The organism is Pseudomonas sp. 5C2 (assembly GCF_034314155.1).
Taxonomy (GTDB): Bacteria; Pseudomonadota; Gammaproteobacteria; order Pseudomonadales; family Pseudomonadaceae; genus Aquipseudomonas.
In genome coordinates this window covers 1,437,889-1,666,916 of sequence record NZ_JAVIWH010000002.1, presented here as the reverse complement: position 1 = coordinate 1,666,916, position 229,028 = coordinate 1,437,889, and the positions used below count along the sequence as shown (strand labels likewise).

The following is a 229,028-nucleotide window of genomic DNA, read 5'->3' as shown; positions in this document are numbered from 1 at the left end:
GCAAGCTGACCAGGGTCTTGTTGGCCTGCTGCGCAGGGTCTTTGATCACAGCACTCATGTCGTACTCCTAGGCGCTCAGGCGCTGACTTCGTTGCGCCGGCGCACAGCGGCGGCGATCACCATGACCAGCACCGACAGCGCGATCAGCAGCGTCGAGGCGACGGCGATCACAGGTGTCAGGTCCTGACGCAGGGTGGTCCACATTTTTACCGGCAAGGTTTGCAGGGTCGGGCTGGCCATCATCACGCTCAGCACCACCTCGTCCCACGACACCAGGAAGGCGAACAGGGCGCCCGCCACCATGCCGGGGCGAATCGCCGGGAATGTCACCCGGAACACCGCCTGCAGGCGCGAAGCCCCACAGATCACAGCGGCGTCTTCGATGGACTGGTCGAACAGTTTCAGTGAGTTGATGATCGAGATAATGGTGAACGGCAACGCGACGATCACATGGCTGACCACAAACGCAAACATCGTCCCGGTGTAACCCAGTTTGAGGAACAACGCGTACACGGCCACGGCGATGATCACCAGCGGCACGATCATTGGCAGGGTGAACAGGCCGTAGAGCATTTCCCGGCCCCGGAAGCGCCCGCGCACCAGGGCAAAGGCGGTCGGCAAGCCCAGAGCTACAGCAAAGATCGTGGTTAGGACCGCGACCTTGAGGCTGGCGAAGGCGGCGTCCATCCAGTCGGCATTGGAGAAAAACTGGCTGTACCACTTCAACGTCCACCCTGGTGGCGGGAACACCAGCCACTGAGATGAACCGAACGACAGCAGCACGATGAACACGATGGGCAGCAGCAGAAACAGCGCAATAGCTCCGGTTGTGAGGTAAAGGCCCAGACGCATGCGCCGGCTCATCGCATTGGCGGTCAATAACATGATGGTTTACCTCGAGTTGCTGGAGCCGACCGGGGATTCCGGTTGCAGCTTCAGGTAGAAGTAGAACAGCACCAGAGTGATCAGGATCAGCAATGCTGCACCTGCACTGGCCAGACCCCAGTTGAGGAAGGACTGCACCTGCTGGATGATAAATTCCGGCAGCATCATGTTCTGCGCGCCACCCAGCAGGGCCGGGGTGACGTAGTAGCCCAGAGACATGACGAACACCATCAAGCCGCCGGAGAACAACCCCGGACGGCACAATGGCAGGAACACCCGGAAAAAATTGCTCCATGGGCTGGCGCCACAAATGGAACCGGCCTGGAGGACCATGGGGTCAATCGCTTGCATGGTGGCCTGCAGCGGCAGAACGATGAACGGGATCATGATGTAGCTCATGCCAATCACCACCCCGGTCAAGTTGTGCACCATTTCCAGGGGTTGATCGATAATGCCCATGGCCATCAAGGCCTTATTGATCACCCCGGAAGCCTGGAGCAGCACGAGCCAGGAATAGGTCCGCGCCAACAGACTGGTCCACATCGACAGCAAGACGATATTGAGTATCCAGCGCCCCCAGCCACGAGGGACCAGGGTGATCGCCCATGCCAGGGGAAAGCCCAGCAGTAGACTGAATACCGTTACCAGACCCGCCACGGCGAAGGTGTTGAACAGCACACGGGCGTATGCGGAATTGGCGAACAACTCGGCATAGTTTCCCAGCCCCGGCGTGGGCTCAAGCACGCCGCGCAGTAACAGGCTGACCAGCGGCGCGAAGAAAAACAAGCCGAGGAACAACAGCGCCGGGATCAGGTTGCTGGCACCGCGCCAACGCTGCATCAGTGGAGTGGAATGCTTCATGACCGCAGCCTTGTCTGGAGCCGGGACGGCAGCGCCAGAGGCGCTCCCGACCGGGTTGGATTGACGGAGCGCGGTGGCCGTCATTTTCATTTGAGAAGCCATTCGTTCCACCGTGTCGCGATGGTCTGACCATTCTTGGCCCAGTACGCGAAGTCGAGAGTGATCTGATCCTTAGCGTAGGCAGTCGGCAGGTTAGGTGCCAGTACTGAGTCCAGACGTTGCACGCTGTCGGTGTTGACCGGTGCATAGGCGGTCAGGTTAGAGAAGTCGGCTTGGCCTTTGGCAGAGCTGGAGTTGGCCAGGAATCGCATGGCCGCATCCTTGTTCTTTGATCCTTTAGGGATGACCAGGAAGTCGGCCATGACCAGGTTCTGTTTCCAGCTCACACCGACCGGTGCGCCATCTTCTTGCAGTGCATGGATACGGCCATTCCAGAATTGACCGAGGCTGGCTTCACCGGAGGCCAGCAGTTGTTGGGATTGCGCGCCGCCGCCCCACCAGACGATGTCTTTCTTGATAGTGTCGAGTTTCTTGAACGCGCGATCCAGGTCCAGCGGATAGAGCTTGTCAGCGGGCACACCGTCGGCCAGCAGCGCCAGTTCAAGCACGCCAGGGCTCGGCCATTTGTACAGGGCGCGTTTGCCGGGGTAGGTCTTGGTGTCGAATAGTGCTGTCCAGTCCTGTGGGGCTTTGCCGCCCAGCTTGCCTTCGTTGTAGCCGAGGACGAAGGAAAAGAAGAACGAACCAACGCCATAATCGGAGACGAAGCGCGGGTCGATCTTGTCGCGCTGGATAACCTTGAAGTCCAACGGTTCAAGCAGACCTTCAGCCGCTGCGCGCAGGGCAAAATCAGCCTCTACATCGACCACGTCCCATTGCACGTTGCCACTTTCGACCATCGCCTTGAGTTTGCCGTAGTCGGTTGGGCCGTCCTGAACCACCTTGACCCCACTGGCTTTGCTGAAGGGATCGGCCCAGGCCTGCTTTTGCGCGTCCTGGGTGGAGCCGCCCCAGCTGACGAAACTCATGCTGTCGGCGGCGATGGCCGCGTTACAAGTTACTGCCAGTAAGCTTGCCGCGAGTACCGCAGCTGCACGTTTATTCAACACCATTTTCACGCCCTCATTTGTTGTGTTTTGAGCGGGCTGTTGACGCCCGCCTATCGGGAGCAGTAGGTCCATTGGAGCCTTGAACATTGACCGTGCCAGGCGCTGTTGTTGTGTGCTGTCCCTTTCAGGCGCACCTGGAAAACTATCCGGTCTATGGAATATCATATTATGGTATTCCAAACTTTCTGCAAGGGTTTCGCCTCACCGATTGTCTGTCTTTGTCTTGTTTTTTTGTTCTGTTTGGTTCGTCACCTGCCTGAGCGTGTTTGACGCCATCAGCCCGTAAACGGAATGCTTTCCACCACCTCCAAGTTGTACCCCGTCAACCCTGCATATTTCAGTGGCGGCCCGAGGTGGCGTAGTTTCCCCACGCCGATGTCTTGCAGAATCTGTGCCCCCGTACCGACTTCTGAATAGATGCGTGATTGCGAGCGGGTGTATTGCCGTGGTGGCTGGGTCAGTTGCGGAATCCGCTCAAGCAGCGCCTGCGAAGATTCATGGTTGGCGAGTACCACCACCACGCCGCAGCCTTCTTCGGCTACTTTTTGCAACGCTGCCCACAGCGTCCAGTTCGACGGTCCAGTGTATTCGGCACCCACCAGATCGCGCAGTGGATCGATCACATGCACGCGCACCAGGGTCGGGGCTTCGCGACGAATATTGCCCATAACCATGGCCATATGGACGCCACCTTCGATCCGGTCTTCGTAGGTGATAAGCCGAAAAGTACCGTGAACGGTAGGGAGTTCGCGCTCGCCGATGCGGGTTACAGTGCGTTCGGTACTAAGCCGGTAATGGATCAGGTCGGCGATGGTGCCGATCTTGATACCGTGTCTGGCCGCGAACACTTCGAGGTCGGGACGGCGGGCCATGGTGCCGTCATCGTTCATCACCTCAACGATCACCGACGCCGGGGTAAAACCCGCCAGGCGCGCGAGGTCACAGCCAGCCTCGGTGTGCCCAGCACGGGTCAGCACGCCGCCTTCCTTGGCCCGTAATGGAAAGATATGCCCCGGCTGCACCAGGTCTTCTGCTCGGGCGTTGGCTGCGACAGCGGCTTCGACAGTGCGTGCGCGGTCAGCAGCGGAGATCCCGGTGGTGACACCGCTGGCGGCTTCGATGGAGACCGTGAACGCCGTGCTGAACGCACTGCCATTGCTCGGCACCATCTGTTCCAGGCCCAGGCGCTGGCAATGTTCGTCGGTCAGCGTAAGGCAGATCAGGCCGCGTGCTTCCCGGGCCATGAAGCTGATCGCCTGAGCCGTGCAGCGGTCGGCGGCGAGCAGCAGGTCACCTTCGTTTTCTCTATCCTCATCGTCGACCAACAGGACCATTTTGCCTTGGCGGTAATCTTCGATGATTTCTTCGATGCTATTGAAGGCCATGCTTGGGCTCTCTGTATGGCGAATGGTAGAGGGTTTATTTTTCTGGTATACCATAATACAAATTAAACCGAAATAACGAGGTCGCCATGAAGGCTTACTGGATCGCTCACGTCGATGTCACCGACTTGGATCAATACGCGCAATACACCCAGCGTGCGCCAGCAGCGTTCGCGCTTTTTGGCGGCAAACTGCTGGCCCGTGGCGGGCGTTCCGAAGCGATGGAGGGTAGGGCGACGCCGCAACGCAGCGTGGTGATCGAGTTCGAATCCTACGAGCAGGCGCTGGCGTGCTACCACTCGGAGCAGTATCAGCAGGCGTGCGAGTACCGCCAAGGTGCGGCCAAGGCGGAGGTGATTATCGTCGAGGGGTATGAGTCTTGAGCGCTAGCCGGAGGGTTCAGCGGATGAAATGGATTTTTCCGCTGTCGTCATTGCCGATATAGATACCGTAGACCCCGGCTTGGCGTTCTTCTATGTAGCGTTCGAGGATCTGCCGGATGGCCGGATAGTAGATGCTGTCCCAGGGAATGTCTTCGGGTGCGAAAAAGCGGCAGTCGAGGGTTTCCGGGCCATATTGCCCCGTGTTCTCCACGGCGATGGCGCGGAAGATAATGTAGACCTCGCTGATCTGCGGCACGCTGAAGATAGAGTAGGGCGAGATGATTTCTGCACGCACGCCCGTTTCTTCCCAAACCTCGCGCAGGGCTCCTTGCTCGGTGGTTTCGCCACTTTCCATAAAGCCTGCGGGGAGGGTCCAGGTGCCGGGACGTGGCGGGATCGCACGTTGGCACAGCAGGTACTTGCCGTCCTGCTCGATGATGCAGCCGGCAATGATCTTCGGGTTGATGTAATGAATGTAACCGCAGCCGCTGCACATCAAGCGCTCATGGGTGTCGCCAGGCGGGAGCTGATGACCGAGATCACTGCTACCGCATTGCGGGCAAAAGCGCGGGCTGGGCATGTTCAGCGACCTATGCGCGGTTCTTTGAGGGCGATGGGCGAGACGATTTCACGCACCTTGCCGGTTTCGTTCTGCTTTAACTTAAGATAGTCCAGCGCCACTTTGGCGGCTGCCCGCACATGGTCGACCGAGGCCTGATGCGCGGCCAACGGATCGCCACTCTTGATCGCCTCGACTATGTGTTCCATTTCCAGATTGCTGACGCCGCGACGGTTTTCCTGGGACACGGAGGTGGCTCGCAGGTAGCTGATGCGGGCCTGCAACTGGCGCAACTGGGTCGCCGCGACGTGATTGCCCGAGCCTTCCAGCAGAACGTCGTAGAAGCCTTGCACCGAGTCGAGTACTTGCTGCAGTTCGCCGTCTTTGAGCGCCTTGCGGTTCTCCTCGAGAGCTTTCTCCAGGGCGCGAATGTCCTTGGCTTTAGCTCTGAGGGTGAATAACTGGACGATCAGGCCTTCGAGCACGCAGCGCAGCTCATAGATATCGCAGGCGTCTTCCAGGGTGATGATCGCGACACTCGGACCCTTGGCGTCGGCGAATTCAACCAACCCTTCGGATTCCAGATGGCGCAGGGCTTCACGAACCGACGTACGGCTGACGCCCAGACGCTCGCAAAGATCTCGCTCGACCAGACGGTCTCCCGGCAAAAGCTGGAAGTTCATGATGGCGCTTCGCAGTTTATCCAGCACGATTTCGCGCAGGGTAATGGGGTTGCGATTGACTTTGAAGCTGTCGTCAAGTGGCAGGCGTTTCATTGGGGCCGCTCTGAGTGGGGCTGTCCATGCAAAAGGAGCACCTTGATCGAGGATCTGCGGCGCTCCAGTCATTATTCAAAACAATGGCGGAGTTTATCATGTCGGGTTCTTTAAGCGACAAGCCCTCAAAGCCCCCCCATCAAGGTGTATTTGAGTTCCAGGTAATCTTCAATGCCGTATTTCGACCCTTCGCGGCCGAGGCCCGAGGACTTGATTCCACCGAAGGGCGCGACTTCTGTGGAAATCAGCCCCTCGTTGATCCCGACCATGCCGTACTCCAGGCCTTCGCTCATGCGCCATGAACGGCCCAGATCGCGGGTGTAGCAATAGGCTGCGAGACCAAACTCAGTGTCGTTGGCCAGGCGCAAGGCCTCGCTTTCGCTGTCAAAGCGGAATACGGCGGCCAACGGACCGAAGGTCTCCTCGCGGGCGACTTTCATCTCGTGTGTCACCTCCGCGAGCACCGTTGGCTGGAAGAAACCATGGCCCAGCGCATGCCGTTCGCCGCCGCAGACCAGGCGAGCGCCTTTAGCCAGGGCATCCTGCACATGGTCCTCGACCTTGGCCACTGCCCGATCGTTGATCAATGGGCCTTGGCTGACGCCCTCGTCGAAACCGTCGCCGACCTTCAGTTCGCGGACACGCTCCTCAAGCCGGGCGACGAAAGCATCATGGATGCCGCTCTGCACGAGGAAGCGGTTGACGCAGACGCAGGTTTGTCCGGCGTTTCGAAATTTGGCGATTAAGGCGCCTTCGATCGCGCGCTCCAGGTCGGCATCGTCGAACACAATGAAGGGGGCATTACCGCCGAGTTCCAGAGAGACCTTTTTCAACGTCGAGGCACATTGGGCCATCAGTAACTTGCCAATGGTCGTGGAGCCGGTGAAGGACAGTTTGCGCACCTCGGGACTGCTGGTCAGCTCGGCGCCGATGGCAATAGCATCGCCCGTAATTACGTTGAAAATCCCTGCGGGAATGCCCGCCTGTTCCGCCAGCACGGCCATGGCCAATGCCGAGAACGGTGTTTCCGGGGCCGGTTTGACGATGCACGGGCAACCGGCAGCCAGTGCCGGACCGGCTTTGCGGGTGATCATCGCCGCCGGGAAATTCCACGGAGTGATCGCCGCGACGACGCCAATTGGCTCCTTGCTGACGACGATCCGCGCATCGCCCTTGTGGCTGGGAATGGTGTCGCCATAGATGCGTTTGGCTTCTTCGGCGAACCACTCGATGAAACTGGCGGCATAGAGGACCTCACCCCTGGCTTCGGCCAGTGGCTTGCCTTGCTCCAGAGTAAGGATCTCGGCCAGGGCGTCGGCGTTTTCCAGCATCAACGCGTGCCAGCGCTTGAGCACCGTGCTGCGGTCTTTGGCCGTGCGTGCGCGCCAGGCCGGCCAGGCGGCATGGGCTGCGGCGATGGCTTCTCGGGCTTGTTCTGCACCGAGGTTCGGCACGTGACCGATGACTTCACCCGTGGCCGGGTTGTAGATGGCGTGGCGAGTACCGTTTTGGGCGTCACACCATTGGCCATTGATAAAGGCCTGCTGGCGAAACAGTTGCGAGGCTGCTGGGGTCATGCCGGCTCCCGGAAATAAAAAGGGGCCGCGACCGAATAGGGTGGCGTGCGGCCCTGAAACATTTGCTCAGGCGAGGGTGGGCAAGGGGCCCAGCTTGCCACGGTGATAGATCATCGGTGTCGCCGGCTGATCAGGCAGAATCAGGTTCTTCACTGCCCCAACGATGATCGCGTGGTCGCCGCCATCGTATTCGCGCCACAGTTCACACTCGATGATCGCAGTGGCCTTGGCCAGCAGCGGGTTGCCGAGTTCGCTCAGGTGCCACTCGATGCCTTTGGCTTTGTCCTTACCTTTACCGGCGAAGGCGTAGGCCTCCGCCTGCTGATCCGCCGACAGCAAATGAATGGCGAATCGTTTGCTGTTGCGCAGGATCGGGTACGTATCGGAGGCGTAGTTGGGGCAAAACAGCACCAGTGCCGGATCAATCGACAGCGCGCTGAAGGCGCTGGCAGTGATGCCGACGATGCCGCCTTCGGGGTCCAGGGTGGTGACCACTGTGACCCCGGAGGGGAAGGAGGCCATGACCTCCTTGTAAATGCCAGGTTCGATCATCTTAGGTCACCTCTCAACGCATGACAAAGGGGTCGGGCATCGGCGCCGACGACAGGTTGATCCACACGGTTTTCAGTTCGGTATAGGCCAGCACCGAATCGATGCCGCTTTCGCGACCGTAGCCGCTGTTCTTGAATCCGCCAATGGGCGCCATGGCCGAAACAGCACGGTAGGTGTTGACCCAGATGATCCCGGAGCGCACATCCCGCGCCATGCGGTGAGCGCGGCCCAGATCACGGGTCCAGATGCCTGCGGCGAGACCAAACTGCGAATCGTTGGCGATGGTCAGCGCCTCTGCTTCGTCCTTGAAACGGATCACTGACGCGACCGGGCCGAAGACTTCTTCTTGCATGATCTTCATCGAATTGTGGTCACATTCGAACAGGGTTGGCTCGTAATACCAGCCGTCATTGTCCATCTGCGGGCGCTTGCCACCCAGGCGCAGATGAGCACCTTCGGCGATGGCGTCGGCCACCAGGCCTTCGACGACGGCCAATTGCTGTGCGGTGGCCATCGGGCCCATCTCGCTGGCGTCGTCCTGCGGATTGCCGATACGAATCCGCTTGGCCCGTTCAACCAAACGCTCGACGAATTCGTCGTAGATTTCGTCTTGGACCAACAGGCGCGAACCGGATACACAGCTCTGTCCGGATGCGGCATAAATACCGGCGATGGCACCGTTGATCGCGCTGTCGAGGTCGGCGTCGGCGAAGATTATGTTCGGTGATTTGCCGCCCAGTTCCAGCGACAATTTGGCAAAGTTCTCTGCACTGCTGCGTACCACATGACGGGCCGTTGCCGCGCCGCCGGTAAAGGCGATTTTGCGCACCAGAGGGTGGCGGGTCAGGGCTGCACCGGTGCTGGGGCCATAGCCAGTAACAACGTTGACTACGCCTGGCGGGATACCCGCTTCCAGAGCCAGACGGGCCAGCTCGAGAACCGTTGCGGACGCATGTTCCGAGGGCTTGAGGACGATGGTGTTGCCGGCCGCGAGGGCTGGCGCCAGCTTGATCGCGGTCAGGTACAGCGGGCTGTTCCAGGGGATGATTCCGGCTACCACGCCCATGGGTTCATGCACGGTGTAGGCAAACAGGTCGGGCTTGTCCAACGGCAGGGTGCCGCCTTCGAGCTTGTCGGCCAGGCCTGCGGTGTAGTGAAAAAACTCGGGCAAGTAATTGACCTGACCCCGCGTCTCGCGGATCAGCTTGCCGTTATCGCGGCTTTCCAACTGCGCCAGTTGCTCTTTGTTTTCGGCGATCAGATCGCCAAGACGTCGCAGCAGTTTGCCGCGAGCGGTGGCGGTGAGACCGCGCCACGCCGGACTCTCGAATGCCTTTTGCGCAGCCTGGACGGCGCGCTCGACATCGGCTTCGTCTGCATCGGGCAGTTCGGCCCAGGCTTGGGCCAGTGCCGGGTTGAAGCTTTCGAAGGTCTTGCCGGAGAGGGCATCGACCCATTGGCCGTCGATGCACATTTGGAAGCGTGCGAGCGTCATGCAACGTTCCCCTTTGTTGGGTGTTGTCGGGTTTGTGCGGAGGCGAGAAAGTCCAGCAGCACCTGGTTGACCAGTCGCGGCGACTCCACCAGCATCATATGCCGTTGCTCGTCGAGGACAGCAACTTGCGCGCCAGGGATCCGTTCAGCCAATTGTCGGGCCATCTCCGGTGTCGAACCGGGGTCCAGCGCGCCGGTGGCAATCAGGGTCGGCACCTGAATGCTGCCCAGGTCCTCGGCGCGGTACATGTCTTGGGTGGCGAACAGCTCATACGTGGTCAGATAGCCCTGTGGGTCATTACCGGCCAGCGTCTGGCGGATCGCGGCAATCTGCCCAGGATTAGCAGCCTGGTATTCACGACTGAACCAGCGTGACAGCGCCGCCTCGGCATTCGCATCAGGGCCATGTTCGGCGGCTTGAGTCGTCCGCTCGTTGACCCCGGCGCGCTGTTCGGCGCTACGGTTGAACACGCTGTTGAGCACCACCAGCCCGAGCATGTGCTCTGGATAGTGCAAGGCGAACGCGCGAGCGACCAATCCACCCATGGAGAAACCAATCACCGTGGCTTGCGGCAGCTGCAAATGGTCGAGCAATTCGAGTAACTGATCGGCGTAGCCAAGCAGCCCGGTGCCCGGTTCCGGGCGCGGGCTGGCGCCATGCCCCAGCATGTCATAGGCAATCACGCGGTAGTGCGGAGCGAGACCAACGATCTGGCCGCCCCACATCTCTTTATTCAGGCCCACGCCATGGATCAGTACCACGGGTTGGCCTTGGCCGGTCGCCAGATAGCTGGTGCCGGCCGGGGTACGTTCAGCGGTGAGCCGAATCATGGATCGCTCCTGCAAATCTTATGGGTTACTGGGCTTTCTCTGCGGCCAGTTCTTCCAGATCGATGTAACGATTGCCGATGCGTGGGTGCAGACGACCCCCGTTGGCACAACCGAGGACAACAACGATCTCATCCGCGCGCGGGGCGTCTTCAATCTGCATTTCCAGGGTGATGTAGTGCGAACGCAGACCTTCATCGTCTTTATGCATCATCGGAATCTGGATCGACGTGCCTGGACCACCGCGCTTGTTAGTGAAGCTCAAGTAGCTTTTGGCTTTGACTGCTTCGCGGTAATGGTTGCCGAAACGCAGGGTGTGGATCACCGCAGAGGCGTGCTCGATTTCTCCATCGGCGCCGACCACGGCCGCTTTGCCATAGGCTTCGATCTTGTCCGCACCGCCGATGGTGGCAATCAGACGCTCGACCATCAGTGCGCCCAGATCGGAGCAGTTGGCCCGAATTTCCGGCTTCAAATCTTCAACAAAACCACGACCCAACCATGGGTTTTTGATTACAACAGCCAAGCCAACCATGGTCACTGGCGTGTCGGTGGCTTTGCCGCCCTCGATGAAGGTTTCTTCGATGTAGCTGACGATTTTGCGAATTTCAAAACTCATGAGCGGCTCCAGAAAAGAGGGAGGGGGAATGCGTCGCTGTATGATGGTATACCATAATATTGCGTATGCAAGCCCCAGCTGCATGTTCATGAAAGGGGAAGACGACGGAAGGTAGGGACGTGCAGCGTTGGCCGGTTAAGGATGGGTATTGCGGCGGGCAGGCGGGCAGGCGGAGATTTTTGGGCTTAAACAGGAGGGAGTCGCCGCCTGACAGGACGACGCGGTGGGCATCACCGTTCGGCAGTTCGGGCATGCGCACTACTACACGGACGCCGGGCACCGCTGGTTTCGCGGTATGGATGCCCGGATCTTGGGTGCACCAGCAATGGGGGGGTTAGGGTGCCTTCAGCTCACACTTACATCCCGCATCAACAACCCGAAATGCAAGTCCACCGCATCCGGTATTGGTAAATACACCGTATGACCGTCCCCTGGTGCAACCTCGGTCGGCTCACCTTTGACGTTCTGCAACTGATGCAGATCGAAGTGGAAGTTGCCCTTGGGCGTCATCAGCTCCATGTGGTCGCCCAGGCCAAAGCGATTCTTGACCTTTACTTCGGCCAATCCATCACGCCGCTCGCCGGTCAGTTCGCCGACAAACTGCTGTCGCTCCGAAACCGAGCTGCCGTTCTGGTAGTTCTGGTATTCATCATGCACATGCCGACGCAGGAAACCCTCGGTGTAGCCGCGCTGAGCCAGGGATTCCAGATCGGTCATCAGGCTACGGTCGAACTCGCGGCCAGCCACCGCATCGTCGATTGCCTGGCGATAGACCTGAGTGGTCCGCGCGCAATAGAAGTGAGATTTGGTCCGGCCTTCGATCTTCAGTGAGTGCACGCCCATCTGCGTCAGGCGCCCGACATGCTGTACGGCGCGCAAGTCTTTGGAGTTCATGATGTAGGTGCCGTGCTCGTCCTCGAAGGCCGGCATCAGTTCGTCCGGTCGATTGGCTTCCTGCAACAGGAACACCTGATCGGTCGGCGCGCCGGTACCCAGAGTCGGTTCGGGCTGGAAGGTCTGAACGATCTCGCCGAGCTGATTTTCCGTGGCTTCCTGGGCCGAGTATTTCCAGCGGCAGGCATTGGTGCAGCTACCTTGGTTAGCATCGCGCTTGTTCATGTAGCCCGACAGCAAGCAGCGGCCGGAGTAGGCCATGCACAGCGCGCCGTGGACAAACACTTCCAGTTCCATGGCTGGCACTTGCTGACGAATTTCAGCGATTTCTTCCAGGGACAGTTCCCGGGACAGAATGATCCGGCTCACGCCCTGTTGCTGCCAGAACTCGACACTGGCCCAGTTCACCGTGTTGGCCTGCACTGACAGGTGGATCGGCATCTGCGGGAAGTGTCGGCGTACCAGCATGATCAGGCCAGGGTCGGACATGATCAGCGCGTCCGGGGCCATGGCAATCACCGGCTCCAGGTCTTTCAGGAAGGTCTTGAGCTTGGCGTTGTGCGGCGCGATGTTCACCACCACGTAGAAGCGCTTACCCTGGGCCTGGGCTTCTTGAATGCCGAGGGCCAGGTTGGCGTGATCGAATTCGTTGTTGCGCACTCGTAAGCTGTAGCGCGGCTGGCCGGCGTACACCGCATCTGCGCCGTAGGCGAAGGCATAACGCATGTTTTTCAGGGTACCAGCGGGGGCGAGCAGTTCCGGGGTTGAGAGGGTCATGGCAGCGTCGGTCGCAAAAACCGCTGAGGGTAATCGGCTTGCCCGTGGGGTTTATTGATCTGGATCTATGCTTGGTGAACAAACGCATGGCACTACAAATTGCTGTTGGTATAGAGCCGGGTGCAAAGAGCCTGCTCTGAGTGTCAGGCGTTGAAACCCATCTCGGCAGAGATCAGGCGGGCGCTGTCCAGCAGCATGTTCTTGAAGCGTTCGCGATTTTCAGGATTGTCCATGATCGCGTCTGGCCCGGACAGGTTGATGGCCGCGACCACGGCGTCCCGATGATCACGAATGCTGGTGGCGATAGCGGTGGAGTAGTCAGAGCGGTGCAGTACCCAGCCCAGTTGCCGGTCCTGCTCGGCGATTTGTTGCAGCTCGGGCAAGGTTTTGGGCGCGGGTGCCGGGTAATCGTCCAAGCGTACGTGCTGATACAGGCTGATCAGGGTGGCTTCGCTCACGTCGCTGAGCAGCACCCGGCCCAGCGCCGTGCAGTGACAGGCGATCCGGGTGCCAATGGGCACGTTGACCGACAATCGTTGAGAGGCGAAGGCGCGGTAGATATAGACGCTGTCGGTCTGCTCGCGCACAGCCAGGTGGCACGACAGCGAGCTGCGATCACGCAGGATGTTGAGGTAGGGGATCGCGACGTCCACCAAGTCGCGGCTGGCCAGGTAGGTGAAGCCATCGGCGATGACCTGCGGGCCGAGTTCATAGGTGTTCTTCGCGACTTTCTTCAGGTAGCCCATGCCATTGAGCGTCTGCACGATGCGGTAGATCGACGACACGCTGACCCCCAGGCGTTCGGCGATGTCGTTCATGCTCAGCACCCGTTCGGCGCTGCTGAACAGCTGCAAAATCCACAGCCCGCGTTGCAGGGCCGGAACACGGTAATCGCTGTCTTGCGAGGGCTCTTCAATGCTGTTCACAGCGTCTCCTGGGTGTCAGCGGCGATCATAAATCCATTGCAGGAGCTGCCGAAGGCTGCTCCTGCAGAGGATTGCGATCTCCTGTGGGCGAATTATTTCGCGTTCATGGGCTATGCCAACAACGCATCGACCCCAACAGGCTTGCCACCAAACTCCTGCATGGCATCCAGTAACGCGTCCCACAAATATTGGGCCGAAGCCCGATCACACAGGATGTGGAACAGTGGCAAGTCCGGTTGCGAGCCGTTGATGATGATTGCGCTCATCCGTGCCACTGAGGTTTGCGCCACGGCACCCGGGGCGAATGCCTGTTGGCGCAGATCGACGCCGCAGACCTTGGCCATTACTGAACTGATGTGTTCGCCGGTCAGCACCAGCCATGCGTGACTGTCCTGACGTGGCAGCAAATAGCAGCCCTTTTCGGATAACTGCCACTGGTCTTCGAGCTTCTGCAAGCGTGCACCGGCATCCTGAAAACTGCCCAGCAGGAAATACTCGGTCTGCGAAAGGCGGGCGACATGGCTGCCATCGCCTTGCGTTACACAGCGATTGGGTGCGGTCGGCAGATCGAATTGCTCCGCGTGCAGATGCGCAGCGGCATCGACCCCACGAAAGCCGACCCGCGCCAGATTACTCAGGTCAAGCAGGGCGCAGCGGGCCAGTTGTGCTGTTTCGTCCTGCTCGGCATAGCGGCTGACGATCAGGCTGTCACCCAGGCGTGCCAGTCGGGCGGTGGCCTGCAGCGTATACAGAGGGCTGCGCTGGCGAAAATCTTTGGCGTTAAGAGTGACCATGCTTACAACTCCTGGCGTTTGCTGTCGACATCGAAGAACGGCAGTTTGACCACCGTGGCCTGTACCACTTCACCGCCTTCCACCCGAATCGGAATCTGCTGGCCGGGGACGCTTTGATCGACGGCGGCATACGCCAGACCGATGATCATGCCCAGCGTCGGCGAGTACTCGCAGGAGGTGACGTTGCCGCTGATGTCCGGTCCTTTGAGCACCAGATGACCTTCCAGTGGCTGACTGCTGCCTTTGGGCAGGCTGAAACCGACCAGTTTGCGCTTGAGCGGCTGGGCTTCGAGGATGTCCACGGAGCGGCGCCCGACAAAAAACGGTTTCTTGCGGGAGATGGCCCAGCCCATGTCGATCTCTGCCGGATGGGTCATGCCATCGGTGTCCTGGCTGATGATCACGTGGCCCTTTTCCAGGCGCAGCAAACGTTGGGCTTCGACGCCGAACGGGCGAATGCCGTGTGCCTGGCCCGCATCCATCAGTGTGTCCCACAGGTATTCGGCATAACGTGCCTGCACATGGATTTCATAACCCAGCTCGCCGACGAAACCGACGCGCATGACCCGCGCCGCGATCCCTGCAACGGTGCCCTGACGCACGCCCAAATAGGGGAAGGCGTCAGGCGACAGGTCGATATCGGCGCAGAGCTTTCCCAACACTTCGCGCGAGTCGGGCCCGGCCAGGTTGACTGCTGCGATGGCGGCAGTGACGTTGGCGATATCGACGTTCAGACGCCATTGCACATTCCACTTGAGCATCGCCTGATAGATCCGGTCGACGCCGCTGGTGGTGGCCGTGACATAAAAATGCTGATCGGCCAGTCGCGCACAGACACCGTCGTCGATCACTACCCCGTGTTCGTTGGTCATCAGCGCATACCGAGTGCGGCCGATGGGTTGTTTGGCAAAGGCGAAGGTGTACATCCGCTCCAGCAGCTCGGCGGCGTCCGGGCCACGAATATCCAAGCCGCCAAGGGTCGAGACGTCGATCAGCCCGACGCCCAGGCGTACGTGAAGAGCTTCTTCCTGCATGCAGCGTTCACGTGTCGCTGGCTGACCTTTTTCATCCTTGAAAGCGTAATAGGCCGGACGTTGCCAGTTGCCTGCCGGCATCATTTTCGCGCCCGCTTGCAGGTGGCGGTTATGAATCGCGGTACGACGAATCGGGTCAAAGCTGCGTCCGGCGATATGCGCCAGTTTTTCCGCTTCGAAGGGCGGACGCGCCGTGGTAACCCCGGTTTCGCTGACGGTGCGCTGGGTACTGGCGGCAACCAGTCGCGCCGTTGGCAAGGCGGAATGACGGCCTTGGGACGGCCCCATGCCCACCGTGGAAAAGCGTTTGACCAACTGCACGTCGCGGTACCCGTGGCGTGTAGCGTTGATGATGTCGCGGATTTGCAGGTCTTCATCGAAATCGACGAATTCCTTGCCACTTGGGTGGGGGAAAATCGGCCAGTCGAAGTTAACCCGCTGTTCCGGGCTTAAGGTCTGCTCCTGATAGTCCGCTGACAGTCCCAGTGCCGCCGCCGCTTGTGCACCGACTTTGGCGCCATCCTTGAGTACGTTTTCCAGCAGATGACGACCGTTCACGGAGCCGGCGATGGCCAGGTTTTTCGGCAGGCCAGTGATGGCGAACTCGGCCGAAGGGTCGGCGTAGGCCAACTTACCGCCTGCCTGACACGCCAGTTGATAGACCGGCATGTAACCGGCAGTCATGCACAGCAGGTCGCAATCGAGTTGCAGGCTGCCTTGGTCGACTTCGCCACGGCGTGTGATCCGCCGGACATCGACGCCGCTGATATGGCGCATGCCCTTACTGTGCAAGGCTTCATAAACCGTGTGTTGCAGGTGCACGGTGATGCCCAGGCGTTTGAGCTCTGCAGCCAGGCGCGCATCGTCTGCGCTGTTGCGCATGTCGACCACGGCGGCGACGTCGACACCCTGTTCTATCAGGTCCAGGGCGGTGCGATAGCCGTCGTCATTGCCGGTAAGGACCACCGCACGCTTGCCGGGTTTGACCGCGTAAAGCTTCATCAGGCGCTGGGCTGCGCTGCACAGCATCACGCCGGGCAGGTCGTTGTTGCGGAAAATCACCGGCTGGTCGAAAGCGCCGGAGGCGATGATGCATTGGCTGGCGCGCACTTTGTACATGCGCTTGTCTTTGATCACCGGCAGGTAATTGTCGGTGAACCAGCCATTACACGTGGCTTCGGTGAGAACCTGGATGTTGGCATGCTGGCTGACTGCATCTACCAGTGCCTGGCGCACTTTATCGGCTTGCGTGCCCTGTACGTCGAAGCGTGCATAGGTGAGCGCACCACCCAGCAGACGCTGTTGTTCGATCAGCAATACCTTGGCCCCGGCATTGGCGGCGGTCAGTGCCGCCTGCAAACCGGCGGGACCGGCACCCACCACGGCCAGGTCGACGAACAGGTAAGCCTTGTCGTAATACTCGGGTTTGAAGTCCAGGTTGAGGATGCCCAGCCCGGCTTTCTTGCGGATCAGCGGCTCCCATATTTTCCACATGCCCTTGGGCTTGTAGAACGAACGGTAATAAAACCCCACGGGCATGAACCGTGAGAACTTGCCCAGCAGCGCATCGCGGTCGTTGTCCAATGTGCCGCTGTAGTTCTGCCCGCTGACTTCGGCACCGGCTTGCAGCCAATGGGTATCTGCCAGCACGTTGGGTTCATCTGGCAGTTGCACCAGGGTGTTCGCATCTTGCCCGGCCATGGTCAACGGCCCGCGAGGGCGGTGATATTTGAATGAGCGCGAGAGCAAATAACGGCCATTGCCGAGCAGGGCGCTGGCGATGCTGTCGCCGGCAAAACCGGTATAGGCCTTGCCATCGAAGTTGAACGCCAGTGGACGCTGACGATCAATCAGCAAGCCCATGGGCAACGGCAAGCGGCTTTCAAAAGTGGAATCAGGCTGGCTCATTGCTGTGCTCCGCAGGGCTGAACTCGACGCGCTGGTTATAGACTTCCCGGGCATCGAAGGTACGCAGAATTTCATCGGTGACGGTGTGTCGTTCGGCCAGGAACCAGTAGCTGGACGCGTTGTGCATCCACCACTCACGGACCACGCCTGCGGCGTTCTCGCTGTTGAACACGTAATGTGCCCATTGCGCATCGCTGCAGGTGGTCGGGTCAGGCATGTCCTTGAACTCGCCGCCGTAGGTGAATTCGGTGATGTTTCGCGGCCCGTTCAGCGGGCAATTCATGACTTTCATACGGTTTGCCCCTTAGTGGCTGGCCGCCGTAGCGCCCATCTCGTTGACTTGCTGGAAGGTCGAAAACCGCTCCAGACCGAAGGGTTTGATCAGGTCCGGCACCTTGCCGCCGGAGGCGACCAGTTCGGCCATGGTCCTGCCGCAGATCGGCGTGGCCTTGAATCCCCACGTGCCCCAGCCCGCGTCGAGGTAATAGTTTTCGACCGGCGACAGGCCCATGATCGGGCTATAGTCGGGGGTCATATCGGTGATGCCGGCCCACTGGCGCATCAGTTTGGCGTTGGCCAGGAAGGGGAACATTTCGATAGCAGCGGAAATCAGGCTTTCCTTCAGGTCCAGGGTCGAGCGGGTGTTGTACAGCGGGTAGGGGTCGGAACCGCCGCCGAACACCACTTCGCCACGGCCGGTCTGCTGCACATAGCAGTGCAGGGCCGACGAACTCACCAATGGGTCGAGAAATGGCTTGAACGGTTGGGTGACCATCGCTTGCAGGGGATAGCAGACGATGGGCATTTCGATCTTGGCTTTTTTGGCCATCAATGAACTGTGCCCGGCCACGGCCTGTACCGCGCAACCGCACTGGATCGTGCCGCGGTTGGTTTTTACGGCGGTGATCCTGCCGTTTTCGATGATCAGGTCCTGAACTTCGGTCAGCTGATGGATTTCGACTCCGCGTTTCGCTGCGCCCTTGGCATAACCCCAGGCCACGGCGTCATGACGCGCAGTGCCGCCGTCGATATGCCACAGCCCGGCCAGTACCGGCAGGTGCCCGGGGTCTAAATTGAGGCTCGGCACCAGTTCGCGAATCTGCTGGCGGTCGACCATTTCCGTACGGCCGCCGAAGTGCTTGTTCACTTCCGCGCGTTGGCGGAAGGCGCGTACGGTGGCGTCGGTGTGGGCCAGGGTCAGTTGGCCTCGCTCGGAATACATGATGTTGAAGTCGAACTCGTTGGACAGGTCCTTGAACAGCTTCACCGACTCGCTGTAGAACTTCACACCCTCGCTGGTCAGGTAGTTGGAACGGATCACCGCTGTGTTACGTGCGGTATTGCCGCCGCCCAGATAGGACTTTTCCAGCACAGCGACGTTAGTGATGCCGTGGTACTTGGCCAGGTAATAGGCAATTGCCACGCCGTGACCACCGCCGCCGATGATGACTACATCGTAGGAGGACTTGAGTTCCTTGGGCGGCGGCAGGTCCATTTCTGCCGTGTATTCGGCAGAAAGGCCATATTTCAAGAGATTGAATGGCATCACGCCTCCTGAGGCGAAGTGTGAGTGGTCGCGAGTTCAGCGGCGCGCAGCAATTGTCTGCGCGTGGCGGTCACGGTGTTTTTCAGCAGAAAGGCGATGGTCATCGGGCCGACACCACCGGGAACCGGGGTAATGGCGCTGGCAACGGTGCGGGCGCTGGCGTAATCGACGTCACCCACCAGTCGGCTGCCCTGTTCGGTGTCGATTCGATTGATCCCGACATCGATCACCACCGCGCCGGGCTTGAGCCAGCTGGCGTCGATCATCTGCGGGCGGCCGACGGCAGCCACTACGATGTCTGCCAGGCGGCACAGCGCGGCGGCGTCGATGCTGCGTGAGTGCACCACAGTGACCGAGCAATTGGCTTGCAGCAGCAGGGTGGCCATGGGTTTGCCGACGATGTTCGAGCGGCCGATGACCACTGCATGCTTACCACTCAGGTCGCCGCACGTGTCGTGCAACAGGCGCATGCAGCCGCTAGGGGTGCAGGGCGTCAACACGTCCTGGCCCAGGACCAGCCCGCCGACGTTTTGCCGATGGAAGCCGTCGATATCTTTGGCCGGGTCGATGGCTTGAATGACCGCACCTTCGTCAATGTGGGCAGGTACCGGCAGTTGCACCAGAATGCCATTGACCTCAGGGTTGGCATTCAATTCGGCGATGACTGCCAGCAATTGCGCCTGGCTGGTGGTCGCGGGCAGACGCTGCTCCAACGAGCGAATGCCGGCTTCTTTGGCGCGCAGGATCTTGTTGCGCACGTAGACCTGACTGGCTGGGTCTTCGCCCACCAACAACACGGCCAGTGTGGGCGTGACCTGTTGCAGTGCAAGTTCGCGGACGTCGGCAGCGACTTCGCTGAGTACTTGTGCGGCGATGGCTTTCCCGTCGATATCGCGGGCGAGTTGAGTCGGGCTGTTCATCGGAAGATCACCGTTTTTTCGCGATTGATAAACACTCGGTGTTGCAGGTGATATTTGACGGCCTTGGACAGCGCGACCGTTTCCGTATCGCGTCCGATACTCACCAGATCGTCGGCTTTGTGCGCATGATCGACGCGTTGGACCTCCTGCTCGATGATCGGGCCTTCGTCCAGGTCCGAGGTGACGTAGTGGGCCGTGGCACCGATCAGCTTGACCCCGCGCTGGTGGGCTTGATGGTACGGCTTGGCACCCTTGAAACCCGGAAGGAACGAGTGATGGATGTTGATCGCCCGGCCCGACAATTGCTTGCACAGGTCATCGGAGAGGATTTGCATGTAGCGCGCCAGCACCACCAGATCGGTCTGCGTCTCTTCAACGATTTTCAGCAGCGCGGCTTCCTGCTGGGACTTGGTGTCCTTGGTCACTGGCAAGTAGATGAAACGGATGCCCTCGCGCTCGGCCATTGGCCGTAGGTCCAGGTGGTTGGAGACGATGGCGGTGATTTGCATGTCCATCTCGCCTTTGTGGTGGCGGTACAGCAGATCGGTGAGGCAGTGGTCGAATTTGCTGACCATGATCAGCACGCGCATCGGGTTGGCGACTGAGTGCAGTTGCCAGTCCATATTCAGCGCCGTGGCCACTTCATTGAAGTCCAGACGCAGCGCATCGATGTCGCCCTTGACGCCGCTGTTGAAGCGAAACACGGCGCGCATGAAGAACTGGCTGGTTTCTTCGTCGTCGAACTGGGCCAGCTCGCTGATGTAGCAGCGGTTGTCGGCCAGAAAAGACGTCACGGCGGCGACGATACCCGACGTCGCGGGACAGCTGATCTTGAAAATGAAGTGGTCCGGATCGGTGCTCATTACGGGTCCTCGCAGGGAGACATGCACGCTGAATGTTCATGGGTGGGGATTAAATTCAGGGATGAAGAAAAATTCCTCACGCGAATAAAATATTCCTGTGGCGCTTTTTATAGGTGAAATAAAAATCCGCGTCCAGCACTGTTTGGTTTTTTTTGCAGGGAGGGTGGCGAGTCGCGGGGACGCGCAGGCGTGTTTGCGAATGCAGCGTGTCAGGTACACCGCATCAGGGGATATGCAGGGGCGACGTCTGGCTGCTCACCTGCGAGGAGGTAAGGCAACGATCTACGCTTTCATGCGTGCCGAGCCGATTGCCGCGAGGGCAAGCATCAACTCAGTCCCTTTGAGGGTGTGCTTGTAGTGCGTCCGTAGATCGGACTCCCAAGCGATCACTTCAGCCAGGGTCGCGGCCGCTTGATCGGCGGTAAGCGCAAAGTGTGCGCAATGGCTCAACAGGTTGGCGCGACTGATCACCCGGCCCTCACGGCCCACGGCCATTGCGAGGTTGGGCGGAGAATACCCTTCGAGGCACGGCACCACGTCGTACATGGGCGCCAGCCGCCAGCCGCTCTTTAGCCAGAGGATAGCGTGATTCTTCGGGTGATCGTCGTCGTTGCCCACCAAGGCGTTGAAGCACATTCGCTTAAACAACTCCTGGAGGTCTTGCGCCGGCACACCACGGCGACTCATCTCGTTAGCGACGGAGGCATAGACCCAAGCGCTGCGGTCGGTGGTGTGCCATTCGGCGTCGAGCAAGGTGAGTGCGCTGAGCATCGGTATCCGAACGCTCATGTCAGCAGGCGGCATGCGGTCGAAACGCTCCACCAGCAAGGTCGAAGGCTTTTCGGCATACAGCGCGGTACGGGCGACATTCAAACCTTTCGCGGCCGCGAATGTCATGCAGGCATGTTCCAGTGCCGGAATATCGCACTGATCATAGCGGTCACGGGGTTTGACCAGAATCAGCACGCCGTGGTCCTGCAGGGTACGCTTGGGGCGGGCGCCTCCCAGAGAAGACCGTTGCCTGCGTAGCTTGAGGGTCTGAATCGCCTCTTCATCCAGTTGGTTATCGAATATGGCTTCGGTGGCCTGGATGAAGGGCGTGAGGCCCTTGAGCGACGGTAACGGATCCTGTCCGATACCGGTTGGCGGATGGCGCGTCTGGCCTGCCAGAAGGTTGCCCGCGCGATCATTGTTCGGGGATTTCAGCAGGTAATCGATAGGCCCCAGTGCGTGTCGATGGATGTCTTTCAAGACCCGCTCACCCCAGCCATCGGGCATCGCGTCGTTGATGAAGCCGGGTATTCCCTTGTTTTTGGTTATCGGGCCGAACGTTTCGCTGCGTAGCGGATAGCGAACCGGGTCGGGCACCCAGCCACGGGTAGTAACGTACTCTGGATCGTAAGTGAACTCGCCGACCCCGTTGACGATGACCAGTCGACCCAGAGAAACCACCTCGGCGGTTTCAGGATGCTCCATGTAGACGTAGGCCCTGGACATCAGAAGTCCTCACTTTGTGGTTTGGCCAGGCGAACTCGATGCGATGCATGGGGATCATTGGCTTGCAGCTGCGAGGAGGACTCGATGCCGTCGAGGCTGCGAAATACTTCCTGGGTGAGCCCCAGGTGCCAAAGCACCATCATGAACGAGCGTAATTCCACAAGGGGGTCGCCGCCCTCGATTTTACGTACCGTCTGCTCGGAAATTGAAAGGGACAGGGCCAGGTCTTTTTGTCGAAGCCTGGACTGCAGACGCCTGCTTTTTACCAGAAGCCCTATTCTATATAGGTTGTCGGCGCATTCCAGTGGAAGAAAGCTTTTCATAAACCGCCTTTTAGCAGTGCTAAACATAGATAAGCAGCACTATAGCACGCCTAAAGCATTGCGAAAGAGGGCGGGGAAGCTTGCTGGATGTCCGAAAGCCAAGCGGTCAGTCGTCGCCGTAGTTCATGATCGACAGCAGATGAATCGGAACCTTTACCAGCTGCTCCGGGCCATGCGGAACTTCACCATCGAAGGTCAGGCTGTCGCCGGGTTTCATGTGGTAGAGCTGATCGCCATGACGGTAGACGATCTCACCTTTCAACAGGTGCAGAAACTCGGTGCCGGGATGGGAGAAGGTCGGAAACTCTTCGCTGGCATCGTCCATGGTGACCATGTAGGCCTCGAACGTCTTCTTCGGGCCACGGGTGTGATTGAGCAGGTGATAGGTGTGGCCTTTCTCGGTACCACGGCGCACCACCTGCATCCCTTCGCCTTTGCGCACAAGCAGGGCGCCACTGCCTTGTTGGTCGTACTGGCTGAACAGCTTCGACATCGGCATGCCGAGGGCATCGCACAGGCGGCTCAAGGTATCGAGGCTGGTGGAAACCTGGGCATTTTCGATCTTGCTCAGCATGCCTTGGCTGATGCCTGCCAATTGTGCGACATCAGCAATCTTCAGTTCCTGCAATTGACGCTGTCGCTTGATTTGCATGCCCAGGTACTGCTCGAGCCTCAAGCGTGGCTCGGCCTCGGTGGAAATCACTTTGCTCATGCTTCATTTCCGGTCATGAATATAAATTTCGCACTATGAATGTGCGATGCACCCTTGTTGCTGTCCGCCCGATTTACAGCGCGAGCGGCTGCAGCATGTCTGAAGTTTTCTTCACGCGACACTCATTTCCCTGGCGAAGCCTTGAAAAGCCTGCATTGCAAGATTAAGGACGCCCAGAATTTCCTCGTGGCTAATCATTTTGGCAAGGCAATTGCATTCTCATTAGGAAAGTAACTTTCTTGTTGAGAATACTCGGGTCGGCTTCAGGTCATGTCCAGACGAATTCTAGCACTGGGCAATCATTAACGACTGACGCCGACCCTAGATGCAGATCCCGCTGTTTTGCCTTGCTCGAGGAGTCCAAGTGATGTTGCCACCAGAAACACAACGAATTATCGATGAGCACAAAATCAAATATGTGCTGGCTCAGTTCGTGGATATCCACGGTTCGGCCAAAACCAAATCGGTACCGGTCTCCGGGCTGCAAACCGTCATCGACAGTGGCGCTGGCTTCGCAGGCTTTGCCATTTGTGGTATGGGCATGGAACCCCATGGCCCGGACTTCATGGCCAAGGGCGACCTGAGCACCTTGACTGCCGTGCCATGGCAGCCTGGTTACGGACGCATCGTCTGCGTCGGCCACGTCAATAACGAGCCGCACCCTTACGATTCGCGTTACGTGTTAATGCGTCAGGTAGAACGCCTTAATGCACGCGGCTGGACCCTCAATACTGGCCTGGAACCTGAGTTCAGCCTGTTCCGTCGCGATGCCGAGGGCAAGCTATGCAGCGTGGATGCCAGCGATAACCTGGACAAACCCTGCTACGACTATAAGGGCTTGTCGCGTTCGCGGCAGTTTCTGGAAAACCTCACCGAGGCGCTGCAAAAAGTCGATTTCGACATCTATCAAATCGATCACGAAGACGCCAATGGTCAGTTTGAAATCAACTACACCTACAGCGACGCGCTGACCTCCGCGGATCGTTTCACCTTCTTCCGTATGGCCGCCGGCGAAGTGGCCAACGATTTGGGAATGATCTGCTCGTTCATGCCCAAGCCTGATCCGAAACGTGCGGGCAACGGCATGCACTTCCACTTGTCCATCGCCGACGCGGTGAACAAGAACTTGTTCCATGACGCCAGCGACTCGCGCGGCATGGGCCTGTCGAAAATGGCCTACCACTTTGCGGCGGGTCTTCTGGCTCACGGCCCTGCGTTGTGTGCCTTCGCCGCACCCACCGTCAATTCATACAAACGCCTTGTGGTCGGCCGCTCGCTGTCAGGCTCGACCTGGGCTCCAGCGTTCGTTGCCTACGGCTCGAACAACCGCTCGGCCATGGTTCGGGTGCCTTACGGTCGCCTTGAATTCCGCCTGCCGGACGCGGGCTGCAACCCCTATCTGGTCAGCGCAGCGATCATCGCCGCCGGCCTGGACGGCATTGACCGCAAGCTGGACGCAGGTGAGCCGTGCAACGAAAACCTGTACTCGCTGAGCCTGGAAGAAATTGCCGGTCGGGGCATCGCCACTTTGCCGCAAAGCCTCAAGGAAGCCTGTGACGCGCTGGAGGCTGATCCCCTGTTCCGCGAAACGATGGGCTCGGAAATCATCAACGAGTTCATCGAGCTCAAGCGCATGGAATGGGTCGAGTACAGCCGTCACGTCTCCGATTGGGAGATCAAGCGCTACACCGAATTTTTCTAAGCGGTTTTCTGTAAAGACACGTTTTCAACCACTCGATTTGAATCAATCCGGGTCTTTTGAATCAGGAACCGGCTGCCAAGCAGGAGAAAGTGTATGTGCGGAATCGTAGGTCTGTACTTGAAGAACCCGGTGCTGGAGTCCCAGCTCGGCAAGCTCTTCGAACCCATGCTGCTGTCGATGACCGACCGTGGCCCGGACAGCGCCGGCTTTGCCATCTATGGCGATGAAGTCGCGGATGGCTGGATCAAGCTGACATTGCAGGCGACCACAGAGGACCAGGACTGGAAGACCCTGATGGGCGAACTGGAAGGGCGCCTGGGTTGCTCCCTGGAGTGGTTCCAGAACGCGACCGCCGTGGTATTGAAAATCAAGACAGAAGAGGCGTTGGTCCGCAACGCGTTGGCCGAGCTGGCGCCGACCGTGCGCATCATGAGCGCCGGGCAGAGCATCGAGATCCTCAAGGGCATGGGCTTGCCGAAAGAGATCTCCGAGCGCTTCAACCTTAAAGGCATGAAAGGCAGCCACATCATTGGTCACACCCGCATGGCCACCGAAAGTGCTGTGACCATGGAAGGCAGTCACCCGTTTTCGACCGGCGCCGACCTATGCCTGGTGCACAACGGCTCGTTGTCCAACCACTTCCGTCTGCGCCAAGAGCTCAAGCGCGAAGGGATCGTGTTCCAGACCGAAAACGACACTGAAGTGGCGGCGGGTTACTTGGCCTGGCGCCTGCAACAGGGCGACTCGCTCAAGCAAGCCTTGGACAACTCCCTGGAAAACCTCGACGGCTTTTTCACCTTTGCCATTGGCACCCGCAACGGTTTCGCGGTGATTCGTGATCCGATCGCGTGCAAGCCCGCGATTTTGGCCGAGACCGATGACTACGTCGCCATGGCCTCGGAATACCAGGCGCTGTCCAGCCTGCCTGGCATCGAGAGCGCCAAGGTCTGGGAACCAGCACCTTCAACCATGTACATCTGGGAACGCCAAAGCGCCTGAGGAGCACCGTATGAAAGCTATCGATCTATCTGTCAGTGAAGTACGCGAGCTCAATCAGGGGCTGCACGATCAGGCCAAACAATTGACTGATGCGGAGTGGGTCGTGACCCATTCCAATGGCAAACACAACCTCGCGGTGGGCGTCGATCAAGAGCTGTCCATCGATATTCAGGGTCACGCCGGTTACTACTGCGCAGGCATGAACAAGAAGGCCCACATCACCGTGCACGGCAACGTCGGCACCGGCGTGGCGGAAAACATGATGTCCGGTTCGGTGCGGGTCAAGGGCAGTGCCTCCCAGGCTGCTGGCGCCACCGCTCATGGCGGCTTGCTGGTGATCGAAGGCGACGCGGGTGCCCGTTGTGGCATCTCCATGAAAGGCATCGACATCGTGGTCGGCGGCAGCATTGGCCACATGAGCTGCTTCATGGGCCAGGCCGGACGCTTGGTGGTGTGCGGCGATGCAGGCGATGCCTTGGGTGATTCGCTGTACGAAACCCACATCTACGTGAAGGGGAAAGTGGAATCCCTGGGCTCGGACTGCATCGAGAAAGAGATGCGCGCTGAGCACCTGGAAGAACTGCAGGAACTGCTCAATCGTGCCGGTTTCGACCACAAGGCAGCCGATTTCAAGCGCTACGGCTCAGCCCGTCAGCTTTACAACTTCAAAGTCGATAACGCATCCGCGTATTAATTCGCGTATCAAGGAGTACACCATGAGCGACAAACCCACTCCGGTCCTGCGCGAATCCGCGACCTTCGACCGTCTGACCATTCAGGAAATCCAGCGTGCCGCCGAAACCGGCATCTACGACATTCGCGGGGGCGGTACCAAGCGCAAGCTGCCGCATTTCGATGACTTGCTGCTGCTGGGCGCCAGTGTTTCCCGCTACCCGCTGGAAGGTTATCGTGAAAAGTGCGGCACTGACGTAATCCTCGGCAATCGCTTCGCCAAGAAACCCCTGCACTTGAAAATCCCGATAACCATCGCGGGCATGAGCTTCGGTGCACTGTCGGCCAACGCCAAAGAAGCATTGGGCCGGGGCGCGACCATCGCCGGGACCAGCACCACCACGGGTGATGGCGGTATGACCCCGGAAGAGCGCGGTCAGTCCGAGCATCTGGTTTATCAGTACCTGCCATCGCGTTACGGCATGAACCCCGATGACCTGCGCAAGGCGGATGCCATCGAAATCGTCCTGGGGCAGGGCGCCAAGCCAGGTGGTGGCGGTATGTTGCTGGGGATGAAAGTCACCGAACGTGTCGCCGGCATGCGCACATTGCCCATCGGTGTCGACCAGCGCAGCGCCTGCCGTCACCCGGACTGGACTGGCCCGGACGACCTGGCGATCAAAATTGCAGAGATCCGTGAAATCACCGATTGGGAGAAACCGATCTACGTCAAAATCGGCGCCAGCCGTCCGTACTACGACGTCAAACTCGCGGTTAAAGCCGGTGCCGACGTGATCGTGCTCGACGGCATGCAAGGCGGTACCGCAGCGACTCAGGAAGTGTTCATTGAGCACGTTGGCATCCCGATTCTGCCGGCTATCCCGCAAGCGGTTCAGGCGTTGCAGGAAATGGGCATGCACCGCAAGGTGCAACTGATCGTCTCTGGCGGTATCCGCAACGGTGCCGACGTGGCAAAAGCCATGGCCCTCGGCGCTGATGCGGTGGCCATCGGTACGGCGGCGTTGATCGCACTGGGTGACAACCATCCGCGTCTGGACGAGGAATTGCGCAAGCTCGGCTCGGCGGCGGGGTTCTATGACGACTGGCAGAACGGTCGTGACCCGGCGGGCATCACCACTCAGGACCCGGAGCTGTCGAAGCGTCTGGATCCTGTGGAAGGGGGGCGTCACTTGGCTAACTACCTGCGAGTATTGGTCCTCGAAGCACAGACCATGGCCCGTGCCTGCGGCAAGTCACACCTGCACAACCTCGACCCCGAGGACCTGGTGGCCTTGACCGTCGAAGCCGCCGCCATGGCCCGCGTGCCATTGGCCGGGACCTCGTGGATACCGGGTCAAAAATACTGACTTTTCGACGCCGCCGTGATGGGCGGCGTTTTCTCTAGCTGCCAACGGGCACAGATCCGTATGCACCGCGAGCCTGCAGGGCCTCGCGATCCCTCTTTCTGCCAGTCCCTTGTGTCGACTTCCCTGTTTATGGAGCTTGCTGACTATGATTTCTGACTCGTTTATACGACCTCTTTCAAGGACGACCCTGGCGCTGCTCGCATTGAGCTTGTCGCCATTGGCCTCGGCAGCCGACGTTACTCTGGACACCGGCACCACCGCCTGGATGATGACCGCGACGATGTTCGTGTTGTTGATGTGTATTCCGGGCCTGGCGTTGTTTTATGGCGGCATGGTCCGGGCCAAGAACTTTCTTTCGGTGTTCACCCAGTTGTTCGCGGTCGCTGGCGTGATCGGCGTGCTGTGGGTGGTCTACGGCTACAGCATCGTCGTTGATGCGACGGGGATGGTCGCTGGTGAAGTCAATCTGCACAGCTTCATCGGCGGCTTGAGCAAGGTATTCATGCTCGACATGACCCATGACAGTCTGGTGGGCAACATTCCCGAAGGCGTCTACAGCGTGTTTCAGATGTCCTTTGCGATCATCACGCCGGCGCTGATTGCCGGTGGTTTCGCCGAACGCATGAAGTTCAGCGCGGCCGTGGCGTTTATGGCGCTGTGGTTCACCTTCGTCTATGCGCCTATCGCACACATGATCTGGGGCGGACCTGGGGGGTTGATGGTCAACTGGGGCGTTCTGGATTTCGCCGGCGGCACTGCGGTGCATATCAATGCGGGCGTTGCGGCGCTGGCGGCGTGCCTGGTACTGGGCAAGCGCAAAGGTTACCCGAACCTTGCCATGCCCCCGCATAACCTGGGCTTCACCCTGATGGGGGCCGGTTTGCTGTGGGTTGGCTGGTTCGGCTTCAACATTGGTTCGGGCGCTGCGGTGAATACTGGCGCGGGTATCATCATGCTCACGACCCAAGTCGCAGCCTGCGCAGGTGTTGTCGGCTGGATGCTCACCGAAACCCTGATTCATGGCCGTCCCAGTGCCTTGGGCGCGGCATCCGGTGCTTTGGCCGGTCTTGTCGGCATCACCCCAGCCTGTGCCTATGTTGGTCCGGCGGGCGCCATTGCAATAGGCTTGATCACCGGCGCGGTGTGTTTCTTCGGCGTCAGCCAGCTCAAGCAGAAACTGGGTTATGACGACACGCTGGACGTGTTCAGTCTGCACGGCATCGGCGGAATCGTCGGCGCACTACTGACCGCAGTATTCGCGTCTCCTTCGTTGGGCGGTTATGTCGAGAACCTGGACATCGGTGCTCAGCTACTGACCCAATTGAAGGGCGTCAGCTTCACCTTCGTTTACTGCTTTGTCGTGAGCATGACCCTCCTCAAAGTGCTGGAGTGGACCATAGGCCTGCGTGCCAGCGAAGAGAATGAAACGATGGGGCTTGACCTCGCGGAGCATGATGAGCGGGCGTATAACGTTTAATTGATAGAGGGAGTCGAAACGCCTCACGGAGTGGGGCGTTTTGACAAGGTGCCAAAGGCTACGCGTGACGTGGTGATTCAACAGGCGGTGTGCCGTCGTGAAATAGAGTCTTCAGTTGTGCGCGTAACTCCGGTGAATCGGTATGCTTATGAACAGTGACCGCATGCTGTGCAGCCGCCTCAAGCAATTCTTTTTCAGAGTCTGCGGATAGCGCGATCGAGCAGTTGATTTCGCTCGGGAATTCGCGGCAATCGATGTATTTGCGGGCCATGATGTTCTCCTCATAAGAAGGCAGGCCAAGAAGCCTGCGTGAACGACCGCTCGACACATTGCGCGGAATACATTGAACATGTAGTGGTCTAATGAAACCGGACACCCATTTAGGCGAGAATGCTCGCCAGATCGAGGTGTCAGATGACCAAACAACGCCGCTCCTTTACTGCTGAATTCAAACGCGAGGCTGCTGACCTCGTGCTCAAGCAAAACTACAGCTACATCGAAGCCAGCCGCTCACTCGGCATTGGTGAGTCAGCGCTGCGCCGCTGGGTTGACCAGGTTCAGAAAGAGCACCAAGGCGTCACTCCGCAGAGCAAGGCGCTGACCCCAGAGCAGCAGAAAATTCAGGAACTGGAAGCCCGGATCGCTCGGCTTGAGCGAGAAAAATCCATACTAAAAAAGGCTACCGCGCTCTTGATGTCGGAAGATCACGAGCGTTTGCGCTGATTGATCAGTTGAGTGCCCATGAGCCGGTTGATTGGCTGTGTAAGGTGTTTGAAGTCACCCGCTCGTGCTACTACGCCCAGCGCCTGCGGCGCCGCACTCCCGATGTTGAACGGCTTCGGTTGCGTAGCCGGGTCAGTGAGCTGTTCTCGCAAAGTCGCAGCGCTGCGGGCAGTCGCAGCATCCTGTCACTGATGCGTGAAGATGGTGAGCAACTCGGTCGATTCAAAGTGCGCAGTTTGATGCGCGAGCTTGATTTAGTCAGTAAACAACCCGGCTCACATGCCTATAAACGAGCGACAGTAGAAAGACTCGATATCCCGAATACCTTGAACCGTGAGTTTGATGTGCCAGCTCCTAATCAGGTCTGGTGCGGTGACATCACCTATATTTGGGCACAAGGAAAGTGGCACTACTTGGCTGTCGTTCTGGATCTCTGCACGCGCCGGATAGTGGGCTGGGCACTGTCGGAAAAGCCGGACGCCGAACTCGTGATCCGGGCCCTGGATATGGCCTACGAGCAGCGTGGCAGGCCTTCGGATCTGCTGTTCCACACCGACCAAGGGTCGCAATATGCAAGCCGCTTATTTCGCCAGCGGTTGTGGCGATACCGCATACGTCAGAGCATGAGTCGCCGGGGAAATTGCTGGGACAATGCGCCGATGGAGCGGGTGTTCCGGAGTTTGAAAACTGAATGGATACCGACCTTAGGCTATAGAACTGCGCAGGAAGCACAGCGCGATATCAGCCATTTTTTGATGTATCGGTACAACTGGATTCGGCCGCATCAGTTCAACGGTGGGCTGGCGCCAGCTCAGGCCGAGGAAAAACTTAACGTCGTGTCCGGGATTAGTTGACCACTACAACACGACTGCGCGTGGCATCAAGCGTAATCATTTTTAAAGTATAGAGCGGGTGCCAAGTTTGGGTTTCTTGAAGAGACAGGAGGCGTTCACCCAACATTTGAGTTGGCTATTCGAGGACGGAAATAAGGTTTAAAAAAACGAAAGCCGCTACGTGTAAGCCTTGGGCGCGGCGCGGCCGTGGGTGGACAGTCCACCCTCTGCGCAAGGTCTCAATGGGCATAAACAATCTTCCTGAGAATCGCTTGGCGCACTACGAAAAAGCCCGCACATGGCGGGCTTTGAAAATCAAGTAGGTGGCCGGCGCTGGTCTCCGGCTTACAAGGTTTATCAGGCCTCTCACAGAAAAGTTTTGTGCCTTTCTGCTTCACACGGCGTAAGGGCTGGATCTCAGCGCGGAGATCTTTCTAACCGTGTACCCTTCGGAACGCGCCCCACGTTTCCTTGCTATCCTCTTGCGCATCAGTCTGCGTCTTCACCTACAACTTCAGAATAGCAAAAAGTCCTAAGCGTTAGCCGGATTTTTTAGAACGATTTTGATCCGGGGGAAGGGGGGCAAGATGGAAAACTACTATCCCGCGAGACTGCGGCGATATCTCGGCCTATGACGGGGCCGTGGAAGACTATCCGAAGGGATGAAAATGACGTTGACTGATGAAAGGTTGGTCAGGATAGCAATGGCCAATCCAATAAACGCTCAAATTACCTCACGCTTGCCTTCACTCGGTTTGAGTCAGTCCATGCCGCGAGCCTGGACTGGCTCTCGGGAGCTGCGATTTCAGCGCTGTGCCTTCAGATGTATGTTGGGAGAGTGGTCGTTTGGAAAACGTCTGAGTTGTTTCTGCTAGTCTGCCAAGCCCTGAAATTAGCAAAGCCAGGCTCAACCCTATGATCAATATCCGTGTCATGACTATGGACGATTACGATGCCGTCATCGACCTCATGAAGCGTACTCCAGGCATCTCCTTTCGTGCAGCGGACTCTCGTGAATCGACCTCGAGTTATTTAGAACGAAATCCCGGGATGAGCTTCGTTGCTGAAGCCGGAACCGCTCTTTGCGGTTGCATCATGTCTGGACACGACGGCCGCAGAGGATATTTGCAGCATTTGATTGTCCTTCCCCAGTATCGGCGTCAAGGCATAGCAAACGCGTTGGTGGAGCGCTGTCTTTCAACTCTTGAGAAACACGGAATACTTAAATGTCATCTCGACGTGTTCAAGACAAATACGACAGCTGCTGACTATTGGCACAGCCAAGGTTGGCAGCTTAGGTCTGATATCGATCGGTATTCGTTTACCCGATCAAATAATGAGAACGCATGATCGAGTAGACCGAACCAGAATCAGTCGTGTGATAAAGGATATTGAAAACATGCTCGCCGCAGCATAATCAGAACCGCTTCCCCTCAGGCCCCGTGACTCGGGGCTTTGTCGTAAGTATCCTCCTCAATCCAATTCGAAGATGTTAAGCATGAACCTACGCAAAATTGCAGTGGGGCTGTCGGCCCTTATTTTGTTCACGACGGGTGCGGCAGAAGCTCGCAGCCTGCTGGACTTCATCAACCCGCCCAGCCAGCATCAAGAGCAAGGGCATCGCTCTGGCTCAATCAGCCAGAGCGTGGCGATTGACCTCTATTCAAGCAAAGAGAAACAGGCATCGTTTGATGGGTGTGCCGACCTGTTCCCGGCAGCCAAGCCGATAAGCATGGCTACTGTGCCAGCAGCGATGAAGCCTTTGGCCCTGTGTTCCGACAACTTTGCGGTGCTGTACTCGCAAACCAGCAAGACGCCGATGGTTGTAGTTGAGCGCCTTAATTCAGCCCAGCTAAATGATGCCAAGGGAGAGGAACGAACCAATCAGTTCTATCCGGACCCACGTATTCCCAAGAGCGGGCGGGCAGAGTTGAGTGACTACCGTGGCCAACATCCGGCAGTGGATCGTGGTCACCAACAAAACCCGGTGAAAAGTATACTCAACGCTTAAGTGCGTACCTCTCCATTGAGTACTAATACTCAATTTCGCATACTCGATCCAATTCGAAGATTTAAAGCATGTACCTACGCAAAATTGTAGTTGGGCTGTCGGCCCTTGTTTTGCTCTCCACCGGGCGCAACCCCGCAGTCTGCTTGATTTCCTCAAAGCGCCCGCCCAGCACCAGGAGCACGTGTCCCGCTCGGGCTCGATCAGCCAGGGCGCGGCCTTGGCACTCTATTCAAACAAACAGAAACAGACCTCGTTTGACGGCTGTTCCGAGCTATTCCCGGCCACCAAACCGATCAACACGGCGACCGTGCCTGCCGCGATGAAACCTCTTGCTCTGTGCTCTGATAACTTCGCGGTGCTGTACTCACAAGTCAGCAAGACACCGTTGGTGGTGGTCGAACGGCTTAATGCAACCCAATTGCAGGACGCCAAAGGGGAGGAGCTCAGCAACGAGCTGAGCGCCTACGTGGAAGGTGGTTTTGCCAAAAGCATTGAGCACGCCTAGCGCCGTGCCCGCATCCTTCCCACAAGGAGCAACTATTTGCAGTTGCCAGCCTTTCGATAACCAGCCGCCTGTGCCGCGGATTCAGAATCAAAAGATATTTGGTTTTTCGCAGACACCTGACTATAACCAGGGCACCCCATTGAGAGGTGGTAGACCTGGCTTTTCCGGTTGCCAATGATAGAACCTACTCCGCTCGCGCTTGCTAGGGTTGGCTGGACTGGTGCCCTCTGAGGACTAACTGGAATGGCGCTAACTACCCCATCCCCAACCGCTTTGTATCCATGCGACCATCGACGCTCGCCAGTTACGAATGGATTGGAGTGCCCCATGATTGCTGCAATGCGTTTATCCCGCTCTTTCTCCCACGCCGAAACCGGGTACTGCTTGTCCCAGGCCATCAGTAGTTGTTGCTGTTGACGAGACATACTGAGGTTGTATCTGTCGAACATGTAAAAGGTTGTCCTGGCGACCAGTCCTTTCACCTCGTCACGTGGTTCTGCAGCACGTTGATCGAAATCAACCCGCGTCTTACATTGCCCATACTGCGGCGCTACGCCGGTGGCCATACCATAGTTGAAATTGCTACGGTCGCCATTCACCTCACCTACAGATGGATAGAGGTTAAAAAGGTTGGCCTCCATCGCTCGAAAAACTGGGTCATCGTCTACGCAATGCTCTCGACCACCGTTCTTCCAACATTGGCGTTGGTTACCGAATGTCCAGGCTGGAACTATGTGTTCCCACTCAGTGCGCTCTGCCCGATTCTCTTGCTTTCTGGCCTTAAGGCCGCATGACTCAGCATCGATACGACCACCTGATTTGCCAACCCACGTCCATTTGCAGCCGCAATACAACTCGCCCATGGAGCTGTTCGCCTGGTCGAGGTAAATTTTCTGTTTCGCTACGACCTTAGCTTCGGAAAAGGTCGATGGAGGGCTTGAGAAGGCGGAGGTAATTACAAAGAGAGCCAGCGTTACTACAGACAGCAATTTTTTCATTGGAAAGCATTAGCAAATTAGGGGAGGCGCATTGTACGCACGATGCCCCACGCCCATCGCAGCATTTTTCAGTTAAACGCAGTCTCCATAAATGCCTCCAGCGCCTTGTCTTCCAGTATCTCGATAGAGATGCGTAATTGCATGGATTTGACCACCCATTTGCATTGCCACTGACCAGTAGTTTGCATTCGACTTGACCTATACACGCCGTCGTGACGACCGGCAGAGAACGGCCGATTCTGTTGAAAAAGTCGGACTTTCAGCTGGCCCGAACTCAGGCACGACCACCACTGAAGAACCTACTCACTGTTGAGGCCGATGCCGAATTGACCCAGGTGCCGACGCACGACTGTCCCACCTCCAAATTGGCACAAACCCTGCGAAGGCAATGTTTTTCGAGGAATCAGGCTGGGTCACTAACATCTCGGCAACTGGGTCATTTCGGCGTCAGCGTCAACACCCATCAAAGCTTCATACCTGTATTATCCGTCCTAACTTTCTTTAGGCCCCAGATCGCAAGACCCCACCAACAATCGGAAGATCTGGAGCAAGGTCGAGGCTGATGTGAGGAAGTTCGTCAAGCGCGCCAAGGGCAATGTCTTTGTCTTTACCGGCTCGTTGTTTGACCCGGGCCACACCACCATTGGCGACAACAAGGTCTGGGTGCCGACCCGCCTGTTCAAACTGGTCTATGATGATTCATCTAAGCGGGCTTGGGCCTACGTGCTACCCAATGCGGAAGCCCGGATTGAGAGACCGATGGACTATGCCACGTTCGTGAAAACTACGGGGCTTAATCTATTGGACAATCTTCCCGTATACGGCTCGGTTAATCGCTCCTGAGCGTCGAGAGGCCATTGTCTTAATGATCAATACGGAGACTGTTGTCGTTCAAGACAAAATTCGTGCTTGTACGCCCACGATATTGCTCATTGTGGGCGTTTCTCCTTTTCAGCCGTTGTTGGAATTCTTTCGGGAAAGATGTCTGTCTATTTCGGCCGAGCGTACCTACGCCCAAGCAGTTGGTCGGTTCATTGAGTGGTTGTCCATTCGTACGGATGAATTCAAAGAGACATCGAAACGTAGTCTCCTGTACACCGCATTCGTGTATGACCTACGTTTCGGTACCTATCAGGACGGTCACGATGCCCATGGTCTCCACTGGTCGCCCACCACTCATCAGAATCTGAAGCGACTGACTCGAGCGCTATTGGAGTTTACTGACTGGCTCAGTGAGCGCTATGGCGCCACGATGCTGAACCCGATTCATCACCAAGCTTCATTTACTGATCAGCTTATATTCTGGCGCAAATGGGACAATAAGAAAGCCAGCTCTCTATTGGCTAGCATTAAGAGTCGTCCTGGATCAGCTTTTGAAGCTATGGCCGGGCGACAGGCTGGCATTCCAAGGAGCCGAAACGATGTTTTGCCAGAGGCAAAAGCCTACCCTAGCGAGTGCATAGACGACTTGCTTTGGTGTGGATTTATTAACCCAGGAAAACAGAACGACCCGCGTCCTTGGGTGAAATATAACCTGCGAGACATTCTGATCACTCTGCTTTGCGCCTATGGAGGGTGTCGAGCCTCGGAACCTCTCCATCTCTGGGCGGATGACGTCTTCGTAGACCCGAGCGCCTCTGACATGGCTCTGGTTCTGATACATGAGCCTAGTGATGGAATGGTCTGTTACACAGACCCTATTAGCGGCAATCAACTTAAAACTTCTAGAGGAGATTTCCTGCAACGCTTCTGCTCAGGACGAAAGCCTCTCACTTTAGAAACAGGGCGCAGGCATGCTGGCTGGAAAGGGTGCTTGCTTACCCATGCAGAACGAAAGGCTTTTCAGGTGTTCTGGATTGATAAGAATGCTGGGCGCCTTTTTTTAACTCTGTGGCGACTTTACATTCAGCATGTTCGGCCCGTTACACCGCGAGCGCCTTGGGCCTTTCTCACGAAGGATGCTCAGCCACTTGGGGTCAAGGGATTTGACGATTCATTCAGGGCCGCAGTTCGACGTGCCGACCTGATACCCGCCAAATGGGCTGGTACTTCGAGTCATGGACTGCGGCACCGCTATGGTCAATGGCTCAATGAGCTTGGGTTGGGCGATAAGGAAGGCCAAGTCGCCATGCATCACCTGAACGCTAAAAGCCAAGAGGTTTATCGTCAAATGAGCTTGGCTCAGGTAGCTGATGCCATTGACCGGCGGCTGTCAGTTTCGACCTTGCCATTTTTCAAGGAAAGCGAATCAAGGATAGCGAATGCCCCAGATATGCCAACTTGACCAATATACTACCGTTGTCAGTGAACTAACGGGCCGAACCGTGTACATCAACGATTCAATGGACCAGTATTTGATCTCACCTGACATAGATTTATGCAAGGTTGCAGTGGTCGTTGCTGACTGGCAGGCGAGAGTCAAGGCAACTCAACCTAGTGATTGGCCACCGCTTCGTATGTACTCCGCGGTGGCTGAGCTTGCAGATTGCTGCACTCGTGAGGCCTTGTCTAGAGCCTTGCACACAGTTCTTGTGACTGAGTATCGAGACCTTTTGCACTCCAGCTCGGTAGTAAGTTGTGAGTCGCTTCTGGTTACACTAATGTTGCAGCTCTGGTCTTGTGGTGCAGTAGCCTGGCCGGTCATGGAGCAAGTCCCATTCGGCAATATTCCGCTTATGTTAAAAAACGCGGGCTTCACCGAGGGGCCCTTATCCTATCTAACCACAATTCGCGCATACCTCAACCGAGGAGGCAGCGATGACCCAACCACTTTTCGATTCGTGCTCGACCAGATCCTGTCTCGAGTTGGAATTGTCACCATTGGTGACCTAACCCCCAAAACGTTCTACCTCAGCGAAGAACGAAGCCGGAAGGGAAAGTTACGCTCGCTCGGTATACAGGCTGTATTGAGCGTTGTACGCGATGAGCATTATAAGCAAACCATCGGCTGGACACCCGAAGACTTCGGGTTCCTCCAAGCCAATTTGGCCCGCATGGTTCGGGATGATAACTTCACCTGGCTGATTTCGAAAGATCCTGCGATGACCGAGTGGGCCAAGTTGGGCATTGAGCACCTACAGACCAATCCGACTAACTTCTATTCGCGAAAGTGGGCCGTAAAACATTTTCTGGATTACTACTTGGAGCATCCTGAGCTTCCACGTAATCCCGCTGAATATTTTGACATTCGGCTCCGGCCGGCGGCACTGTTTAATATCCCGGGACGAAAGGGTCTTAAATCCATGCCGGTCATTTATGAATTTCTCAATCAGGTGTTGTTCAAGGTCTGTGCTCTGCCAGGCCATAATGAAGTACCAATTTTGATGCCCGGCTTTGCAAATCCACTTCCCAAGCCAAGTTACAAGAGCACAAATTTAGGTGAGACGCACCGTGAAGCAATGCCAACTCGACTAATTAGCCTCGCTATGCATATTCTGATGGATAACGATTTTGCGTGGGCGAAAGAAGTGGGTCGCATTAAGGATGTCTTCCGCCGACTCAATCCCGAAACTGGAGAGTTTGAGACTATATGGAGCCCTATACGGGTTTATGCAATTCTCATGAAACTCCTGCTGCCAGCCCGAACCTACCAAGTTCGGATGCTTGATAGTGGTGAGGGGGATACCTATCGCTATCGAGGTGATGGGATGTGGGAGACGAACATGCGCGCCCTCCATCCATCCGCTAGCGGAGAACTCGTAGAGCGCGGAGTATTCCGGCGATATACCCGAAAAGACGGGAGTGAAGGTGCGATATTTTACTTCAATACGAACAAGACGGCTGATATAGATAGTAGTGTGATGGGCTATGTTATGCGTTGGGAAAAGAAGGACGCGTTGCAATTGCTAGTTGAGCTAAGAAACTGGCAGGAGAAGTTCAATCCAGTAAAAGGGCCCTCCGCGTGGTCAGACCTTACTGAACTGAAAAAAGTAAAACATTCCGATGAGTTGTTGAAAATTGGGTCTAGTTTCTTTTTGTTTCGAGACCCTGCCAATATAAAGCGCCCGGATTTACCGGTAACCGACGTTCGAGTACGCGGGCTTTGGCTGAAGCTAATGGAGGAGATGGAAAAGCGACTGGCAAATGCTGGTGAGACTTTGAGCGATGGAAATCCAATTCGCATTATTTCAACTAGAGACAAAAAAACAGGGCAGCCCTCGTCAGCCGTTTTTGACCTGCACAGCCTTAGAGTGTCGATTATTACTGCTATGTACGAAGAAGGTGTTCCACCTGAATACCTAATGAAAATTGTAGGTCATGCTACAGTATTGATGACGCTCTACTATACGAAGCTCAGTGCGGAAACATTGAGCCTTCGGATAGATGAAGCGCTGATAGAGCATCAACGCAAGTCACAGTCAGAAATGGCTGGCTTCATCAAGCGAGCTAGCCGACAAGAACTGGAGGACGCCTTCGCCTTCCGACACCCTTCGGCTCTGGATGCGGCGGCAAGCGGCACCGGAGTCGGCTTGCTGGTCATGGATCATGGCATCTGCCCTGTATCTGCGAGCCGCTGCCATGAAGGGTTGGCGGTTTGCGACCCCGCAAAGAGTGTCACCCGTTTTCAGGCTGTACCGGGTGGTGCGACTAATTGTTCTCGCTGTCGATTTTTCATGACTGGCCCTGCATTCCTGATTGGACTGGAGGCTCATGTAAACGACTTGGCTTATCGCCTCAAGAAGGCATCGTTTGCCTTCGAGAAGACCCAGGAGAAATTTGACGCATTGGCCGATGCCTACGCAGCCGCTCTTGACGAAGGCGAGCCATTCCATCGGCAGCGGGAGTTAGAGATTGCCGAGTGTGCTTTTGAATCAGCTACAACTGAGGTTGATAACATTGCTTTGAGTCTGCAAGCCGCTTACGCGCTGACTGAGCAATGCATCCGCATTAGTGCGCAGGACAGGGGCAACGGTTTGTCATTAGTTATAGTTGGTGGCACAGGCCAATTGGAGGCGGCATTGTCAGAAGGGCATGAGTTTGAACAGCTCAACCGTATCTGCGTGAATGCAACCCTGTTCGATGGATTGAACATCAACTGGCAACAGCCTAATTTGGAACGGGCACGGTTATTTGACCGGATGCTGCGCAATTCCGGTCACGAGTCCCGATTCTTTTTATTGAATGATGAAGACGCCTTGCACGTAGCCAACGCCATGGCGCAATTTCTCTATGCTCGTTTGGATGCCAGCACCGTTCATGCATTGGTAGACGGACGCACCACGCTGCGTGCAGTTGGCTTGGAGGAAGCTTTCGTCTCCCAGTTGGATAACCTAAAACCCAGTACTTTTGCCACAAACATCTTGGGGCTAGCATGACACTAAATCATCAAGCCACAACAACAGATATTCTAAAAAACGCTCGTCAACTATACAAGGCCCACCGCGCCGCAACCAATAAGGCTTCCAAGGCCGAAAATTTAGATAGGGTGTGGGAAGTTCTGGAAACTATCCGTGATGAAGGTTTTCGGGATTATTCCTTAGCTGAAATTGGGCGCCGATTGGAGAGAGTTGGCGGGCCGAAGACTCAAAGCCTGCGGAATTCACAAGGTTCCGATTACCGTGAGATTATTTCAGCATACGCTCATGCCGTCAGCGGCTCGACTCGGTATGTAGCAAAAACAAAATCGAACCTAGAACAGGCTCTTGAACTTATCACTGACCCCAGTATTAGAGCAACTATTCGTATTGCGCTTGATGAGGCCAAGAGATTAAAGGTCGTCAATGACAATCTCCACGCAGCTTTTAAGGCGCTTAAAGTAGGTACGACATTAGTGCCTCAGGCGTCAGTCGATACTGTGCCAGCGTTGCTTGCTCCAATCCAAGAATCAAAAAGTCTGTCTCCCAGATTTCTTAGAGCCTTGCGCAAAGGGATTGATAGTACTCGACTGGCCCAGCAAGGGTTACATGTGGGTGAGGAGGGAGGTATTGAAAACGAGCATGGTGACAAGATTTTCCCGCCGGCTTTTGTTTTTGCCATCCAGGCGTTACTCGGCCAAAACGAGTAGGCATAAAAAAAGCTTTAGCGTCAGACGTTGTGCGGGATATGAAGAAGGTCGCTTTATAGAAGTCAATTATTCCGGCGCTTTGAGCAATGCATCACTTGAGCGCCCAAACATTATCGATGGATGAGCTTGCTTAGGTATATTTTGCTATCAATCCGCTGCTGGTTTCGGCCATGCCTCAAGTCAAGGAAAGCGAATGAACCAGATTTGCCAGCTTGATCAGTATTCTGCAGTTGTCAGTGAGCTTACTGGCCGAACTGTGTACATCAACGACTCGATGGACCGGTACTTGATTTCACCCGAAGTGGACCTTAGTAAGGTTGCAATAGCCGCAACTGATTGGCAGAAAAGAGTCGAAGCTGTTCGCCCTCGCGTGTCGCCTGGACTGTGCTCGGCTGTGGCTGCGCTTATAAATTGCAGTACTCGAGAGGCCGTGGCCAGCGCCTTGCACGTAGTTCTTGTTGATGAGTTTCGAGACCGCAAGGCCAACGCTTCTGTAACACGGTGCCAGCCTTTAATGGTCACACTGATGTTGCAGCTCTGGTCTTGTGGTGCTGTCGCCTGGCCGGTCAAAGAACAGGTGCCGTTTGCCTCCCCGACTCTGAACCTGAACAATCCAGGATTGACCGAGCAACCCTTGTCCTACCTGACGAGAATTCATGAATACCTCAAACGAAGCAAGAGCCAGGGGACGGCCAATTTTCAGTTCATCCTCGACCAGATCCTGTCCCGAGTCGGGATTGCCGGCATCGGCGACCTAACACCTAAAACGTTCTATCTTAGTGAGGACCGCAGTCGGCTAAACAAGATGCGTGGGCCTGGAATTCAGGGCGTACTGAGCGTTTTACACGATGAGCATTATGAGCGAACCATTGACTGGACCCCCGAAGACTTTGGGTTCCTCCAAGCCAAGATGGGCCACCTGGCTCGGGATGACAACTTCACCTGGCTGGTCTCGAAAGATCCTGCGATGGACGAGTGGGCGAAGTTGGGCATTGAGCACCTGCAGTCCTATACGACGAATTTCCGTAAACGCAAGTCGTCTATCAACAATTTTCTGAAGCACTATCTGGAGCACTCTGAGCTTCCACGCAATCCCGCTGAGTACTTCGACATTGAGCACCGACCAACAGCATTGTTTCACTTCCCAGGAAACAAGGGGCGCCAAACCATGGGAGTCATCAATGAGTTTCTGAGTCAGGTTTTGTTCAAGGTATGTGTTCTGTCAGATCACAACGAAGTGCCCATTTTAATGCCCGGTTTTGCAAACCCACTCCCCAAACTGAGTTACAAGAATGTAAATCAATGCGAAACACACCGGGAAGCAATGCCAATTCGGCTGATGAGTCTTGCAAGGCACATTCTGACGGAAAATGATTTTGCCTGGGCGAAAGAGTCAGGCCGTATCACGGATGTTTTCCGCCGATTCAACCCCGAAACTGGAGAGTTTGAGACCGTGTGGAGCCCTGTACGGGCTTTTGCGCTCCTCGTTAAACTCCTGCTGCCTACTCGAACCTATCAGCTTCGGATGCTTGATAGCGGAGAGGGGGATTTCTATCGCTATCGGGGTGACGGGACGTGGGAAGCGAATCTGGGGGTCCACCGCCCAACCGCTGATGGAAAGTCTATAGGGTGCGGAGTATTCCGGCGGTATACACGGAAAGACGGAAGCGAAGGTGCGCTATTTTACTTCAATACGAACAAGACGGCCGATGTTGATAGCCTAGTGAAGGGCTATGTTATGCCCTGGGAAAAGAAGGATGTCCTACAACTGCTGGTTGAGCTGAGAGACTGGCAAGAGGAGTACAACCCTCTCAAAGGGCCTACAGCGTGGTCCGACATTGTCGAATTGAAGAAGGTCAAGCATGCCGATGATTTGGCTAAGATGGGGTCTAACTTTTTCCTGTTCAGAGACCCGGCCAACGGACATCGTCCTGATCTGCCGGTAACCGACATTCGAATACGTGGGCTGTGGCTGAAGCTCATGGATGAAATGGAGCGTCGTCTGATAAAGTCTGATGATGCGCTTAGCAATGAAGCCAATGTCAAATTGATACTGACCCGTGAAAGGGGCCAGCCCACGTCGGCTGCATTTGACCTGCATAGTATGCGAGTATCGGTTATTACTGCGATGTACGAAGCGGGAATGCCGCCGGAATACTTGATGAAGATCGTTGGCCACGCTACGGTGCTGATGACCCTTTACTACACAAAACTCGATACTGAAACAATGAGTCTTCGGATGGATGAAGCTCTTTTGGAGCGTCAACGTAAGTCGCAAACCGAAATGGCTGGCTTCATCAGTCGAGCGAGCCGACAGGAACTGGAGCAGGCCGTCGCCTTCCGACACCCTTCGGCGCTGGATGCTGCGGCAAGCGGCACCAGCGTCGGCCAGCTAGTCATGGATCATGGCATCTGCCTAGTATCCGCCCGCCGTTGTCATGAAGGTTTGGCGATCTCCGACCCAACTACGGGTGTTACCCGTTTCCAGGCTGTACCGGGCGGTGCGACCAATTGTTCTCGCTGTCGATTTTTCATGACTGGCCCGGCATTCCTGGTTGGACTGGAGGCCCATGTAAACGACTTGGCTTATCGCCTCAAGAAGGCATCGTTTGCCTTCGAGAAGACCCGGGAGAAATTTGACGCATTGGCCGATGCCTACGCCGCCGCTCTTGACGATGGCGAGCCATTTCAGCGGCAGCGGGAGCTAGAGATTGCCGAGTGTGCTTTTGAATCAGCTACAGCGGAGGTTGATAACATTGCTTTGAGTCTGCAAGCCGCTTACGCGCTGACTGAGCAATGCATCCGCATTAGTGCGCAGGACAGGGGCAACGGTTTGTCATTAGTAGTAGTTGGCGGCACAGGCCAATTGGAGGCGGTATTGTCAGAAGGGCATGAGTTTGAACAGCTCAACCGTATCTGCGTGAATGCAACCCTGTTCGATGGATTGAACATCAACTGGCAACAGCCTAATTTGGAACGAGCACGGTTATTTGACCGGATGCTGCGCAATTCCGGTCACGAGTCCCGGTTCTTTCTATTGAATGATGAAGACACCTTGCATGTAGCCAACGCCATGGCGCAATTTCTCTATGCTCGTTTGGATGCCAGCACCGTTCATGCATTGGTAGACGGACGCACCACGCTGCGTGCAGTTGGCTTGGATGTAGCCTTCATGTCCCAATTGGATAAGCTAGAGCCCAAGACTCTCGGCACCCAAGGCGCATCAATACCGTAATCTTTTGGCCGATTTCTACCTTTCGTGAGGCTGCAATCGACCTGCAATTACTTGTTTGTTGGCGCCGACGCCGAATTGACCCAGCGGGGATGCGGACAAAAACTTGGACTGGTTATGCCGCGAAGCCCAGGCTTTCACGATACTCAATGGGACTGAGCGCGCCGAGGGAAATCTTTATACGTTTTTCGTTGTACCAGCGAATGTATGAATCCAAGGCCTGAATGAACTGCTCGATGCTCGTTGACTGCCAGTTGCGAGGATAGAACAGTTCCGTTTTCAGTCGGCCGAAGAAACCTTCACAAGCCGAGTTGTCTGGTGAGCAACCTTTGCGCGACATCGAACGAATCAGCTTCGCATCAGCGATGCGCGATAACCAGCCGGGCCAGCGGTAGTGAGCGCCACGATCGGAGTGAACAACAGGCCGTTTATCGTTGCTGGCCACCGTTTCGATAGCGGCATCCAGCATCGTGTTCACAAGCTCGGCGTCGGGACGCGTGCCGATCGACCAACTGATTACCTTCCCATCGAAGCAGTCGATCATGGGGGACAGGTACACCTTGCCTGCCGGGATCTGGAACTCCGAGATGTCGGTCAGCCATTTCTCATTCGGAGCTAGGGCCGTGAAGTCGCGGTTGAGGAGGTTTTCCGGCGCCGGACTGATCTCCCCGAGGTAGGAACCGTATCGACGCCGTTTCGGCTTGGCGACGACTAGGCACTCCTGCTTCATCAAGCGCTGCACCACCTTCTCTGAAAGGCGCACACGCTGCCTGCTCAACTAAGCTCGCATCCGACGGTAGCGGCCCGAGGGTGTAGAACGGTGCCTCATGGCACTTGTCCAACTGCAGTTGCATGTTTTCTTTGATCATGTACATCGGCACGTGACCGGGGCCTTCGATCATGACTTGCACGTCGTGTTTCCAGGCGATTTTGGTCAGCTCGCCGAGAGTTTTTAATTCGGCGAACTGCGCTTCGTCATTGGCGTCGTAGATCGAACCGGGACGCAGACCATCACCCAGACTGAAGCTGACGTCATAGGCCTTCATGATCTCGCAGATGTCTTCGAAATGGGTGTAGAGGAATGACTCCCGGTTATGCGCCATGCACCACTTGGCCATGATCGAGCCGCCACGTGAAACGATGCCGGTCATACGCTTGGCACACAGCGGCACATAGGCCAGCAACACCCCGGCGTGGATGGTGAAGTAGTCGACGCCTTGTTCGGCTTGCTCGATCAGCGTGTCACGGTAGATTTCCCAGGTCAGGTCCTCTGCCTTGCCGTTGACTTTTTCCAGCGCCTGATAAATCGGCACGGTGCCGATTGGCACGGGCGAGTTGCGGATGATCCATTCACGCGTCTCGTGGATATTCTTGCCGGTGGACAGGTCCATCACATTGTCGGCACCCCAGCGGATCGCCCAGGTCAGCTTGTCGACTTCTTCGCAGATGCTCGAGGTGGTGGCCGAGTTGCCGATGTTGGCGTTGATCTTCACCAAGAAATTGCGGCCGATGATCATCGGTTCGATTTCTGGATGGTTGATGTTGACCGGGATGATGGCGCGGCCACGGGCAATTTCTTCGCGCACGAACTCGGGTGTTATTTCCACCGGAATGCTGGCGCCGAGGGACTGGCCGGGATGTTGGCGGCCCATCAAGTCGGCCATTCGATTGCCCATCGGGCCGGATGCCTGCAGCTCTGCGAGATACTCCTTGCGGCGCATGTTTTCGCGGATTGCAACGTATTCCATCTCCGCCGTGATGATGCCTTGCCGGGCGTAGTGCATCTGCGAGACGTTTTTACCGGGTAATGCGCGACGCGGCTTGCGGGTGAGGTTAAAGCGCATGTCGTCAAGCGTGGGGTCATTCATGCGCTCAATGCCGTAAGCCGAACTTGGGCCGGCCAACTCCTCGCTGTCAGCGCGCGCAATAATCCAGGGCGTGCGCGGCGTTTGCAGGCCGGAACTGATGTCGATGCTGACCTGCGGATCGGTGTACGGCCCGGAGCAGTCATAGACATAAATCGGCGGGTTCTTTTCCACGTCGTAGGGGGCGGCGGTATCGGACTGGCTGATTTCGCGCATCGGTACTTGGATATCGGGGCGTGAGCCTTCGACAAAGATTTTGCGCGAATTGGGCAGTGGCAGGATGGCGCGTTCATCTACTGTGGCGGTGGCGGCGAGGAATTTCGAATTGGCGTTCATTGGGCTCCTTGGCAGGCTTGATTTGGGTCAGGTCAGGTTAGGCTGCGCAGTGATACGCAGGTAGGGCTTGATGACGGTGTAGCCTTCGGATACGAGAACAAACGGCCCCAACGGGTGCCGTGCGAGGCGTGAAAACGCCGCGCTCGTGCTCGAAATTCGGACGTATGCTCCGGTGAATCAGGAGAATTGCGCCATGTACACCCAGCTACTCCGACGGTGCGTGCAGGTCGGGATGGTTCTCTTTCACTTCGTGACGGCTTCCTTGCACGTCGTACCAGTAAAACTTTTCGGGCTCTTCAGTCTTTGCGGTGGTTTTATGAGTACCGTCACAAAACGGCTGCTTCTTCGACAAGCCACAGCCGCATATGTACTTAGTTTTCTCGCCCACCGTCACGGGATACGGACCTGTCCGGGTTATTTTGACGATTCTTGCCATGATCTATCCTTAAAAATTGTGTATGCGAGGAATTGAAACGGCGGCGTATCTTTTATGCCTCGATGTGAAGCTCCCGTCGCCGGATAATTTGAGCCTCGTGCGTTTAATTCAGGTCAGGTTGCGGGGTGATGCGCAGGTAGGGCTTGACGACGGTGTAGCCCTTCGGAAATTTCTGTTGCAACACCTCTGGGTCCTGCAGTGACGGCACAATGATGACGTCATCACCGAGGTTCCAGTTGGCGGGTGTGGCGACGCTGTAGCCGTCGGTCAGCTGCAGCGAATCAATCACCCGCAGAATTTCGTTGAAGTTGCGGCCCGTGCTCGCCGGGTAAGTAATGGTCGCGCGGATCTTCTTTTTCGGATCGATAAAGAACACCGAGCGCACCGTCAGGGTGTCGTTGGCGTTCGGATGAATCATGTCGTAAAGGTCGAAACGGTGCGCCCCGGATCAGCCAGCACGGGGAAGTCGACGTTGGTGTTTTGCGTCTCGTTGATGTCATCGATCCACAGGGCATACGACTCGAGCGCGTCGACGCTGACGGCCAGCACCTTGACGTTGCGGCGTGCGAACTCCTCATTGAGTTTGGCGGCTGCGCCCAGTTCGGTGGTGCACACGGGCGTGAAGTCTTTCGGGTGCGAGAACAACAGCCCCCAACTGGTGCCGAGCCAGAGGTGAAAGTCGATGTCGCCGAGCGTCGATGTCTGCACAAAATTGGGTGCGGTGTCGCCTAAACGTAATGCCATGATGATTCTCCTGGGTAACCCTGAGCAGGAAGTTCAGGGTTTAAGCTTTTAGCGGCGCGCTCCGGTGTTCTGATGGAAATCGGCGCTGTTGACGGTCGCGGCGATAAAACCCGCACGGAGGGTGTAATCGCCGAAGTGTTCGCCGTCCTGCCGCTCGCGCTGGTAAGCAGCGAAGATCGGTTCTAGATTGGCGATGATCGAGCCTTGGTCGAGATTTTCGGCGTAGAGCTTGGCCAGTCGTGAGCCGTCGAAAGCGGCCCCCAGATAGAGGTTATAGCGGCCTGGGCCTTTGCCGACCAAACCGATCTCGGCGATATACGGCCGCGAGCAACCGTTGGGGCAGCCGGTCATGCGGATCACGATGTCCTTCTTGGCCAGCCCGTGCCCGGCCAGACGCTCTTCCAGCGCAGTGACGAGCTCGGGCAGATAGCGTTCGCTTTCGGCGAGTGCGAGCCCGCAGGTCGGCAGCGCGACGCAGGACATCGCATTGCGCCGCAGGGCCGAGGCGTCGGTTGTCAGCCGATGCTCAGCGACCAGCGCTTCGATGGCCCGGCGCTGCGCCTTCGGGACGTTGGCGATGATCAGGTTCTGGTTGGCGGTGAGGCGATAGTCGCCGTCATGCTGCTCGGCGATCCGCCGCAGGCCGGTCAGCCATTGCGCGCCGCCCGGCACATCCTTGACACGGCCGTTCTCGATAAACAGCGTCAGGTGCGCGTAGTCGTTGCCGCTTTCGTCGCTTCGGTCACTTTCGGTCCAGCCGTAGCGGTCGCCGGTTGAGGTGAAGGTGAACGGCTTGGCTGCTTCCAGCGTGACGCCACTGCGCAGTTCGACCTCGGCACGGAAGGCATCCAGACCGCGATCCTCAATCGTGTATTTCAGGCGCGCATGCTTGCGCTCGATACGGTCGCCCCAGTCGCGCTGTACGGTGACAACGGCTTCGGCCACGGAAAGCACCTGCTCCGCTCGGCAATAGCCCATGACGTCGGCTGTGCGCGGATACGTCTGCGTCTCGCCATGGGTCATGGCCATGCCACCGCCAACCGTGACGTTATAGCCCTCGATCACATGCTGGTTGCCGAGCGTGAAGTTATAGTCGTCATTGATCTGACGCTGCTGGTCGAGGATGGCGATAAAGCCGAGGTCATGCGCATAGATGTCGACGTCGTTCGACGGCGGCACGGCGATGACGATTTTGAATTTGCGCGGCAGGTAGGTTTTGCCGTAGATCGGCTCGACCACCTCATCCTCATCCTCACCACCGGCGATGCGCTCGCCATCCAGCCAGATCTCACGATAGGCCGTCGTGCGCGGCAATAAATGGTCGGACAGGGCACGGGCGAGCGTGAGCGAAGCGGCGTGGGCGGGTGACTGATAGGGGTTCGGATTGCACATCACGTTGCGATTCACGTCACCGCAGGCCGCAATAGTGGTCAGCAGCGCGGCGTCCATCTCGCGCATCGTCGTTTTCAGGTTCGACTTGATGATGCCGTGCAACTGAAAAGTCTGCCGCGTGGTCAGGCGCATCGTGCCGTTGCCGTAGGTGCGCGCGATATGGTCCATGGTCAGCCATTGCTGCGGGGTACAGACGCCGCCGGGCACCCGCACACGAATCATAAAGGAGAAGGCCTTCTCCATTTTCTTGCGCCCACGCTCGCTGCGCAGATCGCGGTCGTCTTGCAGGTACATGCCATGGAACTTCACCAGCTGCGCATCATCCTCGATGATCGCGCCGGTGATCTCCTCGTGCAGGCCTTCGCTGAGCGTGCCGCGCAGATACCCGCTGGCGGCCTTAATGTGCTCGTTGCGTGAGAGCTCTTTGCTTATGTGTTTTTGGCTCATGTGGACTCCGGATGTACGCTTAATAAATGTCCTGCAGATAGCGGTGCTCACGATCGAGAGCCTTTACCGCTTGCTCGGCGTCTGCCACGCTGAGCGCCTTCACATCGACATAGGCGCGCACGAGTGCCGCCCGCACATCCTTGGCCATCGCCTTGGCGTCGCCGCAGACATAGAAATAGGCGCCATTGTCGAGCCAGTCGATGAGGTCTTGGCGCTGCTCCCAAATGAGGTGCTGCACATAGCGTTTGTGCGGCGTGTCGCGCGAGAAGGCGAGGTTCATGCGCGTCAGCGAACCATCCTTTAAGGCATCCTGCCATTCGAGCTGGTAGAGGAAGTCGTGGGTGAACTGGCGGTCGCCAAAAAACAGCCAGGAGCGGCCGCTCGCGGCGGTGGCACGGCGCTCCTGGACGAAGGCGCGAAACGGTGCGATGCCAGTGCCCGGCCCCACCATGATGATGTCGCGCTCTGGCGCGGGAAGCGCGAAATGCCGGTTGGGCCGCAACTTCACCCGCAGACGCTGGCCTTTCTTTAATTGGTCGGCGACATGGCCGGAAGCGACACCTTTGCGCACGCGCCCGAAGCTCTGGTAGCGCACCGCCGAGATCAGCAGATGCACCTCATCGCCCACCTCGCGGCGCGACGACGCAATCGAATAGGCGCGCGGGGCCAGCGGCCGCGTTAGCTGGCGCAGCTGGTCGGCAGACAGCGCCACGGGAAACAACTGGAGCAGGTCGATCAGCTGCCGACCGGCGATCCAGGTGCGGGCATCCTCAGATGCGAGCAGCGCCTTGACCTGCGGGTGGTTGGTGGTGGCGGCGTAGCTTGCCAGGGTCTTGAGCGATAGCGTCGTGACATCTCGGGCCTTGATTAGCTCGGCGCGCAGCGCAACGTCGGACGCAAGACCTGTCGCCTCCAACAGATCGTCCACGTAGGCCGCATCGTTCTCAGGGTAGATATCAAGTGAATCGCCAGGTTTATAAGGTGGCGCAGCGCCGTCGAAACTGAGTTCGAGATGGATCGTGACTTTTTCCGACTGCGATGAGTTGAGGTGGATTAGTTCGGTGATCTCGGCCTCGACCGGAGCGAGATCGGCGCTGCTCGTTGCCTTCGCGGCAAAATCGACAGCAATGATGCGGCTTTGGCCGACGTTTTCGGCCGGGGCCAGAGCCTTGAGCGCCGTCTCGATCCAGTGCCCGGCAGGTTCTGCGAAGTCGAGATCGCAATCGACGCGGGCGACGACGCGCTTGCCGCCGAGCGCTGCAAGTCTTGCGTCCAACGCCTTGCCAATCGCGCAGAACTTGGCATAGGCGGTGTCGCCGAGCGCGAGAACGCCGAACCGGACGTCATCGAGGCGTGGCGCGCCTTCTCCCATGAGTTCAGCGTAAGCGCGAATGACCCGTGCGGGCGGTTCGCCTTCACCCCAGGTCGCGGCGATGACGACGAGCCGGCGTACCGAGGCAAGGGTCGCCACATCGAGATCAGCCATGTCGACGATCGAAGGCTTCAATCCGAGTTTGCGCGCCGCCTTGGCTATGTCCGCCGCGAGCTGCTCGGAGTTTCCGGATTCGGTCGCATAGAGGATGGTCAGCGGCTCAGTGGTTTGCGCGCTGCCTGCGGGTTGAGGTGCCGTCGTGGCGGCGTCCATTCCGGCGATAAAGCCGGCTAGCCACGCGCGCTGGGTGGGGCTGGCGGATCCCATCACGCGGTTGAGGATTACTATCTCTTCTTCGGCGAACGGCGCCGTATTCGGGATCGGCAAAAAATTCATGTGCGCCGGCCAGTAGTCTGTTGCGCCTCAATAGCGGGTGGACACGCATGGCGGGTAAAGCCTGGACCAACACGTGCGGGCGCTCGCGTCTGCAGGCTGTCGACGGCGCGCACCGGGGACGCAGAACCTTGCAGCAGATGGCCGATGGCGACATACACCAGCCACTGGCTCTCGAGCATGCTCAGGCCTGCGAACGCGGGCGAGGTCACGTCGATGCTGAAGTGTCCGTTGCCACCGCCGTTGACTGTGGCGACGGCGGCCCGTGAATGCGGGATCCGCTGCTCGATAGCCGCGCGCAGCGCGTCGCTGATGCAGCCCTGAAAGTCAGTGGGCGTGGATGACATGGCGGTCTCCTTTATGTGGCCGTGTTGGGCTGTGCCGAGCGATTACTGGGCGTTCTGCCGAGGTATTCAGCGCGCCGTTTGCGCCCGTTGCGCGAACAGGGTCATCGCCGTGCGCCTCCGCTGACAGGGCCCTTCACCGTCACGGGCTTGCGCGGGATGAAATTGATACAGACCCCGTCGAGCTCTTCCAGCCGCAGTGGCTGGTGGCTGATTCCGCAGGTATAAGACGCCTGACTTTCCCGGTGGCAGCCGCAGCCTTGCAGATGTTGACACGAGGTACAGGTGCCGAAGGGCGGTTTGCCGCGCTCTTGCGCCACCTGGCCGAGCATGCGCTGCAAGGTAGTGGCGAACTGGCTTTGGACACTGGGAGGCAGGGCCTCTGCGGCACGGGCCAGGGATTCGAAGGGGTCGCTGGCAAGAATGCCCCAGGCTTGGTCGGTCAGTACCAGGCGGACACTGCGCTTGTCGCCTTCTGCGCGAATGCGGCTCAGAAATCCGAGGGTTTCGAGGCTTTTGATGGTCTGTGATGCCGTACCGCGGGTCGTGCCATGGAACGCGGCGAAGGCCGATGGCGTTCGCGAGAAGCGGTTGGCTTGGGCAAAGTACCTGAGCGCGGCCCACTGGGCTGCAGTGAGCCCCTCCGCGAGCCCCTCGCCAGTGGCGATGCGGCCCAAGTGAAATACCAGCTCCGCAATCGCACGACTGTTCATGACCATCTCCTTTATCAGGCAAATATAGTAGCGTCTAAAAACTATATAGACAATAATGTAATTTCGGATCGATACTATTTTACCGCTCAGGAAGGTTGCGTAAGCCGGCTCAGGGCGAGTGCCGCGACTTTTTCGAACTTGGGAGAATGATCATGAGCATGAATGTCACGCAGAAACTGATTCAAGCGCATCTGGTATACGGCAACATGCAATCCGGTGAGGAGATCGGTATCAGCATCGACCAGACACTGACCCAGGATGCTACCGGCACGTTGGTGATGCTGGAGTTTGAGGCGATGGGCTTAGACCGGGTGAAAACCGAGGTGAGCGTTCAGTACGTGGACCACAACATCATCCAAGAGGACTTCAAGAACCCCGACGATCATCTTTTTCTGCGCAGCGCCTGCCAGCGTTTCGGCCTGTGGTACTCGCGGCCTGGTAATGGGGTCAGCCATCCATGCCATCAGGAGAACTTCGGCAAGCCGGGCAAGACCCTGCTTGGCTCTGACAGTCACACGCCGGCGGGCGGTGCGATCGGCATGCTGGCTATCGGCGCTGGCGGGCTGGAAGTGGCGTTAGCCATGGCCGGCGAGCCGTTCTTCACGCGCATGCCGCAGATCTGGGGCGTTAAACTCACGGGGAGCTTGCCTGATTGGGTGAGTGCCAAGGACGTGATTCTGGAGATGCTGCGCCGCCACGGCGTCGACGGTGGTGTCGGTCGGATCATTGAGTATTACGGGCCGGGGCTGGCCACGCTGAGCGCGATGGATCGACATGTGATCGCTAACATGGGCGCCGAACTGGGCGCCACAAGCAGTGTTTTCCCTTCCGATCAGGAGGTGCGCCGCTTTCTGCGTGCCTGGCAGCGCGAAGAAGACTGGGTCGAGTTGGTCGCGGATACCGGCGCGAGCTACGACTTGTTTGAGGAGATCGATCTGTCCAGCTTAGTGCCGCTGATCGCCATGCCGTCGAGTCCAGGGAATGTGCATCCGGTCAGCGAAGTCGCTGGACAACGGATCTACCAGACCTACATTGGTTCGTCGGCCAATCCCGGTTTTCGCGACTTTGCTGTCTCTGCGCTGATGGTGCGCGGTCGTAAAGTGCACGATCGTGTGTCATTCGATATTAACCCTACGTCTCGCGCTCAGCTGGAAACCTTGGTGCGCGACGGCCACATCGCCGACCTGCTGCACGCCGGCGCGCGGCTGCACCAGGCCGGCTGCAACGGCTGCATAGGTATGGGCCAGGCGCCGGCCACTAATGAACTTTCTCTGCGCACAGTACCGCGCAATTTTCCAGGCCGTTCTGGCACGCGCGAGGATAAGGTTTGTCTGGTCAGCCCTGAGACGGCTACGGCGTCGGCGCTTACCGGGGTGATCACCGACCCGCGCACGCTCGGTATTGCTTATCCGCGCGTCATGGACCCGGACCATCCAATCATCAACCGTGAGATGTTCGGGGCGCCATTGCCGCTTGCAGAGGCGCTAAAAGTTGACCTCGTGAAGGGTCCGAACATTGCCTCACTGCCGCCCTTCGCACCGCTGCCCGATGAGATCGAAGTGCCGGTCCTACTCAAAACGGGAAACGACGTTTCCACTGACGAGATTATGCCTCCAGGGCTTCGCGTGCTGCCGTTTCGCAGCAATATTGCGAAGATCGCCGAGTTCTCCTTTGATCGGCTCGACCCCACCTACGCGGTGCGCGCTAAGCAGGTGCCGGGGCACATAGTAGTGGGCGGCAGCAATTACGGCCAAGGCTCGAGCCGCGAGCACGCCGCCCTTGGCCCGCAGTACCTAGGCCTACGCGCAGTTCTGGCCAAGGGGTTTGCGCGAATCCACGCGCAAAACCTGATCAACTTCGGCGTACTGCCGCTGACATTTATCGACCCCGCGGACTACGACGGTATCCAGGCCGCAGACTTGCTGCGCCTAACAGATCTTAAGCACGTACTGACAGAAGGTGGCGAGCTTGTGGTCGTAAATGTCACTCGCCAGGTCAGTTTTCAGGTGCGTCACCACATGTCGCCGCGACAAGTGCAGTTCTTGCTCAGCGGCGGATTGATCAACTGGATGAAAGAGCGACTGACCGCGGAGGGCTCTGCGGCTGATCGGGCTCTGGCGTCGGATTAACGGCAGAGGCAGAGCGATGTAGAATTGGTGAAATGTAAGCGTAACCATGGTTAGTCGTTGCAATAGTGCTGACGCTGCGGCTAACCACAACAGCCAGCGCATGCAGCGATTAACCCACTAAGCGCCAGAGTAATCGCCGTGCGGCTCAGCTGGCTGGGCCCTTCACCGCCGTGGGCTTGCCGGGGATGAAGTTGATGCAGACCCCATCGAGCTCTTCTAGATGCAGCGGCTCGCGGGTGAACCCGCAGGCATAAGGTGCCTGATTTTCCCGGTGGCAGCCGTCGCCCTCCAGATGTTGACACATTGTACAGGTGCCGAAGGGCTGCTTGCCGCGCTCTTGCGCCACCTGGCAGAGCATGCGCTGCAGGGCATTGGCGAACTGGCCTTGGAGGCTAGGGGGCAGGGCATCTGCGGCACGTACCAGTGATTCGAAGGGGTCGCTGACAAGAATGCCCAAGGCTTGCTCGGTCAGCCCGAGGTGGACGCTGCGCTTGTCGTCCTCTGCGCGTAGGCGGGTCAGATAGCCAAGGGTTTCGAGGCTTTTGATGGTCTGTGATGCCGTACCGCGGGTCGTGCCATGGAACGCGGCGAAGGCCGACGGCGTTCGTGAGAAGCGGTTGGCTTGGGCAAAGTACCTGAGCGCGGCCCATTGGGCTGCCGTGAGCCCCTCCGCGAGGCCTTCGCCAGTGGCTATGCGACCTAAGTGAAAGACCAGCTCAGCAATCACACGACTGTTCATTTCCAGCTCCTCATCACGCTAGCATAGTAGCGTTTTAAAACTATATTTGTATTGATATGATTTTGAAACGATACTATATTCATGTCACCGCCACGCTTGTCTTGCGGTTCTCTTTGCGTACGTTGGAGCTTGAGTTATGGCAATTACATTGACTGAAAATGCGGCAAAACAGATTCGCCAGCAGCTTGCAAAACGCGGCAAGGGGCTTGCCCTGCGCATCGGCGTGAAGCGCGTGGGCTGTACCGGTCTGGCGCACACCTTCGACATTGCCGACGAAATTCTCCCAACAGATTACAGCTTTGAGTCGCATGACGCCCGTGTGCTGATTGATGCCGCCGCATTGGTGTTTCTCGATGGTTCGCGTATCGACTTCGTCACCGAAGGGCTTAAGCAGATGTTCAAATTTGATAACCCCAACGTCGATAGCGAGTGCGGCTGCGGCGAGAGTTTCAAAATCAAAGAGCCCGCGCTGGCTGTGAAAAAAACCGAGGTCACAGCATGAACATAAACGCGCTGTGCCGCGCCAAGGCTAATACGCAGTGCGCAGTGCGCAGCACGGAGGGTGCCTGATGAACGCGGTTTCTGAAAGCATCCAGAGCGAAATACCCGGCGCTTTTGTGTTTACCGACAGCGCTGCGGCCAAACTGGCTGATTTGATTGCGCAAGAAGGCAACCCCGCGCTGAAGCTCCGGGTTTTTGTCCAGGGCGGCGGCTGCTCCGGCTTCTCTTATGGCTTCACCTTTGATGAAGTTGCCCTTGAAGATGACACCACGCTGAGCAAAAACGGCGTGTCAGTGTTGATTGATGCGATGAGCTATCAGTACCTAGCGGGAGCCGCGATTGATTACCAAGATGATCTGCACGGTGCGCAGTTCGTCATCAAGGACAATCCCGGCGCCAAGTCCACCTGCGGTTGCGGGTCGTCTTTCTCGATTTAATTTAGTCACTTATTTGGCTACTTAGGTAGGAACCAACATCATGAGCGCAGTACTGCAAAGCCTGGTCAATCAGCCCTACAAGCACGGTTTCGTCACCGATATCGAGTCTGATGTCGCGCCCAAAGGGCTAAATGAAGACACCATCCGGATGATTTCGACCAAGAAGAACGAGCCGCAGTGGCTGCTCGACTTCCGGCTTAAGGCATATGCGGCCTGGCTCAAGATGGACGAGCCGACCTGGCCTAACGTGCACTTTAAGCACATTGATTATCAGGCGATCAGCTACTACGCCGCCCCCAAGCAGAAGCCGAAGCTAAACAGCATGGATGAGGTCGATCCGGAATTGCTGCGCACCTTCGAGAAACTCGGCGTGCCGTTGCACGAGCGCATGGCGCTGGCCGGTGTGGCGGTTGACGTGATTTTCGACAGCGTGTCGGTGGCGACCACTTATAAGGCCAAGCTGGCTGAGGTCGGGGTGATTTTCTGTTCGTTCTCCGAAGCCGTAAAAGAGCACCCTGAGCTGGTGCAAAAATACATGGGTTCAGTGGTGCCGACCGGCGATAACTTTTACGCCGCGCTCAACTCGGCGGTATTCACTGACGGCTCGTTCTGCTTTATCCCCAAGGGCGTCAAGTGCCCGATGGATTTATCAACCTATTTTCGCATCAACACCGAGGAAACTGGGCAGTTTGAACGTACCCTGATCATTGCCGAGGAGGGCGCGTCGGTCTCCTACCTCGAAGGCTGTACCGCGCCCGCCTTTAGCTCTAATCAGTTGCACGCGGCGGTGGTTGAGTTGGTGGCGCTGGACAACGCCGACATCAAATACTCGACGGTGCAGAACTGGTATGCCGGCGACGAAAATGGCGTCGGCGGGGTGTACAACTTCGTCACCAAGCGCGGCCTGGCCAAGGGTGTGAACTCGCGTATTTCCTGGACCCAAGTCGAGACCGGCTCGGCGATTACTTGGAAGTATCCATCGGTGATCCTGCGTGGCGACAACTCGGTCGGTGAGTTTTATTCGGTCGCGGTGACCAATCACCTGCAACAGGCCGATACCGGCACCAAGATGATCCATCTCGGTAAGAACACCCGCAGCACCATCGTTAGCAAAGGCATCTCAGCCGGGCGCTCGAACAACAGTTACCGCGGACTGGTGAAGATTTCGCCGACCGCCAGCGGTGCGCGCAATTATTCGCAATGCGACTCCATGCTGATCGGCGACCAGTCTGGCGCGCACACCTTTCCCTATATCCAAGTGGGCAACAGTAGCGCCCAAGTTGAGCACGAGGCCTCGACCTCGAAGATCGGCGAGGACCAGCTGTTCTATTTCGCCCAGCGCGGGATCTACGCCGAGGCCGCCGTGTCGATGATCATCAACGGATTCTGCAAAGACGTATTTCAACAATTGCCGATGGAGTTTGCAGTCGAAGCGACCAAGCTCCTCAGTTTCAAATTAGAAGGAAGTGTCGGATGATTTACCCAGACAGCAAAACCATACTCGAAGTACGCGGGCTGCGAGCAACCGTCAACGGCATCGAAATTCTCAAAGGCCTCGACTTCACCGTGAAGAGCGGCGAAGTGCACGCCATCATGGGCCCGAACGGCTCGGGCAAGAGCACCTTCGCCAAGGTGTTGGCTGGCCACACGGCGTATGAAATCACCGGCGGCAGCGTGCTGTTTGAAGGCAATAATCTGTTTGATCTGCCCCCCGAAGAGCGTGCCCGTGCCGGGTTTTTTTTGGCCTTTCAATACCCGATTGAGATACCCGGGGTCGCCAACAGCCAGTTCCTGCGTTTGGCGTACAATACCGTGCAGGCGCAGCGCGGCTTTGATGAACTCGATCCGCTGGAGTTTGACGACTTCGTGCGCGAGAAGATGAAGCTGCTAGAGATGAGCCCCGATTTTCTCGAGCGCAGTGTTAACGAAGGTTTCTCGGGCGGTGAGAAAAAGCGCAACGAAATCTTGCAAATGGCGCTGCTCGATCCGCGCTTGGCGGTTCTCGATGAGACCGATTCGGGCCTCGACATCGACGCGCTGCGGATCGTCTCGCAGGGCGTTAATCAGCTGGCCAATAAAGACAACGCGATTGTGCTGGTGACGCACTACCAGCGGCTGCTCAACTACATAGTGCCGGACTTCGTGCACGTCATGGAGGCGGGACGCATCATCAAAACCGGCGGCAAGGAGCTGGCGCTGGAACTTGAAACGCGTGGCTACGACTGGGTCGCGGCCGAGCACCAGGAGGCGATGGCAGCAGGGGTGACGGCATGAGCACACTGACGGCAGTGCTACCTAACCTGCTACCTAAGGTGTTGCCCGGCGCGCTTCGTCGCCCCGCGCCGGCTTACCTTGACACGCTGTTGAGCGGCACGCGGCAATTGTCGGCCAGCCCCTTGGCGTGGTTCAACGCGCTGCGCACCGCGGCGGCCAAGCGGCTCGAAGTGTTGCCGCTGCCTACCCGGCGTGACGAAGACTGGCGCTTTACCGACATTGCACGGCTGACTAAACTGTCGTTTACGCCGTCCTTGCCAGCCGCCGATGCCTTAGAAAACACAGATGTCGAGCATTTTTATATTCAAGAAGCGACCACCCGCTTGGTGTTTGTTGACGGTATCTATGCGCCGCAGTTGTCCTGTGTGGCGGCCAGCAGCGATGCCGTGGTGGCCAACCTGCCGAGTGTACTGAGCAGCCATGCCGCGCTGCTCGAAGCGCATCTCGGCCGCCACCAAGACGTCCATGAGAATCCATTTGCGGCGCTGAATACGGCCTTTCTGCAGGATGCGGCGGTGATTGTGTTGCCGCGCAACGTGACGCTGGCAGCGCCGGTGCATGTGCTGTTTATTGCCACGCAGGCCGGCGTGCTGAGCACTCCGCGTTGCCTGCTAATCGCCGAGGCGGGCAGCAGCGTGACGCTGATCGAGGACTACGTGGCCTTGCATGATGTCTCCGCGCACGATGCCGCCGACCTGGTGAACCCGGTGAGCGAAATTGTCCTGGCAGACAATGCCCGGGTGAACCACATCCGTGTGCAGCGCGACAGCCCGCAGGCGTTTCACCTGGCCAATTGCGCGGTGTCCGTGGGCCGCTCGAGCAACTATCAGTCGGTCAGCGTCGCGCTGGGCGCGCAGATTTCGCGTTACAACCTCAACGTGCTGCTGGCCGAGGGCGCTGAATGCGCGGTCGACGGGCTGGCCCTGATCGCTGCCGATCAGCTGGCCGATAGCCATACCTGCATCGACCACTTCCAGCCGCACGGGGTGAGCCGCCAGCTGCACAAATGCATCGTCGGCGGCAGTGCGCACGCCGTGTTCAACGGTAAGGTCATGGTCCGCCAGGGCGCGCAGCGCACCGACTCGGTACAGTCGAGCCGCAACCTGCTGCTCAGCAGCAATGCTCAGGTTGATACCAAACCACAACTTGAGATTTTTGCCGACGACGTGAAATGCGCGCATGGCGCGACCATCGGCCAGCTCGACAGTGAGGAAGTGTTTTACCTGAACAGTCGCGGCCTGTCAGACAGCGTGGCGCGTAGCCTGCTGACCTATGCGTTCGGCGCCGAGATCATCCAGCGCATCCCCGTAGCATCACTCAAGCAGCGGCTTGAACAGACGGTGCTCGAACACACCGGTAGCCTGTCATGAACGCCGCCCAACGAGAAGTCAATCAGCCTTCGGCCGCTACCTTTGAAGTCGAACGCATACGCGCCGATTTTCCGATCCTGCAACTGCAGATCGACGGCAAGCCGCTGGTCTATCTCGACAACGCCGCATCGAGCCAGATGCCGCAGCAGGTGATCGACCGTTTGGTGCACTACCACAGCAATGAGCACGCCAACATCAACCGTGCGGTGCATTATTTGTCGGAGACAGCGACCGCCGAGTTCGAGGAGGCGCGGCGCAAGCTGCAGCGCTTTATCAACGCGGCTGAGGAGCGCGAAGTGATCTTCACCAGTGGCACCACCGATGCGATTAACCTGGTGATGCACGGCTACGGGCGCAAGTTTATCAAGGCCGGCGACGAGATTATTCTGACTACGCTGGAGCATCACTCGAACATCGTGCCGTGGCAGATGCTGGCTGAAGAAACCGGCGCTGTCATTCGTGTGGTGCCGATTAACGATGCCGGAGAATTGCTGATCGATGAATACCAACAGCTGTTCAATGAGCGCACCAAGTTTGTTGGCGTGATGCACGTTTCGAACGCGCTGGGCAGTATCAATCCGGTCAAACAGATGATCGCTTTTGCCCACGCGCACGGCGTGCCGGTGCTGGTTGATGGCGCGCAGGCGGTGCCGCACATGGCGGTCGACGTGCAGGATTTGGATTGCGACTTCTACGCCTTCTCGGGCCATAAACTGTGCGGCCCGACCGGTATCGGCGTGCTGTACGGCAAGGCCGCGCTGCTGGAAAAAATGCAGCCGTTCAAGGGCGGCGGCGACATGATTCTGTCGGTGAGTTTCGAGAAAACCACCTACAACACTATCCCGCATAAATTCGAGGCCGGCACGCCGCCGATTGCCGCCGCCATCGGGCTGGGTGCCGCTGTCGATTACCTTTCGGCCATTGGCATGCAGCTAATTGCCGCGTATGAGCTCGAGCTGCTCAATTACGCCACCGAGCAGATGAGCCGCATGCCGGGCGTGCGCATTATCGGCACCGCACAAAACAAAGCGGCGGTCATTTCGTTCGCGATTGACGGTGTGCACCCGCACGACATCGGCACTCTGCTTAATCAGGAGGGTGTCGCGGTGCGCACGGGTCATCATTGTGCGCAGCCGGTGATGCAACGCTTCAAGGTGCCGGCCACCTCGCGGGCCTCGTTTGCGTTCTACAACACACGGGCCGAGGTCGATGCACTGGTTGCCGGTATTCGCAGCGTGCAGCAGGTGTTTGCCTAATGGCCAACTATAAAGCGCTGTACCAAGAGGTGATCCTCGATCACAACAAGAAACCGCGTAACTTCGGTGTGCTGGCGCAGCCGAGCCACCACGCGGTGGGCCACAACCCACTGTGCGGCGACCACATCGACGTGGCGCTGAATCTCGCCGGCGAGTGCGTCGATGGCATCGCGTTTCAGGGTGAGTCGTGCGCGATCTGCAAGGCCTCGGCGTCGATGATGACGGTCGCGGTCAAGGGCAAAACCCGTGCGCAGGCGGAAGTTCTGATCAAGGAATTTCTCGCCATGGCCACCGGCAAGCTCGACTTAAACAGCCCGAATCAGATCGGCCGGCTGGCGGTGTTCGCCGGTGTGTGCGACCTGCCGACCCGGGTTAAATGCGCGATTTTACCCTGGCACACCCTGCACGCCGCGTTCAATTCGCTGGCCAGCACCTCGACGGAAGCCGATGCCGACCCGATGCATGCTCCGATCGGCAACGCCTGATGGGTTGCCATTTTTTGCCACAGAGACCCTAGCGAGAGGAGCAACCGATGACTGCCAATGAACTCAGAAACACCATCCTGCAGGGCCTGGCCTGTGAGCACGTCGAAGTGCTCGGCGATGACGGCCAGCACTTCGACGCGCTGGTGGTGAGCGCGCAATTTGCCGGCAAAAATAAGGTGCAGCAGCATCAGCTGGTGTATCAGGCGCTCGGCGATCGTATGCGCGCAGAAATCCACGCGCTGGCCATGCGCACCATCACGCCCGAGGCCTGGGCACAATCAACCCGCTAATAACCTTGGAGCAATACACGATGAACGTACAAGAAAAAATCCGCCAGCAGGTCACCGACCATGCAGTCGTGCTGTACATGAAAGGCACACCGCAGGCCCCGCAGTGTGGTTTTTCCGGAGCGACGGTACAGATACTGAATGCCTGCGGCGTGCAGGGATTTACCGCCGTCGACGTGCTGGCCGACCCGCAAATCCGCGAGGGCATCAAGGCGTACAGCAACTGGCCGACCGTTCCGCAGCTGTACATTGCAGGTGAGTTTGTCGGCGGCGCCGATATCGTGCGCGAGATGTACGACCAAGGTGAATTGCAGCCGCTGCTCAATTCCGCGCTGGCTTGATGGGATTGAAAACGGGCGGATGGCACTCCTAGGGTGTGCTTAGCCTGCGGCGTAGCCCACCCGCTTTAGGACGACTACTAGGCTTGTGCCGCTTAGATTTCGCCGTGTCCGTTATGTGTAACGAGCGTCGTTAACGGTCAACATGCGCAACCTTTGGGAGCGAGCTTGCTCGCGAAAGTCGCCAACGCAAAGCTTCGCTGAGGCGCTCGTTTGGATTTTTTGCCGTGTCCGTTGGCGGGTTAAGCCGCCCTACCAACGCGCATCCAGTCACGGTGCGTTTGGCGACGTTGCGAGGCCCAAATGCGCGTCACATTTTCAAGAGGTTGAAATGCCCAAAATAGCCGAAATCGAAGGGACGCCCAATCCGAACGCGAGGAAATTTATCCTCAAGGACCCGCTGACTTGGGGGGTAACGCGCTCGTATGAAAACGCCGAGCAGGCCAAAGATGATCCGCTCGCGTGTGCGCTGTTCGCCATCGAGCATGTGAGTAACGTGTTTTACGTGGATAAATGGCTCACCGTGACCCAAGACGGTGACAGCGACTGGGATGAGTTGCTGCGCAAAGTCGCCGAGCCCATCCGCGCCGCACCGGCGGCGGATGCGCAAACCGCAGTCACCGTGGCAGCGGCGAGCGCGGCGCATGCCAACCTCAACCTCGCCGACCAGAAACGTCTCGATGCGATCAACGAATTGCTCGACGAGGAGATTCGCCCTCATCTGCAAAACGACGGCGGCGACCTGCACGTGGTCAACCTCGACTACAACCTGCTCAGCGTGCATTACCAAGGCGCGTGCGGCTCCTGTCCGAGCTCACTATCCGGCACTCTCAGGGCCATCGAAAATCTGATTCGTTCGATTGAACCCGACATCGAAGTGGTGGCGGTTTAGGGAGGGGCTATTGGTTGTTTTGTCCTCTCCCCGGCCCTCTCCCATAAATGGGCGAGGGGAGAATAAATGCACCGCGTAATCCACCCACGCGCGCCCAACCACTAACGACTGCATAGCCAATCAAAACCTCACGCTGAGAATGCGCGGAAACTTTTTTACCCGTATCAACCCCGACAGGAACCGCGCAGATGTCAGAAGCACCCTTTACCGAGCAGGATTGGCGTCGATTTCTAACCAGCGTGGGCGAGGACCCTACGCGCACGGGGCTGCTCGAAACGCCGTCGCGCGTCAGCAAGGCCTGGAAGCACTGGACTGCCGGTTATGCCCAAGACCCGGCGCAATGCCTGAAAGTGTTTGAGGACGGGGCCGAGGAGTACAACGAGCTCATCGTGGTACGCAACATTCCGGTGTATAGCCATTGCGAGCACCATCTCGCGCCGTTCTTCGGTAAGGCCACGATTGGCTATGTGCCCAACGGCAAAATAGTCGGCCTGTCAAAGCTGACGCGCTTGGTCGATTGCTATGCCAAGCGGTTGCAGGTGCAGGAGCGCCTGACCATCCAAATTGCCAACGCCTTGCTGACCCATCTGCAACCGAAAGCGGTGGGTGTGGTGATTCGCTGCCGGCACCTGTGCATGGAAAGCCGTGGTATTCGCACCCAAGGAGAGGAGACCGTCACCTCCGCCATGCTCGGTGAACTGCTCAATAATCAGGCGATGCGTGCGGAATTTTTTGCTTTAGCGCGGGAGGCGTAAGGTGCTTACTCCGGAAACTATAAACAGCGAAGCCACGGCGTTAGCCAGCGAAACCACGGTGCTGAGCAGCGCAACCCCGGCGTTAAACAGCATAACTGCCGAGCGCTCAGACAAGCAAAGAGGCCCGCTCAAAACCAAGCGCGCCGAGAGCGATCCGGCGCAAAGATTGCCCAAACCCAACTGGATCCGCGTCAAGGCGGGGTCAGCCTCGGCGCGCTTCGCTGAGATCAAGGACATCGTGCGCGTCAATCAGCTGGTGACAGTCTGCGCCGAGGCCTCTTGCCCGAACATCGGCGAGTGCTGGAGCAAAGGCACCGCGACCTTCATGATCATGGGCGACAAATGCACGCGGCGCTGCCGGTTTTGCAATGTCAGCACCGGCCGGCCGAATCCGCTCGACCCCGACGAGCCGGCACGCTTGGCGCACACCATCGCGCTGATGAAGCTTAATTACGTGGTCATCACCTCGGTGGATCGCGACGATTTGCGCGACGGTGGCGCCGGCCATTTCGTCGAGTGCATCCGCCACATTCGCGCACTGACGCCCAACACCTATATCGAGATTCTCACCCCCGACTTCGGCGGCCGGCTGGATCTTGCGCTGGACATCCTCGGCACTGCGCCGCCAGACGTGTTGAACCACAACATCGAAACCGTGCCGCGTTTATACAAAGAAGCGCGCCCCGGTGCGGACTTTCAAAACACCCTCAACTTGTTGCAACGCTTCAAGGCCCGGCATCCGAAGATACCGACCAAATCCGGCCTGATGGCCGGGTTGGGCGAAACCGATGAGGAGATTTTGCACGTGCTGCGCGCTCTGCGCGCCCACGATGTAGACATGTTGACCATCGGCCAGTACCTGCAACCGACCGGCGGCCACATGCCAGTGCGCCGCTATGTGCATCCGGACACCTTCAAGATGTATGCAGAAGAAGCCCGCAAAATGGGCTTCCTGCACGCCGCCTCCGGCCCGCTGGTACGCAGCTCCTACCATGCCGATGAACAGGCGCATGCGGCCGGGGTGTTTTGATGGATGCTCTGCGCAATTGCGTTATTTACCCACGGTTTTTGCCCGCGAGAGGCACCTAAGCAATGCAAAATTTGACTGCAGCAGAACTGGCCGCGTGGCTCGCGAATCAAACACGCGAGCAACCGCTATTACTCGACGTACGTGAGCCGTGGGAGTTTCAGACCTGTCACATTGCCGGCGCGTTGCCGATGCCGATGCATACCATCCCCGGGAAATTGTCCGAGCTGATTGCCGCGCAGCCGATTGTCTGCATCTGCCACCACGGCGTGCGCAGCCTGCAAGTCGCGTTGTTTTTAGAGCAGCAGGGCTTTACCCAGGTGGTCAACTTGACCGGCGGCGTGCATGCCTGGGCTGAGCAAGTTGACGGCGCGATGCCGACCTATTGAGTTGCCACGGCAGCGACTCTCGAAAACCTGACAGCAGGTAATAAACACATGAATTTGGATCGGATGTTCTTCTGGCGGCAGAGCTCGCGGCCAGCAACTCCCCCGTTAATTGACGATACAAGGCACTTGGCCATGCAGACCCCTGAGCAGAACCACGAGCAACGCCCCGCAGCGGCCCCGTCATCTCAGCCCTCCCCGCAGGCGGTGAGTGCCGACAAGCTGCCGGGTATCCGCCATATCATCGCCGTCGGCAGCGGTAAGGGCGGCGTTGGCAAGTCCACGGTGAGCGTCAATCTGGCGCTGGCGCTGCAGCAACTCGGCGCTCGCGTTGGGCTGGTCGATGCCGACATTCTTGGCCCGAGTATCCCCGGCATGCTCGGCATTGCCACCGATCAGCCGCCAGCGATGACCGCCGAGGGCCGGATGATTCCGGCCGAGCGGCACGGCCTTAAAGTGGTGTCGATGGGCATGCTCACCGGCGACGACAACCCGGCCGTATTGCGCGGGCCGATGGTGGGCAAATACCTGAAAATGTTCGTCGGCGGCGTGCAATGGGGGCCGTTGGATTACTTGATTCTTGATCTGCCGCCCGGCACCGGCGACACCCAACTGACGCTGGCGCAGAGTATGCCTCTGTCGGGGGTGGTGATCGTCACCACGCCGCAGGTGGTGAGCCTGAAGATCGCCCGGCGCGGTTTGCGCATGTTCGAGAAGGTGCAGGTGAAGATTCTGGGGCTCGTCGAGAACATGCGCACCTTTACCTGCCCGCACTGTGGCGAGAACACCGATATCTTCCGCCACGGCGGTGGCGAGGCGATGAGCGAGGAGCTTGGCGTGCCTTTTTTGGGTGCCTTGCCGCTGGATATCGATGTGGTCATCTGCGGTGATGAGGGCCGGCCGATTGTGGCGGCCCAGCCAAACTCGGTCAGCGCCAAGGTATATGCCAGCATCGCCACGGCGCTGATGGAGCAGGTCAACGCGGCGGTCTCCGTGTTGAAACCCTTCGTCTGGAAGTGGCACAGCAACGACGGCGCGCCCGGCTGGATGGCAGACGCGGCCCGGCCTGCTGGGTCGCAGAAGACTCCGATTGGTTTCCTGCGCCGCGATCCGCGGACTTTGTCGATCCTCTGGGAGGACGGACAGCGCGACGACTTCGACGTGCGCGACCTGCGCTTGGCCTGTCATTGCGCCCTCTGCGTCGAGGAGATGAGCGGCCGCCCGCTGCTCGATCCGCAGACGGTGCGCGCAGATGTCAGCCCGCAAAAGATCGTCAGCATCGGCAATTACGCGATCCAGTTCGATTGGAACGACGGCCATAACAGTGGGATCTATGCGTTTCACGACCTGCGTGCCTTAGGCGCGCGCGCGGCGACGGCGAGCGTTGAAGATGTCTGAGCGCCTGGCTGCCGAGCTGCCTGCGAGTCTGTCAGCGAGTTTGCCCGTGAGTCTGCCGGACAGCATGCCGGTGAGCATTCGTGCGCAGGTGTCACTGGCCGACCCCGACAGCTGCACGTTCGTGGTCAGCCGCCCCGTGCATCCGGGCGGCCCGTTCTTTTTCGGCAATAAGCAGCGGGCCGCCGGTTCGCCGCTTGGTGAGCGACTGTTCGCACTGCTCGGCGTGGCCAACGTGCTGATTGCCGAGAACGTGCTGACCGTTGGCAAGGCACCGAGCGCCGCGTGGTCAGGGCTGAAAGCCAGCATCGGCACGGCCATCCGCACGCAGCTGTTGAGTGGCGTGCCGGCGATCTTGGAGGTGCTTCTCTACAGCGGTGCGACTGGCAGATCCGATGCCGAGCTGCATGCGGTGGTTCAGGAGCTGCTGGACAAACAGGTGAATAAATCCATCGCCAATCACGGCGGCAAGATTTCGATTGTCGAGATTCTGCACGGCAAGCTGTTTATCGTCATGAGCGGCGGCTGTCAGGGCTGCGCGTCCTCGCAGGTGACGATGCGCCAGGGTTTTGAAGTTATGCTGAAAAGAGTCGCCCCCGAAATCGAAGAAATTGTCGATACCACTCACCACGCAGCGGGCAAACAGCCGTTCTTCCCGCGCCAAGAGGTGCCCTTATGAGCAATCGACTCGCCCTAGAAAGCGTCGCAGCGTCTGCCACCGTCGCCACCGTCGCCACGCTCGACGATCTCGCCACGTTGGCCAACTACTCGCTGATGGACACGCTCAACTGCGATCCTCAGGCGACAGCTGACGGCGACGACCATGCGCCGCGCCAAGTGTTCAGCGGCCACTATGTGCCGGTCAAACCCACGCCCATCGACTCCCCGGAGTACGTCGCACACAGCCAAAGCTTGTTCCGCGAACTGGGTTTTGCCGACAGCCTGGCGCAGTCGGCGGATTTCGTACGGATGTTTTCCGGCGACCTCAGCCAGGTTCCGCCGCCGCTGCGCAAGGTCGGCTGGGCGACGGGCTATGCACTGTCTATCTACGGCAAAGAATATTACCAACAGTGCCCGTTCCGCACAGGCAACGGCTACGGCGACGGTCGCGCTGTGTCCGTGCTGGAGGCCGTGATCAACGGTCGTCGCTGGGAAATGCAGCTCAAAGGTGGCGGCCGCACGCCGTACTGCCGAGGTGCGGACGGTCGCGCCGTGTTGCGCTCGAGTGTCCGCGAGTTCCTCGCACAGGAGCACATGCACGCGCTCGGCGTGCCAACCTCGCGATCGCTGAGTTTGTACGTGTCGAAAAACGAGCAGGTCCAGCGGCCGTGGTACTCACCGGGCTCGTACGCGCAGGACCCCGACCGGCTGGTAACGGAGGCCGTCGCCATCACGACGCGGGTTGCGCCGTCATTTATTCGGGTCGGCCAACTCGAGCTGTTCGCTCGCCGTGCGCGCAAACAGGAGCACCCGCAAGCGCTGCAGGAACTGGAGCAGTTGGTGTTGCACTTGATCGCGCGTGAGTACGCGGAGGTTATCGACCCGCAGCTTGGCACCCGCGCAAAAGTGCTGTTGCTGGCGCGTGCGTTCCGCAGCCGGCTGACCTCGCTGGTGGCCAACTGGATTCGCGTCGGCTACTGCCAGGGTAACTTCAACGGCGACAACTGCGCGGCCGGTGGTTTCACCCTCGACTACGGTCCGTTCGGGTTCTGCGAAGTGTTCGACCCGCACTACCAGCCGTGGACGGGTGGTGGAGAACACTTCGCGTTCCTCAATCAACCGGTGGCAGCGGAGCGCAACTTCCAGATGTTTTGCGCGGCCTTGCGGCCGTTGCTGAGCGCGCATCAGGGCGCTCTTGATCAGGAATGCTTGGATCAGAACAGCTTGGTTCAGGACAGCCTGCAGCAGCTCGAGGAGATTCGCAGTGGCTTTGCGGCAGTGATGCAAACGCAAATGGAGCAGATGTGGGCGGCCAAACTGGGGCTGGATAGGTTTCACCCCGCGTTGTTCAGCGAGCTGGAAACGCTTATGCGGCAAACGCCGGTCGATTACACCGTGTTCTTCCGCGAACTCTCGACGCTGCCTGACGACATGGGCCCACTGAAAAAAAGCTTCTATCCGGGCGCACAACAAAACAACGACGGGCTGCAGCAGCGTTGGTCCGAGTGGCTGACGTTATGGCAATCGTTGGTCGGCATCGGCAGTACCAGCAACACCAATACCGCAGCCCGCGACCGTGAGGCGCTGGCGAGGCAGATGAAACGGGTCAACCCGAAATACACGTTGCGCGAGTGGTTTCTTGTGCCAGCGTACAGCCACGCGAGCGCGGGCAACTACGCGCTCGTGCGCGAGCTGCAGGCCATCATGACCCAGCCCTACGCCGAACAGGCGCAGGCGGTGGAGGACGGCTACTACCGGCGCAAACCGGCTGAGTTCTTTAATGTCGGTGGCTTGTCGCATTTGAGCTGCTCGTCATGACGTCTCGAATACTGACGGGGGCGGCAGAGGCCGCTGCCGACGAGGCCGTCGTCGCCTACCACGAGCGGACTAAGCATCACTTTCACCGCTACGCCGCCGCGCTGGGCTACATGGATTGGGCAACGCAGCCCGACCCGTTTCGGCGCTACGCGGGAGCAGAACTGGTGCGTCTGCCGCTGCCCAAATCCGGCCGCCCGCTGGCGTATTGGCAGCTGTATGCCAGCGCGAGCGTGCCGCCGCTGCCATTATCGCTGGCGTCGGTCTCACTGTTTTTCCGCTATGCACTGTCGCTGACGGCATGGAAACAATCGGGTGATATCACCTGGCCGTTGCGGGTAAATCCCTCCAGCGGCAACCTGCATCCGACCGAGGGCTATGCCCTGCTGCCGGCGATTGAGCAGCTCGGCGTGGCGCCCGCCCTGTACCACTACGCGCCGAAGGAACACGCCCTGGAACGGCGCGCGGCGCTCACTGCTGCGCGCTGGAGCGAGCTAACCGAGTCCCTTCCGGCGGGCTCCTTCTTGGTCGGGCTGTCGTCGGTGCATTGGCGAGAAGCCTGGAAGTACGGTGAGCGCGCTTACCGTTACTGCCAACATGACGTGGGACACGCGCTGGCCAGCCTGCGTATCGCGGCAGCAGCGCTCGGCTGGAAGTTGCTACTCATCGACAACATCAGCGATAGCAGCTTATCCAACCTGCTGGGGCTAGACCGCGATGAGGATTTCACAGCGGCGGAACGCGAGAACGCTGATCTACTCGCGGTGATTTCCCCGAATATCCCCGGAACGGATTTAATCACCGCGCCACTGCGCGAGTCTGCGCCGCTGCCACAGCACGGCAGTGACGTGCTATGGCAGGGCAGGGCCAATCCACTGAGCCGCAACAACCGCGTCGAGTGGCCCGCAATCGACACCATTGCCCAGGCCACGCGCCGCGCCGCCAGCGCGCCTATTCAGGAGGATTTCGTAGGCTTTGCGGCGGAGAATGCGTTGTTCGACACGCCCATCCGTCAAGGCCGACTCACGGCGGAACAGGCTATTCTTGGCCGCCGCAGCGCAGTCGCCATGGATGGTGCGACGGCTATCTCGCGCGCCACACTCTTCGCCATGCTGGGCCGGCTGCTGCCAACCCAAGAGCGCAGTGCTATGCCCTGGGACGCAATCTCTTGGCGGCCGCGCATCCACCTCGGGCTGTTCGTGCACCGTGTCGACGGCTTGGTGCCGGGCCTCTACGCGCTGGTTCGTGATCCGCACAAGGTCGATAGCCTGAAGCGCGTGATGCATGCAGATTTTTTGTGGCAGCGCGTACCCGACTGTCCGCCCGGACTGCCCTTATACCTGCTGCGCGAAGGCGACTGTCGAGCGCAGGCGAGCGCCGTCTCCTGCGGCCAGAACATCGCCGCCGATGGTGCTTTTAGCGTGGCCATGCTTGCCGACTATATGGACAGCCTCGCGACCTATGGCGGCGGTTTCTACCGTAATCTGTTCTGGGAAGCCGGCATGCTTGGCCAAGTGCTCTACCTTGAAGCCGAAGAGGCGGGCATCCGCGCCACTGGAATCGGCTGCTACTTCGACGACCCCGTGCATGCCGCCTTCGGCATCGACACCCGCGAGTGGCAAAGCTTCTACCACTTCACCGTGGGCGGCCCAGTTGAAGACAATCGCCTGACAACCTTACCTGCGTGCGATTTTGAGTGAGCCCATGGCCAAAAAACTAACGCCACAGTTGAACGAAATCCACCTGATTGAAGCCGGTATGAGGCGTGGCGAAGAGATCGCTAGGAGCCATGAGCATGTGCACCACTCAGTGCAGTCACCTTATGTTTAAACCGCAGTCAATCCACGCAGCAAGGCCCTTATGACTACTCAGGTAATTACCCTCCTTGACCTGAGCGCCGCCAGCCCAGTATCTGTGATTGCGCCGCCCACGCCGGCCTCCGGCAGCACGCTCGCGGACACGCGCGGGCGGCTCTTGCGTGACCTGCGCATTTCGGTCACCGACCGTTGCAACTTCCGCTGCACCTATTGCATGCCCAAGTCTGTGTTCGACAAGGACTACCGTTTTTTGCCACAAGGCGAACTGTTGAGTTTCGATGAAATCACCCGCATGACGCGCCTGTTCGTCGCGCAGGGCGTCGAGAAAATTCGCCTCACCGGCGGCGAACCACTGCTGCGTAGAAACATCGAGGTGTTGATCGGGATGTTGAGCACGCTCAACACCCATGACGGCAAGCCCTTGGACATAGCCCTCACCACCAATGGTTCGCTACTGGCCAACAAAGCCCAAGCGCTCAAGGCGGCGGGCTTGCGGCGCGTCACGGTGTCGCTCGATTCGCTCGATGAGACTATCTTCCGGGCCATGAACGACGTGGCTTTTCCGGTGAGCGATGTCTTAAATGGCATCGACGCTGCACACGCTGCGGGCTTTACGGCCATCAAGATCAATATGGTGGTGAAGAAGGGTGTCAACGATCAGGACGTCGTTGCGATGGCTCGGCACTTCAAGGGTAGCGGGCACATTGTGCGCTTTATCGAATTCATGGACGTGGGCTCCTGCAACGGCTGGCGCATGAACGATGTCGTGACCTCGGCCGATATCGTGCGCATGATCAACGCCGAGATGCCACTCATCCCAGCGCAATCCAACTACCGTGGTGAAGTCGCTCAGCGCTGGGCGTATGCGGATGGCAGCGGCGAAATCGGTGTGATCTCCAGCGTGACGCAAGCCTTTTGCGCCACCTGCACGCGCGCCCGACTCTCTACCGATGGCAAGTTGTACACCTGCCTGTTCGCGCAGTCAGGGCATGATTTGCGCACGCTTATGCGTGCGGGTCAGAGCGACCAGCAAATCGCCGCTGCGATAGGTTTGATCTGGACCCCGCGTGAAGACGGCTACTCGCAAATTCGCACAGAGCAGACGGCGCGAAACAAGAAAGTAGAGATGTCTTATATCGGCGGCTGATTACACAAGCGCATTGGTCCAAACCAGGCTTCTAGGCACCCATGGGCTACTTATTGACCCAGCGCGGCATGCGTATATGTTCGCGAAAGCCACTTTAAGGATTTTCGAGATGACTGAGACCACTGACAATATGCGCAAATATTCCTCCCTCGTGGTGGATGGCGTCGAGGCCGCCCCGGCGCGCGCCATGTTTCGTGCCGTCGGCTTCACCGACGAGGACTTCAAAAAGCCGCAGATTGGCATTGCCTCGACCTGGGCCAATGTCACACCCTGCAACATGCACATCAACAAGCTCGCGCAAGAGGCCGAGAAAGGTGCCAATGCAGCGGGCGGCAAGGCCCTGATCTTCAATACCATCACCGTGTCGGATGGCATCGCCAACGGCACCGAGGGCATGAAGTATTCGCTGGTATCGCGTGAAGTCATCGCCGACTCCATCGAAACCGTGGTCGGCTGCGAAGGCTTCGACGGGCTCGTCGCCATTGGTGGCTGCGACAAGAACATGCCCGGTTGCCTGATCGGCATGGCGCGGCTGAACCGCCCGGCAATTTTCGTCTATGGCGGCACCATCAAACCCGGCTCCGGTCACACCGATATTATCTCGGTGTTCGAGGCCGTAGGGCAGCATGCCAAGGGCGATCTCGACCTGATTCAGCTTAAGCAGATCGAAGACACCGCCATCCCGGGCCCAGGCTCCTGCGGCGGCATGTACACCGCCAATACCATGGCCTCGGCCATCGAAGCCCTAGGCATGTCGCTGCCGGGCTCGTCGGCGCAGGACGCGATTTCCTCCGACAAGGCCTCGGACTGCTTCCGCGCCGGCCAGCAGGTGCTGGAACTGCTCGCTCGCGACATCAAGCCGCGCGACATCATGACGCGCAAAGCCTTCGAGAACGCCATCCGCGTCATCATCGCGCTGGCCGGTTCCACCAACGGCGTGCTGCACTTGTTGGCCATGGCCCATGCCGTGGATGTGCCACTGACCCTCGATGACTTCACTGAAATCGGCAAGACCACACCGGTGCTGGCCGACCTGCGTCCTTCTGGCCAGTACATGATGTCGGAGTTGGTCGCCATCGGTGGTATCCAGCCGCTGATGAAGCGCATGCTCGACGCCGGCCTGCTGCATGGCGACACGCTCACCGTCACCGGTAAGACCCTGGCCGAGAATCTCGCCAATGTCGCCGACTACCCTGCCGGTCAGGACATCATTCGGCCCTTCGACAACCCGATCAAGAAGGACTCGCACCTGGTCATCCTGCGCGGCAACCTCGCGCCGACCGGCTCAGTCGCCAAGATCACCGGCAAGGAAGGTCTGCGCTTTGAAGGTACTGCTCGTGTCTACCACGGCGAGGAAGCCGCGCTGGCCGGCATCCTTAATGGCGAAGTGGTCGCCGGCGATGTCATCGTAATCACTTACGAAGGCCCCAGGGGCGGTCCTGGCATGCGTGAAATGCTCTCGCCAACCTCGGCAATCATGGGTAAGGGGCTGGGTAAGGACGTCGCACTCATCACCGATGGCCGCTTCTCCGGCGGTTCGCACGGTTTTGTGGTTGGCCACATCACGCCGGAAGCCTTTGATGGCGGCCCGATTGCACTGATCGAGAACGGCGACAAGATCACCATCGATGCCGAAACCCGCGAGATCAGCGTAGGTGTCAGTGCTGCCGTGCTGGCCGAGCGCCGTGCGCGTTGGACACAACCGGCCCCGCTCTATACACGAGGTGTGCTGGCTAAGTACGCAAAGCTGGTGTCCAGCGCCGCGCAAGGAGCCGTTACCGATAAGTAGACCGAGCAGTTGTCGATTGATATATATGAAAAGGAGCGCTTCAGGCCCCGATAATTGGAGAAGTCACCTACACGTAAAAGCGTATCTACAGCGTATTAACGTTGTACGTATCCATAAATAATGCTCGCTGTACAGGAAAGCACTCGTCATCGGATATGGTCACTCCTGGGGCACGACGGAGGCTGGCGGAATTCACTGACCCAGCCGAACACTAAGCGAATGATCATCTTGCGCTGAATTTCAGCGGCTCCATGTAGGGCAGTAAAAATCAGCAGTGTAGGCTGTAGGCGATTTACTAGGCAGAAAACTGCGTCGGACGCAAGCTTATAGCGGCTGGACCGTGCACGATTCGTGCGAGGGAGGACACCATGACAATGCCGAACGAGCGCACGCGCGCACTCATCCAGACGCGAGACTTTCTGGCCGAGCTTGCAGAAGATTCCGCGCTTTCAGCGTCCATGCGACGTCAGGCCCGCCAGCTGTTACGGCATTATCCCAATGCCAACGAGATCCTGCGGGCCGGGCAGCTCGAAGAGCGAAGGGTCGACCGACTGACCGAGCCCTTCCTGAGCTCCAGCATCGATTGACCGTAGTGGCAACTCATCATCAGCCCAAAGCCGCTGATCCTGGTCTGTGGATACGTAGAGGGTAAATGGCTCCATCGCCTTATCGACCTAGGGCGTTATGGAACTCCACTGGCGCTCAATGGCGCTTCCGGTTAGACAGGCGTTAGCTCATATTCCTTTGGATGGGCAATCATTGGGGGGAAGTGTTAATGAGCACTTCAACTGCGACTCGACGTCCGGCAAAAAAGAAAGAGGTGTCCCGAGAGGAGGGCATCGCTGCCTTTTGGCGATTCAGTTCCGATCGAGAGCCGCTGACGGAGTCGGAGCGGCTGCACCAAATAAAAGTAGGGTTTCCCACTGACCTAATCCAGGTTGTTCGCTTGGCCTTTGACCTTCAAGACCGCCACCTGGAAACGCTGCTCAATGCATCAACTTCGGCGCTTGAACGACGGCGGCGCGAGCAAAAGAACCTTGATCCTGTGGCCTCCGAGCGTTTGGACAGAATTGCTGTGGTCAGTCACTTGGCCGAGGAGATATTAGAGACACCAGTGACTGCCGCACATTGGATGTCGACACCGAATAAAGCGCTCGGAGGGACTGCACCGATCATGCTCTGCGAAACTGAGATAGGGGCCAAACAAGTTCGCCGTGTCCTTCAGGCCCTTGAATGGGGCGGTTCAGCCTGATGAGGGTATGGCGAGGTGCACGCTGTTAGGGAAAGGAATCTTTCCCCTAACCGCATAAAACAGCCGCAAGGACAAAAATTGTTTACTTAAGCCTAAAGCTCTACGCACAGCGTAAGCAGCGCGCCAAGTACGAAATGCAGCCACCGAGAGCCCTCGATCGTATCGGAATTTACCAGCATTCCCCCAGTGAAGACTCGCAGAGCACTCCTCTAACCAACCTAAACACAGGCAAGGCCGCGCCGAAATAATGCACGGAACTGTTAACGCCGTGAATGGTTAAGCAGTATGACTATGATGGCTTTTTGCTAACTTTCCATTCGGCCTCTGCGCTGCAGTGGCGCCGTTGTGACCACTCACACAGGATGTGTTTCAGACATGCATGCAGCGCTTTTCCAAGGACCTGTCATTGGCCGATGCGCACGAGGAGCATTCTACGGGAGGCTTTTTGAACAGTTTCCGAATGGAACTTGAGCGCTGGGCGGGACCGAGAGTCGACGCCATGGGCTAAGCGGTATCGCCGATGAGGCGATCCGGCTTGATATCGAACTGTTCCTCGACCCGCTCAATCATGATCTTGGTGCTTTCGACCTCGGCTGTTCGATGAGCCGGTGTTGGCTCCACATCCATGATCACACCATGCTCGACATTAATCAGGTAGTTCGTCGAGTACGCGAAGAACGCCGGGCCTCCTGGAGCTGCTGTCCAACGAGATAGTGGATCGGTCAGCGATAGGCGCTTGGGTAGTGTTTCTGCAAGCGCCTCTTCATCGAGCGCTTCAAGATACTCACGTACGGCACGAGTGCTGAGCAACGGGTCACTCCAGTTGACCTCTTCATCGCCTGGTACGCCACGCTGCCGACTGGCATCCGCCTTGATGACGCTGGCGTCCACGGCAAAGCCTTAACCCTTGACCAGACCTGCGTCCATGCAGCGACGGAGCACCTCGTTGAATAGCCAGCGAAACAGAGAGCTGTCGCGGAAACGACCGTGCCTATTCTTGGAAAACGTAGAATGATTGGGGACTTCGTCTTCGAGGCTCAAGCGGCAAAACCAGCGATATGCCAGGTTCAAATGAGCCTCTTCGCACAACCTGCGCTCGGAGCGAATACCGTAGCAGTAGCCCACGATCAGCAGGCGAATCATCAGTTCAGGATCAATCGAGGGACGCCCTATCGGGCTGTAAAAGTCGGCGAGGTAGTGGCGTAGATCGCTCAGATCGAGGCATCGATCAATATTGCGCAGGAGGTGATTTGATGGGATGTGATCTTCAATGTTGAACGAGTAAAACAGCCGCTCCTGTCCACTCAACAATTGTCCCATCATGCTGCGAATCCTCCCGCTGGCTGATGACCTTATTTTGCCGCAGGCCAGGCAGGAGATCTACTTTTTCAACAGAATCGGCCAAAAGCTGACGTTCCATATCACCAGCGAGGTGACCAACCAGAATCAAATTATGAGCTAAACTCAGAAAATTTGATGGGGAGATAGCGAAATGGCTGACGAAATTAAAAGAGTTGAATCATTGAATATCCCTGTGGGTGTTATCTCCACGCACCTCAGGCACATACCGGCAGCAATGACAAAGGCGTATGTGAGAAGGGAGCAGCTAGCTGGAGAGAGGGAGGCGTTCAGCCAGAAACAAAAGCCTCAATAGACCATCGGTATTTACCTCGACAGGGTCGCTTGTGGCAGCAGCGGTATGTTCGCGCTGTCGCCACAGTGAGCTATGGGTCGGTTGCAGTCTTCGCGTCAGGCAGAAATCGGCCCAGAGTGTGTAAAAACGCTTCGCCAAAATTGAAGTGTGCGCGGCTACGTTAAATCTGAAATTTATTGGCACGTCTGCAGATGTGGATTTTGCGTAGACGCGTGATTTTCAGTCTGGTTTTGAGTACCTGTCGCGCTGAAAAACGTTTTTACACAGCCTCGGCCAGAAGCGGCCATTCGGAGGCGTCTAGAAGTTAAGGGGCAATTCAAGTAGGCTTGTGCCAGCGCCTGACTAAGAAAAATTCATACTTTCAAAAAAATGGCTGAAAATCTTTACCCCCTTCTATCAAGCCAGTTCGCCCTCTTTTTTCAAATATGTATGTGGTGCATACGGCGTTCAGCACTATCAAATTTTTTTATTCTGTTAGAGGGACGTTCATGTATCGGGAAAAAATTATCAAAATCTAAAGGTACATCTATGGTGAGACTATCATCAATTTAACTGCGAATGCCAATTATATTCAAAAGCTCATGGCTTTGGAGCGTTAAAGTGCGAAAATTAAACGACTCTATTTGATATATTTTGAGATCAATACTGCCTTAGGGGTGTATCGGAAAGAGTTCGTGTGCGCGCAGGTTTATTGAAGAAATTAGTATAAGCGAGCCCCTGTAGTCGCGAATCGTGAGAAAAGGCAAAAACAGGGAGCGATAATCAAGAAATAAGGGAGGGATGCCGCAGTGAGCAATAACGAATCCAGAAAAATAAGTTGGTTGCATTTGTCTGACTTTCATATGGGGAAGGAAGGGTATTCCCAGCGCTCCGTACTGAGAAAAATAGTTGATAAGGTTAAAGAGAAAGTTGAAAAGGAGGGCGAGCCCGATTTTATTTTCGTTACGGGAGACATCGCTAACAATGGACTGAAGGCCGAGTATGAAAGTTTTTGGGAGCAGTTGGTCGAACCGCTTGAAGCGTTCATGCCCACATTGCTGACCGACAAACTGTTCATGATCCCTGGTAACCATGACCTCAACAGGGATAAAAACGATGCGTTTGATCGAACTCTTCTCCTGAAGCCTACTGGGCCATACTTCTATCCAGAGGAAAGCTCCCTGAAACGCCGCGATATTGTAGTGACAAGGTTTGAAGATTTTATCGCGCACGATATAACGGGATATTCTGACCTCTTCAATAAAAAGGAGGGGGCATATTCAGTGACGATTGAAAAAAATGGGTGTGCTGTTGGTATTGTGGGAATAAATACCGCGTGGCTCTGCAAGGACGAGCATGATTACAAGCGATTAACTCCTGGAAAATCTTTAGTAGAAACTGCCCTTTCCAACACAAAGGGGGCAGAGTTGACTATTGTGCTCGGTCATCATCCAATAGACTGGTTTTCTACCGACCACGGTCGGCCGAGATTGATTATGCTTGTATAGAGTTCACTGCCCGGTGGGTCTTCGATTTTCGATGTTGACCAGTCGTTGCCCAGCGCGAAGGTCTACTTTTGGCCGATTGTTGTCCGTGGCGAAGGGTTGAAAACGACCGATTCTGTTGAAAAAGTCGGCCTTAGTTTCCATGGCAAAAAAGTACGCGCCTGAGATTGAAATCAAGAATTCTCGCAGAGGCATTCGGACTGAGATTTCACGTAGCAGCGTGCTAAAAGGCGCTTTCACCGATCAATTTTTCGGCCGTTTGAGAAAACCGACTTTTTCAACACAATCGACCCATTCCTGACGTTCACGAGACATCATAAATTAGCCAGAAGCATTCCGTCTGGATATGCCCGAAGGGCACCTCTACTAGCCGTTTGGACTAACTTAAGCCAGGTTCTTGGAGTGGCTCAGGTTTTAATCTTTCTAATGGTGAAGCTGAATATTCGGAAAATATAGTGGGTTAATATTAAAAAGCCGATGACGGCTACTACAGACGCACCTATTCCGACTAGTTTGTCGACTTGGTCGTTAGCGAAGGTAATTCCATAGAGTTTAGCAAGAGGCTGCATTAACTCCGGTGATAGCGTGGCGGATGCAATGATTCCGAAGATAATAGTGATTCTGCGAGTATAAGACTCCGACATAACTTTGTCATCTAATTCAAGAGCCTTGCGAACTGTCTCGATTTTTTTGTGTAGGAGTTTGCATACTGTAGTCAAATGGTCTCCACGTTTGACTTCTTCTAGGTATTCAGCTATCTCTCCATACTTATGTGCGGAAATTAACGACTCTTCAAACATTAGTATTTTCAGTTCTAGCCGCGCCACATCGATCGCTGTCTTGCATGTATTGAGGCCTAGCGAAGCGTATGAGTAGTATATTCGGACAAAATGCGACGCTTCATTCAATACCTGAATGTCTGAAGTCAGATTATTGAAAGTGTAGACCTTATCCTGTTCGATGAAAGACTCTACCTGTGCCGATGATAGCACTAGAGAAACCGCCTCAGAGTAGAAGTTATTAAAGTCGTCGAAGTTGCGCATATCGCCATGAGTTAAAGCGGCATGAGCTGCGTTGCTAGGAAGATATGTCCGAGTCATCACGCTATTTACTAGACATTTATGTGTGGCCCAGTTTTCGATTGAGCTCACTTGTTGTCTGGTATGCTCTCTAATATAGATGATGGGCTTTCCGTTCCAGTACTCACCAATTGAATCATCACGATACTGCCTGCCAATCCAGTTGATACTCGTTTTGACCGATCCACTAGCTACTGCCTTGGCAACTACTGATAGCAGGTTTCTTGCAATATCGGTGAGTGTGAATTGGTCGGTGTGTACAAGTTCGTAAGTTGTTAGGCGCTCATCTAAAAACTTTAGTTCTTCCGGTGCATTCAGAGCCGATTCAATAGTGACTTCGAAAGCTTTTCTCTGCGAAACTCTCTCTTGTAGAGTCAGTTGTGATATTTGACACTCGGTACAAGCCAAGTACAATTCTTTTTCGCAAAGAACTGAGTTTATATTGCGCTGCGACTTGTTTACCTCGTTGCCAATTACCTCGCGAACAGTCGCGCCTTCAAAACCAAACACTGATGACATAGATATGCTTATTATTCCACCTGAATAAATTCTAATATATGGAATAAATGCTTCATACTCTTCATTGTCTTCGGCCTTTATCGCAATTGGTCGCATGAAGATTCGTGCGCTTTCAGCAGGAAAACCAAAAGCTGTATTAAATAATTTCTTATCTGACAGCAGTAGATTAAGAGCGTTGGATAACGAATAAATATTAGAGTCGCCGGGGTTGGCGCTAACAAAGTCATCGTGCCCGCTGATGGTCATGCCTTGTTCGGAAATTGTCGTTTCAATGCTAAGTAGCTTTATTCTCAGTCTGCCGTTTTCTCTAAAAAATATCTTGCCACTGCTGTCCAGCGCAAAGCTAAATGCTTCCGACGTTACAAGTGTTTCACAAATGTCAGCAATATCTACACTTCCATTTATTTTGGAGGAATAGAGGAAATTCACCTCGCCCGAATAATTATCTTCCTCCGTCGTTTTACTGCCTTGTTTTGGTTCTGCTTCTAAGTTAGGAGCTTCCATTAACTAGTTTTCCTTGTAGCTAATGATCGATGCGGGCGGGTTGAGAGATTGACACTACTCCCGGCAAGTATCAATGATCGCATGCTGGGTACTTCCTCGCTACGACAAAGCTTAAGCCAGTCACGGAAGATGGCGGAAAGAGTGAGTGCTATGTCACTGAATAGCCCAGCGCTTCCTTGACGCAATACAGAGACGAATACGAGCTCCCTAACGGGCTGCTTTTGGCCGATTCTGTTGAAAAAGTATCTCCCCTTTGGCGCTTGCGGCAAAATTGCTGCATTGGTCTTCGGAGGTGTTGCCGCTGACAATGGTCACGCTCCGGACGCTTTGCCGACCTCTACAGTCCTAGACCTAGCAATGCACATCCTTATCCTGAGGATCGCTTCGCGTCACATGACCCGAGGCAGGAGCCGTATGCGGTAGTTCCGCACGTACGGATTTGTGGGTGGCGGCAGGTAACTGCCATCCCTACCGCGACTCGAATGCCTAGCCAGAGGTAATGTATATCCGCAAAAGTCTGACCAATAGGACAGGGCTTCGCCGCCCTTTGCCCAAACTTCGTGCTTTGAACCTCCGGCTTATAGATAAACATTGAGTATGAATCTCTGCCGGGAATTTCATCAGTCTCCGGCAGCAGATGCACCGAATCCGAATGCAATGGCCCAGTCCTTTGCGCTTTCGAACATGGTGCCGCAAGACCCCACCAATAACCGAAAGATCTGGAGCAAGGTCGAGTCTGATGTCAGAAAGTTCGCGAAGCGAGCCGATGGCAATGTCTTCGTCTTTACCGGACCGCTCTTTGACGCTGGCCATACCACTATTGGCGACAACAAGGTCTGGGTACCTACTCGCCTGTTCAAGCTGGTCTACGACGCTTCGTCCAAGCGGGCCTGGGCCTATGTGTTACCCAACGCGGAAACCCGCATCGAGAGACCCATGGACTATGAGACATTCGTGAAAACCACTGGACTCAACCTGTTGGAGAACCTACCGGTCTCTGGTTCGGTGGTTCGTTCTTGATCTTCGAGAGTCCACGGTAAGCGGGCAGGCTCACACCTTGGCTTGCGAAATACGCACAGACGATCACGGCTCGGGCAGTCCCTGCACAACCGGTTCGATCAACCGCATCAGCCCTTTGGCCAACGGGGTAACCAAACCGCTGACGTTAGTCGTCTTTGTATCATCACATGCACAGACGACGGGTCAGATCATTCAGAAGCCATCGGCCCGCTTTGCCTAAAGCGCGATCTTGCATGTGCGCTGCGTAGATCGTCAGTGTGTCTGGTGTGCGCTGAAGTTCGGCGGTTAACTCAAGCGGCACGAGGCGTCCTGAAGTCAGATGATCCGCGATGAGATGCTCCGGCATTCGGCACCAGCCGAACCCGGCGAGCAAAAAATCCAGCCGTCGTGCCAGATCTACAAACCGCCACTGGTGGCTGCCCGTCACCCCATAGCTAGGGCCGTCGGGAGCGACCGGATCGGAAAGTACCAGTTGCACAAAAGGCTTGAGGTCTGCACTTGTTGCCCGACGGCCTAACATAGCCAGGGGATGCCCGCTGGCGACTACTGGCCTCAAGTCGACACTCAGCAGCGGCAGTGCGATGACATCGTCGGGCACTGTCGGAATCAATGTGCAAAGCGCCAGTGCCGCATCGCCGTTGCGCAATCGGCGCTCTGCGCCGCCTAAGCCTTCTGTAGAAAAACTCACTGCCAGATGCGGAAAAGCCTCACGGAGAGCGCGGAGGCTTTCGATGAGCGGTGCGCTAGGGACTAAAGGGTCTATGGCGAGAGCTAACTCCGGCTCAACCCCTGCTGCCGTACTTGCGGCCATTGCTTCAAACTGGGCAGCGCTTGCCAGCACAGCGCGCGCTTGAACCACTAGCACTCGACCTACCTCAGTGATAGTTGGACGATGGCCGCTCCGATCAAACAGCCTCACACCTTGAACTGACTCAAGTGTGGCAATCGACTGGCTAATGGCAGATTGAGCACGCCGCAGGTGACGTCCCGTTGCCGAGAAACTGCCTGTATCAGCAATGGTTACAAGGATCCGCAACTGATCCAAGCTGAGATTTCCGATCATGACCCATCACTTAAACAGATGGATTCAATCATATTTACATCACTCCTGCGTAGAGATCGCATTGGGTAGAGTGTGTAGCACATCGCCTAAAGCGACAACGCAAAACATACCGCCGCGTCACCGCGCAGGAGTTACTTTCATGTCCAGGCTTCTCTCCATTGAAACCAGTCCACGTGGAGAGGCTTCAATCTCCCGGCAGCTCACGCGCCAATTTGTGGCCGCGTGGGAAACTGCACACCCAGGCGGCGTGGTCAAAATACGGGATCTAACGGACACTCAACTTACGTTTGTGACCGCTCCCTGGTTACAGGCTTACTTCACCCCGCAAACCCAAAATTCGCCTGAAATGAAAGCTGTGTTGCAGCTATCCGATGAGCTTGTGGCCGAGTTGCTGGAAACCGATCACCTGGTTATTTCAACGCCGGTCTACAACTATAACGTCCCTGCGGCGCTGAAGGCGTGGGTGGATCACGTGGTACGTAAAGGCCTGACCTTGGGCTTTGATGGTAAAGGGCTGGTGACCGGTAAAAAGGCAACGGTGCTGCTCGCCTCGGGCGGTGTCTACACCCACGACTCTCCGATTAGAGACCGTGACATTGCGACCCAATATTTGAAACTGATCCTGAATGTCCTGGGTATCACTGACGTCACCTTTATTGCGGCCGGCGGCGCTAAGGCTGTAGATCTCGGAGAAATCAGCATGCACGATTTTCTAGATACATTTGATCATCAAATTCAAAAGTCGCTGGTTTAGACAGCATTTCTCCTAGCCCATACGATTCTGCTCTATCGACTTCGCGTGGTTAAACGGGCATCCACTTATGCGGCAGCAACTGATCGATTTCACTCGCCCGCTGCGTTGGCAGGCGCGTGAGGACGACCTTCAAATAAGCATACGGATCATGTCCGTTGAGTCGCGCCGATTGGATCAAACTCATGATCGCCGCTGCCCGTTTGCCGCTGCGCAGCGAGCCCGCAAACAGCCAATTCTTGCGACTTAGCGCCCACGGCCGAATCTGGTTTTCGGCCCAATTATTGTCAATGGGTACGGCCCCGTCTTCGAGATAGCGAGACAACGCCGTCCAGCGTTTGAGGCTGTAATCCAAAACCTTGCTGATCGCCGAGCCGTCGTGCACAAGCAGGCGCTGGGCGATCATCCAGGCATGCAAAGCGTCCATCACCGGTATGGCTTTTTCTTTCCGTATTCGACGGCGTAAATCCGGCTCCAGATCGTAGACTTCAAGCTCGATTTCGTACAGCTGCTGGATGTAGCGCAAGGCCTGTTCGGCGAGCTGGCTCTTGTTGACTGCGCTGGCTCTACAGTCTGTGACGTCCGCGCATTCCATCATCTTTCTTGGTCTGTTGCCGCTCGCCACCGCCGTTTTCGGTGTTTTGCGTGGTGGCGAGCGCCTTCGGCCTGCGTTCTGGTTTTTTTCGGTTCTGGGAAGCGTGCTGGTTATGGGGTTCGCCTTTTTCCAGGGTCTGACAGCGTCTGCCGAAGGAGACATTCTGATGCTGTTGGCAGTCCTTGCATGTGGTCTTGGTTATGCCGAAGGGGCGAAGCTTTCCAGAACACTGGGAGGTTGGCAGGTAATTTCCTGGGCATTGGTTATTTCGACACCTGTTGTGGCACCGCTGACTTGGTTCCTGAGACCCAATTCGTTCTCGGGGATCACTACGCCTGTATGGTTAAGCCTGGCTTACGTCTCGCTCTTCAGCATGCTGATCGGTTTCGTATTTTGGTATCGCGGGCTTGCCCAAGGGGGTATTGCTGCCGTTGGACAGCTTCAGCTTCTACAGCCTTTCTTTGGATTGGCGCTGGCGGCCACATTACTTCACGAGCAGGTCAGCATTGGCATGCTGGGGATAACCGTTGCCGTGATCCTCTGCGTTGCTGGAGCGAGAAGATTTGCCAAGTAGCCGCTCATGGCCAAAGTTGCCTTGCAACGCTGGAGTGATTGGGTACTTTATCTTCAAGGCTCGACCGGCAGAACCAGCGATCCCTGGCAGTTGCTGTCTTGTCGGCAAGCGGACACTGGAACAGTCCATGACCGCAGGGCGATTCATTAGGGCGCGTCGGGCTTTTAGCGAATGGTCAGGTATTTTTTCTTCCGCCAGGGCCTTGGCCACTACGGCAGGTAAGCTTCCGGGCGCCCTTATACGCATCTGCTTGTTCAAATTAAAACGACCGAACACAACCGTGATGTCAGAAACCGAGACGTCAAACTCTCGGGCGAGAAACTTGACCATGTGGTCAGTCGCCCTGCCTGCTACGGGTGCGGCAGTGACGCTAACCTTGAGTTGACTTCCTTTCGCCTTGCCGATGGCATCCTTTTTTGCACTCGGAGTTCCAAGTATGTTCAGAACTAGAACCTCTCCATCCCACCCACAAAACGAGGACATCTCAACGCCACGGCCGGAGGATTTTTTACTGGTAATTGCTCGTGCTTTTTTCACATGGATCCTGCAGAGGTCGGATAAAAATGCCTAGCTGTAAATAGACATCAAATGGTGCATATCTGGTTCGATTCAGAGCTGCGAAGCGGCTTCGGCTTGAATGGGTTGTTAGGCCGCGTCCTTGCGGTACGTGCCATCGGAATGAATAGCCCAATCAAATTTGTAAATTCCGGTGGTGCATAAGCTACATAGATCAGCTCTCAGAAGAAATGATTGAGTCGTGACTGGATTCAGCCGCTAGCTTCAATCGGTCAGCTTTATTAATGTATTTAGACTTGCTTGGCGGTGCCAATTTGTCACTGGCCTTTTTGGCGTGAGCCTTTAATAACTGTTTTATTTTTTTACGACGATTCATATTTCTTTTGCTCGGTTTGTAAGTTCTTGCATGATATCAGCTTGAAATATTGGGCCAGATCCCTGTGGTGCGCAATTAGTGCATAACCTTGAAAATAGGCGATGAATCGCCCCTGGTATCCTGAAAGCCTCCGAATGACCGCCCCTGGCGGAATGACCAAGACAGAAGCTTGCCTTATTCACTTCAGATTCTGCTCGATCCAATCCGCCGCCGTCATCAGATCAATACCGTTTGCAGCATTGAAAGTGTTGTGCTTATCCCAAGCGACTCCTTTGCCTTCAGCGAACACGGCTCGATACTTTCGCATCTGTTCGTCTGGAGCAGCAGCGAGATCGTTGTTCAGTTTGGGAACGCTCCATTCGACGCGAGATACTGTGCGATTGAGTGTTGCATCAACTGTGTCCGCCAATTGTGTATAGGTCAGGGTGTCTCCAGCGATGAAAATCACCTCGTTAGCGAGGCGTGGGTCGGCGAATATAATCTTCGCCGTCAGCATTCCTATGTCCTTCGGCGTTGTTACGGTGACCTGGGTGTCCCAGCTGCCTAGCGCATGAACCGTATTCTGTGCAAGATCAACCACGCCAAACGCTGGCTCGAACAGGAAGCTTGTGAACATCCCGGTCGAAATGATGATCCATTCGGTAGTGCGTTGCGCACGCAGTAGCTCGCGGACCTCAAGTTGCTCATCAAACAGATCCTGCGGACTGCCTTTGCCGATGACGTCGTAGTCCACCCCAAATTGCCAAGGCACATAGCGCTTTACGCCTGACACAAGCGCGGCGCGCGCAAGCTTCAGCTGAGTGCCGGCTCCTGCGATAAAACCTACGCAACTGACAACCGTGTCGAATCGGCCGAAATGCTCTGCAAGTTCTTCAACTGAATCGTGAATGACATCAGCCTGCAAAGTGTCTATGCCTAGCCCACGCAATTCTGCAATCGCGTGCATCTTTGAAGCGTCTTGAGTGGTGACCGCCGATGGACGCAGCAGTACAGTAATGCGAGCGCCACCTTTGCTTAACGCGACCATAGCAAGCTCGCGCAGTACAGACATGCCGAGCTCCCCAGCCCCCAGCACCAGAATATTGACCGTTTCTCCAGGAATTACCGCGTGCATAAACTTCCTCCAGTTTGCTGTTCAATGGTGAGTGGTTGTTATCCTGTCATCATTGGGGCCTGCTCATAAGTAGGCACACGAGTGATCCTGGGGGGCGAATGGATAACGAAGAAATCATCAGGCAATCTCAAGCCGCGTGCGAAGCATTGAGTGCAGAAGACGACGGATTGAAGCGAGAAGTGCTCACTCACGCAGGTAATCGCTGGTCTTTGGGAATCGTCCACACATTAGGTGTGGAAGGGCCGTTGCGGCATGCGGAAATAGGTAGGCGTATGAATGGGGTGACGCAACGAATGCTGACTCGCAGCTTGCGACAGCTGGAAAGGGACGGTTTGGTTTTACGTCGGGATTACGGCGAAATACCACCGCGTGTCGACTATGAATTGTCGGAACTGGGGTATGGACTTCTTGCGCGGATGATTCCGTTATGGATGTGGGTCGCCGAAAACGCTGAAAACTTTCGTGATGCTCGTATTCTCTACGGCTCTGAAAATTTGACGGGTACAAAGTGACTGCTCTTGGCCGGCTCCTGCTTGTCACAATTGACAGAAATCGATCCTGAATAAACTCATCGAGTTCGAATGGCGTGATGTGTAGATCGGTACTGAACGTCCCGCCGGCATTGGCGATGCCTGCGCTTTGAGACGCTTGCCCAATTGTGCGATGGTGGCTTCCCCGGGTTTCTCGCTCCAGGCGCCAGCTCGACTGAAAACGGTTGAGATAGTTGTATATCTAGATATTCAGCAGGCTCGCGGGATGATGAACCGGTCGGCCAGTATCTGCCGACGTGTCTCGATTCAACGGTACCGTGATGATGTACGGTCTTTATGTAATGTCGGTTTCTATGATCCTGAGCCAAGGCCAGCGAGCTTGATAACTGTTCGCCTTCTGCTCGAACAAGTCTGGCTGGTGATTTTTGGGATTGATACGAAGAACCCCCTGCTCGACGTCGGCCAAGCCGTAGGGCGCATAGATCTCACCCGTTTCAGCATCCAGCCCAATACACGTACCCGCAATCAGGTAACGATCAATACCGTCTTTAACCGACAGAAGTTGAGGATAAGACCTGCCAAACCGCTGACTGTACCAAAGGTGGACGCGAGCCTGATTCTTGATATCAACGTTAACGTCAAGGTCTTGGAAGAGACGCTGAGCCGAGTTGATGACCTCATTCTCGGCCTCCCAAGACAGATCGTTGTCGAAGTAAAAAACGTCGTAATCCTTTACTCCCCACGCTGACGGCAGGTGCGACTGATGATTCCAGACCGCTTGGAACAGACAGCCCGCAGTGAGCATGCATTGACTCAAACCGAGTGAGGGCAAGCGTAAGGTAATTTCAGCGTTTATTGGATTGGCCATTGCTATCCTGACCAACCTTTCGACAGTCAATGTCATTTTTATCCCTTTGGAGTCGATCGAGCCCGAGTGACCGACAATACATCAAAGCATAATAAAATTTCGCGAAGGACAGCCCTTTTACACGCTCGGGGCCATAAGCAGCGCGCCGACAGTGCCAACTTCGTCCGGGGTGTCGCGGCGTTTTTACCCGCCGATACCTCAATCATGTGCCGGTATCCCTCACCCCGAGGATCGATCAATCATCTCTCGCGAGTGGGGTAGAGATGACGATTACATGGGGCACGGTCAATTCTCTTTTTGCTTAGAAAAAATACCGGGAGTCATGATTCCGACGGTACCGCCGCTCGCTGATGTGCAGTAGGCGGTTATTAACCGCCTGTCATTCGTAGTACGGCTTCGGGCAACCGGGCACCCTGCACCACGATCTTTGACGCGGCCGAATCAATCATTCGCAGGTCATCGCCGGTGAGCTCCACTGCCATCGCGCCGAGGTTCTCGTCGAGCCGATGCAATTTGGTCGTTCCGGGAATGGGCACAATCCATGGCTTTTGCGCCAATAGCCACGCGAGTGCTATTTGTGCAGGCGTCGCATCCTTGCGCAGCGCGACGTCGCGCAGCAGATCGACCAGCGCCAGATTCGCCTTGAGCGCTTCTGGAGCGAGGCGCGGAACACGCGAGCGGAAGTCGGAACTGTCGAACCGTGTGTTCTCGTCCATTTTGCCGGTCAGGAAGCCCGCACCCAATGGGCTGAAGGGTACGAAACCGATGCCGAGTTCTTCGAGCGTCGGCAGTATTTCGGCTTCCGGTCCCCGGAAGAGCAGGGAGTATTCGCTCTGGACCGCTGTCACCGGCTGCACGGCATGCGCTCGGCGAACCGTGGCCGCTGCTGGCTCCGAGAGGCCGAAGTGGTGAACCTTGCCTTGCGCGATCAGGTCCTTGACCGCTCCGGCCACATCTTCGATAGGCACGGCCGGGTCGACGCGGTGCTGGTAGAACAGATCAATTGCGTCAATCTTGAGGCGCCGTAGCGAGGCTTCCGCGACCGCCTTTATGTGCTCGGGCCGGCTGTCCAGTCCGCCTCGGCGCTGTGCCGTCTCCGTGTCGAGGTCGAAGCCGAACTTGGTGGCAATGGAAACCTGGCCCTTGAACGGCGCGAGCGCCTCGCCAACAAGCTCTTCGTTGACGAATGGGCCATAGACCTCGGCCGTGTCGAAGAATGTGACGCCTCTCTCTACCGCCATACGGATCAGCGCGACATCTCTTGCTTGTCGGCCGGAGGGCCGTAGTTGGCGCTCATGCCCATGCAGCCCAGACCGAGCGCCGAAACGGTGAGACCATTGTGGCCCAGTTGACGTGTTTTCATGTGCGTGTCCTTGTCGTTAACCGATGACAATTACTTTAGGCAGCCTGCCTCGGAATGACTAGACTGCTGAATCGACATGCACTTAGTAGGTAGGCTTATCAATGGCGCGCTTCGATGACTTGGCCAGTTTTGCGGCCGTGGTACGCGCGGGCAGTTTCACCCGCGCGGCCGCACAGCTAGGGGTGACGCAATCCGCGCTCAGCCAGACCATCCGCACTTTGGAACGGAGACTGGACCTGAAGCTTCTCAACCGGACCACGCGCAGCGTTGCTCCCACCGAAGCGGGCGAACGCTTGTACCAAACTGATCGTCGCCGCAGCGCTGTCCGGGAACGGTCTGGCATGGCTGCCCCTCAATGCTGTCGAGGAACACGTTGCGCAGGGTAGGCTGGTGTCGGTACTTGACGAGTGGGCGACAACGTTTACCGGCTACCACGCTTACTACGCCAGTCGACGTGCCTCGCCCGCATTGATGTTGGTCGTGGAGGCGTTGCGGCCTCCAGAAAACCGGTGAAGGTATTGGGGCAGTGGAACCGTTATAGGTTGCAGATTGATGCAAATCAGCGATGCCTTGGCTGACGTGTCGATCTGCCCGTACTCCGTCACGGGCAAGGCGGAAAAAGCACGCTAGACTAAAAATCATGTGCGGCGCCCGGCAAGTCCGCATCAACCAGTACCTGGGTCTAGGCGTATGGGCTTCCAGGTTCAAGCGGGTCATTGGTGGCCCTGGGAGACGTGATGAGCAAGCTTCAGCAGTGGTTGAACTCGCAGGGTAGCACCCCGCTGTGGGTGGTCTTCTGGCTCTATGGCGTAGTGCTCAGCAATGTACTGTTTGGCCTGATCCTGATGGCCTTTAATCAGGTTGTCACGTCTCTGTTTGGCCTCATGTTGCTAAGTTTTGTGGTTTATACCGCTTGCGTGCTCAATGCTGTATGGCGCAATGCGGATAATGTCGGTGAGCCCATGTACGGTCAGATCGCTCGCTTTCTAACGGTGGCCTGGTCGATCAATGCGGTACTGGTTTCCGGTTTTCTCTTCCTGAGCCACCTGAATGCAGTGGTTTCCCCACTGCCGTTTCCCTTCTAATCCACAATAATTCAAGGCCCGCAATGCGGGCCTTGGACATTTGCTCAAATCAGCCGGAAGCAGCTCTTCGGATGTGCCTGCAAAATCAGGGGCGATTCACTGTGTGAAAAATCCGAGTGGAGCGTTCGCCTGCTGCCGCTGACCCCGTTATCTTCATGCACGCGAACTGTCGAGCCACTCCACTGACGTGCGCCAGGCGCAGATGCCCAAAAAATACGCTGACATCGCGAGCCACAGCCCTATCACCATCGGGTTGCTGGAGGGATGGTTTACAACCAGCGACAGGCTGCACAGTAGCCAAATGGACGTCACTGCAATGTTGATGGGCATGAACCGACGGACGCGGAAGGGGTGAAGGAATTTGATCCGGGTCAGGGTCAATAGTGCCAACCCGATAATGGTGATCAGCGTTAGCCAGGGCGTTGGGGAGATGATGTAAATACACAGGGTGACGACGTTCCACGCTGCAGGGAAGCCTTGAAAGTAGTTGTCCTTGCTCTTCATGTTCACGTTGCAGAAGCAAAAGAGCGACGACACCAGGATTAGCGATATGGTCAGCAGCAGCGTGTAGTCCGGCAGCGGGATATAGCGATAGATGAACAGGGCCGGGATAAATACATACGTCAGGTAGTCGATGACAAGATCCAGGACGGACCCGTCGAAACCCGGCAGTACGGATTGAACATTGACCTTGCGGGCCAGCGCACCGTCCAGTCCATCCACTATCAGAGCGACGCCTAACCACAGCAGGCAGGCTTTAGGTTGATTCTCGAATAATGCGATGGTCGCCAAAAAAGCAGTGACCACGCCGGTGGCGGTAAAACCATGGGCGCCCCATGCTTTGAGTCTGGCTATGCGTAGAGTCGATATCACGGGGACGTTCTCCAGGAAGTAAAGCAGTCCGGTGACCACCCTCGACGGGGTCACCGGAAAAGCAAGCTAGGTTGCAACTATCGACCGGGTATCCGGTGATAAGGTTCACCGGCAAGACGTATTTGGGGCTGCGACTCACTTTGTGGCTTGGCAGGACAGTACTTCTAAGCGGTGTTGCTCGCAGTGGCTGCGAGCGGCAAACAAAAAACTCTACAACTATGGCGTGGCTTCAAGGGAAGCCGGTCGAAAGGTCTCCCGCGGTTCGCTTTCGACCTCGGGCCTTACTCTTTGCCGCTTTCGATGGCGCGCTGGGCTTGCTCCAGTTTCTCGATATCGGCTTTGCTTAGCTGAGGCCGGTCGATCTTCAGGGTGATCTTGTTCAGCTTGCCGGTGAAGGTGAACGGCGGCAGATAATCGGCGTCGTTGACCCCGGTGAGGGTGTCAGAGCCGATATCCAGACTTTCGTCCCATGCCAGGGTGAAGGGCAAACTGTGGTCCATTTTGTGTTGATCCGCCACCTTGCCATCCACCTTGAGGGTGCCCATACCGCCGCGACCGACACCGGAGAAATTGTTGAACCCCAGAGTTTCAGCGCCCAGGCCGTCGTACTTGAAGTCGAACTCCAGCACATGCTTACCCGGCGTGAGTGCGTCGGCACCTTCCCAGCGCACTCGCTCCAGATCGATCAGGTTCCACAGGAACACCGGTTTACTCTTCAGGACATAGAAACCGTAGCCGGCGAAGCGTCCGCCTTGGGTGATCAGCATGCCTTCGGCGCCGTTTTGCGCAACCTCCACCTCGGCAGTGAAGGTGTAGGAGGTATTCAGCACGCTCGGCGCGTCACCATTGGGCGTACCAATCAGCGGATGGGTCCAGGTAAACATATTGCGCCCGGCTGTAATGCTCGGTCTCGGGGCGATCATCCGTGGCAGTACCGAGGTATCCAGCGGCAGTACCTGATACTTGCGCGCCTCGTCCATAAACATGGCCTGCATCTGCTTGAGCTTTTCGGGATGTTGCGTCGCCAGATCGGTGGACTGCGAGTAGTCCTCGTTCAGGTTGTACAGCTCCCATTCCATCTTCATCGGATCGGTTGCTTTGGCGGTCATGTCCCACGGTGCCCGCACGACCTTGGTACTGGCGATCCAGCCGTCGTGATAGAGAGCATGGTCGCCCATCATCTCGAAGTACTGGGTCTTGTGGGTAGAGGGCGCTTCGGCGTTGGCCTTGTCGAAGGTGTAGAGCAGGCTGGTGCCCTCGATCGGTTTCTGGACAATGCCATTCACCAGCTTTGGCGCACTGATGCCGGCGGCCTCCAGGATGGTCGGTACGATGTCGATGACGTGGTGGAACTGGGAGCGGATGCCGCCCTTGTCAGTGATCCGCGCAGGCCAGGAAATCGCCATGCCCTGGCGCACGCCGCCCATGTGCGAAGCTACCTGCTTGACCCACGTGAAGGGCACATCGAAGGCCCAGGCCCAGCCAGCGGCCATGTGGTTATAGGTCTGGTCGGTGCCCCAGGCGTCATAGAATTTCTTCAGCTGCAACTCGACCGGTATTTGCACGCCGTTGAACATGGCGACTTCGTTGGGTGTACCGAACATCTGCCCTTCAGAGCTGGTGCCATTGTCGCCAGTGATATAGATGATCAGGGTGTTGTCCTGCTTGCCCATATCCTCGACAGTCTGGATCACCCGGCCAATCTCGTGGTCGGTGTAGGCCTCATAAGCGGCGAACACCTCAGCCTGGCGGATATACAGCTTCTTCTGGTCGGCGCTCAGGCTGTCCCATTCGGGTAGCAGATCTTTTGGCCAAGGCGTCAGCAGGGTATTCGGCGGGACCACGCCGAGCTTCTTCTGGTTGGCGAAAATGGTCTCGCGCAGCTGGTTCCAGCCGCCGTCGAAGAGGTGCATGTCGCTGATTTTCTTGATCCACTCCTGCGTCGGGTGGTGCGGCGCGTGGGTGCCTCCGGGCGCGTAGTAGACAAAGAACGGTCGGTCCGGCGTCAGCGCGTTCATGCGTTGCATGTAGTCGATCGCATCGTCGGCCATCCCCGTGGTCAGGTTCCAGCCGGGCTTGCCCTCGAACGGATAGATCGGTGTGGTGTTGCGGAACAGGTTGGGTTGCCACTGATTGGTGTCACCACCGACAAAACCGTAGAAGTACTCAAAGCCCATGCCGGTTGGCCACTGATCGAAGGGGCCGGCCTGGCTGGCCTGGAAGGCGGGAGTGTTGTGATCCTTGCCGAACCAGGAGGTGTGGTACCCATTCTCCTGCAGTATGCGGCCGACAGTCGCCGTGTCCTTTTCAATGACGCTGTCATAGCCGGGATAGCCGGTGGCGGCTTCTGAAACAGTCCCGAAGCCGACCGAGTGATGGTTGCGTCCGGTAATGAGCGCTGCGCGGGTAGGCGAGCACAGTGCGGTGGAGTTGAAGTCGTTGAAGCGCAGGCCGTTGGCCGCGATGCGATCCATGCTCGGCGTCGGGATCACCCCGCCAAAGGTACTGGACACACCATAGCCGGCGTCGTCGGTGATTATCAGCAACACATTCGGCGCGCCCTTGGGCGGGACTATCGTCGCCGGCCAGTAGGGTTTTGAGCTTTGCGCGATGTCCGTGATCGAGCCCTCGAACGGCAGGTCGGGCGGGGGTAGCTGCTGCCCGGAAATCACTCGGGTGGTGCTGGTTGCGCCGGGGGGGCCATTGAGTTGATCGGCGTGTGCGCAGCCGATGAATACACCGAGGCCAAGGGCGAGGCATCGTAGTAAGGGGTGGACAGTTCGCCGAGCTGAGGTTGAACGAGGGACACTCATCATGTGCTCCGGTGCGGGCATGCGCCGCTACGTGTCGGTTACTGCTCAGGCTGATGATAGCTTTTGGTTCAAATTTGGCTCGGGTTGTCCTGTTTTAACCGACAGCCGTAAGCCTGATCAATCTCGCCGTGCGGCTCGCTGGCGCTGAAGTTCTGGCGCTGTCTGTAACCCGTATGCCCTTTGACAAGAGAGGTACGGTGTCTATAACTGATCCTGACGTCAGAAAGGCTGAGCAATGACCTCAGCCTGAAGGAAACCAAGGGGCGCACAAATGCTTGTCAGGAAACGGCGCTGGGGCATTGCCATAGTCGCAGTCGGGGTAGTGTCTGCCTGCCTGGCTTTTGCTGTGAATCAGTACATTCGTGGTCCATCGCCTTTGACGCTGGGTGATGGGAAAAATGGCCCTTTGGATATGGTCTGGATTCCTCCCGGTGAATTCTTGATGGGGAGCGATCATAAGAAGGCGCGACCCAATGAGGGGCCTGCCCATAAGGTTCGACTCGATGGTTATTGGATTGACCGCAACGACGTTACCAACGCAGATTACGCCCGTTTTATTTCTGAAACACATTACGTGACCACTGCCGAACGCAAACCCAAATGGGATGATCTGAAAGTACAGCTATCACCTGGTACGCCAGAACCGGATGACAGCGTCATGGTGCCCGGGGCATTGGTTTTTGTGGGCGCAGACAGGCCAATCCCCCTGAATGATTTCAGCCAGTGGTGGGCGTTTGTCCAGGGGGCTGACTGGCGCCACCCGTCTGGCCCCGACAGTACAATCGAAGGCAAGGAAACCCATCCGGTCGTTCAGGTTTCACATGAGGATGCAGAGGCGTACGCAAAGTGGGCACACAAGCGCCTGTTGACCGAGGCTGAATGGGAATACGCCGCAAGAGGCGGGCTGGAACAAGCGGACTATGCATGGGGGAGTGATTTCACGCCGGGCGGCGAAAAGATGGCCAATACCTGGAATGAGGTACAACCGTTCCCTGTTACAGGGTCCCGCAATAAATTCAAGATTGGCACCCAGCCTGTAGGCAGTTACAGGCCCAACGCTTATGGGCTGTACGACATGTCAGGGAACGTTTGGCAGTGGATCGCCGATTGGTATCGCGCTGATGCGTTCAGAGTAGGGCTCAAGCTTCAGCCGGCTGGCGAAGTATCGTTTAACCCGATGGGTCCGCTCCAGAGTTATGACCCGGCACTCGGGGTAACAGCCAATGCACCGCAGCGTGTGATTCGCGGTGGATCTTTTCTTTGCAGTGACAGCTACTGCACGAGCTTTCGAACCAGCGCCAGGCAGGGGGCGGATCCGATGAATGCCATGTCGCACCTCGGGTTTCGCTTGGCGATGAGTAATGATCAATGGGGAAAAAGCCGCTGAATGCGATACGCAGGCGCGAAGAAGGTATCGCGGTTTATCAACGCGGTAGCGCCGCAACGACGTTCTGGCGGCTGGGGGAGGGCAGAGGGCAAACCGCGCAACACTTTGTTAGCGTGAAGACACGTTATGATGAGCCCGCCCGGCGCTGATCCTTCAAGTCACGGGCACGCCTTAGTCCCGGAGTCAGATACGTAATGTCCACCATCACCCTCTTTGAAACCCCGCCGCCCGAGTCCATCAAAAGCCAGATTTTGCAGATGGTCGTCGATTACGTAACCGACATTAGTATGGTGGCGATCGCACCGAGCAATCCCCTCTACAACCTGTATCAATACGGTATCGGATACGAGGTTCATCTCTATCTGGACGCTATGGACGGCTCCAAAGGTATTCCGGTCGAGTTGATCGTAGCGTTGGATGCTCAGGACCCTTGCGCAGTCGTCGGCTTCTTGCTGTATCTGCCAGTGAAGAACGATCCAGAAGCCTGTGCAGTGGCCTATATGGCTGTGCAGGCAAGTCACCGACGTCGGGGTGTTGCGCGCGCGATGCTGCAGGAAATGGTCGGTCGATACCCTCATGCCGAGCTGGCCTGCTTCGTTGCCAAGGTGCCGTATTTCGAGTCAATGAGGTTTCAGGTTGTGGGCGTGCGCGGTCCTCAGGTGCTCATGAATACCCGTGACCACGGTACGGACAGCCTGTTGGCGGTGCTGGACGTAGCGCCTATCTATAAAACTGTGGAGGTGCGGCAGATTCATACTTATCTGCTTCAGCAACATGGGAAAAAAGCGATGGTGGATGCCGAGAAGCAGCGCGACCGACATCTCGACCAAATGACACGTCACGCGAAGGCCTTTGTGCTGGAGCGTCTTGGAGAGGCTGCGGCGCAAAACAGCGGGCGTGGGCCACGCGTGCTCTAGGATGATGCGTTCAGGCACTCACTGCGAGCCGAACATAGCCGTCCAGTAAATCCCCGCATCACTCTTCGGATCAACCGCATAGGCTGCGCCCAGCTCGCGGAATTGTGGGTTCATCAGGTTGGCGCAGTGACCGGAGCTGGCGAGCCAGCCATCGACCACCTTGCGCGCGATGTCCTGCCCGGCGGCAATGTTTTCGCCGATTTGCTGACCGACGTAGCCTGCCAGTTCAGCCCGGTCGCCCGGTGTGTGGCCATCGCGGCCTTTATGATCAAAGAAGTTGTTGTTAGCCATTGCTCGGGCATGGTTCTCGGCTGCCGTCGCGAGCATCGCGTTCCAGGTCAGCGGTGTCGTGGCCGCAAAGGATTGGGCGCCGCACTGGCGCGGCCGCGTGCGTGCGGTGTTGATCATTTCGAGGAGCTTCTGTCCTTCCGCTTGCCAGTCGCCCAAGCGCCCAGCCAACATCGGACGCGCCAGCACGATGCGCCACTCACGGCCCTCCTGGCTCACGCCGATATCGACGAATTGCGGGTCCAGCACGACTTGGCAAAAGCTCTCTCGCACAGCCGTCATGGCCGACTGCGCATCACGCGGCCCGGACAGGCTGATCGCCTGCACGTTGACCATCGGATAGGTCGCCCGCGCCAGCGCCTGCTGCAGGTCTCCGACACTATTGGCGGGCAGGACCAGGCGCGGATCGGACGCTAGCGGTGGCAACTCCTGGGATGCCTGGCCCGCGCAGCGCTGCACTTGGCTGCGGTAAGCGTTGATCGACTCGACCAGTTGGGTGTCCTCGGTCGCCACGGCAGTGGCGGCGCACACCAGGCCCAGGGACAATGCGGCAATACGCATAACGGATGATAGGACGCGCATGGAAGTCTCTCTTTAACTGACTGCGCCCATGATGCGCGATTTCGCCCCACCTAGCGCAACGCCTTTTCACGTCGAACCGAAAATGTTTGGCAGATGCGACATATTTCGCGTCAGGTGACATCAAGTCAAAGGGTCAATCGTATTCCGCTTCCTGATGCTCTCCCAACAGACGCCGCTGACGTGGCGAGGCCGCCGCCAACACTATGGGGTTGAAGCGCCAGTGCAGATAGGGCGCGAATTTCTGCGCCACCATGCGCCGGCCGTAGTGCACCTGCAACAGGTAGCGCGTGCGGTCGAGGGTTTGGTTGTTGCTACCTGCGTGCCACAGTTCGCTGCGAAACATCAGTACGTCCCCGGCCCGGCACAGCACCGGCTGTGCAGTACAGCCTTGCCACTGGTTTTCACCGTCAGTCGGCGGACGCCCGGCCCGGTGGCTACCCGGGATAACCCGAGTGGGGCTGAGGTCTGCATCAATATCGTCGAGGTAGAGGTGCGCGGTGCAGATCTGCATCGGCAACTCGAACGAGGGGTCGCCCAGCAGGCTTTGCGGCAGCTCCATCACCAGGTAGTCCAGATGCAGTTCGGTACCGACGAAGCCGGGATGGCAGCGCCAGGCGGTCTGGCCGATGATGTGGCAATCGGTTCCTAGAGCAGCCTCGGCCAGCTCGATGATCCCGCTCAGGTCGAGAAACGGCAGCCACAACGGGTCGCGGTTGAACACGCACTTGTAATGATCGAGCAGGCCGCTGTAGTCCCAATGCTGCGGGTCAAGGCAGTCGATAGCCTTGCGCAGCGTGGTTATTTGCGAACCCTCCAGCACTCCGGGCAGCAGTACGAAGCCGTCTTGGTGCAACGCCTCAAGACGGCTGGCGGTCATTGATGACAATATCTCTGTGGCGGTCATGTCGCGCCCCCGGAAAACGCAGATAGCGCCAACTCATACTGGCACTGAGGGCTTTTCACCAGTGGCCGAGTGGTCAGCTGACAGCAAAAGCGTAGCATGTAGTCTGTTGGAATGATTTGACCACTACATGAGTCAAGAAGGTTCGACTATGCGCCTTATAGGGATAGCAATCTGCTTCGCAATAGCCCTTCTCGGGAAGCCGGCGATTGCGGCTGACCAAGAGCAAAATAAAGAAGCGGCGGTGGACAAAGCCCAGGTCCTGGAGCAGAAAGCTGCAGAGAAGGGGAGCGCGACACCTGCGCCCAAGGCCGAGGCCATCACGCAACCTGAAGCGCAGGCGGTCGATCCCGTAGGGAAAGCACCTTTGGACGATGCAATTACCTGTCTTGCACGCTCCGTCTACTGGGAAGCCAAAGGCGGGGCCTCTGCCGACATGGAAGCCGTCGCCAGCGTTGTCATGAACCGACTTGGCCATGAGGGTTTTCCAGATACGGTGTGCGCGGTGGTCAAGCAAGGCTCTGAAAAGCATGCCTGTCAGTTTTCGTGGTGGTGTGATGGGCGTTCGGATCAGGTAGAAGAGGACGCTCCTTATGCGATTGCCAAGGAAATAGCGCGAAAAGCGCTCAACCAAGAACTCACAGACCGAACCCACGGCGCTATGTATTTCCACGGCAAGAACGTGTCGCCCGACTGGGCCAAGGACTATATCAAAACAGCCGAGACCGGGAAGTTTCTCTTCTATAAGCCTCACGATGGCACAGCACGATAGGCCTTGGCTGAGCAGACAATACCTATCCGAATGGGCGGGGCGGGCGTCTACGAAACCAGAGGCCATTCGGCCAGCGGTCGATAGCGGCCTTTGTGCGACTCGAATAGGATGAGGTGTCTGGCGCTTAGGTGAAAGTCTGGTGGAGTGTTGGACTCAGGGACAGGTGCTCGATAGTCCCGCATCAAGGTCAGGTGAGGGCGAAACTCACGGGCGGCGTCCACAAACCCAAGGGGTAACAGCGCCTGTTGCAAGGCATAGACCAGCTGGCGTAAAACCCGTGGCGACTGTGCTGGAGCGAGTAATAAAACGTTGGATTGAGGCCATACATCCAGGCGGTCGAGAGGTACAGTCCACGGCCTGCCTGGCGTTCTAATCCGTGCGGCAGCGGCGCAGATGTCCGGGATTTGACTCACAGCAACAGAGCCCAGAAACATCAGCGTCAAATGAAAATTTTCCGCAGGCACTGGGCGTCCGCCGCTTAGCTCAAGAGCGCTTCGCCATTGGGCGATGGCCCGGCGTTGTGCATCTGCGCAGGGCAGGGCGAAAAACAGACGCTTGAGCGGTTCGCCTTGCTCACGAGCTTCACGACCCATGCCTTGCCCCTCCAGGTCGCAGTTTGACTTGGTTGAAATGAGTGCCATTTGATCACTCACGATAGCGCAAAGCATCCGGTCAGGCTCACGCTACCGTAAGGCCCAGGCCGGACAGCAACATCCCGGCCTGGGCTCTCGAGATGATCGATCCCTTGAACAGCTTGGCGTCAGTCAGCTTCAGCCCTTGAAGACTGGTATCGCGCAGATCCGCATTGTCGAACCGCGCACCGTTCACTCGGGCATTGGCCAGGCTGCCACCGACGAACACCGCATGGCGAAAGTCGGCATCAGTCAGCTCCGCATCGGACAGATCAAGGTTGTCGATTTCCGTCTTGTAGAACGAGAACCCCGGCAAATACGCGCCAATAAGAAGCGTATCGCTGAACGTCATGCCAAGCGCCGACACTTGGGTGAAGTTGGCTTCGGTCAGCTTACAGCCGGTGAAGCTTGCCTGATTCGGCTCAGTGGGGAGGGTCGTACGCCTGCGGCGCTGTGCTGCATGTTGGTATCCAGGGCAAAGCTGTTAGCATGCTGGCTTCAAGCCATCATGGCGTGTCATTCGGAAAAGGAGTTTGCCCCCATGTCGCAAAACATCAGCATCGCCGTGATCGGCGCAGGCCGTACCGGCTCACCGCTGCTGCGTGAACTGCTGCAGTATGACTACATTCAGGTTCTCGGTGTCGCGGACCTTGATCCCAACTCCACCGGGATGACCTTGGCCCGCGAGCAGCAGATCCCCTGCTTCTCGGACCCGATAGCGATGGTCGAGGCCGTTGGCGAGGTGGATATCCTGGTTGAGGTCAGTGGTGATCGGGACCTAAAGGCAAAGATCAAGCAGCACTACGAAACTGCGGGCAACCGCCACACCATTATCTTGCATGACCTGGTGGCGCGGCTGGTGATTAGCCTCTGCGATCGTAGCCCGACCCTGGTGCCATCGCGACATCCCGACGATCACGGTATTGGCTGAGGGCGCGCGTTACGGGTAGAGATCCACCCAAAGCTGACGCCCAGGCTATGGAAAGTAAATCTACCCCGTTTTCCCGGGATCGATAAACCGGACAATAGCCTTACTCCTTGAGTGTTTTTTTCAGGTAGTAGCGCTGGTGTCCGGGCGGGCAATCTTCCAGCACGCCCATTATCTGGAAGCCCTGCTTCTGATAGAAGTCGGGCGCCTGGAAGCTGTAGGTGTAGAGGAACAAGCCCTTACAACCCCGACGTTGCGCTTCATCCTCTGCTCTCTTCAGCAACTTACCGCCTAGACCATGGCTGCGCAGGGTATCGTTCAACCAAAGATAGTCAATGTAGAGCCAGCCCATCCCGAAATGGCCGAACATGCCTCCTATTACCTGGCCGCCCCTATCGCGGGCATAGAGCTGGAAATCCTCGTAGGCGTAGGGGCCTATCTGCTCCACATTGAAGCGTTCCAGACCTTGGCGCACCACAGCCATGGCCTCGGCATCAGCGCCTAAGCTGAAACAGTAAGGGGTATCGGTCATAAGTTCTCCTGTGCGGCGTTGTCGGCAGAAATCAATACGCGGCATGATTGTAAACGCTGGATGGCGATGCTGCTTGCGCGACGACTCGCTTGCAAAACGCCGCGATCTCCAATGGATTGATCGGCCGACACGACTAATCCCCCTCGCAACTGATATTCACCCTGCAACTTTCCCGCAGGTTGCGCTCATGCATCAATAACCATTAGGGTTGACGACAACTGAGTCGCCCGGCGTGAATTACCCAAGGAGAGTTTTATGTCGTTCACCATTAATTCAATAAGTGCCGCCGACACAGACCAGGCCGCGGCGGCCTTATGTGAGTTGTGGCCGCGATACTCACCGGCTGAGATTACTTCGACAATCGACGAGTTACTTCGCCCCAATGGCTACAACCTTGTCGGGCTTTGGGAAGATGGTTCGACCTCAGCTGTAAGTGTATTGAGCTATAGGATTCAGTTTTCTCTCTGGTTAGGAAAGTCTTTCTACATAGTGGACATTGCGACCCTGCCTCAGTGGCGCGGCAAAGGCCATGCCTCGAAATTACTCGATTGGGCTGAGGCCGAAGCAGTGCGCCTGGGTTGCTCGGCCGTGCATCTTGACTCTGGGGTTGGCACGGATAGGAGCGCAGCTCATCGACTCTACATGCAGCGCCACTATCAGATTTCCTGCCATCACTTTTTGAAACGGCTGGCCTGAAACGGCCTGTGTTTTTCTAGCCTTCTGAATGAACCGCACGGGCTGTGTGAAAGCGCACAGCTTGGTGATTGGGGGTAACCCGGTCATTTGATGAGGGGCAGAACGTGATCTCGTGTCAATGGCGCCAGCTCCAGGATCAGGGGTTGGTGTGCATCAACCCACACAGCTTCCTCGATTTCGGCAGCGGGTATGACATCGCCCTCGATCCTGACCTCGAACAGTTCGCAGCGTACTTCGAAGCCAGGTTCGTTGGCGGCGGGCGCGCTGAATCGCCCGAGATACCGGGTGCTTGCAGAATCGATGGTTATTCCCAGTTCTTCATTCAGTTCACGCACCAGGGCCTGCTCCGGACGTTCGTTGGGTTCAATCTTGCCACCGGGTTGCATGAAGGCGGTGGTGCCGCGTTTTCGCACCAGCAGGGCTTTCCCTTGTGGGTTGAGTAAGAGAGCGGCTGCAATGTGGATAACGCTTGGCATGTCATGTCCCCTTGGGTAAGCACGATCAGAGCAACATTGCTCAAGGCGGGTGTTGATTTTAAAAATTGGAGTTTTGCAATATTCAGGGTGAATCGTCGGATTATTATCGTTATCTGAGTTGTAAGTTTTTAAAAAAGAGGTTTCTCTTTAGTCAGTTGATTATACATCTTTACTCTTCGGTGACTGCCCGCATAACCGCCCATGGCTGAAATTGTCCCACCCTGGATATGATCAAGGTAGCTGAATATTTTCCGTGGGGACAAAAAAACAATCTGATATCCCCACGCGGCCATTCTATCTTGTAGTTCATAGCCGGGGTTGCGGTCGTCCGTCAGGAAGTGCAGCCCGTGCTTTTTAATCAATCGCACATTCCACAGGGTACAAAAGCTCTTTAAATGTTTTTCTCTGAACGGTTTCGGTTCTTTTGCGTTCAGGCCCAACGCTCGCAAGCTACGCCGAACGTAGTGTTTGATAAAACGGGTAGCCAAGCGCCAGGCCGATCGACCCATGCCTCGATTCAACTGTTCTACACATCCAACAGCCGCAACCTCACGTGGACCCGTACACTGGCCGATCATCATGGAAAAAACATTCAGATCATAAATGAGCGTATCGGTATGCAACAAAAATACGTATTCAGTATCGATCTTATCCAACGCAGTATCCAGCGCCCGACCGTGGGCAACGCTTCCGGCCTCAGGCGTGGTTTTTTTGCGCTCAATCAGGTTGATCCAGTTCAACGTGCGCAGGTACTCACTGCTCGCGTCGTCCGAGTAGTTATCCACGACCCAGACGGGTGTTCCAGAATCTTGCAACCCCTGGCGCAACAGGTCCAAACACGCCTTGGTAAGCTCAAGTGATTTGTAATTAACCAACACAACACTGTAGTTTGTCTTGGTTGGAGTGGAATGGGACATTGTTCGTCAAACCTCTATCACTTTATTTTTTGTTACCGATGGCTTGGCCGTTTTCAATACACCTCTGGCCAACGTGTTTGTCTCCGTGAGTGCATTAAGCGTCACCGCCAAACGCGCATCAAACAGTCGACTCAAGGCAGATTTCCGATACAGCGCCTAACTCCGTTGATAGGGAGTATCAAGCAACCGGTGAACATTAATGTCAGCGATTGGTAAAGTATCAGTAAAGAGGCGGTCACTTGCCCCCGGTGTCAGGCTAGTTGTCGCCTGAGCTGATTTATCAAAACGATAGATCGGGGGCGCCAAAGAGAGCTGTAATGTCGAGCTATTCACCTGAGCGTAAAGCGGCCCTTATCAACAAATTGCTGCCGCCTCAAAACATGTCCGTGGCCGAGTTGTCGCGTCAAGAAGGCATCTCTCAAGCCACCCTGTATGCTTGGCGAACCAAGCTCAAAGCAGGAGGCGCAGTGGTGCCCGGAGATAAAAGCAGTGCCGATAACTGGTCGGCTGAAGCCAAGTTCGCAGCGGTGTTGCACACGGCCACGTTGAGCGAGATCGAGCTTAGCGAATACTGTCGCAGCAAGGGTTTGTACCCCGAGCAAATCGGCGCTTGGCGACAGGCCTGCATCAGTGGCCAGCTAACAGCCCAGGCACAGCGCCAGGCCGAGCGAGAACAGGCGCGCGCCGACAAAAAACGCATCGCCGAGTTGGAGCGTGAACTGCGGCGCAAGGACAAGGCGCTCGCAGAAACCGCCGCGATTCTGGTGCTGCGAAAAAAGATGAATGCCTTCTGGGGAAACGACAGCGAGGACGTCTGACCTCGCTGCCAGAACGGCAACAACTCGTTGAACGTTTTAACCAAGCCGTTGCTTCTGGTGCACGCAAAACTATTGCCAGCGCGGAGATCGGGCTGTCGCTGCGCAGCCTGCAACGCTGGGCGCTGACGCCTGTGATGCAGGCCGACGTGCGCACCACCACGTCACGTCCGCGACCACTTAATGCCCTGAGTGAACAGGAGCGTTGCGCTATTTTAGAGGTCTGCAACAGTCCGCCATTCGTCAGCCTGCCGCCCAGCCAGATCGTCCCGATACTGGCCGATCAAGGTCGTTATCTGGCCTCAGAGGCAACCTTTTACCGCGTCCTGAAGGAAGCTGATCAGCAGCACCGACGTGGCCGCAGCCATGCACCGCACAAGCATGCTGCGCCGACAACTCACAGCGCAACCACAGCCAATAAGGTCTGGTCTTGGGACATCACCTACTTGCCATCGCCAGTGCGTGGGAAGTACTACTATCTGTATTTGATCGAGGACATCTACAGCCGAAAGGCCGTGGGCTGGGAAGTTTACGAGCAAGAAAGTGGCGAGCTGGCGGCCGAACTGATGCAGCGCACCGTGCTCACCGAACGCTGCGCCGGACGGCCCCTAGTGCTGCACTCGGACAACGGTGCACCGATGAAATCGGTGACGTTGCTGAGCAAACTGTACGAACTCGGCATCACCCCGTCACGCGGACGACCACGGGTGAGTAACGATAATCCCTACTCAGAATCGCTGTTTAGAACCCTGAAATATTGCCCGCAATGGCCTCCTGGTGGTTTTGCAGATTTGGACGCGGCACGCAGCTGGGTGCGCGATTTTATCCGCTGGTACAACCACCAACACCGCCACAGCCGCATCCGCTTCGTGACCCCGGCGCAGCGTCATCGAGGAGATGATCAAGAGATCTTGGCCAAGCGTCATGCCCTGTATCAGCAAGCTCGTAATCAACATCCACATCGCTGGTCAGGTGCGACACGCAATTGGCAGCCCATCGGCGCGGTCACACTCAATCCGGAAAGGGAGTTACCGACACTGAAAATAGCCGCATAAAACACAGCTGACGCGACAACTACCTTGCAAAACGCCGCTTGGAATCGACCACAACCCTGTCCAATGCCCACTGAGGCAATCGCCAAGTCACCTGGGTGCCGGACTGTTTGGACGATTACGTGGCGGAAGAAAATTCGGTGCGTATGGTCGATGTTTTTGTCGATGAACTCACCTTGGGGCACTCGGGTTTGAGGGTGTCGATCCTGCTGCAACTGGTCGTCGGGCTAACCACCCAGCGGTCTTGCTGAAGATCTATATCTACGACTATCTCAATCGGATTCAGTTCAGCCGTCTGGATGCGGTTGTGGCAGTGCTGATTTGTACCAGCGGATAAACCAAGCGGCGAGCGGCGTCCACATTTGCAAAACCATTCGTGGGCCATTGCGGGCAATATTTCAGGGTCCTAAACAGCAATTCTGAGTAGGGGTATCATTGCTTACCGCATTGAACTCAAAGGCGAATCGATGCGCAGGCGCTCGACGAAATTGACGACAGTGGGTACTTCAGGTTAACAATGCGAACCTGCGTCGCTGCGACTGCCTGTCCACGTGAATGTGGAACGAGTGCCCATGTGGCGTGGAATCCGCAGGTGGAAACCGGGGCCGACTTTTTCAGGCTGCGAGACTTCGAGGTTAGCAGTCACTTCAGAGCTTATTTACCACGTTGAGTGGTTATTCGGTTCTGCGTTGACCGGTGCAGCTTTGTCAGTGGGTTGATTGGAGGTTTTTTGGTAAATTCAGGCACACCTATCCCGTAGTTGGCGGCCAGTGGGATTTCAGTTTGGCCAGCCTTCTCAAGTTTTGTATCGCTGCCGCTAACGTGAACTCATCGCTCGCACCGCTCATACCTCGCAATCGCAAGCGATCCACTTTCAAGATTCGCTCGAGGTGAGCGAACAACATTTCGACTTTCTTCCGTTCGTGGCGGGAGCACACATATTGCGGCGTCGCGGCTATTCGCCGAGCAACATCGCGCGCCTCTTCATTCCATTGAAAGTCGGTACTCGAGAGACTGCCGTTTTTACGCTCGGTTTTGTCCCAAACCGGCACATGTGGCTCGATATCTTTTTCCTCCACCATCCAAGCCAGCCGGCGCCTTGCCTAGCGCTGCAGTGATGAACGGCATTACCTTGTTGTGCGGCGGTGTGCTTCTTGTAGCGCGTATTTTCCGCCAACAGAGGTAGGGTAGTGGTCGCAAGAGGAAGGCTGCTCAGCGCCGCCCACACCACGGATAAACCAACAGTGAAATCCCGACAGCCAGCAATGCCCCACCAAGGCTGTTACAGACCCGAAGAATGCTCAGCCCCAGTTCCGACGCAGACGGCTGGCCCAGCTCTGCAACGAGAATAAAGTGCGGTGTCAGAAACAGTATGTAGGCTCTGTAACTGATGGATCGCCCTGCCAGCGTGCCAATCGAGAGCGGCAGGATCAGCGCTGCCAATAACAGGGGCGAGTGAATGAACGACCCCAGGGCGGCGGCCAACAGGCTGCCGAGCAAGGTGCCTGCGACCCGTTCAAGCGAGGTTTTCAAGGTGCCGGAAAACTTGGGCTGCATGATGAAAAATACCGTCAAGGTCATCCAGTAGCCATGGTCCAGCCTCCAGTATTGGACGAGCCCCACCGAGATCGCCGCCGCCAAGCCGACACGCAGCCCGTGAAGGGTGAGGTCAGACGTAAGCGTGAAGCTCGCCTGGGCAGCCTCTTTTATTGAAGTTGCATGGGGCTTTTCAATGCGCCACAGCAGCAGGGCAAAGCCCGTGGCCCACAGATTGCCGTAGAGAAAGTAAGTGGCGTAGGTCATGCCGTGGGCAAAGTCTTTACCGGGGAAAGCGGTTGAAACCGCGAAGGCCGTCGCCGCCAACAGGGCAGGCAACCCGATTCGCGTTCCGCCGCCTTGGGCCACGGCGCCGCCAAAACCTGTGATCGCGGCGAGCACGATCACGACGGGCGGATAGGCGACCGTCCAGGCGCCGAGCCCCGAAGCCAGGGCGCCCGCGACACCGAATGATAGGGCGAGTGACAGTCGCGTCCAAAAGCCTCCAGTCACCAGCGACAGGTAGGTCCAGAAGGCGGCAATCGCTGACCAGCTGAACAAAGGGTTATGCAGATAAGCCGCCAGCAACGCGGGAGCGGTACAGACAATACCTCCGCACACGACCTCGCCCACAGGGATATCGTGCAGCCTACGCAGTGATTGGAGCGCTTTGGCGGGCAATGAATGCTGCATGGCGGCCTTCAAACGGCTGCTTGAACCAGGGTACTTGCGTCGATCTGCTCAATCGACGTCACCCCGGTCAACGTCATGGCCACACGCATTTCCTTGGCAAAAATCTCCAGCATATTCTCTACACCACGCTGCCCATCGGCGGCCAGCGCATAGACCGTCGAGCGCCCGAGCAACACGCTTTTGGCGCCCAGGGCGAGCATGCGCACCACATCAAGACCCGAGCGAATACCGGAGTCGACTAACACCGTCAGATCACTGCCGACAGCCTGGGCAATCGGCGGCAACGCCTTGACGGTGGACAGCACGCCATCCAGCTGACGGCCACCGTGGTTGGATACCACAATGCCGTCCGCCCCGAAGCTCACCGCATCCTTGGCATCCTGCGGGTCGAGAATGCCTTTGATGATCATCGGGCCTTTCCAGAACTCGCGTATCCACTCCAGATCTTTCCAACTGATGGACGGGTCGAAGTTGTTCGCCAGCCAGCCCACGTAGTCCTCCAGCGTGGTGGCCTTGCCCAGGTATTTGGAGATATTGCCCAGATCATGAGGGCGACCGAGGAGGCCAACATTCAACGCCCAGTCCGGTTTGGTCATGGCCTGCAAAATGCGCCGAGGTGCGGCGTACGGCCCGGACATACCGGAGTGAGCATCGCGATAACGGGCGCCGGGCGTCGGCATATCGACCGTGAACACCAGCGTTTTGACTCCGGCAGCCTTAGCACGCTCCAGGGCGTTCTTCATAAAGCCACGGTCTTTGAGCACATACAGCTGAAACCAGATCGACTGCGCGCTCTGCGACGCTACTTCCTCAATGGAGCACACCGACACCGTCGACAGGCAGAACGGAATCCCCTTTTTCGCCGCTGCCTTGGCCGCCTGCACCTCACCCCGGCGCGCATACATGCCGGTCAGGCCTACGGGGCTGAGGATAATCGGCATATCAAGTGGTTCACCAAAGAGCGTGGTTTCCAGGCTCAAGTTGTCGACATTCTTGAGGATGCGCTGACGCAAACTGATATCGGCCAAGTCCGAACAATTGGCTCGCAGCGTGTGCTCTGCATAGGCACCGCCATCGATGTAATCAAACAGAAAACGCGGAAGTTTACGTTTGGCCGCTTCGCGGTAATCAGACGCCGACGAAATAATCATGACGGTTTTTCCTTGGGGAAGAAGTCTACTAAACGAGGCCGCAAGGCATTCGCTGTAGGTTCAGAGTAAGGAAATATCGACTATGATAATAACAACTTTTACAACTACAATTAAGTCGGAAATGGAATGCTCATGAACCTTCGAACATTACGCGCCTTTGTCGAAGTTGTGCGCCAAGGCGGCTTCTCCCAGGCTGCCGAAGTGGTCTCCCTTACCCAATCCACCGTCAGCAAGGCCGTCAAGACCCTGGAAGATGACCTAGGCACGCCGCTGTTGAACCGCATCGGCCACCGAAGCGAACTAACCGCCGCCGGCGCAATCGTATATCGCCGCGCCCTCGTCCTACTGGCCGAACACAACGATCTCATCGCCGAAGTCAACGACCTGCGCGGTCTCAAAGGTGGCGTACTGCGCATCGGCCTGCCACCCGTGGCCAGCGGCGTACTCTTCGCCGCAATGTTCACCGAATACCGCGCCCGCTATCCGAATATCGAAATTCAACTCATTGAACACGGCGCAAGGAAACTGAATGAATGCCTGAAGTCGGGAGAGGTAGACCTGGCTGCGCTGTTAAAGATGAAATCGTTTAACGAAGAGTTCGATTACCAGGATGTGCGCATCGAGCCACTGGTGGTCGTTATGGCAGAGAACCACCCAATGGCCGAACGCAACAGCGTCGACATCGCAGACTTGGCCGATACGCCGTTTATCCTTTTCGAGGAAGGGTTTGCACTGAATACCATGATTCAGGTGGCGTGCGACCGCAAGGGCGTTACGCCCAAGGTGACAGCACGCAGCGGTCAGGTCGACTTTATTGTGGATCTGGTTTCAGCGGGGCTGGGTGTGGCGTTTTTGCCGAGGATGCTGGCGCAGAAGCACTATCACGGCGGGATTCGGTTGGTGGCGCTGGATGAGCCGGATACGGATTGGTATATCGCGTTGGCGTGGCGCAAGGACGCGCATTTGTCGCCTGCGGCGGGGGCTTGGTTGGCGGTGGCTAGAGCAATGAGGAAGTGACCAGATCAGACGAAACGGCCCTGGTTCAAGCGACGAGCAGCCAGCCAAATCCAAAAGCCATCGTGAACCAAGACTTTCAACCGATTGGCGCGGCGGTTGGCGAAAAGATAAGCACTGTGCGGTTTCAGTGCCATCGCGCGCGTCCATGGGTTCGACGGCAAGCCAGATCGCGTCGATGCGAATCATCGCAGCAGGTCTCGAAGGAAACCTGCGCAGGCACCTGGCCTCTCGACTGGCCAACTTACATCTACGGTGCCACGAGCATGTGGAACTTCGATAGTGGCGTCGGGTTCGAGGCACTCCTGGATGACTTGGGCCTTGAATGATTTGAGATAGAAGAGGCGTTTTGGCTGCATGAGGAATGGGCTTAAATAGAGCTAGAAATGGTGTCCACTTAATTTGATCTGACCCCAAAATGTTGGACGCGTTATAGATTTCTTCATCCCTGTTGATCGCCACGATCACTGTGGAGTCTTTCATACCGGCCAGGTGCTGGATCGCACCGGAAATACCGACGGCGATGTACAGCTGGGGCGCAACGATTTTGCCGGCCTGACCGTTCTGCATATCGCGACCGCCGGAAACGACGATCTTGGCAGCGGTCAGTTCCGGCCGATCGGACTTGGCCAGTTCTTCCCCGACGAAGCTGGAAATTTCCGCGTCGTGAGCAGCCGTCACCGCTTCAACAGCCGCCGAACCACCTTCACAAGCCACCGGGTCAAAACCGGTGGCACGCAAGGTGATGACCTTGACCGCTGCGTTGGACTGTACGGTGGCAATGGCGTTACCAGCGTAGATCGGGCGCTTGAAGGTGTCAGTGCTTTCAACCGAGATGATCTCGGATATCTGGTCGACGTCCAGCTGCGCAGCAACGCGCGGCTGGATGTTCTTGCCGTTGGACGTAGCCTAGGCCAGGACATGGCTGTAAATTGTGTGTTGTTCGAGCATCAGGCTAGTCACTAGCGGCGCAACATTCGAAGCATGGCCCGTGCCGCTGGCATCTCGGCGACCACCGTCCACAAGCTATGGGCTGCCAATGACTTGACAAGCATGCAAAGGTGAAGGCCTTGCTCGCGAAACATCCGCGCGTCCATGTGTATTTCACACCGATCTCCAGCTCCTGGATGAACATGGTCGAGCGATTTTTCAGGGACATTACCGTGTTCTTACGCGACGGCAGTTTCGGCTGCGTACGCGAGCTGGAAAGCTCGATTACCACCTTCCTGGCATTACGAAACGCGCAACCGACCCGGTACGTTTGGAACGCAAATGGAGAGGAGATTTTGAGCAAGATTCGGCGAGCACGCGATGTGATGGAAGCGCAGATGAATGGGTAAGCTATTTTGAAAACAGTACACTAGATAAATGTTTTTCAACGATGTTGGCCGATTGTTGCCTGTAGTGACTGCCTGCAAAGGCTCGAAATCTGACCCTCTCTGGTCACTTCCCGGCAAAGCCGGCTTTGCCGAAATGAACCACTGGATGCTACGCCCTGGCTTTAGCAGACGTGAGCCTGCCAAACAAACTAACCCCGTCGCTCGATATGAGCGTCGCGGCTAAGGCAACCGCTCGCCGAGGGTTGATTACCGGTGCACTCGGTTACGCCCATTGCGTTTGGCTTGGTAAAGCGCGTCATCGGCACGAGTGACAAGGCTTTCCAGGGTGTCATCGGCTTCGAAGAGTGCGACACCAAAGGAGGCCGTTATCGTGTCGAGTACTTTGTCAGCTTTACGAGCCTTGATCCGTAATGACTGGATTTTCAGGCGCAGTTGCTCGGCGAAGGCATGGGCGCTGCCGAGATCGGTGCACTGGTTCAGGATGACGCAGAACTCTTCACCGCCGTAGCGGGCCGCCGCAGCGTGAGGGGGAAGTGAGTCCCGTAGCACCTGGCCGACGTGTTGGAGCACGCGGTCACCTAAAGGGTGACCGTACTGGTCATTGAATTGCTTGAAGTGATCGATATCCAGCATGACCAAGGCCACAGTCTGGGGCGCGTTGCTTAGCGCTTGCTCCAGCAGCCGGGTGAAGGTATCCCGGTTGAACACCTGGGTCAGACCGTCCAGCGTCGCGGCCAGCTGGGCACGTTCAAGCTTGCCTCGTAGGTTCTTGATTTCACTTTGAGCAGCATGCAGCTGGGACAGGAAAAGCTCTTGCTGATCCTGCATGAGCTGGGTGCTCTGTTGCAGCTCGCTGAGTATGCTGGGTAATCGATCATCGATCGGCTCATCAAGCATTTCTAGGCAATACCCAAGGCTCGCCTGAAAGTTGATATTGCCCTTCACGTTATGCGAAACGTCGCGCTCCATGCCGTCTACCAGACTGATCGCTTGTTGCTGACCGATGCGGGCATCCTCCAGTTCGTCGTGGATGATGTATTCGCGAAAAAGCTTGGCAGCGGACTCCGGGGGGAAATAGTCGAAGTCTCGGACAACCCGATCCAGGTGGCGATTGAGTTCTGGTGCCTGGCCTTTGCTGTAGGTGTACCAGAGGGCGTAGTGCACCGGGTTGGGCGCAATGTTATGACGCACCATCAAAGGTACAGCTTGCTTCAGCAGGGCCGCTGCCTCGCGGGTATCTTCTGGATAGAGTGCCAGGGCAGTCGCACGCTTCTTTGATGGGTTCATAACGTCACTGTTGTTGTTTATTTTTGGCGAATATACAGCAAGGTTCCACCGTTCGCGACGACTCACAAAACAAGCAGGGTTTTGTATAAATAAACAGGCCCGGAAGGCTCATCTACAGTACGTAGATTGCACCTCCAGGCCTGTCTCTTCGCCCGTCACTCAAGGTTCAGCGGCTCAGTCCTTCACGCCAACAACCGATGGCAGAAGTACACCACCAGCACACCCGCAGCCAACGTCACATACGGCAATATGCCTGCGCGCCTGGCGCCGTCATCTGCCTGGATATACAGGTCGGTCATCATGGCGGCCGGGAAGCGGCCCTTGTCTTGTACGTAGTGCCGATAGAAGAACACCGGGATGATCAGCAGCGCCAGCAGCACGCCGGTGAACAGGGTGCCTGCGCCCCAGATGTCGGCGCCAAGGCCCATGCACGCGAGGTTGACGAAGCTCAGTACGCCCCCCAGGACCAGCAACACGGTTGGCGCTTTGTACGGGCGCACCCAGTCCGGGCGGTCCATGCGGTGGATCCAGCCGGCGTTGAGGTTGAGGAAGTTGAAGATGATGTAGCTGACGTTGGACGCCGCGAGGACGAACACGTAGTCGGACATCAGCAACAGCAGCAGGTTGAACGACAGGTCGGTCCACATGGCTGCGGTGGGGGCACCGTGTTCGTTGGTGCGGCCCAAGTATTTCGGCAGCCAGCCATCCACGGAGGCCTGGTACAAGGTGCGCGACGAGCCGGACATCGAGGTCATGATCGCCAGCAAGGTGGCGAGGATCAGCATAATCAGGACGATATTGGCGACTAGCTTGCCGCCACCGATGCTGTCGGCCATGGCCTGACCCACGCCCATGCCACTGTAGATAGCCGGGGACAGCAGGCCGCTGTAGACCGCTGGGGTGGTGATTACGCCGTTGGCATCCACCACCGCCGCGCTGACCAGTTTACCGAGACCCAGGCTGCCCTGAAATGCCATGGGCACTAGGGTGAACACCAGAATGCACAGCAGACCGGCATAGAAAATCGCCTTGAAGGTGTCACGCTTAGGGTCTTTGAACTCGCGGGTGTAGCACACGGCGGTCTCGAAACCGTAGGTCGACCACGCGGCCATGAACAAGCCACCGGCCATCAACGACCAACCGGAAATGTCCCAGGCGCCATCAATGACCAGCCCGCCAGCATCGTGAGCCAAGGGATACAGCGGCAGGAAGTTAGCGTGGGTGGCATCGCCGGTCAGCAACGGCACCACGCCGACCAACAGCAGCGGGATCAGTGAGGTGACGCCGAGGATCAAGGTCAGGCGCGCCGAGCGCAGGATGCCGCCGTGTTGCACCGCGAACACCCCGAGCAGAATCACCACGCCCACGAGGAAGGTTGCGTTCAGGCGCAGGGACAACCCGCTTTTGATCCAGCCAAGGTCCAGCAGCGTTAACTGCCACGTATTGATCAGTGCATCGGGTGCAAACAACGCAGTGAGGATATAGCCGGCCGCCAGCCCCGAACCAATGGATAGCACCGGCGACCACGCCAGCCAGTTGCACCATACGGACACCGGGGCGATCAGCTTGCTGTAACGCACCCAGGCCACGGCACCATAGACCGATGCACCACCGGATTTATGCGGAAACAACCCGGCGATTTCGGCGTAGGTGAAGGCCTGGATAAAGCCGAACAGGATCGAAATGATCCAGACGATCCATGCCGGTTTACCCACCGTTGCGGCAATCGCACCAATGGAGAACAAGACCAGTGCCGGTACGCCGCTGGCGACCCAGAACGCACCTCTCCAGTCAATTTTGCGATGCAGGCTGCCGGCCGTCTGGCCTTCCTGCGGTACGGTCTCGAACGTAGTCGCTTCCATTTCTGTTATCCCATGTGTAAGTAGAGTTGTCGGGGGCAGTCGGAAGTTGAACCAGCATCCCCTCCGTCGAGCCGGAACAGCGTATTCGGCAGACGTCAGGGTGCCGGTCAGCGAGTGCTTGCGGTCTTGTTTAACGACTCTTGGTCTCGCTGGTTGGCAACGCAGTAACAGTGTTCGATTAACAGTGTTCGGTGCTGCAATGACGTGTTCTATCGCTTAACTGCGCACCCGGCTTTTGTCCGGGTCGTAGAAAATCGGTGCCATGACCTGGGCGTCGATACGCTTCTGCAAACCATCGACCTTGCCCACTTGCAGCGTTGTGCCCACGTCGGCACAAGCGACATCCACCCGGCACAACGCGATATTGCTGGCCAGCAACGGTGAGCGGCAGGCACTGGTGACCACGCCGACCTGCGCGCGGCCGCTGTACACGCCATCGCCGTGATGCGCGCCTTCGTTGCCACTCAATTGCAGGCCTACCAGCTTGTGCATCGGATTGGCACTGCGTCGCAGCAGGGCGTCGCGGCCGATGAAGTCGTCGGTTTTGCTCTTGAGTGGCACGCTGAAGCCGATCCCTGCTTCAAAAGGATCGGTCTGGTCGCTGAATTCGTACCCGGCAAATATCAGCCCGGCTTCGATGCGCAGCATGTCCAGCGCTTCAAGGCCCAGCGGGACGATGCCCAGCGGTTCGCCCAGTTGCCAGACGCGATCCCAGACCCGCTCGGCGTCTTGCGGCTGACACCAGACTTCATAGCCCAGCTCGCCGGTGTAGCCGGTGCGGGAAATCATCAACGGGCAACCGTCGTAGTTGTCCAGCCGACCAACCAGAAAACGGAACCAGCCCAGTGCTTCCACGGTCGGCTGAGTGGCTGGGGTCCAGACCATTTGTTTGAGCAACTCACGGCTCAATGGCCCTTGCACCGACAGGTTGTGAATCTGCTCGCTGGCAGACTTGACCCAGACTTTCATCCCGAGTTTTTGCGCTTGCTCACGCAACCAGACCCCGGCGTAATCCTCGCCACAGATCCAGCGGAAGTTGTCCTGCCCCAGACGTAAGAGGGTGCCGTCGTCGAGCATGCCGCCGTGTTCGTGGCACATCGCCGAATACACCACTTGGCCGATGGCCAGGCGCCGGACGTCGCGGGTCAGGCAGTACTGGAGCAGGGCTTCAGCGTCCGGGCCGATGATTTCGAATTTGCGCAGGGCGGTCAGGTCCATCACCGCCACCCGTTCGCGGCAGCCGTAATATTCATCGATGGCGCCGAACCCGTCATAGCGCAGCGGCAACCACCAGTTGCGGTAGTCGGTGAAGCTGCCGGTGAGGGCGCTGGTGCGAGAGTGAAAGCCAGACTCACGAGTCAGCGTCGGGTCGGCATCAGCAGTTTTTCGAGTGGCCATGGCGATAGAAAAGCGCTCCTTGTCGGAATAGACACGAATCTGGATGTCGGTCGGGTTCCAGCCGTTGGCCGGGTCAATGTCATCCGGGCACGACGAACTGGCGCAGACCAGATCGGTCATGGCCCGCAACAAAACGTAATCTCCCGGTCTGGACCAGGGTTCATCCAGGGTCATTTGCTGGTGGGCATCGATCCCTGTGTTGAAGAAAAAGTTGATGGCCGGCCAACCGCTGCGGGCTTGTACCCCGAAGGATTCCAGCGCGCGACTGATGTTGTCACTGCAGTTGTCGTGCCCAAAATAGCCGTGACTTTCGTAGTAGCGAGCGGCGCACGCCAGGGCAAAGGAGTCATGGCGGCCCACGGTGTCGCGCACCACTTCCAGCATGGGCTGCATCTGCCGGTCGAAAAACTTGGCGAACAGGCCCGGAGCGGGGTAGGCGTTACCGTTGAGGGTCCGCGTGACGGTTTGGTCCAGGTCCAGCTCTTGCTGGCGATCCAGTGCCCGGCGATTGAGGGCGACGAAATCCGAGCATTGCCGTCCGGCAACGTCAAGCACCTGGATGTACTGGCCCTGGCGCACGGTGTAGCTGTGCGCAGTGCCCGCGCGAACGGTGAACTCCTGCAGCGGCTCACCTAACGGCTCGGGCAGGGGCGGGACCAGAATCGACGAGGGATTGGCCCGCTGCACGATCAGTCGCAACTCGCTGGCCGTCTGTTGCAGATCGACCGCGCCGGGCTCACTCGGCGCAGCGACGATGACCAATAATGATTCGCCCGCCACGAAGCTGCGGCTGTACCCGGCAGGTGAGTCTTCGTCCCACAGCGAAGCCGAATCGGGAAGTCGATGCGGATCGACGCCGCGCTTGCCCAGCGCTTGCACAATGCGTCGGGTTTGCAGGCTGGGTTCAGCGAGCTGCGTCGCGATAAACCGGCACCCCCATGTAGCCACCAGCCCCAACGCCGCCAGGGTTGTGCGCCCTAGTCGGTCGAACGCCAGCAGCTCGCAGGGTTGCAACCCTTCGATATCGATCACTTGCAGGGTGTCGCCGGGTTCCAGGGCGATCAGCGTCAGGCCGCCACCGGCTACCCGATAGCGCTCAATCGCGGGCGCCCGGGCAAACAACCCCGGTTCCCAAGGGTGCGAAACACTCGGTGCACTCATGCGGATGCTCCTTTATCTGGCGTACAGGCTCAGCCGACGGATTTGATGGCAGTGGGCACATCGCCCAGATACGCGGCCATGGAGTCGTCCAGTGCTTCGAGCCAGGGCGTGTGATGGGGCGGTGATTGGGTGCCGGTCATCAGCGAGCGATAGGACTTGTCGCGATACCCCATGATGTTTTCGGCTTTGTCGTGCTTCCAGTTCAGGAAGGTGTCGTTGACGGCGGGGATATCGAAGCTCGGGTAGTCAGTGGCATCCACCAGTTGCTGAATGTATGAGCCTTGGAATTCGAACATTTGCGGGGTGGTTTCCAGCGCCAGCTCACGCGCTTGCCATTGTTTGCTGTCAGCGATCATGTGGGTCTGATCGGGCAGGTCGATGCGTTTCAGAATCACGTCGCGGGCATACCAGGCCTGAGCGTCGAACATGTTGAACGAGTACCACTGGTCCTGCATGCCGAGGTACATCATCTGCGGGTTGGATTCCCAGAAAATGCCCTTGTACAGGTTCATCGGCCACAGACGGTTGTCGGTCTTGAGGCACAGTTCGTCCGGCAGGAACGGGAAGTTATGTTTGTAGCCGGTGCAGAGGATCACCGCATCGATGTGCTTGTGGCTGCCATCGATGAAGTACGCGCGGTTTTTCTCCAGGCGTTGCAGCAGCGGCTTTTCTTCCCAGTTGGCAGGCCAGTCATACGCCATCGGCTCGGTGCGGTAGCAACTGGTAATGCTGCGGGCGCCGTATTTGTAGCATTGCGAGCCGATATCCTCGGCCGAGTAGCTGCTGCCGATCAGCAACAGATCCTTGCCCTTGAATTCCAGCGCATCGCGGAAATCGTGAGCATGCAGGATGCGCCCGCCGAAATGTTCGAAACCGGGAAAATACGGCATGTTCGGCGTCGAGAAATGGCCGCTGGCGTTGATGACGTAATCGAACTCTTCCGAGGTCCGGGTATTGCTGTTGTGGTCTTGGGCGACGACTGTAAAGCGCTTGCTTTGCGGGTCGTAGCTGACGTGGCGCACCGCGTTATTAAAGCGGATGTAATCGCGAACCCCGGCCTTTTCGACGCGGCCCTTGATGTAGTCCCATAGCACTTCCCGTGGTGGATACGAGGCTATCGGGCGGCCGAAATGCTCCTCAAAGGTGTAGTCCGCAAACTCCAGGCACTCTTTTGGGCCGTTGGACCACAGGTAGCGGTACATGCTGCCGTGGACCGGCTCGCCGTTTTCATCCAGGCCGGTGCGCCAGGTGTAGTTCCACATGCCGCCCCAGTCTTGCTGTTTCTCGTAGCAGACCAGCTCGGGAATCTCTGCTCCCTTCTCCCTGGCCGATTGAAAAGCCCGGAGTTGCGCCATACCGCAAGGGCCAGCGCCGATGATTGCAACGCGTAGGGTCATGTTCGTGCCTCGTGTCTTGGGTCTGTCTGAAATGGGCGATGAGTCGTTGAAGCCTTGGCTCATCAACGAAAAATTACCGTCTTGTCCTGGTTGATGAACACGCGGTGTTCCAGGTGGTATTTCAGGGCTTTGGAAAGTGCGACGGTTTCGGTGTCGCGACCGATGGCGACCAGCGCATCGGGCAGATAGGTGTGGTCCACACGCTGGATTTCCTGCTCGATGATCGGGCCTTCGTCCAGGTCGGAGGTGACGTAGTGGGCGGTGGCGCCGATCAGCTTCACGCCGCGCTCGTAAGCCTGGTGATAGGGCTTGGCGCCTTTGAAACCGGGGAGGAACGAATGGTGAATGTTGATCGCGCGGCCGGACAACTGCTTGCACAGGTTGTCCGACAGAATCTGCATATAGCGTGCGAGGACTACCAGGTCGGTCTCGGTCTCTTCGACGATTCGCAACAGCTCGGCTTCCTGGCTGGATTTGCTGTCTTTGGTCACCGGCAGATAGATAAAGCGGATGCCCTCGCGTTCGGCCATCGGCCTCAAGTCCAGGTGGTTAGAGACAATGGCGGTGATTTGCATGTCCATCTCGCCTTTACGGTGGCGATACAGGAGGTCGGTCAAGCAGTGGTCGAACTTGCTGACCATCAGCAGTACGCGGGCCGGCTTAGCCGAACTGAACAGTTGCCATTGCATGTCGAAACCACCCGCCAGTTCGGTCATGCCCTGGCGTAACGCAGCGGTGTCACCGACCACGTTCTTGTTGAAGCGAAACACCGCACGCATGAAAAAACGTCCGGTGAATTCGTCATCGAACTGCGACAGTTCGCTGATATAGCAAGCCTGTTCGGCCAGCCAGGACGTGACCGCTGCAACAATGCCTGAGGCGGCAGGGCAACTGATCTTGAGGATGTAATGCTCGTGTGACGTGTCCATCAGGGTCTCCCTCGTAGTTGAAGTGGCGCAGGCGGTCGATCAGCCTTTGGCAGTGCGTTTGGTTTTTTCCGGGTCATCGAAGGGCAGGGCGTGGGTCATGGCGCTGGCCTCCAAACTGCCGCGCACCTGTAGGGCAACGCCTGGCGCCGCGCAGTCAACTGCAATGCGGGCGATGGCCATGGAGCGTTTGCTCAGGCGTGAATACATGCCACAGGTGATGACGCCGACCTGTTTGCCGTCGTGCCACAGGGTGTCGCCGGCATCAGCAGCGCGGGCGCCTTCGATCAGCACGCCGGCAATCTTGAAGCGCTCTTGGCCGCGCAGACGGAAGTGTTCGTGGGCGCCGCGGAAGTCCTGTTTCTCCGGGGATACGGTGAAATCCAGACCCAACTCCCACAACGTGTCGCCGGCCTTTTGATCGGCGAAGGGGTACATCTGCGAGTTGTCATAGGGGAAGAACATCAGCGCGCTTTCCACCCGCAACCAGTCAAGGGCGGTGAAGGCGCACGGAATGATGCCCATGCTCGCGCCCTGTTCGAGGATCTCGTCCCACAACAGCGGGGCATCAGCGGCTTTGCAAAAGATTTCGTAGCCACGTTCGCCGGTATAGCCTGTGCGGGAAATCATCACCGGACGGCCGAACAACTTGGTTTGCAGATGGTGGAAATACGGCAGCTGACGGATGCCCGGTACGTGTTCGGCGAGGAAGTCCACTGCCAGCGGCCCTTGCAACGACAGGTCATGCAGGTCGTCGTCGAACAACACCGCGACCTGACGGCCTTGTGCTGCGCGTACCAGCATCTCGTAGCCAGTGCCTGCGCCGTGGACCACCATGAACGCATTGGGGCCGGTACGGTAAACGATGCAGTCGTCGACAAACTTGCCGTCCTCATCAAGCATCGAGGCATACACCGATTTGCCGGGGTAGAGTTTGGCGATATCACGGGTGGTCGCCCATTGCAGCAGGCTTTCTGCGTGAGGGCCGACGTAATGGACCTTTTTCAGTCCCGATACATCCATCAGGCCAGCGCGTGTGCGGATCGCCTGATGGTGGTCGGCGAGGTCTGTGGCATAGGTCCAGGCGGTGCCCATGCCGTTCCAGTCTTCAAGCTGAGAGCCAAGCGCGCGGTGACGTTCAGCCAATGCGGAGATGCGCCATGAATGGGCCATGTGGTGATTCCTTGTCTGGAAAAAGGGCAACGAAAAGTGTTCGGGTCAGCTTTTCAGGAGTGGGTATCGAAGCGGCTTAACCACTCGACCAGGGTTTGCCGATAGCGGGTCATGCCCTTGTAGTCGGCGATGGGGTCGGGCAAATCACGCAGCACCCGGTGCAGACGGCAGCCCCAGCCGGGTTGGCTGACCAGTTCGTTCATGCTGATCAGGTAGGTGCGAATGCTGAACATCAGGCCGTTGCTGCGGGGCAAACGCGCCATGAATTGCAGTTCCACACGCAGGTGCACGAGTTGCCCGACGTTGTCGGCAGTGACACTGCCGCGTTCGGCACCCCATTCGTGAAAGGTCTCGGGCGAAGAGTCCAGGCGCGGATTGATGGTCAGCGTCCAGTTCAACCGACGCACGGGGTGATCCACTTGAATGTTGAGCAGATGCTTCAGCGCCCGCTCGAAAATACCCAATTGGTTGGCCATCGGAACCGGTGAGTGCCATTGCTTGAAGCTCATCCCTGCGTCGAAAGCCAGGGACCAGTCAGCCGGGTTGGTGACCATTCCTGCGTCCATGAACAGATCGCCGTCACGCTGGTCGAGCAAGGCGATGTCGCCTTGTACCTGGCGGGTGATGAACTCCAGAGGTTCGCAGGGCAGGGTCGAGGCATCGCCGAAGGTAAACGCCTGATCAATGTCCAGCGCCTTGTTACGCCAATGCCAACGATCCCCGTTGCAGCTCAGTTCGAACCACTGCGGGTAGTCGGCGGACAGATGCTCCATGAACATTTGCAAGGCATCCCAGGCCGCTTCCTGCATATGCGGCATGACCAGATAGCGGGTTGGGTCTCTGTCCAGAACCAGGGCGCGCTCGGCCATTTCCGAACGGTAATGCTCGTCGATGTCGAACCAGTGCTGGTAAACCGACCCCGATTCTTTGGCACGTGCCGGTTCGATGTTCACCGAGTACATGTAGCTGTCTTCGATGAACGGAAAGGGGAATCGCTCGATGGCGAATGCACTGTTGCGAAAGCTGAACGTATCCCGGTAGCTTTCCAGAGGGCTGAATTGAACGGTCATGGTCGACTCCTAGAGGTCCAGCAAAACGGAAGAACCGCAGGCGCGAGAGACGCAGGGCATAAGGAATTCAGCCTGCTCGGCAGCGCTGAGAACATGGTCGCGGTGTTCAATATCGCCCTTGAGGTGGCGCGTGGCGCACTGCCCGCAGACCCCGCCACGGCACAGGTTGGGGATTTCCACACCGGCTGATTCCAGCGCCTCGAGCAGGCTTTGCTCGGCGCTGACCTGAATCCGCCGTCTGCTGCGCGCCAGCTCCAGGCTGAACGGCAGGCCCGGCTCCGCACCGCTAAAGGCTTCCCAATGCACTCGGCCCTCCGGCCAGCCAAGGGCTTTGGCCTGTTCCTTTACGCCCATCAACAAGCGTTCCGGGCCGCAGACATACACATGACTGCCCAATGGCCGCGCGCTGAGCACTGCCGCCAGATCCAGGGTTTCGCCAGCGCTGCGGTCATAGCCATGCAGACACGTACCCAGGCGTTGTTGCAGTTCGTCGGTGTAGGCGTCGGTCAGGCCTTTGCGGTAGGCGTAATGCAGCTCGAAATCGGCGTTACGTTGTTCCAGCGCAGTGATGTAAGCCAGGAACGGCGTGATGCCGATGCCGCCAGCAATCAGGATGTGCTGGCGGGCGGCTGAGTGCAGGGCAAACAGGTTGGCCGGGGGCGAGATGCGCAGGCTGTCGCCGACCTGCACCTGTTGATGCAAAAACCGAGAACCGCCACGGGAGTCGTCCTGCAAACGCACGGCGATGCGGTAGTGGTGGAGGTCGGCAGGGTCGCTGGTCAGCGAGTAAGCATTGCGCAGATTGCGTTCACCTAACGGCAGATGGACCTGCACGTGACTGCCCGCGGAAAACCCCGGCAAGCGTCCGGAAGGATTGACAAACGTGAGCTCGCGAATCACTGGGGTCAGCATTTTTGCGTCGGTTATCCGCACCTCCAGAACCGAGCTCATGGTCGTGCTCCTGACTTGGCTTGCGAGTAGGGCTGATCGGGGTTTTCGCAGACGCCCAGGTAAGCCCCCAGACGTTGGGAAAAATGCTCACGCACACCCAACAGGACGTGGCAGTGGACGCAGGTCACCTGGCCTTCGGGACCACTGTCCTGAAGGCTGGCGCAGTGCACGCAATACACCCGGCGTTTTGTCGGTCCGGATTCGATCAGGTCGATTTCGTCGTCGTGCATTCCCGCCGCGTGAGCTATGCCGTGGATGTGCCAAAGAAACGCTTCGTCTCCGAGGATATAAAGGTGGGTGCCGATCGCTGCAGCATGGAGCAACCCTTTTAGTTGCTGCTCAAATCCATCTACTCCGGCGCAGAGCACTCGGGGGGCGGGCAGCGTGGTGTGATCAAAGTGCTGGATCAAGTGCCCGAGCGCTTTTGAAGTGGCGGACTGCGTCACCAGAATGTGATGCAGTGCATGGGTACGCAGCATCGGTTCGCGGTACACCGGCACACTATGCGGTCTGTACGGCGCAGCGCTTTGTGTCTCAGTCATTGCAGCCCTCCTGGTGGTTCAGTATTTCAAAATCGGTCGATTGAACGTCCTGATCTGGTGCGCAGGCCGGGCGTTTGGCCTTAGCCTGGTGCGCTGCTTTTCGGTGATTTACCGTGCGCAGGATCGGTGTCGTTGTTTCCTGGTGGGGAAGATAGTTTCCCAAAAGGAATTACTGCTCAATCTAGAAAAAGAGATATCTCTTTTGGAGTAGTCCGCCGCTAATCACCGCGAAGGCATGGAAGTTGCTCGGCAAACGCCATAGATTTCCAAAGGGCAGGCGGATGTCATTGAAAGCTCCAATGCGACCCGGGTGGTTGGGCCAATGGTTCCTGCGCACGCGACCACGTCAGGTGGACGACGTGCGCGCCTTGCTGGCCAAACTGCCGCTATGCCTGGCACGCGCAGACGATGCTTTGCCCCATTTTCTCGACCGATTCGAAGCGCTGAACCCTGGTAGCAAGCTGGGGGTGTTGTTGCCTGGCGAAGACTTCGGTCCCAAGCGCCGGGCGATGGTCAGCCCGTGTGATGAGGTCTCCAGTTGCCCGTGGCGCGACGGCGAGATGGCTGAAGCACCGTTGGCGTGTCCGGCGTGCCAGCGCCGCGGGCGTCATCGATTGCTGACCGCTCTGCCGGGCACTGCACCCGGCAAGCGCGGAGTCTTGTTGCTGGACACGCCATACCCTGCCAGTCGCGGGTTTCATGGCTTGTTGGGGGAAACGGCACGGGTGGTGGGGGTGACGATGCAGTTGCTGTGTCACAAGCGTGAGCAGCAACGCAAAGAGGCAACGTTCCAGCACGGTGCATTGGCGCGCGAACTTCACGATTCGGTTGCACAACAATTGGGCTATCTGTCGTTTCAGGCCAGCCTGATGCAGGCAGCACTGCGTGAGCCCGAGCAGGCTGCCGTTCTGCTGACCGATTTACGCGGCGGGTTGAGCCAGCTTCAACGCCAGGTGCGCGAGCTGATCACCAGCGCTCGCCTGACCATGGATGGACGCTCGCTGCGTCAGGCATTGGCTGATTCCGTGGCCGAGTTTTCCCGACGCTGCATCATCGTGTTCGAGCTGGACAATCGTTTGACCGAAGATGCGCTGTACCCGGAAACCGAATTGCAAATTTTACAGATCATCCGGGAAGCATTGGCCAACGTGGTGCGGCACTCCCACGCCCGGCATGTGCGGATCGAACTGCGCCAGACGCCGCAAGGCGAGATTTCGGTGACTGTCGAAGATGACGGCATCGGCTTGAGCCCCGCGTCGCTGGAGGAGAATCATTATGGCCTGGCGATCATTCGTGAGCGCGCCTCGACCATCGGCGCACAGCTGTCCATCGAAACTATCCGTCCTCACGGCGCTCGCGTGCACCTGAGCCTTATCCAGAACAATGACGACCCACTGAGGCGCTTCGATGAGCAGCACGACCTTATTGTTGATCGATGACCATCCCTTGTTCCGCAAAGGGCTGGCGCAATTGTTTGCCGCCAGCGATGACTTCGATGTGGTGGGCCAGGCCGCCAGCGGCAGGGAAGGGATCAACCTGGCCCTGCGCCTGGCGCCCAAGCTGGTCCTGCTGGACCTGCATATGCCGGGCTTGAGTGGTTTGCAGGTGCTCGACGAGATGAAGCAGTTGGGGCTCGAGTGCCAGATTGTGGTCTTGACCGCTTCGATGGATCGCGGCGAGTTGCTGACTGCCTTACGCCTGGGCGCCAGCGGCTATGTCTTGAAGGAAACCGAGCCGGAAGCGCTGCTGGCGTACATGCGCAATTGCAGCAAAGGCGCGATTGTCCTGGATGACTGTCTGGTCTCGCTGCTGGCCGGGCACAACGACATCAGTGCCGATGCAGCGCTGGACGGGGTGGAAGACTGCGGCCTGACTGATCGCGAGGCACAAACGCTGGCATTGATCGCCTCGGGCATGAGCAATAAACAGATAGGTCGTGAGCTGGGTATCAGCGACGGCACGGTGAAAATCTACGTGAAGAACCTGTTGCAGAAGCTCAATCTGCGTTCGCGACTGGAGCTGGCAGCCTGGGTGCACAAGGCTGCATCAATGAGAAAAGAGGAGCGGCATTGATGGCCGAGCACAGCGCGACAACGCTTGAGTCAATATTCACCCGCCAGGCACTGCAGTATCTGGATGTATTCCCCATCGCCTTGCTCGAACTCACTGACAAAGGCGAGATCACCCACTACAACGCCGCCTGGGCCGACCTGATGGAGTTGCCGGGTGATGAACGCAACATGGTTGAATACGTGCATCAGGAAGACCGTTCCCTGTGGCGGCAGGCGTTGTATGAATTACGCCGCCGCCCTGATATTTCCTTCAATCAGCGCCTGCGTTTCGTGCATCCCCAAGGTGAGCTGCGTTGGTTCGACATCAGCCTGAAACGGCGTGATGTCAGGTTTTATCTGGTGGTCAACGACATCACCCAGCACAAGCGCCGGGAGATTGCCTTGCAAGCCAGTCAGCGCAGCGCCCTCAGCCTGCTGGACAGCATGCCCGGCCTGATTTATCGCGGCCGCAATAACCACGACTGGACCATGGAGTTCGTCAGCGCCGGCTGTCTGCAGCTCACCGGTTATCCCGCCGAGCGCTTGATGGACAGCCACGACTGCACCTACAACAGCCTGATCCACCCCGACGATGCGGATTACGTCTGGCGTGAGGTTCAATACGCCTTGTCCCGGTACCAGCCCTACGAACTCAGGTACCGGATTCGCTGCGCAGACAACTCGATCAAGAACGTCTGGGAAAAAGGCGTCGGCATCTATTCGGACAGTCGCGAGGTGTTGGGTATCGAGGGTGCGATTTTTGAAATTGTCACTCCATAGGCAGACCCGACGTGTAGGGCTGTTAGCCGGTACTTGCTATTACCTTTACGTTAACGTAAATAATGAGCTACGTGCTTTTGCCAGTGGCTCAGGTTTTGCTCTTTGCAGAGAACACCTGCCTGACCGGGCAAACTTTTCTTTACTGCCACCTGAACCGGGTGTAGACATTCTCAACAGCTTGCGTGTCTCGTCGCCAGCTCCGGGAGTGGCTCGGGGATGCACTGGGCGGACCGATTCGGAGCGCTGAATGTCGCTAATAAAAACAATAAACGCTGAGTTACAAAGCGAAGCCCGGCTGGCCCGGGAGACACTGCACGGCGAAGGTGAAGTGCCCGATGGGGTGCTGCGGGCCGAAATTGATGCCTCATGGCGGCGCAGTCTCAGCCACGGTGTGCATTTCAATAGCAAGCACGAGCTCGCGCTGGAGTCGACGGCCAGTCTTGAGTTGCTGTTGGCGAGCAATCGCTTGCTTATCGACGCTGCGACGCCGGAGATCGACTATCTGGCGGCTCAGCAAGGCAAGGAAGGGCTGATTATTCTGGCCAATGCCGACGCCACCATTCTCGCCCTTGAGGGTCGCGCCGATGACCTTAAAGGCAGCGGCTTGCAAGACATCGCCCTGGGTGCCTGTTGGAGTGAGGCGGCTCGCGGCACCAATGCCTTGGGCACTGCGCTGGTCAATGCTCGTCCGACGTTGATCGATTGCGGTGAACACTTTCTGGATCGCTTGAGCCCTTTCTCGTGTACGTCTGTGCCGATTCACAGCCCCCATGGCGAGCTGCTCGGTGTGCTTGACCTGACCCGCGAAGGCCCTTTAGGGCGCGTTCAGGACAGCACTGCGCTGTTGTGCATGGCTGTCACCCAGATTGAAAGCCGGGTGTTCAACGCGACCTATCCGGATCAAATCGTCCTGGCCTTCCACAGTCGTCGCCAATACCTTGAATCCGCGTGGCAGGGTCTGCTGGCATTGGATTTGACCGGAAAGATTCTGGCGGTCAGCGCGCATGCCTGTCAGTTGCTCGGTGTGCCTCGGGCAGGGTTGGTGGGGCGGCGCTGTGAAGAGTTTCTGGGCATCGATGGTCTGCAACTGCTCGCGCGTCTGCGGCAAGGCAGCATAGGCAGCCTGCAAACCGCCAAGGGCGAGTTTTTCTATAAAGCCCTGCGCGCGCCACAACGCTCGCCTAACGTGGCCAGTGTGGCTCGGGGCGCGCCTAAAGCGGCCCCCGCGCAACCCAATCTCGAGGCGCTGGCGGGAGGTAACAGTCGGTATGCCCGCGCGCTGCGCATGGCACGCCAAGGGCTGGCGAACGAGCTGCCCGTTTTGCTGCTGGGCGAAACGGGGACCGGCAAGGAGGTTATCGCCCGGGCCCTTCACCGGGCGGGTGTGCGCGGTGATAAACCGTTTATCGCGGTGAACTGTGCAGCCATCCCTGAAGGGTTGATCGAGTCCGAATTGTTTGGTTATCGCGAGGGTGCTTTTACCGGCTCACGGCGTGGCGGCATGATCGGTCGCCTGCAACAGGCCCACGGTGGCACGCTGTTCCTCGACGAGATCGGTGATATGCCTTTGGCACTCCAGGCCCGCCTGCTGCGGGTACTGCAGGACCGCAAGGTCGCGCCATTGGGCGCAGGCGAGGAACAGGATATCGATGTCGCACTGATCTGTGCCACCCACCGAGATCTCAAGCGTCAGGTTGAGGAAAAGCAGTTCCGCGAGGATCTTTTTTACCGGGTGAATGGCATCAGCGTGATGTTGCCCGCCTTGCGTGAGCGTGACGATTTTGATGCGCTGGTGAGCAGCTTGCTGGGCAAATTGGGCAATGTGACGGTCAAACTCTCCAGCGACTTGCAATCGTTACTGGCGGGCTACCACTGGCCGGGCAACATACGTCAGTTGGAGATGGTGCTGCGCACAGTGTTGGCCATGCGCGACGAGGGCGAAAGCGAGCTGGGGCTGGAGCACCTGCCCGACAGCATGCTTGATGACCTGAGCGCCTGTGACCGTCCTCAAACCGGCCGTATCCGCGAGAATGAACTCGAGTTGATCCGCAACTCTCTGGACAGTCATCAGGGCAACGTTTCGGCCGCCGCTGACGCGCTAGGCATCAGTCGGGCGACGCTGTACCGCAAGCTCAAACAGTTGCGCAGCTGATGCAGCGGTTGATTGTCAGGCTGGTCGACAGCAAGGACCCGCAGGCACTCCACGACGCGTTGACATGGCTGTACGGCTTCGTCCGTCCACATCGCCTGGCCATTGGCGGTTTGTTGGGCCTGTCGCTGTGCGCTTCCTTGCTGGTGCTGGTGCAACCCTGGCTGACCAAGTTGCTGATTGACGATGGCTTGCTGGCACGTAACTTTTCGATGCTGACGCTGATCGCCGGATTGATGATCGGTGCCGGGCTGCTGGGCACGGTGTTATCCGGGATCAACCGTTATCTGTACACGCGACTGTCCGGGCGGATCCTGTTCGCCTTGCGTGACGAAATTTATCGGCATTTACAGACACTGTCGCCGACGTTCTATGGACAACGACGCATTGGCGACTTGATGTCCCGGCTTGATGGCGATGTCGCGGAGGTCCAGCGCTTTGCCGTCGATTCACTGTTCTCGGCGGTCTCCAGCATCATTGGTCTGGTCTTCGCCGTGGCGATGTTATTGGCCCTGTCCTGGAAACTGTCACTGCTGGCCGTGGTGTTGATTCCTTTGGACATCCTCTGGCTGCGCTGGATGCGGCGCAAAGTTGCGCATGAGGTCAAACAGTTGCGCGAGCGTTCGGCGGACGTGTCGTCCTTCATGGTCGAAACCCTGCCGGTGATGAAGTTCATCCAGGCGTCCGGTCAGCAGCAGCGCGAAGCACGCAGGCTGGAGTCCTTGGGGCAGGGCTACATGACTCAACTGCTGCGCCTGCAAGTCACCGAATTCTTCACCCAGGCGGTGCCCGGCACCTTGACCTCATTGTCTCGGGCCTGCGCGTTCCTGATCGGTGGTTATTGGGTGGTGCAGGGCACTTGGCAGCTCGGCGCGTTGATCGCTTTCTCTACGTACCTGGGCATGGCCGTCGGCCCGGTGCAGAGCCTGCTCGGGCTGTATGTCGCCCTGCAGCGCATGACCGTGAGCCTCGGCCGGGTCATGGAGTTGCGCGGTGAAAAGCCGGGAGTCAGCACGCCGGAGCACCCGCTGCCGATGCCCACCACGGGCGAGGTGTGGTTTCAGTCGGTGCACTTCAGCCATCCGGGGCGTCCGGCGATCCTCAAGGGCATTGATGCGCGTATCCCTTATGGCCTGAAAGTCGCCTTGAGCGGCGGCTCCGGGGTGGGCAAGTCGACGCTGATCGATCTGCTGCAACGCTTCCAGGACCCGCAAGCCGGTCGTGTCTTGCTCGACGGCTGTGATCTGCGTGATCTAGACCTGTTCGAGTTACGTCGGCGAATCGCGGTGGTCAGTCAGGACATTGTGCTGTTTCGCGGGAGCCTGGCGGACAACCTGTCCTACAGCTCGCCAAACGCCAGCCGTGCGGCGATTGCCGAAGTCGCTCATCTGGCTCAATTGGACAGCCTGATCGAGTCCCTGCCCGAAGGCCTCGACAGTCCGCTCGGCGAGCGAGGACAGCAGCTTTCCGGTGGGCAGAAACAACGAATCGCCATCGCCCGCGCACTGTTGCAAGACCCTTTGATTCTGGTCCTCGATGAAGCCACCTCGGCGGTAGACGAAGCCACCGAGCGTGAAGTCATTTGCGCCATTGACCAGCTGTTTGCCGGACGAACACGGATTCTGATCAGTCATCGTCCGTCGACGCTGGCGGATGCAGACCTGCGCTTCCATATGGTAGACGGCGTGCTCACGTCGTCGACAGTCGTCCATGAGGTCTGAGTCTCTTATGCGGCCTGTGCGCATTGGCATCGTTGACAGCGGCCATTCACCCGCGCAACAGCCTAGAGTTGTTGCCAGCCGACGCTTCTTGCTGGTGGAGGAGGGGCTGCTCGAGGACGAGGTGGAGGGGGATGAACTTGGGCATGGCAGTGCGATCATCGACGCTATTTGCCGACGCGCACCCGAGGCTGAATTTTGTGTGGCCCAGGTCTTCGATAAACGTGGGGTCACCAGTGCGATGCAAATCTCAAGCGCGATCGATTGGCTGGCTGAACACGAAGTTCGCCTGATCAACTTGAGCCTGGGGATGCGTCAGGACCGAAGTCTGTTGCGTGAAGCCTGTGCGGCGGCGCTGAAACGTGGGGTATTGCTGTGCGCCTCAAGTCCGGCTCAGGGCGAGGCAGTATTTCCGGCGAGTTACCCGGGTGTCGTGCGGGTTACCGGTGATGCACGCTGTGGTGAGCAGGATTGGTCGTGGCTTAACAGCGCCCAGGCGGATTTCGCCGCGTGCGTGCGTGGCACGTTGGCCGGGCAGTCCGGTGCCAGCCTGGGTTGCGCGGCCTTGAGCGGGCATATCGCCGCGTATCTGGCTGAACAACCGCACGCCTCTAACTCGGAGATCATCGATTTGCTAAGGGCCTATGCCCGTTACCGTGGTCCTGAGCGGCGGGTCGGGCCATGAGTACGATTCTGATTTTAGGCGCCGGGCCTGCGGGCGCGGCGGTCGCATTGGGCCTGCGCCGGCTCGGTTACCCGGTCTCGATAGTCAGCGAGTGGCGACGCTTCCCCGCACTGGAAGGTGTATCGCTGAGGGTGTTGGAGGCGTTGCGTGCGGCGGGCCTGGAGCATGCGCTGGCAGATGCTACGCTGCCGTCCCAGCGTCAGGTGTCCTGGAATGGTCAGCAGCACGCACAAAATATTGAATGGCTGCTGGATCGCCCACGGTTTGATCGCGGCCTGCGCGAGGATCTGCAGCGTGCCGGTGTCGAGCTGATCGAGGGGCGTGTGCTGGCGGTACAGTCGACTGCCTCGGGGCATCGGGTGCAGATTGAAGGCCACGCCGATCTTCAGGCGGACTTTTTGGTCGAGTCACGCGGTCGTCAGGCACCCGCGCTGGGTAAAGGTCTGCGCGGGCCGGAAACCGTCAGTCTGCTCAACCGCTGGCAGGGCGTGCCGGGGGCGACCGCGAGTGCGGTCGAAAGCATCGAGCAGGGTTGGGTCTGGATGGCGCGCCAGGCCGATGGGTGTTGCTATTGGCAACTGACGGTGGACGTGGCCAGCGCCGAATTGCCGGGTAAAGCCCAGCTACTCGACTACTGTCGGGAGAGGCGCCAGGCATCGGCGCTGGCGACGGCATTTTTTGCCGACGGCACCGAGGTTGATGTGCACCTGCATGCCCGCAGCAGCACGGCCATTCTTTGCCCGCAGGTGTGCGGTGACAACTGGATTCGGGTCGGTGATGCCGCCATGGCGGTGGACCCGCTGTCGGGCAACGGTATCTTCCAGTCACTGTCCTCGGCGCTCCAGGCCCCGGTGGTGATCAACACCTTATTGCGAGCGCCTGAACGTGCGGCGTTGGCCCAGCAGTTTCACCGGCAACGGGTCGAGCAGTTGTTTTTACGGTTCGCCAGGATCGGGCGTGATTTTTATGCCGATGAGCAGCGTTGGCAGGATCAACCTTTCTGGAAGGCGCGTCGCCAATGGCCGGACGCTGATCTGGCGCACAAACCGGCTGATTTCGCGGCCATCAGCCTGCAGCGGGCCCCGGTATTGCGCGACGGTCTGGTGGATGAGGCTGAAGTGGTGGTGACGGCGGATCAACCGCTGGGGGTCTGGCACTTGCAAGGCATCGAGCTAGCACCGTTGGTCCTTCGCCTGCAAACAGAGCCCGCGCAGCAGGTGCTGGCGGATTTGTCGAAAGAACAGGAGCATCTAGTGCGCAGTTGGCTGCTCAGCCAGGGCTACCGTCCTTAAACACCCTCCGGCAGTGAGCCTGTCGGAGGGTGTTGCTGGCTTACAGTTTGATCAGCACGGATTTCAATTCGGTGTAGTGCTCGATGGCGGCGTAGCCCATCTCCCGGCCGACCCCGGACATTTTGTAGCCACCGAAAGGCAGCGCCGGATCGAGCGCGCTGTGGCAATTGACCCACACCGAGCCGGACTTGATCCGGGGGATCATCCGGTGCACGACTGCCAGGTCGTTTGACCAGACGCTGGCGCCCAGCCCGTAGGGACTGTCGTTGGCCAGACGCAGGGCATCGGCTTCATCATCGAAGGGAATCGCCACCAGTACCGGTCCGAAAATTTCTTCCTGGACCAGCGGGTTTTTCTGATCGACACCGACGATCACGGTGGGCTTGACGAAGAATCCCGGCCCGAACTGTTCGCCGCCACAGGCGATGGTCGCACCGCCCTCACGGCCCATCTCGATGTAGCGCGACACCCGCTCTTGTTGCCGGGCCGAGATCAAGGGGCCCATGTCCACGCTAGGGTCCAGGCCGTTACCCAGCTTCATCGCATTGGCGATATCCGAGATGTCGGCGACCACGTTATCGAAGTGCTTGCGCTGCACATACAGCCGCGAACCGGCACAGCACACTTGGCCCTGATTGAAGAAGATGGCGCTGGCAGCCCCGGCGGCAGCGGCCGCGAGGTCCGCATCACCCATGACGATGGTCGGTGACTTACCGCCCAGTTCCAGGGTGACACGGGTCATCGAATCCATCGCGATCTTGCCGATCTGCTTGCCGACGGCGGTGGAGCCGGTGAAGGTCAGTTTGTCGACCAGTGGATTGTGCGTCAGGGCGGAGCCGGCAGTGATGCCGGTGCCGGTCACCACGTTGAAGACCCCGGCCGGGTAACCGGCTTCGAGTGCCAATTCCGCGAGCTTCAGGGCGCTCATTGGCGTTTCGTCAGCGGGCTTGAGTACCACGGTGCAGCCCGTCGCGAGGGCTGGGCCGAGCTTCCAGCAGGCCAGCAGCAGCGGGAAGTTCCAGGCAACGATAGCGCCCACCACACCCACGGCCTCACGGCGGATAAAGCTGTGAAACTGATCGTTGGGCATCAAGGGCATCGAAACTTCGACGCTGGAACCTTCGATTTTGGTCGCCCAGCCGGCCATGTAGCGCAAGAAGTCGATGGACAGCTGTACATCCATGACCCGCGCTACCGCCGCGCTCTTGCCATTGTTCAGACATTCAAGCTGGGCCAGTAGCTCGGCATCGCGCTCCAGCAGGTCGGCGAGCTTCCACAGCAGGTTCTGCCGCTCACGGGGCCGGGTCCGGCTCCAGGCCGAGTCATCAAACGCGTGGCGAGCTGCGAGTACCGCGCGATCGACATCGTCCGGCGTCGCGCAGGGCACAGTGCAGAGCACTTCACCGCTGGCGGGGTTATGCAACGTCATGACGTTGCCGTCGGCGGCCTCGACCCACTCGCCATTGATCAGCATGCGGGGTACCCGTTTTATAAAGGCAACAGTGGCGGGTAGCAGGGATGAATGGTTCAGCATAGGAGTGACCTCTTGTTATTCGAGTGGATGCGAGGTCTTTCGCAACGGCTGTGCCAAGTCGACTTGACGGGTTAACTGATTGATTTAAATAATTATTATTTGATCGGTTGAAAACGGTGGGCAGTTTGAGTGTCGCAAACTGCGACAGGTGATTAAATTTAAGACCCTGATTTTGCTGGGCTTTAGGTACCGGCGTTTTGCAAGGTAGTGGTCAACTGATACTGGACACAGTTTTAAGTTTTTCTTCGGTTTTCGCCGGGGCCAGATCTGGCGGGTATTTTCGCCTAAATGGGGGTGGCCATAGATTTCATTAGACCACTGCAGTCAGGGGGTGACGGCATATTCCAGGATGCGTTCGGAGTTTCGCTCGCACGCGCTTTTTTATGCCGATATTTTAATGCTAGTCACGTCTTCGTTACTGGGCGAGAACGTTACTGATTGCATTAACCGCCAATTGTGAGCCTTTGGCATTCAAGTGATTGTAGTCCATGTAATAGGAATGGGTGTCGCCTATCAGACACACCTGTTGTTGACAGAAAATATTGTCCAGCGTGACCAGTCTTATTTTATTTTGCTCGCTGTCTAGCTCGAAAAGATGACGAGTGAATTGCTGAAGTTGATTGTGTTTTGACAGTGGCACGGACAGCTCGCTTACCCTCTGTAGTATGTTCTCGTCGCTCGATCCTGTTCCGCGGGCGAGTTGGTAATAAAGGTTTTTCGGATCGACCATCTGCTGCGGAACCTGAGCCACTATGTAAAGATGGGTGCCTAGCGCCTGGTAAGCCTCGACGGTTTTATTCAGGGCCTTCTCAAACACAGCCCTGGATGCTTCTTTGGTTTTTTCCTGGGTGTCTTGGGACACAAGAAAATAGCTGCTCTTTTTCCACTTGTCGTAATCGCCATCCGTATAAAGCGTCCAGCGTGAGACAAGAATTACCGTCTTGATGCCGTTCATTTTTACATAGTCATATTCGCGTCTCGCGAGGGCTTCGCACACGCCCACAACATAATTGCCAGCGAGAACATCCACACCCAACAGTGGAGGGCAGCCAGCCAGACCGATATGCACAATGGTTTTCCCCCGCTCTTTGCCTGCGGTGTCGAAGGCCGGCAATAGCACTTCTGCGTGGCTGTCGCCAAATACAGCAACCTCCGGGGTAGCGTTTTTGTCGACCGCCCCAAATAAGCAGAAATCGATGCTCCAACCGTTGCCATCGTAATTTTTATCGCAGGGAAAGCGTATTTTTGTGAAGGTAAATGATTCCAGCGCTACCGGATCTAAATCAAACCGGCTGGCGAAACCTTCGTTGGTATATCCGGTCAGCCCAACGCCTATGAACATCAGTGAAAAAATGGCCCCCAACGTGAATATATGATGTCTTTTTATCGAGCTTTTTTTTCGGAAAGCCTGTTCTATAAAGCGCCAGCTCAAATAAGCTAATACCAGCGACAATAGGGTAAGCGCAAGCATGATCGTTGAGCTCGGCTCGACCAGGTAGCTCTCACGCGCGAAGGCGAAAATGGGTTGATGCCATAGGTAGGCGCTGTAGTGGTCAACTAATCCCGGACACGACGTTAAGTTTTTCCTCGGCCTGAGCTGGCGCCAGCCCACCGTTGAACTGATGCGGCCGAATCCAGTTGTACCGATACATCAAAAAATGGCTGATATCGCGCTGTGCTTCCTGCGCAGTTCTATAGCCTAAGGTCGGTATCCATTCAGTTTTCAAACTCCGGAACACCCGCTCCATCGGCGCATTGTCCCAGCAATTTCCCCGGCGACTCATGCTCTGACGTATGCGGTATCGCCACAACCGCTGGCGAAATAAGCGGCTTGCATATTGCGACCCTTGGTCGGTGTGGAACAGCAGATCCGAAGGCCTGCCACGCTGCTCGTAGGCCATATCCAGGGCCCGGATCACGAGTTCGGCGTCCGGCTTTTCCGACAGTGCCCAGCCCACTATCCGGCGCGTGCAGAGATCCAGAACGACAGCCAAGTAGTGCCACTTTCCTTGTGCCCAAATATAGGTGATGTCACCGCACCAGACCTGATTAGGAGCTGGCACATCAAACTCACGGTTCAAGGTATTCGGGATATCGAGTCTTTCTACTGTCGCTCGTTTATAGGCATGTGAGCCGGGTTGTTTACTGACTAAATCAAGCTCGCGCATCAAACTGCGCACTTTGAATCGACCGAGTTGCTCACCATCTTCACGCATCAGTGACAGGATGCTGCGACTGCCCGCAGCGCTGCGACTTTGCGAGAACAGCTCACTGACCCGGCTACGCAACCGAAGCCGTTCAACATCGGGAGTGCGGCGCCGCAGGCGCTGGGCGTAGTAGCACGAGCGGGTGACTTCAAACACCTTACACAGCCAATCAACCGGCTCATGGGCACTCAACTGATCAATCAGCGCAAACGCTCGTGATCTTCCGACATCAAGAGCGCGGTAGCCTTTTTTAGTATGGATTTTTCTCGCTCAAGCCGAGCGATCCGGGCTTCCAGTTCCTGAATTTTCTGCTGCTCTGGGGTCAGCGCCTTGCTCTGCGGAGTGACGCCTTGGTGCTCTTTCTGAACCTGGTCAACCCAGCGGCGCAGCGCTGACTCACCAATGCCGAGTGAGCGGCTGGCTTCGATGTAGCTGTAGTTTTGCTTGAGCACGAGGTCAGCAGCCTCGCGTTTGAATTCAGCAGTAAAGGAGCGGCGTTGTTTGGTCATCTGACACCTCGATCTGGCGAGCATTCTCGCCTAAATGGGTGTCCGGTTTCATTAGACCACTACACGCTGTAACTGATCATTCCGATCAGCACGAAGGCGCGAGTGCTCAGCACCCGCCCTACTAGGGTATGAGCGTTGGCAAAAATGATAATCAAGGCTGCGCCAATTGTCGGGATCAAGGCATGCAACCCGGGGAATGAGGTGGTACTGTCGAAGGTAAATATGGCGTAAAGAATTAACGAAGTACCGAGCATTGTTGCTGCTTGATTAATGGCTTTCGGGCCATTCTCCAAGCGAGGCCGCCAGGAAAAATAAAAGGCGATGAAGGAGCCCACCAATAACTCCCATGCACGGGCATGCAATAGATAAAAAGATGCGGAGGATTCATGGGTCGCACCGTGTTCGGAAATGACCAGGCTCATCATTGCACCGATCATCAGAATGGCGACGATCCTTTTTCGACCCAGTCCCCAAGCGGCCATCAGGATCAGTGGGAAGACCAGGTAATACTGCTCTTCCACCGCGAGGGTCCAGGTATGCAGTAACGGTTTCAGCTCCGAGGTCACATCGAAATATCCACTCTCGCGCCAGAACAGCACGTTAGACGAAAATGTTGGCACCGCGATTAAACTCTTGGCAAAAAACTTGAAGTTCAGGGGGTCAAGCCATACCCAGGCCATGGGCAGGCAAGTGAGCATCACTACGAATAATGAAGGTAATATCCGCCGTGCTCGGCGTTCATAAAAGTTTACCAGCGAAAATTTACCAGCCAGCATCTCGGCCAAAATGATCGACGTAATCAAATATCCAGAAATCACGAAGAACACATCGACACCGATAAAGCCGCCGGAAAATAACTGAAAGCCTGCATGGAAAAGAATAACGGGGACGACCGCCATCGTGCGCAGTCCGTCGATTTCTGGGCGGTAGTTCAAGGCCGGGTTGTGAATAGTGCTCATGATGAGTCGACTCTTCCACGTTGAGTTTAGGTATTAAAACTTGATTCATGCATGAGGACGTTCATGTCGAGTGAGCGTGCACAAAAAACGCGCAGGCAAATGCTACCGCCAGACGCAAAACGCCTAAGGGGGCGGCGAGGATAGATAGCCAGTGCACTGACGCCCCTTCAGCGCTGCGTGCCAAAGCCCACTACAGAGCCCTGATCTACACAGTCATTTGAACGGAATCTGAACGTTGCTGTGTTCAAGCGGTGGTGTTGTTTTATTGGGGGGCACGGTAGCTCTCTGCCGGGTCATTTTTTCCATTGGGTCTGAGGACACCCAAACGATGATAGCTCAGATTTTCATCATGACTAGCCCGCTCCTTTATCGACAGGGGGAGTCCATTCCCTCGCCCATCAGCAGCATACGGGGGCCGTAACCGTCCAGACAACACGCTTACATTGGCCTCTGCCTGTTGATAATAGGTTTGATTACAAACACGTCCTGGACGTGACTTTTTGGTAGAGCCGAAATCAAATGAGTATTCGGCAATCAGGTAAACGATTTTATCTAGCGTCGTGTTTAAACAGCTTGCAACGTGTGCGGCATAACGCCTCGATCTCGCTCATTTTCTGCGTCGGCAGCTGCGTCAGTATGTCCTTCAAGCACTCGAACAGATCATGCCCATCGAGCTTGGCCGACTAGATCAAACTCATCAGCGTGGGGGGTTGTTACCTATGGGTACCGTGCCGTCATCGAGAAGGCCTTATCCGGTACCCACTGTCAAAAACCGCAACATACTTGAGGCGCCAGCGCGGGTAAGCATCAGGCGCGACTCGGTGGTCAGACGTGCCATGCGAACTATGCTCGTCTCAGAGTGGAACAGTTGTCGCGAAATTAAACGCAGCCAGGGTTGGGCCAGGCATTAACGAAGTTAACAATAAGGTTTAACTGTTTGATTTAAATAAGTATTACTAATCTGGCACGCTACGTGTATTGGACATCTCCAACTAAAAAACAAAAAGCACCGTGGGAGGTTCGACGTTGATGAAGAGAAAACTCCGAGCAGGCATGACGAGCGGTTTGCTGGCGATGGCCGCTTGCGTCGCTCTGCATTCGCCTCCAAGCATGGCGGCACGTGATGCCCAAGGCATCCTCAGGGAAACGTGTCAGGGCTGTCACACGCCTGAGGCCGATAAAGGCCTGAGCCGCATCAGCCACCAGCGTAAAACGCCGGAAGGCTGGCTGATGAGCATTGCGCGCATGCAGACCATGCATAAGCTGCAGATCAGCGACGAAGACCGTCGCACGCTGGTCAAGTACCTCGCTGACACTCAGGGCCTGGCGCCCAGCGAGACGGATGGCGTGCGTTATGCGCTCGAACGCCGACTCAATACCGTCGAGCACTTTGATGATCAGTTCAGCCAGATGTGTGGCCGCTGTCACTCCGGTGCCCGCGTTGCGTTGCAACGGCGTCCGGCGGAGGAGTGGGAGCGTCTGGTGAACTTCCACCTGGGGCAATGGCCTTCACTGGAATATCAGGCGCTGGCCCGTGACCGTGACTGGTTCGATATTGCCCGCAAAGACATGGTGCCACTGCTGGCCAAAAAGTATCCGCTGGAAAACAAGGCCTGGACGGACTGGCTAAAAGCCCGGCCGCACGCAGATGCGCTGGTCGGAGAGTGGAGTTTTAGTGGTCAATTGCCCGGCAAGGGTGAATTGTCGGGAACCATGAGCGTCAGCGCCGATGGCAGTGACCAGTTCAAGGTTGCGGTCAAAGGTCAGTACACGGACGGTAGCCCGTTCAATGGTGACGGCAGCGCGATTCTCTATAACGGTTACGAATGGCGCGGCAACCTGAAAATCGATGGTGTGGCCATGCGTCAGGTGTTTGCGGCCAAAGACGGCGAACTGCAAGGGCTGATGTTCGAGACCGCGCATGATGAGCGTGGGCTTGACTTCATTGCGGCCAGACAGGGTTCCTCTCGTTTGCTCGCGGTGCAACCGGGGTATCTGAAAGCAGGCAGTGAAACCGAGGTCAGCTTGATCGGCAGCGGCCTTAAAGGCACGCCAGACTTTGGTCCTGGGGTTCAGATTGTCGAAGTCCTGGAGCAAACTCCGGAACGCCTGCGGTTCAAGCTCAAGGCGGCAGACAGTGCTAAACCCGGCGTTCGGCAAGTCACGCTGGGCGTACTCAAGGGCGTGACCCTGGCGGTTTATCAACGCATTGACCAGGTCAAGGTTGTGCCCGAGTTCTCAGTGGCGCGCATCGGCGAGAACGGCGGCTCTACGCCGAAGGTTCAGGGCCGCTTCGATGCCGAGGCCTGGGGCAAGGGTGCTGACGGCAAGCCTTACCGGATTGGCGTGTTCCCGGCGCAGTGGAAGGTCGAGCCGTTCGACGACCGTGCCAAAGAGGACGAAGACGTCAAGTTCGCCGGCAGCATGCAAGCCGACACCGGTGTGTTCACGCCGGGCGGTGCGGGACCTAACCCCGAGCGCAAAATGTCGACCAATAACGCTGGCAACCTCAAGGTCATCGCGGCCGTGGATGATGCCGGTAAATCGTTGACCGGTGAAGGCCACATGATCGTCACCGTGCAGCGTTGGAACAATCCACCCATTCCCTGATCCGGTGTCGCGTCTGGCTGCTCAGGTCGGGCAAAACCAAAGGTTGAGGCATTGTTCAGGAATGACCGGGATTCTCCCCGCAACGGAGGGTTCCAGAGGAGGTTGCAATGGGCGTTATTTTGAATCTGGTCGAACGAAATCTGCATGAAGTGCATGTCGATTCCGACCGTATGCTGTTCCATATTCCCAGCAGTTCCCTGTTTGCCAGCGATGAGCTGACCGGCAGTATCATTGATACCTTGCGTGGCGAAGGCTGCTCATCAGACGATCTGATATCGCAGTTGGCCAACCGCTACGGTGGCGAAGAAGTTACCGAGACCCTGCGTGAGTTGATGGCCCTGGAACTGGTCAGCGATGGTTCGCCACTGACCCCGGACATCGGGGTCAAACGGGTTGAACGCACGGCGATCAATACCGTGGTCTTGAACGTCAACACCGGCTGTAACCTGAGTTGTACCTATTGCTATAAAGAAGACCTCGACAAGCCGTCTGAAGGCAAAAAGATGGACGTCGCAACGGCAGTGGCATCGGTTGAGATGTTGCTCAAGGAATCCCCTGACGAAGAGCGCTACACGGTGGTGTTCTTTGGCGGTGAGCCACTGAGCAATCGAAAACTGCTCGAATACATGGTTGATTACTGTGAGAAACGCTTCTCTGAAGCCGGCAAAATGGTCGAGTTTGTGATGACCACTAACGCCACGCTGCTCACTGAAGAAATTGTCGATTACCTGAACGCCCATCGCTTCGGTCTGTCGGTCAGCATCGACGGCCCCAAGACTGTCCATGACCGCAACCGCATCACCGTTGGCGGGCAGGGTACTTACGACGTGGTTCGACGCAAGGCGCAAATGCTCCTGTCGCGTTACAACAGCCGTCCGGTCGGTGCACGGGTAACCCTGACCAAGGGCGTCACCGACGTCGAGACGATTTGGGATCACTTGTTCAACGAGATGGGTTTCGCCGAAGTCGGCTTCGCCCCGGTGACCTCCGGCGACATCAGCACTTACAACCTGTCCAGCGAGGAACTGATCGAAGTTTTCGCCAGCATGAAGGCTCTGGGTAGACGCTATCTGGAAGCTGCGCTGATCCATCGCAATATTGGATTCTCCAACCTGCATCAGTTGATCACCGACATCCATGAGGGGCACAAGAAAGCCCTGCCATGTGGCGCGGGCTTGAAGATGCTGGCCGTAGACCATAAGGGCGAGTTGAACCTGTGCCACCGGTTTACCGGCTCAACGCTGCCGACATTCGGCAACGTTCACACCGGGGTCAAACAGGTGGAGTTGAACGACTTCCTGTCCCAGCGCCTGGACCGCACCAATACGGGGTGTGAAGACTGCCGCATTCGTAACTTGTGCTCGGGCGGCTGCTACCACGAAAGCTATGCCCGTTATGGCGACCCGGCTCATCCGACGTATCACTACTGCGAACTGATGCGCGATTGGGTCGACTTCGGTATCGAAGTCTATACCCGGATCATGGCGGTCAATCCTGCGTTCATTACCAGCTATATCACTCCGCGGAAGGCGCATTGATATGAAACATCTCAAAGCAATCAACAATAAAGCCCTGAAGCTTGAACAGGCTGCGGCAGAGAACCGCATCGAAGAAGTGGTGGCCATGAGTTCGGTCGCCGGTTGTGCCTCGACCACTGACCCAGGCTGGGAAATCGACGCATTTGGGGGGGTGTCGTCGCTCTGCCAACCCATGGAAGCAGACCTCTATGGCTGTTCCGATCCATGTTGGTGGCCTGCCCAGGTGCCCGACATGATGAGTACCTATCCCGACTGGAACAAGGATGCGCAAGCCTCCAACGACAGCTGGCGCAATCTTGGAACAGTGTTCCCGGACGACAAATAAAAAATCGGACAGATGAACATGAGGGATATCAGCATGCTTCGCTCAGGCACCTGCGGCCTTGCCGCTTTCGCCATCCTTGGCACCTGTTCATTATCGGCCCTTGCCGATACGAACCCGACACTCGATCCCGGCCATGAGTACATGGTCACGACCAATTACCCGAACAACCTGCACGTCATCGACCTGCAGACCGACACCCTGTACAAGACCTGCACGTTGCCGGATGCCTTTGGTCCGGGCACCGTTCAGTTATCGCCGGACCACAAGATTGCCTACGTGCTGAATAACCACTATGCCGATGTCTATGGCGTTGAACTGGACAGCTGCAAGCAAGTCTTTCATGCCAGCATCACCCAGAAATCGGGTGAGAAAGCGCGGTCGATGTTCGCGTTCACGGTCAGTCACGATGGCAGGGAGCTTTACACCGTTGCCAACCCGACATTGATGCTCAAAGACCGCTATGAAGTGCAGCAGCCGCGCCTGGACATCTACGCCACCGATGCCGGCATGGACGCTAAGCCGGTACGCAGTTTTCCAGCCCCGCGCCAGCTGACCATCATGCAGAGTGGCGATGACGGCACTTTGTATGTGGCCGGTGCGGATGTCTACAAGGTCAACGTGAAAACCGGCAAGTTCGACGTGTTGATCCCCAGTCGGCACTGGACGCGTCCGTTGTACAGCCCGCCAGACGTGTTGTATGTGTGGAACCAGCAGACCTACAGGCATGATTTTGCGCTGCTCTACACCACTGCCAGGTTCAAGGACAAAAAAGAGGACCCGGCCACGGCCGACCTGCTTTATGGCTTGTTCAGCGTTGACCTGAAAACCGGCAAGACTGAAACCACGGACTTTGGCCCTTTGACCGAGATCTACTTCAGCGGCATGCGCTCGCCCAAAGATCCGAACCTGATGTACGGCGTGCTCAACCGGTTGGCCAAGTACGACATCAAGCAGAAAAAGCTGGTCACAGCAGCCAGTCTGGATCACTCCTACTACTGCATTTCCTTCAACAAGGCGGGCAGCAAGATCTACCTGGCCGGCACCTTCAATGATGTGGCGATCTTCGATGCCGACAGCCTGAAACCCTTGGGGAAAATCAAATTGCCCGGGGGAGACATGGCAATTACCACTGCGCAGATATTCATTCGCTAAACGCTCTCTGATCAAGCGCCACTCAAAAAACCGCAGTCCGGAAAAGGCTGCGGTTTTTTCGTCTCTAATCGGATTAAAGTGTGCACTGTGAAATGCCCCGGAACCTAAGGGGCATGCCTGTACTCCCACCTACACTGATTGAAAACTGGCAGGAGACACTCGATATGAAGATTCTGATGGTGCTTACGTCCCATGACAAACTCGGCGATACGGGCGAAAAAACCGGTTTCTGGCTTGAGGAGTTTGTTGCGCCGTACTACGTTTTTTTAGATGCAGGTGCAACGGTCACAGTGGCGTCCCCCAAAGGCGGTCGGCCCCCTCTGGACCCGAAAAGTGACGCCCCGGACGGTCAGACCGAAACGACTGAGCGCTTCAAAAAAGATTCGGCTGCGCAGCAGGTACTGGCCAGCACAGTCAAGCTGGCCGATGTGCAGGCCAGTGGTTTTGACGCAATCTTCTATCCGGGTGGTCATGGCCCCTTGTGGGACCTTGCCGAAGATCCGAAGTCCATCGCCTTGATCGAGGCGTTCTACAGTGCCGGTAAGCCAGTCGGTTCGGTCTGTCACGCGCCGGGTGTACTTCGCCACGCGAAGGTCAATGGCGAGTCGATTGTCAAAGGCAAGCGCGTAGCAGGGTTCAGCAACAGCGAGGAGGCGGCTGTCGGTCTTACCCACGTCGTGCCGTTCCTGGTAGAAGATGAACTCAAGCGCCTCGGTGGTCATTATGAAAAAGTCCCGGACTGGCAAGTTCTGGCGATCACCGACGGCTTGTTGGTGACTGGCCAAAACCCGGCGTCTTCAAGTGCTGCGGCAAAGGCGTTGTTGAAGCTTCTGGTTTGACGGTGTTAAGCCTCCGGCAGCTCCGCGCCCGGCAGTGTTAAACTTCCCGGTACTTCACACGCGGGGAAATGGCTGTGCGCAGATTGTCCATAATGGTTGCGGTTTTGATGTTGGCGGGATGCGGTGCAGGCGAGCCGGATAAGCCAGCCAAGGTGCAGGCACCTGCCGTCGCGCAGGTCGCCGTGCCACAGTGGGATGTTCTGGTGGCAGAACCCAAAGCGGTCAGCGACCTGACAGACAGGCTCATCGAGCACGGGTTTCCTTCTTTTGTCGCGGTCCGGGACGGCAAGGAGCGAGTACTGCTGGGGCCGTTTAACTCAAGAGCGGAAGCCGAAGAAAAACGCGCCCAACTGGCAATGAAGATGAGCTACGCGGCTTCAGTGGTTGACCATCCGCAGTGAGCCTGTGGACGGCAGCAGGTGCAGCGCGACACCCTGCACGGGGGTGTGTTATCACCCTCGGTTCGATGTACTGATAAATAATGGAGGGGTTTTATGGACGAAGTACAGCGGTTAGGCGAGTTGTTGAGCGCCAATCAACGCAATGAAGAACACAAGCATCAGCAGTTCCACGCTGATCTGGCACATTGGGAATCGAGCATTCTCAAGCTGTACGAACAGATTGAAGGCTGGATGGCCCCCCTCAAAAACAGCGGGCAGATGGTGTTCGAATACGAGCCGCACCTTGCGCAAAGCAAGGGTTATCCGGATGAGAATTCGCCATTCCGCACGCAACGTATGACGCTGTCATTTGCGTCCCGTCAGGTGGTATTTGTACCCGATGCCATGGGCCCCAAAGGCCAGGTCTCGATTGCCGCGAGCGGCCTCAGTGTGCATGCTCAGGAACAGATTTCCCTGACCCTCACCCCGCCTGCGGAACAGTGGATGATGAACAAACGCATCGGCGTGAAGGAATCGGAAACCCTTCCGTTCACAGCGGATGGCTTTGCCAGACAGCTGCAGACGCTGGTCCCTCAGCACCCGGCTTAATGCAAATGGGTGCTGCCCTCTACGCAACGCGATCGCGCTGCGTAGGACGATGGGGCAGAGTCTCCCATCAAGCGGGCTTTGCACCTGGTTTCAGATCAAGAGCGACGCCCAAGCAGTAAGCCCACTACCAGGCCCAGCCCGGCAGAGAGGGCGACGGTCTGCCATGGGTGACCACCGATGTAGTGTTCGGTGGCGTCGACCACGGGTTTGGTGCGTTCACGCACGTTGGAGACTGAATGCAGGGCTTGTTTAAGCTTCAGGCTCAGCTGTGCACGCAGTGTTTCAGCGTCGTCGCCTACCAGCGTTGCGCTGTCCTTGAGCAATTTGTCTGATTCTTCTATCAGCGCCTGCAGCTCACTGAATGCCTGATCCTTGATTTGCTCGGCGGTGTTTTGCTCGGCGGTTTTACGGGCCATGGTTTCTTCCTTTCAATTGATGACAACAGTGAGCAATGGAGTCTCCGGCGGGTGGAAAAGTTGCAGTCTTTTTCGCGTTCATCGGCTAAGTGGACAAACATTACCGGGTCAGAAACTTCCCACAGCAGTGTAAGATACAGTCGATTTTTAGCCACAGGTGATCTGTATGAGCTTCAACCTGGCCAACCGGCCCGTCGCTGAGCGCGCAGCGCTTGAAGATGAAAAATCCAGACTGTTCGATCTCTGGCAAAACAACTTGGGCAAGGCCAAAGGCGATGCTGGCCGACTGGTGGGTGAAAAATCCAAGCGCAAGGGTAAATGGGCCGAATGGGTTCGTTCGGAACTCGACGGCATGTCCCCGCCTGAATACGCCAACATGGTGCGCAGCGAAATAAACCGTTTGATGGCGGCCGCCAAGTAGAGATCGGCTGAGGCAGCCTCAAAATAGCTCGGCGATTGCGTCCCTGACCTTGATGACTGCGGGGTCAAGCAAGGCGCTGGCGCACCAGCCGAGCTCTTTCGCGCGCATCAAGGCTGGCGTGCGCTTCATTAATGAGTAATCACCAGTTGCCGTAGACCGATTGAGGCAGGCTCAGGGTGCCACTGTCGCTGAAGCGCATGGTCCCGAACAGGCCACCTGCCAGCTTGCCGTGGAGCACGTAAGGCAGGTTGTCCAGGCTCTGGGTTTGTGTCAGCCCCAGTGCCTGGCGCAGTGCAGCGAAGGCCGACACACTGACGGGCACCACCAGCACGGTCTCGGAGAAGCCGGGTAGGGAGCCTTGCTGATCGCTGACGCCTGAGGCCAGCTGTCTGCCGTTGATGTCTAGCTCCAGGGCGACACCGCTGTAATTGATCACCTCTTCGTTAGGGTTTTGCAGACGAAGTTTGACCGCAAAGCGTAGTTCCAAATCCTGACCTTGCAGCGGTTCAATGCCGACTACGTTTATGTTTAGCGGGTCGCGGTGAGGGAATAGCGCGCAGGCGCTCATAGTCAGAATCAACAGCGAAGTGAGCAGGGCGCGGATCAGGCGTGACGGCATCAGTGACGCTCCAGTTAGCAAGGCACAATAGCAAGTCGTTGAACTCGTTCTTTGCAGCTTGAGGGTTCAACTGTGCGACCGCGTAAGGGGCCAGAGGTTCGTTTTACGCTGGTGGTTCCGAGCCCTGAAACACCTTGAGCTGGCTTTTTGTGCGTCGGCCCCTAAGATGGCCGGCAATAAAGCCGTAAACACCCCAGAGTGTCCAGGGACGGCTCGCAAGGACAGGCAATCATTCATGTCGGAAAAAGACACCATCTCTATGCAACTGGTGCGCGAAGCACTGTTGCAGAGTTGTGCGCCAGGGGCAGCCACTGCCGAGGTGTTGAGCAAGGTGGGGATTGCACCCGCTTTGCTTGGACAAGCCAATGCACGGGTACCGGCGACGGCGTATGCACGGTTGTGGCGCTTGCTGGCGCGGCGTCTGGACGATGAGTTTTTTGGCATGGACCCACGGCGTCTGAGGTCGGGCAGTCTTGAGTTCCTGTGCCGTTCGTCCATGGCTCAGTTGACGGTGGCAGCGGGGCTTGAATCGGGCTTGAGCTTTCTATCCTTGATGCTGGAGGACTTGCAGGCGGGATTGGTGCGTCAGCAGAGCCTTGCGGAAATTGTCCTAGATGAGTTCGACGGGCCACCGAAGCGGGCGTTTACGTATTTCACTTACTGGATGATCGTCCACGGCGTCGCCTGCTGGCTGGCGGGGCGACGGATTCCGATACTGGCCATCGAACTGCGATGCGCGGAGCCGGACTTCTGTGAAGATTACAACGTGATGTTTTCCGAAAACCTGCGCTTTGACCGGCCCAGGACTCGGATGATTTTCGCAGCTGACTGCCTGGACCTGCCGATTAAACGCAGTGCCGAGGAGCTCAAGCGATTTTTGGCCCGCGCCCCGGCCAATATCCTAGTGAAATACCGCGACCCGGAAAGCTTCGCCAGTCGGATCAAAAACGACTTGCGCCTGCTGCCCGCCGAGCACTGGCCGGAAACCGAGGCCTTGGCCCAGACATTGTGCATGTCGGCATCGACCCTGCGTCGGCGCTTGGCTGAAGAGGGTCAGACCTATCAAGCGATTAAAGACAGTGTGCGCAAGGAACTGGCGATTGTCTGGCTGGCCGACGCCGAGGTCAGCTTCGCCGACATCGCCGAGCGTCTGGGCTTCGCGGACACCAGTTCGTTCTACAAGGCGTTCCGCAAATGGTCAGGTTCGAACCCAGGGCATTATCGGAGTTTGATCCTGGGCGTGTGAGCAGGGGCTGTGAGCGCGGGTGTCAGGCGTCTGAGTCAAGCGATTCACATTGGCCAAACCAGTCACTCAACTTGATAGCTTTGACCATTGCCCGCGTTCGTCCTCGGGGTGATTATTCTTGCGACTTTTCTTACGGTTCCAAGAATAAAAGACCGAGGATGAAATGCGCGAATACACACACGCTGCCAACACATTTGATTATCAAACTACCTGCAATGCCACGCTCCAGGGCGAGTTGACGGGGCTCAATGCCTGCGTTGAGTGCTGTGATCGTCATGCCTTGCCTGGGCGCATCGCGTTGTTCTGGGAAGGTCGCCAGGGTGCCAGCGCGACGTATACCTTCATGGAATTACAGGAAAAAGCCGGGCGTTTCGCCAACTTCCTCAAGGCCCAGGGCGTAAAGCCTGGCGATACCGTCGCCGGCTTATTGCCGCGCACGGTCGAGTTGCTGATCGTGGTGTTGGGCACCTGGCGGGTCGGTGCCGTGTATCAGCCGATGTTCACGGCCTTTGGTCCCAAAGCCATCGAACATCGCCTGCACTGCTCGGGCGCGGCGCTGGTGGTCACTGACGGCGATAACCGTCACAAACTGACGGACGTGCCGAATTGCCCGTTGATCGTCACCGTGGGTGGCGCCAAGGGGGAGGGTATCGTACGGGGTGATTTCAGTTTCTGGGCCGAAGTGGAGTGCCATCCTGCGGCGTGCGAGCCGGTGATTCTGCCCGCGGATGCACCATTCCTGCTGATGTGCACCTCTGGCACTACCGGCCCGGCGAAACCGCTGGCGGTACCCTTGCGGGCAATTGTTGCGTTTCAGGGGTACATGCGCGATGCCATCGACCTGCGCCCGGAAGATGCATTCTGGAACGTGGCCGACCCAGGCTGGGCTTATGGCCTCTATTACGCAGTCATCGGTCCGTTGGCGTTGGGTCATCCGACGACCTTCTATGATGGTCCGTTCACGGTCCAAAGCACCTGCCAGATCATCCGTAAATACGGGATTACCAACCTCGCGGGTTCACCCACTGCGTTTCGTCTGTTGATCAGCGCCGGTGCCGAGTTCGCTAAACCGATCAAGGGCCAATTGCGCGTGGTGAGCAGCGCCGGGGAACCGCTCAATCCTGAAGTGATCCGCTGGTTTGCCGAAAACCTCGACGTCACCATTCATGACCATTATGGGCAGACCGAGCTGGGCATGGTGCTGTGCAACCATCACGGCCTGGAACACCCGGTAAGAATGGGCTCGGCAGGCTTTGCGGTGCCGGGGCATCGGATTGTGGTGTTGGGCGAAGACGCTGAAGAGCTGCCCGCCGGGCAACCAGGGATTCTCGCTGTGGATCGCGAGCAATCGCCGCTGTGCTGGTTCGACGGTTACAAGGGCATGAAAACCAGCGCTTTCGTTGGCAAGTACTACTTGAGCGGCGACACCGTAGAGTTGAACGATGATGGCAGCATCAGCTTCGTCGGCCGCAGTGATGATGTGATCACGACCTCCGGCTACCGGGTGGGACCTTTCGATGTTGAAAGCGCGCTGATTGAGCATCCAGCCGTGATGGAGGCGGCGGTCATCGGCAAGCCGGATCCGGAGCGTACCGAACTGGTGAAAGCCTTTGTTGTGCTGACTCAGCACTACCGCGCCGATCCGCAATTGGCCGAAGAGCTTCGCCTGTATGTACGCCAGCGTCTGGCCGCGCATGCCTATCCACGGGAAATCGAGTTCGTCAGCGAGCTGCCTAAAACCCCGAGTGGCAAGCTCCAGCGCTTTATTTTGCGCAATCAGGAAATCGCCAAAGCCCAGGCTGATCAAGCCGCCCCTCATACCGCGTGATTCAAGGAATTTTATGCAGATCCAAGACAAGGTGTTTCTGGTCAGTGGCGGCGCCTCTGGCCTCGGTGCAGCCACCGCGCAGATGCTGGTCGCGGCGGGTGCGAAGGTTATGTTGGTGGACATGAATGCAGAGGCCGTTGCTGCTCAGGCTGAAAAGCTTGGCGCACAGGCGCGTTGGTCAGTCGCCGATGTCAGCCAGGAAGCCCCTGCACAAGCGGCCGTTCATGCGGCGGTGGAAGCCTTTGGTGGGCTGCACGGGCTGGTCAATTGCGCCGGCGTGGTCGGCGCTGAAAAAATCCTCGGCAAGAATGGCCCGCATGGGCTGGACAGTTTCAGTCGGGTGATCGGCGTCAACTTGATCGGCAGCTTTAATCTGCTGCGCTTGGCGGCGGCGGCCATCGCTGAGACTGAGGCGGGCGAGGGTGGCGAACGCGGGGTCATCATCAATACTGCGTCGGCGGCCGCCTACGACGGGCAGATCGGCCAGGCCGCTTATGCGGCGTCCAAAGGCGCCATCGTCAGCCTGACCTTGCCTGCCGCCCGCGAACTGGCGCGTTTCGGTATCCGCGTGATGACCATCGCCCCCGGTATTTTCGAAACACCGATGATGGCTGGCATGACTCCGCAAGTGCGTGATTCGCTGGCGGCGGGTGTGCCGTTTCCACCGCGTCTGGGCAAGCCCGAAGAGTTCGCTGCGCTGGTTCGGCATATTATTGAAAACAGCATGCTCAATGGCGAGGTGATCCGTCTCGACGGTGCCTTGCGTATGGCAGCCAAGTAGCTGAGGAGTTAGTAATGACCATTCAAGATCCGATTGTAATCGTCAGTGCCGTGCGCACCCCAATGGGTGCCTTCCAGGGCGAATTTAAAAGCCTGACCGCGCCACAATTGGGCGCTGCAGCCATTCGTGCCGCTGTCGAACGCGCCGCTGTTGCGCCGCAGGATGTGGAAGAAGTGCTGTTCGGCTGTGTGCTCTCGGCAGGGCTGGGGCAGGCGCCTGCCCGGCAAGCGGCATTGGGCGCCGGGCTGAGCACGTCGACGGTGTGCACCACGCTGAACAAAATGTGCGGTTCGGGCATGCAGGCGACGATTCTGGCCCATGACCTGCTGCTCGCCGGCAGCGCGAAAGTCGTGGTCGCTGGCGGTATGGAAAGCATGTCCAACTCACCGTATCTGCTGGACCGGGCGCGTAGCGGTTATCGCATGGGTCATGGCCGGGTGATCGACCATATGTTCCTTGATGGCCTCGAAGATGCCTACGACAAGGGCCGGCTAATGGGCACCTTCGCCGAGGACTGCGCCGAAACCAATGGTTTTAGCCGCGAAGCGCAGGACGACTTTGCCATTAATTCCCTGAAACGGGCGCAACACGCGATCAGCAGCGGCAGTTTTGCAGCCGAAATCGTCCCGGTGCAGGTCACGGTGGGTAAGGAGCAACGGCTGATCAGCGACGATGAGCAACCGCCCAAGGCCCGTCTGGACAAGATCCCTACCTTGAAACCGGCATTCCGCGAAGGCGGCACGGTGACGGCGGCCAACTCCAGCTCGATCTCCGACGGTGCTGCGGCGCTGATGCTGATGCGTCAATCAGAAGCACTGGCACGTGGGCTCAAGCCGCTGGCGGTGATCCGTGGCCATGCAGCTTTCGCTGACGAGCCTGGGTTGTTCCCGACTGCGCCAGTGGGCGCGATCAAAAAACTGATGGGCAAGACCGGTTGGTCGCTGGACGAAGTGGACCTGTTCGAAGTCAATGAAGCGTTCGCGGTGGTCGCGCTGGTGACCATGAGCACGCTGGAACTGCCCCACAGCAAAGTGAACGTCCATGGTGGCGCCTGCGCCCTGGGTCATCCAATTGGCGCCTCGGGGGCGCGGATTCTGGTGACGCTGCTGTCGGCCCTGCGCCAAAAAGGCCTGCACCGTGGCGTAGCCGCCGTGTGTATCGGCGGCGGTGAAGCGACAGCCATTGCGGTCGAATGCCTGTACTGAGACGGTTAACGAGGAAAAGTCATGCTACCCACAGAAGAACAACAGCAGATCAGCGACGCGGCCCGTCAGTTCGCCCAGGAGCGCCTCAGGCCGTTCGCCGCGCAATGGGATCGCGAGCATTCGTTTCCGCGCCAGGCCATCGGCGAGATGGCTGAGCTGGGTTTCTTCGGCATGCTGGTGCCCGAACAATGGGGTGGCTGCGATACGGGCTATCTGGCTTATGCCATGGCTCTGGAAGAGATCGCGGCCGGCGATGGCGCCTGCTCGACCATCATGAGCGTGCACAATTCGGTGGGCTGCGTGCCGATTCTCAAATTCGGTAACGATCAGCAGAAAGAGCGCTTTCTTCGGCCTTTGGCCAGCGGTGCCATGCTCGGAGCCTTTGCCCTGACTGAGCCTCAGGCCGGTTCCGACGCCAGCAGCCTGCGCACCCGCGCCCGGCGTGAAGGCGATCATTACGTGCTCAACGGCTGCAAGCAGTTCATCACCTCCGGGCAAAACGCGGGGGTGGTGATCGTGTTCGCCGTGACCGACCCCAGTGCGGGGAAACGTGGGATCAGCGCCTTTATCGTGCCGACCGACTCGCCCGGTTATAAGGTCGCGAGGGTCGAGGACAAGCTCGGTCAGCACGCCTCTGACACCTGCCAGATTCTGTTTGAAGACGTTAAGGTCCCGGTCGAACAGCGTCTGGGCGAAGAAGGTGAAGGCTACAAAATCGCGCTGGCGAACCTTGAGGGCGGGCGCGTCGGCATCGCATCGCAATCGGTTGGCATGGCTCGTGCCGCATTTGAAGTCGCGCGTGATTACGCCAAGGAGCGTGAAAGTTTTGGCAAGTCACTGATCGAACACCAGGCCGTGGCGTTCCGGCTGGCTGACATGGCGACTTCAATCGCCGTTGCACGGCAAATGGTGCATTACGCAGCAGCCCTGCGTGACAGTGGCAAACCGGCGCTGGTTGAAGCCTCCATGGCCAAGTTGTTCGCCTCGGAAATGGCCGAAAAAGTGTGCTCCAGCGCGCTGCAAACACTGGGTGGCTATGGTTACCTCAGTGATTTCCCGCTAGAACGTATTTACCGCGACGTCCGTGTCTGTCAGATTTATGAAGGCACCAGTGACATTCAGAGAATGGTTATCTCTAGAAGTCTTTAGTGTTATTTTTCAGGTAGTTGCATTCGAATGTTGATGTGTTTTGTGTAATGTGACATTTCCTTTCATTTATAAAATTAAGGATAGATATCAATGGGTTATGAAACTATTTTAATGGAAATCCGAGGTCGCGTCGGATTGATCACCCTGAACCGTCCGCAGGCGTTGAACGCCCTTAATGCGCAGTTGGTCAGTGAATTGAACCAGGCGCTGGACGTGTTGGACGCCAATCGCGATATCGGCTGTATTGTGCTGACAGGCTCGAAAAAAGCCTTCGCCGCTGGCGCTGATATCAAGGAAATGGTTGAGCTGACCTACCCGCAGATTTACCTGGATGACCTGTTTTCGGACAGCGACCGTGTCGCCAGTCGACGTAAACCGATGATCGCGGCCGTAGCTGGTTTTGCGTTAGGCGGCGGCTGTGAGCTGGCGCTGATGTGCGATTTCATTTTGGCGGGCGATAATGCGAAATTCGGCCAGCCGGAGATTAAGCTGGGCGTTCTGCCGGGCATGGGCGGTACTCAACGTCTGACGCGCGCCGTGGGCAAGGCCAAGGCAATGGAAATGTGCCTCAGCGGGCGTCTGATCGATGCCGTGGAAGCCGAGCGCTCGGGGCTGGTAGCGCGAGTATTGCCGGTCGATGACCTGCTGGACGAAGCGCTGAAAGTGGCCGCTGAAATCGCCGCCAAATCCTTGCCTGTTGCGATGATGGTCAAGGAAAGCGTCAACCGTGCCTTTGAAGTCAGTCTGTCTGAAGGCATCCGTTTCGAGCGCCGGGTATTCCATGCGGCCTTCGCTACACAGGATCAGAAAGAAGGCATGGCGGCATTCATCGAAAAACGTGAGCCTCTGTTCGAGGGGCGTTAATCGCCCTCTGTGCGGCTAAGGCCGGCTCAACCATTGGAACAGGGCACTCAAGTCGGCGGCTGCAGATGCTGGCGAGGGTGGCGCAGGCTCCGCGGTGGCTTTTGGGCTGCTGAAAGCTAGAAGCTGCTGCGATGTCCAGTTCTGCTGGAAGTACTGCGACAGCAACTGGCAGGAGCCGGGGTGCACCAGGCACAGCCGTTGTGGGGTTTTTCTGTACTCCACAGCCAACTGCTGAAGTTGTTCCTGGTCCAGGCCTAGAAACCCTCGGTGATCGGTCTTGCCGTCGAATAGAAAATGCTGCGGCGCCAGGCGTGCCAGATTCTTCAGGCTGGGAGCGTCCATGCGCACGATGTACCAGATTCGATGTGCCAAGGGTTGCCCAAGCAGGCCTGGCTCCTCGGTCAGGCGCAGGTCGAGGCCAGGCAGTGAAGGTTGTCCGTAGGGCGACCGGTCTTCGCGACACACAGCGGTGCCCGGGATCGGCGCGTCCTGAAACCGTTCAAGGGCTTGATCCGAACCCCTGGAGAGGCTTTGTGGGCCTGTCACCTGGATACTCTCACGTTGCAGCACAATTCGGGTTTGATGGGTGTCAAGCATCAGCGTATGGCCGGCATCAGCGTGCAGTGTCTGGCCAGCACTTAAATGAATGCGTTCTGACACCGGTTCCAGAGGGTGACCGTCAACTCGGATCCGCGTTGGTTGCACCTGCGTATCGGTGGCTTCTGCCGGGTGGCCGCAGATTACTGGCCGATCCGGGTCGTTGTCGAAATAACGCACCTGCATGTGCGAACCCCCGGTTAATTCAGACAAGTTGCTGTCATTCGGTTTGCCGTGACTGGCCAGTGGCACCCAACATCTGATGTCGGCATGCCAGTGAAACCTGACCTGAATCTGGCCGTGTTCATCGCGCTGAACAGGGTGCTCATCAACGCCGACCAACGTGACCGTCTGCCCACCAGGAATATGCGGTTTGCAGTGTTTGAGCTGCGGCCGAAAAGTCTGGGTCCAGGGGATAGCCCGAAAGTGGTTGCGATAGCCTTGACTGAAGGGCGCGATCCCGGCACCCGGCATAACCCCGGGAGGATGATCCGTGGCTTCCCACCATTTCCTGTCAGAGGCCGGGTCATGATCGAATATCGCAGCGATATCGAGCGGGTCGAAGCCGTTCAGCAGCTGCAGTTGTTTGCCCGCATGGTGGACTTCAGTCAGTAGCCACTGATCATTGAACAGGTTGTCGGGGTGAGCAAACACCTGCTGAATCTGGCCACTGACCAGCGTGGGTTGATTACTTTGACCGTGTACCAGGCGTCTTTCGCAACGCAAGCGCTCCAGTGTGCGCTCGCTCAGTTGCCTTATTCGGGCGTCTTCAGGGGTCGATTGATCGACACGGCGAAAGGACTCGCAAGGCTGATTGACGGCAGGGTCACTGGCTGGCGCAAAACTGATGTTGTCTCCCGGCATTATTAAGGGTTGATCGATGGGGGCAGGGCCCTGGCTGCTGTAGCTGGGTGGAATGGAAAAACGTTTGGCCATATGGCTTATCGTCGCCGGGCACGCAGCGCGGCCGTCGTTCATATGGAACCGGATCGGCGTTGGCTGTTCGGGAAAGCTGCCCGGATCATCGGAAAAAATCAGCACGTGGTCGCTATGGCGGTGTTCGAAGCGGTAGTGGATGCCTTCCTCTTCGCACAAGCGTTGCAGCAGATGCAGGTCGTTTTCGTCGTATTGAACACATATCGACCGTGGCGGATACAGGCCTATCATGTGCTCGAAGCGATAGCTGTCACCGTCGATGCCATGTTCTTCAAGGAGTTGAACGATGATCTGCGGCGCGCTCAATGCCTGAAAAATTCGCCGATGACTGCGCTGCAGCAGCACGTGCATCCTGGGCGCCAGATGAACGCGGTAATGGCTCAAACTGGTACCCGCGTAGAGCAGGCTGGCGCCAGCGATCAGCCCATGAATACCTTTGTTGTCGACGCTATTGTTCAGTGCGTCGAAGGACAGATAGGCGCTGCGTGAGAGCAGTGGGCCGAAGTCCAGGTGCGGGTTTGGGCTGATCAGGTCAATGTCGAAACGATAGGGTTCATTCAAGGCTTCGTGGCCCTTGAAACTGATGACCTGTAGCGCCAGCTCGCAATGGGCGATGGTCAGGGTCGTCAGGGTTCTATTGTCTCGGCTCATCCGCGCATCCTCGGTCTTAAAGCATCAAGGGTGCAGAGGGTACGGAATGCCGGCAACGAAAGTCATCGTTAAGCCATTTTTCGGAAAAGGACTACAACTCAAGTATCGGTCTTACAGGTGCAAGCCCGTGTTTTCCTGTCCAGGATCAAGCTCGTTCGATCAATGACTCGATTGCGGGGGTTTCATCTGGCGTTATCGCGTATAAAATACCCTTCATTTTTCAGCGTTATGCCGCCTCAGCTGTCAGCTGCCTGCTGACAGAGAGGGGCAGTAAACAGTCACGGATCAAGAGAACAAGCATGGGCGCACAGTGGAAGGTCAAGCATAAAGAAGCAGCATCCAACGCTAAAGGGCGGATTTTTGGCAAGCTGTCCAAGGAAATCATGATCGCTGCGCGTGCTGGCGCTGATCCTGACATGAACCCGCGCCTGCGACTGGTTGTCGAGCAGGCGAAAAAGGCCTCGATGCCTCGCGAAACCCTCGAGCGCGCTATCAAAAAAGGTGCTGGCTTGCTGGGTGAAGGCGTGACGTTCGAGCGTCTGACCTACGAAGGTTTTGCGCCGCACCATGTCCCGGTGATCATCGAGTGCCTGACGGACAACATCAACCGTACGGTCTCGGAAATCCGCGTGTTGTTCCGTAAAGGGCAACTGGGGGCCGCCGGTTCTGTTTCCTGGGACTTCAATCATCAGGGCCTGATCGAGGCTGTTCCTGCCACGCCGGATGCGGATGCCGAGTTAGCGGCCATCGAGGCAGGTGCTCAGGATTTCGAACCCGGAGAAGACGGCGCCACCCTGTTCCTCACCGAGCTGACCGATCTGGATGCCGTTTGCAAGGCGCTGCCTGAGTTCGGCTTTGTCGTGCAGTCCGCACAGTTGGGTTATCGCCCAAAAAGCACCGTTGATGGCCTGAGCGACGAGCAAATGGCGGAAGTCGAAGCGTTTCTTGAAGCCATCGATGGCCATGACGATGTGCAGAATGTGTATGTAGGGTTGGCAGGCTAACCCGTTGAATCGGTTTGCCTGAGACACTCTCTTCAGGCAAGCCTGCTCCCGGCACAGCGGTGAGCAAGCTTGTCTGTGTCCTCCGCCCGAGCTTAGCGCGAGGTCGGTTCCTGAATCACCGCGTGTGCTATCAGTTCCTGATGGATAAACGCGCTAATCATCGCCCTGTAAACTTGCTCGGTCACTGCCGGGTTGGCGCCCAGCTCCACGGATAGCGAAACCACCTTGGCGATGACCTGCTCGACCCTTTGCGGGGCTTTTACGTCATCGGTGGTTTTCTTGAAATGGGCCGCCTGTTCTACATAGGTCCCGCGCTTGGCCAAAAGCGCGACGATGTCGCGATCAATCTGATCAATGTTTTCGCGTACCTGATCGATGCTTTCGCAGTCGACAATCCCGCTGGGGGCTTGCTCATTCATGTTAATTGATCTCGATAAGGTAAATCCGGGCCGACCTTGGTGCAGGTCAGCGCCGCCGCAGCGACGGCGAAGTTGAGCATTGCGTCGATAAGCGCTCTGGACAGCTGTTCCAGTCCGCTTGGGCTATCAAGTTGCCGTTCGCTGAGAAAGGTGATCAGTGCGGCCTGGAACGTGTCGCCTGCGCCCACGGTATCGGCAGTGACGACTTCATGGGCGGGTACCGACCAGTTTCCATGCTGGCGAGTGAAGACGCTGGCGCCTTTGCTGCCTCGGGTGAGGAAGACCAGTTGGCAACGTTTGATCAACCAGCTCTGGGCAATGCTGTGTGGGTCGCGATCCGGGTAAAGCAGGTTCAGGTCTTCATCGCTGACCTTGATGATGTGGGCATGCTCGGCAAAGGCGCTGATCTGTTCTCGCCAGCGCTCGATATCGGGTTCAGGATTGAGGCGCACGTTGGGGTCAAGTGTGATCAGACGCTGGTTGCTTTCACGTTCGATCAGCGCCAACAGCGTGTCGGCAATGGGTTGCACCACCAGCGAGAACGAACCGATGTGAATACCGCGCACGCGCTCATCCAGCGCTGGTAGGTGCTGAACTTGCAATTGCCGGTCCGCGCACCCTTCACCGCGAAAGCTTTAGTGCGGCGAGCCGTCGGCGCCCACGGCAACCATCGCCAAGGTGGTGGGGGCGTCGAAGTCGATCAGATAGTCGGGTTGCACACCTTCCTCGTCGAGTACTGTGCGTAGCCGACGGCCCAGATAATCGGTGGAAATCCCTGCAAAAAAAGCCGTATCAACGCCCAGGCGGCGCAGGCCCACCGCGACGTTGAATGGCGAGCCACCGGCAATGGCCTGAAAGCCCACTTTGTTGCTTTGCCCGTTGTTGTCTGGCTGGCTGAAAAAATCGAACAGCGCTTCGCCACAGACTAAAAACATAGATGCTCCACGGCCTTAAAGTGCCCGTAAATAATGACGATAGCGGTCGTAGACCTGCTGATAAGCAATGACATTCTCGGGGATTGGTCGGGTTTCGCTGCTCGCGTCGAGGCCCACGCAGCGCTGACACAATGCCTGCAAGCTCTGACTTTGTCCGTTTTCTGCGGACCAGCACCATGCTGCCTGAATGGCCGCGCCGAGTGCTGCGGCTTCACTGTGTTCGGTGCAGATAACCGGGGTGTCCATGACATCCGCGACGATTTGCCTCCAGATCGCGCTTTTAGCGCCGCCGCCGATCAAGCGGACCGTCTCACTCTTGATGCCATTGGCGCGCAGCAGGTCCAGGCCGTAGCGCAAACCAAAGGTGGTGCCTTCGACCACTGCACGGCACAGGTTGGCCTGGCTCAGGTTGGTGCTGTTGAGCCCCAGAATACTGCCGGTGGCATGGGGCAGGGCGGGTACACGTTCGCCATTGAGGAAGGGCAGCATCAGCACCCCTTCGGCACCGATCGGCGCTTGGGCTATCGCGCGGTTGAAGCTGTCGATGTCCAAGGAAAACAGTTCGCGAATGGCGCTGGTGGCATTGGTCAGGTTCATGGTGCAAATCAATGGCAACCAACCACCGGAGGAAGAACAGAAGGTCGCCACCGAGGCTTGGTCGCTGACCTGTGGCTGGTCCGCATAGGCGTAGACAGTGCCCGAGGAGCCCAGACTCATGGTGATCGAGCCGGGTTGGATATTGCCGGTGCCGATGGCGCCCATCATGTTATCGCCACCACCACTGGCGACAATAGCGTCTGGGTTTAGCCCGAGTAGTTGGGCGATTTGCGGACGAATCGTGCCCACGGCTTGCTGCGCGTCGATCAGCTGAGGCAAGGCGCGGCTCAAGCGGCCACTGGGGTCGATATGTTCGAGTAGCGCCACGTCCCAACTACGGGTGCGCACGTTGAAATAACCAGTGCCGGAGGCGTCGCCGAATTCGCTGCAACAACGTCCGGTCAGCCAGTAGTTGAGGTAGTCATGGGGCAGCAATATCTTGTCGATGCGTACGGAAAACTCAGGATAGTGCTCCAGGGTCCACAGCAGCTTTGAGACCGTGTAACCCGGTGCAATGGCAACACCGAGGCGCGCGAGAGAGCCGGCTTCTCCGCCGAGATAGTCCAGTAGTCGATTGTTTTCCGGGGTGGATTCGGTGTCGCACCACAGTTTGGCCGGGCGTAACACTTCGCCCTGTTGATCCAGTAGAACCAGGCCGTGTTGCTGCCCGGAAACACTGATTGCCTGGATCTGTGAGCCGCTGATGCCGGCCTCCGCGAGCGCATCACGGGTGGCCTGTTCGAACGCCGCGAGCCATTGCTGCACATCCTGCTCGCGCCGACCATTGGCCGCACTGATCAGACGGTGCGGCGCGGCGCCTTGGCCAAGCACGTTGCCGCTTACTGCATCAAGCACAATGGCCTTGGTGCCTTGGGTTCCGCAATCAATACCGAGAAACATGCTCACCTCAGACGGATTTGGCCAGCAGATTTTCCAGGGTCTTGCGGACGCCCAGTTCACGCAAGCTGTTGAGGTTATGTTCGAACGCGGCGACGAACTCGGCGGACCGTGGAATTGCTGTGCCAAAGATTTCTACAACCTCGAGCAAACGCTGAGTGATCAAGACATCGTCGACGACCAAGGCCTGACAGAATTCTGTCCTGGGGTCGACGATGGGATACGTGTTGCCGGCTTCATCCACTCCCTTGAGGTATATGGCCCAGGCCGCCACCACCAGAGACGCACGGTCGAGGTTGCCTTTATCAAGAATCAGGCGGTTGATGGTCGGCACGGTGAACTTGGGAAACTTCGATGAGCCGTCGGAGCAAACCCGTGCCAACTGATCGGCAATCGCCTGATTGGAGAAGCGCTCGATCAAGGTGTCCTTGTAGCCTTCCAGGTCGATCCCGGGCACCGAAGCCAATTGTGGCGTGACATCCAGGTCCATGTAGGCGCGTACGAATTGCACGTACAGCGGATCGTTCATGGTCTCGTGGACGAAGCGATAGCCCTGCAAAAAGCCCAGATAGGTCAGTGCCAGATGACTGCCGTTGAGCAACTTGATTTTCATCTCTTCGTAGGGCGTCACGTTGTTGGTGAACTGCACACCGACCTTTTCCCAGGCTGGGCGGCCGCTGACGAAGTTATCCTCCAGCACCCATTGCACAAACGGTTCGCAGACCACCGGCCAGGCATCATCGACACCGTATTCATCGTGCAACTGGAGTCGCTGAGCGGTGGTGGTCATGGGGGTGATGCGGTCGACCATTGCGTTGGGGAAGCTGACGTTGGCGGCAATCCAGTCGTGCAGATCGGCATCGCGCAGGGCAGCGAAAGCCAGCAACGCCTTGCGTGCGACGCTGCCGTTATGTGGCAGGTTATCGCAAGACATTACGGTGAAGGCTGGAAGGGCGTTCGCGCGGCGTGTTGCCAGGGCCGCGCAGAGCAGGCCGAACACGGTCTTCGGCGAAGTCGGGTACGCAAGATCATGTTGAATCTGCGGCAAGTGCGCCATGAATTGGCCGTTGCTGTCGTCGATGCAGTAGCCACCTTCGGTGATCGTCAGTGAAACGATCCGAATCTCAGGGCTGGCCAACTTGTCGATCAACGCCTGCACGCCATCTTCAGCCAGTAACATGTTGCTGATGGAACCGATAATGCGGGTTTCAGTGTCGTCGGTATCGCCGAGTTCACAGAGCGTGTAGAGGTAGTCTTGCTCGGCTAGGGCGTCACGTACTGCGCGATCTTCCGGGCGCAGGCCAATCCCGCAGATACTCCAGTCGAGGTCTTCGCCGAGGTTCATCAGCGCGTCGGTGTAGAACGCCTGATGTGCGCGGTGAAAACCACCAACACCGATGTGGGCGATCCCCTGGCGAGTGTCGGCCGGGCTGTAGAGCGGGCGAGCGACGGTGGCGGGGAGCTGTGAAAGGTTCTGCTTGTTCAGTTTCATGAGGGTGGTCTCGAATGTTTAAGCGGCGGCCTGTAAAGCGCTGGTGATCACCAGGCCCTGAGCGTCGAACAAATGGCAGTGGGTGCTGTCCAGGTGCAGGTTCAGACTCTCGCCATGCTGGCTGGCCAGATCTCCGCGGATACGCAGGGTCAAGGCTTCACCTGATGAAGTGCGCACATGACAATACGTGTCGCTGCCCAAGCGCTCGCTGACGTCGGCGATTACCTGCATCTGGCAGTCTCCTTCCCTGGCGATGTTCAAGTGTTCCGGGCGTATGCCAAGGGTTACCGCGCTGCCGACACTCACGCTGGCGCCGGCCAATGGCAGGTTGATTGTGGTGCCAGCGTCCAGGGTGACTTCGCAGCCACGGCTGTCGGCACGGCTGACGGTGCCCTTGAGAAAGCCCATTTTCGGTGTGCCCAGAAAGCCTGCAACGAACAGGTTGGCTGGATGGTGGTACAGCTCCAGCGGCGAGCCGATTTGTTCAACCTTACCACCGTTGAGGACCACGACCTTGTCGGCCAGGGTCATGGCCTCGACCTGATCGTGGGTCACGTAGATCATTGTCGCCTTCAGCTCTTTATGCAGGCGTGACAGCTCCAGGCGTGTTTGAACGCGCAACGCTGCGTCGAGGTTGGAGAGGGGCTCATCGAACAGGAATATTTTTGGGTTGCGCACAATTGCCCGGCCGATGGCCACGCGCTGGCGCTGACCGCCGGAAAGCTGTTTGGGTTTACGCTCCAGCAGCGGTTCCAGTTGCAGGATGCGCGCCGCTTCGCTGACTTTGCGCTCGATATCGGCTTTGTTGCCACCGGCCAGATCGAGGGCGAACGACATGTTCTTGCGCACGGTCATATGCGGATACAGGGCGTAGGTCTGAAATACCATGGCCAGGTCGCGCTTGGCCGGGCTGACCTGGGTGATGTCTCGCCCATCAAGCTCGATGGTACCGGCAGTGACTTCTTCAAGCCCGGCGATCAGCCGCAATAGCGTGGATTTGCCGCAGCCGGAGGGACCGACGAAAACCACGAATTCACGGTCGCGAACGTCCAGATCGATGCCCTTGATGATGGCGTGGCCGTCGAAGCCTTTTTGCAGGTTTCTGATACTCAGGTTAGCCATGGTGACCTCCGTTCTGTTCTGTTTTTATTCTAGAAAGGTAGAAAGACTATTTGACGGCGCCAAAAGACAGGCCGCGTACCAGTTGTTTTTGGCTGATCCAGCCGAAGATCAGAATCGGCGCGCAGGCCAGGGTCGAGACTGCCGAGAGCTTGGCCCAGAACAAGCCTTCCGGGCTTGAGTAGGAGGCGATCAGGGCTGTCAATGGCGCGGCATTGGACGAAGTCAGGTTCAGCGACCAGAACGCCTCGTTCCAGCACAGGATCAGTGACAGCAGGGCTGTGGACGCCAGGCCACCTTTGCAGATGGGTACTAGCACCCGGAAGATCTCTTGCAAGGTCGTGGCTCCGTCCAGTCGCGCGGCTTCGAGAATGTCCGGCGGGATATCCTTGAAGTAGGTGTAGATCATCCATACAACAATGGGTAGGTTGATCAGGGTATAGATAATGATCAGGGCGAATCGGGTGTCCAGCAGACCGAAGGTTTTGGCCAGCAAGTAGATCGGCATCAGCACGCCCACCGGTGGCAACATCTTGGTCGAGAGCATCCACAATAAGGTGCCTTTTGTGCGTTTGGTCTCGAAGAAAGCCATGGAATAGGCCGCCGGTATGGCGATCAGCAGGCACAGGGCCGTGGCGCTGAAGGAGATGAGCACCGAGTTCCAGGCAAAATGGAAATAGCCGCTGCGTTCCTCGATGTGCAGGTAGTTCTCCAGCGTCGGGCTGAAGATGAACTGAGGTGGCGTGGCGAAAGCGTCGATTTCGGTCTTGAAGCTGGTCAGCACCATCCAGAAGATAGGGAAGAACACCAGCGCCGCTATGGCCCATGACAAGGTGCCGAGCACCAGGCTCTGCACGCGACGGGATTGTTTGAGCGTCATCATGATAAGGCCCTCATGACTTATCGGTGAGGTTTTTGCCAATCATCCGAATCAGGATGATTGCGGCAATGTTGGCGATCACCACGGCAATCAAGCCGCCAGCCGACGCCATGCCGACATCGAACTGCAGCAAGGCCTGGTTATAGATCAGGTACGCCAGGTTGGTCGAGGCATAGCCCGGACCGCCGTTGGTGGTGGTGAAAATCTCGGCGAACACCGACAACAGGAAAATCGTTTCGATCATGATGACCACGGCAATGGGCCGGGCCAGATGCGGCAGCGTCAGGTACCAGAAAATCGCCAAGGGACCGGCGCCGTCCAGGCGCGCAGCCTCTTTCTGCTCCTGATCAAGCGATTGCATGGCCGTCATCAGGATCAGGATGGCGAAGGGCAGCCATTGCCACGATACGATGATGATGATCGACAGCAGCGGGAAGTGGGCGAGCCAGTCCACCGGCTGCGCGCCGAAAAATTTCCATACAGCGGCCAGAATTCCGGAAACCGGATGGAAAATCAGGTTCTTCCAGATCAGCGCGCTGACCGTTGGCATGATGAAGAACGGCGAAATCAACAACACCCGGACGATGCCTCGACCGAAAAATTCGCTGGCTTCCAGCAGGGCTGAAATCAGGACGCCGAGAATCACGCTGATCGCCAGCACACTGCCCACCAGCAATAAGGTGTTGGTGGCGCCGGGGATGAAGCCACTGTCAGTGATGAAGTAGGTGAAGTTTTCCAGACCGACGAATTCGTTCTCGCCGGGATTCAGCAGACTGTAGCGAATCAGCGAGAAGTAGATCGTCATGCCCAGCGGCACAATCATCCACACCAGCAACAGCAGTATGGAAGGGCTGACCAGAAACCAGCCGGGTTTGACCCTCCGGCGTTTGGCCTTGGGTTGTTGGCTGGACGTAGCCAGACGGGGGTTAACGGCTGAGGTATTCATGATGACTCCGAGCCTGGACGCAAGCGTGAACACGGTGTCGAGGGGCAGAGGGCCTCTCGACACCAGCGATAGTCAGAGGACTACTTTTTCGGGTAACCCGCTCGTTTCATGTCCCGCTCAGTGGAGTTTTGCGCGGCGACCAGGGCGGCATCGACTGTCATCGTACCAACCAGGGCTGCGGAGAATTGCTGGCCGACCGACGTGCCGATGGCCTGGAACTCAGGGATGGTCACCAACTGGATACCGACATAAGGCACCGGTTTTAGCGTAGGGGTCTTGGGTGTCACTGCCTTCAACGATTCGAGGGTGATCTTGGCGAACGGTGCAGCCGTCATGTACGCCTCGTTGTAGGTCGAGGCGCGAGTGCCTGGTGGCACGTTGGCCACGCCATCTTTCTCGGCAACCAGTGCGGCGTACTCCTTGGAAGTAGCCCAGGTACTGAAGGTTTTGGCGTCAGTCTGGTTTTTTGCGCTGGTCGGAATGGCCAGCGCCCAGGAGTACAACCAGGCAGAGCCTTTGTCTGTGACCTCATGCGGCGCGTAAGTGAAGCCGACATGGTCGACGACCTTGCTTTGAGTTTTATCGGTCACAAAAGAGCCCGCAACGCTGGCATCCACCCAGATCGCACAGTTGCCGCTGTTGAACAGGGCCAGGTTTTCGTTGAAACCATTGCTCGATGCGCCAGGCGGCCCGGATTTTTTCATGGTTTCGACGTAGAAATTCAGTGCGTTTTTCCACTCGGGTTGATCGAACTGAGGTTTCCATTGCTCATCGAACCAGCGTGCGCCGTACGCATTGGCAACGGTGCTGATCAGCGCCATGTTCTCGCCCCAGCCGGCCTTGCCGCGCAAGCAGATACCGTATTGTTCTTTGTCACGGTGGGTGAGTTTTTCGGCGAAGCCGGCGATCTCGCTCCAGGTTGGGCGTTCAGGCATCGTCAGGCCTGCGTCCTTGAACAGATCGGTGCGGTAGTAGGTCATCGAACTTTCGGCATAGAACGGCAGGGCATACAGCTTGCCGTCAACCGACAGGCCATCGCGTACCGATGGAAAAACGTCATCCAGCGCGTAGCTGGCAGGCAGGTCTTTCATCTCTTCCAGCCAGCCTTTCTGACCCCACAACGACGCTTCGTACATGCCGATGGTCAGCACATCGAACTGGCCCCCTTTTGTGGCGATGTCGGTGGTCAGGCGTTGGCGCAGAACGTTTTCTTCCAGCACCACCCAGTTGAGTTTGATATCAGGGTGCTGTTGTTCGAAGGTTTTAGACAGGCGTTGCATGCGAATCATGTCGCTGTTGTTGACCGTGGCAATGGTGACTGTACCGGCGACGGCCGTGCTGCCAAGTACCAGGCAGGTGCTGGCGAGTAGCGCTTTTACTGAAGCCTTCATCGATCTCTCCTCTCCTGCGCTCTGAGAGCTGCAGAAGGTCAGTTATTGTTTTTGTATCTTCCGGAGGCAAGGAAGACTGTGAACTGATTACAACGGTCTGAGGGAGAGATGACAAATCCTGCACTGCACTCAAACTGATACTTTTTTGCACTCATGGCGCAAACGGAAATGCATTGAAATATCGCTCCGGCATAGCGTCGGGCGGTTTCAGCGTAGTTGAAGGGGGCGAAGGTGGGGTGAATCAGTACAGGTTTTGTTCGGTCAGTCGCTGGACGGCCAAACGACGATAGTGCGAGGGCGTCATGCCTTTGAGCTGCTGAAAACGCCGATTAAAATTGGAAATATTATTGAAACCGGACTCGAAACACACATCGGTCACCGGTTTATTGCCATCCGCCAGCAGCTCGCAGGATTTACTGACGCGCAGGCGATTGACGAACTCGACGAAGCAACGGCCAGTCGCCTGCTTGAACACCCTGGAAAAATACGTCGGTTTCATGCCCAGATACTCGGCGACCTCTTCAAGAGGCAGCTCGCGCGCGTAATGAGCGAAGATGTAATCCACGGCGCGGTTGGTGCGGTCGATGCTGTGTTCATCGGCCAATTGCGGCGAGGTCGTGCCAGAGAGCAGTTGGACGTCATCACTCGCGGCCAGAAGCTCCAGCAATATGAAAAAATGCCCCAGCCGGCTGATACCCCTGCTGTCGGCGATTTTTTGCATCAGCTTCATCGCCTGACGGATCGTGCGTTTGCAGCGAAACTCGATTCCGTATTGTGCGCGCTCCAGCAGTGGGGTCAGGGTCTTGAGTTCGGAAAACACCTGGTTGCCGCTCTCGAACAACTCGTCGGTGAAATTCACCAGCATGTCGCGTTTGACCACCACTTCGTCTTCGCCGACCTGACTGATCCAGTTATGTGGCAGGTTCGGCCCGGTCAAAAACAGGCTTTCAGGGTAGAAGTTACCGATGTAATCGCCGATGAACACCTTGCCCGAACTGGCGACGATCAGATGCAGCTCGTATTCCTTGTGAAAATGCCAGCGCACCAAAGGACAGGGAAAACCATGCTCGCGATAAATGATCGACAGCCCGTTATGGTCGTCCATCAGTTCGTAGGAGGGGTCGGTTATTCTTGTTGTTTTGGTCATGGACTGGTCGTCGATGGTGATTCGCTCAGGTCCTAATGTGCACTATTTGGCTGAGCGGTAACATGGACTTAACAAAGGGTCGTATGAAAGGGTACGAAATGAGGATGACCGTGGTTTTGGATGTGGGCTCATGAAGAACATTCTGCTGATCGGCATTGGTGCGGGTAATCCAGAACACATCACGGTTCAGGCCATTAACGCGCTGAACCGGACGAACGTGTTTTTCATCCTGGACAAAGGCTATGCCAACGACGATCTATTGCGTTTGAGGAAGGAGATTTGCCAGCGCTACATGACGCGCGACGACTACCGCGTGGTGCAGGTGCAGGATCCGCAGCGCGAAGACGATCCTCAGTCCTATCAGGCGGGCATCGAGTATTGGCATGAGCAGCGTGCGGTGTTGTTCGAGCAACTGATTGGCGATGAAGTGGCTGAGGGGGAGGTTGGCGCGTTTTTGATCTGGGGCGATCCGTCGCTGTATGACAGCACTTTGCGGATACTCGACCGGGTACTGGAGCGCGGCGCGCAGTCGTTTGAGTATCAGGTCATTCCGGGCATTACCAGCGTTCAGGCGTTGGTCGCCCAGCACCGGATACCGTTGAACCGCATTGGCGAGCCAATCCAGATCACCACCGGCCGGCGACTGGCGCAGAGCCCGGAGGGGGATATCGATAACGTCGTGGTGATGCTCGATGCCCATTGCACGTTTGACACACTGACCGACACAGATTTGCACATCTACTGGGGTGCGTATCTGGGCACCCCGGATGAAATCCTGATCACAGGAAAACTCAAGGACGTCAGTGCTGAAATTCGCCGCGTCCGCGAAGCTGCCAGGCGCGAGAAAGGGTGGATCATGGATACATATTTGTTGCGTAGACCACGCTGAGGCCTTCGCCCGCAAGCTGGCGAAGAAAATACCCGGATATCAAACTGAAGTTCGATTCTTGGCTTCGATCCATTGCGCCATGTATTGGGTACTTTTGTGGTGGTGGTGACGTAGCATGGCACCGGTGAAGTTGTCGGTTCGATGCTGCTGCAGGGTTTGGCGGCAGGCCTCAATCCGCGCAATCAGGCTCGCGCAGTGCTGCTCGTACTGATAGCGCGCACTCACTATCGCCCAGCCATTGGCTTGCGCCTGTGCCCACAGGGTTTTGTCCCGATAGAGCTCGACGGCTGCAGCAGCGATGGCGCTGGCGCTACTGGCTATCGCGCCCGGCCATGGCAGGTCGCCGGCCATGGCTTCAGCGCCGATAGGCGTGGTGACATTCGGGGTGCCGCAGAGCATGGCGTCGACGATCTTGCCTTTGATGCCAGCACCAAACCGCAAGGGTGCCAGACAGACTCGCGCACCGGACATCACCTCCAGTGCATCTTCCGCCCAGTTCATGACATGAAACCCCTGTGCTGCGTTGTGCAGGGCAGTGGCTTTGGGGGGGGTGTAGGCCCCGTAGATGTGCAGTTGCGCAGACGGTAGCTGTTGGCGAATCAGTGGCCAGATCGCATTTTTCATCCATAACACCGCATCCCAGTTCGGCGCGTGGCGAAAGTTACCGATGCTGAGGAAATGCGCGCGGTCTTCGAAAGGTCGCGCAGTGGTCGGTGTGCCATTGAGCATCAGTGGGCACCAATGCAGTAATGCCATGGGGAGCTTGAACTGATCGACGAGCAGATCGATTTCTACATCGGAGATCATCAGGCTGATGTCGGAGCGATAGATCGCGGCAATTTCGCGCTGAGCCAGGTCACTGGCCGCCATGTACGGGAAAATAGCTTGAGGTGAGGCACTGAAAAATTCATAAAAATCATCAAGATCAGAGTCTTTCTTTAGGTGATCCTTGAGTAGTTGATGCCGAGCGTCGCGCAGGCTTTGCAGGTCTGAGGTTTCGAGAATGCGCAGCGCGTCGGGGCAATGCTTCTCCACGCGCCAGGCAAATTGTTCTTCCATCATGAAACGGTCGAACAGCACGATGTCTGGCTTGAGTTCAGTGATGAACACATCGAAGCTGCTGTTATTGAGTTCGATGCTGACTTCGGCAATGCCGAGAGCGGCGAGATCAGCTTTGTGTTCGCCTTCGCTCGCAGGGCTGCTGAAGGTGATTTGCCAGCCTTGACTCAGGAAGCACTCGATCAACTGCATCATGTGACCACCCGCTGCCGACGAGCGCGGTTCTGGCCAGACATAACCAATGATGAGCACGTGGGTGGGAGTGCTTGAGTGGGGCAGGCTCATGGGAGGGGGTTCTGGGTGATCGAGGGGCGTAATTAAACCACAGGTTTTGGGAGGCATCACCGATACGCCGAAAGCGCGACAAAAAAAGCATCGACCCCTTGAGGGGGCGATGCTGTTTGTGATTACTCAGTCTTGAGTTTGCGCCAGTCGTCGGAGCCCGAAGTGCCGCTGACTTCATGGGTCCAGGAGATTTTGCGATAGGTGAAGTAGACGTCTTCAAGGTGAGTGAAGTGCGACTGTTTCGGGTCCTGGCAGTTTGGCATGTGCGAATGCACTTCAACGATCAGTGCATCGTCCAGTTCGATGGTGAAGTAGTGCTGTTGAGTGCCCTCTGCCGAGGTGCGGAACCACTCCAGGCGGCATTTGCTCAGGAGTTCGCCGGAGGTCAAAGCCGCGAAAATCAAAGGCGAGGACTTGTCGAACACCTTGGTGATCATCAGAGGTTTGTGTACGCGTTGGCCGGTCGGTTGGCCGGATTGAGGGTCGCGTGGAATGATGATTTGATGGTCGAAGGCTTGAACCAGGATTTGGTCTTCATGACCTTCCTGATAGATGTTGCCGACCGAGTCCTGGGTAAAAGTGCCTGCGGTGATCAGGCCCTGTTTGGTGCCTTCGATCTTCAAATACGCGGGTGTTGGCATGAAACGCTCCTTTCAGGATAAACAGAGGGTGTCCGTAAAAACTAATGCGTTGCGGACACTGTTTCATCTATCAAAAGCCATGCCGTAAAATATAAATTGATATAAATCATATTGATAGCGTTATTAGTTAAAGCTATTTAGAGATGTATGGTGGGCGTTTAACTCCGGTTGAGCAAGTTCTTGCTCATGCCGACGGAGCATCCTGCGCATAGGATAAGGGCCCTTGGAAACCGGATCAGGCAAGTTTTCGGGGTAGTGGCGGGTTTGGGTTGTGCAGGAAATTGCGTATCAGGCCTTTTGGCCCAAAATCCCCTTCACCTTGCTTCGCAACTGATCGATGGAGAACGGTTTGCCGATGACGTCCATACCTTCCTGCACCTCGATACTTTCTGCATACCCACTGGCGAACAGCACGGGCAGGCTGGGCCGTAATTTCCGGGCCTCGGTCGCCAGATCGCGGCCATTCATATCGGGTAGTCCCTGATCAGTCATCAGCAGGTCTATGACTTTCTGACCGTCGCCCAGGTGGGCGAGCGCGTCTTTACCGTCAGCGGCTTCGAGCACGCTGTAATCCAGCTCTTCAAGTACGTCGACGATCAACATGCGTACGATGTTGTCGTCTTCGACCACGAGGATGGTGCTGGTGGGTGCGGACATAAAATGTTCCCTGAAAAAAGACAATAATTCGCAGCTGATTGTTTCTGACAGCATGTTAATGAGTATGTAAATGATAGCGACAAGTTCCCTCTAGCAGGAAAAACTATCCATTTGGGTTCCTTTCTGCTCTTTTTTCACCCTGATGAGATTTTTTGTAGGCCGTTTCATGGTGCTGTGCCTGAATTTTCTGCTTCATGTGCTAGAAAAACAGTCTTTTGCAGATGTTTCCTGCAGACTCTGTCGTTTCGATGAATTCGCCCGGACCTTTTGATGAACCCTCCGTCTTCGATTGACGAGCAACGCTTCCGTAAAATGTTGGGCCGCAACATCAGTCTGCCGTTGGGTGTCGGTGTGCTGAGCGCTGTTTTTTTTATCTCTCTGATTACCTATTTATTGACGGTGATCCAGTGGGTCGAACACACCGACCGCGTGATCAACAACGCCAATCATTCGCTCCGGCTGTCCATCGATATGGAAACGGGCATGCGCGGCTTTCTGCTCACGGGTGATGAGCACTTTCTCGATCCCTATGAAGTCGCCAAACCTGGGGTGGTGGCTGAACTCAAAAGTCTGGACCAACTGGTTGCCGATAACCCTCAGCAACTGGATCGCTTGAGGCGTCTGTCTGCCCTGCAGGATGAATGGAACGATTTTGCCCAGGAAATGATCACGTTGCGCCGAAAAAATGGTGATTATCAATCGGCTATTGCCGCCGGTCGAGGCAAGCGTCTGACCGACGAAATTCGCAGCGAATATGATCAGATCGTGGCGATCGAGCAGCAACTGCGCATCACTCGCAACGAAGACGTCACGCACACCACGATTCTCACAGTGACCTTGTATTTGATTTTTGTGGTGCTGATCAGCGGCTTCCTGGCCTACATAGGCCGGCGCGATATGTTTGCGTTATCAAAAAGTTACCTTGAGAACCTGAAGCTGCAAGAGAATAACGCTCAGCGCTTGCAACACGTGGCGTGGTTGCGCAACGGGCAAAGCGAGCTGGCAGAACAAGTGTTGGGGCAGCTGACATTGAACGTGCTGGGCCGCAATGTGTTGCAGTTTTTTGCCCAATACCTGGGCTCTGTCGTGGCCGCGATGTATGTCCGTCAGGAACATGGTGGCTTCACGCGTGTGGCATCTTACGGGTTTTCCCGCGAGCAGGAACAGCACGAGCAGTCGATCTACGGCGGCGAGGGCGTTATCGGTCAGGCTGCGCTGCAAGACAAGATCATCACCCTGGACGATGTGCCGGGTGATTACTTCAAAGTCAGCTCGGGTCTGGGCGATGGTTCGCCGCGTAGTGTCCTGATCGTGCCAACCAGCAATGACGACCAGGTCAATGGCGTGATCGAGTTGGGTTTTTTGCGGGCCTTGACCGAACGCGATGTCGAGTTCCTCGAGGTGATTTCCGACAACATCGGCACCTCGATTGAAGCGGCACGTTACCGCCAGCGCTTGCAGGACGTACTCGCCGGAACCCAGCAGCTCAATGAAGAACTGCAGGTGCAGCAGGAAGAGCTTAAAGCCGCTAACGAAGAGCTTGAACAACAGTCACACATCCTCAAGGAGTCTCAGTCCCATCTGGAAACCCAGCAGGCAGCTCTTGAGCAAACCAATGAGCAGTTAGCCGAACAGGGCCAAGCCCTGGCCGATCAGCGTGATGCGTTGGACCGCAACAACGAAGAGTTGAATATTGCGCAGGTTGAACTTGAAGCAAGAGCTGAAGAGCTGCAACGCTCCAGCAAATACAAGTCTGAATTCCTTGCCAATATGTCTCATGAGTTGCGAACGCCGCTTAACAGCTCACTGATTCTGGCGAAACTGCTGGCGGAAAACCCGACAGAGAACCTGACGGCCGAGCAGGTCAAATTCGCCGAGTCTATCTATTCGGCAGGCAACGATCTGCTGAACTTGATCAACGACATTCTCGACATCTCCAAGGTCGAAGCCGGCAAGCTCGACATGCGCCCGGAAACTACCAGTGTGGCGCGGTTGGTCGAAGGCCTGCGGGGTATGTTTCAACCCATGGCCGCAGACAAGAAACTCGACTTTCAAGTCGAATTACAGGCGGGCGCGCCAACGCTGCTGTTTACTGATCGCCAGCGCCTGGAGCAAGTACTGAAAAACCTGTTGTCCAACGCGATCAAGTTCACTGAGCGCGGCAGTGTCAGTTTGACCGTATCGCGGCAGCCGGGCGAGGGCATTACCTTCACCGTGCGCGACACTGGCATCGGCATCGCCGAAGAGCATCAGGAAAGCATTTTCGAGGCATTCCGCCAAGCCGACGGCACCACCAATCGGCGTTACGGTGGCACCGGCCTTGGGCTGTCGATTTCCCGCGATCTGGCCAAATTGCTGGGTGGCTCGATCTCCGTCACCAGTGCGCCAGAGCAGGGCAGCATTTTCACCTTGGTGGTGCCTGAGCAATACGTTGAGCAGGTCCAACTCGAATATGGCGAACAGCCGGTCGCGGTCGCAGCACCTGTCATGGTGATGCCACCGGTCATCCCCGTTGTAGTGAAGGTTCCGACACTGCCAGCTATTCCAGACTTTGCCGATGATCGCGACAAGGCACCGTTCAGTACCCGCTGCATGCTGGTGATCGAGGATGAGGTCAGTTTCGCGCAGATTCTTTACGATCTGGCTCACGAATTGGGTTATCAATGCCTGGTGGCCCATGCCGCTGACGAAGGGTTCAACCTGGCGGCACAGTTCATACCTGACGCGATCCTGCTGGACATGCGTCTACCGGATCACTCGGGTCTGACCGTGCTACAGCGCTTGAAAGAACTGGCGCCGACCCGACATATTCCGGTCCACGTGATCTCTGTAGAGGATCGCCAGGAAGCCGCGATGCACATGGGGGCCATCGGTTATGCGGTCAAGCCGACCACCCGTGAAGAATTGAAGGATGTTTTCGCCAAGCTCGAGGCCAAGCTGACCCAGAAGGTCAAGCGCATCCTGCTGGTGGAAGACGACGCCCTGCAACGCGACAGTATCGCGCGATTGATTGGCGACGATGACATCGAGATAACCGCCGTCGGGTTCGCTCAGGATGCGTTGGATCTGCTGCGGGATAACGTCTACGACTGCATGATCATCGACCTGAAACTGCCTGACATGCTTGGCAACGACCTGCTCAAGCGCATGTCCACCGACGACATCTGCTCGTTTCCGCCCGTGATCGTCTACACCGGGCGCAATCTGACCCGGGATGAAGAAGCCGAGCTGCTCAAGTATTCCCGCTCGATCATCATCAAAGGTGCGCGTTCGCCCGAGCGTTTGCTGGATGAGGTGACGCTGTTCCTGCACAAAGTCGAATCGAAACTGTCCAGCGAACGCCAGAAAATGCTCAGGACCGCCCGCAGTAGAGACAAGGTGTTTGAGGGCCGTAAAATCCTGGTGGTCGATGATGACGTGCGTAACATCTTCGCGCTGACCAGTGCCCTGGAGCACAAAGGCGCGGTCGTTGAAATCGCTCGTAATGGTCGAGAGGCCATCAACAAGCTTAATGATGTCGACGACATCGACCTGGTGTTGATGGATGTGATGATGCCCGAGATGGACGGCTACGAAGCGACCGTGGAAATTCGCAAGGATCCACGCTGGCGCAAGCTGCCGATTATCGCGGTGACGGCCAAAGCCATGAGAGACGATCAGGAGCGCTGCCTGCAGGCGGGCTCCAATGATTACCTGGCCAAGCCCATTGACCTTGACCGTTTGTTTTCGTTGATTCGCGTATGGCTGCCAAAAATGGAACGGTTCTGATTCATTGAACGTATCAGGCATTGAAGCCACTAAGTTGACTCCTGGAACCGAGTATCTGGATTTGTGCCATGTCGCTTGAGCGAAACACCGAAATTGAATTGCGTCTGTTAATGGAGGCGATTTACCTCAAATACAGTTACGACTTTCGTGATTACTCTGGAGCCTCGGTCAAGCGTCGGGTCAATCATGCGTTGCGCCAGTTCGATTGCAAGACCATCTCGGCGTTGCAGGAGCGCGTGCTACATGACCCATTAGCGTTCATGCAGCTCTTGCAGTTCCTGACTATCCCGGTCAGCGAAATGTTTCGCGATCCTGGGCATTTCCTGGCGATTCGTCAGGAGGTAGTGCCGCTGCTCAAAACATACCCTTCGATCAAGATCTGGATCGCCGGTTGCAGTACAGGGGAGGAGGTCTACTCCATGGCGATCCTGTTGCGCGAGGAGGGTCTGCTTGATCGAACCATCATCTACGCGACTGACATTAACCCCAGTTCGCTGGAGAAGGCGAAGATGGGCATATTCTCCCTGGAGAATATTCGTGCGTACACCGAGAACTATCAACGGGCGGGCGGGCAGCGGGCGTTTTCCGACTATTACACGGCGGCGTATGACCACGCTATTTTCGATAAGACCCTGCGCGAGAACGTCACGTTCGCCGATCACAGCCTGGCAACTGATAGTGTGTTTTCAGAAACCCAGTTAATTTCATGCCGTAACGTACTGATTTATTTTAATAAGAAACTTCAAGATCGGGCATTTGGGCTGTTTCACGATTCGCTCTGCCATCGGGGCTTTCTGGTACTGGGCAGCAAGGAAACACTCGATTTTTCCGCCTATAGCAAAAATTTTGAAACATTCGTCAAACAGGAGCGGATCTACCGTAAGTCATGAATACGACTGAACAATACCGCCACTTGCCCATTCGCGCGCTGCCTCTTGTCGATGCCATTGTCATCGGGGCGTCGGCTGGCGGCGTGGATGCCTTGATGAAGATTTTCTCTGCGTTGACGCCAGGCTTTGCTTTGCCAATTATCACGGTCTTGCATTTACTTGATGAGCGCCGCAGTCATTTGGCTGAAATTTTTCAGCGGCGCCTGCCTATCACGGTCAAAGAAGTCGATGACAAAGAGATAATTGTTCCTGGCACGTTGTATTTCGCCGCTCCCGGCTATCACGTGTCTGTGGAAGAAGATTTCAGCCTGTCACTGAGCCGGGAAGAGCGCATCTACCATTCACGTCCCAGCATCGACATCCTTTTTGAGTCGGCCGCTGATGCCTATGGACCTCGGCTGGCCGGGGTGTTACTGACCGGGGCCAATCAGGACGGTGCTCGAGGATTGGCTATGATCAAGCATCACGGCGGATTCACTGTGGTTCAAGATCCCCGGCTGGCTCATGCACCCACCATGCCCGAAGCAGCGTTGGCGTTACATATGCCGAATCATATCCTGCCGTTGCACGACATTGGCCAATTGCTAATCGAGCTGGAAAGAACCGCATGCTAAGTGAAATCCAAGCCAACCTGCTGATCGTCGATGATCTACCGGAAAACCTGCTAGCGCTTGAGGCATTGATCAAGCGTGAAGGCCGCACGGTCTTTAAAGCCCTGTCTGCTGATGAGGCACTTTCGCTGTTGCTGCAGCATGAGTTCGCTCTGGCCATTCTCGATGTGCAAATGCCAGGAATGAACGGCTTCGAACTGGCTGAGCTGATGCGCAGTACCGAGAGAACCAAAAATATTCCTATCGTGTTTGTCAGTGCCGCCGGTCGTGAGTTGAATTACGCATTCAAGGGCTACGAAAGTGGCGCGGTGGACTTTCTGCACAAACCGCTGGATATCCATGCGGTGAAGAGCAAGGTCAATGTATTTGTCGACCTTTATCGTCAACGCAAGGCGATGAAGCAGCAGGTCGAAGCCCTTGAACAGAGCCGCCACGAGCAGGAAGCTTTGCTTAAGCAGCTTCAGTCCACCCAGAACGAGCTTGAGCATGCAGTGCGCATGCGCGATGACTTCATGTCGGTTGTTTCTCACGAAGTGCGCACCCCGCTTAACGGGCTTATCCTGGAAACCCAGCTGCGCAAACTGCACTTGACCAAGGGCAACGTTGCTGCGTTTACCCTGGACAAACTGAGCGCCATGGTCGATCGCGATGAGCGGCAAATCAAGAGTTTGATTCGTTTGATCGAGGATATGCTGGATGTCTCACGCATTCGTACCGGTAAGCTGTCGATTCGTCCCAGTCGTTTCGATCTGGTGCAACTGGTCAGCAACCTTCTGGAGAGCTTCTCCGCGCAGATATCGAACGCTGAGTCGACGTTGTCTTTTACGGGCGAAGGGCCGGTCATAGGGACCTGGGATGAGTTTCGTATCGAGCAGGTGGTTGTGAACCTGCTGACCAACGCACTGCGCTATGGCTCTCATAACCCGATCGACGTGCGGGTGTATTGCGAAGGCGGGCAGGCGCGGGTGGATGTGCTTGATCACGGTATTGGTGTCAGCGAAGAAAACCAAAAACGAATTTTTCAGCAGTTTGAGCGGGTATCGGCCAATCATGTCATCGCCGGATTGGGCCTGGGTTTGTTTATTTCCGAGCAGATCGTCGCCGCCCATGGTGGGTCGATCAGCGTAGATAGCGAGGAGGGTAAGGGATCGTTGTTCAGGGTGAGCCTGCCGCTTTAAAAGCTGTTGGCAATTATCCGACGTACAGCGCAACCTACGCCGCGCGCCATGGTCGTAGTGGCAGCTATTTAGAGATATAAGGCACCCCATGAGCTCTGATGCAGAAGATGTCGTACTCATCGTCGAAGACGAACCGCTGATCCTGATGTTGCTCGCCGATTATCTATCGGGTGAGGGCTACCGGGTATTGAAAGCCGAAAATGGCGAACAGGCGTTTGAGATACTGGCGACCAAACCTCACCTGGATTTGATGATCACTGATTACCGCCTGCCGGGTGGTGTATCGGGGGTGATGATTGCTGACCCCGCGGTGAAGCTGCGACCTGAATTAAAGGTGATTTTCATCAGCGGCTACCCCGCCGAAATCCTGGAGTCCGGCAGCCCCATCGCTCTCAAGGCGCCAATCCTGGCCAAGCCGTTCACGATGGACAACCTGCATACGCAGATTAAAAAACTGCTGGCGTGATTGAGTGGTTGTGATGCTGGTATACCCAATTTCATTACGCCTCAACGGCCTCTTTGCGCGCTCGGACACCCATCCCGAAATACTCTAGTGTCTTCATCCTGCAGCATCGGATTGCTTTCTCCTGAACGATGTGGCGCTCCGCGCAGTACGCCTTGATCCTGGTGATTCGAACGGTCTGACTTCGCGCCGCCGAATGGGTTTTTGTCCTGCAAATGGCATAACCGCAGCCTTACGGCTGGTAACGCGTGCTTGTTATAGTCTGAGCACCATTACAACCAAAAAATGTGAGTATTTTCGAAGATGACAACCGTGTCCGATTACCAGGCTTTCCACGTCGAACTGACCGATAACATCGCTCACGTGCAGATTAATCGGCCGGAAAAGGTCAATTCAATGAACGCCGCGTTCTGGAGCGAAATCATTGATATTTTCCAGTGGATCGATGAAACGGATGAAGTGCGCGTCGTGGTCCTGAGTGGCGCTGGCAAACACTTCTCCTCGGGTATCGACTTGATGATGTTGGCATCGGTTGCCACTGAACTGGGCAAAGATGCGGGGCGAAATGCACGCTTGCTACGGCGCAAAATTCTGCAGCTTCAGGCCTCGTTCAATGCCGTGGACAGCTGTCGCAAACCGGTATTGGCGGCAGTTCAGGGATACTGCCTGGGCGGTGCCATCGATTTGATTGCAGCGTGTGATATGCGTTACGCCGCTGAAGATGCACAATTCTCGATCAAGGAAATCGACATGGGCATGGCGGCGGATGTGGGTACTTTGCAGCGCCTGCCGCGTATCATCGGCGACGGTATGCTGCGCGAACTGGCCTACACCGGGCGTACCATGGGTGCAGAAGAAGCGCGCAGCATCGGCCTGGTCAATCGCACGTTCGTCGACACGCAGAGCCTGCTTGACGGCGTGATGGCCATTGCTGGTGAAATTGCCAGTAAGTCGCCGATCGCTATTGCCGGGACCAAGGAAATGATCAGCTACATGCGTGACCATCGGATTGATGACGGCCTTGAATACGTCGCCACGTGGAACGCGGCAATGCTGCAATCAGCGGACCTTCGGTTGGCCATGGCCGCGCATATGAGCAAACAAAAAGCTGTCTTCGATAACTAAAGCATTCAATCATGAAGGCCGACTGGAACACTGAGCTGCAAGCGATCACCCAGACGTGCGCAAGCAGAGGAGATTATTCATGACACGCCCAAGGCGCTGGACAACGGCCGTACTGGATATCCAGGTCAGCGGCGGTTGGGCTGTGGTTCACAGTACCCAGGGATTTCTGCTCGACGGCAACGGCGTGATGTTCCCAAGGGAATGGCTCAAGCGTCAGGACTTGCCGTTGCTCAGCGAACACGGCATCGGCCATTTCGATGGTGAGCCGGTCTACCTGCTGGTGCTCAAACATCCGGTGGACGTCGAGGGTTGTACCTGGCAAGGCCTGCGTCAGTTCATGCTGGAAGGAGACTTCGACGTTTACAGAAAACTCGGCTATGCCGCACAGATAGGCACATGGGCGCGGGAGCATCGGTTCTGTGGCAGCTGTGGCCAAGCGATGCAGCAAGTGCCGGGTGAGCGTGCCATGTACTGCGAACACTGTGATTTGCGCCATTACCCGCGTATTTCGCCGAGCATGATCGTGCTGATCACTCGTGGCGATGAAATCCTGTTGGCACGCTCGCCGCGTTTTGTGCCGGGCGTCTATAGCACCCTGGCGGGGTTCGCTGAGCCTGGGGAGTCTGCGGAGGATTGCGTACGCCGCGAAGTGATGGAAGAGGTGCAGTTGGAGGTCAAGAACATCCAGTACATGGGCAGTCAGTGTTGGCCGTTCCCGCATTCGATGATGCTGGGCTTCCATGCCGAGTACGCAGGAGGCGAAATCGTTCCCCAACTGGATGAGATCGAAGATGCGCGCTGGTTCGACATCAATGATCTGCCGCCGTTACCGGCCCACCGCTCCATCGCGCGCTACTTGATCGATCTGTATCTGGCCAGGCGTTCAGGCGCCGCTGAACCAGTGTTGCCAGGCTAGGCGCACAGTCAGTCCCAGCACCACGATAATGAACACCGGGCGGATAAATTTTGCGCCGCCCTGAATCGCGGTACGAGCGCCAAAGAAGGCCCCGATCATCAGCGACGAACCCATGCTCAGGCCGATCAGCCAGTCTACCTGGCCAGAGAAGATGAACACTGACAGCGCCGCAGCATTGCTGACGAAGTTCATGCTGCGCGCCACACCGCTGGCCTTCACCAGATCCAGAGGGTAGAGCAGCAGACTGCTGACGGTCCAGAATGCACCCGTGCCCGGCCCGGCGACACCGTCATAAAATCCTAATCCCAGGCCTTGCGGCAGTTGCCACTTCTTCTTGATGGGCGCGTCGCTGTCCAGCGGTGCCTTGGGTGTGCCACCGAACAATAGGTAAAGGCCGCAACCGAACACAATCACCGGGAGCATCTGGTTGATCCACTCAGCGGGCAGGTAATGCGCAACCACCGCACCAATCGATGCCCCGACTGCCGTGCCAATCAACGCGTGAATCCATTGCTTGGGGTCGAACAGCTTGCGTCGGAAAAAGGTGTAGCTGGCCATCGCCGAACCGAAGGTCGAACTGAGTTTGTTGGTGCCAAGGACCAGATGCGGTGGGAGACCGGCAGTCATCAGGGCAGGGGTGGTCAACAAGCCACCACCACCGGCGATCGCATCAATGAACCCTGCGACAAAAGCAACGACTGCAAGAATGGCGAGGGTGGTCAGGTCAACACTGAGTTCAAAAGGCATGCGAGGGATCGACTTATACGGCTTGGGCAGAATGGCTGCTCCAGAAGGCGACCATTTTACGCATAACGGGTGATAAATCGATGTATCGGTTCGACCGCGCCAAGCCATTCGCGAATGAATTCGTTCCCACACAACGTGCAGGAAAAGCGCTTACAGCTCATCAATCCTGACCCAACGCTGCTCTGCCGCCGCCAGGCGAATAGCTGCGGCTAAACGTTCTACTTGCCAAGCCTCTTCGAAATCAGGCCCTTCATTGCCATGACCGCAGACCGCCTGAATCAATGCATGCACTTCCAGCGTCTTGAGTTCGTTGTACCCCAACTGATGCCCAGGTGCGGGACAGAAGGCTGCATAACCGGGCAGTGTTGGTCCTGCGAGTATCCGCTGAAACCCGTCTTGCCCTGGGCGGTAAACCTGCAGCTCATTGAGTCGCTCCTGATCAAACGCAAGGGTGCCCCGTGTGCCGCTGATCTCGAAACTCAGGTGGTTTTTGTAGCCGTGCTTGAGCCAGCTGCTGCTGAACGTGCCGCGAGCGCCGTTGGCGAAGCGCAACAAGGCATGGGTCTGATCGTCGACGGCGATGGTGCGCTGTTCGCTGCTGCCCACGGCAACCGGACGTTGGGCGTGCACAGTATGAGAGTCGGCACATACCGCGTCGATGTCGCCGAGCAGGTGACGGGCCAGCGCCAGCAAATGGCTGCCCAGGTCTGCCAGCGCGCCCCCTGCGTGGGCAGCTTCACAGCGCCATGACCAAGGCGTTGCTGGATCCCCCATGAACTCTTCGCTGAACTCTCCCTGAAAGCCGATGATTTCGCCCAGCTCGCCGTCTGCGATCATCTGTCGCGCCAGACCGATGATGGGGTTGTGCTGGTAGTTGTAACCCACCCGCGTGACCACACCCGCAGCTTGGGCGGCTCGACGCATTTCACTCGCTTGACCGAGGCTGATCGCCAGGGGTTTTTCGCAATACACCGCTTTGCCGGCTGCCAGTGCCGCCATGGCCATGGGGTAGTGCAAGTGATTCGGTGTGGTGATCGCCACCAGGTGCACGCCGGGATCGTTGATCAATGATTGCCAGTCACCGTGAGCATGAGCGAAGCCCCAGTCGTTGGCGCATCGCTCGGCACGTGCGGCATCAGCATCGGCCAGTGCAGCGAGATGCACCTGCACGGGCAGTTGAAACGCGGCGCTCACATTGCGAAAGGCCAAGGCATGGGCACGCCCCATGAAGCCAGTGCCGATCAGGCCAATGCCCAGTGTGGGCAGAGCAGATGAGGGTACATAAGATTCGCGCATGACAAAGTCCGGTTAGAGTTGTTGTGCGGAAAATATATTCTTAAATCATTTTTTATGGAATATATATTCTTTTAGTGAGTCGTAAAAAAACAGCCCGAAGGCTGTTTTTTTCACCCGTACAGGAGAATCAGGACAGGTAACCACCGTCCACATTCAACGAAACACCGGTGGTGTAGCTGGATGCATCACTGGCCAGGTACAGAACGGCGCCAGCCATTTCGCTGGGTGCGGCCACACGCTTGAGCGGGATCTGCTCCAGCGCCATGTTCAGGATCGCATCGTTTTTGACCAGGGCCGAGGCGAATTTGGTGTCTGTCAGACCTGGCAGCAGGGCGTTGCAACGAATACCGAACGGCCCGCATTCCTTTGCGAACACTTTAGTCATGTTGATCACGGCCGCCTTGGTCACCGAATAGATGCCTTGGAACACGCCTGGCGAAATGCCATTGATCGAAGCGACGTTGATGATGCTGCCGCCGCCGTTTTCGCGCATCAGTTTGCCGGCTTCAATGGACATGAAGAAGTAACCGCGAATGTTAACGTCGACGGTTTTCTGGAATGCGCTCAGGTCCGTGTCCAGTACATTGCAGAATTGTGGATTGGTTGCAGCGTTATTGACCAGAATGTCCAGACGACCGAACTGTTCGCGAATCTGCGCGAACGCGTTATGGATCTGTTCCATCTCGCCGATGTGGCAGGCAATTGCAGTAGCCTTGCCGCCGTCAGCGATGATCGCGTCCGCGACGTGTTGGCAGCCATCGATCTTGCGGCTGGAGACAATGACGTGCGCGCCTTGTTGAGCCAGTAGCTTGGCGATGGCTTCACCAATGCCGCGGCTGGCACCGGAAACGAAAGCGATTTTGCCGTCGAGGTCGAACAGTTGGGTCTTGGACATGTTTTCTTCCTTATTGTGTCGCAATCAAAGGCTGGATTTATCGATCACTTGCAGGCTCATCTGCTCCAGCAGCTTGTTCATCTGAATGAACTGCGCGAAGCGTTTGTCCTGGGTCTGACCATGAAAAAAACGGTAGTAGATTTGTTGCACGATACCGGCCAGGCGGAACAAGCCATAGGTGTAGTAGAAGTCAAAATTGTCGATCTGGATGCCGGAGCGTTCAGCGTAGTAATCGACGAACTGACGGCGGGTCAGCATGCCGGGCGCATGGCTAGGCTGGCGGCGCATCAGTTGTACCGGTGCCGGGTCGCTGGCTTCGATCCAATAGGCCAAGGTGTTGCCCAGGTCCATCAACGGGTCGCCAATCGTGGTGAGCTCCCAATCCAGAACGCCGATGATTTTCATCGGGTTGTTCGGGTCGAGAATCACATTGTCGAAGCGATAGTCGTTGTGCACGATGCTGGACACGGGGTGATCGGCCGGCATCTTTTCCGTGAGCCAGGCCCTGACCGTCTCCCAACTCGGCGCATCCGGGGTCAGCGCTTTTTCGTAACGGTCGCCCCAACCACCAATCTGGCGTTTCACATAACCTTCGGGCCTGCCAAGGTCCGCCAGGCCGCACGCGGTATAGTCGACCTGATGCAACTCGACCAGCGTGTCGATAAAGTTTTTACACAGGGCTTCGGTCTGTTGGGCGTCGAAGTTCAGTTCAGACGGTAGATCAGAGCGCAGAATGATGCCGTTGACCCGCTCCATGACATAGAACTCAGAGCCGATCAGTGACTCGTCAGTGCAATGCACGTAAGCCTTTGGGCAATACGGAAAGCCGACATTCAACTGATTGAGAATGCGGTATTCGCGGCCCATGTCGTGCGCAGACTTGGCTTTGTGGCCAAAAGGCGGACGCCTCAGGACGAACTCCTGGTCCGGGTATTGGATCAGGTACGTCAGGTTCGAAGCACCGCCCGGAAACTGGCTGATCTCAGGCGAGCCCCTCAGGCCGGGAATATGCGCCTTGAGGTAGGGGTCGATGAGGCTGGCGTCGAGTTCTTCGCCAGAGCGGATCTTGGTGGACTGGTCAGTAAGCGCCATGCTTATCCCTTCTGCTTATTATGGAGTGCAGACATTATTGACTAATCTAATGCGACCACTCTTCGCTCACAAGCTGGAAACGGCCTTATAGGTGAGCGTGTTGCTGGCCAATCATTGGCTTTGATCGCTGGGTGTCCGTGAGTTGCAGGCGAAAAAAAACCGAGGCCCTGAGACCTCGGTTCTGCGTGCATTGCAGCCAGATTTAAGCCGGGAACAGCTCGCTCAACTTCATGGCCAACATCATGTCACCTTCAGCGCGCAGCTTGCCGCTCATGAACGCCTGCATGCCGTCGGTTTCGCCGCTGACGATGCCTTTAAGGGTCTCGCTGTCCATGACCAGTGTCACTTGAGCGTCAGGGTTCTCGCCTTCTTTAACGTCGCAAGTACCGTCTTTTACGATCAAGGAGTAGTGTGTGTTGTCATCGATCTTAAAGCCAAACACCAGGTCCAGGCCTGCAGCTGCACTTGGGTTGAACTTGGCTTTCATGGATTGAATGGAGTCAGCTACAGAAGTCATGGTGCGATCCTTTTTCTAGGGTTCTGGTGGATAGGTTCCAGCGACCATTCAGGTCGCCGTGGGCCGGTCTCAGCGATAAGTGATGAGCTCCGGCGCCTGCAACAGTTGCAGGTGCGCCTGACTGTTGAAGGAAGCCAAGGCTACCTCGCGACCACGGAATTTAAGCTGGTTGAGCGAGGTATTGACGATTTGCCAGTTGAGTTCGAACGCCTGCTTCGCGGGCATCTGAGTGATTAAGTGGAGCAGCGCGGTGATTGTACCGCCTGAGGTGAAAATCGCGATCCGGTCTTTGTTGCCCGCCTGATCGAGAACCCGGTGCAAGCCCGATTGAACCTGCTCGACAAAGCCGAGCCAGCTTTGCAGCCCCGGAGTGTCATAATCACCCTTGAGCCAACGGTCCATGATCAACGCAAATAGTCGCTGAAACTCACCGCGGTTTTGCGCGGCATTACGCAGCACATGCAGGGCTTCCGGTTCTTCGGGGAGCAGGGCCGGGAGCAGGGCACGGATCACCGCATCGGCGTCGAATTCATTAAACGCGGGATCGACTTCAAGCGGGGCCATGGATTGCCCTGCCGCCTTGAACTGGTCCATTACCGCCTCGGCCGTATGCTGCTGACGACGCAGGTTGCCAGACAGGCAGCGATCGAAGCTCAAGCCCAGCTGTGCCAGGTGGGTGCCGAGGATCTCGGCCTGGCGAATACCCATCGGAGACAGAACGTCGTAGTCGTCTGCACCAAAGGAGGCCTGGCCATGTCGAATCAAATAGATGCTGCCCACGTCGGCGTTATCCCGGGACGTTGAAGGTTTTGCGAGGTTATGAGGATGCTTGAAGCGTGTCAATGAAAAAACATACGCTTGTTTGAATGGTTGTTTCCGGGACATCCCTGGCAAGCGATCGACTGGCCGTCTGCAAGGCACGCCGGTATGCTTGAGTCATCCGCGGCTCCTTGATTGGAGGGGCGCAAAGTGTGTGAGGAGTATTTGTGGAGTTTATGGCTGAATACGCAATTTTTCTGGCCAAGACGGTCACCCTGGTGGTTGCCATTCTGATTGTGCTGGCGGCTTTCGCTTCGCTACGCAGCAAAGGCCGACGCAAATCTGCCGGGCAGTTGCAGGTCAGCAAGCTGAATAACTTCTACAAAGGTCTGCGCGAACGTCTTGAACAATCGCTGTTGGATAAGGACCGGCTCAAGGCGTTGCGCAAAGAGCAAGGCAAAAGCCTGAAGAAGGAAAAGAAACTGGCCGACGCCAAGCCTCGGGTGTATGTGCTGGATTTCGACGGTGATATAAAAGCGTCCGCAACCGAGAGCATGCGCCATGAAATCACGGCGCTGTTAACCTTGGCCACGGTCAAGGATGAAGTGGTCCTGCGCCTGGAGAGTGGCGGCGGCATGGTCCACAGTTATGGCTTGGCCTCATCGCAGTTGGCACGGATTCGTCAGGCGGGTATTCCACTGACCATCTGCATCGACAAAGTGGCGGCCAGCGGTGGCTACATGATGGCTTGCATTGGTAACAAGATTATCAGCGCACCTTTCGCTATTTTGGGTTCCATCGGCGTGGTAGCGCAGTTGCCCAACGTCAATCGTCTGCTGAAGAAGCATGATATTGATTTTGAAGTGCTGACCGCTGGCGAGTACAAACGTACCTTGACCGTATTTGGCGAAAATACCGAGAAGGGCCGGGAGAAGTTCCAGGAAGAGCTGGACATTACTCATGAGCTGTTCAAAAACTTTGTCGCGCGCTACCGTCCGCAATTGGCGATCAACGAAGTTGCTACCGGGGAAGTCTGGCTTGGCATGGCGGCGCTGGACAAACAGTTGGTGGACGAACTCAAGACCAGTGACGAATACCTTTCTGAGCGCGCCAAGGTCGCTGAAGTTTTCCATTTGCATTATTCCGAGCGCAAAAGCTTGCAGGAACGGATCGGCTTGGCGGCCAGTGGGTCGGTAGATCGTGTCTTGTTGAGTTGGTGGAGTCGGCTGACACAGCAGCGCTTCTGGTAATCGTAAGCGCCTTTGTCAGGTTTTCAGTGACAAGGATGGTTCATCAGATAGCAAAAAGCCCGGGGTTCAAATTGAACCCCGGGCTTTTTTTCAGGCCGAATCAGCGACGCCGGAACAGCGGCAACGGTTCATCAGTAGCGGCCTGGTAGGTCACCGAGAAGTCTTTAAGACCTTCAAGTGCTTCATACGGGTCTTTGTCGGGGCGAATCGCAAAGGCGTCGAAACCACAGCGGTGCATATAGAACAATTGGTCACGCAACACATCGCCAATGGCCCGTAGTTCGCCTTTGAAGCCGTATCGATCACGAAGCAGACGCGCATTGGAGTAACTGCGGCCATCGGTGAACGCCGGAAAATTCAGGGCGATAACCTGGAAGTTATCCACGTCATCACCAATTTGCTCAGCTTCTTCGTCGGCGTCCAGCCATACACCCAAGCCGCCGTCACGCGCTTTGAGGGCGTGACTATGGTCGAGCCATAAAGCCAGCGGCACAATCAGGTCATCACAGTTGGACAGGCCGTCAAGCGTCGTGTCCTTGGGCAGCAAGTGCCAGGTTTCGTCGATGACTTCGTTGTTCTTAATGATTCGCTGCATAGACGCGCTCCTTGAAAGGGTCAATGCCGATACGCTGGAAGGTGTCGATAAAACGCTCATCTTCGTGCCGCTTCTCTATGTAGACGTTGATCAGCTTCTCGATCACGTCGGGCATCACATCCTGGGCGAAAGACGGGCCCAGAATTTTACCCAGGCTTGCATCACGGTTGCTGCTGCCGCCAAGGGAGACTTGATAGAACTCTTCGCCTTTCTTGTCCACGCCAAGAATGCCGATATGCCCCACGTGGTGGTGACCGCAGGCGTTCATGCAACCGGAAATATTCAGGTCCAGCTCGCCGATGTCGAACAGGTAATCCAGGTCGTCAAAGCGACGCTGGATGGCTTCGGCGATCGGGATCGATTTGGCGTTGGCCAAGGAGCAGAAATCGCCCCCTGGGCAGCAAATGATGTCGGTCAGCAAACCGATGTTCGGGGTGGCGAAACCCTGTTCGCGGAGCTCGCCCCACAAGGTGAACAACTGGCTTTGCTCAACGTCGGCAAGAATGATGTTTTGCTCGTGGGACGTGCGCATCTGGCTGAAGCTGTAACGATCAGCCAGATCGGCAACGCCATCGAGTTGTTTGTCGGTGATATCGCCTGGGGCAACACCGGTCGGTTTGAGCGACAGGGTCACCGCTGCGTAGCCTGGCTTTTTGTGCGCAAGAACGTTGCGCGAGCGCCAGCGGGCAAAACCCGGGTGTTCTTTATCGAGGTGAGCCAGTTCAGCGCTTTGATCGCTGAGGGCTTTGTACTCGGGGTCGACGAAGTGCTTGGCGACGCGATGCACTTCGGCTTCGGTCAACGTGGTCTGGCCGCCCCGCAGGTGGACCATTTCCGCGTCGACTCGCTCGGCGAACACTTCAGGCGTCAGTGCCTTGACCAGAATCTTGATCCGGGCCTTGTACTTGTTGTCACGACGGCCATAGCGGTTATAGACCCGCAGGATAGCGTCCAGATAGCTCAACAGGTCCTGCCAAGGCAGAAACTCATTGATGAAGGCACCGACCACTGGCGTACGGCCAAGGCCACCACCGACCAGGACGCGGAAACCCAGTTCGCCCGCAGCGTTACGCACTGGCTCCAGGCCGATGTCGTGTACCTCAATGGCGACACGGTCACTGGTGGAACCATTGATGGCGATCTTGAATTTACGCGGCAGGTAGGCGAATTCGGGGTGGAAGGTAGTCCACTGCCGAATGATCTCGCACCACGGACGCGGATCAACCACTTCATCCGCCGCAACACCGGCAAATTGATCGGTGGTGACGTTACGCAAGCAGTTACCGCTGGTCTGAATCGCGTGCATCTGCACGGTTGCGAGTTCAGCCAGAATATCCGGCACGTCTTCCAGCGCGGGCCAGTTGAACTGAATATTTTGGCGGGTGCTGACATGGGCATAGCCCTTGTCGTAATCACGAGCGATTTTGGCAATCATGCGCAACTGCCGCGAGGTCAACTGGCCATAAGGCACAGCCACCCGCAACATCGGCGCAAAGCGTTGAATATAAAGGCCATTCTGCAGGCGCAGCGGGCGAAACTCTTCTTCGCTCAGCTCTCCGGCCAGGTAGCGTCGGGTCTGATCCCGGAACTGCTTGACGCGGTCCTCGATGATCCGCTGATCGTACTCGTCGTATACGTACATATAGGTCCTGTTCTCAGGCTGCTTACAGCAAATCTGCGCGCACGGCCGCGCACTCCCAACGGAGCCGAGGGAAGATACCAGTTTGCAGTTATGCGCAAAAGTGAAGTTTGAGTATATGCAAAGAACTAAAAGAACTATCCAGGTCGGGTTGATCGCATAACCCTTCTTGAGGAATGGGCAATGCTCGACTTTACTAAGGGCGTGATCGCGGCAATCTGCTGTCGCAGAGGCGGTCACGCTTCATGTGCAATCACCGATAAAACCGAAAAGAGGCGATGCAATGAGCAACCCTGTCAAAGCAGTGAAAGCCGATAGCAGCGTAGATGCCTGGGCCATTTTCTTCATTGTCATCCTGGTCGTAACGACGGCCGTATTCTGGGTGAGCCACCAATAACGCAAGCAACCTGCGCCTGTCCGACGTGACGGTCGGACAATGCGTTAAACGGTATCCAGAGGTCTGCACTTAGGCAGTTATACTGCGTGCCTATTTTTCAGGCCAGCATGAGAATGTTTAAACTTTTTTGTAGCGCGTTGCTGGTATTGAGCAGCGTGTGGATGACTGCGACCGAAGCAGCGACGGTGGTTTTTCTGAATCCGGGCCTGTCGACGGAAACGTTTTGGGTCAGTTATTCAAAGTTCATGGCGGCGGCGGCCAACGACTTGGGCATGACGCTGCAGGTGCGTTACTCGGAACGGGACCCTCATAAAACGCTGATCCAGGCGCGCGAAGCATTGTTGGGCCCTGACCGGCCCGATTACCTGGTGTTCGTCAATGAATTGTATGCCGCCCCGGAAATTCTTCGTCTATCCCAAGGCAGCGGCGTCAAGCTGTTTGCCGTCAACAATACCCTCACCCCTGATCAGATCAACATGCTCGGCGACGTCCGCACTCGCTTTCCGAATTTGATCGGTAGTTTGGTAGGGAATGATGAGGAGGGCGGTTACTTGATGGCCAAGGAGCTGATTCGCCTGCACCCGAAGGTTGCCGCTGGTCATAGCATCGACATGCTGGCGTTCTCTGGAGCAGCAACAACACCCGTCGCTCAGCTTCGCGAGCAGGGTCTGCGACGCGCTCTGGGTGAGCACCCGGAAGTGCATTTGCGTCAACTCGTGTACAGCGGTTGGGAACGAGAGCGAGCGCAGGAACAGGCCCGACAGTTGTTTCAGCGCTACCCGAAAACAAGCCTGGTATGGTCTGCCAATGATGAAATGGCGTTTGGCGCCATGGCTGCATTGCGTGAACGGGGCGGAGAGCCGGGCAAGGATGTGCTGTTTAGTGCCTTGAACTCTTCGACAGCGGCCTTGCAGGCGCGTCTGGACGGAAGTTTGAGCGTTCTGGCGGGTGGGCACTTCACGTTGGGTGGGTGGGCCATGGTGTTGCTGCACGACTATGACGCAACCAGGGAACAGGATCGCCAGTACCTGGGGGCGCGTCAATTAAGCGTGTTGCAGCTTCTTGGCCAGCAGGATGCCAGGCGCCTGCTGCAGGCTGGCCGCCAAGACGACTATGGCGTCGATTTCCGCACATTCAGCATGACGGGGAACCCTAAGCCGGGTGCGTACCGTTTTTCCCTGAAAAGCATACTGTACTGAAGGGTCAACCCACGGCGAAGTGCAATACCAACTGGACAATGCCAAACAAGGTCAGGGCGAAGATCGCCGTGAACAGCACGCCCAGTATGACGAAGTGACTGGGTTTGCCGTGGGTAAAATCCCGAGCCCGGTTTTTCCCGCTCTGTACACCAAATGCCGCCGCTACAACGCTCTGCACCATCTGCCAGAAAGTAGGCGGCTTATTGTTTGAAGAGTCGTCCATACACCCTCGTGAATTCACATCAACGTAAAGAAAACTCACTAAGCATAGTCAAGTCAGAGGGATATGCCCTGCGCGGGTCACTTTGATGGGTGGCAGCGCCTACTGAAAAAGGAAGCAACCCATGGTCGGGCTGCCTCCTGAACGCGCTGTCTTAGTCGTCGTATCCCAGGTTTGGCGCCAGCCAGCGCTCAGAAACGCTCAGCTCCTGACCTTTGCGCGCCGTGTAGCTTTCTACCTGATCCTTGTCGACTTTACCCACGGCAAAATATTGCGCCTGTGGATGAGCGAAGTACCAGCCACTCACCGACGCCGCAGGAAACATTGCATAGCTTTCGGTCAAGGTGACACCGCTCAGGCCTGACTGACCCTCCTCGGTGCGGTCCAGCAGGTCGAACAAGGTGCCTTTTTCGGTGTGATCCGGGCAGGCCGGATAACCCGGTGCAGGGCGGATACCGATGTACTGCTCCTTGATCAGGTCTTCGTTGGCCAGTTGTTCGTCCTTGGCATAACCCCAGTAGTTTTTCCGCACCTGTTGGTGCAGCCACTCGGCGCAGGCTTCGGCAAGACGGTCGGCCAGGGCTTTGACCATGATTGCGTTGTAGTCGTCGCCTTTGTCTTGATAAGCCTTGGACACTTCTTCGGCACCGATGCCCGCAGTGGTGATGAAACCGCCGACGTAATCGGTGACGCCGCTGTCCTTGGGTGCGACAAAGTCAGCCAGGGAGAAATTCGGTTTGCCGTCGGTCTTGATGATCTGTTGACGCAGGTGATGCAGCTTGGCCAGCGGTTTGCCGTCGTTGCCGTAAAGCTCCAGGTCATCGTTGTCGACCTGATTGGCAGGCCAGAAGCCAAACACTGCGCGAGCGCTGATCAGTTTTTCGTCGATCAGTTTGCGCAGGATGTCCTGAGCATCGGCAAACAGCGAGGTCGCGGCTTCGCCAACCACTTCATCGGTGAGAATGCGCGGGTATTTGCCGGCCAGGTCCCAGGAGATGAAGAATGGGGTCCAGTCGATGTACTCGGCCAGCACATTAAGGTCGATATTTTCCAGGACCTTCACGCCGGTGAACGTAGGTTTGACCGGTTGGTAATCGGCCCAGTCGAACTTCGGCTTCTTGGCCACGGCAGCGGCGTAACTCAGGCGCTCGGTGCGGGAACTGCGGGCAGCGGTGCGCTCACGTACCTCGATGTACTCGAGCCGGGTTTTCTCGATAAACGCCGGCTTCAATTCCTTCGACAGCAATTGCGTGGCCACGCCAACGGCGCGGGATGCATCGGTGACGTAGATCACCGCGTCGTTGCTGTACTTGGGTTCGATCTTCACCGCGGTATGGGCTTTGGACGTGGTCGCGCCGCCGATCATCAGCGGCAGGGTAAAGCCCTGACGCTGCATTTCCCGGGCGACATGCACCATTTCATCGAGTGACGGTGTAATCAGTCCAGACAGGCCGATGATGTCGCACTTCTGTTCCTTGGCCACCTGCAGGATCTTCTCTGCCGGCACCATCACGCCCAAGTCGACGATGTCATAGCCGTTGCAGCCCAGAACCACGCCGACAATGTTCTTGCCGATGTCATGCACGTCGCCCTTGACCGTGGCCATGAGAATTTTGCCCTTGGCTTCGGGTTTGTCGCCTTTTTCCAGTTCGATGAACGGGATCAAGTGGGCCACGGCCTGTTTCATCACTCGCGCGGATTTAACCACCTGTGGCAGGAACATTTTTCCTGAGCCGAACAGGTCGCCGACGATGTTCATGCCGGACATCAACGGCCCTTCGATCACTTCGATCGGGCGCTTGAACGACTGCCGAGACTCTTCGGTGTCTTCGACGATATGGGTGGTGATGCCTTTGACCAGCGCGTGTTCCAGGCGCTTGTTGACTTCCCAGCCACGCCACTCTTCGGTTTCGGCTTCTTTGACGCTGCCGTCACCCTTGTACTTGTCGGCGATGGCCAGCAGGGCGTCGGTACCGTTTGGCGTGCGGTTGAGGACGACGTCTTCCACACAATCGCGCAATTCGGTCGGTATTTGGTCGTAGATCTCCAATTGCCCGGCGTTGACGATCCCCATGCTCAAACCGTTGCGGATCGCATACAGCAAGAACACCGAGTGAATCGCCTCGCGTACCGGATTGTTGCCACGGAACGAGAAGGATACGTTGGACACGCCACCAGAGGTCAGGGCATGGGGCAGGTTGTCGCGAATATAGGCACAGGCGTTGATGAAATCGACGGCGTAGTTGTTGTGCTCTTCGATGCCCGTGGCAATGGCGAAAATGTTCGGGTCAAAAATGATGTCTTCAGGCGGGAAGCCGACATCGTTGACCAGGATGTCGTAGGAGCGCTTGCAGATTTCTCTCTTGCGCTTCTCGGTGTCGGCCTGGCCGTCTTCATCAAACGCCATCACCACCACGGCGGCGCCATAGCGTTTGCACAGTTTGGCGTGATGGATGAACTGCTCCACGCCTTCCTTCATGCTGATGGAGTTGACGATGCCCTTGCCCTGAATGCACTTGAGGCCGGCTTCGATCACCTCCCATTTGGAGGAGTCGATCATGATCGGAACGCGGGAAATGTCCGGTTCGCCGGCAATCAGATTGAGGAAGGTTACCATGGCCTTCTTCGAATCGAGCATGCCCTCGTCCATGTTGATGTCGATCACCTGAGCGCCGGCTTCGACCTGCTGCAAGGCGACTTCAAGCGCTTCGGTGTAGTTGTCCTCACGGATCAGCCGGGCAAAACGCGCAGAACCGGTGATGTTGGTGCGCTCGCCGACGTTGATGAACAACGAACTGCGATCAATGGTGAACGGTTCCAGGCCGGATAGGCGACAGGCTTTAGGGATGTCCGGAATAGCCCGCGGCGGGTACTTGCTTACCGCATTGGCGATGGCCTTGATGTGCGCAGGTGTGGTCCCACAGCAGCCACCGACGATATTGAGAAAGCCGCTCTGGGCGAACTCTTCGATGATTGCCGCTGTCTGTGCTGGCTCTTCGTCGTATTCACCGAAGGCGTTCGGTAAACCGGCGTTCGGGTGCGCCGAAATGTAAGTGCCGGCTTTGTTCGACAGTTCTTCCAGGTAGGGACGCAAATCGCTGGCGCCCAGCGCGCAGTTCAAACCCACCGAAATAGGTTTGGCGTGGCTGACCGAGTTCCAGAACGCTTCAGTGGTTTGTCCGGACAAGGTGCGGCCCGAGGCATCGGTGATGGTCCCGGAGATCATGATCGGCAATTCAAAGCCGACTTCTTCGAACACGCCCTGCACGGCGAAAATCGCGGCCTTGGCATTGAGGGTGTCGAAGATCGTCTCGATCAGGATCAGATCGGCGCCGCCTTCGATCAAGCCGTGGGTGGCTTCGGTGTAGTTTTCCACCAACTGATCGAAGGTCACGTTGCGGTAACCGGGGTTGTTCACGTCTGGCGACAACGAGCAGGTGCGGCTGGTCGGGCCTAGAACGCCAGCAACGAAGCGCGGCTTGTTGGGCGTTTCCAGGGTTTTAGCGTCAGCGACCTTGCGGGCGAGGCGAGCACCTTCTACGTTCAACTCATAGACCAACGCTTCCATACCGTAATCGGCCTGGGAAACCTGGGTGGCGTTGAAGGTGTTGGTTTCGAGAATGTCAGCGCCAGCATCCAGATAGGCCTTTTCGATGGCCCCAATCACGTCCGGACGACTGAGAATCAGCAGGTCGTTATTGCCTTTGACATCACTTGGCCAGTCGGCGAAGCGTTTGCCACGGTAGTCCTCTTCCTCCAGTCGGTAGCTCTGGATCATTGTGCCCATGCCACCATCGAGAATCAGAATGCGCTCTTTGAGGGCTTGCTGGAGAGCGTGGAGGCGAGCGCTGCGGTCGGACATAGGACTACCTGGAAAGGCCAATACAGAAGGTCCGAGATAATAGCAAACCTGCGCGCTTTTAGTGAGAGGAGGGCATTCTCATGAATATCGCTCATGTTGTAGGGAGTAAGCCACTGTAGAATCACCGCGTTTTAATGGTCGGGACACTGGACATGCCATATCGGGTACTCGCAAGCCTCTTTTTGCTGCTCCTGTGCAGTGGGGTACGTGCGCAAGATTCAGGGTCGAACCCTTCCTCGTCTATTTCCTACACCCGAGACGTGCAGCCGATCTTTACCGAGAAGTGTGTCGCCTGCCATGCCTGTTATGACGCCGCATGCCAGCTCAACCTGGGCAGTGCCGAAGGAGCTCTGCGGGGCGCGTCGAAAGTTCAGGTGTATAACGGCAGGCGTAGCGAAGCCGAGGCGCCTACCCGACTGTATTACGATGCCCATAGCGTCACGGCCTGGCAGCATAAAGGCTTCTATTCGGTGTTTGATGCGCAAGGCAGTCAGGCTGCACTGATGGCGCGGATGCTCGAGCTCGGCCATAAAACGCCACTGACGCCCAATGCCAAAGTTCCGGCCGAGATCGTTCTGGGGATGGACCGAGATAATCAATGCCCAATGCCGGCTGAGTTCGATACCTATGCCGGCAACCATCCCAAGGAAGGCATGCCGCTGGCAGTGACCGGCCTGACCGAACCGCAGTATCAAACCTTGCGGCGCTGGTTGGCGGCGGGTGCGCCGATTGATCAACAGGCGCTGGCCCCGAGCGCCAGCGAGACGCTGCAAATCACTCAGTGGGAAGACATGCTCAATGCCCGCGGCGCCAAGGAAGGGTTAGTGGCGCGGTGGTTATACGAGCATCTGTTTCTGGCACACATTTATTTTGAAGGCGGCGAGCCTGGGCATTTCTTTCAGTGGGTTCGTTCGCGCACGCCCAGCGGTCAGCCCATCGACCTGATCAATACACGACGACCCAACGATGATCCGGGCTCCGACGTGTATTACCGCTTGTGGCCAGTACAAGGGGTGATCGTGCACAAGACCCACATCACATACCCGATGAGCCCAGGCAAAATGGCGCGGGTCAAAGAGCTGTTCTACAGCGGTGACTGGACTGTCAGCGCTTCGCCTGGCTACGGCCCACGGCACCGCGCCAATCCGTTCGACACGTTTCAGGCGATTCCTGCCCAAGCGCTTTATCAGTTCATGCTCGACAACGCCGAGTACTTCGTGCGCACCTTTATCCGTGGTCCGGTCTGCCGTGGGAATATCGCCAGTGATGTCATTCGCGATAATTTCTGGGCTCTTTTTCAGGACCCGGCACATGATCTGTACCTCACGGATGCGGCTTATCGTGACAAGGCTACGCCCCTGTTGTCGATGCCCGGCCAGATCGACGACGTTGGCAGCGTTTTGACTCTGTGGCACTCCTATCGCGACAAGCGCAATGAGTACGAAGCACTACGCAGCAAAACCTATGCTCAGGCGCCAGCCCCCAGTTGGTCGACGTTGTGGGCCGGTAACGACAACGCCTTGTTGTCGATTTTTCGTCACTACGACAGCGCCTCCGTCAATAAAGGGTTGATCGGCGAAATCCCGCAGACGATGTGGCTGTTCGACTTCCCCATCCTTGAGCGAACCTATTACCAGCTTGCGGTCAATTTCGACGTATTCGGCAACGTTGCGCATCAAGCGCAGACTCGGTTGTATTTCGACCTGATCCGCAACGGTGCCGAGCAGAACTTTCTGCGGCTGATGCCCGCTGACTCGCGCGATGAGATCTTGAGCGACTGGTACCAGGAAGGCGGCAAAGTGAAAATGTGGCTGGACTATCAGGGCATCGACGACGACGCGCCAAGCGGTCTTAAGCTCAATGAAAAAGACCCCAAACGTGATTTCGCCCTTCAGTTGCTGGTGCGCTACGGCGACTTGAATGGCCGGCCGGACCCGATCAACCGCTGCAGTGGCGCGTACTGTGCCCGGCAAACCCTGGTGCCCGAATTGCGCTACGCCGAACAGGCTCTGAGTCGCCTGACGTCTCGCCCGGCGGCGGGTTTGCAGGTGATCGCCCAGTTACCGGAAGCAAGCATGCTCCGAATCCAGGCCAGCGATGGTAAGCGCGAGCTCTACAGCCTGCTGCGCAACCGTGCACACAGTAACGTCGCCTTTATGCTGGGTGAGGAATCCCGCTATCAACCGGGGCTGGACACCTTGACTATCTATCCCGGCGTGCTGAGCAGCTACCCGAACTTTATGTTCAATATTCCTGCTGTGCAGGTGCCCGCGTTTGTCCGCGCCATGGAGCAGGCGCGGGACGCTGATGCGTTCGAAAAAATCGTTCAGCGCTGGGGCATTCGCCGGAGCAATCCTCAGTTCTGGTTCTATTTTCATGACCTGACACGCTATATCCAGGAGACCGAGCCGGTTGAGGCGGGCATGCTGGACATGAACCGTTACGAGAATCTGTAGCCGTTCTTTAAACGGCTTCGCAGGTAAGCCTGCGAAGCCGTTGACACGCTCGTATTGAGCTGAACGCCTTGACAAACATGGCCCGCAGCCATCTACCAGTCATCAATCCCGCGCAACCTTTTGGCCCTTGTCGCGGTCCGACGTATCGAGACGACCTGAAGTAGCAGTCTATTCGGGGTCCTTGATGTTGATTTGAAAACAGGTGAGTTGCGGATGTTGATTTCGGTTCAAGCCTTGCGGGCACTCGCCGCGTGGGTAGTTGTGTGTCACCACTTTATGCAGATTTTCTTTGATTTTCATGCCAAAGGCCCCGTAGGGCAGTTCTTCGTCGACAGGGGGGCGGTAGGGGTCGATATTTTCTTCGTGATCAGTGGGCTGGTGATCTATCTGTCCACGCAAAACAAAGACATGCCAGCTGGACGCTTCATGGTCAATCGGATCATCCGTATCGTCCCGGCATATTGGGTCTACACGGCCGCCATGGGGCTGCTGTTGGTAGTCGCCAGTCCGCTATTGCCGCATCAAGTGATCAGTTGGCAGAACTTTATTCTTTCCCTGTTATTCATCCCTTCTGAAAACCCCGGCGGTTATGGCATGTACCCTACGTTGAACGTGGGTTGGACGCTGAATTATGAAATGTTCTTCTATCTATTATTCTCACTGGTGTTCCTGGTCCATCAACGTCATCGGCCACTGGTTGTCGCGGCCGCATTGTTCGCGGTGAGTGAGGTGTTGACCCGTTACGGCTGGATCAGCCATTTCTACCGCAACGACATTGTGTACGAGTTTCTGCTCGGCATCGGCATCGGTATTATCTACAGCCGGGGCTGGATCACTCCACGGCTATGGCTGCCGCTGCTGGCGATTGCCGGGGCCTTCGTCACTATTTACCACCTGCCACCCTCACAACGGTTTATGAACTGGGGGCTGCCCAGCGCGTTGATTGTCGTCGCCTGTATCTCACTGGAACCGTACTTCCAGGGCAATCGATTATTCAAGGTACTGGGCGACTGTTCCTACTCGGTGTACTTACTCCACGTATTGGTTCTCTATGGCGGATGGCTGGCGTCTGAACGCTATGGGCTCAATCCGTATGCGGTGTTTGCCGTGTGTGTACCGTTGATTGCCGTCGGAGCCTGGGGCAGTTACGAATTTATCGAAAAAGGACTTTATCTGCGCCTCAAAGGCTGGCTGGATAAGCGAAGAGCGGTGGGCGAGGCGGTCGCTCTTTCCCGACATAATTACTAGGACTTTGTGCGGCGCGAATGATTGGCGTAAACTGCGCCCACGTCTGCGAGGAATTTTCATGACCGCTATTACTATTACCGATGCCGCCCACGACTATCTGGCCGATTTGCTTGAAAAGCAGAACACTCAGGGCATCGGCATCCGCGTGTTTATTACCCAGCCTGGCACCCAATACGCTGAGACCTGCATTGCTTATTGCAAGCCGGGCGAAGAGAAACCGGAAGACAAGGCCATTGGCCTGAAAAGCTTCACTGCCTGGATCGACTCCTTCAGCGAAGCGTTTCTGGATGATGCGGTTGTCGATTACGCCACCGACCGAATGGGCGGCCAACTGACCATCAAGGCGCCAAACGCCAAAGTACCGATGGTCAATGCCGACAGCCCGATCAACGAACGCATCAATTATTACCTGCAAACCGAGATCAATCCGGGGCTGGCCAGCCATGGCGGCCAGGTTTCGCTGATTGATGTGATTGAAGAGAACAACGAAAATATCGCGGTGCTGAAGTTCGGTGGCGGTTGCCAGGGCTGCGGTCAGGCTGACGTGACCTTGAGAGAAGGGATCGAGCGCACTCTGCTTGAGCGTATTCCTGAGCTTAACGGTGTGCGGGACGTCACTGACCATACGCAAAAAGAAAACGCCTACTACTAAGTCGGGCGCCTCTACGCGATAAAACAGCTGCAAAAAATGCCTCGACTGGTTCGAGGCATTTTTTTTGGTTCTGCCAGTGCCTGGTTTAGCCAGCCTTGGCGCAACCAGCAGGGTTGAACACGCGCTGGCTTGAAGCCGGATTTTTCAGCAGTGCAGCCCCGGTGCGTGCCGGACGTGGCAGAAGTTGCCCGGAGCAATTGGGACAGCGACCGCCCAGACGGTCGTGCGCGCAATCGCTGCAGAAGGTGCATTCAAACGAGCAAATCAACGCGTCCAGACTGTCGCCAGGCAGGTTGCGGTCGCAGCATTCACAGCTCGGGCGAAGTTCAAGCATAGAGGTGACCTCGTTCGCAGGTGTTCGGGGGAAGGAAAGCTTCGGCAACAATGCCAAACACTGCGGGCTCTTGGCAATCAGGGCCGGTATAGATGCGCATGTCCGGCCCGATAGAGCGACGATTCGGCGAACTGGTCATTGGCCAATACCCTGCCTACCAGAATCAATGCCGTGCGGCGAAACCCTTTGGCGCGAACTTTCTCCTGGATGTCGGCGAGCGTTCCGAGTACCCAATCCTGATCCGGCCAACTGGCGCGATGGACCACGGCAATCGGGCAATCAGCGCCGTAGTGCGGGGTCAGTTCGGCGACAATTTTTGCCAGGTTCTTGACCCCTAGATGAATCGCCATGGTCGCCCGATGCTGCGCCAGGCTTGCCAGCTCCTCGCCCGCAGGCATGGAGGTTTTATCGGCATAGCGGGTCAGGATCACACTCTGAGAGATATCCGGCAGCGTCAGTTCGGTGCCCAACAGTGCGGCGCAGGCAGCGGTGGCGGTAACGCCGGGGATGATTTCGAAGGGGATATCCAGTTCGCGCAGGTAACGAATCTGCTCGCCAATCGCGCCATACAGACTGGGATCGCCGGAGTGCACCCGAGCGACATCGAAGCCTTGTTCATGAGCGGATTTCATCGCGGCGATGATCTGCTCCAGGTGTAACTCGGCGCTATTGATCACCTGTACCGCCTGATGCCCTTCAAGGACAGCGGTCGGTACCAGTGAGCCGGCGTAGATAATCACCGGGCAACTGCGGATCAGGCGCTGGCCTTTGACCGTGATCAGTTCCGGGTCACCGGGGCCTGCGCCGATAAAAAAAACGGTCATGGGTGCTCCAGAATCCAGCCTTAGGCTTTTGAGTGGGAGTGAAAACGGACAGATTATCGACGATTGAGTACGTCACCGGCCAAGGCAAATGTCGCTTGCTGGTTTTTCTGCCGGGTGATCAGTAATTCGCCATGACGTCCACCAAGGCGCTGTAACAGCGCCAATGCACTGCTTTCGGCCACGCCGTAGCAACCGGTGTGGGCGAACGCGATGGCAGAACGATGACTGAGTCGCGCGTCGAAACAGCTCAACTCTGCTGCACTGAAAAACACCAGTGGCAGACCCAGACGCTCTGCCAACGCCAGCAAACCCGGCTCAGAACGTTTCAGGTCAATGGAGGCGAGGGCAGTGATGGCTTCAATTTTCAGCCCATGACCCTGCAAAGCCTGTTCAATCAGTTCCAGCAGTCGGCTTGCAGGGCAACCGCGCTGGCAGCCGAGGCCGACCGCCAGGGTCGGCACCGAGTGCTGCCGGGTCATGCGCCGTGATTGACGTGTTGGGCGTTCACTTCATGATTATTGCGGCGGAACAGCCAAGCACTGATCAGACCCAAGGCGATCCAGAACAGGGCATTGGTCAGCAGCGAGGCGATCTTGAACTGAGCTTCCAGAGCTTCAGGGGCCAGGCTCTCATGCACGTCTGGTTGCGGTGCACCCATCACGTGTGGCACCAGCAGGATCGCTACACCCAGCACCTTCAGCAACCAATGTTTGCTGAACACGATCAGTGCCAAGGCGACGGCAGTAGATGCCGCTGTGCTCACCCACCAGATTTGTCGCTGAACCAGATCAGCCGCCGCAGTCCCCGGCAGCTCAGGTGGCAGGCCCAGGGTCGGCGCGAGAACGAACACGGCAAACCCGGCCAGCCCCCACAGTATCCCCTGAGACGTACGGCCCGGCGCACGTAGGGTGTAAAGCCCCGCCAGCATCAATGCAAAACCGACTGCGACCACCAGGTTGCCTCCGGTGGTGGACAAGACACGTTGCCAGCCGTCTTGAGGTTCCCATGCCTCGGCGTCGTGAACATGGCCTGCGCCAACGCCTTCAGCGTGTTCATGGGCCTGCTCTGTCGGTGCTTTCTCATAGGACTCCGCTTGCAGAATCAGCGGCGCAACCCAGACGCTTTGCAGCAGCGTCAACAACAGTGCGGCGAACAGACCCGTGAACCCGGCCGTTTGAGCGATACGCTTGAACATGGCGGCAGGTCTCAATGGCAAGGGAAGGCAGAGCTGTGGCGGGTGTCGTGCGCCGCGTTGTGGACGGCATTGATATGCGAGAAGCCGGCGAAGTAGACCAGAAAGGCACCCAGCAGGAGGGCGCTGACGGCAGCCGTCAGGCGTCGGGTCTGAGTGGAGGTGGTTGTAGCTGAGTGGCTGATAGTGCTGATCGACATGGCGCTTCCCTCAAGTGTCGGCAAGTAGGCAAGCGCATGAAAACCCCACTGACAGGCGTCAGTAGAGGTTCAACAGCGCCCGCCCACCGCGGGTTTGTCAGATGATTTGTCGGGCCGGTCTCCGGGCTTGCGAGGGGTCCGTGCAGCCTGACCATCAAGAATCACCTTCCCATGCCGGACTGCTGGCACAGTGGATCTGATTCTTCACTCGCTTACCGTTGCGGGGGCAGCGCCGGACTTGCTTATGCCTGTTGGCATGAAGCGCACCGGTTTCCCGTTTCACCCTGTGAAGGGCACCCGAAACAAGGCCGTAGGAAAACATGAGCACGCACAGGAGTCAATCCAGAGCATCTGCGGCTTAGTCGGTGATTGACCTGTCCGCAGCCACTGCGTAGCCTTGCTCGTTCGAGGTGCTCCGGTATGCGCGGAGCTAAAAGGGAACGCGGTTCAAGCCGCGGCTGCCCCCGCAACTGTAAACGGTCATGTTCATTGCACTGCCACTGCACGCGTGTGGGAAGGCGCTATGAACGCGTGTCGGACGCTTTTTATAGGCCGTCAACACGCCACCGTCAGCCAGGAGACCTGCCTCGGAACAAGATTCTCACTACAACCGGGCGGGGTGATCCGGTGGCGAATTGATCTGCGTGCATGTGCTACGTGGTTATCGTCCTGTTTGCCCGCCGCTTTGCCAAAGGGCATCCGATGAAATCACTGGCCAAACTTCCCGTTACTATCGTTACCGGTTTCCTCGGGTCGGGCAAAACCACGTTGCTGCGGCACATCCTCGACAACGCGGAAGGTCGGCGCATCGCGGTGATCGTCAACGAATTCGGCGAACTGGGCATCGATGGCGACATTCTCAAGCAATGCACCATTGGCTGCACCGAAGAAGAAGCCAGCGGTCGTGTGTATGAGTTGGCCAACGGTTGCCTGTGCTGCACGGTTCAGGAAGAGTTCTTCCCGGTCATGCGCGAATTGGTTGCCCGTCGCGGCGACCTGGATCACATCCTGATTGAAACCTCTGGCCTGGCATTGCCAAAACCTTTGGTTCAAGCGTTTCAGTGGCCAGAAATTCGTAACGCCTGCACGGTCGATGCGGTGATTACCGTGGTCGACAGCCCTGCGGTGTTGGCAGGCACTTTCGCTGCATTCCCGGATCAAGTCGACGCACAGCGCAAACTCGACCCGAACCTTGACCATGAGTCGCCACTGCACGAGTTGTTCGCCGATCAACTGGCGAGCGCGGACCTGGTCATCCTCAACAAAGCCGACATGCTTGATGCGGCAGGCTTGGCGACCGTCCGCGCTGAAGTCTCCGAAGAACTGCCACCCGCGGTCAAAGTGATCGAAGCCAGCAGCGGTCGTTTGCCCATCAGCGTGTTGCTGGGGCTGGGCGCCGAGTCGGAGGTGCATATCGATAGCCGCCGCACCCACCATGATCATCACGAAGGCGATGACCATGACGACCATGATCATGATGCGTTCGATTCGATCTCGATCAAATTGCCGCAGGCCGACGAAAGCCTGTTGCTGGACGCCTTGACGCAACTGGTGGTGCAGCACGGTATTTTGCGGGTCAAGGGTTTCGCGGCGATTCCGGGCAAACCGATGCGCTTGCTGATTCAAGGCGTCGGGACGCGCTTCGACAAGCATTTCGACCGTGCCTGGCGTACCGAGGAAGAACGTGCGACCCATCTGGTGTTGATTGGTCAGGAACTCGACGCCGGCGTTCTCGAAGCCCAACTGCACGCAGCGGTTGCCGGCTGACTTATGCATTTACTGAGAACCCAACCTGGCGGCTTTGTACCTGACGACAGCATCGCTGATCTGGGGCAAACCCCGGCCGAGCTTGTGATTCTCTGCAGCGGCGATTCACATTTGGCGTTGCTCGCCGAGGCGGCGCAACAGTTGCCTGAGGATTACCCCAGTCTGCGTCTGGCCAACCCGATGCAAGTGCAAAATCACGCGTCAGTGGACATGTACGTCGATCAAGTTCTACGGCATGCCAAGGTCATCCTGATTTCCCTGCATGGCGGCATTGGGTATTGGCGTTATGGCGTCGAGCGTCTGGTGGAGCTTGCGGGACAGGGGGTGCAGCTTATTCTGGTGCCGGGCGATGATCGTCCGGACCCGGAGCTGAGCGGCTTGAGCACTGTTGCCGCGGAAGAAGGCGAGCGGCTCTGGCATTTCCTTCGCCAGGGCGGTATGCACAACGCGCTTGAGCTGTATCGTTGTTTGGCAAACTGTTGGCTGGGCCGCGATTATCCTTGGGCAGAACCTCAAGCTTTGCCACGTACCGCGATCTACCATCCGCACAAGGCCAATGCCAAGCTGAGTGACTGGCAGGCCGATTGGCATACTGCTCAGCCCGTCGTGGCGTTGTTGTTCTATCGGTCCCATCTGCAAGCGGCCAACACCGGCTTTGTCGACGTGTTCTGCGCCCGTTTGCAGGCACAGGGTTTGAATCCTTTACCCATCGCGGTCGCCAGCCTGAAAGAACCGGGCTGCCTGACGGTGGTGGAAGACCTGCTTGATGAGGTCGGTGCCGCGCTCATCCTGAATACCACCGGCTTCGCTCAATCCAGCCCTGAAGCCCCCCATGTGCGACCGTTTCGGCGCAATGTTCCGGTGATCCAGGCCATCTGCGCCCAGGACAATGAACCCGCGTGGTCCGCCAGCGAGCAAGGACTGGGTCCACGGGACCTGGCGATGCATATCGCGTTGCCCGAGCTGGATGGGCGGATCATCAGCCGGCCGATCAGTTTCAAGGATCTGGCCTGGCACAGCGAGCGCAGCCAATCCGATGTGGTGTGTTATCGCGCCCAGCCCGAGCGCATGGATTTTGTTGCCGAACTGGCGCGACGCTGGATTGATTTGGCGCGTCTGCCCAATCAACACAAGCGCGTCGCGTTGATTCTGGCCAATTACCCCACCCGCGACGGTCGGATCGGTAATGGCGTTGGTTTGGACACGCCAGCAGCCGCGCTGAATATTTTGCGCGCGTTGCAAACCGAGGGTTATCCGCTGGCGCCGTTGCCTGAAAGTGGCACGGCCTTGATCCATGCGTTGCTCGGTGGAGTGACCAATGATCTGGACAGCATTGATCTGCGCCCGTGTCAGCAAAGCATGGGGCTGGACGAGTATCAGGCTGCGTTCAATGACTTGCCTGTTGCCAATCGCGAGGCAGTGACCGCCCGCTGGGGCGCGCCGCAGGGCGACCCGATGTTTCGCGCAGGCCGAATGATGGTCGCGGGGCTGCGTTTTGGCCTGACGTTTGTGGGTATTCAGCCCGCGCGGGGTTACCAAGTAGACGCCAGCGCGGTCTATCACGACCCCGACCTGGTGCCGCCCCATGGTTATTTGGCGTTCTACTTCTGGTTGCGCAAAGTCTACGGCGCGCATGCCGTGGTGCACGTGGGCAAACACGGCAATCTCGAATGGCTGCCGGGCAAAGGTGTCGGCCTGTCGCAAAATTGCTGGCCGGACGCCGTGTTGGGTGCGATGCCGAACATCTATCCGTTCATCGTCAACGACCCTGGTGAGGGCGCTCAGGCCAAGCGCCGGACCCAGGCAGTGATCATTGATCACTTGATGCCGCCACTGACCCGGGCCGAAACCTACGGTCCGCTGCGTGATCTGGAAGTGCTCGCCGATGAATATTACGAAGCTCAACTGCTCGATCCACGCCGTGCAGGCGAACTGCAACGAGACATCCTCAAGCTGGTGCGTGAAACCCGGATCGATCGTGAACTGCAACTGGACGAGGCGCTCAACGCCGATGCGGATGCTGCCCTCTGGTTGCCACGTCTGGACACTTACCTGTGTGATCTGAAGGAATCGCAGATTCGCGATGGCCTGCATATCTTCGGCGAATCGCCCAGCGGGCGTCTGCGCATCGACACCTTGCTCGCGTTGCTCCGGATCCCTCGCGGTGATGGCCGTGGCGCGCAATCGAGCCTGTTGCGCGCCCTGAGCAAAGCTTTCGAACTGAACTTCGACCCTCTGGACTGCGTGCTGTCAGAGCCCTGGAGTGGGCCTCGCCCTGCGTCACTGTTGGATATCAGCGCCGAACCCTGGCGCACGGCGGGTGATACGCGTGAGCGGCTGGAGTTGTATGCAGCGTGGCTGATCGAGCAGGTGTTGATGCTAAATCCTATCAGTGAGTTGACTAAAAACAATGACTTGGCACTTATTCTTTATAATTTAAGCGAAGTTGTTGCGCCACGGCTGGATGCCTGCGGTCCTGCGGAAATGCAGGGTCTACTGGACGCGTTGAGCGGTCTATTCGTTCCGGCAGGGCCCAGCGGTTCCCCCAGCCGTGGGCGCCTGGATGTGCTGCCTACCGGGCGTAATTTCTTTTCCGTGGACGTGCGTAATCTGCCAACCACGACCGCGTGGCGTATCGGTTTTCAATCGGCGAACCTGCTGCTGGAGCGGCACTTGCAGGATCACGGCGATCACCTGCGTCAGCTGGGTCTGTCCGTCTGGGGTACAGCGACCATGCGCACCGGCGGTGACGATATTGCCCAGGCCATGGCCCTGATGGGGGTCCGTCCAGTCTGGGCCACGGGCAGCCAGCGGGTCGACGACTTTGAAATCCTGCCTCTGAGCCTGCTCGACCGGCCTCGGGTGGACGTGACATTGCGCGTCTCCGGCTTTTTTCGCGACGCATTCGCCAACCTGATCCGCCTGTTCGATGCTGCGGTTCAAGCGGTCGCCGCCCTTGATGAGCCGGATGAACTCAATCCACTGGCGGCCAAGGTGCGCGAAGAACGCCAGGCGTTTGAGAGCAACGGTTTGAGTGCCGACGATGCCGCACGACAGGCTGGTTGGCGCATTTTCGGCGCCAAGCCGGGTGCTTATGGTGCCGGCGTGCAAGGCGCTATCGACGGGCGCTTATGGCAAAGTCGCGAAGATCTGGCCGAGGTCTACCTGAACTGGGGCGGTTACGCGTATGGGGGCGCTGATGAAGGCACGCCAGCGCGCGAGCGTTTTGCTCAGCGATTGTCCCACGTACAAGCCGTGCTGCAGAACCAGGACAATCGCGAGCATGACCTGCTCGACTCCAACGACTATTACCAGTTTCAAGGTGGCATGCTCGCCGCCGTGGAAAGCCTCAGCGGACATAAAGCCGCCAGCTACCATGGCGACCACAGTCAGCCGGACTTACCAAAAATCCGCACCCTGAAAGAGGAGTTGAACCGGGTCGTGCGTGCGCGCGCGGCCAATCCAAAGTGGATTGAAGGGGTCAAGCGCCACGGCTATAAAGGCGCGTTCGAGATGGCCGCGACGGTGGACTTTCTGTTTGCTTTCGACGCCACCACGCATTTGATTGATGATCACCAGTACGCATTGCTGGCCGATGCCTATTTGTTGGACCCTTCGACCCGTGCATTCATTGAGCAGCACAACCCTGATGCGTTACGCGATATCACCGAGCGCATGCTGGAAGCTCAGCAGCGTGGGTTATGGGAGGCGCCGGGTGAGTACCGCCAGGCGCTGGAAAACCTGCTGCTGGATATAGAAGAACACTGATGATTTTCGAGAGACGAGCATGAACGATATCCCGCATTTCCCATTGGCTGCGGTGGTCGGTGCCGAAGAGCTGAAACTGGCGCTGTGTTTGACAGCTATCGACCCCAGGATTGGTGGCATCCTGATCGAAGGCCCGCGCGGCATGGCCAAGTCAACGCTTGCGCGAGGTTTGGCCGATTTGCTGGCCAGCGGGCAATTTGTCACGTTGCCGCTGGGCGCGACAGAGGAGCGCCTGGTGGGCACGCTGGACCTGGATGCGGTCCTCGGAGAAGGCCGGGCGCAGTTCTCGCCAGGTGTGTTGGCTAAAGCGAATGACGGGGTGCTGTATGTCGACGAGGTCAATCTGCTGGCCGACCATCTGGTCGATTTGCTGCTGGATGTCGCGGCCAGCGGGACCAACATTGTCGAGCGCGATGGCATCTCCCATCGTCATCCGGCGCGGTTTGTCCTGATTGGGACGATGAACCCGGAAGAGGGAGAGCTGCGCCCCCAATTGCTGGATCGCTTCGGTTTGAACGTGGTGTTGAGTGGCCCTACGGTCCCGGCCGAGCGTGGAAAAATCATTCGCCGACGACTGGATTTCGATGCCGATCCTGTTGCGTTCTGTGAGCAGTGGGCGGATCAACAGAACGCCTTGAAACAGCGTTGCGAACAGGCGCGCGCGCTACTGCCGACAGTCCCTCTGGACGATCAGGCACTTGGGCAGATTACCGAGCGCTGTTTTGCCGCGGGTGTGGACGGGTTGCGTGCGGATTTGGTCTGGCTACGTGCGGCACGCGCTCATGCAGCCTGGCGCGGTGCCCGGCAGATCATGGTTGAGGATATCGATGCGGTCGCTGAGTTTGCCCTGCGTCATCGCCGTAGCACCGGCTCGCCATCTGCAAAAGCTCCACCGCCTGCCGAGGCTCCGCCGACCCCGCCGCAAGCAACGCCTGGCAATACCCCGCCTGACGAGCAGAGTGAGAGTCTGGAAGGCGGGCAGGGCAGTTGGGGCGAGATGCCCGCGCAGGCGATGCCTGTCGGTATGCGCCGAGAAGTGCCGAGCTGGCCAAAAAAGCCGTAGGCATCCGCCCTCATTCGACACCGGGGGCGGATGCCACGCCTCAGCCAGGAAGACTCAGTGGCGGCAGAACCGGTGCGGCCCGCGACGGGTCCGGTGGCGCCATCGATTGGTTGCCGACCCTGTTGCGCGGACGCCCTAAACGGCGCAAAGACCTGATTCGAAAGCCGCGTAGCAGTCGTCCTCAGGCGCTATGGCTGGTCATTGTCGATGCATCCGCCTCGACCCGGCGCTATCAGGCCTTGAGTCAGGCCAAAGGTCTGTTGAGTCAGCTGTTCGATGATGCTTACCGTCGCCGCGTCCGCTTGGCATTGCTCACCGCCAGCGGCAATGCCCCGCACTGGCAACATCAAGGCCTCAAAGCATCCGCCGCACTACTGCCCTGGCTTAACGCACTGGGCGCGGGGGGTGGCACGCCGCTGCTCGACGCACTGGAACAAGCTGCACACTGGCTCACTTTGCGTCAAAAACAGCACCCGACCGAACAGCAACGCCTGTTGCTGTTGACAGATGGCCGCATCAAGGCTCTGCCGGTTGTGCCTGAGCTGAGTTGCCCGAGCCTGCTGATAGACATAGAGCAGGGGCCGATTCGCCTGGGGCGCGCGGTGCAACTGGCCTCAGCATTAGGGGCTGAGTATTGTCATATTGAATCGTTAACTCGGGTTCGCTGAAAGCTCTGAAAGCACTGCTCTGCAGTGCTTTCAGAGACGAGTTACTTCAATTCACTCTGGCATGGTCCAGGGCATCAGGCGGTAGCCTTCCTGACTGATTTCTGCCCGGGCTTGCTCCAGCAGACTTTCCAGTTGAACAGGGTCACTATAGGTGCTGCTTGGGATCTGTTTGCGCCCGATTCGGGTATTGGTGCGGTCGATGACGGTCAGGCTCAGCTCGCCGTTACCGTCTTGCGGTGCCCAAGCGACGCATTGAAAGGGTTCGAAGGCATGACCCGCGATCAAAAGAGCTTCGTTAAAGCGCAGTGGGGTGTTCATGAGCGTTTCTCTCCGTGCCCAAATAAATTCAATCGCCGCCGAGGGGTGGGCTTACCGTTCGGCTGGTTACTTGTACTGATGATGCAAGAGGTCAGATAAGTCACAATAGTCTGTCGATAATTTAATAATTCCCTACCAACGGTACCCCTTGCCGCTTGCGGCCTGCCGCGCATCGCCGACGACTGTGTGGAGCAAAGTCAGTGCGCATAATTAGTAGACTGAATAATTGAATGAACCACCTGATTTTTTTAGTTCTTTTTGGAATGGCGCTTATAGTTAAACGGTACAAGCGTGTGTCAAATTTTTGCTAATGTAACAGCCAGCTTTGCCAACTTACTGTTTATAAAACGATTTCTAAATATTGGCGCCAAGGAACCTCTATGCATGAATCGGCTCCACTACGTCGCCTATTGGTCGTCGACCCTTGCGATGATTGCCATCGTTTGATTCCCGCACTCCGTGAGGCTGGCTGGGACGTGCACAGCAGCACCCTCGAGTTAGCCGCAGAGCAAACCTGCGACGTCGGCTTGATCCGTCTGATGCCTTACCACGTTGAACACCCTGAAGCAGTCAAGGAGTTGATCAGCCGCAGCAATACTGAATGGATTGCGGTGCTCAGCCCCGATGAGTTACGTCTGCAAAAGGTGGGTGATTTTGTTTGTGAGTGGTTTTTCGACTTCCATACCCTGCCGTTCGATGTTTCAAGGGTGCAAGTAACCCTTGGCCGCGCGTATGGCATGGCGAGACTTCGCGGGCAGGGAGCGGCCCATGTCCATGAGCCTGAACATGAGCTGTTGGGCGAAAGCCGCCCGATTCGTGAATTACGCAAGTTATTGAGCAAGCTGGCGCCGACCGAGTCTCCAGTTCTGATTCGGGGGGAGAGTGGCACCGGCAAAGAACTGGTAGCCCGGACCTTGCACCAGCAGTCCCAACGCAAAGGCAAGCCGTTCGTTGCGATCAACTGCGGCGCCATTCCTGAACATTTGATTCAGTCCGAGCTGTTCGGCCATGAGAAAGGCGCTTTTACGGGCGCCCATCAGCGCAAGATCGGACGAATCGAAGCCGCCAACGGCGGGACTCTGTTCCTTGATGAGATCGGCGATCTTCCACTGGAATTACAGGCCAATTTGCTGCGGTTTCTCCAAGAAAAACATATCGAGAGAGTCGGCGGGCGTGATCCGATCGCAGTTGACGTTCGTGTGTTGGCCGCCACCCACGTCGACCTTGAAGCGGCTATTCGCCAAGGGCGGTTTCGTGAAGATCTGTATTACCGCCTGAATGTCTTGCAAGTGGTCACCGCACCTTTGCGTGAGCGGTACGGAGATCTGGCGATGTTGGCCAATCATTTCGCCCACGTCTACAGTCAGGAAACCGGCCGTCGCCCACGTAGTTTCAGTCAGGATGCGCTGGTCGCGATGGGCAAGCATGACTGGCCCGGTAACGTTCGCGAGTTGGCTAATCGGGTACGGCGTGGCTTGGTATTGGCCGAGGGGCGACAAATCGAGGCCGCCGACCTGGGGCTGGTCGGCAACCAGGAGGTCACTGCCGCCATGGGCACCCTTGATGATTATAAGTCCCGTGCGGAGCGTCAGGCATTGTGTGATGTGTTGACTCGTCACAGCGATAACCTGAGTGTTGCCGCCAAAGTATTGGGTGTGTCGCGGCCGACTTTTTACAGATTGCTGCACAAACATCAGATTCGCTGATGTGTTCAACTCCCTCCTAAAAAACCCGCGATCATCGCGGGTTTTTTAGTTGAGGCGGCGGACAAAGGGATCAGAAGTAGTACGGGAATTTCAGGCTGAAGGTAAAGTTCGGCGCATCGTTGGTCAGGCCAATGGAAAGATTGGGCACGATGGTCAGTTTGTCTGATACAGCCATGGTCATGCCAATGTTGAAGTACCCCGCATTGGCATCACTGTTGCTGACTGTTTGCCATCCCTGGCCTTGCTGTTGGATCTTGCTTTTCATCGCGATGAGATCAGACACCGAAAACGACATGCTCATTTTCTCGTTCAGGGCGAAGGCAATACCGGCCCCCACTTGGAACGTATCGCCCAGTTTGACGTTGCCTGGGACCTTAGTGCCTTGAGTGGGGCTGATATCGCCGAATGACTCTTCCATGTTGTAGGTATAAGCGATGCTGCCGAACAGGACCGCAGGGTCGATGGTTTTGATCAGAGAGAGGCCCGGTGTCAATGACCATACGCCATTGCCGGTTGGTAGACTTTCAGGTGTCGAGAGGTTGTCGTTCTGACTGGACGTATGCAACTTGATGCCATAGGGCTCTTTGCCGGTAGGCGCCTTTAGACGCAGGGTAAAGATCGCATCCGGCGTGTCGGCGGTTTCATCAAGAAACTTATAGGCGATCCCGGCGTTGATATCACCCAAGGTCGGATCACGTTTTTCGCTGACTTCGGATATCTGACTTGTCGAGTTGCCAGCACCGGATGAAGAGTAGGTGGTATCCCGGTAAATAACGGGTACGTTGAGATCGACTTGCCAACGCTGGTCGAAGTTGTAGCGTCCGGTCAAGTCCAGGGTCCAGTTGTCGGCCTTGATCTTGTCGATACCGATATTGCCCAGAAAAATCGAATCCAGTGCCAGAAAACCATTAAGGATCAGTTGATTAGTGTCGTAGTGGGCATAGGTTATGCCGGTTTCCAGGCTGAACTTACCCCCACCAAAAAAACCGCTGGCTTCGTCGTACAGGTTGCTCACGCTTTGTGCCGGTTGCGAGTCATCTTTAAGTGCCTGACCGTAAGAGCTGCCTGTCCCCGTCGCACGGCCATCGCTGCTGGCAACGGCAACACCGCTGCCCTTATTTGCAGGATTTGCAGGGGTCGCCGGCGAGCGCACCAGTCGTTTGGGCTGAGGCGTCGCTGGCTGATCTTCAACTTGGCGGACCCGCTGTTCAAGCACCATCAGTGCCTTTTGTTGCACATCGTAGCGTTGTTTCAACTCAAGAAGTTCTTGCTTCAATGTCTCGACATCAGTGTCTGCTGCCTGGGTAAATGTCGCGGGCAACAGCGCACTCAAACAAACAACCGCGCGAAACGAGAACGAACGATACATAAGAGTAGCCATCCCTGTGAGCTGTTTTATGAATCAGAGCGTAGATCAATAACCCGCAGACCGGAGGTTCTTTAATTGATCCAGATTACAATTCAGCGTACCAGTGGAGGGTAAGTCGTTGCGTAGCACAATATTCAATTGCGTCAAGTTTTGAACTTGATTACTCGTCCCTATTAGATTGGTCGCCTGCAGAACACCGCCTGCGGCAATACGTTGCATCGAGTCGCCCTGGTTATTGCCGGCCTGAATGGCCAATTGCACGCCACCATTGCTGGACGAAATCGTCAGGTTGCCAGCGCGGTTGGCCTCCGTGATCGTTGCGCCGCTGGTCAATACCTGACCCTGGTTTGCGGTTAGAGCTGGCGCCAGGCCGTTCTGCTGGACGTTGATAGCAACGTTGTTACTGGCACTGTTACCGTCGCCAGCAGTGCGTGTACTTTGCGTCACGCCCTGATTAGCGGTGAGTCCTCCACCCCCAGTGATTGAGCCGGTACCGTCAGTAGACGTTGACCCATTCCCCTTTTGGTTGATGAGTGACACATAAAATTGCGGCTTTATCGTGTTTTGTTGCATGTGCAGTGTGGTTTGTGCGCCGAGTACATCCCCCGCGGCATTTTGCCAAGTACTGGTCATGGTCATGCCGAAATAAACAATGCGGTCCGGCATCACATAACGACCGCGTAACTGGGCCAATTCTTGATCCTTGAGTTCTATGGGCTTTAAGACCGACGTGGCATACGTCGGCAGGCTAGCAACCATGCAGGCAGCAGCCAGCCAGTGGTGGATTTTCATGTGCGGCTCCCTTTTGCCCTTTTATTATTAGAAGAAATCACTTTGCAAAAAGCCAAACTCCATTAACTCCGCATCCTTGACCGGGTTAAAGGTATCCACGCGACCTCTGGCAGTTAATGGCAACGGCGGATCCAGCAGGGCATTATGTTTGTCATACCCAGGCCCGATGATCGCGAAAATGATGCCGTTCCAGCCTTTGGTGAAGTCTTCACGGGAATAGCGTTTGTGGCCGAGCACGGGATCACCGATGTACACCCAATTCTTCTCAGTCTTTTGCAGCACGACGAAATGCTTATAGCCGCGAATGTCCATCAGCACCACGACCGGAATGGTCAGGCGGTCCAGGCTTTCCGAAGGAATTCGGTAGCCACGGGCACGCATGCCGATGCTTTCGACGTAGCGTTTCATATCGAGCATGGAGAAACCCTGTGTACGCACAAGGTCCTGGTCCGCAGTGAGCAGCATGCCTTCGATAAGCTGGTTCTCGGTCACGTCCAGCCAGTAGGCCTGACGCAACACTGTCGCCAGCGCGGCAGCGCCACAGCTGAAGTCAGTTTTTTGTTCCACCAGATCGCTAAAACGCCGTTCGCGCATGCTCTGAACGTGCTTGTAGACTAGATTGGCACCCGGCAAACCGGGAACCGCCATTTGACCTGCTTGTGACAGGCCGGCAATCAATAACAGGCAGAAGAGGGCGATACTGCGCATGATCATTACGCCTTGGACGTTTGAGTCTCTTTAGCAAAGTAAGACTTCCAACAACGCTTTGGAAAAGGGGTTCTCTTGCGAGAACCCCTGATTACCGTCGCGCTTACATGCAGGCTTTGCAGCCTGCGGCGATGGACAGCGAGTTGCTTTGTTGGTTGCCGATGCCCGAGGAAACGTTGGCGCCGACGTTACCCGACACATTGTTCAGCGAGTTGCTCAGGGTCGCGCTGTTGGTCACAGGGTTTGCCCAACCGGTAGGGGTCAACACCTGATAAGTCGCTACGCCGCTCAACTCCACAGTGCCACTTTCAGTGAAGGCCAATTTGTTTTTGTCATTGTTACTGCGGCTGTCATTGTGGCCCCAACCACCACCATGGCTGTCGTTGTCGTACACGTAGCCTTCCCCTGTACCTTTATAGCTGCCTTTCACATCGACAGTGGATTTGAGGGTGGTTTTTTCATAACTACGATCAGCATAGTTATTAACCGAGGTGCCGCTAGAAGTTTGGTTGGCCGATGCCGAAGCTGTTGCCACCCGACCACCGGACACTGCAATCGCCAGATTGTTTTTCTGTTGGTTGTAGTCGCCAGACGTCACGTTGATACCAATGTTGCCGGAGCTGCCATTGGCCGAGTTCGAGAGGGTGGTGGTGGTCTGGGTGGAATAGTTGGCAGCAGTGTTACCGCTGTTGGTCTGGGTGGCACTGGATGCAGAGATCGCGCTACCGAAAATGAAAGTTTGATCGGCCGTGGCGATGGCGGCAGCGTTATCCTGTTGGTTAGCGTCGCCGCCCGCAACGTTAATCCCCAAATTGCCATTGGCGTTGGAACCCGAGCTATCGACCGTGGCACTGTTACGAGTGCCTTGGTTGAGGGTCGTGTTGTCATGGCTGCTTTGTGAATCCATCACCGTTGCGGCAGAGCCTGCATTGATCAGAAGCCCGAGCAGGGGGCTAGGATCATTGTTGTCATGGCCGTTGTTGTTGCCACCGCGCCCGTCGGCTTGTGCTGCTACAGCCATGATTGCTGCCAGTGCGAAGACCAGAGGCTTGATTGCCATTGTAGGTTTCATGGTGTTTCTCCATTCTTATGGGATTGCTAAGTGTTGGAACGTTGTATTGCTGTATTGCTGTATTGCTTTGGGTCAGTTGGAGACCCTTACGCTCAGGGTGTTGACCGATTGGTTCCCCACCCCAGCGCTCTGGTTCAACTGAACAACCCCTCGACTACCGGTGAAGGCCTGATCGCTGGTAGCGACCTGGCGGTTGCCAGGGGAGTGCTCGGTTGTGCCGGAGCCTTGCAACAGCGCCACGTTTTGCTGTGACAGAACGCTGTCGTCGATGCTTTGCGCCTGGGCACTGATGCTCAGGCGCACTGCGTTAATTTGTTGGTTATTGGCGCCGGAAGACTGGTTGACCCCCAGGATCCCGCTGCCATTACTGAAGGCGTTGCCTTCGATGGCTGATCGCGGGTTTCGTAGCGGATCGATCCGGGTATTGAGTTGTTGATGATATTGGCCAGTGGCCTGTGCTTCAGTGCCAATGGCGATGGCCCGACCGTTGATTTGTTGCTGTTGATCGCCAGCGGCCTGGTTTACGGAAAAGTTGCCTTGATAATTCTGCCCAACACTGCCGATGACCGCCTGATCAACCACCGGGGCGTTCGAGTCGGCCAAAACCGCACAAGAGCAGAACATGGCTACTATGAGGAATGAGCGGGTCATCTCAGTGGTCTCCCGTCATCATGCGCAATGGAGCAAGACCTTGCTGGACGGCACCGGTGACCTGACCGCCTATACCGCTGGTGGCACCGCCTGAATGACCGGCACCCAAGCCTGCGGTTACCCCTCGATCGACAGTATTCAAGCCGCGGAGGGTGCCGTTGGGCATAAGCATGTGATTGATAGTTGCGCCGCTGGTGACAGTGGCGAAGTCACCGTCTGACAACTCACCATTGTTCAGTGCCCCCGTGACCCGGCTGGAAACGTTAGTGTTAACCGTGGTGGGATTCGGGTCTGGACGCATCAGTGAGCGGGTGGCGACGTGGGGCTGAACTGTGCGCTCCAGAACAATAACGCCATCGCCTGCATGTGCTGAAGGAATAAGGGACGCGCCGCTGACGCACCCGATGAATACGAGGCCAAACATGCCCTTTTCTAAACGCCCCATGACTGTTCTTCCTTAGTTGATGCGCTGGCCCTAATCAGCGATGCAAGAAAGAGAGCAGGAGCTGTGCCGCTTTTAATAGTGTTAGATAAATCAAAGGGTTGAGCGTGATAGCTCAAAGACTTTCAATGTCAGTGTAATGATTGTGAAACAGATTCAATTGGATAGAAGAAGCTGTGCATGAGGGCTTGAAGGCGATTACTCTCGTTGCCTGTTGTATCAGCGGCTTAACAGATTTATCGTTAAATCGCTAAACCGCTCTGGCTCGGGCTTTTAACGTGAGCGGGGTGTTTCATAAATGGACAATCAATACGGCGTATTGATCCTGGCGTAGCTTATTGCACCCTCAATAAGGCACTAACGGCGGCAAATACCTGTTCGCGCCGACTGTTCTGCTCGCCATTGATTACGCAGTACGGTTGTTGATTGAGATTCAGCCAATGCTGGCTGGCTGCAAAAAACGCCTGGCGTTCACTCAAGGTCGGCTGGCAGCGCTGACCGTCGCTGATCCAGTCGACTCCTTCTGGCGCCAATAGCACGTGTAAATCGTAATGGCGGGCTAATAGCTGTTGTTCGAGCCAGCCAGGGCAATCGCCGAATAAAGTTTTGCTCCAGAGCATATTGCTCAGCAGATGGGTGTCGAGAATAAGCAACTCAGGCTGCCTCGCTCGAGCAGCGTCTTCCCAAGCCAACTGACCTTCTGCAATGCGCTGGATATCGGCGTAGCAAGTATCCCGGGCCTGTTGCTCGATGAAGTAGCGAACATATTCACCCACCCATTCACCGCCGAAGCTGGCTTGTATCTGGGCCGCGAACCAGCTTTTGCCACTGGACTCAGGTCCCGTCAGCACCAGCACTTTCATCGGGCTGCCACAGCCTGATGATTGCGCCATTCGCGCCAGCCCAGTAAGGCGATCAGCATAAATAGCGCATACAGTGCCGCAGTGAGGTACAGGCTCTTATAAAGGAACAGGCCAACGAAAATCACATCCAGCACCATCCACAGAGGCCAGCACTGGATGCGTTTTTGCGCCATCCATACCTGGGCCACCAAACTGAAACCGGTCAGCGCGGCGTCCAGCCAGGGTTGTGCTGCGTCGGTAAAGTGGGCCATTGCAGCGCCTAACGCCAGGCTGAGCAACGCGCCCAGTGCCAGACTGAACAACAGCGGACCGGTTCCCAGATACGTGATGACGCGACCCTGTTGCACTTCGCTTCGCCGGGTCCATTGCCACCAACCGTAAAGCTGCAACACGGCATAGATCATTTGCAAAAGCATGTCCGAGTACAGCTTCACCTCGAAGAAAACCCAAGAATAAAGCAGCACCATGACCAGGCCGATGGGCCAGCCCCAGGCATTCTGTTTCACTGTCAGCCAGACGGCGATCACGCCTAGTGCAGCCGCGAACAGTTCAAGCCCGGACATGACTACTCCTTAGGGGGCAACGAGTGGGAATCGGAGGGCGATTGTAAGCGGATAAGCGCAAGGCAAGGGGGATGGTTGTACAACAACGGGTGTGAGGGGGTGTGAGGCAGGGCACTTATAACAAGTGCCCTCATACATCCTGTGAGATAAGGTCTATACCCGGAACTGCCCCAGCAATCGATTCAACTGATTGCTCAGGTCCCGCAGGTGCACACTGGCTTCGCTGGAACGTTCCGCAGCGTAGGTGGTGTTCTGTGACAGACCAGCCGCCTGAGTGACGTTTTGATTGATGTCCTCGACCACGTGCGCCTGTTGTAGGGTCGCGCTGGCGATCGAGGCGTTCAGGCCATTGAGGTTGCGCAATGCCTGAGCGATCGAGTTCAGGCTTTCACCAGCCTGGCTGGCTTGCTCGATGGTTAACTGCGAAGCGTGACTGCTGTCGCCGATGACTTTGACTGCCGCATCGGAATGGTGTTGGAGGCGCTCAATCATCGACTGAATTTCAGCCGTCGATTTTTGCGTGCGTTGTGCCAACAGGCGCACCTCATCGGCTACCACAGCAAAGCCGCGCCCTTGTTCGCCGGCGCGGGCGGCTTCAATGGCAGCATTCAACGCCAGCAGGTTGGTCTGGTCGGCGATAGAACGAATCACCTCCAGGACACTGCCGATCTGTGTGCTTTCTGCCGCGAGGGTTTGAATAACGGTCACCGCCTGGGTGATGGTGCTAGACAATTGATCGATCTGGCGCAGGCTGCTGTCGATATTGATCTGCCCTTGTTTGGCCTGGGCTTCGGCGTCGCGCATTTCGCTGGCGGCCTGTTCGGCGTTTTTCGCGACATCCTGTACGCCATAGGTCACTTCATTGATGGCCGTGGCCACCAATTCCATTTGTTGCGACTGTTGCTGACTGTGAGATTGAGCCTGGCTTGCATTGCTGCCCAGTTCAGTAGCTGCCTGGCCCAATGCCGCAGCAGCTTCCAGCAATTGGCGAACGACCGTATGCATTTTTGTGGTGAAGGCGTTGAAGTGGGTCGCGAGCTGCGTGACTTCGTCATGACCGTGAGTATCCAGACTCCGCGTCAGATCACTTTCACCACTGGCGATGTTGGCCATGGCGTCGACGGCATCCTGTAATGGCCGGACAATGCTTCGGGAAATCATGACCACCAGCAGCGCCATGACCAGTGCAATGCTCAGGCCAGCTATGGATGCTTTCCATACTTGGCCGTAGAACTCGGCCTGCATATCGTCGATGTATACGCCGGAACCGAGTATCCAGCCCCAAGGCTCGAACAATTTCACGTAAGAGGTTTTCTCCACGGGTTCGCTGGAGCCAGGTTTCGGCCAGCGATAGCCGATGTGACCTGCACCTTTGGTTTTGGCGACAGTCACCATCTCGTTAAATAGAGCAATGCCATCCGGATCTTTGATGCCAGACAGGTCCTGGCCCTCAAGCTTCTGATTGACCGGGTGCATGATCATCACCGGTCGCAGATCGTTGATCCAAAAATATTCGTTCTGGTTGTAACGCAACCCGCGTACCGCAGCCTGGGCTTGTTGCTGAGCTTGTTCACGAGTGAGCTTGCCGGAGGTTTCCTGGTCGTGGAAGTACGAGAGGATGCCACCGGCGGCCTCTACAATCTGCTGGGTTTTTTCCGCTTTGGCGGCATACAGGTCAGTGTGGATCTGCTTGAGCATCAAAGCCCCAAGCGTCAACAGCATCAGCACAGAGACCACTAGGATCAGCCACAACCGACGGCTGATCGACAAACTGCGCAAGCTATTCATGAAACTCCACTCCTTCAAATATTGTTCTTTTTTTGCCGTGCAGCCGGATCAAAGTATGCACCACACGGGGCACGCTAGAGCGTTAATTCATCATGTCTGATAGGCTTTCGGCATTGTTCGACTAAACATGAGTGGCTCACGTGTTTTTCACGTTATGGCAATCATCATGTTGGTCCTGCGCACATAGCATGTCTTGTCTGCAATCGTATTGAAAATACTAAAGGGGCATGCCAAGAGCACTGCTTCATGGGGGAATGATGGATATTTGGACTGCCGCACAGGCGTTGATTCTTGGAGTTGTAGAAGGGTTGACCGAGTTTTTGCCGGTCTCCAGCACTGGCCACCAGATTATTGTTGCGGACTTGATCAATTTTGGTGGTGAGAGGGCGATGGCCTTCAACATCATTATCCAGTTGGGGGCGATTCTGGCGGTGGTCTGGGAGTTCCGACGCAAGATTATCGATGTGGTTATCGGGCTGCCTAAACAGTCGGAAGCGCAACGTTTCACGGTCAACCTGATTATTGGTGTCCTCCCGGCCATTGTACTTGGGGTGTTGTTTGCCGATTTGATTCACAAATACCTGTTCAATCCGATCACCGTCGCGACAGCCTTGGTGGTGGGCGGGGTGATTATGTTGTGGGCCGAGCGCCGCCAACATGTCGTGCGCGCTGAAACCGTCGATGAAATGACCTGGGTCGATGCCCTGAAAGTGGGTTGTGCTCAGTGTCTGGCGATGATTCCCGGCACCTCGCGTTCTGGCGCAACCATCATCGGTGGGCTGCTGTTCGGCCTGTCACGCAAGGCGGCTACCGAGTTCTCGTTCTTCCTCGCCATGCCAACCATGGTCGGTGCGGCGGTCTATTCGGCCTATAAATATCGCACGTTGTTTCAGCACGATGATTTGCCGGTGATTGCCATTGGTTTTGTGACCTCGTTTATTTTCGCCATGATCGCAGTTCGCGCGCTGCTCAAGTTCATCTCCACCCATACCTATGCGGTATTTGCCTGGTATCGGATCGCTTTCGGTCTGGTGATTCTGGCGACCTGGCAGTTTGGCTGGATCGACTGGTCCTCCGCGGCCGCTTAAGGATCAGACCTATGGAGCAACGCACGCAGTCTCAAGGAACGTCTGGACAGGGCAAGCCGGGCGCCGATGCACGCCGGCCTAAGCAGTCGGTGCAGCATGTTCGGCTCAAGCTCTTCATCCTCTTGGGGTTGTGCGCGTTGCCAGGCTTCGGCGCACTGTCGATGGCAATCAGGGGCGTTTCGGCGATCCCTGCCAGCGGTTACGCAGTGATGAGCTTGCTGGCGTTCTTTCTCTATTGGCACGATAAAAACAGGGCCCGCAATGACGGCTGGCGCACGCCGGAGAAAGTCCTGCATGGCGTCGAGTTGCTGGGCGGCTGGCCGGGAGCCCTGCTGGCACAGCAACGCTTTCGGCACAAAACCCGCAAACTCTCTTATCAAGCCGTGTTCTGGCTGATCGTCATGCTGCATCAGGTATTCTGGATCGACCTCTTGTTTCTGCAAGGCAACTTCCTGGCCCGCCATTTCTCATGACACCTTCAAACCAACCTGTCGGATTTTGGCCAATTTGCTCACCACTGACTGATGCGAGCGTGTCAGCAGATCGCGCAACTCGTTGTCGCTCAGGGGGTAGGGCGGTGCCACGCTGATCCAGTATGCACGCGCCAGATAGGGCGCGGGGCGGATACCCGGCCGATCGACATAACCCAGAAACAGCTCGGCACCTATCTTGAACGACAGCCCGGCGCCTGCCAGATCAAGCACGGCGAACATCTTGTTTGTGGCCACTGAAAACACTCGGGTGCCCCCCCATTTGTAATCCTCGCGAGCACCGGGCAGTTGCAGGCAAAACTGTGCAACTTGTTCAGGATTCATCCTCGCCTTCCTCTCTATCGGTGGCAGTCAATCATGACCGTGCAAGTCATCAGTGAACGCGCTGCTGATGTGATCGATCCACGCCCTCACCGCCGGAAGCATGCCGCGCCGCTGAGTATAAGCCGCTTGCAGGTGTCCTCCCGGCAGTGACCAATCGGGCAGCAACTGAATCAGACGACCGTCAGCCAATTCTTCACGGCAGTTCATCATCGGCAACATGGTTAGACCCAGGCCACTCAAGGCGGCGCTTTTGCGGATAGGGAAATCATCGATGGCCAGGCGCGCCTCAATCGCGACTTCACATCGCTCGCCGCTGCTGTGGACCAGATCGTAGTGAACCATCCGATCAGCCTCGATAGCGCCCAGTACCGGCAGGCTTGCCAGGTCCCGAGGTGTACTGACGACACGGCCGGCCAGCAACGTGGGTGACGCTACCAGAGCGGCGAGAGCCGGTGCCAGCTGGCGTACGATCAGGCTGGGGTCTTCATCGCCGATGTCGCGCACCCGTAGCGCGACATCAATGCCCTCATTCACCAGATCGACACGTCGATTGACCAGCAACATTTCCAGCTGGACCTGTGGGTGACTTGCCAGAAACGAGCTGATCACGTTGGCCAGATTCCAATGGGTCAAACCGACCGGGCAGGACACCCGCAGCCGCCCGCGAGGTTCGGCCGACAGTGATGCGACCGCTTCATCGGCCATTTCCGCTTCCAGCAACATAGCTTGGCAATGCTGCAGATAACGCTCGCCAACCGCCGTCAGCGACAGCTTGCGTGTTGTGCGTTGCAGCAGGCTCGCGTTGAGGCGGGTTTCCAGCTCGGCGATACGTCGAGACAGGCGGGACTTGGGAATGCCAAGCAAACGCCCCGCAGCCGCGAAACCTCCAGCCTCAACGACTTTTGCGAAGTAATAAAGATCGTTAAGGTCTTGCATACAGATGCCTCGACTGTTCTATACATAGGACAATCTATCGCATTTACGCTGACTAATCAGGAATTGGTTTGCCCTGTAGGATTATCCGCACTTGATCGCCCGGCGGCGATCCCTACTTGGAGAGCCCTATGAAACTTCTGCACCTCGATTCCAGCATCCTTGGTGACCACTCTGCTTCTCGCCAACTCAGCCAAAGCGTCGTTCAGGCCTGGCAGGCAGTCGAAACTGACGGCCAAGTGACTTACCACGATCTGGCCAGTGATGCGTTGGGCCATTTTTCCGCTGCCAGTCTTGCCGCTGCCGGCACGCCAAGTGAAGCTCGCAATGCTGCGCAGCAGGCTGACGTCGACCTGAACGAAGCCACTCTGCAGGAGTTCCTGGCCGCTGACGTGGTAGTAATCGGCGCGCCGATGTACAACTTCACCATTCCAAGCCAACTCAAGGCCTGGATCGACCGGGTGACTGTCGCTGGCCGTACCTTCCGCTACAGTGAAACCGGGCCTGAAGGCCTGTGCGGCGGCAAAAAAGTTATCATCGTCTCCACTGCCGGTGGCTTGCACGTTGGCCAGCCGACCAGCGTTGGTCACGAGGACCTGCTCAAGGTACTGTTTGGCTTCATCGGTGTGACTGATCTGCAATTCGTGTTCGCCCATGGCCTGGCGTACGGTGACGAACCACGCGCCAACGCAATGGCTTCAGCCCGTAAGCACATCAGCGAAGCGTTGTTCGCCACCGCTTGATCGTTGCCCTGAACGGGGCAACACCGCACACCAGAAACTCTGCAGCCCTGCGTCATGACGTAAGGGCTGCAGGTTTTTTTGCGTTTGGCGCCAATCACGAGCGTCATTGCGACAAACCTTCATCTTTGACGATTTCCTTACGGGTAAGCGGACTGCAATCAAAGTAAGATTGCACTTATTAGTTATTGAACAGGCAAAAGGTCATTTTAGATCTCGTTTCATGTTTTTTAGTATGTGGCTCGGCTTATGCACTAGTTTGTCGAGCAGCTACTCTTATAGCTATCGGCGCCGGGAGCGCGGATCGGTGTAGAGCGCTGCAACCCGCAGCGGACTTCACCGTTCGCTTACTCGGATCTACAAAGGTGGGGCCTTGCGATGGTGCGTCTTTGTGCGGTTATGTTGGTATGTCTGCTTGGGAGCCTGATTTCGGTGCAAGTCGAAGCAGGTACTCACTGGAGCGCGGGATTTCATCGCCTGACGTTTCTTGATCCGCTGGATTTGCAGCCGATGAGCGCGATTGCGTTCTATCCATCGACTGACTCAAAAAAAATCAGCAAAGTCGATGGCTATCAGATTGCTGCCGGTGAAGATGCGACGATCGCCATGGGGCGTTTTCCCCTGCTAATGCTATCCCACGGCAACACCGGTACCCCGTTGGCGCTGCATGACCTGGCAACTTCTCTGGCGCGTAAAGGCTTTGTTGTGGTTGCAGTGATTCACCCTGGTGACAACTATAAGGACCACAGCCGTCTCGGTAGTCTTAGCAATTTATATGGACGGCCATTGCAAATATCCGAAGCCATCAGTGCTGCGCTCATGGACCCCATGCTTTCTGCTTATGTAGATGGGCTGCACGTTGGCGTGATTGGTTACTCCGCCGGTGGTGAAACCGCGTTGATCCTGGCGGGTGCTCAACCTGATCTGCAACGCCTGCGTAAATATTGTGCTGAACGTCCAATGGACCGCGATGCTTGTACGAGGCAGGGCGAGCTGATTGCTGATCGGGACGATTTACGTGCGGAAGCGGACCCACGTGTAGGGGCGTTGATGCTAATGGCGCCATTGAGCTTGATGTTTGGCCGCCATACCTTGGCTGACGTCCATGTACCCGTGCTGCTCTACAGCGGTGACGGGGATCAATTGCTGGCCCTGGACAAAAATGCCGAAGCCCTGGCGCGCAAACTGCCTCAGGCACCGAGTTTCAAGCTGTTGCCCGGGGCAGGGCATTTCGTGTTCCTGGCACCGTGTACGGATGAGCAACAAGTGACTACTCCAGGCCTGTGTACCGATGCCGAAGGTGTCGATCGAGTCGATATTCACCGCAGCCTGAGCGCCGACGCCGTGCGCTTTTTCAGTGACACACTGAGTCAGCCGAGTCGTGCAGGGCTGCAAACGGCGCATCAGGAGTGACGCGTAAGCGGCGAGGGTGATAGCGCTCGTCGCAACTCATAGAAACACTACTTCGAAAGGTCGCAGCAGGCGCTCCAGCACCGGGGTAGCTAACTCTGGTACCAGGCCCGTCTCGGGATCATCTTGCAGTTGGCTGGCGAATGCGTGTGCGGCATGCCGTTTACGGGCCACCGTCGCAGGGTCCAGCAAAATCTTGCGCGCACGTTGCCAAGGGATAAGGTCGTCCTCCGGTTGCGCCCAGTGCCAGGCCCAGATCGGTACTTCGTGGCATCGTGCTCCTGCGGACTCAACCGCTTTAGCAGTCGCGCGGCCCACCGCATCATGGTCGCAATGGCCGTCGTGATCCCATGGGGTGAACACCACGTCGGTTGTGCGCAGATAGCGTCGAATGAAATCGGTGAGTGCTTCCTCCTGTTTAGCGACAGCGTTATCGGTAAAACCGCCACGAATCCATTGCAAACTGTGCAGTGGCAGGTCCAGGCGACGCAGGGCTTCGGCGCTTTCTTGTGGGCGGATCACACGTAAACGCGCCACTGGCCAACTGCTTGACCCAGGGTGACTGGCGCTGCCGTCGGTCACCGAAATCAACTGAAGTGGCCTTCCCAACTGCGCCAGTTGTTGCATCAGGCCGCCAAAGCCCAGCACTTCGTCTATGGGATGAGGCGCAATGATCACGGCGCGAGAACCGGGCGGCACCAGCATGTGGGTGCTGATGAGGGGCAGTTCGGCCAAGCGTTTAGAATGTTTCCAGGCATGGCGAGAGGCACCACTGCCCACGATCAGATTTTCGCTCACAGGTTTCACATCCTTGTCGGCGGATGGCCAACGCCTTGACTGCATGCTGGTTGCCCGAGCGCGGCCAGTAGAGGCCGCCCGGGTACAGCGTTCGTCTATGATTGTCAGCGCGTCTGTACGTCCTTGCCCAACGCCTGGCTCATGGTTGCTCTTCGCGTTGCAGTTCGAACAGCAGCAGGGAGCGCCCCGTGATTGTGTATTCCGTACCGAATGGCAACTCCCCATGGCTATGGTCGTCGGGCTGATTGGTGTCTATCAGGCATGTCCAGGAGATGCCCTCGGGCACTTTGGGTAGTGTGAAATTGACTCCGTCGTGGTGGGCATTGACCACTAACAGCAGCGTGGCGTCCTGGCCGGGGCGACGGATGCCTGAGACTTGTGCGCGGCCGTCCATCAACATGCCAAGGCAGCGACCGTTACCGTCTTCCCATTGTTCAACGGACATCTCAGAGCCGTTTGGAGACAGCCAAGTGACATCCTTCACGCCGATTTCTTCATTGTAATTGCCGACCAGAAAACGACCACGGCGCAGGATCGGATAAGCTTGACGCAGCTTGATCAGGCGCCGTACGAATTTCAGCAGCGACTTGCCGTCGTCATCCAGTTCCCAGTTGACCCAGCCAATTTCGCTGTCCTGGCAATAGGCGTTGTTATTACCGTGCTGGGTGCGGGCGAATTCGTCCCCGGCAACCACCATTGGAGTGCCCTGAGCGAACAGGAGTGTAGAGAAGAAATTACGCATCTGCCGCAAGCGTAGCTCGTTGATTTCCGCATTATCGGTGGGGCCTTCGACGCCATGGTTCCAGGACAGGTTGTTGTTGCTGCCGTCCTGATTGTCCTCGTCGTTGTCTTCATTGTGCTTTTCGTTGTAAGACACCAGATCGTGCAGGGTAAAACCGTCGTGGGCGGTGATGAAGTTGACGGACACATAAGGTCGACGCCCGCGTTGGTTGAACATCTCGCCCGAGGCAGTCATGCGGCCAGCGAAGTCGGCCAACTGGCCGTCGTCGCCTTTCCAGAACGCACGTACGGTGTCACGGAACTTGTCGTTCCATTCCACCCAACCAGGTGGAAAACCACCGACCTGATAACCACCGGGACCACAGTCCCACGGCTCGGCGATCATCTTCACCTGGCGCAGCACGGGGTCTTGGCGGCAGGCCACCAGGAAGCTGTGGCGTTCATCAAATCCGTTGTGATAACGGCCAAGAATCGTCGCCAGGTCAAAACGGAAGCCATCGACGTGCATCTCTGTCGCCCAATAACGCAACGAGTCGGTCACCATCTGCAACACGCAGGGGTGGCTGAGGTCGAGGGTGTTACCGGTGCCGGAATCATTGATATAGAGGCGTTTGTCGTCGGGCATCAAACGGTAGTAGGAGGCGTTGTCGATACCGCGCATCGACAGAGTCGGGCCTAGCTCGTTGCCTTCCGCAGTGTGGTTGTAAACCACGTCGAGGATCACTTCAAGGCCGGCATGGTGCATGTGAGCGACCATTTCCTTAAACTCGGCGATCTTATCGTGGGCCAGGTAGCGTGGGTCAGGGGCAAAGAAGGCGATGCTGTTATAGCCCCAATAGTTGGTCATGCCTTTCTGTAGCAGATGCTGGTCATTGACGAACGCGTGAATCGGCAGCAATTCCACCGATGAGACGCCAAGCTTGCGAATGTGCTCGATGACTTCATTGACCATGAGCCCGGAGAAGGTGCCGCGCAACTCCTCAGGCACCGCAGGATGGCGCATGGTGAAGCCACGCACGTGGGTTTCGTAAATGATGGTTCGGTCCCACGGCACACTGACCCTCTGGTCGCGACCCCAAGTATAGGCAGGGTCGATTACCTTACTTTTCGGCACGAAAGGCGCACTGTCACGCTCGTCAAAGCTCAGGTCGCCATCCGGGTGGCCGATGGTGTAACCAAACAGCGACTCAGACCATTTCAGTTTGCCAACCAGTTGTTTGGCATAGGGGTCGATCAGCAGTTTGTTGTGGTTGAAACGATGACCGTTCTGCGGGTCATACGGGCCATACACGCGGTAGCCGTAGATCAGCCCTGGGTGGGCGTCGGGCAGATAACCGTGAAAAATTTCGTCGGTATACTCGGGAAGCTCGATGCGTTCCAGTTCGACTTCGCCAGCGGCATCGAACAGGCACAGCTCTACCTTGGTGGCGTTGGCCGAGAACAGCGCAAAGTTTACGCCCAGACCATCCCAGTTGGCGCCGAGCGGGAAGGGCAGCCCTTCACGGATTCGCGACACAACAGTTTCTGGCTTTACGTCTTCTGGCTTTACGTCACTTTCATGGGCTTTTTGATTAGGGGCGTGTTGAACGTTCTCTTTCGGGGTCTTGGCGTGCGGTGTACTCATATTCATTCCTGACGTCGGATGATTTCTTGAAAGCGGTCAAAGCCGCCACCGCAGCTTAGGGCGCTCCGATGTATGTAGGTCACCTGTTAGAACTACCGCAGTCAATGGCCGGGTTTAAAGCGACTGCTGCGGTAGTACACGTTGCGGCACCCAGGAATATCAGGCCCCAGCGGGCTTGCCCGGCGATTTTGGTTTCTTCGCGGGCGTGGTTTTCGGTGTCGGGGGTGAGGTAGGCTTGGCCGCTGATTTAGAGGCGGCTTTGGGCGCAGCAGGCTTGGCATCGCCCGGACCGTCAACTTTTGGCAGCTTGGGCTTAACCGTCTTGCTCACGTCTTTTTTGTTCGGCGACAACGCCTCGGCCTCGGCCAGTTTGCGGGCCATTTCCCAATGCCGTGCTTCCTGACCGTGAGGTTTACCCTCGGACTCCCAGATTTGATAGGCAAAATCGCGGATTCGTTTTTCGTCGGCACTCATCTCGACACTCCTAGGTATTACGCAGTTTGAATAAACAGGTTTACAGAAAAACTCTTGAGCGCTGCGCTGAGCATCAGCGCGTTGTTAGTTGTAACTACTGTCCCTGAAAAAAGTCCTTTCCAGCAATGATCTGAGCCCTTGAACGGCAACATGACCTGCGTGTCGCCCCAACTGCTCGCATTGATCAATGGAGTTTGGGCAGTGCCTAATAGTTCACTGCTCACTCTGGGGACTACAACGATGGCACGGTGTCCGTCGATAACTCGAGCAAACGCCAAGACCTGATCGGCACACAGACCGACCACGCGCAAAGGAATATAGCTCCCCCGGCTGAAAAGCGCTGAGTGTTCAGCGCGCACATTCAGTACCTTGGTGATCAGGGCTTGTTTGATTCGCCCATCCTGCCAGTTTGCCAACAGTGCATCGGCGTTCAGGGTGTGTTCGAGAGCGTTTACCCGAGCTGCGTAATCCACGGGGCGACGGTTGTCAGGGTCGACCAGGCTGAAGTCCCAGAACTCAGTGCCCTGGTACAGATCAGGTACGCCGGGGACCGTCATGCGCAACAGCGTTTGCGTCAGGCTGTTAAGCGCGCCAGCGGTTGCGATACGGTTCGCAGTGGCGCCGACCGACTGGCGTAAGGCCAGACCCTCCGGTGCCAACAGCACGCGATTGAGAAAGCTCCGGCATGCGTTTTCATAAGACTCGTTCGGCGCGCTCCAACTGCTCTGCAATTTGGCTTCACGCAGGGCTTTTTCCTGCCATGTCACCAACCGTTCGGCGTAGTCTTCGAATGCGTGCTCGGCTTCCATATTCAGCGGCCAACTGCCGAGCAGCGTCTGATAAAGCATCAACTCGTCACCGGCGCTGATACTGATATCTTCATCCTTGAGGGGGATCGCCAATTGTCGCCAACGCTCAACCTGTTCGGCATACCAGCCCGCGCATTCGCTCAACACTGCCAAGCGGGCTCGGCTGTCTTCGCCGCGCTTGTGGTCATGGGTGGCGGTCGCCAGAAGATTGTCCGGGAACGTCTCGGCGCGGCGGATACAGGCTTCATGAAAACGGGTGGCCGGGGCACTGAAGTGCTGCGGGTGGAAACCTACGTCATTACGTGAGAGCAGTACCGCCGAGCGGTAGAAGGCGGTGTCTTCCACTGACTTGGCTGCCACGGGCGACGTCAGTTGCTGGAAGCGCACGCAGGCATGGCGATGAATCTTGCGTAAGCGGCCCAGTGGCAGTGCACGCCATGATTGACCCCCGAGCCAGCATTGCAGGTAATCAAGTACAGGCCAGTCGGCTTCGCTGAGGTTGAGTCGGGCACCTTCAAGGGCTTGCTGGAAGAATCGATCGTCTTCGGCCGAGCGTCCGCATGCGCTGATATAGGTGCGGTAAATCGGGAAGTTGACCACCAATGCCAATAACGCTCGACGAATAGCACCGTAGGTCAAATCACGGCTCATCAGGTCGCTACGGGCCACTTGCAGCATGGCTTGAGCAACGCTTTCGAAGTCCCCTGCCAGACTGCCCTGTAACACCAGGTTGCGCGCTTCCAGCACTTCCAGGTTGAAGTCGGCGCTACGTCCACTGAGACGACTCCACAACTCGCCTAGAGGGGCTTCACCTTTGGCGTCGTGCTGCAATAATGACACCTGATTCATGAACTCGTAACCGGTGGTGCCGTCAACGGTCCAATCCTCGGGCAGTTGTTCATCGGGACCGAGAATCTTCTCGACGAAGATGGGCAGGTGACTCAACGGCGCAGCAGGCGGACGCTGAGCCAGCAAGCCTTCTACCCGGCGCCGCAACTTGCGGCAGTAACCGCGCGGGTCGGCCAGCCCATCAATGTGATCAATCCGCAGCCCATCCACCAGACCCTCGCTGATCAGTTCGAAAATTTTGCCGTGGGTGGCTTCGAACACGGTAGGGCGCTCGACGCGCAGTCCGCCAAGTTCGTTGATATCGAAAAAACGCCGCCAATTGATGTCGTCTCCCGCAGTGCGCCAACTGGCCAGCCGGTAGTGCTGGCGTTCCAGCAGCTCATGCAGGCGTTCAAAGCCCTCTGGCGTGCGCGAATCGAACTGTTTCAGCCCGTGGTCGATGGCCCGCTGGATACCCGTCTGTTGCGCCAGCGTCGCCAATTCTGCGCGCGCCTGTCGGGCTCGTTCGTACGCTTGCGGGTAGTGATCGAGTACCGCAAAGCGCTGCGCCAGTTCGCTCAGTTCAGGGTCATTGGCCGCGTTGAGCAGCGGCGCATAGGTCGCCGGGTTGATGGGAAAGTAATGCTGATAATGCTCGACGTAAAACGCACCCTGCCCGGCATCGAAACGCAGGGGTATTTCGCCCGCCTTAAGTACGGTGCCGTAATCGCTGCTGAGAAAGGGCAGCAGTAATTGACCTTCCAGCAATGGGTCCGGGGAGTGCCACTGGATGTCGAAAAAGTCGGCATACGGGCTGCGACGCCCCCATTCCAGAAGGTCGAGCCACCAGGGGTTGTCCGCACCGCCGACCGCCATGTGATTGGACACGATATCGAGGATCAGACCCATGCCCTGCGCACGCAGGGCACTGACAAGGCGCCGCAACGCCGGTTCGCCGCCCAGCTCCGGGTTGATGACGCGCGGATCGACCACGTCGTAGCCGTGCATCGAACCGGCGCGCGCTTTGAGCAGCGGCGAAGCATAGAGGTGACTAATGCCCAGCCTGGCGAAGTAGGGCACCAGCGGCACGGCGTCATCAAGGGTGAAGCCCTTGTGAAATTGCAGGCGCTGTGTGGCTCTCAGTGGTTTGAGTGGAGCGTTCATCGGTCCCGCTCCGCCGCTTCCTGGCGTGCTTGTGCCAGCAATGCCAGGCGTCGGATGGCACTGTCGCCCTCAAGCAGCGTGGCGCAGTCACCGGGTAGACGCCGACGCCAGTTGGGATGGCTATCGATGGTGCCTGGCAGATTGAACTGCTCCTCGACGCCCAGCAGATCCTCCATGGGCAGCAATACAAGCGGGGCACGGGTGTGACCAAGGTAGCGAACGCTGGCATCAATGATTTGATCGCTTTCGCTGAAGTCATCGCGGAAATTGGCTGCATCCTGACTCAAGGCCTGCCGCAGGCCTCGGCGTTCGCGTTGCCGGCTTTCGCGCCAGTTGCGTTCGGTCTGTTCGTCAATATGACCAAGCTTGCTGTTCCAGTCGATATCACGCTCGCGCCACCAGCCCGCAAGGGTGGGCAAATCGTGGGTGCTGGTAATCGCAAGCGCCTGATCGGACCATTGCAGAATGGGTTTGAAGTGGGCGTTGTCTTGTTCAAACAGCAGCACGCGCATGCCAAGAATTGCCCGCGCCGACAATCTGTCGTGCAAGCCGTCCGGAACGGTGCCGAGGTCTTCGCCCAGCACAATGACCTTGTGCCGCCAGGATTCCAGGGTCAACAAGCGCAGCAGGTCGTCGAACGGGTAGTTGAGGTACGCCCCTTCGCTGGGTGGCGAACCTACAGGTACCACCCAGAGCCGTTGCAGGCCCAGGACATGGTCGATGCGCAAGCCTCCGGCGTGGGCCAGGTTGGCTTGGAGCATCTCGATAAATGCGCGAAAGCCGTTGCGTTTCAAGCCATCCGGCGAGAACGCTGAAATGCCCCAACTTTGCCCGGAGCGATTGAGAATGTCGGGCGGAGCGCCAACGCTAAGCGCCGAAAGCAGCTCATCCTGCCGGCTCCAGGCTTGACTGCCGCCACCGTCTGCGCCTACCGCCAGATCGGCGATCAGGCCGACGCGCATTCCACTGCTGCGGGCCGCCACCTGCGCACGCTCCAGACTGCGCGCGATGAGCCATTGGGCAAATGCATGGAAGCTGATTTGCTCCCCATGACATGCGGCGAACTCCGTAATGGCGCCGCTCTGGGGATTTTTGAATTCGTCCGGCCATTCGCGCCAATCCTGACTCATGCCAAGCTTGGGGCATTCGGCCTGCAAGGCTTCGAAGCGGCAATGGTTCTCCAGTGCTTCGCCACCGCAATGGCGGAAATGGGTGAAGTCGTCATACAGCGGGTGCGTTCCGCTGCAAAAGTTTTTATACAGCGCATGCAGTAACGTCCACTTGGCCTGGGCTGCCCTTGGCCAATCAATTAGTGGCAATGCCTCAAGACGCTCAAGCTCTGCGCCCAATCCGGTCTCGTTGATCGCCATGCGCAGTGCTTGTTCGCCAAGAATGGTCTCGGGTGATGCATATAACGCATTGAGAAACAACCGGCTGGAAGGTGAGTAAGGGCTGTAGCGCAGGGTGTCGCAGGCAAACATGGCGTGAACCGGGCTGATAGCCAATGCATCGGCACCGCGTTCACCGGCCGCGCGGGCCAGGGCTTCCAGTGCCTGGATGTCGCCAAAACCACCATCGCCCCGACGACGTAGCCCATACAGCTGTACGGTCAGTCCCCAGGCGCGAGGGACGTCAGTGTTGGTCGCCATGGCCATGCTGT

The 229,028-nt window shown here is 57.2% G+C and carries 198 protein-coding genes, 20 pseudogenes and 2 riboswitches (2 of these 220 only partly in view); of the genes and pseudogenes, 100 read left to right on the top strand and 118 right to left on the bottom strand.

The annotated features are described in order from the left end of the window. The 5 genes from RGU44_RS08355 to ribBA all read right to left on the bottom strand — a co-directional run. Window positions 1-58, bottom strand: partial view of an ABC transporter ATP-binding protein gene (locus tag RGU44_RS08355; protein WP_322178988.1) — the beginning only. It extends 1,097 nt beyond the left edge of the window; the window shows 58 of its 1,155 coding nt (coding positions 1-58); its start codon is at window positions 56-58; the stop codon falls past the left edge of the window. 17 nt (window positions 59-75) lie between these two features. Continuing rightward, on the bottom strand, window positions 76-885 hold the full coding sequence (locus tag RGU44_RS08350) for an ABC transporter permease (protein ID WP_322178989.1): 810 nt from the start codon (window positions 883-885) through the stop codon (window positions 76-78). A gap of 6 nt (window positions 886-891) precedes the next feature. Beyond that, the gene (locus RGU44_RS08345; RefSeq protein WP_322183131.1) at window positions 892-1,836 is read right to left on the bottom strand and encodes an ABC transporter permease; all 945 of its coding nucleotides are present in this window, start codon (window positions 1,834-1,836) and stop codon (window positions 892-894) included. Beyond that, window positions 1,833-2,858: an ABC transporter substrate-binding protein gene (locus tag RGU44_RS08340; RefSeq protein ID WP_322178990.1), complete on the bottom strand. Its 1,026-nt coding sequence runs from the start codon at window positions 2,856-2,858 to the stop codon at window positions 1,833-1,835. The genes RGU44_RS08345 and RGU44_RS08340 overlap by 4 nt, the downstream gene beginning before the upstream one ends. A 272-nt stretch (window positions 2,859-3,130) precedes the next feature. Beyond that, window positions 3,131-4,240 (bottom strand): bifunctional 3,4-dihydroxy-2-butanone-4-phosphate synthase/GTP cyclohydrolase II, encoded by a 1,110-nt coding sequence (ribBA, locus tag RGU44_RS08335; protein WP_322178991.1) that lies wholly within the window; start codon window positions 4,238-4,240, stop codon window positions 3,131-3,133. An 86-nt stretch (window positions 4,241-4,326) separates the two neighbouring features. On the opposite strand from ribBA, the gene RGU44_RS08330 reads away from it, so the two are divergent. Next, window positions 4,327-4,620, top strand: a complete 294-nt coding sequence (locus tag RGU44_RS08330; RefSeq protein WP_322178992.1) for a DUF1330 domain-containing protein — start codon at window positions 4,327-4,329, stop codon at window positions 4,618-4,620. Window positions 4,621-4,636: 16 nt separating this feature from the next. Here the strand turns inward: RGU44_RS08330 and RGU44_RS08325 are convergent, their stop codons facing one another. The 18 genes from RGU44_RS08325 to RGU44_RS08240 form a co-directional block, all read right to left on the bottom strand. Then, window positions 4,637-5,200, bottom strand: a complete 564-nt coding sequence (locus RGU44_RS08325; protein ID WP_322178993.1) for an NUDIX hydrolase — start codon at window positions 5,198-5,200, stop codon at window positions 4,637-4,639. Window positions 5,201-5,202: 2 nt separating this feature from the next. Beyond that, the gene (locus tag RGU44_RS08320; protein WP_219059903.1) at window positions 5,203-5,955 is read right to left on the bottom strand and encodes a GntR family transcriptional regulator; all 753 of its coding nucleotides are present in this window, start codon (window positions 5,953-5,955) and stop codon (window positions 5,203-5,205) included. A gap of 125 nt (window positions 5,956-6,080) precedes the next feature. Next, a complete protein-coding gene (locus RGU44_RS08315) occupies window positions 6,081-7,532 on the bottom strand; it encodes an NAD-dependent succinate-semialdehyde dehydrogenase (RefSeq protein WP_322216609.1) in 1,452 nt (483 codons plus the stop codon). Between the two features lie 66 nt (window positions 7,533-7,598). Beyond that, window positions 7,599-8,084 carry a flavin reductase family protein gene (locus RGU44_RS08310; RefSeq protein WP_322216606.1) on the bottom strand — a complete coding sequence of 162 codons (486 nt, stop codon included), beginning with the start codon at window positions 8,082-8,084 and terminating at the stop codon, window positions 7,599-7,601. A gap of 13 nt (window positions 8,085-8,097) precedes the next feature. Continuing rightward, complete coding sequence (locus RGU44_RS08305; protein WP_322216603.1) at window positions 8,098-9,579, bottom strand: aldehyde dehydrogenase; 1,482 nt, start codon at window positions 9,577-9,579, stop codon at window positions 8,098-8,100. Further along, the gene (locus RGU44_RS08300; protein WP_322178998.1) at window positions 9,576-10,409 is read right to left on the bottom strand and encodes an alpha/beta fold hydrolase; all 834 of its coding nucleotides are present in this window, start codon (window positions 10,407-10,409) and stop codon (window positions 9,576-9,578) included. Before RGU44_RS08300 ends, RGU44_RS08305 begins: the two co-directional genes overlap by 4 nt. 25 nt (window positions 10,410-10,434) lie before the next feature. Then, window positions 10,435-11,025, bottom strand: coding sequence for an amino acid synthesis family protein (locus tag RGU44_RS08295; RefSeq protein ID WP_322216601.1), 591 nt, complete (start codon window positions 11,023-11,025; stop codon window positions 10,435-10,437). A gap of 345 nt (window positions 11,026-11,370) precedes the next feature. After that, entirely contained in the window at window positions 11,371-12,696 is a 1,326-nt protein-coding gene (yegQ, locus tag RGU44_RS08290) for a tRNA 5-hydroxyuridine modification protein YegQ (RefSeq protein WP_322216598.1), read from the bottom strand. A 143-nt stretch (window positions 12,697-12,839) separates the two neighbouring features. Further along, window positions 12,840-13,622 (bottom strand): IclR family transcriptional regulator, encoded by a 783-nt coding sequence (locus RGU44_RS08285; RefSeq protein WP_322216595.1) that lies wholly within the window; start codon window positions 13,620-13,622, stop codon window positions 12,840-12,842. A 110-nt stretch (window positions 13,623-13,732) separates the two neighbouring features. Then, on the bottom strand, window positions 13,733-14,416 hold the full coding sequence (locus RGU44_RS08280; RefSeq protein WP_322179002.1) for a sarcosine oxidase: 684 nt from the start codon (window positions 14,414-14,416) through the stop codon (window positions 13,733-13,735). A 2-nt stretch (window positions 14,417-14,418) separates the two neighbouring features. Beyond that, a complete protein-coding gene (locus tag RGU44_RS08275; protein WP_322216592.1) occupies window positions 14,419-17,358 on the bottom strand; it encodes a 2Fe-2S iron-sulfur cluster-binding protein in 2,940 nt (979 codons plus the stop codon). Next, entirely contained in the window at window positions 17,345-17,650 is a 306-nt protein-coding gene (locus RGU44_RS08270) for a sarcosine oxidase subunit delta (protein ID WP_322179004.1), read from the bottom strand. Before RGU44_RS08270 ends, RGU44_RS08275 begins: the two co-directional genes overlap by 14 nt. Before the next feature lie 12 nt (window positions 17,651-17,662). After that, window positions 17,663-18,904 (bottom strand): FAD-dependent oxidoreductase, encoded by a 1,242-nt coding sequence (locus RGU44_RS08265; protein ID WP_322216590.1) that lies wholly within the window; start codon window positions 18,902-18,904, stop codon window positions 17,663-17,665. Continuing rightward, window positions 18,904-19,824, bottom strand: coding sequence for a bifunctional methylenetetrahydrofolate dehydrogenase/methenyltetrahydrofolate cyclohydrolase FolD (gene folD, locus RGU44_RS08260; RefSeq protein WP_322216587.1), 921 nt, complete (start codon window positions 19,822-19,824; stop codon window positions 18,904-18,906). Before folD ends, RGU44_RS08265 begins: the two co-directional genes overlap by 1 nt. Then, window positions 19,821-20,687, bottom strand: a complete 867-nt coding sequence (gene purU / locus RGU44_RS08255) for a formyltetrahydrofolate deformylase (RefSeq protein ID WP_322216585.1) — start codon at window positions 20,685-20,687, stop codon at window positions 19,821-19,823. The genes folD and purU (RGU44_RS08255) overlap by 4 nt, the downstream gene beginning before the upstream one ends. 282 nt (window positions 20,688-20,969) lie before the next feature. Further along, a complete protein-coding gene (locus tag RGU44_RS08250) occupies window positions 20,970-22,184 on the bottom strand; it encodes a type II toxin-antitoxin system HipA family toxin (RefSeq protein ID WP_322216582.1) in 1,215 nt (404 codons plus the stop codon). Continuing rightward, a complete protein-coding gene (locus RGU44_RS08245; protein ID WP_322216580.1) occupies window positions 22,184-22,507 on the bottom strand; it encodes a transcriptional regulator in 324 nt (107 codons plus the stop codon). The genes RGU44_RS08250 and RGU44_RS08245 overlap by 1 nt, the downstream gene beginning before the upstream one ends. 106 nt (window positions 22,508-22,613) lie before the next feature. Next, window positions 22,614-23,207: a helix-turn-helix domain-containing protein gene (locus RGU44_RS08240; protein WP_322183133.1), complete on the bottom strand. Its 594-nt coding sequence runs from the start codon at window positions 23,205-23,207 to the stop codon at window positions 22,614-22,616. Window positions 23,208-23,586: 379 nt separating this feature from the next. On the opposite strand from RGU44_RS08240, the gene glnT reads away from it, so the two are divergent. From glnT to RGU44_RS08215, 5 genes are all read left to right on the top strand, one after another. Then, window positions 23,587-24,921: a type III glutamate--ammonia ligase gene (gene glnT, locus RGU44_RS08235; RefSeq protein ID WP_219059887.1), complete on the top strand. Its 1,335-nt coding sequence runs from the start codon at window positions 23,587-23,589 to the stop codon at window positions 24,919-24,921. Between the two features lie 93 nt (window positions 24,922-25,014). Continuing rightward, a complete protein-coding gene (locus tag RGU44_RS08230; RefSeq protein WP_322216578.1) occupies window positions 25,015-25,920 on the top strand; it encodes a glutamine amidotransferase family protein in 906 nt (301 codons plus the stop codon). A gap of 10 nt (window positions 25,921-25,930) precedes the next feature. Further along, the gene (locus RGU44_RS08225) at window positions 25,931-26,614 is read left to right on the top strand and encodes a protein glxC (RefSeq protein WP_322179011.1); all 684 of its coding nucleotides are present in this window, start codon (window positions 25,931-25,933) and stop codon (window positions 26,612-26,614) included. 22 nt (window positions 26,615-26,636) lie between these two features. Continuing rightward, window positions 26,637-27,959, top strand: a complete 1,323-nt coding sequence (locus tag RGU44_RS08220; protein ID WP_322216575.1) for an FMN-binding glutamate synthase family protein — start codon at window positions 26,637-26,639, stop codon at window positions 27,957-27,959. A 145-nt stretch (window positions 27,960-28,104) separates the two neighbouring features. Beyond that, a complete protein-coding gene (locus RGU44_RS08215; RefSeq protein ID WP_322179013.1) occupies window positions 28,105-29,436 on the top strand; it encodes an ammonium transporter in 1,332 nt (443 codons plus the stop codon). Between the two features lie 58 nt (window positions 29,437-29,494). Here RGU44_RS08215 and RGU44_RS08210 read toward each other — a convergent pair whose 3' ends face one another. Next, a complete protein-coding gene (locus RGU44_RS08210; RefSeq protein ID WP_322183135.1) occupies window positions 29,495-29,707 on the bottom strand; it encodes a DUF1059 domain-containing protein in 213 nt (70 codons plus the stop codon). Between the two features lie 143 nt (window positions 29,708-29,850). Here RGU44_RS08210 and RGU44_RS08205 point away from each other — a divergent pair. The 4 genes and pseudogenes from RGU44_RS08205 to RGU44_RS08190 form a co-directional block, all read left to right on the top strand. Then, window positions 29,851-31,013 (top strand): IS3 family transposase gene (locus tag RGU44_RS08205; protein WP_322215723.1). Its coding sequence is split into 2 segments (ribosomal slippage): window positions 29,851-30,106 and window positions 30,106-31,013, totalling 1,164 coding nucleotides; the frame shifts between segments, so codons are not numbered across the junction. Window positions 31,014-31,907: 894 nt separating this feature from the next. After that, window positions 31,908-32,342, top strand: a complete 435-nt coding sequence (locus tag RGU44_RS08200; protein ID WP_322179014.1) for a GNAT family N-acetyltransferase — start codon at window positions 31,908-31,910, stop codon at window positions 32,340-32,342. Between the two features lie 148 nt (window positions 32,343-32,490). Beyond that, window positions 32,491-32,970: pseudogene (locus RGU44_RS08195) on the top strand (DNA/RNA non-specific endonuclease); the annotation flags it as partial. A gap of 101 nt (window positions 32,971-33,071) precedes the next feature. Then, window positions 33,072-33,457: pseudogene (locus RGU44_RS08190) on the top strand (DNA/RNA non-specific endonuclease); the annotation flags it as partial. 83 nt (window positions 33,458-33,540) lie between these two features. Here RGU44_RS08190 and RGU44_RS08185 read toward each other — a convergent pair. Next, window positions 33,541-34,506, bottom strand: a complete 966-nt coding sequence (locus tag RGU44_RS08185) for an endonuclease (protein ID WP_322179015.1) — start codon at window positions 34,504-34,506, stop codon at window positions 33,541-33,543. A 516-nt stretch (window positions 34,507-35,022) separates the two neighbouring features. Here RGU44_RS08185 and RGU44_RS08180 point away from each other — a divergent pair. The 5 genes and pseudogenes from RGU44_RS08180 to RGU44_RS08160 all read left to right on the top strand — a co-directional run. Then, a pseudogene (locus RGU44_RS08180) lies at window positions 35,023-35,349 on the top strand (DNA/RNA non-specific endonuclease); the annotation flags it as partial. A gap of 22 nt (window positions 35,350-35,371) precedes the next feature. Beyond that, window positions 35,372-36,790 carry a gamma-mobile-trio recombinase GmtY gene (gmtY, locus tag RGU44_RS08175; protein ID WP_322216573.1) on the top strand — a complete coding sequence of 473 codons (1,419 nt, stop codon included), beginning with the start codon at window positions 35,372-35,374 and terminating at the stop codon, window positions 36,788-36,790. Window positions 36,791-37,106: 316 nt separating this feature from the next. Next, window positions 37,107-39,821, top strand: coding sequence for a VPA1269 family protein (locus RGU44_RS08170; RefSeq protein ID WP_322216571.1), 2,715 nt, complete (start codon window positions 37,107-37,109; stop codon window positions 39,819-39,821). Beyond that, the gene (gene gmtX, locus RGU44_RS08165) at window positions 39,818-40,510 is read left to right on the top strand and encodes a gamma-mobile-trio protein GmtX (protein WP_322179018.1); all 693 of its coding nucleotides are present in this window, start codon (window positions 39,818-39,820) and stop codon (window positions 40,508-40,510) included. Before RGU44_RS08170 ends, gmtX begins: the two co-directional genes overlap by 4 nt. Before the next feature lie 193 nt (window positions 40,511-40,703). Beyond that, window positions 40,704-43,745: a VPA1269 family protein gene (locus RGU44_RS08160; protein ID WP_322216568.1), complete on the top strand. Its 3,042-nt coding sequence runs from the start codon at window positions 40,704-40,706 to the stop codon at window positions 43,743-43,745. A 112-nt stretch (window positions 43,746-43,857) separates the two neighbouring features. Here the strand turns inward: RGU44_RS08160 and RGU44_RS08155 are convergent. The 8 genes and pseudogenes from RGU44_RS08155 to RGU44_RS08120 form a co-directional block, all read right to left on the bottom strand. Then, window positions 43,858-44,520 (bottom strand): annotated as a pseudogene (locus RGU44_RS08155) (IS3 family transposase); the annotation flags it as partial. A 10-nt stretch (window positions 44,521-44,530) separates the two neighbouring features. Next, a pseudogene (gene thiC, locus RGU44_RS08150) lies at window positions 44,531-45,943 on the bottom strand (phosphomethylpyrimidine synthase ThiC); the annotation flags it as partial. A 205-nt stretch (window positions 45,944-46,148) separates the two neighbouring features. Further along, window positions 46,149-46,379: a CDGSH iron-sulfur domain-containing protein gene (locus RGU44_RS08145; RefSeq protein ID WP_322179020.1), complete on the bottom strand. Its 231-nt coding sequence runs from the start codon at window positions 46,377-46,379 to the stop codon at window positions 46,149-46,151. Window positions 46,380-46,482: 103 nt separating this feature from the next. Beyond that, a pseudogene (locus RGU44_RS08140) lies at window positions 46,483-47,123 on the bottom strand (peroxiredoxin). A 48-nt stretch (window positions 47,124-47,171) separates the two neighbouring features. Then, window positions 47,172-48,962: an NADPH-dependent assimilatory sulfite reductase hemoprotein subunit gene (locus tag RGU44_RS08135; protein WP_322216566.1), complete on the bottom strand. Its 1,791-nt coding sequence runs from the start codon at window positions 48,960-48,962 to the stop codon at window positions 47,172-47,174. A gap of 19 nt (window positions 48,963-48,981) precedes the next feature. Beyond that, window positions 48,982-50,730 carry a diflavin oxidoreductase gene (locus RGU44_RS08130; protein WP_322179022.1) on the bottom strand — a complete coding sequence of 583 codons (1,749 nt, stop codon included), beginning with the start codon at window positions 50,728-50,730 and terminating at the stop codon, window positions 48,982-48,984. Continuing rightward, a complete protein-coding gene (locus RGU44_RS08125; protein ID WP_322179023.1) occupies window positions 50,727-51,074 on the bottom strand; it encodes a BolA/IbaG family iron-sulfur metabolism protein in 348 nt (115 codons plus the stop codon). The genes RGU44_RS08130 and RGU44_RS08125 overlap by 4 nt, the downstream gene beginning before the upstream one ends. Window positions 51,075-51,175: 101 nt before the next feature. After that, the gene (locus RGU44_RS08120; protein WP_322179024.1) at window positions 51,176-51,784 is read right to left on the bottom strand and encodes a MarR family winged helix-turn-helix transcriptional regulator; all 609 of its coding nucleotides are present in this window, start codon (window positions 51,782-51,784) and stop codon (window positions 51,176-51,178) included. Between the two features lie 152 nt (window positions 51,785-51,936). Between RGU44_RS08120 and RGU44_RS08115 the strand changes: the two genes are divergently transcribed. Continuing rightward, on the top strand, window positions 51,937-53,913 hold the full coding sequence (locus RGU44_RS08115) for an aconitate hydratase (RefSeq protein WP_322179025.1): 1,977 nt from the start codon (window positions 51,937-51,939) through the stop codon (window positions 53,911-53,913). Between the two features lie 145 nt (window positions 53,914-54,058). Here RGU44_RS08115 and RGU44_RS08110 read toward each other — a convergent pair whose 3' ends face one another. Beyond that, the gene (locus RGU44_RS08110) at window positions 54,059-54,652 is read right to left on the bottom strand and encodes a MarR family winged helix-turn-helix transcriptional regulator (protein WP_322179026.1); all 594 of its coding nucleotides are present in this window, start codon (window positions 54,650-54,652) and stop codon (window positions 54,059-54,061) included. A 136-nt stretch (window positions 54,653-54,788) separates the two neighbouring features. Here RGU44_RS08110 and RGU44_RS08105 point away from each other — a divergent pair, with 136 nt between their 5' ends. From RGU44_RS08105 to RGU44_RS08005, 21 genes are all read left to right on the top strand, one after another. After that, window positions 54,789-55,154: an iron-sulfur cluster assembly accessory protein gene (locus RGU44_RS08105; RefSeq protein ID WP_322179027.1), complete on the top strand. Its 366-nt coding sequence runs from the start codon at window positions 54,789-54,791 to the stop codon at window positions 55,152-55,154. A 67-nt stretch (window positions 55,155-55,221) separates the two neighbouring features. Continuing rightward, window positions 55,222-55,590, top strand: a complete 369-nt coding sequence (erpA, locus tag RGU44_RS08100; RefSeq protein ID WP_322179028.1) for an iron-sulfur cluster insertion protein ErpA — start codon at window positions 55,222-55,224, stop codon at window positions 55,588-55,590. A gap of 40 nt (window positions 55,591-55,630) precedes the next feature. Then, a complete protein-coding gene (gene sufB / locus RGU44_RS08095) occupies window positions 55,631-57,067 on the top strand; it encodes a Fe-S cluster assembly protein SufB (protein WP_322179029.1) in 1,437 nt (478 codons plus the stop codon). Between the two features lie 20 nt (window positions 57,068-57,087). Then, the gene (sufC, locus tag RGU44_RS08090) at window positions 57,088-57,864 is read left to right on the top strand and encodes a Fe-S cluster assembly ATPase SufC (protein ID WP_322217791.1); all 777 of its coding nucleotides are present in this window, start codon (window positions 57,088-57,090) and stop codon (window positions 57,862-57,864) included. Beyond that, complete coding sequence (gene sufD / locus RGU44_RS08085; protein ID WP_322179030.1) at window positions 57,861-59,234, top strand: Fe-S cluster assembly protein SufD; 1,374 nt, start codon at window positions 57,861-57,863, stop codon at window positions 59,232-59,234. Before sufC ends, sufD begins: the two co-directional genes overlap by 4 nt. Beyond that, on the top strand, window positions 59,231-60,490 hold the full coding sequence (locus tag RGU44_RS08080; protein ID WP_322179031.1) for a cysteine desulfurase: 1,260 nt from the start codon (window positions 59,231-59,233) through the stop codon (window positions 60,488-60,490). Before sufD ends, RGU44_RS08080 begins: the two co-directional genes overlap by 4 nt. Then, window positions 60,490-60,975 (top strand): Fe-S cluster assembly sulfur transfer protein SufU, encoded by a 486-nt coding sequence (gene sufU, locus RGU44_RS08075; protein WP_322179032.1) that lies wholly within the window; start codon window positions 60,490-60,492, stop codon window positions 60,973-60,975. The genes RGU44_RS08080 and sufU overlap by 1 nt, the downstream gene beginning before the upstream one ends. Before the next feature lie 47 nt (window positions 60,976-61,022). Further along, window positions 61,023-61,265 carry a BolA family protein gene (locus tag RGU44_RS08070; protein ID WP_322179033.1) on the top strand — a complete coding sequence of 81 codons (243 nt, stop codon included), beginning with the start codon at window positions 61,023-61,025 and terminating at the stop codon, window positions 61,263-61,265. 20 nt (window positions 61,266-61,285) lie between these two features. Next, window positions 61,286-61,603, top strand: coding sequence for a Grx4 family monothiol glutaredoxin (gene grxD / locus RGU44_RS08065; protein ID WP_322179034.1), 318 nt, complete (start codon window positions 61,286-61,288; stop codon window positions 61,601-61,603). Window positions 61,604-61,931: 328 nt separating this feature from the next. After that, window positions 61,932-62,492 (top strand): NifU family protein, encoded by a 561-nt coding sequence (locus RGU44_RS08060; protein ID WP_322179035.1) that lies wholly within the window; start codon window positions 61,932-61,934, stop codon window positions 62,490-62,492. A gap of 188 nt (window positions 62,493-62,680) precedes the next feature. Next, window positions 62,681-63,247, top strand: a complete 567-nt coding sequence (folE, locus tag RGU44_RS08055; protein ID WP_322216563.1) for a GTP cyclohydrolase I FolE — start codon at window positions 62,681-62,683, stop codon at window positions 63,245-63,247. Window positions 63,248-63,305: 58 nt separating this feature from the next. Beyond that, window positions 63,306-64,277, top strand: a complete 972-nt coding sequence (gene lipA, locus RGU44_RS08050; protein WP_416152036.1) for a lipoyl synthase — start codon at window positions 63,306-63,308, stop codon at window positions 64,275-64,277. A gap of 62 nt (window positions 64,278-64,339) precedes the next feature. Continuing rightward, window positions 64,340-64,663 (top strand): rhodanese-like domain-containing protein, encoded by a 324-nt coding sequence (locus RGU44_RS08045; protein WP_322179037.1) that lies wholly within the window; start codon window positions 64,340-64,342, stop codon window positions 64,661-64,663. Between the two features lie 132 nt (window positions 64,664-64,795). Beyond that, on the top strand, window positions 64,796-66,058 hold the full coding sequence (locus tag RGU44_RS08040) for a P-loop NTPase (protein WP_322179038.1): 1,263 nt from the start codon (window positions 64,796-64,798) through the stop codon (window positions 66,056-66,058). Then, on the top strand, window positions 66,051-66,734 hold the full coding sequence (locus tag RGU44_RS08035; protein WP_322216561.1) for a NifU family protein: 684 nt from the start codon (window positions 66,051-66,053) through the stop codon (window positions 66,732-66,734). The genes RGU44_RS08040 and RGU44_RS08035 overlap by 8 nt, the downstream gene beginning before the upstream one ends. Continuing rightward, window positions 66,731-68,533 (top strand): protein adenylyltransferase SelO, encoded by a 1,803-nt coding sequence (locus tag RGU44_RS08030; protein ID WP_322179040.1) that lies wholly within the window; start codon window positions 66,731-66,733, stop codon window positions 68,531-68,533. Before RGU44_RS08035 ends, RGU44_RS08030 begins: the two co-directional genes overlap by 4 nt. After that, window positions 68,530-70,230: a SagB/ThcOx family dehydrogenase gene (locus RGU44_RS08025; protein WP_322216559.1), complete on the top strand. Its 1,701-nt coding sequence runs from the start codon at window positions 68,530-68,532 to the stop codon at window positions 70,228-70,230. Before RGU44_RS08030 ends, RGU44_RS08025 begins: the two co-directional genes overlap by 4 nt. A 160-nt stretch (window positions 70,231-70,390) precedes the next feature. After that, window positions 70,391-71,494 (top strand): GTP 3',8-cyclase MoaA, encoded by a 1,104-nt coding sequence (moaA, locus tag RGU44_RS08020; RefSeq protein WP_322179042.1) that lies wholly within the window; start codon window positions 70,391-70,393, stop codon window positions 71,492-71,494. A 109-nt stretch (window positions 71,495-71,603) separates the two neighbouring features. Continuing rightward, window positions 71,604-73,283, top strand: coding sequence for a dihydroxy-acid dehydratase (gene ilvD / locus RGU44_RS08015; RefSeq protein ID WP_322179043.1), 1,680 nt, complete (start codon window positions 71,604-71,606; stop codon window positions 73,281-73,283). Between the two features lie 368 nt (window positions 73,284-73,651). Continuing rightward, window positions 73,652-73,870, top strand: coding sequence for a BPSL0761 family protein (locus RGU44_RS08010; protein ID WP_322179044.1), 219 nt, complete (start codon window positions 73,652-73,654; stop codon window positions 73,868-73,870). A 188-nt stretch (window positions 73,871-74,058) separates the two neighbouring features. Then, window positions 74,059-74,535, top strand: coding sequence for an antitoxin Xre/MbcA/ParS toxin-binding domain-containing protein (locus tag RGU44_RS08005; RefSeq protein ID WP_322179045.1), 477 nt, complete (start codon window positions 74,059-74,061; stop codon window positions 74,533-74,535). A 507-nt stretch (window positions 74,536-75,042) separates the two neighbouring features. On the opposite strand, the pseudogene RGU44_RS08000 reads toward RGU44_RS08005, so the two are convergent. Next, a pseudogene (locus RGU44_RS08000) lies at window positions 75,043-75,858 on the bottom strand (transposase); the annotation flags it as partial. 169 nt (window positions 75,859-76,027) lie between these two features. Between RGU44_RS08000 and RGU44_RS07995 the strand changes: the two are divergent. Both RGU44_RS07995 and RGU44_RS07990 read left to right on the top strand, forming a co-directional pair. After that, on the top strand, window positions 76,028-76,189 hold the full coding sequence (locus RGU44_RS07995; protein WP_322179046.1) for a hypothetical protein: 162 nt from the start codon (window positions 76,028-76,030) through the stop codon (window positions 76,187-76,189). A gap of 788 nt (window positions 76,190-76,977) precedes the next feature. Next, window positions 76,978-77,676, top strand: a complete 699-nt coding sequence (locus RGU44_RS07990; protein ID WP_322179047.1) for a metallophosphoesterase — start codon at window positions 76,978-76,980, stop codon at window positions 77,674-77,676. A 404-nt stretch (window positions 77,677-78,080) separates the two neighbouring features. Here the strand turns inward: RGU44_RS07990 and RGU44_RS07985 are convergent, their stop codons facing one another. Next, window positions 78,081-79,775, bottom strand: a complete 1,695-nt coding sequence (locus RGU44_RS07985; protein WP_322179048.1) for a hypothetical protein — start codon at window positions 79,773-79,775, stop codon at window positions 78,081-78,083. A gap of 618 nt (window positions 79,776-80,393) precedes the next feature. On the opposite strand from RGU44_RS07985, the pseudogene RGU44_RS07980 reads away from it, so the two are divergent. Next, window positions 80,394-80,795: pseudogene (locus tag RGU44_RS07980) on the top strand (DNA/RNA non-specific endonuclease); the annotation flags it as partial. A 163-nt stretch (window positions 80,796-80,958) separates the two neighbouring features. Here the strand turns inward: RGU44_RS07980 and RGU44_RS07975 are convergent. Then, window positions 80,959-81,858 carry a LysR family transcriptional regulator gene (locus tag RGU44_RS07975; RefSeq protein ID WP_322216557.1) on the bottom strand — a complete coding sequence of 300 codons (900 nt, stop codon included), beginning with the start codon at window positions 81,856-81,858 and terminating at the stop codon, window positions 80,959-80,961. A 139-nt stretch (window positions 81,859-81,997) separates the two neighbouring features. Here RGU44_RS07975 and RGU44_RS07970 point away from each other — a divergent pair, with 139 nt between their 5' ends. After that, window positions 81,998-82,612 carry an FMN-dependent NADH-azoreductase gene (locus tag RGU44_RS07970; RefSeq protein ID WP_322216555.1) on the top strand — a complete coding sequence of 205 codons (615 nt, stop codon included), beginning with the start codon at window positions 81,998-82,000 and terminating at the stop codon, window positions 82,610-82,612. A 49-nt stretch (window positions 82,613-82,661) separates the two neighbouring features. Here the strand turns inward: RGU44_RS07970 and RGU44_RS07965 are convergent. Beyond that, window positions 82,662-83,168: pseudogene (locus RGU44_RS07965) on the bottom strand (IS66 family transposase); the annotation flags it as partial. Here RGU44_RS07965 and RGU44_RS07960 point away from each other — a divergent pair. Continuing rightward, window positions 83,158-83,778: pseudogene (locus tag RGU44_RS07960) on the top strand (DMT family transporter); the annotation flags it as partial. The pseudogenes RGU44_RS07965 and RGU44_RS07960 overlap by 11 nt on opposite strands. Here the strand turns inward: RGU44_RS07960 and RGU44_RS07955 are convergent. The 3 genes from RGU44_RS07955 to RGU44_RS07945 form a co-directional block, all read right to left on the bottom strand. After that, window positions 83,689-84,261 carry a DUF167 family protein gene (locus tag RGU44_RS07955; protein ID WP_322217790.1) on the bottom strand — a complete coding sequence of 191 codons (573 nt, stop codon included), beginning with the start codon at window positions 84,259-84,261 and terminating at the stop codon, window positions 83,689-83,691. The pseudogene RGU44_RS07960 and the gene RGU44_RS07955 sit on opposite strands and share 90 nt — an antisense overlap. Window positions 84,262-84,508: 247 nt before the next feature. Then, complete coding sequence (locus RGU44_RS07950; protein WP_322179052.1) at window positions 84,509-84,670, bottom strand: DUF2986 domain-containing protein; 162 nt, start codon at window positions 84,668-84,670, stop codon at window positions 84,509-84,511. Window positions 84,671-84,848: 178 nt separating this feature from the next. After that, window positions 84,849-85,784 carry an aromatic alcohol reductase gene (locus RGU44_RS07945; RefSeq protein WP_322216553.1) on the bottom strand — a complete coding sequence of 312 codons (936 nt, stop codon included), beginning with the start codon at window positions 85,782-85,784 and terminating at the stop codon, window positions 84,849-84,851. A gap of 98 nt (window positions 85,785-85,882) precedes the next feature. Here RGU44_RS07945 and RGU44_RS07940 point away from each other — a divergent pair, with 98 nt between their 5' ends. Then, window positions 85,883-86,296: a helix-turn-helix domain-containing protein gene (locus RGU44_RS07940; protein ID WP_322179054.1), complete on the top strand. Its 414-nt coding sequence runs from the start codon at window positions 85,883-85,885 to the stop codon at window positions 86,294-86,296. A 313-nt stretch (window positions 86,297-86,609) separates the two neighbouring features. On the opposite strand, the gene RGU44_RS07935 is transcribed toward RGU44_RS07940, so the two are convergent. Together RGU44_RS07935 and RGU44_RS07930 are read right to left on the bottom strand one after the other, a co-directional pair. After that, a complete protein-coding gene (locus RGU44_RS07935; RefSeq protein ID WP_322179055.1) occupies window positions 86,610-87,179 on the bottom strand; it encodes a nucleotidyltransferase family protein in 570 nt (189 codons plus the stop codon). A gap of 332 nt (window positions 87,180-87,511) precedes the next feature. Continuing rightward, window positions 87,512-88,506: pseudogene (locus RGU44_RS07930) on the bottom strand (aldo/keto reductase). Between the two features lie 101 nt (window positions 88,507-88,607). On the opposite strand from RGU44_RS07930, the pseudogene RGU44_RS24985 reads away from it, so the two are divergent. From RGU44_RS24985 to RGU44_RS07920, 3 genes and pseudogenes are all read left to right on the top strand, one after another. Further along, window positions 88,608-88,811, top strand: a pseudogene (locus RGU44_RS24985) (LysR family transcriptional regulator); the annotation flags it as partial. After that, window positions 88,774-89,019, top strand: coding sequence for a LysR substrate-binding domain-containing protein (locus RGU44_RS24980; RefSeq protein WP_407074645.1), 246 nt, complete (start codon window positions 88,774-88,776; stop codon window positions 89,017-89,019). The pseudogene RGU44_RS24985 and the gene RGU44_RS24980, both read left to right, overlap by 38 nt. 224 nt (window positions 89,020-89,243) lie before the next feature. Continuing rightward, window positions 89,244-89,591, top strand: a complete 348-nt coding sequence (locus RGU44_RS07920; protein ID WP_322179056.1) for a hypothetical protein — start codon at window positions 89,244-89,246, stop codon at window positions 89,589-89,591. A 153-nt stretch (window positions 89,592-89,744) separates the two neighbouring features. Here RGU44_RS07920 and pcsA read toward each other — a convergent pair whose 3' ends face one another. Then, window positions 89,745-90,464 carry a phosphatidylcholine synthase gene (gene pcsA, locus RGU44_RS07915; protein WP_322179057.1) on the bottom strand — a complete coding sequence of 240 codons (720 nt, stop codon included), beginning with the start codon at window positions 90,462-90,464 and terminating at the stop codon, window positions 89,745-89,747. A gap of 281 nt (window positions 90,465-90,745) precedes the next feature. Continuing rightward, the gene (locus RGU44_RS07910) at window positions 90,746-93,277 is read right to left on the bottom strand and encodes an arylsulfatase (RefSeq protein WP_322216550.1); all 2,532 of its coding nucleotides are present in this window, start codon (window positions 93,275-93,277) and stop codon (window positions 90,746-90,748) included. Window positions 93,278-93,623: 346 nt separating this feature from the next. On the opposite strand from RGU44_RS07910, the gene RGU44_RS07905 reads away from it, so the two are divergent. Together RGU44_RS07905 and RGU44_RS07900 are read left to right on the top strand one after the other, a co-directional pair. Further along, window positions 93,624-94,664: a formylglycine-generating enzyme family protein gene (locus tag RGU44_RS07905; RefSeq protein ID WP_322179059.1), complete on the top strand. Its 1,041-nt coding sequence runs from the start codon at window positions 93,624-93,626 to the stop codon at window positions 94,662-94,664. 194 nt (window positions 94,665-94,858) lie between these two features. Continuing rightward, window positions 94,859-95,581 carry a GNAT family N-acetyltransferase gene (locus RGU44_RS07900; RefSeq protein WP_322179060.1) on the top strand — a complete coding sequence of 241 codons (723 nt, stop codon included), beginning with the start codon at window positions 94,859-94,861 and terminating at the stop codon, window positions 95,579-95,581. Between the two features lie 18 nt (window positions 95,582-95,599). On the opposite strand, the gene RGU44_RS07895 is transcribed toward RGU44_RS07900, so the two are convergent. Both RGU44_RS07895 and RGU44_RS07890 read right to left on the bottom strand, forming a co-directional pair. Beyond that, entirely contained in the window at window positions 95,600-96,451 is an 852-nt protein-coding gene (locus RGU44_RS07895) for a CAP domain-containing protein (RefSeq protein ID WP_322216547.1), read from the bottom strand. A gap of 133 nt (window positions 96,452-96,584) precedes the next feature. Then, a complete protein-coding gene (locus tag RGU44_RS07890; RefSeq protein WP_322216545.1) occupies window positions 96,585-97,355 on the bottom strand; it encodes a phytanoyl-CoA dioxygenase family protein in 771 nt (256 codons plus the stop codon). A gap of 148 nt (window positions 97,356-97,503) precedes the next feature. On the opposite strand from RGU44_RS07890, the gene RGU44_RS07885 reads away from it, so the two are divergent. Continuing rightward, complete coding sequence (locus RGU44_RS07885) at window positions 97,504-98,124, top strand: cell wall hydrolase (protein ID WP_322183137.1); 621 nt, start codon at window positions 97,504-97,506, stop codon at window positions 98,122-98,124. A 47-nt stretch (window positions 98,125-98,171) separates the two neighbouring features. Here the strand turns inward: RGU44_RS07885 and thpR are convergent, their stop codons facing one another. Both thpR and RGU44_RS07875 read right to left on the bottom strand, forming a co-directional pair. Continuing rightward, window positions 98,172-98,717 (bottom strand): RNA 2',3'-cyclic phosphodiesterase, encoded by a 546-nt coding sequence (gene thpR, locus RGU44_RS07880; protein WP_322217789.1) that lies wholly within the window; start codon window positions 98,715-98,717, stop codon window positions 98,172-98,174. A gap of 85 nt (window positions 98,718-98,802) precedes the next feature. Next, window positions 98,803-99,108 carry a pentapeptide repeat-containing protein gene (locus RGU44_RS07875; RefSeq protein ID WP_322179063.1) on the bottom strand — a complete coding sequence of 102 codons (306 nt, stop codon included), beginning with the start codon at window positions 99,106-99,108 and terminating at the stop codon, window positions 98,803-98,805. A gap of 189 nt (window positions 99,109-99,297) precedes the next feature. On the opposite strand from RGU44_RS07875, the gene RGU44_RS07865 reads away from it, so the two are divergent. After that, the gene (locus RGU44_RS07865) at window positions 99,298-99,687 is read left to right on the top strand and encodes a hypothetical protein (RefSeq protein ID WP_322179064.1); all 390 of its coding nucleotides are present in this window, start codon (window positions 99,298-99,300) and stop codon (window positions 99,685-99,687) included. Window positions 99,688-99,787: 100 nt separating this feature from the next. On the opposite strand, the gene RGU44_RS07860 is transcribed toward RGU44_RS07865, so the two are convergent. Beyond that, window positions 99,788-100,216: a GNAT family N-acetyltransferase gene (locus RGU44_RS07860; RefSeq protein WP_322216543.1), complete on the bottom strand. Its 429-nt coding sequence runs from the start codon at window positions 100,214-100,216 to the stop codon at window positions 99,788-99,790. Window positions 100,217-100,471: 255 nt separating this feature from the next. Between RGU44_RS07860 and RGU44_RS07855 the strand changes: the two genes are divergently transcribed. Continuing rightward, window positions 100,472-100,912 (top strand): GNAT family N-acetyltransferase, encoded by a 441-nt coding sequence (locus RGU44_RS07855; protein ID WP_322179066.1) that lies wholly within the window; start codon window positions 100,472-100,474, stop codon window positions 100,910-100,912. Window positions 100,913-100,995: 83 nt separating this feature from the next. Here RGU44_RS07855 and RGU44_RS07850 read toward each other — a convergent pair whose 3' ends face one another. Then, a complete protein-coding gene (locus RGU44_RS07850; RefSeq protein WP_322179067.1) occupies window positions 100,996-101,388 on the bottom strand; it encodes an NUDIX domain-containing protein in 393 nt (130 codons plus the stop codon). Between the two features lie 128 nt (window positions 101,389-101,516). After that, entirely contained in the window at window positions 101,517-102,305 is a 789-nt protein-coding gene (locus RGU44_RS07845; protein WP_322179068.1) for a glycosyltransferase family 2 protein, read from the bottom strand. A 317-nt stretch (window positions 102,306-102,622) separates the two neighbouring features. On the opposite strand from RGU44_RS07845, the gene RGU44_RS07840 reads away from it, so the two are divergent. The 3 genes and pseudogenes from RGU44_RS07840 to RGU44_RS07830 all read left to right on the top strand — a co-directional run. Then, a protein-coding gene (locus RGU44_RS07840; RefSeq protein WP_250690811.1) for an IS3-like element ISPpu4 family transposase occupies window positions 102,623-104,175 on the top strand; the annotation gives its coding sequence in 2 pieces (ribosomal slippage) (window positions 102,623-103,085 and window positions 103,085-104,175; 1,554 coding nt in all). A 95-nt stretch (window positions 104,176-104,270) separates the two neighbouring features. Beyond that, window positions 104,271-104,467, top strand: a pseudogene (locus RGU44_RS07835) (IS5/IS1182 family transposase); the annotation flags it as partial. Between the two features lie 118 nt (window positions 104,468-104,585). Then, a pseudogene (locus RGU44_RS07830) lies at window positions 104,586-104,687 on the top strand (AAA family ATPase); the annotation flags it as partial. A 234-nt stretch (window positions 104,688-104,921) separates the two neighbouring features. Here the strand turns inward: RGU44_RS07830 and RGU44_RS07825 are convergent. From RGU44_RS07825 to lldD, 3 genes and pseudogenes are all read right to left on the bottom strand, one after another. Further along, a pseudogene (locus tag RGU44_RS07825) lies at window positions 104,922-105,263 on the bottom strand (transposase); the annotation flags it as partial. A gap of 121 nt (window positions 105,264-105,384) precedes the next feature. Further along, complete coding sequence (locus RGU44_RS07820; RefSeq protein WP_322216541.1) at window positions 105,385-106,401, bottom strand: FUSC family protein; 1,017 nt, start codon at window positions 106,399-106,401, stop codon at window positions 105,385-105,387. An 8-nt stretch (window positions 106,402-106,409) separates the two neighbouring features. After that, window positions 106,410-107,552: an FMN-dependent L-lactate dehydrogenase LldD gene (gene lldD / locus RGU44_RS07815; RefSeq protein WP_322179070.1), complete on the bottom strand. Its 1,143-nt coding sequence runs from the start codon at window positions 107,550-107,552 to the stop codon at window positions 106,410-106,412. Window positions 107,553-107,684: 132 nt separating this feature from the next. On the opposite strand from lldD, the gene RGU44_RS07810 reads away from it, so the two are divergent. Further along, window positions 107,685-108,569 (top strand): LysR family transcriptional regulator, encoded by an 885-nt coding sequence (locus RGU44_RS07810; RefSeq protein ID WP_322216538.1) that lies wholly within the window; start codon window positions 107,685-107,687, stop codon window positions 108,567-108,569. Between the two features lie 5 nt (window positions 108,570-108,574). Here the strand turns inward: RGU44_RS07810 and tnpB are convergent, their stop codons facing one another. Both tnpB and RGU44_RS07805 read right to left on the bottom strand, forming a co-directional pair. Next, a complete protein-coding gene (gene tnpB, locus RGU44_RS24975; protein WP_369125131.1) occupies window positions 108,575-108,703 on the bottom strand; it encodes an IS66 family insertion sequence element accessory protein TnpB in 129 nt (42 codons plus the stop codon). Window positions 108,704-109,004: 301 nt separating this feature from the next. Beyond that, window positions 109,005-109,544, bottom strand: a pseudogene (locus RGU44_RS07805) (electron transfer flavoprotein subunit alpha/FixB family protein); the annotation flags it as partial. Between the two features lie 71 nt (window positions 109,545-109,615). Here RGU44_RS07805 and RGU44_RS07800 point away from each other — a divergent pair. Then, window positions 109,616-109,906: pseudogene (locus RGU44_RS07800) on the top strand (IS630 family transposase); the annotation flags it as partial. 246 nt (window positions 109,907-110,152) lie between these two features. Here the strand turns inward: RGU44_RS07800 and RGU44_RS07795 are convergent. From RGU44_RS07795 to RGU44_RS07755, 9 genes are all read right to left on the bottom strand, one after another. Further along, window positions 110,153-111,193 (bottom strand): GGDEF domain-containing protein, encoded by a 1,041-nt coding sequence (locus RGU44_RS07795; protein ID WP_322179072.1) that lies wholly within the window; start codon window positions 111,191-111,193, stop codon window positions 110,153-110,155. Window positions 111,194-111,375: 182 nt separating this feature from the next. Then, window positions 111,376-113,055 (bottom strand): APC family permease, encoded by a 1,680-nt coding sequence (locus tag RGU44_RS07790; RefSeq protein ID WP_322216536.1) that lies wholly within the window; start codon window positions 113,053-113,055, stop codon window positions 111,376-111,378. 216 nt (window positions 113,056-113,271) lie between these two features. Further along, a complete protein-coding gene (locus RGU44_RS07785; protein WP_322179074.1) occupies window positions 113,272-115,614 on the bottom strand; it encodes a DUF1989 domain-containing protein in 2,343 nt (780 codons plus the stop codon). Between the two features lie 29 nt (window positions 115,615-115,643). Further along, on the bottom strand, window positions 115,644-117,011 hold the full coding sequence (locus RGU44_RS07780; RefSeq protein ID WP_322216534.1) for an NAD(P)/FAD-dependent oxidoreductase: 1,368 nt from the start codon (window positions 117,009-117,011) through the stop codon (window positions 115,644-115,646). A 62-nt stretch (window positions 117,012-117,073) separates the two neighbouring features. Further along, the gene (gene purU / locus RGU44_RS07775; RefSeq protein WP_322179076.1) at window positions 117,074-117,940 is read right to left on the bottom strand and encodes a formyltetrahydrofolate deformylase; all 867 of its coding nucleotides are present in this window, start codon (window positions 117,938-117,940) and stop codon (window positions 117,074-117,076) included. 39 nt (window positions 117,941-117,979) lie between these two features. After that, window positions 117,980-119,110, bottom strand: a complete 1,131-nt coding sequence (locus RGU44_RS07770; RefSeq protein WP_219059846.1) for an aminomethyltransferase family protein — start codon at window positions 119,108-119,110, stop codon at window positions 117,980-117,982. Between the two features lie 53 nt (window positions 119,111-119,163). Then, the gene (locus RGU44_RS07765) at window positions 119,164-120,180 is read right to left on the bottom strand and encodes a DUF3445 domain-containing protein (protein ID WP_322216532.1); all 1,017 of its coding nucleotides are present in this window, start codon (window positions 120,178-120,180) and stop codon (window positions 119,164-119,166) included. 9 nt (window positions 120,181-120,189) lie between these two features. Next, window positions 120,190-121,131, bottom strand: a complete 942-nt coding sequence (locus tag RGU44_RS07760; protein ID WP_322216529.1) for a PDR/VanB family oxidoreductase — start codon at window positions 121,129-121,131, stop codon at window positions 120,190-120,192. After that, window positions 121,128-121,673, bottom strand: coding sequence for a dimethylamine monooxygenase subunit DmmA family protein (locus RGU44_RS07755; RefSeq protein WP_322179079.1), 546 nt, complete (start codon window positions 121,671-121,673; stop codon window positions 121,128-121,130). The genes RGU44_RS07760 and RGU44_RS07755 overlap by 4 nt, the downstream gene beginning before the upstream one ends. Before the next feature lie 281 nt (window positions 121,674-121,954). Here RGU44_RS07755 and RGU44_RS07750 point away from each other — a divergent pair, with 281 nt between their 5' ends. The 7 genes from RGU44_RS07750 (at window position 121,955) to RGU44_RS07720 (ending at window position 130,348) form a co-directional block, all read left to right on the top strand. Continuing rightward, a complete protein-coding gene (locus RGU44_RS07750; protein ID WP_407074646.1) occupies window positions 121,955-123,112 on the top strand; it encodes a sensor histidine kinase in 1,158 nt (385 codons plus the stop codon). Then, window positions 123,081-123,746: a response regulator gene (locus RGU44_RS07745; protein ID WP_322179080.1), complete on the top strand. Its 666-nt coding sequence runs from the start codon at window positions 123,081-123,083 to the stop codon at window positions 123,744-123,746. The genes RGU44_RS07750 and RGU44_RS07745 overlap by 32 nt, the downstream gene beginning before the upstream one ends. Beyond that, entirely contained in the window at window positions 123,746-124,504 is a 759-nt protein-coding gene (locus RGU44_RS07740) for a PAS domain-containing protein (protein WP_322179081.1), read from the top strand. The genes RGU44_RS07745 and RGU44_RS07740 overlap by 1 nt, the downstream gene beginning before the upstream one ends. Before the next feature lie 247 nt (window positions 124,505-124,751). Next, window positions 124,752-126,656 carry a sigma-54-dependent Fis family transcriptional regulator gene (locus tag RGU44_RS07735; RefSeq protein ID WP_322216526.1) on the top strand — a complete coding sequence of 635 codons (1,905 nt, stop codon included), beginning with the start codon at window positions 124,752-124,754 and terminating at the stop codon, window positions 126,654-126,656. Further along, on the top strand, window positions 126,656-128,374 hold the full coding sequence (locus RGU44_RS07730; protein ID WP_322179083.1) for an ABC transporter ATP-binding protein: 1,719 nt from the start codon (window positions 126,656-126,658) through the stop codon (window positions 128,372-128,374). Before RGU44_RS07735 ends, RGU44_RS07730 begins: the two co-directional genes overlap by 1 nt. A 7-nt stretch (window positions 128,375-128,381) precedes the next feature. Further along, on the top strand, window positions 128,382-129,056 hold the full coding sequence (locus tag RGU44_RS07725) for a S8 family serine peptidase (protein ID WP_322216524.1): 675 nt from the start codon (window positions 128,382-128,384) through the stop codon (window positions 129,054-129,056). Next, window positions 129,053-130,348 (top strand): tryptophan 7-halogenase, encoded by a 1,296-nt coding sequence (locus tag RGU44_RS07720; protein WP_322179085.1) that lies wholly within the window; start codon window positions 129,053-129,055, stop codon window positions 130,346-130,348. Before RGU44_RS07725 ends, RGU44_RS07720 begins: the two co-directional genes overlap by 4 nt. A 40-nt stretch (window positions 130,349-130,388) precedes the next feature. Here RGU44_RS07720 and RGU44_RS07715 read toward each other — a convergent pair whose 3' ends face one another. The 4 genes and pseudogenes from RGU44_RS07715 to RGU44_RS07700 form a co-directional block, all read right to left on the bottom strand. Further along, window positions 130,389-131,882, bottom strand: coding sequence for an aldehyde dehydrogenase family protein (locus tag RGU44_RS07715; protein ID WP_322179086.1), 1,494 nt, complete (start codon window positions 131,880-131,882; stop codon window positions 130,389-130,391). Between the two features lie 415 nt (window positions 131,883-132,297). Continuing rightward, window positions 132,298-133,353: an SGNH hydrolase domain-containing protein gene (locus tag RGU44_RS07710; RefSeq protein ID WP_322216521.1), complete on the bottom strand. Its 1,056-nt coding sequence runs from the start codon at window positions 133,351-133,353 to the stop codon at window positions 132,298-132,300. 82 nt (window positions 133,354-133,435) lie between these two features. Further along, window positions 133,436-134,598 (bottom strand): IS3 family transposase gene (locus RGU44_RS07705; RefSeq protein ID WP_322215723.1). Its coding sequence is split into 2 segments (ribosomal slippage): window positions 133,436-134,343 and window positions 134,343-134,598, totalling 1,164 coding nucleotides; the frame shifts between segments, so codons are not numbered across the junction. Window positions 134,599-134,663: 65 nt separating this feature from the next. Continuing rightward, window positions 134,664-135,557 (bottom strand): annotated as a pseudogene (locus RGU44_RS07700) (acyltransferase family protein); the annotation flags it as partial. A gap of 1,029 nt (window positions 135,558-136,586) precedes the next feature. Between RGU44_RS07700 and peaA the strand changes: the two are divergent. The 7 genes from peaA to RGU44_RS07660 all read left to right on the top strand — a co-directional run bounded on the left by peaA (window position 136,587) and on the right by RGU44_RS07660 (window position 143,010). Next, window positions 136,587-138,167, top strand: coding sequence for a quinohemoprotein amine dehydrogenase subunit alpha (peaA, locus tag RGU44_RS07690; RefSeq protein WP_322216519.1), 1,581 nt, complete (start codon window positions 136,587-136,589; stop codon window positions 138,165-138,167). A gap of 107 nt (window positions 138,168-138,274) precedes the next feature. Then, window positions 138,275-139,705, top strand: a complete 1,431-nt coding sequence (peaB, locus tag RGU44_RS07685; RefSeq protein ID WP_322179111.1) for a quinohemoprotein amine dehydrogenase maturation protein — start codon at window positions 138,275-138,277, stop codon at window positions 139,703-139,705. Between the two features lies 1 nt (window position 139,706). Then, window positions 139,707-140,030, top strand: coding sequence for a quinohemoprotein amine dehydrogenase subunit gamma (gene qhpC, locus RGU44_RS07680; protein WP_219059831.1), 324 nt, complete (start codon window positions 139,707-139,709; stop codon window positions 140,028-140,030). Between the two features lie 33 nt (window positions 140,031-140,063). Then, entirely contained in the window at window positions 140,064-141,182 is a 1,119-nt protein-coding gene (peaD, locus tag RGU44_RS07675; protein WP_322179112.1) for a quinohemoprotein amine dehydrogenase subunit beta, read from the top strand. 164 nt (window positions 141,183-141,346) lie between these two features. After that, window positions 141,347-142,021, top strand: a complete 675-nt coding sequence (locus RGU44_RS07670; RefSeq protein WP_322216517.1) for a type 1 glutamine amidotransferase domain-containing protein — start codon at window positions 141,347-141,349, stop codon at window positions 142,019-142,021. A gap of 74 nt (window positions 142,022-142,095) precedes the next feature. Then, entirely contained in the window at window positions 142,096-142,422 is a 327-nt protein-coding gene (locus tag RGU44_RS07665; protein ID WP_407074639.1) for an SPOR domain-containing protein, read from the top strand. A 93-nt stretch (window positions 142,423-142,515) separates the two neighbouring features. Next, window positions 142,516-143,010, top strand: coding sequence for a hypothetical protein (locus RGU44_RS07660; protein WP_322179115.1), 495 nt, complete (start codon window positions 142,516-142,518; stop codon window positions 143,008-143,010). Window positions 143,011-143,105: 95 nt separating this feature from the next. Here the strand turns inward: RGU44_RS07660 and RGU44_RS07655 are convergent, their stop codons facing one another. Next, entirely contained in the window at window positions 143,106-143,426 is a 321-nt protein-coding gene (locus RGU44_RS07655; protein WP_322179116.1) for a DUF883 family protein, read from the bottom strand. A 166-nt stretch (window positions 143,427-143,592) separates the two neighbouring features. Here RGU44_RS07655 and RGU44_RS07650 point away from each other — a divergent pair, with 166 nt between their 5' ends. After that, on the top strand, window positions 143,593-143,847 hold the full coding sequence (locus RGU44_RS07650; protein WP_219059824.1) for a hypothetical protein: 255 nt from the start codon (window positions 143,593-143,595) through the stop codon (window positions 143,845-143,847). A gap of 139 nt (window positions 143,848-143,986) precedes the next feature. Here RGU44_RS07650 and RGU44_RS07645 read toward each other — a convergent pair whose 3' ends face one another. Next, window positions 143,987-144,466 (bottom strand): LEA type 2 family protein, encoded by a 480-nt coding sequence (locus RGU44_RS07645; RefSeq protein ID WP_322179117.1) that lies wholly within the window; start codon window positions 144,464-144,466, stop codon window positions 143,987-143,989. A gap of 235 nt (window positions 144,467-144,701) precedes the next feature. Between RGU44_RS07645 and RGU44_RS07640 the strand changes: the two genes are divergently transcribed. The 6 genes from RGU44_RS07640 (at window position 144,702) to RGU44_RS07615 (ending at window position 151,539) form a co-directional block, all read left to right on the top strand. Then, window positions 144,702-145,712, top strand: a complete 1,011-nt coding sequence (locus tag RGU44_RS07640) for an AraC family transcriptional regulator (RefSeq protein ID WP_322216514.1) — start codon at window positions 144,702-144,704, stop codon at window positions 145,710-145,712. A gap of 163 nt (window positions 145,713-145,875) precedes the next feature. After that, complete coding sequence (locus tag RGU44_RS07635) at window positions 145,876-147,540, top strand: AMP-binding protein (protein WP_322179119.1); 1,665 nt, start codon at window positions 145,876-145,878, stop codon at window positions 147,538-147,540. Window positions 147,541-147,553: 13 nt separating this feature from the next. Beyond that, window positions 147,554-148,321, top strand: coding sequence for an SDR family NAD(P)-dependent oxidoreductase (locus RGU44_RS07630; RefSeq protein ID WP_322179120.1), 768 nt, complete (start codon window positions 147,554-147,556; stop codon window positions 148,319-148,321). Window positions 148,322-148,335: 14 nt separating this feature from the next. Further along, on the top strand, window positions 148,336-149,526 hold the full coding sequence (locus tag RGU44_RS07625) for an acetyl-CoA C-acyltransferase (protein ID WP_322179121.1): 1,191 nt from the start codon (window positions 148,336-148,338) through the stop codon (window positions 149,524-149,526). Between the two features lie 21 nt (window positions 149,527-149,547). Continuing rightward, window positions 149,548-150,675 (top strand): acyl-CoA dehydrogenase, encoded by a 1,128-nt coding sequence (locus RGU44_RS07620; protein ID WP_322179122.1) that lies wholly within the window; start codon window positions 149,548-149,550, stop codon window positions 150,673-150,675. A 90-nt stretch (window positions 150,676-150,765) separates the two neighbouring features. Continuing rightward, entirely contained in the window at window positions 150,766-151,539 is a 774-nt protein-coding gene (locus tag RGU44_RS07615) for an enoyl-CoA hydratase (protein ID WP_322179123.1), read from the top strand. 15 nt (window positions 151,540-151,554) lie between these two features. Here the strand turns inward: RGU44_RS07615 and RGU44_RS07610 are convergent, their stop codons facing one another. Beyond that, window positions 151,555-153,723 (bottom strand): type VI secretion system Vgr family protein, encoded by a 2,169-nt coding sequence (locus tag RGU44_RS07610; protein ID WP_322179124.1) that lies wholly within the window; start codon window positions 153,721-153,723, stop codon window positions 151,555-151,557. A gap of 299 nt (window positions 153,724-154,022) precedes the next feature. On the opposite strand from RGU44_RS07610, the gene RGU44_RS07605 reads away from it, so the two are divergent. Next, window positions 154,023-154,727: a YebC/PmpR family DNA-binding transcriptional regulator gene (locus RGU44_RS07605; RefSeq protein WP_322179125.1), complete on the top strand. Its 705-nt coding sequence runs from the start codon at window positions 154,023-154,025 to the stop codon at window positions 154,725-154,727. A 92-nt stretch (window positions 154,728-154,819) separates the two neighbouring features. Here the strand turns inward: RGU44_RS07605 and RGU44_RS07600 are convergent, their stop codons facing one another. The 9 genes and pseudogenes from RGU44_RS07600 to RGU44_RS07560 form a co-directional block, all read right to left on the bottom strand. Beyond that, window positions 154,820-155,146, bottom strand: coding sequence for a chorismate mutase (locus tag RGU44_RS07600; protein WP_322179126.1), 327 nt, complete (start codon window positions 155,144-155,146; stop codon window positions 154,820-154,822). Beyond that, window positions 155,143-156,081: pseudogene (locus RGU44_RS07595) on the bottom strand (carbohydrate kinase family protein). Before RGU44_RS07595 ends, RGU44_RS07600 begins: the two are co-directional and overlap by 4 nt. A gap of 15 nt (window positions 156,082-156,096) precedes the next feature. Beyond that, window positions 156,097-157,578, bottom strand: coding sequence for a xylulokinase (xylB, locus tag RGU44_RS07590; protein WP_322179128.1), 1,482 nt, complete (start codon window positions 157,576-157,578; stop codon window positions 156,097-156,099). A 7-nt stretch (window positions 157,579-157,585) separates the two neighbouring features. Beyond that, window positions 157,586-159,067, bottom strand: coding sequence for a mannitol dehydrogenase family protein (locus tag RGU44_RS07585; RefSeq protein WP_322179129.1), 1,482 nt, complete (start codon window positions 159,065-159,067; stop codon window positions 157,586-157,588). An 18-nt stretch (window positions 159,068-159,085) separates the two neighbouring features. Continuing rightward, window positions 159,086-160,189 carry a sn-glycerol-3-phosphate ABC transporter ATP-binding protein UgpC gene (locus RGU44_RS07580; RefSeq protein WP_322179130.1) on the bottom strand — a complete coding sequence of 368 codons (1,104 nt, stop codon included), beginning with the start codon at window positions 160,187-160,189 and terminating at the stop codon, window positions 159,086-159,088. Window positions 160,190-160,235: 46 nt separating this feature from the next. Continuing rightward, the gene (locus RGU44_RS07575; protein ID WP_322179131.1) at window positions 160,236-161,069 is read right to left on the bottom strand and encodes a carbohydrate ABC transporter permease; all 834 of its coding nucleotides are present in this window, start codon (window positions 161,067-161,069) and stop codon (window positions 160,236-160,238) included. 10 nt (window positions 161,070-161,079) lie between these two features. Continuing rightward, complete coding sequence (locus RGU44_RS07570) at window positions 161,080-162,012, bottom strand: sugar ABC transporter permease (RefSeq protein WP_322179132.1); 933 nt, start codon at window positions 162,010-162,012, stop codon at window positions 161,080-161,082. 80 nt (window positions 162,013-162,092) lie between these two features. Further along, the gene (locus RGU44_RS07565; protein WP_322179133.1) at window positions 162,093-163,403 is read right to left on the bottom strand and encodes a sugar ABC transporter substrate-binding protein; all 1,311 of its coding nucleotides are present in this window, start codon (window positions 163,401-163,403) and stop codon (window positions 162,093-162,095) included. A gap of 241 nt (window positions 163,404-163,644) precedes the next feature. Beyond that, window positions 163,645-164,550: an AraC family transcriptional regulator gene (locus tag RGU44_RS07560; RefSeq protein ID WP_322179134.1), complete on the bottom strand. Its 906-nt coding sequence runs from the start codon at window positions 164,548-164,550 to the stop codon at window positions 163,645-163,647. A gap of 130 nt (window positions 164,551-164,680) precedes the next feature. Here RGU44_RS07560 and cobF point away from each other — a divergent pair, with 130 nt between their 5' ends. After that, the gene (cobF, locus tag RGU44_RS07555) at window positions 164,681-165,439 is read left to right on the top strand and encodes a precorrin-6A synthase (deacetylating) (RefSeq protein WP_322179135.1); all 759 of its coding nucleotides are present in this window, start codon (window positions 164,681-164,683) and stop codon (window positions 165,437-165,439) included. 39 nt (window positions 165,440-165,478) lie between these two features. On the opposite strand, the gene RGU44_RS07550 is transcribed toward cobF, so the two are convergent. The 3 genes from RGU44_RS07550 to RGU44_RS07540 form a co-directional block, all read right to left on the bottom strand. Beyond that, a complete protein-coding gene (locus RGU44_RS07550) occupies window positions 165,479-166,783 on the bottom strand; it encodes a glycosyltransferase (RefSeq protein WP_322216510.1) in 1,305 nt (434 codons plus the stop codon). A gap of 122 nt (window positions 166,784-166,905) precedes the next feature. Continuing rightward, window positions 166,906-167,424, bottom strand: a complete 519-nt coding sequence (locus tag RGU44_RS07545; RefSeq protein ID WP_322179137.1) for an Hcp family type VI secretion system effector — start codon at window positions 167,422-167,424, stop codon at window positions 166,906-166,908. 288 nt (window positions 167,425-167,712) lie between these two features. Next, entirely contained in the window at window positions 167,713-168,081 is a 369-nt protein-coding gene (locus RGU44_RS07540; RefSeq protein WP_322179138.1) for a response regulator, read from the bottom strand. Window positions 168,082-168,351: 270 nt separating this feature from the next. Between RGU44_RS07540 and RGU44_RS07535 the strand changes: the two genes are divergently transcribed. From RGU44_RS07535 to nudC, 7 genes are all read left to right on the top strand, one after another. Further along, window positions 168,352-171,849, top strand: coding sequence for a response regulator (locus RGU44_RS07535; protein WP_322179139.1), 3,498 nt, complete (start codon window positions 168,352-168,354; stop codon window positions 171,847-171,849). Window positions 171,850-171,917: 68 nt separating this feature from the next. Then, the gene (locus tag RGU44_RS07530; RefSeq protein ID WP_322179140.1) at window positions 171,918-172,739 is read left to right on the top strand and encodes a protein-glutamate O-methyltransferase CheR; all 822 of its coding nucleotides are present in this window, start codon (window positions 171,918-171,920) and stop codon (window positions 172,737-172,739) included. Continuing rightward, window positions 172,736-173,353, top strand: a complete 618-nt coding sequence (locus RGU44_RS07525; RefSeq protein WP_322216507.1) for a chemotaxis protein CheB — start codon at window positions 172,736-172,738, stop codon at window positions 173,351-173,353. Before RGU44_RS07530 ends, RGU44_RS07525 begins: the two co-directional genes overlap by 4 nt. Next, entirely contained in the window at window positions 173,347-174,528 is a 1,182-nt protein-coding gene (locus RGU44_RS07520; protein ID WP_322179141.1) for a hybrid sensor histidine kinase/response regulator, read from the top strand. Before RGU44_RS07525 ends, RGU44_RS07520 begins: the two co-directional genes overlap by 7 nt. Before the next feature lie 88 nt (window positions 174,529-174,616). Beyond that, a complete protein-coding gene (locus RGU44_RS07515) occupies window positions 174,617-174,994 on the top strand; it encodes a response regulator (protein ID WP_322179142.1) in 378 nt (125 codons plus the stop codon). A 309-nt stretch (window positions 174,995-175,303) separates the two neighbouring features. Next, complete coding sequence (locus RGU44_RS07510; RefSeq protein ID WP_322179143.1) at window positions 175,304-176,116, top strand: crotonase/enoyl-CoA hydratase family protein; 813 nt, start codon at window positions 175,304-175,306, stop codon at window positions 176,114-176,116. Between the two features lie 79 nt (window positions 176,117-176,195). Further along, the gene (nudC, locus tag RGU44_RS07505) at window positions 176,196-177,032 is read left to right on the top strand and encodes an NAD(+) diphosphatase (protein WP_322179144.1); all 837 of its coding nucleotides are present in this window, start codon (window positions 176,196-176,198) and stop codon (window positions 177,030-177,032) included. On the opposite strand, the gene RGU44_RS07500 is transcribed toward nudC, so the two are convergent. From RGU44_RS07500 to RGU44_RS07475, 6 genes are all read right to left on the bottom strand, one after another. Further along, window positions 177,000-177,779: a TSUP family transporter gene (locus tag RGU44_RS07500; RefSeq protein ID WP_322179145.1), complete on the bottom strand. Its 780-nt coding sequence runs from the start codon at window positions 177,777-177,779 to the stop codon at window positions 177,000-177,002. The two genes, nudC and RGU44_RS07500, sit on opposite strands and share 33 nt — an antisense overlap. A 150-nt stretch (window positions 177,780-177,929) precedes the next feature. Further along, a complete protein-coding gene (locus RGU44_RS07495) occupies window positions 177,930-179,075 on the bottom strand; it encodes a Gfo/Idh/MocA family oxidoreductase (protein ID WP_322216504.1) in 1,146 nt (381 codons plus the stop codon). A 127-nt stretch (window positions 179,076-179,202) separates the two neighbouring features. Beyond that, entirely contained in the window at window positions 179,203-179,970 is a 768-nt protein-coding gene (locus RGU44_RS07490; RefSeq protein WP_322216503.1) for an SDR family oxidoreductase, read from the bottom strand. Window positions 179,971-179,994: 24 nt separating this feature from the next. Further along, a complete protein-coding gene (locus RGU44_RS07485; RefSeq protein WP_322216501.1) occupies window positions 179,995-181,062 on the bottom strand; it encodes a phosphotransferase family protein in 1,068 nt (355 codons plus the stop codon). A 202-nt stretch (window positions 181,063-181,264) separates the two neighbouring features. After that, window positions 181,265-181,579, bottom strand: a complete 315-nt coding sequence (locus RGU44_RS07480) for an SCP2 sterol-binding domain-containing protein (RefSeq protein WP_322216499.1) — start codon at window positions 181,577-181,579, stop codon at window positions 181,265-181,267. Between the two features lie 69 nt (window positions 181,580-181,648). After that, entirely contained in the window at window positions 181,649-182,359 is a 711-nt protein-coding gene (locus tag RGU44_RS07475) for a histidine phosphatase family protein (protein WP_322216497.1), read from the bottom strand. A gap of 206 nt (window positions 182,360-182,565) precedes the next feature. Between RGU44_RS07475 and sohB the strand changes: the two genes are divergently transcribed. Then, a complete protein-coding gene (sohB, locus tag RGU44_RS07470) occupies window positions 182,566-183,588 on the top strand; it encodes a protease SohB (protein ID WP_322216495.1) in 1,023 nt (340 codons plus the stop codon). Window positions 183,589-183,688: 100 nt separating this feature from the next. Here the strand turns inward: sohB and RGU44_RS07465 are convergent, their stop codons facing one another. Continuing rightward, window positions 183,689-184,183, bottom strand: coding sequence for a DUF934 domain-containing protein (locus RGU44_RS07465; protein WP_322179152.1), 495 nt, complete (start codon window positions 184,181-184,183; stop codon window positions 183,689-183,691). Continuing rightward, window positions 184,167-185,825, bottom strand: a complete 1,659-nt coding sequence (locus tag RGU44_RS07460; RefSeq protein ID WP_322179153.1) for a nitrite/sulfite reductase — start codon at window positions 185,823-185,825, stop codon at window positions 184,167-184,169. Before RGU44_RS07460 ends, RGU44_RS07465 begins: the two co-directional genes overlap by 17 nt. 507 nt (window positions 185,826-186,332) lie before the next feature. Here RGU44_RS07460 and RGU44_RS07455 point away from each other — a divergent pair. Next, entirely contained in the window at window positions 186,333-187,418 is a 1,086-nt protein-coding gene (locus RGU44_RS07455) for an ABC transporter substrate-binding protein (RefSeq protein ID WP_322216493.1), read from the top strand. A 4-nt stretch (window positions 187,419-187,422) separates the two neighbouring features. Here RGU44_RS07455 and RGU44_RS07450 read toward each other — a convergent pair whose 3' ends face one another. After that, window positions 187,423-187,641 carry a DUF2970 domain-containing protein gene (locus RGU44_RS07450; protein WP_219059781.1) on the bottom strand — a complete coding sequence of 73 codons (219 nt, stop codon included), beginning with the start codon at window positions 187,639-187,641 and terminating at the stop codon, window positions 187,423-187,425. A 151-nt stretch (window positions 187,642-187,792) separates the two neighbouring features. After that, window positions 187,793-191,500, bottom strand: coding sequence for a methionine synthase (metH, locus tag RGU44_RS07445; RefSeq protein WP_322179156.1), 3,708 nt, complete (start codon window positions 191,498-191,500; stop codon window positions 187,793-187,795). Window positions 191,501-191,652: 152 nt separating this feature from the next. Between metH and RGU44_RS07440 the strand changes: the two genes are divergently transcribed. The 3 genes from RGU44_RS07440 to nfuA all read left to right on the top strand — a co-directional run bounded on the left by RGU44_RS07440 (window position 191,653) and on the right by nfuA (window position 195,856). Continuing rightward, the gene (locus tag RGU44_RS07440; RefSeq protein ID WP_322216489.1) at window positions 191,653-193,956 is read left to right on the top strand and encodes a fatty acid cis/trans isomerase; all 2,304 of its coding nucleotides are present in this window, start codon (window positions 191,653-191,655) and stop codon (window positions 193,954-193,956) included. Window positions 193,957-194,169: 213 nt separating this feature from the next. Next, window positions 194,170-195,204 carry an acyltransferase gene (locus tag RGU44_RS07435; protein WP_322216488.1) on the top strand — a complete coding sequence of 345 codons (1,035 nt, stop codon included), beginning with the start codon at window positions 194,170-194,172 and terminating at the stop codon, window positions 195,202-195,204. 58 nt (window positions 195,205-195,262) lie between these two features. Continuing rightward, window positions 195,263-195,856 (top strand): Fe-S biogenesis protein NfuA, encoded by a 594-nt coding sequence (gene nfuA / locus RGU44_RS07430; protein ID WP_322179159.1) that lies wholly within the window; start codon window positions 195,263-195,265, stop codon window positions 195,854-195,856. 85 nt (window positions 195,857-195,941) lie between these two features. Here the strand turns inward: nfuA and RGU44_RS07425 are convergent, their stop codons facing one another. The 5 genes from RGU44_RS07425 to RGU44_RS07405 all read right to left on the bottom strand — a co-directional run bounded on the left by RGU44_RS07425 (window position 195,942) and on the right by RGU44_RS07405 (window position 198,406). Continuing rightward, the gene (locus tag RGU44_RS07425; RefSeq protein ID WP_322179160.1) at window positions 195,942-196,190 is read right to left on the bottom strand and encodes a DUF1272 domain-containing protein; all 249 of its coding nucleotides are present in this window, start codon (window positions 196,188-196,190) and stop codon (window positions 195,942-195,944) included. Between the two features lie 77 nt (window positions 196,191-196,267). Continuing rightward, a complete protein-coding gene (cobM, locus tag RGU44_RS07420) occupies window positions 196,268-197,014 on the bottom strand; it encodes a precorrin-4 C(11)-methyltransferase (RefSeq protein ID WP_322216486.1) in 747 nt (248 codons plus the stop codon). A 53-nt stretch (window positions 197,015-197,067) separates the two neighbouring features. Next, window positions 197,068-197,493, bottom strand: coding sequence for a cobalamin biosynthesis protein (locus RGU44_RS07415; protein ID WP_322179162.1), 426 nt, complete (start codon window positions 197,491-197,493; stop codon window positions 197,068-197,070). Next, window positions 197,490-198,209: a CbtA family protein gene (locus RGU44_RS07410; protein ID WP_322179163.1), complete on the bottom strand. Its 720-nt coding sequence runs from the start codon at window positions 198,207-198,209 to the stop codon at window positions 197,490-197,492. Before RGU44_RS07410 ends, RGU44_RS07415 begins: the two co-directional genes overlap by 4 nt. An 11-nt stretch (window positions 198,210-198,220) precedes the next feature. Beyond that, a complete protein-coding gene (locus RGU44_RS07405; protein WP_219059772.1) occupies window positions 198,221-198,406 on the bottom strand; it encodes a CbtB domain-containing protein in 186 nt (61 codons plus the stop codon). A 94-nt stretch (window positions 198,407-198,500) separates the two neighbouring features. Next, window positions 198,501-198,722, bottom strand: a riboswitch (cobalamin riboswitch). A gap of 75 nt (window positions 198,723-198,797) precedes the next feature. Then, a riboswitch (cobalamin riboswitch) is annotated at window positions 198,798-199,011 on the top strand. Window positions 199,012-199,108: 97 nt separating this feature from the next. Between RGU44_RS07405 and cobW the strand changes: the two genes are divergently transcribed. The 4 genes from cobW (at window position 199,109) to RGU44_RS07385 (ending at window position 205,672) form a co-directional block, all read left to right on the top strand. Next, entirely contained in the window at window positions 199,109-200,173 is a 1,065-nt protein-coding gene (gene cobW / locus RGU44_RS07400; RefSeq protein ID WP_322217788.1) for a cobalamin biosynthesis protein CobW, read from the top strand. Between the two features lie 3 nt (window positions 200,174-200,176). Next, complete coding sequence (gene cobN, locus RGU44_RS07395) at window positions 200,177-203,941, top strand: cobaltochelatase subunit CobN (RefSeq protein ID WP_322216484.1); 3,765 nt, start codon at window positions 200,177-200,179, stop codon at window positions 203,939-203,941. A gap of 19 nt (window positions 203,942-203,960) precedes the next feature. Then, complete coding sequence (locus RGU44_RS07390; protein WP_322216482.1) at window positions 203,961-205,004, top strand: ATP-binding protein; 1,044 nt, start codon at window positions 203,961-203,963, stop codon at window positions 205,002-205,004. Between the two features lie 101 nt (window positions 205,005-205,105). Next, on the top strand, window positions 205,106-205,672 hold the full coding sequence (locus RGU44_RS07385; protein WP_322217787.1) for a vWA domain-containing protein: 567 nt from the start codon (window positions 205,106-205,108) through the stop codon (window positions 205,670-205,672). Between the two features lie 51 nt (window positions 205,673-205,723). On the opposite strand, the gene RGU44_RS07380 is transcribed toward RGU44_RS07385, so the two are convergent. Continuing rightward, a complete protein-coding gene (locus RGU44_RS07380; protein ID WP_322179177.1) occupies window positions 205,724-205,990 on the bottom strand; it encodes a hypothetical protein in 267 nt (88 codons plus the stop codon). A 380-nt stretch (window positions 205,991-206,370) separates the two neighbouring features. Here RGU44_RS07380 and RGU44_RS07375 point away from each other — a divergent pair, with 380 nt between their 5' ends. Further along, window positions 206,371-207,696 carry a sigma-54 dependent transcriptional regulator gene (locus tag RGU44_RS07375; RefSeq protein WP_322179178.1) on the top strand — a complete coding sequence of 442 codons (1,326 nt, stop codon included), beginning with the start codon at window positions 206,371-206,373 and terminating at the stop codon, window positions 207,694-207,696. A 70-nt stretch (window positions 207,697-207,766) separates the two neighbouring features. Here RGU44_RS07375 and RGU44_RS07370 read toward each other — a convergent pair whose 3' ends face one another. The 10 genes and pseudogenes from RGU44_RS07370 to RGU44_RS24965 form a co-directional block, all read right to left on the bottom strand. Continuing rightward, a complete protein-coding gene (locus RGU44_RS07370) occupies window positions 207,767-209,065 on the bottom strand; it encodes a hypothetical protein (protein WP_322179179.1) in 1,299 nt (432 codons plus the stop codon). 45 nt (window positions 209,066-209,110) lie between these two features. Continuing rightward, window positions 209,111-209,857 carry a hypothetical protein gene (locus RGU44_RS07365; RefSeq protein WP_322179180.1) on the bottom strand — a complete coding sequence of 249 codons (747 nt, stop codon included), beginning with the start codon at window positions 209,855-209,857 and terminating at the stop codon, window positions 209,111-209,113. Window positions 209,858-209,884: 27 nt separating this feature from the next. Continuing rightward, window positions 209,885-210,565, bottom strand: a complete 681-nt coding sequence (locus RGU44_RS07360) for a C39 family peptidase (protein WP_322179181.1) — start codon at window positions 210,563-210,565, stop codon at window positions 209,885-209,887. A 103-nt stretch (window positions 210,566-210,668) separates the two neighbouring features. Then, the gene (locus RGU44_RS07355) at window positions 210,669-211,637 is read right to left on the bottom strand and encodes a heme utilization protein (protein WP_322179182.1); all 969 of its coding nucleotides are present in this window, start codon (window positions 211,635-211,637) and stop codon (window positions 210,669-210,671) included. Between the two features lie 72 nt (window positions 211,638-211,709). Next, window positions 211,710-212,288, bottom strand: coding sequence for an adhesin (locus RGU44_RS07350; RefSeq protein ID WP_322179183.1), 579 nt, complete (start codon window positions 212,286-212,288; stop codon window positions 211,710-211,712). Window position 212,289: 1 nt separating this feature from the next. Beyond that, window positions 212,290-212,733 carry a hypothetical protein gene (locus RGU44_RS07345; RefSeq protein WP_322179184.1) on the bottom strand — a complete coding sequence of 148 codons (444 nt, stop codon included), beginning with the start codon at window positions 212,731-212,733 and terminating at the stop codon, window positions 212,290-212,292. Between the two features lie 332 nt (window positions 212,734-213,065). After that, window positions 213,066-213,593, bottom strand: coding sequence for an AAA family ATPase (locus tag RGU44_RS07340; RefSeq protein WP_322216480.1), 528 nt, complete (start codon window positions 213,591-213,593; stop codon window positions 213,066-213,068). After that, on the bottom strand, window positions 213,590-214,156 hold the full coding sequence (gene pnuC, locus RGU44_RS07335) for a nicotinamide riboside transporter PnuC (RefSeq protein ID WP_322179186.1): 567 nt from the start codon (window positions 214,154-214,156) through the stop codon (window positions 213,590-213,592). Before pnuC ends, RGU44_RS07340 begins: the two co-directional genes overlap by 4 nt. A gap of 153 nt (window positions 214,157-214,309) precedes the next feature. Further along, the gene (locus tag RGU44_RS24970) at window positions 214,310-215,044 is read right to left on the bottom strand and encodes a methyl-accepting chemotaxis protein (protein ID WP_416194634.1); all 735 of its coding nucleotides are present in this window, start codon (window positions 215,042-215,044) and stop codon (window positions 214,310-214,312) included. A gap of 126 nt (window positions 215,045-215,170) precedes the next feature. After that, window positions 215,171-215,854, bottom strand: a pseudogene (locus tag RGU44_RS24965) (cache domain-containing protein); the annotation flags it as partial. A gap of 347 nt (window positions 215,855-216,201) precedes the next feature. On the opposite strand from RGU44_RS24965, the gene RGU44_RS07325 reads away from it, so the two are divergent. Both RGU44_RS07325 and RGU44_RS07320 read left to right on the top strand, forming a co-directional pair. Beyond that, complete coding sequence (locus tag RGU44_RS07325) at window positions 216,202-217,032, top strand: undecaprenyl-diphosphate phosphatase (protein ID WP_322216478.1); 831 nt, start codon at window positions 216,202-216,204, stop codon at window positions 217,030-217,032. A gap of 11 nt (window positions 217,033-217,043) precedes the next feature. Further along, a complete protein-coding gene (locus RGU44_RS07320; RefSeq protein ID WP_322179189.1) occupies window positions 217,044-217,505 on the top strand; it encodes a DUF1294 domain-containing protein in 462 nt (153 codons plus the stop codon). On the opposite strand, the gene RGU44_RS07315 is transcribed toward RGU44_RS07320, so the two are convergent. Further along, the gene (locus RGU44_RS07315; protein WP_322179190.1) at window positions 217,500-217,847 is read right to left on the bottom strand and encodes an MmcQ/YjbR family DNA-binding protein; all 348 of its coding nucleotides are present in this window, start codon (window positions 217,845-217,847) and stop codon (window positions 217,500-217,502) included. The two genes, RGU44_RS07320 and RGU44_RS07315, sit on opposite strands and share 6 nt — an antisense overlap. Before the next feature lie 27 nt (window positions 217,848-217,874). Beyond that, window positions 217,875-218,783, bottom strand: a complete 909-nt coding sequence (locus RGU44_RS07310) for a LysR substrate-binding domain-containing protein (protein ID WP_322216476.1) — start codon at window positions 218,781-218,783, stop codon at window positions 217,875-217,877. Between the two features lie 128 nt (window positions 218,784-218,911). Here RGU44_RS07310 and RGU44_RS07305 point away from each other — a divergent pair, with 128 nt between their 5' ends. Next, window positions 218,912-219,523 carry an FMN-dependent NADH-azoreductase gene (locus tag RGU44_RS07305; protein WP_322216474.1) on the top strand — a complete coding sequence of 204 codons (612 nt, stop codon included), beginning with the start codon at window positions 218,912-218,914 and terminating at the stop codon, window positions 219,521-219,523. A gap of 375 nt (window positions 219,524-219,898) precedes the next feature. After that, window positions 219,899-220,933: a dienelactone hydrolase gene (locus RGU44_RS07300; RefSeq protein WP_322216472.1), complete on the top strand. Its 1,035-nt coding sequence runs from the start codon at window positions 219,899-219,901 to the stop codon at window positions 220,931-220,933. A gap of 36 nt (window positions 220,934-220,969) precedes the next feature. Here RGU44_RS07300 and RGU44_RS07295 read toward each other — a convergent pair whose 3' ends face one another. The 5 genes from RGU44_RS07295 to malQ form a co-directional block, all read right to left on the bottom strand. Further along, window positions 220,970-221,728, bottom strand: coding sequence for a PIG-L family deacetylase (locus RGU44_RS07295; RefSeq protein WP_322216469.1), 759 nt, complete (start codon window positions 221,726-221,728; stop codon window positions 220,970-220,972). Window positions 221,729-221,867: 139 nt separating this feature from the next. Continuing rightward, window positions 221,868-224,093 carry a glycogen debranching protein GlgX gene (gene glgX, locus RGU44_RS07290; protein ID WP_322216468.1) on the bottom strand — a complete coding sequence of 742 codons (2,226 nt, stop codon included), beginning with the start codon at window positions 224,091-224,093 and terminating at the stop codon, window positions 221,868-221,870. A gap of 159 nt (window positions 224,094-224,252) precedes the next feature. Then, entirely contained in the window at window positions 224,253-224,567 is a 315-nt protein-coding gene (locus tag RGU44_RS07285) for a DUF2934 domain-containing protein (RefSeq protein WP_322179196.1), read from the bottom strand. Window positions 224,568-224,584: 17 nt separating this feature from the next. Next, window positions 224,585-227,368 (bottom strand): malto-oligosyltrehalose synthase, encoded by a 2,784-nt coding sequence (locus tag RGU44_RS07280; protein WP_322216466.1) that lies wholly within the window; start codon window positions 227,366-227,368, stop codon window positions 224,585-224,587. After that, window positions 227,365-229,028, bottom strand: the 3' portion of a protein-coding gene (gene malQ / locus RGU44_RS07275) for a 4-alpha-glucanotransferase (RefSeq protein ID WP_322216463.1). 415 nt of this gene lie beyond the right edge of the window; 1,664 of the gene's 2,079 nt are visible here — the last part of the coding sequence; the start codon falls outside the window, past its right edge; it ends in the stop codon at window positions 227,365-227,367. Before malQ ends, RGU44_RS07280 begins: the two co-directional genes overlap by 4 nt.

What these genes read in the sequence shown, in the direction of transcription:
- RGU44_RS08350 (WP_322178989.1), bottom strand. Translation starts at nt 885, where the DNA reads ATGTTATTGACCGCCAATGCGATGAGCCGGCGCATGCGTCTGGGCCTT.
- RGU44_RS08345 (WP_322183131.1), bottom strand. Translation starts at nt 1,836, where the DNA reads ATGAAAATGACGGCCACCGCGCTCCGTCAATCCAACCCGGTCGGGAGC.
- RGU44_RS08340 (WP_322178990.1), bottom strand. Translation starts at nt 2,858, where the DNA reads ATGGTGTTGAATAAACGTGCAGCTGCGGTACTCGCGGCAAGCTTACTG.
- ribBA (WP_322178991.1), bottom strand. Translation starts at nt 4,240, where the DNA reads ATGGCCTTCAATAGCATCGAAGAAATCATCGAAGATTACCGCCAAGGC.
- RGU44_RS08330 (WP_322178992.1), top strand. Translation starts at nt 4,327, where the DNA reads ATGAAGGCTTACTGGATCGCTCACGTCGATGTCACCGACTTGGATCAA.
- RGU44_RS08325 (WP_322178993.1), bottom strand. Translation starts at nt 5,200, where the DNA reads ATGCCCAGCCCGCGCTTTTGCCCGCAATGCGGTAGCAGTGATCTCGGT.
- RGU44_RS08320 (WP_219059903.1), bottom strand. Translation starts at nt 5,955, where the DNA reads ATGAAACGCCTGCCACTTGACGACAGCTTCAAAGTCAATCGCAACCCC.
- RGU44_RS08315 (WP_322216609.1), bottom strand. Translation starts at nt 7,532, where the DNA reads ATGACCCCAGCAGCCTCGCAACTGTTTCGCCAGCAGGCCTTTATCAAT.
- RGU44_RS08310 (WP_322216606.1), bottom strand. Translation starts at nt 8,084, where the DNA reads ATGATCGAACCTGGCATTTACAAGGAGGTCATGGCCTCCTTCCCCTCC.
- RGU44_RS08305 (WP_322216603.1), bottom strand. Translation starts at nt 9,579, where the DNA reads ATGACGCTCGCACGCTTCCAAATGTGCATCGACGGCCAATGGGTCGAT.
- RGU44_RS08300 (WP_322178998.1), bottom strand. Translation starts at nt 10,409, where the DNA reads ATGATTCGGCTCACCGCTGAACGTACCCCGGCCGGCACCAGCTATCTG.
- RGU44_RS08295 (WP_322216601.1), bottom strand. Translation starts at nt 11,025, where the DNA reads ATGAGTTTTGAAATTCGCAAAATCGTCAGCTACATCGAAGAAACCTTC.
- yegQ (WP_322216598.1), bottom strand. Translation starts at nt 12,696, where the DNA reads ATGACCCTCTCAACCCCGGAACTGCTCGCCCCCGCTGGTACCCTGAAA.
- RGU44_RS08280 (WP_322179002.1), bottom strand. Translation starts at nt 14,416, where the DNA reads ATGGTCACTCTTAACGCCAAAGATTTTCGCCAGCGCAGCCCTCTGTAT.
- RGU44_RS08275 (WP_322216592.1), bottom strand. Translation starts at nt 17,358, where the DNA reads ATGAGCCAGCCTGATTCCACTTTTGAAAGCCGCTTGCCGTTGCCCATG.
- RGU44_RS08270 (WP_322179004.1), bottom strand. Translation starts at nt 17,650, where the DNA reads ATGAAAGTCATGAATTGCCCGCTGAACGGGCCGCGAAACATCACCGAA.
- RGU44_RS08265 (WP_322216590.1), bottom strand. Translation starts at nt 18,904, where the DNA reads ATGCCATTCAATCTCTTGAAATATGGCCTTTCTGCCGAATACACGGCA.
- folD (WP_322216587.1), bottom strand. Translation starts at nt 19,824, where the DNA reads ATGAACAGCCCGACTCAACTCGCCCGCGATATCGACGGGAAAGCCATC.
- purU (WP_322216585.1), bottom strand. Translation starts at nt 20,687, where the DNA reads ATGAGCACCGATCCGGACCACTTCATTTTCAAGATCAGCTGTCCCGCG.
- RGU44_RS08250 (WP_322216582.1), bottom strand. Translation starts at nt 22,184, where the DNA reads ATGTCCAGGGCCTACGTCTACATGGAGCATCCTGAAACCGCCGAGGTG.
- RGU44_RS08245 (WP_322216580.1), bottom strand. Translation starts at nt 22,507, where the DNA reads ATGAAAAGCTTTCTTCCACTGGAATGCGCCGACAACCTATATAGAATA.
- glnT (WP_219059887.1), top strand. Translation starts at nt 23,587, where the DNA reads ATGTTGCCACCAGAAACACAACGAATTATCGATGAGCACAAAATCAAA.
- RGU44_RS08230 (WP_322216578.1), top strand. Translation starts at nt 25,015, where the DNA reads ATGTGCGGAATCGTAGGTCTGTACTTGAAGAACCCGGTGCTGGAGTCC.
- RGU44_RS08225 (WP_322179011.1), top strand. Translation starts at nt 25,931, where the DNA reads ATGAAAGCTATCGATCTATCTGTCAGTGAAGTACGCGAGCTCAATCAG.
- RGU44_RS08220 (WP_322216575.1), top strand. Translation starts at nt 26,637, where the DNA reads ATGAGCGACAAACCCACTCCGGTCCTGCGCGAATCCGCGACCTTCGAC.
- RGU44_RS08215 (WP_322179013.1), top strand. Translation starts at nt 28,105, where the DNA reads ATGATTTCTGACTCGTTTATACGACCTCTTTCAAGGACGACCCTGGCG.
- RGU44_RS08210 (WP_322183135.1), bottom strand. Translation starts at nt 29,707, where the DNA reads ATGGCCCGCAAATACATCGATTGCCGCGAATTCCCGAGCGAAATCAAC.
- RGU44_RS08200 (WP_322179014.1), top strand. Translation starts at nt 31,908, where the DNA reads ATGATCAATATCCGTGTCATGACTATGGACGATTACGATGCCGTCATC.
- RGU44_RS08185 (WP_322179015.1), bottom strand. Translation starts at nt 34,506, where the DNA reads ATGAAAAAATTGCTGTCTGTAGTAACGCTGGCTCTCTTTGTAATTACC.
- gmtY (WP_322216573.1), top strand. Translation starts at nt 35,372, where the DNA reads ATGATCAATACGGAGACTGTTGTCGTTCAAGACAAAATTCGTGCTTGT.
- RGU44_RS08170 (WP_322216571.1), top strand. Translation starts at nt 37,107, where the DNA reads ATGTTGCAGCTCTGGTCTTGTGGTGCAGTAGCCTGGCCGGTCATGGAG.
- gmtX (WP_322179018.1), top strand. Translation starts at nt 39,818, where the DNA reads ATGACACTAAATCATCAAGCCACAACAACAGATATTCTAAAAAACGCT.
- RGU44_RS08160 (WP_322216568.1), top strand. Translation starts at nt 40,704, where the DNA reads ATGAACCAGATTTGCCAGCTTGATCAGTATTCTGCAGTTGTCAGTGAG.
- RGU44_RS08145 (WP_322179020.1), bottom strand. Translation starts at nt 46,379, where the DNA reads ATGGCAAGAATCGTCAAAATAACCCGGACAGGTCCGTATCCCGTGACG.
- RGU44_RS08135 (WP_322216566.1), bottom strand. Translation starts at nt 48,962, where the DNA reads ATGAGCCAAAAACACATAAGCAAAGAGCTCTCACGCAACGAGCACATT.
- RGU44_RS08130 (WP_322179022.1), bottom strand. Translation starts at nt 50,730, where the DNA reads ATGAATTTTTTGCCGATCCCGAATACGGCGCCGTTCGCCGAAGAAGAG.
- RGU44_RS08125 (WP_322179023.1), bottom strand. Translation starts at nt 51,074, where the DNA reads ATGTCATCCACGCCCACTGACTTTCAGGGCTGCATCAGCGACGCGCTG.
- RGU44_RS08120 (WP_322179024.1), bottom strand. Translation starts at nt 51,784, where the DNA reads ATGAACAGTCGTGCGATTGCGGAGCTGGTATTTCACTTGGGCCGCATC.
- RGU44_RS08115 (WP_322179025.1), top strand. Translation starts at nt 51,937, where the DNA reads ATGAGCATGAATGTCACGCAGAAACTGATTCAAGCGCATCTGGTATAC.
- RGU44_RS08110 (WP_322179026.1), bottom strand. Translation starts at nt 54,652, where the DNA reads ATGAACAGTCGTGTGATTGCTGAGCTGGTCTTTCACTTAGGTCGCATA.
- RGU44_RS08105 (WP_322179027.1), top strand. Translation starts at nt 54,789, where the DNA reads ATGGCAATTACATTGACTGAAAATGCGGCAAAACAGATTCGCCAGCAG.
- erpA (WP_322179028.1), top strand. Translation starts at nt 55,222, where the DNA reads ATGAACGCGGTTTCTGAAAGCATCCAGAGCGAAATACCCGGCGCTTTT.
- sufB (WP_322179029.1), top strand. Translation starts at nt 55,631, where the DNA reads ATGAGCGCAGTACTGCAAAGCCTGGTCAATCAGCCCTACAAGCACGGT.
- sufD (WP_322179030.1), top strand. Translation starts at nt 57,861, where the DNA reads ATGAGCACACTGACGGCAGTGCTACCTAACCTGCTACCTAAGGTGTTG.
- RGU44_RS08080 (WP_322179031.1), top strand. Translation starts at nt 59,231, where the DNA reads ATGAACGCCGCCCAACGAGAAGTCAATCAGCCTTCGGCCGCTACCTTT.
- sufU (WP_322179032.1), top strand. Translation starts at nt 60,490, where the DNA reads ATGGCCAACTATAAAGCGCTGTACCAAGAGGTGATCCTCGATCACAAC.
- RGU44_RS08070 (WP_322179033.1), top strand. Translation starts at nt 61,023, where the DNA reads ATGACTGCCAATGAACTCAGAAACACCATCCTGCAGGGCCTGGCCTGT.
- grxD (WP_322179034.1), top strand. Translation starts at nt 61,286, where the DNA reads ATGAACGTACAAGAAAAAATCCGCCAGCAGGTCACCGACCATGCAGTC.
- RGU44_RS08060 (WP_322179035.1), top strand. Translation starts at nt 61,932, where the DNA reads ATGCCCAAAATAGCCGAAATCGAAGGGACGCCCAATCCGAACGCGAGG.
- folE (WP_322216563.1), top strand. Translation starts at nt 62,681, where the DNA reads ATGTCAGAAGCACCCTTTACCGAGCAGGATTGGCGTCGATTTCTAACC.
- RGU44_RS08045 (WP_322179037.1), top strand. Translation starts at nt 64,340, where the DNA reads ATGCAAAATTTGACTGCAGCAGAACTGGCCGCGTGGCTCGCGAATCAA.
- RGU44_RS08040 (WP_322179038.1), top strand. Translation starts at nt 64,796, where the DNA reads ATGCAGACCCCTGAGCAGAACCACGAGCAACGCCCCGCAGCGGCCCCG.
- RGU44_RS08035 (WP_322216561.1), top strand. Translation starts at nt 66,051, where the DNA reads ATGTCTGAGCGCCTGGCTGCCGAGCTGCCTGCGAGTCTGTCAGCGAGT.
- RGU44_RS08030 (WP_322179040.1), top strand. Translation starts at nt 66,731, where the DNA reads ATGAGCAATCGACTCGCCCTAGAAAGCGTCGCAGCGTCTGCCACCGTC.
- RGU44_RS08025 (WP_322216559.1), top strand. Translation starts at nt 68,530, where the DNA reads ATGACGTCTCGAATACTGACGGGGGCGGCAGAGGCCGCTGCCGACGAG.
- moaA (WP_322179042.1), top strand. Translation starts at nt 70,391, where the DNA reads ATGACTACTCAGGTAATTACCCTCCTTGACCTGAGCGCCGCCAGCCCA.
- ilvD (WP_322179043.1), top strand. Translation starts at nt 71,604, where the DNA reads ATGACTGAGACCACTGACAATATGCGCAAATATTCCTCCCTCGTGGTG.
- RGU44_RS08010 (WP_322179044.1), top strand. Translation starts at nt 73,652, where the DNA reads ATGACAATGCCGAACGAGCGCACGCGCGCACTCATCCAGACGCGAGAC.
- RGU44_RS08005 (WP_322179045.1), top strand. Translation starts at nt 74,059, where the DNA reads ATGAGCACTTCAACTGCGACTCGACGTCCGGCAAAAAAGAAAGAGGTG.
- RGU44_RS07995 (WP_322179046.1), top strand. Translation starts at nt 76,028, where the DNA reads ATGGCTGACGAAATTAAAAGAGTTGAATCATTGAATATCCCTGTGGGT.
- RGU44_RS07985 (WP_322179048.1), bottom strand. Translation starts at nt 79,775, where the DNA reads ATGGAAGCTCCTAACTTAGAAGCAGAACCAAAACAAGGCAGTAAAACG.
- RGU44_RS07975 (WP_322216557.1), bottom strand. Translation starts at nt 81,858, where the DNA reads ATGATCGGAAATCTCAGCTTGGATCAGTTGCGGATCCTTGTAACCATT.
- RGU44_RS07970 (WP_322216555.1), top strand. Translation starts at nt 81,998, where the DNA reads ATGTCCAGGCTTCTCTCCATTGAAACCAGTCCACGTGGAGAGGCTTCA.
- RGU44_RS07955 (WP_322217790.1), bottom strand. Translation starts at nt 84,261, where the DNA reads ATGTCCTCGTTTTGTGGGTGGGATGGAGAGGTTCTAGTTCTGAACATA.
- RGU44_RS07950 (WP_322179052.1), bottom strand. Translation starts at nt 84,670, where the DNA reads ATGAATCGTCGTAAAAAAATAAAACAGTTATTAAAGGCTCACGCCAAA.
- RGU44_RS07945 (WP_322216553.1), bottom strand. Translation starts at nt 85,784, where the DNA reads ATGCACGCGGTAATTCCTGGAGAAACGGTCAATATTCTGGTGCTGGGG.
- RGU44_RS07940 (WP_322179054.1), top strand. Translation starts at nt 85,883, where the DNA reads ATGGATAACGAAGAAATCATCAGGCAATCTCAAGCCGCGTGCGAAGCA.
- RGU44_RS07935 (WP_322179055.1), bottom strand. Translation starts at nt 87,179, where the DNA reads ATGACATTGACTGTCGAAAGGTTGGTCAGGATAGCAATGGCCAATCCA.
- RGU44_RS07920 (WP_322179056.1), top strand. Translation starts at nt 89,244, where the DNA reads ATGAGCAAGCTTCAGCAGTGGTTGAACTCGCAGGGTAGCACCCCGCTG.
- RGU44_RS07910 (WP_322216550.1), bottom strand. Translation starts at nt 93,277, where the DNA reads ATGAGTGTCCCTCGTTCAACCTCAGCTCGGCGAACTGTCCACCCCTTA.
- RGU44_RS07900 (WP_322179060.1), top strand. Translation starts at nt 94,859, where the DNA reads ATGTCCACCATCACCCTCTTTGAAACCCCGCCGCCCGAGTCCATCAAA.
- RGU44_RS07895 (WP_322216547.1), bottom strand. Translation starts at nt 96,451, where the DNA reads ATGCGCGTCCTATCATCCGTTATGCGTATTGCCGCATTGTCCCTGGGC.
- RGU44_RS07890 (WP_322216545.1), bottom strand. Translation starts at nt 97,355, where the DNA reads ATGACCGCCACAGAGATATTGTCATCAATGACCGCCAGCCGTCTTGAG.
- RGU44_RS07885 (WP_322183137.1), top strand. Translation starts at nt 97,504, where the DNA reads ATGCGCCTTATAGGGATAGCAATCTGCTTCGCAATAGCCCTTCTCGGG.
- thpR (WP_322217789.1), bottom strand. Translation starts at nt 98,717, where the DNA reads ATGGGTCGTGAAGCTCGTGAGCAAGGCGAACCGCTCAAGCGTCTGTTT.
- RGU44_RS07875 (WP_322179063.1), bottom strand. Translation starts at nt 99,108, where the DNA reads ATGACGTTCAGCGATACGCTTCTTATTGGCGCGTATTTGCCGGGGTTC.
- RGU44_RS07865 (WP_322179064.1), top strand. Translation starts at nt 99,298, where the DNA reads ATGTCGCAAAACATCAGCATCGCCGTGATCGGCGCAGGCCGTACCGGC.
- RGU44_RS07860 (WP_322216543.1), bottom strand. Translation starts at nt 100,216, where the DNA reads ATGACCGATACCCCTTACTGTTTCAGCTTAGGCGCTGATGCCGAGGCC.
- RGU44_RS07855 (WP_322179066.1), top strand. Translation starts at nt 100,472, where the DNA reads ATGTCGTTCACCATTAATTCAATAAGTGCCGCCGACACAGACCAGGCC.
- RGU44_RS07850 (WP_322179067.1), bottom strand. Translation starts at nt 101,388, where the DNA reads ATGCCAAGCGTTATCCACATTGCAGCCGCTCTCTTACTCAACCCACAA.
- RGU44_RS07845 (WP_322179068.1), bottom strand. Translation starts at nt 102,305, where the DNA reads ATGTCCCATTCCACTCCAACCAAGACAAACTACAGTGTTGTGTTGGTT.
- RGU44_RS07820 (WP_322216541.1), bottom strand. Translation starts at nt 106,401, where the DNA reads ATGCAGCATTCATTGCCCGCCAAAGCGCTCCAATCACTGCGTAGGCTG.
- lldD (WP_322179070.1), bottom strand. Translation starts at nt 107,552, where the DNA reads ATGATTATTTCGTCGGCGTCTGATTACCGCGAAGCGGCCAAACGTAAA.
- RGU44_RS07810 (WP_322216538.1), top strand. Translation starts at nt 107,685, where the DNA reads ATGAACCTTCGAACATTACGCGCCTTTGTCGAAGTTGTGCGCCAAGGC.
- tnpB (WP_369125131.1), bottom strand. Translation starts at nt 108,703, where the DNA reads ATGGCACTGAAACCGCACAGTGCTTATCTTTTCGCCAACCGCCGCGCC.
- RGU44_RS07795 (WP_322179072.1), bottom strand. Translation starts at nt 111,193, where the DNA reads ATGAACCCATCAAAGAAGCGTGCGACTGCCCTGGCACTCTATCCAGAA.
- RGU44_RS07790 (WP_322216536.1), bottom strand. Translation starts at nt 113,055, where the DNA reads ATGGAAGCGACTACGTTCGAGACCGTACCGCAGGAAGGCCAGACGGCC.
- RGU44_RS07785 (WP_322179074.1), bottom strand. Translation starts at nt 115,614, where the DNA reads ATGAGTGCACCGAGTGTTTCGCACCCTTGGGAACCGGGGTTGTTTGCC.
- RGU44_RS07780 (WP_322216534.1), bottom strand. Translation starts at nt 117,011, where the DNA reads ATGACCCTACGCGTTGCAATCATCGGCGCTGGCCCTTGCGGTATGGCG.
- purU (WP_322179076.1), bottom strand. Translation starts at nt 117,940, where the DNA reads ATGGACACGTCACACGAGCATTACATCCTCAAGATCAGTTGCCCTGCC.
- RGU44_RS07770 (WP_219059846.1), bottom strand. Translation starts at nt 119,110, where the DNA reads ATGGCCCATTCATGGCGCATCTCCGCATTGGCTGAACGTCACCGCGCG.
- RGU44_RS07765 (WP_322216532.1), bottom strand. Translation starts at nt 120,180, where the DNA reads ATGACCGTTCAATTCAGCCCTCTGGAAAGCTACCGGGATACGTTCAGC.
- RGU44_RS07760 (WP_322216529.1), bottom strand. Translation starts at nt 121,131, where the DNA reads ATGAGCTCGGTTCTGGAGGTGCGGATAACCGACGCAAAAATGCTGACC.
- RGU44_RS07755 (WP_322179079.1), bottom strand. Translation starts at nt 121,673, where the DNA reads ATGACTGAGACACAAAGCGCTGCGCCGTACAGACCGCATAGTGTGCCG.
- RGU44_RS07750 (WP_407074646.1), top strand. Translation starts at nt 121,955, where the DNA reads ATGTCATTGAAAGCTCCAATGCGACCCGGGTGGTTGGGCCAATGGTTC.
- RGU44_RS07745 (WP_322179080.1), top strand. Translation starts at nt 123,081, where the DNA reads ATGAGCAGCACGACCTTATTGTTGATCGATGACCATCCCTTGTTCCGC.
- RGU44_RS07740 (WP_322179081.1), top strand. Translation starts at nt 123,746, where the DNA reads ATGGCCGAGCACAGCGCGACAACGCTTGAGTCAATATTCACCCGCCAG.
- RGU44_RS07735 (WP_322216526.1), top strand. Translation starts at nt 124,752, where the DNA reads ATGTCGCTAATAAAAACAATAAACGCTGAGTTACAAAGCGAAGCCCGG.
- RGU44_RS07730 (WP_322179083.1), top strand. Translation starts at nt 126,656, where the DNA reads ATGCAGCGGTTGATTGTCAGGCTGGTCGACAGCAAGGACCCGCAGGCA.
- RGU44_RS07725 (WP_322216524.1), top strand. Translation starts at nt 128,382, where the DNA reads ATGCGGCCTGTGCGCATTGGCATCGTTGACAGCGGCCATTCACCCGCG.
- RGU44_RS07720 (WP_322179085.1), top strand. Translation starts at nt 129,053, where the DNA reads ATGAGTACGATTCTGATTTTAGGCGCCGGGCCTGCGGGCGCGGCGGTC.
- RGU44_RS07715 (WP_322179086.1), bottom strand. Translation starts at nt 131,882, where the DNA reads ATGCTGAACCATTCATCCCTGCTACCCGCCACTGTTGCCTTTATAAAA.
- RGU44_RS07710 (WP_322216521.1), bottom strand. Translation starts at nt 133,353, where the DNA reads ATGCTTGCGCTTACCCTATTGTCGCTGGTATTAGCTTATTTGAGCTGG.
- peaA (WP_322216519.1), top strand. Translation starts at nt 136,587, where the DNA reads ATGAAGAGAAAACTCCGAGCAGGCATGACGAGCGGTTTGCTGGCGATG.
- peaB (WP_322179111.1), top strand. Translation starts at nt 138,275, where the DNA reads ATGGGCGTTATTTTGAATCTGGTCGAACGAAATCTGCATGAAGTGCAT.
- qhpC (WP_219059831.1), top strand. Translation starts at nt 139,707, where the DNA reads ATGAAACATCTCAAAGCAATCAACAATAAAGCCCTGAAGCTTGAACAG.
- peaD (WP_322179112.1), top strand. Translation starts at nt 140,064, where the DNA reads ATGCTTCGCTCAGGCACCTGCGGCCTTGCCGCTTTCGCCATCCTTGGC.
- RGU44_RS07670 (WP_322216517.1), top strand. Translation starts at nt 141,347, where the DNA reads ATGAAGATTCTGATGGTGCTTACGTCCCATGACAAACTCGGCGATACG.
- RGU44_RS07660 (WP_322179115.1), top strand. Translation starts at nt 142,516, where the DNA reads ATGGACGAAGTACAGCGGTTAGGCGAGTTGTTGAGCGCCAATCAACGC.
- RGU44_RS07655 (WP_322179116.1), bottom strand. Translation starts at nt 143,426, where the DNA reads ATGGCCCGTAAAACCGCCGAGCAAAACACCGCCGAGCAAATCAAGGAT.
- RGU44_RS07650 (WP_219059824.1), top strand. Translation starts at nt 143,593, where the DNA reads ATGAGCTTCAACCTGGCCAACCGGCCCGTCGCTGAGCGCGCAGCGCTT.
- RGU44_RS07645 (WP_322179117.1), bottom strand. Translation starts at nt 144,466, where the DNA reads ATGCCGTCACGCCTGATCCGCGCCCTGCTCACTTCGCTGTTGATTCTG.
- RGU44_RS07640 (WP_322216514.1), top strand. Translation starts at nt 144,702, where the DNA reads ATGTCGGAAAAAGACACCATCTCTATGCAACTGGTGCGCGAAGCACTG.
- RGU44_RS07635 (WP_322179119.1), top strand. Translation starts at nt 145,876, where the DNA reads ATGCGCGAATACACACACGCTGCCAACACATTTGATTATCAAACTACC.
- RGU44_RS07630 (WP_322179120.1), top strand. Translation starts at nt 147,554, where the DNA reads ATGCAGATCCAAGACAAGGTGTTTCTGGTCAGTGGCGGCGCCTCTGGC.
- RGU44_RS07625 (WP_322179121.1), top strand. Translation starts at nt 148,336, where the DNA reads ATGACCATTCAAGATCCGATTGTAATCGTCAGTGCCGTGCGCACCCCA.
- RGU44_RS07620 (WP_322179122.1), top strand. Translation starts at nt 149,548, where the DNA reads ATGCTACCCACAGAAGAACAACAGCAGATCAGCGACGCGGCCCGTCAG.
- RGU44_RS07615 (WP_322179123.1), top strand. Translation starts at nt 150,766, where the DNA reads ATGGGTTATGAAACTATTTTAATGGAAATCCGAGGTCGCGTCGGATTG.
- RGU44_RS07610 (WP_322179124.1), bottom strand. Translation starts at nt 153,723, where the DNA reads ATGAGCCGAGACAATAGAACCCTGACGACCCTGACCATCGCCCATTGC.
- RGU44_RS07605 (WP_322179125.1), top strand. Translation starts at nt 154,023, where the DNA reads ATGGGCGCACAGTGGAAGGTCAAGCATAAAGAAGCAGCATCCAACGCT.
- RGU44_RS07600 (WP_322179126.1), bottom strand. Translation starts at nt 155,146, where the DNA reads ATGAATGAGCAAGCCCCCAGCGGGATTGTCGACTGCGAAAGCATCGAT.
- xylB (WP_322179128.1), bottom strand. Translation starts at nt 157,578, where the DNA reads ATGTTTCTCGGTATTGATTGCGGAACCCAAGGCACCAAGGCCATTGTG.
- RGU44_RS07585 (WP_322179129.1), bottom strand. Translation starts at nt 159,067, where the DNA reads ATGAAACTGAACAAGCAGAACCTTTCACAGCTCCCCGCCACCGTCGCT.
- RGU44_RS07580 (WP_322179130.1), bottom strand. Translation starts at nt 160,189, where the DNA reads ATGGCTAACCTGAGTATCAGAAACCTGCAAAAAGGCTTCGACGGCCAC.
- RGU44_RS07575 (WP_322179131.1), bottom strand. Translation starts at nt 161,069, where the DNA reads ATGATGACGCTCAAACAATCCCGTCGCGTGCAGAGCCTGGTGCTCGGC.
- RGU44_RS07570 (WP_322179132.1), bottom strand. Translation starts at nt 162,012, where the DNA reads ATGAATACCTCAGCCGTTAACCCCCGTCTGGCTACGTCCAGCCAACAA.
- RGU44_RS07565 (WP_322179133.1), bottom strand. Translation starts at nt 163,403, where the DNA reads ATGAAGGCTTCAGTAAAAGCGCTACTCGCCAGCACCTGCCTGGTACTT.
- RGU44_RS07560 (WP_322179134.1), bottom strand. Translation starts at nt 164,550, where the DNA reads ATGACCAAAACAACAAGAATAACCGACCCCTCCTACGAACTGATGGAC.
- cobF (WP_322179135.1), top strand. Translation starts at nt 164,681, where the DNA reads ATGAAGAACATTCTGCTGATCGGCATTGGTGCGGGTAATCCAGAACAC.
- RGU44_RS07550 (WP_322216510.1), bottom strand. Translation starts at nt 166,783, where the DNA reads ATGAGCCTGCCCCACTCAAGCACTCCCACCCACGTGCTCATCATTGGT.
- RGU44_RS07545 (WP_322179137.1), bottom strand. Translation starts at nt 167,424, where the DNA reads ATGCCAACACCCGCGTATTTGAAGATCGAAGGCACCAAACAGGGCCTG.
- RGU44_RS07540 (WP_322179138.1), bottom strand. Translation starts at nt 168,081, where the DNA reads ATGTCCGCACCCACCAGCACCATCCTCGTGGTCGAAGACGACAACATC.
- RGU44_RS07535 (WP_322179139.1), top strand. Translation starts at nt 168,352, where the DNA reads ATGAACCCTCCGTCTTCGATTGACGAGCAACGCTTCCGTAAAATGTTG.
- RGU44_RS07530 (WP_322179140.1), top strand. Translation starts at nt 171,918, where the DNA reads ATGTCGCTTGAGCGAAACACCGAAATTGAATTGCGTCTGTTAATGGAG.
- RGU44_RS07525 (WP_322216507.1), top strand. Translation starts at nt 172,736, where the DNA reads ATGAATACGACTGAACAATACCGCCACTTGCCCATTCGCGCGCTGCCT.
- RGU44_RS07520 (WP_322179141.1), top strand. Translation starts at nt 173,347, where the DNA reads ATGCTAAGTGAAATCCAAGCCAACCTGCTGATCGTCGATGATCTACCG.
- RGU44_RS07515 (WP_322179142.1), top strand. Translation starts at nt 174,617, where the DNA reads ATGAGCTCTGATGCAGAAGATGTCGTACTCATCGTCGAAGACGAACCG.
- nudC (WP_322179144.1), top strand. Translation starts at nt 176,196, where the DNA reads ATGACACGCCCAAGGCGCTGGACAACGGCCGTACTGGATATCCAGGTC.
- RGU44_RS07500 (WP_322179145.1), bottom strand. Translation starts at nt 177,779, where the DNA reads ATGCCTTTTGAACTCAGTGTTGACCTGACCACCCTCGCCATTCTTGCA.
- RGU44_RS07495 (WP_322216504.1), bottom strand. Translation starts at nt 179,075, where the DNA reads ATGCGCGAATCTTATGTACCCTCATCTGCTCTGCCCACACTGGGCATT.
- RGU44_RS07490 (WP_322216503.1), bottom strand. Translation starts at nt 179,970, where the DNA reads ATGTCCAAGACCCAACTGTTCGACCTCGACGGCAAAATCGCTTTCGTT.
- RGU44_RS07485 (WP_322216501.1), bottom strand. Translation starts at nt 181,062, where the DNA reads ATGGCGCTTACTGACCAGTCCACCAAGATCCGCTCTGGCGAAGAACTC.
- RGU44_RS07480 (WP_322216499.1), bottom strand. Translation starts at nt 181,579, where the DNA reads ATGACTTCTGTAGCTGACTCCATTCAATCCATGAAAGCCAAGTTCAAC.
- RGU44_RS07465 (WP_322179152.1), bottom strand. Translation starts at nt 184,183, where the DNA reads ATGCAGCGAATCATTAAGAACAACGAAGTCATCGACGAAACCTGGCAC.
- RGU44_RS07460 (WP_322179153.1), bottom strand. Translation starts at nt 185,825, where the DNA reads ATGTACGTATACGACGAGTACGATCAGCGGATCATCGAGGACCGCGTC.
- RGU44_RS07455 (WP_322216493.1), top strand. Translation starts at nt 186,333, where the DNA reads ATGTTTAAACTTTTTTGTAGCGCGTTGCTGGTATTGAGCAGCGTGTGG.
- RGU44_RS07450 (WP_219059781.1), bottom strand. Translation starts at nt 187,641, where the DNA reads ATGGACGACTCTTCAAACAATAAGCCGCCTACTTTCTGGCAGATGGTG.
- metH (WP_322179156.1), bottom strand. Translation starts at nt 191,500, where the DNA reads ATGTCCGACCGCAGCGCTCGCCTCCACGCTCTCCAGCAAGCCCTCAAA.
- RGU44_RS07440 (WP_322216489.1), top strand. Translation starts at nt 191,653, where the DNA reads ATGCCATATCGGGTACTCGCAAGCCTCTTTTTGCTGCTCCTGTGCAGT.
- RGU44_RS07435 (WP_322216488.1), top strand. Translation starts at nt 194,170, where the DNA reads ATGTTGATTTCGGTTCAAGCCTTGCGGGCACTCGCCGCGTGGGTAGTT.
- nfuA (WP_322179159.1), top strand. Translation starts at nt 195,263, where the DNA reads ATGACCGCTATTACTATTACCGATGCCGCCCACGACTATCTGGCCGAT.
- RGU44_RS07425 (WP_322179160.1), bottom strand. Translation starts at nt 196,190, where the DNA reads ATGCTTGAACTTCGCCCGAGCTGTGAATGCTGCGACCGCAACCTGCCT.
- cobM (WP_322216486.1), bottom strand. Translation starts at nt 197,014, where the DNA reads ATGACCGTTTTTTTTATCGGCGCAGGCCCCGGTGACCCGGAACTGATC.
- RGU44_RS07415 (WP_322179162.1), bottom strand. Translation starts at nt 197,493, where the DNA reads ATGACCCGGCAGCACTCGGTGCCGACCCTGGCGGTCGGCCTCGGCTGC.
- RGU44_RS07410 (WP_322179163.1), bottom strand. Translation starts at nt 198,209, where the DNA reads ATGTTCAAGCGTATCGCTCAAACGGCCGGGTTCACGGGTCTGTTCGCC.
- RGU44_RS07405 (WP_219059772.1), bottom strand. Translation starts at nt 198,406, where the DNA reads ATGTCGATCAGCACTATCAGCCACTCAGCTACAACCACCTCCACTCAG.
- cobW (WP_322217788.1), top strand. Translation starts at nt 199,109, where the DNA reads ATGAAATCACTGGCCAAACTTCCCGTTACTATCGTTACCGGTTTCCTC.
- cobN (WP_322216484.1), top strand. Translation starts at nt 200,177, where the DNA reads ATGCATTTACTGAGAACCCAACCTGGCGGCTTTGTACCTGACGACAGC.
- RGU44_RS07390 (WP_322216482.1), top strand. Translation starts at nt 203,961, where the DNA reads ATGAACGATATCCCGCATTTCCCATTGGCTGCGGTGGTCGGTGCCGAA.
- RGU44_RS07380 (WP_322179177.1), bottom strand. Translation starts at nt 205,990, where the DNA reads ATGAACACCCCACTGCGCTTTAACGAAGCTCTTTTGATCGCGGGTCAT.
- RGU44_RS07375 (WP_322179178.1), top strand. Translation starts at nt 206,371, where the DNA reads ATGCATGAATCGGCTCCACTACGTCGCCTATTGGTCGTCGACCCTTGC.
- RGU44_RS07370 (WP_322179179.1), bottom strand. Translation starts at nt 209,065, where the DNA reads ATGTATCGTTCGTTCTCGTTTCGCGCGGTTGTTTGTTTGAGTGCGCTG.
- RGU44_RS07365 (WP_322179180.1), bottom strand. Translation starts at nt 209,857, where the DNA reads ATGAAAATCCACCACTGGCTGGCTGCTGCCTGCATGGTTGCTAGCCTG.
- RGU44_RS07360 (WP_322179181.1), bottom strand. Translation starts at nt 210,565, where the DNA reads ATGCGCAGTATCGCCCTCTTCTGCCTGTTATTGATTGCCGGCCTGTCA.
- RGU44_RS07355 (WP_322179182.1), bottom strand. Translation starts at nt 211,637, where the DNA reads ATGAAACCTACAATGGCAATCAAGCCTCTGGTCTTCGCACTGGCAGCA.
- RGU44_RS07350 (WP_322179183.1), bottom strand. Translation starts at nt 212,288, where the DNA reads ATGACCCGCTCATTCCTCATAGTAGCCATGTTCTGCTCTTGTGCGGTT.
- RGU44_RS07345 (WP_322179184.1), bottom strand. Translation starts at nt 212,733, where the DNA reads ATGGGGCGTTTAGAAAAGGGCATGTTTGGCCTCGTATTCATCGGGTGC.
- RGU44_RS07340 (WP_322216480.1), bottom strand. Translation starts at nt 213,593, where the DNA reads ATGAAAGTGCTGGTGCTGACGGGACCTGAGTCCAGTGGCAAAAGCTGG.
- pnuC (WP_322179186.1), bottom strand. Translation starts at nt 214,156, where the DNA reads ATGTCCGGGCTTGAACTGTTCGCGGCTGCACTAGGCGTGATCGCCGTC.
- RGU44_RS24970 (WP_416194634.1), bottom strand. Translation starts at nt 215,044, where the DNA reads ATGGAATTGGTGGCCACGGCCATCAATGAAGTGACCTATGGCGTACAG.
- RGU44_RS07325 (WP_322216478.1), top strand. Translation starts at nt 216,202, where the DNA reads ATGGATATTTGGACTGCCGCACAGGCGTTGATTCTTGGAGTTGTAGAA.
- RGU44_RS07320 (WP_322179189.1), top strand. Translation starts at nt 217,044, where the DNA reads ATGGAGCAACGCACGCAGTCTCAAGGAACGTCTGGACAGGGCAAGCCG.
- RGU44_RS07315 (WP_322179190.1), bottom strand. Translation starts at nt 217,847, where the DNA reads ATGAATCCTGAACAAGTTGCACAGTTTTGCCTGCAACTGCCCGGTGCT.
- RGU44_RS07310 (WP_322216476.1), bottom strand. Translation starts at nt 218,783, where the DNA reads ATGCAAGACCTTAACGATCTTTATTACTTCGCAAAAGTCGTTGAGGCT.
- RGU44_RS07305 (WP_322216474.1), top strand. Translation starts at nt 218,912, where the DNA reads ATGAAACTTCTGCACCTCGATTCCAGCATCCTTGGTGACCACTCTGCT.
- RGU44_RS07300 (WP_322216472.1), top strand. Translation starts at nt 219,899, where the DNA reads ATGGTGCGTCTTTGTGCGGTTATGTTGGTATGTCTGCTTGGGAGCCTG.
- glgX (WP_322216468.1), bottom strand. Translation starts at nt 224,093, where the DNA reads ATGAGTACACCGCACGCCAAGACCCCGAAAGAGAACGTTCAACACGCC.
- RGU44_RS07285 (WP_322179196.1), bottom strand. Translation starts at nt 224,567, where the DNA reads ATGAGTGCCGACGAAAAACGAATCCGCGATTTTGCCTATCAAATCTGG.
- RGU44_RS07280 (WP_322216466.1), bottom strand. Translation starts at nt 227,368, where the DNA reads ATGAACGCTCCACTCAAACCACTGAGAGCCACACAGCGCCTGCAATTT.